The sequence below is a fragment of the Bordetella sp. BOR01 genome, from assembly GCF_019218885.1.
Lineage (GTDB): Bacteria > Pseudomonadota > Gammaproteobacteria > Burkholderiales > Burkholderiaceae_B > Bordetella_A.
The window spans coordinates 1-230,189 of the sequence record NZ_JAHUWT010000005.1 but is presented as its reverse complement, the minus strand read 5'-3'; the positions used below and the strand labels follow the sequence as shown (position 1 = coordinate 230,189).

Sequence of the window (230,189 nt, the reverse complement as noted above, 5' to 3'; positions counted from 1 at the left end):
CTGGACCCGGCCTGTGCCGTACCGCATCCCGATCACTACCAGCAATTCCTGCTGCACCTGGACCCGGCCGGACGATTCTCGGTCGTCAGCTTCGTCTGGGGCCCCGGCCAGCGCACACCGATTCACGACCATACCGTATGGGGCATCATCGGCATGTTGCGCGGCGCCGAGACCGGCACCCCATACAGCCTGCAAGACGGCGGCCTGGCCATCCCCCAGGGCCCCGCGCATGTGCTGCAGGCCGGCCAGGTCGATCAGGTGTCGCCCTCGGTCGGTGATGTGCACCGGGTGCAGAATGCCAGCGCTGACGAGGTGTCCATCAGCATCCATTGCTATGGCGCGGATATCGGCCAGGTCAAGCGCCACGTCTACTACGACGATGGCGCGCCGCCCAAGGCTTTCGTATCGGGCTATTCGACGCAAGGCACGCGCTGAGACCGTGCACCGCCGGCGCGGCGCACGGTTTTCCTGCTTCCTTTCCTACTTCTTCAGTTCGCCAAAGGCCTCCATCGCCCGCAGCGAGTACACATACGCCGCGCCGGCATTCAGCGCAATCGCGGTACCCAGCGCATCGCTCATCTCTGCCTCGGTCGCGCCCGCGGCCGCCGCGGCTGCGGCATGCGAAGAAATGCAGCCATCACAACGGGTCGTCACGGCCACCGCCATGGCGATCAATTCCCGGGTCTTGGCATCCAGCGCGCCGTTCGAGCCCTGAGCGGCGGCCAGGTCTCGATAGGCCTGCAGCATCTTGGGGTTGGTATCGCCCAGGCGATTCGAAGACCGCTTCAGCGTGCCCAGCAAGTCGGACCATTTCATGAACATGGACATCAGATCATTCTCCAGAAGCAAGGGGTTCAGGCCATGATGGAAAGGCCGCCGCTGACCTCGATGACTTCACCCGTCATGTAGGCGGCCAGCGACGAGGCCAGGAACATCACCGGGCCGGAGATGTCCGACGGACGCCCCACCCGATGCAAGGGAATACGCGTGATGCGCTCGGCATAGCGTTCATTGACATTGACGTTTCCGTAGAAAGGCGTGTCGATCAGGCCGGGGGCCACGGCATTGACGCGGATACCCTTGGCGCAGAAGTCCTTGGCCAGCGCCTTGGTCAACGTACTGACGCCGCCCTTGGCCGCGGCATACGCGCTTCCCGTCACCACGCCGCCATTGCGCGCCGCGGTCGAACTGAGGTTGATGATGCTGGCGTCCGATGATTTCTCCAGCAAGGGCAGGCAGGCCTGAATGACCAGGTAAACCGACGTCAGATTGAGTGCGACGGTCTGGTTCCATACATCGAGCGCCTGCGTGCTGAAATCGGCCTTGGCGCCCGACGCGCCGGCATTGTTTACCAACACGTCCAGCCGGCCGAATTTCTGCGCGATGTGCGTTGCCATCTGCTCGACGGCGGCCGTATCGGTCACATCTCCTTCGACCAGCAAATGAGGCACTCCGGCGGCCTCCAGATCCTTGAGCAGCGCAGCCGTGGCATCCGGCAAGCCGTGGTTGTGCGCCACCACCGTGGCACCCGCCGCCCCGAAATCGCGCGCCATCTGCCCGCCTATCCCGCCGCTTGCCCCGGTAATGAACACCACCTTGTCTTTGAAACTGATCATGCCTGGTCACTCCTTTGTGTGTATTTGCTGAAAATAAGGAACACGAACTGCAGATCGCACCGCGCTCCGTCAAAATGCGGCGTCATTCCATTTTGATGTCGGCGTCGCGGATCACCTTGTCCCATTTGGCGCGCTCGCTCGAGATGAACTGCCGTAGCTGCGCGGGATCCATCTGGCGAGTGGTGCTGCCCAGTTCCAGCAAGCGCGCATTGAACTGCGGATCGCCCGTAATGCCGTTGACCACCTCATTGAGCCGCGCGCCAATGGCTGGGTCGGTTCCGGTTGGCACGACCAACAGGTTCCAGGTCTCGGCGTCATAGCCCGGCACGCCGCTCTCGGCCACGGTCGGCAAGCCTGGCAGCGACGGCAGGCGTTCCTTGGTCGTGATCGCAATGCCGGCCAGCTTGTTTGCCTGCAGCAACGGAAAGACGCTGACCATGCCGACACTGGCAAAATCGATGCGTCCCGCCATCAGGTCGGGCAGCAGATCCGAATCGCCCTTGTAGGGAACCTGGGTGATCTCTATGCCAGCCATGCTGGCCAGGTAGGCGGCGGCCAGGTGACCCGGCGTGCCGCTGCCGGCAGTACCGTAGGTAAGCCTGCCAGGTTGCGCCCTGGCCAGTTCGAGAAGATCGCGCACGCTGCGTATCGGCGACCCTGCCCGCGTCACGAATGCCATGCTGGACGACCCCAGGAACGCGACAGGCCTCAGGTCGCGCTGCGGGTCGAATCCCAGCGTGCGGCCCAGCAAGGCGTGGATGACGGTCGGCCCAAGGCCCGACATGCCGATCAGATAACCGTCCGGCCTGGCATGCGTCACGTAGTTGACGCCTATGGCGCCCGCCGCGCCGGCGCGGTTCTCTACCACCAGCGGCTGGCCCAGCCGCTCACTCATGTACTTTGCGATCAGGCGGCCGTTGATATCGGTGGCGCCGCCGGCGGAGAAATTGATGACGAACTGAATAGGACGATCGGGATACGCGGCCGCCCCCGCCAGCAGCGGAACGACAGCGGCGGCGCACAGCACTCCCTTGACCGCGGCGATAGCCGCGCCGCGCAGTATGGTCTTCATGGAACGAGTCTCCGGGTATGGCTCTGATTCGTATCGGCGGACGGCTCAGGCGGCGCGCCGGCCCAGGTTCAGCAGCGCGTCCAACTGCGCGACGCTGCCCAGGGCCTCTGAAATTGCCGCCGCCGCGGCGGCGACCAGCGCAGCGCTGTCTTGCAGATGCTTCTTCCGTATCCGGTCGGCCGGCCCCGAAATGCCTACCGCGGCAATGGCGGCACCTTTCGCGCCCATGATGGGCGCGGCGATCCCCCAGACGTTGTCGCGCCATTCGCCGCGGTTCACGGCAAAACCCTGCGCCCGGGCTTTCTTCATTTCACGCAGGAACCGGGCTGGGTCCACGATGGTGTTGGGGGTATGCCCCTCAAGCCGGCCCGACATCTCGGCCAGCATCGACTCGCTTCGGTAGGCGAGCTGGGCCTTGCCCGTTGCCACGCAGTAGGCGGGCACGCGCCCCCCGATCTGGGTGTAGGCGCGTACGGGATTCATGCTTTCCACCTTGTGCACATACACCACCTGGTTGCGGTCCAGCACCGACAAGTGCACCGTCTCACCCGTTTCATCCTGCAGCGCGTTCATCTGCTGTTCGGCATGGCGCCGCAGGTCCAGCTTGCCCAGCACGGCCGTCCCCAGCTCCCAGAGCTTGATCGAGGCACTGTAAGTGCTGCTTTCCTCATCGCGCAGCACGTAGCGCATCTCGACCAGGGCCTGCATCAGACGATGCACGTTGCTCTTGGCGATGCCCAGTTCGGCGGCGATGTGGGTCAGTCTCAGCGGCCGGCTGCTGTGGGCCAGCAGTTCAAGCACCGCAATCCCCTTGACCAAGGTGTTATTCATGATTCACCTCAAGTAGCGTTGATCCATACCGCCTTGGTTTGCAGATATTCGTCCAGGTGCTCGACTCCGCCTTCACGGCCATAGCCACTCAGGCCGTAGCCGCCAAACGGCACCGCGGGATCCATCAGGTTGTAGCAATTGACCCAGACCGAGCCCGCGTGCAAAGAACGCGACAGGCGCTGGGCCTTGTTGATGTCGCGCGTCCAGACACCACTGCCCAGCCCGAAGGCCGTGGCGTTGGCGCGCTGCTCGACCTCGTCTATGGTGTCGAAAGGGATCGCGCACACGACCGGACCGAAGATCTCTTCGGTGGCGATCCGCATGCCGTCCTCGATGTCGCCAAACACCGTCGGCCGAACGAAGTAGCCGTTTGCCAGGTTCCCTTCCGTCATCCGCTCGCCACCCGAGATCGTGCGCGCGCCCTCGCGCCGGCCGATGTCGATGTAGTCGAGCACGCGCTCCAACTGGTCTTTCGACACCAGGGGCCCGATCTCGACGTCAGGATCCTGCCCGTTGCCCACGCGCAATTGCTGGCCGAACTGCGCCACGCGCTGCACGAATTCGTCATAGATCTTGCGCTCGACAAACAGGCGCGTTCCAGCACAACACACTTGCCCGGTGTTGCCGAACACGCCCATCGCGGCGCCGGGCACGGCCTTGTCCAGATCGGCGTCGGCGAACACGATATCCGGGGACTTCCCGCCCAGCTCCAGCGACACCCGCTTCAGGTTCCCCGCCGATGCCCGCACGATGCTCTGGCCAACCGCATGCGATCCGGTGAAAGCCACTTTGTTTACGTCGGGATGCCCGGCCAGCGCTGCGCCGGTGATTTCCCCGACTCCCGTGACAACGTTGACGACGCCCGGCGGCACGCCGGCCTGCGCCATCAGTTCGGCCAGCATCAGGCACGACAGCGAGGCCTGTTCGGCAGGCTTCAACACCATGGTGCAGCCCGTGGCCAGCACCGGGCCGATCTTCCATATCGCCGAGGTCATGGGCGCATTCCAGGGGATGATGCCCGCCACCACGCCTATCGGCTCGCGCATCGTATAGGTGAACACCTTTCCTGGCGCCGAATTGCCGATGGTATTGCCGTGGATCGCGGTCGCCATGCCGGCGTAGAAGCGCAGCCGTCCCAGCGCACGCTTGCGGCTGTTGGCACGCAGGCGCGACAAGGGCGCGCCCATGTCCATCGAGTCGAGCAGACACAGCGCATCGAAATGCTGGTCGACCAGGTCGGCCAGCTTCAGGATGATGGCCTGCCGTTCATACGGTGTCGTGTCGCGCCACGGCCCGTGCAGCGCGCGACGAGCCGCTGCCACCGCGCGATCGACATCGGCCGCGTTGCCATTGGCCACATGGGCGATGGTTTCACCGGTCGCGGGATTGATGCTTTCGAGTTGTTCGCCGGAACTGGACGCTACCCATTCGCCATCGATATACAACTGATTGGCCGCGGCGGACAGAATGCGCGCGGCAAGAGAACTCGTCGGGTCGTTGCTGTTCATGCCATTCATGCCTCAAGTCCGATAGTCAGGGGGTTGCGCCTCGATGAGGCGAAGGGCGGCGTTCCATGCCATCTCATAATGAGCAGGGATGTCTTGCGGATTGGTCTGCCTGGCGGCACGCTCGCATACCTCGTCGGCGGGAAAGTTCAGTGCTTCCATGCCTGCCGCCATGGCCTGGACCTGCGCCTGGCAGGCGCGTTCCAGCGTAAGCATGGTCAGGAAGGCCTCGGATGCGGTACGCCCGCCCGCCAGCAAGCCATGGTTGCGAAGAATCATGGCCCGATGGCTGCCCAGGTCGCGCACCAGGCGCTCGCGTTCGCCCAGTTCGAGCGCTACGCCTTCATAGCCGTGGTAGCCGATACGACGGTAGAACTTCATCGCGAACTGGCTGATCGGCAGCAGCCCGTGCTTCTGTGCCGACACGGCAATACCCGCGGCAGTATGGGTATGGATCACGAAATGCATATCCGGGCGCGCCGCATGAATGGCCGAATGGATGACAAAGCCTGCCCGGTTCACGCTATGGGCCTGATGGCTGCTGCCGCCCGCCACGTTGCCGTCCAGGTCCACCTCGACCAGGTCGCTGGCACGCATCTCGTCGAACAGCACGCCGTACCGGTTGATCAAGAACCGGTGTTCTGCACCGGGCAGGCGCGCGCTGATATGCGTGTAGATCAGGTCGGTCATGCGGAAGTGCGCGACCAGGCGATATAGCGCCGCCAGCTCGCAGCGCGTGCGCTGCGCCTGGTCGGATTGCGACGCTTGCGTGACATGCATCATGTCTCCTATCCATCTGAACGTGGACCGCGCGATCCGCTCGAATCGGCGTTGTCGCAAGCCGAAAGATAATCGTGTACCGAAACCGGGCACAACAGTTCCATATATGAGAACTGCCATGCACGCGACCAGGACAGGTGCCGTTCCCTTATGTGGAATCTTTGTGCCTGTTTTCGGAATGCCATATCTTCGCTGCAGCGACGGCAGAAGACCGTCTCAAACAAGCAAGATTCATTGTGGATGAGCCAACCGTGCGCCGCCACGCCCCATCAAGGAGACAACGATGCACCGCCGCTTGAGCAGACGCAGCTTTTCCCTATTCATGCTGTCGCTGGCCGCCACTGGCCCGGTGTTCGCCAGTTCAGGATGGCCGGACAAGCCTGTACGCGTGATCATTCCCTTTCCGGCCGGAGGCAGCAGCGACGGCGTCATGCGCATCGTCGGCGAGCGCCTGGCGGCACAACTGGGCGTACCGGTCGTCATCGAAAACAAGCCTGGCGCCAGCACGCAATTGGGAACGGAGTTTGTCGCGCGCTCGGCGGCGGACGGCCAGACGCTGCTGTTCGGCTCGTCGACTGCGTTCACGGTGCTTCCGCATCTGCGCAAAAGCCTGCGCTTCGATCCGCAACACGATTTCACCGCCATCGGCAGCATCGCTGAATACCTGGGCGTGGCGGCGGCCCGCAAGGAACTGGGCACGGCCAACTTCGCCGAATTCGTCGCCGCCGCCAAGCAGGCGCCCGGCAAGCTGACCTTCGGTTCGCCCGGCGTGGGTACGCTGGGGCATATCCAGGGCGAGATCATCAAGCGGGACGCCGGCATCGACATGCTGCACGTGCCATTCAAGGGATCTTCGGACGCCGCGACGGCACTGGCGGGCGGCCAGATCGATTTCCTGATCGATGCCGCCGTCGTGCCTTATGTGCAAGGCGGCCGCGTAGTGCCGTTATTCACCTTTGGCGACAAACGGCGCGCCGAGGTTCCCGACGTACCGCCCATTACCGAACTGGGCTTGGACGTGCAGCGCCCAACCGGGCCCACCTGGGGCCTTTTCAGTCCGCAAGGCACCTCCAAGGCCATCGTAGAGCGGTTGGCCGCCGCCCTGCGGCACGTCATGGCAGAGCCCGCCACGCAGCAGCAGCTTAGCGGCATCGGCGCCACGCCGCGCTGGATGGATGGCCACGAATTGATGGCCGCCTTTGCCAGCGACAGTGCCTTCTTCGGCAGGCTGCTGCCGGCCATCGGCATTACTCCGGAAGGATAGGCCCGGCTGAAAAAAGAACCGGATCGGGCCGCCACGTTGGATAAGTGCACGAATGCTATTCTTGGCCGGCACACACCGAAGCCGCCCAAGAGAACATTCCAGATGCTGGTACGCAACAAGATGGTTCCCGAGTTGTATGTCGCCCACCTCGATCGAAGCCTGGATTTCTGGGTGGGCTGCCTGGCATTCGCCGTGGCCTATCAACGGCCGCAGGAAAAATTCGTGTATTTGGACAAGGACGGCGTTCAGGTCATGCTGGCCGAACTTGGCGCAGTCCCCAGGCAATGGCTGACAGCCCCCATGGAACCGCCCTTTGGCCGAGGCATCAACCTGCAAATCGAAGTAGACGACGTCGCGCCTATGCTCGAAAGGCTTCGGCTCGCCGAGTACCCGCTGTTTCGCGATTGCCAGGACACCTGGTACCAATCTGGAACAGTAGAAAATGGCGTGCGGGAATTCCTGGTCCTGGACCCCGACGGCTATCTGGTGCGGTTGGGGCAGCCCTTGGGCGAACGGCCCTGCAAGATGCCCGCCTAGCGCAAACCCCAGCCCCGCCGATGCGGGGGCAGGCCATGCGGCGGGCCAACCCGGGCGAACGTGGCCGGCACCAGGGCAAGGCAACAAAAAACCCGCGGAACGAGTGTTCATGCGGGTTGGTCGGCGATGCGGGGAAACCTGAAATGCTTCCTTGGCGGAGACGGTGGGATTCGAACCCACGATGCAGTTTTTAGCCACATACTCCCTTAGCAGGGGAGCCCCTTCAGCCTCTCGGGCACGTCTCCGCAGAACTTGCGATTCTAGCATGATTTTCCCGGCCCGCGCCTGCGGGGGCCGGCCGGGAAAGCCAGGCCGGTCAGGCCTTGTCGCCGGGAACCTGGTCCAGTTCGAACGCCTTGTGCAGGGCGCGTACGGCCAGTTCCATGTATTTGTCGTCGATGATCACCGAGGTCTTGATTTCGCTGGTGCTGATCATCTGGATGTTGATGCCTTCCTGCGACAGGGTCTGGAACATCAGGCTGGCCACGCCCACGTGCGAGCGCATGCCGATGCCCACGATGGAGACCTTGGCGACCTTGTCGTCGGTGAGCAGTTCGCGGGCATGCACGGCCGGCACGACTTCGCGCTTGAGCAGTTCGATGGTGCGCTGGAATTCATTGCGATTGACGGTGAACGAGAAGTCGGTGGTGCCGGCCACGGACTGGTTCTGCACGATCATGTCGACATCGATGTTGGCGCCGGCCACCGGCCCCAGGATCGAAAAGGCGACGCCGGGCGTATCGGGCACGGCCAGCAGGGTGATCTTGGCTTCGTCGCGGCTGAAGGCGATGCCGGAGACAACGGCGGCTTCCATTTTTTCGTCTTCCTCAAAAGTAATCAGCGTACCCGAAGTCATTTCTTCTTCGAGCGGAATGAGCGGGTCGGTCATCGACGACAGCACGCGCGTGGGCACGCGGTACTTGCCGGCGAATTCCACCGAGCGGATCTGCAGCACCTTGGAACCCAGCGACGCCATTTCCAGCATTTCTTCGAACGACACGACCGACATGCGGCGCGCTTCGGGCACCACGCGCGGGTCGGTGGTGTAGACGCCGTCGACGTCGGTGTAGATCAGGCATTCGTGGGCACCCAGCGCGGCCGCCACGGCCACTGCCGAGGTGTCGGAACCCCCACGGCCCAGGGTGGTGACATGGCCTTCGGGGTCGATGCCCTGGAAGCCGGTAACGATGACCACCCGGCCGGCATCGAGGTCGGCGCGAATGCGGGCATCTTCAATGGACGTGATGCGTGCCTTCGAAAACGACGAATCGGTGCGCACCGGCACCTGCCAGCCCGCGTAGCTGCGGGCGGGCACGCCTTCGGCTTGCAGGGCGACAGCCAGCAGGCCACTGCTGGCCTGCTCGCCGGTGGCGGCGATCATGTCGAGTTCGCGCGGGTCGGGCTGGGGCGAGATTTCGCGGGCCAGGCCCAGCAGGCGGTTGGTCTCGCCGGCCATGGCCGACGGTACCACCACCACTTGGTGGCCGGCGGCGTGCCACTTTGCGACGCGGCGCGCCACATTGCGGATGCGCTCGACCGAGCCCATCGAAGTACCGCCATATTTATGAACGATCAGGGACATCTCGTACTCTGGCTGGAAACCCGCCCCTTTCGGGCAGGCAAAGCTCGGCATTTTAACGCGCGGTGAAATTTTGCGCAGGCGCCCGGCTTGGTCGCCCCCGATCCGCCTCTGGCAAGGGCAGGTGTCTGGCTCCCGTCAGGGTGCCTGACACCATACTATCGAGACAGTCTCGGCACACGATGGGGTCAGGCACCTGCGGAGCCTGACCCCTGGCGAGGCGCGCAGCGCTTCGGGGGGCTTACCTCTGCAATTCGATCCAGACCCGGCCGCGATGGCAGCGGACCAGGTGGCGGGCGTGCTCGACGCGCATCTGGCGGTCGTGCCCCAGGCTGTGCAGTTGCCGCAACTGGCGCAGCAGGTCGGCCAGGCGGGCTTCGGTGGGCATGCGCGCGCCGTGCAGGCGCAGCCAATGGCGCAGCACCTGCGCCTGGCGGGCCGGTGGCAGTTCACGCCACGGCGCCAGGGCGAAGCTGGCCTGGTCGGCCGAGGGTTGCAACGCGGCCAGGTCGGCTTGCGCCACGGCTTCGACGATGCCCGCCGCGTCGGCCATGTGGCGGGCATGGTCGGCCAGCCGTGCCTGCCAACCGGGCCAGCGCGCATCCAATACCGGCGCCAGCAGCTCGCGCACGGCGGCGCGCGTGTAGCGGGGATCGGCATTCGAGGGGTCTTGCACGGGGTGCCAGCCGTGCTGCGTGGCATAGGCCTGGGCGGCGCGCAGGATCTGGGCGCGGTCCTGGGCCAGCCAGGGGCGCAGGTAAAGAATGCCGTCGCGCGGCATGCTGGGCGCCATGGCGGCCATGCCCTCGAGCCCGGTGCCGCGCAACAGACGCAGCAGCACAGTCTCGGCCTGGTCGCGCTGGTGATGGGCCAGCAGGATGTGGCCCACCCCGTGCTGCCGCGCCAGCGCCGCCAGCTCGGCATAGCGGGCCTCGCGCGCGGCGGCCTCGATGCCCAGGCCGCTGGTGGCTGCCACCCGTGCCCGCGCAGTATGCACGGACACTTGCAGGATGCGGCCCAGCGCCAGGACATGGTCGGCCCAGTGGTCGGCGGCGGGCTGCAAGCCGTGGTGCACGTGGAAAATCAGCAGGTCGATACCCAGCTTGCGCGCCACCGGCGCGGCATGGGCGGCCAGCATGGCCGAATCGGCACCGCCGCTGGCGGCCACGGCCAGGCGCGGCGCGGCGGCGGCCAGGGGCTGCAGGGCGGCGTCCAGGGCGGCCGTCAGCGCCGCCGACGCAAACCCGCCGCCTGCTGGCGCATCGGCCGGCGGGGTGCAAGGCGAAGGCGGCTGGGCGGGATTCATGGGTGGAAACGCGGTCGGCCAGGCGCCGGGCAAGCCGGGCGGGTGCGCCCGGCTGCCACGTCAGGCGCGGACTTCCTGGAATTTGCCGTAGGACAGCAGGCGCTGCATGCGCTGCTCGACCAGTTGGTCGGGGCTCATGCCGCGGAACTGGCGCAGCGCATCGCCCAGGGCGCGGCGCAACAGGCGGGCCATGACGCGCGGATCGCGGTGCGCGCCGCCCACGGGCTCGTTGACCACGCGATCGATCAGGCCCAGGTCTTTCAGGCGCGGCGCGGTGATGGCCAGGGCTTCGGCGGCGTCAGCGGCCTTGTCGGCGCTGCGCCACAGGATGGATGCGCAGCCTTCGGGCGAGATGACCGAATAAGTGGCGTATTGCAGCATCAAGACGGCATTGCCCACGGCGATGGCCAGTGCCCCGCCCGAGCCGCCTTCGCCGATGATGGTGGCGATGATGGGCACCTTCAGTTCGGCCATGGCGTAAAGGTTGTGGCCGATGGCTTCGGACTGGCCGCGCTCTTCGGCGCCCACGCCGGGATAGGCGCCCGGGGTGTCGACGAACGTGAATACCGGCAGGTTGAATTTCTCGGCCAGGCGCATCAGGCGCAGGGCCTTGCGGTAGCCCTCGGGGCGCGGCATGCCGAAGTTGCGCGCGGCACGCTCTTTGGTGTCGCGGCCTTTCTGGTGGCCGATGACCATGCACGAGGCGCCGTTGAAGCGCGCCAGGCCGCCCACGATGGACTGGTCGTCGGCGTACATGCGGTCGCCGTGCAGCTCGTGGAAGTCGGTGAACATCTCGCGCACGTAGTCCAGCGTATAGGGCCGTTGCGGATGGCGTGCCACCAGGGCCGTTTGCCAGGATGTGAGCTTGCCGTAGATTTCCTTGGCCAGCGTCTGGCTTTTCTGCTGCAAGCGGCCGATCTCGTCGGAAATGTCTACCGCAGAGTCGGCCTGTACATAGCGCAACTGCTCGATCTTGTTTTCAAGTTCGGACAGCGGTTGTTCGAATTCAAGGAAGGTATTGCGCATGAAGTATGGTTCCGTTATTGGGCGCCTGGTGTATCAGTTTGGAACCGACTTGGGTTCCAGGCTGCGCCACAAGTACCAGGTTGCCACGGTACGCCAGGGCTGCCATGCCGACGAGACCTCGCGGGCCTCGAAGCGCGAGACAGGCTCTCCGCTGAAGTAGTGTAGCGAGATTGCCTTGAGCAACCCCAGATCGTCCAGCGGCAGGACGTCCGGCCGCTGCAGATTGAAGATCAGGAACATCTCGGCTGTCCAGCGGCCGATGCCGCGGATGCCGACCAGTTCCGAGACCACGCTTTCGTCGTCCATGACCGTCCATTTTTCGGGGCGCACGCGACGTTCGCCGAAATGGACGGCCAGGTCTTGCAGGTATTCGCACTTGCGTTGCGACAAACCCGCCTGGCGCAGCGCTTCGGTCTGCACCCCCAGCACGCCGGCCGGCGTGGGCCGCTTGCCGACGGTATCCAGCAAGCGCTGCCACAGGGCGTCGCCCGCCTTGTTCGAGATCTGCTGGCCGACGATGGCACGCGCCAGTGTGACGAAAGGCGTGCCGCGCGAGGTAAGCCAGACCTCGGCATGCTGCGGGATGAGTTTTTTCAGGATGCGGTCGCGCCGCATCAGGTGGGCAACGGCTTCTTCCCAATAATGCGGCTTGGCTACGGCAATGTCGGCGGACATGGTGGCTGGATTCCTCAGGCGCGACGCCATTGCGTTTGACCGCCCGGCTTGTCGTCGAGCTCGATGCCGGCCTCGCGCAACTGGGCGCGGATGCGGTCGGCTTCGGCGTAGTTGCGCGCCAGCTTGGCGGCGGTACGCGCGGTGACCAGGGCATCGACCTGGGCGGCGTCCAGTGTGGCCGACGGCGCGGCCGCCTGGGCCAGCCCCGCGGCCGAGTAGCGGGTGGCGCACTGGAAATAGCATGCCGGGTCTTGCTGCAGCAGCCCCAGCAGCGTGGCCAGGGCCTTGAGCTGGCCGGCGCTGCGCGCGCTGCGCGTGCGATTGGCGTCGGAGGCCAGTTCGAACAGGGCGGCCACGGCCCCCGAGGTGTTGAAATCGTCGTCCATGGCCGCCTTGAAGGCCTGTGCCTGGGGTTCGTTCCAGTCGATGCCTGCGCTGTCGGGAGCGACGTTCAGCAAGGCCTGGTACAGGCGGTCAAGGGCGTTCTGGGCATCGGCCAGGTTGTCGGGCGCGTAATTCTGCGGGCTGCGGTAGTGGTTGCGCACGATGAAGAAGCGCAGCATCTCGGCTTCGCGCGGATTGGCGGTGTATTCCGCCTGGGCCTGGTCGGCCGGCGCTTCGCCCAGGGCGATGGTCTGGCGGATGGTGCGGAAATTGCCCAGCGACTTCGACATCTTGTCGGCGTCGACCATCAGCGGGCCGCAATGCATCCAGATATTGGCCAGCACACCACCGAAGGCGCCTTCGGTCTGGGCGATTTCATTTTCGTGGTGCGGGAATTTCAGGTCGGGGCCGCCGCCATGGATATCGAGCGGCAGGCCCAGCAAGGCGTGGCTCATGGCCGAGCATTCGATGTGCCAGCCGGGCCGGCCCAGGCCATAGGGCGATTGCCACTTGGTGTCTTCGGGTTCGTCGGCCTTGGCGGCCTTCCACAGCACGAAATCGAGCGGGTCGCGCTTGGCCGAGCCCACCGCCACGCGTTCGCCGGCACGCAGGTCATCGAGCGCCTTGCCCGACAGCTTGCCGTAGCCGGCAAAGCCGCGCACCGCGTAGTTGACGTCGCCGTCGTCGGCCTGGTAGGCCAGGCCGTTCTGCTCGAGGCGGCCGATGATGTCGAGCATGTCGCCCACGTACTGCGTGGCGCGCGGTTCGCGATCGGGCGGCTGCACGCCCAGCGCGCGTTCGTCGGCATGCATGGCCGCGATATAGTATTCAGTGACCTCGCCGATGCGGCGGCCGGTCTCGACGGCGCGCCGGATGATCTTGTCGTCGATGTCGGTAATATTGCGCACGTAATCGACCGCCAGGCCGCTGGCCCGCAGCCAGCGCTGCACCACGTCGAAGGCCACCAGCATGCGGGCATGGCCCAGGTGGCAGTAGTCGTAGACGGTCATGCCGCACACGTACATGCGCACCTGGCCGGGCCGGGCCGGCTTGAAAGGTTCCTTGGTACGCGACAGCGTGTTGTAGATGTGCAGCATGACGCTTGGGCTGGCCTCGAGATAGTGCGGTGTAAATCCCGCGGGGCGGTCCGCGCCGCAGCAATGCGGCTTCGGCGGCACGGCGGGATGCGGCAATAGGGCCGCAACCAGGCCGCGCTTCGGCCGCTTCGACCCCCCGCTGCTTCGTTCGGCGAACCACGAACGCAACCGGGGCTAAAATGGCGGTCGTCAAGTATAGCAAGCGCCTCGTCGCGCGCCGAGCGCGACTGGCCTATTTTTAACGGATGCCCACGTGACCATCAACCGCCTTTTCCGCAATACCCTTCTGGTATTGGCGCTGGCCGCCCTGCCCGGCGGCGCGGCGCTGGGCCAGGCCATGGGCGGCGGCGGCAGCATGCCGGACAACGGCAACGCCGCGCTCACCAAGCTCGACCCGCCCCCGCCCGAAGGCGGCTGGAAGGCCCTGGCCAACCTGCTCGAAGCCCTGAAGCCCGGCGTGGACACCCGCCTGGACCCCACGCCGTCACAAATCACCAGCCACATCGAGCGCCAGCTGAACAACGGCCAGAACCAGGAAGCCCTGGATCTCATCGAGAAACGCCTGGCCGAAATCCAGGGCCAGCGCGGCACCGACGTCCAACTGATGTTCCAGCATGCGCGCGCCCTGGCCGCGCTGGGCCGCACCGACGAAGCCATCGCCATCTATACCGACATGACGACGAGCTTTCCCGAACTGCCCGAACCCTGGAATAATCTGGCCGCGCTCTACGCCAAGCAAGGTGACCTGGACCAGGCGCACGAGGCCTTGCAGATGGCGCTACGCGCCAACCCCGATTACCTCGCGGCACGCGCCAACATGGGCGATATCCAGTTGATGATGGCGCTGCGCAATTACCGCGACGCCGCGGACCAAGGCGTGCCCGGCATGCAGGGCAAGGCACGTGAGATCGAAAACCTGCTGAAGGAAAGCCAACAACGATGATTTCGCGCTACTCTCCGCTTCATCTGCTGCGCCTGATGGCGTGCACCTTCGCGCTGGCCACGATAGTGCCGGCAACTGCCGGCGCGCAGCCGGCTGCCTCATCCACCCCCTCTACCTCAGAAGGCACAAAACCCATGAGCAATACTCCTCGCGTCAAACTTCAAACCAACCAGGGCGACATCGTCATCACCCTGGATGCGGAGAAAGCGCCCAAGACCGTGGAAAACTTCCTCAGCTACGTCAAGAGCGGTTTCTATGACGGCACCATCTTCCACCGCATCATCGATAGTTTCATGATCCAGGGCGGCGGCTTCGAGCCCGGCCTGAAGCAGAAGCCCACCCAGGCTCCCATCGAGAACGAAGCCAACAACGGCCTGAAGAACGACAAGTACACGCTGGCCATGGCCCGCACCAGCGACCCGAATTCGGCTACCGCGCAGTTCTTCATCAACGTGTCCGACAACGACTTCCTGAACTTCACTGCTCCCACGCCGAACGGCTGGGGCTATGCGGTGTTTGGCAAGGTCACCGACGGCACCGACGTGGTCGACAAGATCAAGAACGCGAAAACCGGCAACAGCGGCTTTCACCAGAACGTCCCCGTCGAAGACGTGATCATCGAGAAGGCCGAAATCCTTGAGTAAGGTAGTACTGCAGGGCCCGGTCTGGCTGGCCTCCGACGTGCACCTGGGGCCGGCCACGCCGGCCACCGCCGAGGCATTCCTGGGCTTTCTGGATGCGGCGGCCGACGAGGCCGCCGCTGTGCTGCTGCCGGGCGACATCTTCGATGCCTGGATCGGCGATGACGCCATCCTGGCCGCCCCGCCCTGGCTGGCTGCGGTGCTGCAGGGGCTCAGGCACGCCGCAGCGCGCATCCCGCTATGGCTGGGCCGCGGCAATCGCGACTTCCTGATGGGCACTGCCCTGGCTGACGCGTTGGGTGCCCGGCTGCTGCCGGAACCCGCGCTGCTGGAAACCGACTATGGCCGCGTGCTGCTGACCCACGGCGACGAATACTGTACCGACGACGACGCTTACCAGCAATTTCGCGCCATGGTGCGTAATCCGCAATGGCAGGCGCAGTTCCTGGCCCAGGGCATTCCCGAACGCCTGGCCATGGCCCAGCAGGCACGCGGCGAAAGCCAGGCGGCCAACCAGATGAAGGCTGCCGAGATCATGGACGTGAATACGCAGGCCGTCGAAGACGCCTTCCGCACGGCCGACGTGGAAACCATCGTGCACGGCCACACCCATCGTCCCGGCCGCCACGTGCTGGATATCGATGGGCGCCGCTGTGAACGCTGGGTACTGCCCGACTGGGATTGCGACCACGCCAATCCGCCGCGAGGCGGATGGCTGGTGATCGACCGCGATGGGTTGGTTTTCTACGACCTGGATGCAGCCTGAACCTGCTACAGCCAGGTGTCAGGCTCCGCAGGTGCCTGACACCAAGGTGTGCAGCGACCGTCTCAATAGAACGGTGTCAGGCACCTGCGGAGCCTGACACCTGGCAATGTCCTGCAAAGTGCCCATTTTCGCAAGGTGCCTGACAACCCTGCCGGGTGTCAGGCACCTTTTTATTTGGTCGTCAGCCAGATGGCCACGACGATGCCCAGCGCGATGCGGTACCAGGCGAAGCTGCGATAGGTGTGGTTGGCCACGAAGCGCAATACCGCCCGCACCACGACCATCGCGCTGAAGAAGGCCGCCACGAAGCCCACCCCGATGGCCGACAGGTCGTGCTGGGTAAGCAGGCCGATGTTGCGGTACAAGTCGTACACGGCGGCGCCCAGCATGGTGGGCATGGCCAGGAAGAACGAGAACTCGGTTGCCGTCTTGCGCTGGATACCGGCGATCATGCCGCCGATGATGGTGGCCCCGGAGCGGGACGTGCCCGGGATCATGGCCACGCATTGCGCGGCGCCAACCCCCAGGGCCTGTTTCCAGCTGATCTGTTCCAGTGTGTAAGCCGAGGCGCGCTCGTCGGAAGCCGTGTCGTCCGCCGCGCCGGGGGCATCGCCCGGCGTGTGGTGGGTCTTGCGCTCGACCCACAACATGATCAGCCCACCCAGCACCAGCGTCACCGCCACCACGCCGGGGTGGTAGAACACTTCTTTGATGGTCTTGATGAAGATGGCGCCCACCACCGCCGCGGGCAGGAAGGCCAGCAGCAGGTTGCGGGTGAACGCCACTTCGGCCGGCACGCCCGTCAGGGTGCCGCGGATCAATTGCCACAGCCGGGCGCGGAAGATCCACATGACCGCCAGGATCGAGCCGAACTGGATCACCACTTCGAACACTTTGCCTGAACTGGATGAGAAGTTGATCCAGTCGCCGATCAGGATCAGGTGCCCGGTGCTGGACACCGGAATGAACTCGGTCAGCCCCTCGACGATGCCCAGGAAAAAAGCCTTGATCAGGTATAGCGTGCTGTCGGTCACGGTGCGTGGCGGAATAGAAGGTTAATGGCTGTCGGCCTCGGCTTCGGCCTCGGCAGGCGCCAGCGGCATGCGCTCGACCCGCACTGACGCAATACGGCGTCCGTCGAGTTCGAGCACTTCGAAACGGAAGTGATGGTGCGACCCATCGTACTCGCAACTGTCGCCCGGCTGGGGCAGGTGCCCGAAGCGCGCCAGCAGATAGCCGGCCAGGGTGGAATAATCTTGCGAGTCGTCGATCAGGCCTTCGGTTTCCAGTACCTGCTCGACATGATGCAGGTCGGCCGCACCGTCGATTTTCCAGACGTCGTCCTGCTCGGGAGTGATATCGGGCAGTTCGTCTTCGTCGGGGAATTCGCCGGCGATGGCCTCGAACACGTCGATGGGCGTCACCAGGCCTTCGATGGCGCCGAATTCATCGGCTACCAGCACCAGTTGGCCGCGCGAACGCTTCAGGGTGTCCATCAGGCGCAGGATGCCGATGGACTCGTGCACGATGATCGGGTCGCGCAGGCGGCTGCGGCGCACTTCCCCGTCGGTGATCAGGTCGGCCACCAGGTCTTTGGCGCGGGCGATGCCGATGACTTCGTCCAGCGAACCGCGGCACACCGGGAAGAAGCTGTGCGGCGCCTCGGTGAGCTGCTGGCGGATGATCTGTGCGTCATCGTCGATGTTGACCCAGGACACATCGGTGCGCGGGGTCATGATGGAACGGATGGAGCGTTCGGCCAAGGTCAGCACGCCGCTGACCATGTTGCGCTCTTCCACCCCGAAGGCCGGCATGGCGGGCGCATGGGGGCTGGCGGCAACCATTTCCTCGCCGTCGGGCGGGCGCTTGCCCAGCATGCGCAGCACCGCGCTGGCGGTGCGCTCGCGCATGGGGCGCGTGGCATCCAGCCGCAGCAGGTTGCGGCGGGCCACCTGGTTGAGCGCCTCGATGGCCACCGAGAAGCCGATGGCGGCGTACAGGTAGCCCTTGGGCACCTTGAAGCCAAACGCTTCGGCCAGCAGCGAGAAGCCGATCATCAGCAGGAAGCCCAGGCACAGCACCACCACGGTAGGATGCGCATTGACGAAGCGCGTCAATGGCTTGGATGCCAGCAGCATGATGCCGATGGCCACGGAAACCGCGATCATCATGATGGCCAGGTGATCGACCATGCCGACGGCGGTAATGACCGAGTCCAGCGAGAACACGGCATCGAGCACCACGATCTGGACCACGATCACCCAGAAGCTGGCGTAGACGCGCGGGCCCGAGGCATCCGGGCCCTGGCTGCCCTCCAGGCGCTCGTGCAGTTCCAGCGTGCCCTTGAGCAACAGGAACAGGCCACCCACCAGCAGAATCAGGTCGCGGCCCGAGAATGTCATGGGGCCTATGGAAAACAGCGGTGCGGTCAGGGTGACCAGCCAGGACATGACCGACAGCAGGCCCAGGCGCATCAGCAGTGCCAGGGACAGGCCCACGATACGCGCGCGATCGCGCTGCGCGGGGGGCAGCTTGTCAGCCAGGATGGCGATGAAGATAAGGTTGTCGATCCCCAGGACGATTTCAAGGACGACAAGGGTAAGCAGGCCGACCCACGCGGCGGGGTCCAGCAGCCACTCCATCGAGTGCTCCATAAGTTGCGGAACCGCCAATCGTACCTGGAAATGGCGTCACATGCCGGCAACATGCCGGCAGATGGGCTACAGAATGCGGGCTTTTAGGCGCCAGATCGAGCGCTGGCGCGGCTTGCAGGCCACAAGTCGCGCCAATGGCCGGCGCACCGTCACTTTCAGCTTTGCCTGGGCTGTAAAGCGGCCAGCATCTGGGTGAAGATCTTGGGGCTGGCGGCCAGCACATTACCGGACTCTTGCCAGCCTTGCTCGCCGTCGAAATCGGCCACCAGCCCGCCGGCCTCTTGTACCAGCAGGCTGCCGGCGGCCAGGTCCCAGGGCTTGAGCCTGGCGCCGCAGAAGCCGTCCAGGCGGCCGCTGGCCACGTAGGCCAGGTCGAGCACCGTGGAACCCAGGCGCCGCACACCGGTGCTGCCGTCGGCCAGTTGTCGAAAACGCTCGCCGCCCGCGTCGATATCGCCCGACTTGGGCCAGTGCGCCCCCAGCAGGGCCTCGCTGTAGCGCGTACGGCCCGAGACCCGTACGCGGCGGTCGTTCAGGAACGTGCCGCTGCCGCGGCTGGCGGTGAACAGTTCATTGCGCGACGGGTCGTAGACGACCGCCTGCGTGATCTGGCCGCGCTGCGCCAGCGCGATGGATACTGCGTAGGTGGGCAGGCCATGGATAAAATTGGTGGTGCCGTCGAGCGGATCGACGATCCATTGGAATTCGGCCTGCTCGGGGCCCTGCAGCCCGTATTCTTCACCCAGCACGGCGTGGTCCGGGTAGGCGGCGCGCAGGGTCTCGACGATGGACTCTTCCGAGGCGCGATCGACTTCCGTGACATAATCGCGCGGCCCCTTGCGAGCCACGCTGAGTCGTTCCAAATCCAGGCTGGCACGGTTGATGATGGTGCCGGCACGCCGGGCCGCCTTGATGGCGATATTGAGCATCGGGTGCATAAAATTCCGTACGTATGCAGTAAGGGCTGCCACCCGGGCGGCCTTGTCGCGAAGTGGGGCTATGGCCCCCGAAACCCCGCGGCAACGACCCGAAAAACCAGGAAGGCGTTAAGCCAAACTTGCCATTTTAAATGACTCAAGCATTTTCACGCGTTCAGTTCATCATGGTACAGCCCAGCCACCCTGGAAATGTGGGATCGGCGGCACGTGCCATCAAGACAATGGGCTTCTCGGACCTGGTCCTGGTCGAGCCCCGCTACCCCGACATGACCGGGCAGCCCGAGGCGGTGGCGCTGGCCAGCGGAGCCGCCGATGTCCTGGAGCAGGCGCGGGTCTGCGCCACCCTGGAAGAGGCCCTGGCCCCGGTCAGCCTGGCTTTTGCCCTGACGGCCCGGGTGCGCGACCTGGGGCCGCCGCCCTGCGACATCCGCCAGGCTGCCGAGCTGGCCCGGTTGCACCTGGCCACCCCCGGTTCGGGCTGTACCGCCGTGGTGCTGGGCACCGAACGGGCCGGGCTGACCAACGCCCAGATTGCGCTGTGCCACCGCATTTGCCATATTCCGGCCAATCCGGAATACAGCTCGCTGAACGTGGCCCAGGCCCTGCAACTGGCCGCCTGGGAACTGCGCTACGCCCTGTTGCAGGCCGACGGGGCCGGCCTGCTGCCGGTTTCCACCGCGCAGCAGCCCGATCCTGGCGCCGCCGCGGCCACGGGCGAGGCGGTGCAGGCGTTCCTGGCGCACTGGGAAGAGGCGCTGGTCCATGTGGAATTCCTGGATCCCGCCCACCCCAAGAAACTGATGCCGCGCATGCGCCACTTGTTCAGCCGTAGCGGGCTCACGCGCGATGAGGTCGATATGCTGCGCGGGGTTTGCACGGCGATGCTGCGCAAAAAATAAGGCGGGCCATCGGCCCGCCTTGGTCAATGGCGGCGCCGCCCCCCGCAGGGTGCGGACCGCGATCGAACTCAATCGACTTGCGCGCCCGAGGCCTTGACCACGGGGGCCCAGCTCTCGACTTCGGACTTGATGAACGCGCCGAACTCGGCCGGCGTGGTCTTCTCGCCCACGGCGCCCAGGCCCGCAAAGGCCTGCTGCACTTCGGGATTGTCCTGTGCCTTGACGATCACGGCGTTGAGCTTCTCGATCACTTCCGGCGGCGTGCCGGCCGGCGCAATCAGGCCGAACCAGGACGACACGTCGAAGTTCTCGAAACCGGCTTCCTGCATGGTGGGCAGGTCGGGCGCGGTAGGCGAGCGCTTGGCCGTGGTAACCGCCAGGGCGTTCAGCTTGCCGCCCTTCACGTGCGGCCAAGACGACGGCATATTGTCGAACATGAACTGCACCTGTCCGCCGATCAGGTCGGTGACAGCGGGTGCGCTGCCCTTGTAGGGCACGTGCAGTACGTCCAGGCCGGCGCGCATCTTGAACAGTTCGCCCGCCATGTGGATGGACGTGCCGCTGCCCGACGAGGCGAACGCCAGCTTGCCGGGATTGGCCTTGGCGTAGTCGACCAGTTCTTTCACCGACTTCACCGGCACCTTGGGGTTCACCACCAGGATGTTGGGTACCTTGGCACCCAGCGCCACCGGGGCGAAGTCTTTGGTCAGGTCGAACTTTACGTTCTTGTACAGCGTCTGGTTGATGGCGCTGGTAACGGCCACGAACAGCAGCGTGTAGCCATCGGGTTTCGCGCGCGCCACATACTCGGTGGCGATGTTGCTGCCGGCGCCAGGCTTGTTCTCGACCACGAAAGATTCGTTCAGCCCTTGGCTGAGTTCCTTGGCCATGATGCGGGCGATCACGTCGGTGGTGCCGCCTGCCGAAAAACCCACCACGATGTGCACCGGCTTGTCGGGATATGCCGCCTGGGCGCTGGTGCCAAATACCAGCGCCCCCAGTGCGCCGGCAAGCAGGGTTGCGCCGTAGCGCAGCAAGCGGGGTTTCTGACTTTTGGTCATGTTGTGTCTCCTGTGAAAATTGTCCATTGTGCGGACGGTCTAGACTTTGTTACGGGGGCGATTTTCCACTAGTCATGGCGTTTTCGGCAAGGTAGAGTCCACGCTACGGACAGTGGGTTTTCCCTGAACCCCCTGCCCCGAAAGCCTAGATTGGATGTTCACCGAGGGATGCATGTCGAATTCAGAGACCTCTTCCGGCCCGCGCACGCTGCGCCGCGGGCTGGCCGTATTGGCCGCGTTGCGCGACCAGGGCGCTACCGGGCTCAGCGTCACGGATATTGCGCGCCTGACCGCTATCCAGCGCCCCACGATTTACCGGCTGCTGGCCGCGCTGCTGGATTCGGGGCTGGTGCTGGCGGTGCCGGGCACCAAGAAATACCGGGCCCAATGGGCCAACTGCGGCGATGCCGCCACGCCGGACCCGCGCGTCAGCCAGACCTTGCCGAGCTTGCGGCGGTTGGCCGAACGAACCGGCGATGCCGTGTTCCTGGTGGTGCGTGAAGGCGACGAATCGGTCAGCCTGCACCGCGAGATAGGCGGATATCCGGTGCAGATCCTGGCCACCTACGCTGGCAAGCGCCAGCCGCTGGGGGTGGGTTCGGGCGGCATGGCGCTGCTGGCCGCCCTGCCCGACCCGGTTGCGCACTGCATCGTCGAGCGCAATGCGGGTTTCCTGGACGAATACGGCGGCATGACGCCGCATGAAATGCACCGCCTGATCGAGAATACGCGGGCGCGCGGCTATGCCGTGGTGGGCAACCACGCGGTGCGCGGCGCGCTGGGCGTGGGTTGCGCCCTGCTCGACCCGCAGGGCGCGCCCATCCTGGCCATCAGTGTGACGGCAATCATCGACCGCATGCCGGCGCCGCGCCAGCGCGAGATCGCCGGCTGGATCCACGCCGAACTGGCGCGCCTGTCGCTGCGCGCGTGATCAGGTGGCCGAAGCGCCGCCCTCTTTGGGCGGGCCCTGTATCTCGCGTACGGGAATCGGCGGCTTGAAGCCGGCCGCGCCCAGCGTCTGGCGGATCTGGTGGAACAGGTCCCAGCGCAGGTCCTGGTACTGGCCCGCGGCGCACCACAGGCGCACATTGATCACCGTGCCGTTGTCCTTGTATTCGCTGACCTTGATCTGCGGAGCCGGATCCTTCAGCACCATGGGATGCGCGGCCACCAGCTTGTTCAGGCTTTCCAGGGCGGCATCCAGGTTGTCGTCGTAGTGCACGGTAACCGGGATGTCTTGCCGGCGCGTGACGTTGCGGCTGTAGTTGGTGATAGTGGCGTTCCAGACCACGCTGTTGGGCAGCGAGATGTAGATGCCGTCGCCCTGCACCAGGCGGCACAGGAACAGGCCGACTTCGACCACGGTGCCCTCGGTGCCGCTGCTGAGCGCCACGTACTCGCCGGCGCGCAAGGGGCGCAGGATCAGCAGCATGATGCCGGCCGCGATGTTCTGCAGCGTATTCTGCAAGGCCAGGCCCACGGCCAGGCCGGCCGCGCCCAGTACGGCGATGAGGCTGGCGGTTTGCACGCCGAACCGCGCCAGCACGGCGATCACGGTGAAGATGCGTACCGCCCATACCACCACGCTGTAGAACATGGGCACGATGGTGGGGTCGATGCGCGGCGAACGCGTTGCCGCGCGCCTGACCGAACGCCCCAGCAATGCCGATACCCACCAGCCGATGATCAGGATGAACACGGCCATGACGATATTCACGGCGCCATCGGCCAGGCGCGGCATCAAGGTTTCCAGGTTTACCAGGTATTCGTTCATGCGAGCTCCCGTGTACGGCGCGCGCCCGCGGGCAGGTCCGGGCGTGCTGGACAGTCGAAAACTTTATCAGATACCCGTGTCCGTGCCGAGCGCGGCGCCTAGATGCGCCTGAAATGGTTGTCCCATGACAGGCCGGGCGACGGCGGCAGGATCGATTGCGCCGGCAATTCGGGGCCAGCCTGCACCAGCGCCCCCATGCCGCTGTTGACGAGGAAGCGCTCGGGCGCCACGGGCGCCACGCCGCAGCCGTCGGCCAGGCGGGTCAGGCCCAGGCAGCGGCCGCTCGCGGCGTCCCAGTACACCACCTGCCCGCCCACCGGGCTGCTGGTGGCGACAACGCCCCCGGCCGGGTCCACCGCCACCGACCCGACGTAATTGCGAAAGCCGCGCAGCACCTCGTCGGGGCCGGCGTACAGCTCGGGGGCGTGGCCGCGCCGGTGGCGCCCCACCAACGGCGGCCGCTCTCCTGCCGGGCCGGTATGCTGGCACCCGAACCACACTGCGCCATCGGCCGCCACGACCAGGTGGCGGATCGACAGGCGATGATATTGCGCAGGCAGCTCCACGCGTTCGAGCAGGCGGCCGTCGTGCGCATCCACGTAGGCCAGCGATGGCCGCATGGTGTCCAGGTTGAGTTCCAGCTTGCCGTAGTCGGGATGCGTCAGGATGCCGCCGTTGGCCACGCACAGGGTCTTGCCGTCAGGCAGCAGCACCACTTCGTGCGGGCCGATGCCGCCGGTCTCGAATTCGCCGATGCGGCGGTAGTTGCCGCCGTCCGAAGCATCGTATATGCCCAGCACGCCATGGCCGGCTTCGTAGTGATTCTCGGTGGCCAGCATGCGCCGGCCATCGGGCAGGAATACCCCATGGCCGAAGAAATGGCGGCCGGCCGCGGCCTGCAACGCCACCGGGGGCTGTGCACCGTCGATACGAAAGACCACCGCGAAAAAGCCCGGCTGGCGGCCGAACACCACGGCACGGCCGCGCGCGGGGTCCGGCGCAAAGCTGTGGCCGCGCGCGGGCATGGGCACCACCTGGCGATCGCGCCCCTGGGCATCCAGCACGACCGCCTCGTAGCGGTCACCGGCACGGCGCGCGGCCAGGTACAGCTGCGCCTGGCCCGCGGCACGCAGCGTGGCGGGGGCCAGGCCAGCCGCGGCTGCCAGGGCCAGGAACCGGCGGCGATCAATCTCCATCGAGGGCATTGAATCCGATCGTGACGCCCAACGCGGGCGCGAAATGCTGGTCGACAATATCTTTGGCATTCTTCAGGATCAAGCCGGCCAGCGCCAGCCGCTGCCATGCGTCGGCGTCGGCCACGGCCTGCTCCAGCGGGGCCTGCACGGCCTCGATCGCGGCGGCGGCACGGTCGAGTTCACCACGCACGGCCTGGTCGATCCAGCCTTCGTCTTTGGCGTAGCGATAGCCGCCCGCGTCGTAGAAAGCCCGCATGCCGTGCAGGCTGGCCGCCAGCATGGGCAGGCTCATGTCGCTGCGCCAGAAGGCGGCGCGCTTGGCGCGCGCCGCCTGCGGCGAATCGCCCAGCACGGGCATCAGCTTGATATCGCGCGCAAACTGCAAGCCCGTGGACAAGGCCTTGACCGCCTCGGCCGCCACTTCCTGCTGGCTGCGGTACAAGTCGTTGTCGGCCGACGGAGCGGTGAACTGCCGGCCGAATTCGCCCTGCGGGCTCCAGGCCTGCTGCAGCTCGCCCGACACGGCGGCGATATTGGCGGCCACCGCCACGGCATAACCGCAGGCGTAGGCCGATGCCTTGCCGGCGGGCGCATCCAGCAAACCGGGCTCGCCGTACAGCACATATTCCAGCGCCGGCAGGCCCTGCATGGCCACGCTGCGCGAGGCCAGCGCGCCGGGCGCCAGCGCGGCCGGGTCGGCCTGGGCCAGCAGCGCGCGCACCTGCCGCTGCATGACGCCGCGCGTATCCGGCCAGAACACCAGCCGCTCGTAGCGATTACCTTGCACCAGGGGGCCGAAGCGCAGGAACTCCACGCCGGACCAGGCCAGCGCGGTGTGCTCGAAAGCCTGGCGCACCGCCAGCGCGTCCGCTGCGCCACCGCCCTTCCCGCACCAGCCGCTCAGGGCTTGTTGCAGCCCGCCGGCCTGTTGCGCCAGCTTGGCCACCGCGGGCCGCACATAGCCTTCGGCCAGCCGCTGGCCCAGATCGGCCGGCGGCGCCGCCGGCGCGGGCAGCGGGGCCAGCACCACGGCAGCCGCCAACAGCCACTTGCTTTTCAGCATCTTTGCACTCCTTGCAGGGCCGCTCACAGCGACTCCAGGAAACGGATCAGGTCGGCGCGTTCCTGCGGCGTCATGGCCACCACACGGTCGCGCGCCGCCTGGGCTTCGCCGCCGTGCCACAGTATCGCCTCGAGCAGCGTGCGCGCCCGGCCGTCATGCAGCCAGGTCGCATTGGGATTGACGGTGCGCGTCAGCCCTATGCCCCACAGCGGCGGCGTGCGCCATTCGCTGCCGCTGGCCCGGCCCTCGGACACGCCATCGGCCAGGCCCTCGCCCATGTCGTGCAGCAGCAGGTCGGTGTAGGGCCAGATCAACTGGAAGCGGTGTTCCGGGCGCACGGCCTCGCGGCTGGTCACGTACTTGGGCACGTGGCAGGCCACGCAATTGGCTTCGTAGAACAGCTTCTTGCCCGCCAGCACGCGCGCATCGTCGACCTCGCGGCGCTGCGGCACGGCCAGGTTGACGGCGTACGTCGTGACGAAATCCATCAGTTCGCCGGGCACCTCGTGCTCGCCCAGGCGCGGCTGCGCGCCGTGCGGCATATCGAAGCAGGCGGCCTGCGCAGCGGTGCATTCGCCGTAATGGCTGGGGAACATCGGCGTCGACAGCCCCATGTCATTGGAAAACGCCACCGCGCTCTGCTGCTCTACCGTGGGCTGGCTGGCCTTCCAGTTGAAGCGCCCCAGCGCCAGCTTGCCGGTGCGTTCATCGCGCACCCAGTTGGGCCGGCCGCTGATGCCGTCGCCGTGGTCGGCCTCGGCATTGGCCAGGATGTCCGCGGGATGCACGGCTTCCAGCAGGCCCAGGCCGATCATCGGCGGCGCCAGGCGCGGCGACATATGCACGTCGTCGCGCATAGGCCCATAGGCCGGATCCTCGATGCGATAAGTGGGCTTCATCAATGTGGCGGTCTCGCCGCCATTGAGCTCGACCGCCACCGGTTCGTACTCGATCTCCAGACGCCCCTCGGCCGGCAAGCCGGCCACGGCAAAGTTCTGCAACTGCGATCCATACACCGGCTCGGGCACGAACGGCAGTTCGCCCGATGCCAATTGCCGGCGCTCTTCGTCGGTGGCGGGCGGCACCGCCAGGCGCATCAGCAGCGCCACGGCGTCGGTGCGCTCCAGCGGATCGAAACCCGGCACCGTGCCGCGGCCGTCCTTGGTATGACAGGCCTGGCAGGAACGCGCGTTGAACAGCGGCCCCAGGCCATCCGAGGCCTGGGTCGACGAAGGCGCCGACACCCAGTCTTTGCGGAACAGGCCATTGCCCACCAGGAATTCCTGGCGCCCTTCGAAAGTCAGGTTGGCCGACGGATGCGAAAAAATGTCGGCGTTGATCAGCTTGCGCGTCGTCCCGGCGCCCGCCGGCAGGGTCTCGAATGGTTCGGCACTGGAAAAATCACGGGCCGGCGCGGTGACCTTGGCCACGCGCGCCCGGTCTTCCGCGCTCAGGTCGTCGCGCTCGTTGGACGCTGCAGCGGCGCTGGCCGTAGCCAGCGCCGCCAGTACTGCAACTGCGATCTTGCTCACTGGAATACGGCTTCCGGCTTGTCGAGACTGTCCGAACCCTCGAGCGCCACGTCGCCCAGTTCCAGCACGGCAATCACGCGTTCCAGGCTGCGGGTCTGGTCGACCAGGCGATCGATGGCGGCCTGCACCACCGCATTGCCTGCGGCGTTGCCGCTGGCAATCATCTGGTCGTAGGTTTCCACTTTATCGGCACGGTCGCGCATGGCTTGCATGGCGGCCACGGTGGCGTCGAGCTTGCTGCGCATTTCGGCATCGAGCTTGGGATCGCGCGCCTTCACCAGGTCGGACACGCTGGCGCCCGAGACCGTCTTGCCATCGACGCGCGCATAGGTACCGAGGTACACATTGCGAATGCCGAGCTGGTTGTAGTAGTGCGAATTATGGGTGTTGTCCGAGAAGCAATCGTGCTCTTCTTCCGGGTCGTGCAGCATCAGGCCCAGCTTCATGCGTTCGCCGGCCAGTTCGCCGTACGACAGGCTGCCCAGCCCGGTCAGCATGGCCACCAGCCCGGCCTTGGGATCCTGTTCGACGGCCTTGCGCGCCTCGCCGTCCTGTTTCCAGTTGTCCACCATTTCTTCCAGGTCGGACACCAGCAGATCGGTCACCGCGCGCAGGTACTGCACGCGGCGTTCGCAATGGCCGCCCGTGCACTGGGCCGGATCGAAGTCGGTGTGCGGCCGGTTGCCGGCATGGCGTTCTTGCGGCGTGCCCTTGCGGTCGGCCGGTGCCGGACCCGAACCGTTCAGGTCCTGGCCCCACAGCAGGAATTCGATGGCATGGTAGCCGGTGGCCACGTTGGCTTCGTTGCCATCCGCTTCCTGCAGCGTTTCGGACAGCAATTCGGGCGTGATGGTGGTGGCATCGATGGTCTTGCCGCCCACCGAGATCTTGGAATTGGCAATCACGTTCACGGCATAGAACGCATTCTGGTCGCTCTCGGTACCGTACGACGCATCCACGTAGTCGATCAGTCCTTCGTCCAGCGGCCAGGCATTCACACTGCCTTCCCAGTCGTCGACGATGGGATTGCCGAACCGGAAGGCCTCGGTCTGCTGGTAAGGCACCCGCGCCGCCAGCCAGGCCGCGCGTGCGGCCTGCAGCGTCTGGGCGCTGGGCTTTTCGATCAAGGCTTCGATCGCGGTGCGCAATGCCTGGGCGGAATTCAACGAATCCTCGTAGCCGGCCAGCGCAATGTCGGAATAGGTCTTTACCACCGCCTTGGGTTCGGCGGCGGCCTGGGCCGCCCCTGCGGTCAGGGCGGCCGCCAGCAGCGCGCCGTAGAGCAATTTGCGCATCGGAATACTCTCCTTTGTTGAGAAAAAGCGCGCCCCGCGTGGCCGCGCTTCTTTAGAAATTGAGGATTACCGATGCAAGTGTAAACAATTTTCGTTCAGTATTCAGTGAAGTGTCAGCAACCGGCCATCAACGGCCAGCCGCCGGCTGCAGCCAGCTGCGCAGCAGGCGGGTGATCAGCGGGATGCAGACGAACGACAGCACCGGCGTCATGCAGGCAGTGGTTACCAGCACCCGCCAGAACAAGGGCAAGGCGCTCAGTTGTTCGTTGAGCAGCGTGCTGAACAGCAGCAGCATGGGAAAGTACGCCAGCCAGATGCTGATCGCCTGCTTCCAGCGCGGCGGCGCGCTGCGCGGCGGGCCAAACCAGGTATCCATGCCACTGACCCGATGGATGCGGCTGGCTCGTACCAGGCTGGCCCCGCGCTCCAGCCACATGCGGCGCGGCAGCGAGTTTTCCCAGCGCGCCAGGCTGGCCGCGTCGGCGAAGCGCAGCACGATCTGGTATTGGTCGCCGCCTTCGGGCGGTTGCAGCACGCCCGACCCCAGGAACCCCGGAAAGCCCGCCGCCAGGATTTCGCCCTGGCGCATCCATGCCAGGAAATCCCCGTAGCGCTCGGGCGATATGTGGCGCGTCACCAGCATCGTGACTGGGGCGGGAAGTGGATCGGTCATGAGGAACTCCTTGCTGCGTACGGGCCGGCCTGGAACGGCTGCGGCCGCTTAGTAATTACCCTAGCAAACCCTATGCCAACTTCGTTGCGGACGCGCACCCGGGCACAACCGCCCGCACCCGGCCCGCCTGCACCGTTGCGCGCAGCACGATCCAGCCTTTTGTGCACGCATGCACCGTCCTGGTGCATTATTGAGTCGGCCACAACGCAGGTCTACACTGAGCGGTCTCTTACCCCCGAGGAGCATGTGCATGAGCACTTACAAGATCGCGGTTTTCGTCGGCAGCCTGCGGGCCGCATCTATCAATCTGCGCCTGGCGCACGCCCTGGAAAAGCTGCTGCCCGAGAACGTCAAGTTCGAATACGCCAGCCTGGGCGATGTGCCGCTGTACAACCAGGACAACGAAATGTCCATGCCGCCTTCGGCCGCCAAGCTGAAGGAACTGATCGCCAATGCCGACGGCTTGCTGTTCGTGACGCCCGAGCACAACCGCTCGATTCCCGCCGCGCTGAAAAACGCCATCGACTGGGGTTCGCGCCCCTGGGGCAAGAATTCCTGGGTCGGGAAAACCGGCGGCATCGTCGGCACTTCGCCCAGCGCGGCCGGTACGGCCATGGCGCAGCAGCACCTGCGCAACATCCTGGCAGCCGAAGGCGTCAACGTACTGACCACGCCTGAAGTCTTCCTGCAGACCACCGAGGGGCTGATCGACGACCAGTACACCATCACCAACGAAGGCACCCGCAAATTCCTGCAAGGCTGGCTCGACCTGTACCTTGCCTGGGTGGCCAAGCACGCCGCCTGACGCGCCGCACCAGAACGCCACCCGCCGCCCACACCGGGCGGCGCCTCCTGTCCGAGTTGTCCACGCACAATGTGGATAAGCCCTTGAACAATTTTCGGACAAATATAAAAAGGCCTTGGGCCGCAACGACTTGCGCCGCCCGCTCAAAGAATGCCCGACCATGCGTTACCGACTTCCTCCCCTCAATACCTTGCGCATCTTCGAGGCCATCATGCGGCGGGGCTCGATACGCCAGGCGGCCGAGGAACTCTGCCTGACGCCGCAGGCGGTCAGCCAGCAGCTCAAGCAGCTCGAGGCCCATCTCGAGCAGCCCCTGTTCCAGCGCAATATCCGCAGCCTTACACCCACGCAGGCGGCCAACACGCTGCATGCCCACGTGCAGGGCGGCCTGGACCGCTTCGCCGACGGCGTGAACGCCATACAGACCTCGCGCGCCACGCAGCAGCTGTACCTTTACGTCAGCCCGTACTTCGCCACCGAGTTCCTGGTGCCCAAGCTGGGCAATTTCACCGCCTCGCACCCCAACATCGATTTCCGCATGGCGGTGGGCGTAGACCTGGTCGAGCTTGACGAACGCGGCATGGACGCCGCCATCCATTGGGACTACGGCGGCAACACCGAGTACGTGGAAACGCCGCTGATCGACGACCTGAAAGTGCTGGTGGCCACGCCCGGCCTGCTGGAACGCCTGCCCCTGCGCACGCCCGCGGACCTGCTCAAGCACAGCGTGGTCACCTCGCTGGTGGCAAACACGCTGTGGGACGACACGCTGGACTTGCTGGGCGTGCCAGAGCGGGCGTCGCAGCCCCTGCTGCTGCTGCATACGCATGCGGCCATGATGGAGGCCGTGCTGGCCGGCTTGGGCGTAGGGTTCATTTCTTACGCCGACGCCGTCCGTGAGGTGGGCGCGGGCAGACTCGTGTCCCCCTATGGCATGGACCTGCTGAAGCAGTTGCCGGCAAAGAAAATGCCCCGCTTCAGCCTGCTTATCAAACCCGACCGCAAGAACTCGCCCCTGTTGCAGCAGTTCGCCCGATGGCTGCTGGACTACGTGTGCGCCGAAGCCGTGGTGGGGTATGCGTCGCAATGCCGCCAGGAGCCCGCGTCCACCGCCCTGCGCGAGCGCGCGGCCCTGGCGTAGGCGCTGGTCAATCGGGGCGCGGCGGATCGCCGTTCATGGGCTGGCCAGTGCGGTCGCGGCTGAACAGCAGCGCCACGATGCCCACCACGGCCCCCAGCATCAGGTAATAAGCGGGCATCATCGTATTGCCGGTGCGCTGGATCAACCAGGCGTTCAGCATGGGGGCCGTGCCGGCGAACAGCGCCACCGACACGTTATAGCTGACCGCCATTCCGGTAAACCGCACCGGGGTGGTAAACAGTGCCGGCACCGCCGAGAAGATGCTGCCCAGCATGGCGGCCAGGCACAGATTCAGCACCATCAAAGCGCCGAACTTGGCCGGATAGCCGCCGGTGGACAACAAGGTGAAGCACGGTATCGCCAGCAGCAGCACGGCCACGCTGCCGGCCAGCATGGCCGTCTTGCGGGTGATGCGGTCGGCCACCAGGCCCATCACGGGAATCATGGCGATCAGGAAGAGCTGCGGGCCCAGCGACAACAGGAAGCCCTGGGCAGGTTCCATCGTCAGGGCGCTGATCAGGTAGGTGGGAATATACGTCACCACCGTATACAGCGTGATGTTGGTCACGATGATGAACCCGCAGGACTGCAACAGCGGGCCCAGGTGGGTATCGAACAAATGCTTCCAGCCGGCCTTCGGATGGGCATCGCGATTCTCGCGCACCGCCTCGAACGTGGGCGTTTCTTCCAGGTGGTTGCGGATGTACAGGCCGATCGCACCCAGCGGCAAGGCCAGCAGGAACGGCAGGCGCCAGGCCCAGTGATGGATCTGCTCGGCAGTGAAGAAATACGTGAGCAGCGTGGTGACGATGGCGCCGAAGGCGAAGCCGCTGATGCAGCCCACCTGGATCCAGCTGGTAATGGCGCTGCGGCGGCGGTCTGCGCAATACTCGGCCACGAAGATCGCCGCGCCGCTGCCTTCTCCCCCGGCCGAGATGCCCTGCAGCAGGCGCAGCACGACCAGCAAGATAGGCGCGGCCATGCCGATGGAATCGTGCGATGGGATGAGGCCGATCGCGAAGGTGGCGACCGCCATCATCAGGATGGTGACGGTCAGCACCTGCTTGCGTCCGTAGCGGTCGCCTATGGGGCCGAACAGAAAGCCGCCGAACGGCCGCGCGAAGAAAGCGACGGCGAATGCGGCCAGTGAGGCCACCAGTTGCGTGCCAGGCTCGCTGGCAGGAAAAAACACCTTGCCCAGAATGCTGGCCAGGTAGCCATAGACCGAAAACTCGAACCACTCGACGAAGCTGCCCACGACCGAGGCCAGGACAACGCGATTGAGTTCTTTCTTGCCGACTTCGCGCGGCCTGACGCCCGCCGCGGCCGGGCCGGCCTGCTCACGTGCACGCGGCGGGTCCGGCAGGACGCCTGCCGTGCGTATTGCTTTGGTGCCCATTATTTTCCCCAGGAACTTTCTTGCGTTGAATGAACGCGGCCAGGCCGCGCCATGCTTGGATGCGCGATGCCCGGCGGCGGCGCCAAGGCGTCCGCGCCTGCATCGCGCCCGTTCTCCTATTCGAAAGCGTGCGGATAATCGCGGCGCGCCTGCGCTTCGCTGATGTAGCCGTACCGCACGTCGCGCCGCACCAGCTCCGCGGGCCGCTGCGCCGGCTGTCCGAAACCGCCTCCGCCGGGCAGGTCGAGCACCAGGCGCTGGCCTTCCGGAATCAGCTGGCTGCCTTTGGCACGCAGCACGCTGCCGTCATCCAACCCTACCCCGCCGGCGGCGCCGTCGTGTCCGCCCGCATGACCGCGCGCGGGATAAGCCACTCGGTCGAACATGGCGTTCAGCGTGAACTGGTAGCCCTCGTGCGCGCCGATTTCGATGCGTTGCCCCAGGCCGCCGCGCCACTTGCCGGCACCGCCCGAATCGGGGCGCAGCTCTTTGCGCCACACCACGATCGGCCCGATGCTCTCGGTCACCTCTGCCGACATGGTATGCACCCCGCTCGGAAACGCCGTCGTGCTCAGCCCGTCGCTGGCGGGGCGCGCGCCGGTTCCACCTGTGTTGAAGATGAGCATCTCGTGGCGCGCCTGCCGATTGTCCTGGCGCACGCCCTGAAAACGCATCTGCAGGTTCCACAGCGCGCTGGCGCCCTCGGCCGGAATCAGGTCGGGCAGATACTCCTGCAGCGCCCCCAGCACCACGTCGGGAAGCAGGTGGCCCAGCACATGGCGCACCGCCACCGGCGCGGGGAACGGCGCGTTCAGGATGCAGCCCTCCGGGGCACTGATCTCGAATGGCCGCAACGACGCCCAGTTATTGGGAATCTCGGGCGCGATGGCGCACTTGAGGGCATAGCAGGCGTATGCCTTGGTATAGGTCAACGGCACATTGATGCCGTATTTGCTGGGGCCCGACGTACCCGCGAAGTCGGCATACATGGTGCCGCCGTCGGCATGCACGGCCACACGCAGATCGATGGGGCTTTCGTAGCCGTCCACGCGCATCTCGTAGCCGTGTTTTCCCGACGGCAGGGCGGCGATGTACTCGCGCGTGGCGCGTTCGCTGTGCCCGAAGATGAAGGCGGCCAGTTCCTCGAGGTCGGGCAGGCCGAACTCGTCCAGCATCGCGTCCAGCCGGCGCCGCCCGGTCTCGTTGCACGCCACCAGCGAATGGAAGTCGCCGATGACCTGGTCGCGTTCGCGCACGTTGGTGCGCAGCAGCTCGACCAGGTCTTCATTCAGCACGCCGGCCTTGTAGAACTTCATCAGCGGAATGCGCAGGCCTTCTTCGTACACATCACCGGCGTCGGGGCCGAAGCCGCGGCCGCCGATGTCGACCACGTGCGCGGTCGAGGCGAAAAAGCCGATCAGGCGCGGCTCGCCGGGGCCGTCCGGGCGGCGGTACACAGGCGTGACCATCGTAATGTCGTGCAGGTGGCCGGTACCCATCCAGGGGTCGTTGGTGACGAGCACGTCGCCGGGCGCCAGGCCGCCGTCGCCGAACCGGGCCACGAAATGCCCCACCGACTCCGCCATGGAATTCACGTGCCCCGGCGTGCCGGTCACCGCCTGGGCGATCATGCGGCCCTGCGCATCGAATACGCCGGCCGACAAGTCGCCCGCTTCCCGCACGCTGGTGCAGAACGCCGTGCGGACCAGGGTGGCAGCCTGTTCCTCGACCACCGAGATCAGCCGGTTCCACATGATCTGTTCGCGGACTTTGATGCTTGCGCTCATGTCACACACCTTCTTTCTGCTGACGTTGAATGAGTAGGCAGCCGTCTTGCTGCAGGACGACGCCGTAGCTCGGGCTGACATAGGTCGAGGTTTCGCGCTCGGTCACGATCAACGGGCCATCCAGGCGCACGTCGCGCGGCAGGCTGGCACGCTCGTAGATGGCGCAATCCAGGAACTCGCCGAGCCTGGCGTCGAATACCTCGCGCCGGTCGATGGGAGGATGCGTCGCGCTCGTGCCGGCTTGCGCGCCGGCGCTCGAGGACACTCGCTCGGGCGGCGGCGTCTCGGTGCGCAGCGACAGGGCCCAGCTCACCACTTCCACGTCAAGCCCCGCCACCTCGTGGCCGAACAGTTGCGTATAGGCCCGCACGAAATTGGCCCGCAGCGCCTCCAGCCCCGAGGCGTCCAGGGTGCCCGTCGGCGCGTCGACGGGGATTTCCCAGCCTTGGCCCGCATAGCGCATGTAGGCGCGCAGTTCGCGCACGGCCTGCCCGGTATGGCTCGTCTCGCGCAGGAAGCCGGCCACCTCCTGGTTCATTTCCTCGATCATGCCGTTGACCGTGTCCACGTCGAACTGGCTCAGCCGCATGACCGCGCTGCGCAGCGACTCATAGCCGAACGGCGCACGCAGGAACCCGATCGCCGAGCCCACTCCCGCGCCCGGCGGGACCAGCAGGCGTTCCATGCCCAGCTTCTCGCACAGGCGCGCCGCATGCAGCGGCGCGGCGCCGCCATACGCGATCATGGTGTATTCGCCCAGATCGCGGCCACTTTCCACCGCGTGCATGCGCGCCGCGTTGGACATGTTCTCGTCGACCATCTCGGCCACCGCATAAGCGGCCTGTACCGTCACGCTTTGCAGCGGATCGGCCACGTGGCGCTGCAAAGCCCGGCGCGCGGCCTCGGTATCCAGCGTGATGGTGCCGCCCGCAAAGCGCCGGGCATCGAGCTTGCCCAGGACCAGGTCGGCATCGGTCACGGCGGGACGCTCGCCGCCACGGCCATAGCACGCGGGGCCTGGCTCGGACCCGGCGCTTTCCGGGCCCACGCGCACCTGTTTCAGGTCGTCCACATGGGCGATGGAGCCACCACCGGCGCCGATCTCCACCATTTCGATCACCGGAATCGAAATGGGCATGCCGCTGCCTTTCTTGAAACGATAGGTGCGCGCCACTTCGAAGGTGCGCGCCGTGCTGGGATGCAGGTCTTCGATCAGGCAGATCTTGGCGGTAGTGCCGCCCATGTCGAAAGACAGCACGCGATCCAGGCCATAGCGGGCCGCCACATGGCTGGCGTAGATCGCCCCGCCGGCCGGCCCGGATTCCAGCAGGCGCACCGGGAATTGGGCCGCACTGGCCAGCGACATCAGGCCCCCGCCGGAATGCATCATGTACAGCGGGCACGCCATGCCCTCGGCCTGCAAGGCACTGGCCAGGCGGTTCAGGTACGAAGACATCAGGGGCTTTACGTACGCATTGGCGCAAACCGTATTGAACCGCTCGAACTCGCGGATCTGCGGCGACACTTCGCAGGAAATCGACACCGCGACCCCGGGCACCGCACCCAGCAGCCGGTCACGCACCTGGCGCTCGTGCTCGCCATTGCGATAACTGTGCATCAGGCCGACAGCCACGCTCGTGAAGCCGCCGGCACGGATCGCCTCGATGATCCGGTCCAGTTCCGGCACATCCAGCGCCACCAATTCACGCCCGCCGGCATCCAGGCGGCCCTGCAGCGGAAAGCGGTCGCAGCGCGGGATCAAGGGCGCAGGCAGCTGGATGGCCAGGTCGTACTGTTCGAAGCGCCCTTCGTTGCGCATTTCGATCACATCGCGAAAGCCCGCGCTGGTAATGAAGGCGGTCTTCGCGCCGCGGCGCTCGATCAGCGCATTGGTCGCCAGGGTAGTGCCATGGACGATCGCGCTGATCGCCGAGGGCGCGATGCCTGCCTCCTGGGTTGCCAGCTTCAGGCCCTGCACAATCGCCCGTTCAGGCTTTTCGTAGTCGGTAAGGACCTTGGCGGCGTACAGGCGCCCTTCGTGTTCCAGCGCAACGTCGGTGAACGTGCCGCCTATGTCGACGCCTGCCCTGCAAGCCTGCTTCGTATCGCTCATGTATTGCCTATGACTGATCTGCTGGGATACCGGATCCGGCAGGACGATCCGCCAGGTGCGGCCTGCCTCCAGAGAAACCATGATCGGCCACCTGCAGCGGCAATGACAAACAAGTAATAACGAGGATTAGGGCAAGCCAGGCTAGGTCAGCAATAACCCTTATACCGCCTGCCGCCGCGTCCCGCCGTACCCGGCGCAAGGGCAAGCACGGCTTGATCGCCCCCCTTTGCCCATGCCGCTTCCGGCATGCGCCACGGGCGGCAGCAATCATCTCGTCATACAGCACCCTTAATCTCTGCCCGGTTTTGCTGAAAGTCACCTGAATATTCCCCTCATCAATCCAAGAGGTTCAAATGTCCTACTTAACAGATAAGTTGCGCGCCCCGCGCCGCGAAGCACAGGGAGAGATCACGGTACCCGGCCAGATGTTCGACGAGATCGTCGCCGCGAACCCCGCTCGCCGTACCCTGCTGAAGAACAGCGTGGGCCTGTCGCTGCTGTCTGTGTTTGGCGCAACGCTTGCCGGCTGTGGCAGCAGCAGTGATGACGACGATGACGCCCCCGGCGGCGACAATGGCGGCGACAACGGCGGCGGCACCGACCCCGCCGGCCCCGACTATTCGGTGAATTTCACGCCCCTGGCCGATAACCTGACGCCCGACACCGTGCTCGTTCCGGAAGGCTACGTGGCCGAGGTGCTGTACTCGGCCGGCGACAAGTGCGCCATCGGTTCGCTGGGCTACACCGGCATCCCGCAGTCGTATCCCGCCACCGACAACCAGGCCGGCGGCCAGCACGACGGCATGCACTTCTATCCGCTGGAAGGCGTGGACCCCAGCAAGGGCGGCCTGCTGGTGCTCAACCACGAGAACGTGGATGGCGCCACGCTGGACCTGGGCACGGACGCCACCAAGACCAACCTGTCGAACGTGGGCGTGTCAGTCATCGAAATCGCGCGTGCCGACGACGGCCAATGGTCGGTCAACGCCAATTCGTCGTACAACAAGCGCTACAGCGGCAACACGGTCTACGACGTCAGCGGCCCCGCCGCGGCGGCCGTCGGCGCCACCGTGGTGGGCACCCTGAACAACTGCGCCAGCGGCCCGACGCCCTGGGGCACCTACCTGACCTGCGAAGAAACCACCGACAACTACTGGGACAACAGCCAGCCCGAAGAAGGCTATGGCTGGGTTGTCGAGATCGATCCGTACCAGCCGACCTCGACGGCCGTGAAGCGTACCGCCATGGGCCGCTTCGACCATGAGAATACCGCCTACATGCTGGACGAAAACAACCGCGTCGCCTTCTACATGGGCGATGATGGCACGCCCGGCTGCATCTACAAGTTCATTCCCAGCCGTCCCTACGATCCTGCCAACCGTGCCAACAATACCGGCCTGCTGGACGAAGGCACGCTGTACGTGGCGCGTTTCAACGACGATGGCTCGGGCAACTGGATCGAGCTGACGGTCGGCAAGAACGGCCTGACCGCCGGCGCCGTCGACCCGGGCAACTACACCCAGGTTGCGCCCGGCTCGCTGCCCGCCCAGACGCTGATCGACTTCAACTCGCAAGCCGACGTGCTGATCAACACCAAGGCCGCGGCCCGTGTTGCCGGCGCCACGCTGATGGACCGCCCCGAGTGGATCACCGTGGGCACCGACAAGACCCTGTACTGCACGCTGACCAACAACGGCAGCCGGCGCCGCACCAGCGCGGCCAACCCGCGCACCAACAATTCGCACGGCCACATCGTGCGCTGGAACGAGCGCGCCGATTCGCCCCTGGCCACCACTTTCGAGTGGAGTCTGCTGCTGCTGGCAGGCTATGGCGAGTCCGAAGGCAAAGACGCCAACGTCACCGGCAACATCAACGGCGACACGTTCTCCAGCCCCGATGGCATCCGCATCGACACGCAGGGCCGCCTGTGGGTGCAGACCGACTCGGGCGCCACCAGCGCCGCCGAGTTCGGCCACAACGCGATGTTCTACATCGACCAGGAGACCGGCGAATCCAAGCGCTTCCTGGTGGGCCCGGTGGGCTGCGAAATCACCGGCATCGCCTATAACGAGGACCTGACCACGTTCTTCATCAACATCCAGCATCCGAACGGTGCATGGAACACCGTGCGGGCGGGCGGCGGCGACGCGCGCTCGGCCACGGTGGTGGTACGCCGCGAAGACGGCAAGCCGGTCGGCGCCTGATCAGGGCAACAAGGCAGGGCAGCGCCGCAAGGCGCCGCCCTGCCTTGCCGCACGAAGCCGGCAATCAGTCGCCTTCTTCGAGGCGCATGCCGATTTTCAGCCCTACCTGCCAATGCGCGACCTTGCCGTTCTTGATATGGCCGCGGACTTCGGTCACTTCAAACCAGTCCAGGTTGCGCAAGGTGTCCGAGGCGCGTGCAATCGCTTGCACGATCGCATCATCGGACGACTTGGTGGACGACCCCACCAGTTCGATCTGTTTGTAGACGTGGCTGTTGGACATTGTTCGTCTCCCGCAAGAAAGTGGCGACATGCCAGGGCGGCGTAGCGCCAGCCCGGCCCGTGCTGGCCGGGTCGAACCATTGTGGCACGCCCCGGCACCCCTGCCTATAAGCAAGCGGCGTGCCGCCTGGCTACCTAGGTATCGATCACCCGCCGCGTGAACAGCTCTAGATAGTCCATCAGCCGGTTGGCGCCCACCACGGCATCGGCGGCCTTGCCGCTGGCGATGGCTTCGGCCATGGCCAGGTGGGCGGCCGCGCCTTCGGTGATCTCACCTTCGTACTGGTAGGCGTACCAGAAGCGGCGGCATTGCACCACCAGCGGCACCACGGCCTTCACGGCCGACTTGTTGCGGCAGGCCTCGTGGTTGACGTGGTCCAGTTCCTGGTCGGCGGTCATGTAGTCGTCGAGATTGCCGCGGTCGGCGGCCTTCATCATCTTGCGCGCGCAGGCCACCAGCGCCTTGCGCTGATTGTCGGTGGCCCGCCGGGCCGCGCTGGCGGCAATCAGTTGTTCCAGCACGCGCCGGGTGGCCAGCACGTCCAGGTGTTCCATGACATCGATGGTGGACACCAGCAGCCCCCGGCGCGGTTGCTGCACGATCAGCCCGATCGACACCATGCGCATCAGCGCTTCGCGCACCGGCGTGCGTCCCAGGCCGGTCATTTCGGCCAGCTCGGCTTCGATGACGGGGCTGCCCGGCGCGATCTCCAGCTTGGAGATCAAGGTTTCGATCTTGTCGTACGCAAGATCGGCGGCTCGCCGCTTGGGCAAGCGGGCCGGCGCGGAAGCGGGAGTTTTGGTCATGGACGAAAGCGTACCGGAATGCGGCCGGCCCCGCTGGGGCCGGTGTGCGCAGGAATTTACAGGGTGGCGCCAACCTTGCGCAACTCGGCGATCTGCGGCGCCTTGGGCAGCCAGATCTTGTCGAATTGCGCGATAGCCGCCTGCGGATCGTAGCCCGCGTCGCTCTTGAACGCGATGGGCGTTTGCCTGAGTTTCTCGACCAGCCCCTTCTCGGTGGTGACGATATCGTTGATCTGCGCGTCCAGCGCCTGCGCCACCAGCCCCCGGATCAGCTCCTTGTCCTTGGCATCCAGGTCTTTCCAGACGCGCCCCGACATCAGCGGCGCGAAAGGCATGAACAGCGCATTCATGGGCAAGAGCGTCTTCGAGACCTTGTCGAACCGCTGGTTCCATGAAAACTCGACGTCGGCCTCCAGGCCGTCTACCTGGCCGTTGGTCATGGCATCGAACACGGCGGGCGTGGGAATGGGCGTGGGCGCGGCGCCGAACAACTGGTAGAAATCACGGTATACGGGCGTGGGGTTGATGCGCAGCTTCAGGCCCTTGAGATCTTCGGGCGTACTGATGTCGCGCGTCGCGAACACCACGCGCATGCCGGTAATGCCCCAGCCCAGCCCGATGGTGCCGGTTTCGCGCGGCAGCACTTCCAGCAGCTTGAGCGCCTGCGGGGTGCGCACCAGCTTGGCCACGCTGTCGGTCGAGCGCACCAGGTACGGCGCATTGATGGCCGCCACGCTGTCGACCCGCGAACCCAGTTCGGCGGCCTGGATCCAGCCCATGTCCAGGGCGCCGGTCTGCAACTGCTGCATCATGGCGGGCTCATTGCCCAACTGGCCCGAATGGAACACGGTGACGCTCAGGCGGCCATCGGTTTCTTTTTTCAGCGCCTCGCCGAAGGCCTCTGCCGCGCGATTCCAGGAATGCCCCGCGGGCGTGATCACGCCCAGGCGGAATTCGCGCGCCGACGCGGCCCGCGCGGTAGACGTGAGCATCATCGGGGCCGCGGTGGCGGCCAGGGCGGTTTGCATGAAACGGCGGCGGGAATAAGTAGTCATGACGCGATCCTGTGGTTGATTTGTATAAGAGAAAACAACAGACAGCGTAGAAAGCCCCTGCCGCCTACTTGAGCAAGGCCAAGGACAGCGACGGGAAGAAAGACAGCAGCACCAGCGCGACGCAGCACACCAGGAAGAACGGCAATGTCACGATGAACATCTTGCCTGGCTTGGCGCCCGTTACCGCTGCCGCCACGAAGAAGCACAGCCCCACCGGCGGCGACATCAGGCCCAGCACCAGGTTGATCACCACGACCACGCCGAAATGGATCGGGTCGATGCCGTAGATGCCGGTAGCCACCGGCAGCAGGATGGGCACCGTCATGATCAGCCCCGGAATACCGTCGATGACCGTGCCGATGATCAGCAGGATCAGGTTGGCGATCAGCAGGAAAGCCAGTGGCGTGGCGGCCACGGTCTGGATCCATGCGGCCACCATCTGCGGCACCTTGCCGTAGATCAGCAGCCAGGAAAACACGGCCGCCGCGGCCACCAGGAACAGCACGATGGCTGCATAGATGGCAGACCGCAGCATGATGTCGGGCAGCATGCGCCAGCGGAACTCGCCGGTCACGTAGCGCCCCACCAGCGCGGCGGCCAGAGCGCCGACGCCGGCGGCTTCAGTGGGATTGGCCAGCCCGCCGGCGATCGAGCCGACGATGATCACGGGAATGGAAAGCGTGGGGCTGGCGCGCAGCACGATGGTGGCGCGTTCGCGCAGGCTGCGCCGTTCGCTGCGCGGATACGAATACACCATGCCCAGCGCGGCGATGATGATGAAGAACAGCACGGTCAGCAGCAACCCGGGCAGGATGCCGGCGATCAGCATGTCGCCCACGGCCACTTGCGCCAGCACGCTGTACACCACGAACATCACCGACGGCGGAATGATCGAGCCCAGCATGCCGCCGTACACCGTCAGGCCGGCCGCGAACGTCTTGTCGTAACCCTGGCGTTCCATCTCGGGCACCATGGTCTGCGACATCACCGCCACCTGGGCCGTGGCCGAACCGATAATCGACGACACCAGCGCGTTGGCCAGCACGTTCACATAGGCCAGCCCGCCCTTGACCGAGCCGATGAAGGCCATGGCCAGCTCGACCAGGCGCCGCGTGATGCCGCCATTGTTCATGATCTCGCCGATCAGGATGAACAGCGGAATGGCGATCAGCCCGTAGCTGTCGACCCCCGCGAACATCTGCATGGGAAACGACTGCAGCAGCACGGTATTGCCGGTGCCGAAGATATACACCAGGCCCGACAGGCACAGGCACACGCCGATGGGTACGCCCACCATCAGCACGGCCAGGAAGAAAATCGAGGTCAGCATCTCAGTTCACCATATCCGGGCTGGCCACGGGAAAATCGCGACGCGGCTGGCGCGGCACCCAACCCAGGTCTTCGAACAGATTGGTCAGCGCATGCAGCGTCAGGCATGCCGCGAACAACGGCACCGCCATCCGCAGCATCCAGGCCGGCCAGTTCAGGGTCTGGGTGCGCTCGGTGTACAGAAAGTTGAACGAGTCGGCCGCATAGGCATGCGCGTCGAAGCCATAGCTGGCAATGCCGGCCGGATCCATCCAGGCCCAGCACATCCAGACCAGGGCCAGGCCGAAGCACAGCACGCACGAGGTCGAAATCACACGTGCAATGCGCACCCCGCGCGCACTGAGTTTCTCGGTCAGCATGCCCACCGAAAAATCCAGGCGCAGCCGCGTCATGATCGACGCCCCGACGAACGTCAGCCACACCATGGCATACACCGATGCCTCGTCGATCCAGTAGATCGGCGCGCCCGCGTAGCGCGTGACCACGTTCACCAGCACCAATGCCACCAGCAGCCCCATCAGCCCGCTGAGCAGGCGCCGCTCGATGCGCAGCACCAATTCCGATGCATTGACTATCCAGCGCACCGGCGCTGCCGCACTTGCGTGGGGCGGTTCATGGTCCAGGTCGGCCATCGGGAATCACTCCGAGTATCTTTATCAGATATTTGAAATATATTTAATTCTGCGGGAAAACCAGTTGGCCAGGCATTGGTTATTTCCCTTACTTGGCGCCCTGCCCTGGCAGAATGAAGAAAGCCTCCTGGCGGAGGCTTGTTCCGTACTACATGACCGAGCGGTATTGCTCCGGGCGCCCGGCCAGCGCCTTCTTGACCACGCTTTCGACATAGGCGCGCTCTTCGCCAACCAAGGGCAGGCGCGGACGGCGCACATGTTCCGAGCCCACGCCCACCAGCGCATCGATCAGCTTCAGGTTCTGCACCAGCTTGGTCGACACGTCCAGGTGCAAGAGCGGAGTCATCCACTGATACAGCGCCAGGGCCTCGGCAAACTCGCCGGCTTTCATCAGGTCGAACAGCGCCACGGTCTCGCGCGGGAAGGCGCAGCCCACGCCGGCCAGCAGGCCGTCGCAGCCCACCGCCAGGCCTTCGTAGGCCAGGTCGTCCACACCCATGAAGATCTGATAGCGATCGCCCAGGGCATTGCGCAGGTCGGTCACGCGGCGAATATCGCCCGTGCTCTCCTTGATGGCCTCGACCCATTTGCAGTCGGCCAGCTCGAGCATGTGCTCGGGCTTGAGGTCGACGCGATACGCCACCGGGTTGTTGTAGACCATCACCGGCTTCTGGGCGGCCTCGGCCATGGCGCGCACGTTCTGCATGGCTTCGCGCGCATCGGCCACGTAGATCACCGAGGGCATCACCATGAAGCCCGCCACGCCCAGCTTGTTGGCCCCGTCGATATACCGCAGTGCATCGCGCGTGCTGGTTTCCGACACATTGGCCAGCACCGGAACCCGCCCGTCGGCGGCTTCCAGGGCAATGCGGGTCACATCCAGTTTTTCTTCCAGCGACAATGTGCTGGCCTCGCCCAGCGAGCCACATGTCACCACGCCATGGATGCCGTTGCGGATCTGGAAATCGATATGCTTGGTGGTGCCGGCCGCATCGATGCTTTCGTCGGCGTGGAACTTGGTCGTAATGGCCGGGAAGATGCCGGTCCAGCGGGTGGCGTTCATGCGCGCTCCTTATGCACGGGGTTGAACTGTGGCAGTGCCTGTTGATATCCTACTAATATATTTAGGATATCTTAGACTACCATGAACAGCACGGCCCGCCATTAAGGTTTTCCATGACTGCGTCCACTTCCGCCCCTGCCGCGGCGCGGTTCAATTCCGCTCTAGCAGCGGATGGGCAAACGGCGAGGTCCGCACCTGCTCGCAGGTAATGCGCACCAGCTGGGTCACCAGTTCTGCCTGCCGCTGGTTCGCCGAATGCACCATGCCGACTTCCCGGTGAAACTGGTGTTCGCCCAGGTCGATGACGCGCACCTGGTCCTGATGGCGGCCCAGGCCCTTGATGGGCACCAGTGCCGCGCCCAACCCCGAGGCCACCATCTCCAGGATGGCATCCACGTCCTGGGATTCGATCTGGCACCTGGGCACCAGCCGATGGCCCTGCAAGAAGCGGTCGACCACGCGCCCGCCGAACGACGCGCTGTCGTAGCGGATGAACGGCAGGGTCTTCAGTATCTGCCGCCAGTCGTCGCCGGGCTCGCCCACGGGGCAAACCACCTTGAACGGTTCCCGCAGCAGGGGCACCCACTTCAGTTCGGGTGGCAAGGCGAAAACGGGTTTGACGACCAGCGCCGCGTCCAGCTTGCCGTGGTCCACCAAGGTCAAGAGCGGCAGCGAGCCGCCCAGTTCCAGATGCGTGCTGACGTCGGGATATTCGCCAATGAGCGCCTGGATGATGCGGGGCAGATATTGGCGCTGCATGCTCTGGATGGCCCCCAGCCGTAGATGGCCGCGCAGGCTTGCGCGCTGGGACTGGCCGCACAGTTCGTCGTAAAGATCAAGAATCTGCGCCGCGCGTGCCACGGCATCGACCCCCGCCGCATTCAGCCGCACCTGGCGACCGCCCCGGTCGAACAAGGATGCCTGCAACGACTCTTCCAGCCGTTGTATCTGCGCACTGGCGGCCGCCTGGGTCAGGCCGATGTGCTGGGCGGCGGCGGTAATGCTGCCGTGCTTGGCGACGGCGACCAGGGTGCGGAGTTCTTTCAACATGAAAACACAAACAATATTTGTGAGTCACACAAAAAAATAGAGTTTTTTATCTAGCAAATCTATATATACCATTCTCATCAGGCTAGACGGAAATGTTCTTTGTTCGTCGATGCCAACTATCGCCCGACGTGTCCAACAACACGGACGAGGCAAAAGTTTTTGCATAAATTCAAAGACTTATCAAAATTACAAGGGGTATTCATCATGACGCAGGTCTATTTTTCGAGTCTGGGCATGAACGCGGCAATCCCGGCGCAGCGGCCGGGGTAAGCATGGGTTGAGCGCAAGTACGCCATTCCCACCTTCCTTTCCGGAGGAACCATGCGCCGCTTCCGCGTTTTATCCGGGCTGCTCGCAACCTTTGCCGTTGCCGCGTGCCCGCTCGCATTCGCCCAGGTCTATCCCGACCGCCCCATCACACTGGTCGTGCCCTTCACCGCCGCAGGCGGTACCGACCTGACCGCCCGCCTGTACGCCCGGGCGCTGGAAAAACATGCCGGCCAGCCCGTCACGGTGCTGAACAAGCCCGGTGCAGGCGGCGAAATCGGGATGAGCTATGTCGCCAGGGCCGAGCCCGACGGCTACACCCTGGGCATCATCAACACGCCGAACGTATTGACCATTCCGATCGAACGGCAAGCCCAGTTCGGGCTGGACTCGTTCGACCTGCTCGCCAACCTGGTCGACGACCCCGCCACGCTCAGCGTGCATGCCGGGCGCGACATCCGTTCCATCGCCGACCTGGTCGAGGCCGCCCGGCGGGATCCGGACGGGCTCACCTACGGTACCGCCGGCATCGGCTCGGCCGGCCATATCGCCGTCCTGATGTTCGAGAAGGCGGCCGGCATCAAGCTGCGCCATATCCCGTTCAAGGGAACGGCCGACGTGCGCACCGCCCTGATCGGCGGGCAGATCGATGTGGCCGCCGCCAATCTCAGCGAAGCGCTGGCTTTCGCCCAGGGTTCGCCCTGGCGCACGCTGGGCGTGATGAAGGCAACACGCTCGGCCACGGCTGCCGCGCTGCCGACCTTCGCCGAAGCCGGCTATGCGCTGCAGGGGGGCTCGCTGCGGGGCGTGGGCGCGCCCGCGGCCATGGCGGCCCAGCGCCGCCAGCAAGTTGCCGCATTAATAACAAAAGCCGCCAGCGATCCCCAGTTTCTAGAGGACGCGCGCAAGGCGGAACAGGACGTCAGGGTGATTTCCGGAGACGAGTACGGCAGGGCCCTCAGGGAACAGCGCACGCAGTTCGAGGCCCTGTGGAAAGCATCCCCTTGGAACCGTTGAATCCCCAGGAATCCGTGATCATGAAAAAAACCTTTTTCTGCGCCCTGCTCGTCCTGCCCTCGCTCTGCGCGGCAGCCTACCCAGAGCATCCCATCAACCTGATCGTGCCGTTTCCGGCCGGCGCGGGGTCGGACCTGACCGCCCGCACCATTGCCGCCTGCATGGAAACCAAGATCGACTCGGCCCGCATCGTCGTCGTCAACAAGCCCGGCGCATCGGGAGACATCGGCCTGAGCGCGCTGGCCCGGGCCGAACCCGACGGCTACACCATCGGCCTGGTCAACACGCCGGGCGTGATCAGCCTGCCAATCGAACGCAAGACGTCCTACACCCTGGAGAGCTTCGACTTCATCGCCAACCTGGTGGAAGACCCCGGCACCATCAGCGTGCATGCCGACAACCCGATCCATTCGATCCAGGACTTGATCGCGGCGGCCAGGGCCAAGCCGGGCGCAATCACCGTGGGCACCCAAGGCGTGGGCTCGGCCGGGCATATCTCGGCGCTGTCGCTCGAACATGCCGCCGGCATCAAGCTCACCGCCGTGCCGTTCCAGGGTGCCGCCCCCGCCAGCGTGGCGCTGCTGGGCAAGGTGGTGGACAGCACCATGGCCAACCTGGGCGAGGCGATCTCGTTCGCCAACGGCAAGCCCTGGCGCATCGTGGGCATCATGGGCCCGGCCCGTTCCGAACAGGAGCCCGGCATTCCCACCTTCCATGAGGCCGGCTACGAGGTGATCGGCGGCTCGATGCGCGGGCTGGCCGGGCCGCGCGGCATGCCCGCCGAAGTCGTGGCCCACCTGACCCGGGCCGTAGACGAATGCAACCACGACCAGACCTACCTGACCCGGGCCAGGAATTCGTTCCAGCCGCTGCGCTACCTGAAGCGCGATGAATACATCCAGAACCTGAAAGCGGTCGACCGGCAGTTGCGCGAACTGTGGTCGGTGCAACCGTGGCAGCAATGACTCCGCTCTTGTCCTTCACCCTTTTCCAAGCCTTTCACTATGCGAACAGACCAACACCCCTACGATGACATCCGCGCCTATCTGGCCGAAAGCGATACCGTGCTGATCCCGGTGGGCGCCGTCGAGCAATACGGTTCCCACCTGGCCACGGGCACCGAGCTGCGCATCTGCGAGTCGATCGCGACCGAGGTCGGCGAACGCACCGGCCTGGCCGTCACGCCCATCGTGCCCGTCAATTACTCGGCCATGTTCCTGGACTACCCCGGCACCTTGTCGGTGGAAATGAATACGGTCGAGCGCTACCTGAAAGAGATGGGCGACGCCCTGGCCGGCCAGGGCTTCCGCCATTTCTTCTTCATCAACATCCACGCGGGTTCGCTCGGGCCGATCGAAAGCGTATGCCGCCACCTGCGCCGCAACTACGGCGCGGTGGGGGGCCTGATAGACGTGTTCTCGATCATGCGCGATGTGGCGGGCGGCAGCTTCAAGACCAAGCGCTCGCCCAGCGGCCATGCCTCCGAAATGGTGACCTCGGTGGCGTTGGCCAAGTTCCCCGAACTGGTATTCATGGATCGCGCGCGCGCCACCGAGTCGCTGCGCCCGTTCACGGACGGCGTCAATACCGTCAGCAGCGGCAAAGTGTCGTTCGGCAAGTCCAGCTTCGCGGTGTTCAGCGATATCAGCGATTACGCGCCGATCGGCACCCAGGGCGACCCCACCCAGGCCACGGCCGAACTCGGGCACGCCATCTGGAACGCCGCGCTCGACTACATGAGCGAGGCCGCGCTCAAGTTCAGCACCATGTCGTTTGTATCGGAAGAGGCAGCATCGTGAAACAGAACCCCATCAAGCAGGCCTGGAACCAGCAGAAACCCGTGTTCGGCACCTGGGCAACCATGGTGCACCACCCCCGCTTCATGAAGCTGCTGGCCACGACCGGGCTGGACTTCGTGCTGATCGAAATGGAACACAGCGACTTCTCGATCGCCGAGGTCGCCACGCTGTGCCTGGTGGCCCGCGAAGCCGGTATCGTGCCCATCGTGCGCCCCGCCGGTTCCGACTCGCACGACTACACGCGTCCGCTGGACGCGGGTGCAATGGGCTTGCTGCTGCCCAATATCGAGACCCCGGAACAGCTCGAACAGATCCTGCGATACACCAAGTACTACCCCGATGGCCAACGCATCCTGAACATGCGCGGCCCGCACACCGACTACATCAAGCTGTCGTCGCCTTTGTCCCAGGCCGCCGAGATCAACGCCAATACCGTCACGATCGCCATGGCCGAAACCCGGGTCGGGCTGAACAACCTGGACCGCATCTGCGCAGTTCGCGGCCTGGACGCCGTCATGATCGGGCCGGACGACCTGACGCAAGACCTCGGCATCCCGGGCGACATGCAGCACCCCCTGTACCAGGAAGCCGTCGAACACGTCATTGCCACGTGCGACCGGCACGGCATCGCCTGGGGCTTCAGTTGCCAGGACCTGGGCGCGGCCGAACGCTGGCTGGCGCGCGGCATCCGCTGGATGCCGTTCAGCAATGACGTCAACGCCTTGTTCAACACATTCAGCCAGGCCGCTTCGGGCTTGAAGCGCCTGGCAGCACGCGAGGAGACCGCATGATGCCCATCCAGACCCAGATGAAAACCACCGCGCAGTACCGGCCCTATGCCTGGCGCGCCAAGATCGGCCTGATCGTGCCTTCGACCAACACGATCAACGAGCCCGAGTTCTACCGGCTGGCGCCCGAAGGCGTCACTATCCACACGGGCCGCGCGATCAATGCCGGCGCCGCTACTCAGGAAAACTACGACCGCATGGCCGAAGGCGTGCTCGAGGCGGCCGACCTGATCAAGACGGCCGAAGTCGACGTGGTGGCGTATGGCTGCACATCGGGTTCGATTGTCTGCTCGCTGGACGAGCTGTGCGACGGCATGAGCGCACGGGTCGGCGTACCGGCCATCGCCACCGCCGGCGCCGCCGTGGCCGCGCTGCGCGCGCTGGGGGCCAGGCGGGTTGCGGTAGGCACGCCCTATATCGATTTCGTCAATCAGCGCGAGCGCGATTTCCTTGAACAATACGGCTTCGAGGTCGTGTCCATCCAGGGCCTGGACCTGGGCCATACCCAGGAAGAACGGCGCGACATCGGCCGCGTTCCCCCCCAGTCCACGTTCCAGTTGGCGCGTGCCATCGATCGCCCCGAGGCCGACGCCATCTTCCTGTCGTGCACCAACCTGGCGACCCTGGACATGATTGCCCGCATCGAAGACGAACTGGGCAAGCCCGTCGTCACCAGCAACCAGGCAACCTTCTGGGCCTGCCTGCGCCTGCTGGGCCTGTCATGCGCCATTCCCGGGTACGGCCGGCTGCTGGCCGACTGCCTGGCCCCCATCAGCCGCGCGGATTATTCGCTGGCTTGATCCGATGAATCGAGCCCCCGATCCCGATATCGACCTGGCGGCCCGTCTGCTGGACACGCTGCGTACACAGTCGTTCGACGGCCTGGGCGTCACGCGCGACGCCTTCGGCGCCGGCGAACAGCGCGCCCATGACCTGCTGCGCACGGCCGCGCACGCGCTGGACCTGGAGACCCGCACCGATACCAGCGGCAACCTCTACATCACGCTGCCCGGACGCGACCGGGACCGGCCCGTGCGCATGACCGGCTCGCACCTGGACTCGGTACCCGCCGGCGGCAACTTCGACGGCGCGGCCGGTGTGATCGCGGGACTGGCGGTGCTGGCAGGTTGGCGCGCCGCCGGCTACCAGCCCCAGGCCGATGTCACCGTCATGGCCATCCGCGCCGAAGAAAGCACCTGGTTTCCCTATTCTTACCTGGGCAGCAAGGCAGCGTTCGGCCTGGTCGAGGCGGCCACGCTGGACCTGCGCCGCGCCGACACTGGCCGGCCGCTGCGCGAGCACCTGGCCGCCTTGTCGATCGACCCGGCCGGCTTTGGACAGGCGGCGCTGCAACCCGCCCGGATCGACCGCTTTGTCGAGCTGCACATCGAGCAAGGCCCGACCCTGGTCGACACCGGCACGCCGGCCGGCATCGTCACCGGCATCCGCGGCAGCTTGCGCTATCGCACGATGCGCTGGACCGGCGAATATGCCCATTCCGGCGCCGTGGCCCGCCGCCACAGGCGCGACGCGGTACGCGCGGCGGCGCTGTGGATGGCGGAACTGGACCGGGCCTGGGAAACACTGGAGGCGTTCGGCGAAGACCTGGTGGTCACCGTGGGCCAGGTGTCCACCAACCCGGAACAACACGCTTTCAGCAAGGTCGCCGGTGAACTTGATTGCTGCATCGATGTGCGCAGCATCAGCCCCGCGCTGCTCGAACGGTTCGACCGGCTGTTGCGCGCACGGGCCGAGGCCGTTGCGCAGGCCACCTCGACCCATGTCGACTTCGGCCCCAGGACCGGCTCGCTGCCCGCCGCCATGGACGCGGGCCTGATCGCGCGGCTGGCCACGCTGGCGCAGCATCGCGGGATTGCCGCACCGGCCATGCCCAGCGGGGCCGGCCACGATGCTGCGGTGTTCGCGCAACAAGGCGTGCGCACCGCAATGATCTTCGTGCGCAACCGGCACGGCTCGCACAACCCCCAGGAAGCCATGGATATGCCAGACTTCGCAGTCGCCGCGCAATTGCTGTCCGACATCCTGGCCGATGATTGTCCTTCTACCGAGTATCCCCGAGGCTCCTGATGAAATGCCTGATCGTTCAACCCATTCATGAACAGGGCCTGGCCATGCTGCGCACGGCCGGCATCGCCTGCGCCACGCCGGCTTCCCCATCGATGGCCGATGTGGCCCAGGCCATCGCCGACTGCGACGCCGTCATCACGCGCAATGCGGGCCTGGACGCGCGCGCCATCGAGGCAGCCACCCGGCTGCGCGTCATCGGCAACCATGGTGCAGGCACCAACATGATCGACCTGGCCGCCGCCGAGCGGCTGGGCATCCCGGTGGTCAGCACGCCCGGCGCGAACGCGCACTCGGTGGCGGAACTGGCCCTGTCGATGATGATGGCGCTGGTCAAGCGCACAGTGGCATTCGACCATGCCGTTCGCAACGGCAACTGGAACATCCGCTACGAGCCCGGCCTGCGCGAACTGTCGGGCCTGACCCTGGGCATCGTCGGCTTCGGCCAGATCGGCCGCCTGCTGGCGCGCATGGCGGTGGGCGGCTTCGGCATGGCGGTCCGCGTGCATTCCCCGTCGGTGCCGCCAGGCGATATCGCGGCGGCCGGCTGCGTCGCGGTCGACAGCCTGGCGGCATTGGTCGGCGGTGTCGACATTCTTTCACTGCATCGTCCATCGCGCCCAGGGGCCGGCCCCCTGCTGGACGATGCCCTGCTGTCGTCCATGAAACCCGGCGCGATCCTGATCAATACCGCACGCGGCGGCCTGGTCGATGATGCCGCCCTGGCCCGCCACCTGGCATCGGGCCGGCTGGGCGGCGCCGGCCTGGACGTGTTTGCCCACGAACCGCCGCCCACCGACGATCCGCTGCTGCATATGCCCCAGGTCGTGCTGGCCCCTCATGCGGGCGGCAGTACCGAAGAGGCGCTGGCGCGCACCGCCTGCGCGGTGGCCGGCCAGGTCATCGACGCGCTGCAAGGCCGGCGGCCGGCCCATCTGGTCACGCCCGGCGTCTGGGAACACCGGCGCGGCCAAGGCTGAATGATTCGAGACATATAAGGAGACATGCATGAGCACGATCGACGATAAATTCGCCAGGCTATCCACCGATAACGCCCCCGGCCAGGAAGTCCGCCAAAGCGGCGGCGACCTGGCCCGGATGCTGCGCGGCCAGCCTTTGCCCGGCACGCCCGTGGACTTCTCGCATGGCGACGTGAACACCGACGCATTCGCCCCCACGCCCGGTTCGCTGGAACAGTTCGTGCAAGGCGTCGAGCGCGGCGGCGAACAGGCCTATACCGAGTACCGTGGCGGCGCCGCCCTGCGCGAACAAGTGGCGACGCGGCTGGCGCGGTTCACAGGCCAGCCGGTCTCGGGCGCGAACGAGGTGATCATCACCCCGGGCACGCAGGGTGCGCTGTTCCTGGCCATCGCAGCCACCGTGGCCGCCGGCGACAAGGTCGCGATCGTGCGGCCCGACTACTTTGCCAACCGCAAGCTTGTCGAATTCCTGGGCGGCCAGATCGTGCCGGTCGAGCTGGATTACCTGGGCCACACCACGCGTGCCGGTCTGGACCTGGCCCAACTCGAACAGGCCTTCAAATCGGGGGCCAAGACCTTTCTGTTCTCCAACCCCAACAACCCCACGGGCGTCATCTATTCGCCCGACGAAATCGCGCAGGTCGCGGCGCTGGCCGACCGGCACGGTGCCGTCGTCATTGTCGACCAGTTGTATTCGCGGCTGCTTTATTCCGGCGCCCACTACACGCACCTGCGCGCCAGCGGAATCGCGGCCGGCAACGTCGTCACCATCATGGGGCCGTCGAAAACCGAATCGCTCAGCGGTTACCGGCTGGGCATCGCATTTGGCGCCGCGCGCCTGGTCGATCGCATGGAAAAGCTCCAGGCCATCGTCTCGCTGCGCGCCCCCGGCTACTGCCAGGCCGTGCTGCATACCTGGTTCGACGAACCCCAAGGCTGGCTGCAGGAACGCATCGCCCGGCACCAGGCCATCCGCGACGACCTGCTCAAGGTGCTGCGCAAGGTCGAAGGCCTGTCGGTACGCGCCCCCGAGGCAGGCAGCTACCTGTTCCCGCGGCTACCCGCGCTGGCGGTATCGCTGCATGACTTCGTGCGCATCCTGCGCCAGCAGGCCGGCGTAACCGTTACCCCTGGCACCGAATTCAGCCCACATGGCACCGATAGCATTCGCCTGAATTTTTCCCAAAACCACGCAGCGGCAATCCGGGCCGTCGAACGCCTGGTCCAGCTCGTCGACCGCTACCGCTAGCTGGCCTGGCCGTCAACCCTGGGCCGCCGCGAACGCATCGCTGGGCCTGGTCATCTCGAAGAGCTTGTCGGCGGACGCATAAAAGCCCCTGTAGCCGCACCGCGCAAGATTACGCGCCTTCGCGGTGTCGAAGATGCCGTCGACCAGGTACTCGGCATTGATGTGCACGCCCACGACCTGGCCCGAGATCTGGAACACGTCCAGCTGCTTGCCATCCAGGTCTTTCAACTGCGTGATGTTCAGCATCCGGCATTCCAGCGCTGCGGGCGCGTCCGCCACGCGCGGCGGACGGACCATCACGGATGGCGCCGCGGCCAGGCCGGCGAGTTGCATTTCGTCCACGTCCGGGCGTACGGCCGCGGCGGAAAGATTCATTTGCTCCGCGAGGTCATAGGTGGCCAGGTTGGCAACGAATTCACCGGTGGCTTCGATGTTGCGCATCGTGTCCTTGCGACTCATCGTGCAGAAACCCAGGATCGGCGGCGACTCGTTCATCGCGTTGAAGAAGCTGTAGGGGGCGAGGTTCACCCGGCCTTCCAGGTCGATGGTGGAAATCCATCCTATGGGCCGGGGCGCGATGATGGCCTTGAACGGCGAGTGCGGCAGCCGGTGCCCCTTGGATGGCTCGTAGAAATGTGTGGATGCAGCGGACGCTTGGTGGGGTGAACTCATGTATTCACTCGGACTGGGTTGCATTGGTGATCCCGGCCAGGCGCTGGTAGAGCGCTTCGTCGCGCCGCAGCTTGGCCGCGAACCCGGCAGGTGTCGATGGGGAAGGAATCAGCCCGATGGAAACCAGGCGCTCGCTTATCTCGGAGGAACGCATGGTGAGCCCGATCTCCGCGGACAACAGGTCGACAATCCGTGATGGCGTGCCGGCGGGTGCCAGTATCCCATGCCACGCCATGAATTCGTACTCGGGATAGCCCGCCTCGGCAATCGTCGGCACATGGTCGGCCATCGGCAACCGGTGGCTGGTGGACACCGCCAGGGCATTCATCCGGCCTTGCCTGGCATGTTGCAATGCCGTAGAGGCGCCGGCGAACGCCACCTGGACCTGCCCCCCGATCACCGCCGTGATCAATTGGTTGGTACCTTGGTAAGGCACGTCCAGCATGTCGATGCCAGCCACGTTCTTGAACCACTCCATGGCCATGTAATGCGGCCCGCCCAGGCCCAGCGACGCGTAGGCCAGCTTGCCCGGGTTCTTCCTGGCGTAGGCCACCAGTTCTTCCGTGCTCTGCGCCGGAACGGAGGGATGCGTCACCAGGACCAGCGGCACGCTCACCAGCTGGCTCACCGGCGCGAAGTCCGCGAAGGCATCGTACGGAATATTCTTGTGGTACAGCGGGTTGCTGATGTGCGAGTCGGTCACCAGGCAGAGGGTATAGCCGTCGGGCTTGGACCTGGCCACGTACTCGGTACCGATCATGGTGGCGGCGCCCGGCTTGTGTTCGATCAGGACGGGCTGGTTGAACGCGGTAGACAGTTTGGCAGTAACGGGCCTGAGCACGACGTCGCCCCCTCCGCCGGCGGTGTAAGGCATGACCACCTTCACCGGCCGATTGGGATAGGCCTCGCTGGCATGGCTCCAGGGGGCGGCCAGCGCAACGGCGGCGGAAAGGCAAAAGGTTCGTCTTTGCATGAGGCTCCTTCGATGCTCGGCTGCTGTTTTTCGCGTGCGCGGCGCATGCCGCAGAGGCACTATGGCCGTCACCGCATTCGGCAGGTCCCATGGCACACGGCCCAGGATGGCTCTGTCCATTCACTCCCGCCCCCCTGCTGAAAGCAGACAAATTCTAGATTTCGTACTCTGCTCGAGTCCAATGTATTTTCCCCATAGCAGGTATGGATGGCATTCATGAGACCCGAAAATTTCGATTTGAATCTGATCCGTATTTTTCTCACGGTGGCTCGCTGCCGCAGCGTCACCGAGGCAGGAAATCAACTAGGCCTGACCCAATCGTCCGTCAGCCATGCACTTGGCCGTCTTCGGGGCCTGTGCAACGACAGGCTGTTCATCAGCACCAGCAAAGGCATGCTGCCGACGGCCACCGCGTCGGCCATGATCGCGCCCCTGGGCGAGGCAATCGCCCTGGCGATGAACACATTCCAATCCGCCAGGGCCTTCGACCCCTCCATCGATGCGCGCAATTTTGTGCTGATACTGTCGGAAATCGGTGAGCTCAGCTATATCCCCCAGCTGCTTGACTATCTGAGCCGCCACGCGCCGCATGTCACGCTGAACGTTCTGCATCTTGCATCGGGCGACCACTACGAAGCCCTGGCGCACGGCGTGGCGGATATCGCGATAGGAACATTTCCGGCCGACAAAGCCGATTTCCACGAAGACCGTCTTTTCGACCAGCCTTATGTCTGCATGCTGCGGGCCGATCACTCCACCATCCACGCGTCCTTGTCGCTGAAGCAGTATCTCGAGGCTACTCACGTAGTGGTCGATCCACCGGGCAGGGGCCCGGGCGTGGTCGAGCAGGCGCTGGCGGCCATGGGCCGGGAACGGAACATAGTGATCCGGTTGCCGCATTTTCTGGCCGGCCCCGCAATATTGCGCCAAAGCGATTATTTGATGAGCGTGCCGGCATGGACATCGCGCCTGCTGGGCAGCCCTGCCTACATCAAGTGCCTGCCCTTGCCCTTCGACCCCGGGGTCATCACGGCAAAATCCGTATGGCATGAGCGCTGCCATATCGACCCCGGGCACCAGTGGTTCCGTTCCGTAGTACGAAAACTGCTTTGCGCGCCAGACGCTGACGGCCATGCCCGGTAACAACATCGTGGTCAGGCGGGACGGCGGCGAACGCACCTGTGCAGCGGCTCGTACCGATACAATCCAGGGTTACCCCGGGCCTCCGACACGGCCCGTGCATCGCCGTTTCGCCGGCATCGGCATCACGGCATCATTCGGCAAGACCCATCCATCAGTACCTTCATGACCAAACCCGAAACCAACGCCCACACCCCCATGATGCAGCAGTACCTGCGCCTGAAAGCCGAGGCCGGGCCGCTGCTGCTGTTCTACCGCATGGGCGATTTCTATGAAATGTTCTATGAAGACGCCGAGCGCGCCGCGCGCCTGCTGGGCCTGACGCTGACCAAGCGCGGCAGTTCCAACGGCGCCCCCATTCCCATGGCGGGCGTGCCGGTGCACGCCATGGAACAGTACCTGGCGCGCCTGGTCGGCCAGGGCGAATCGGTGGCCATCTGCGAACAGATCGGCGACCCGGCCGCCGCCAAGGGGCCGGTAGAGCGGCGCATCGTACGCATCGTCACTCCCGGCACACTGACCGACGAAGCCCTGCTGCCGGCCAAGGCCGATCGCGCCCTGGCCGCCGTATTCATGGGCGGCAAGGCCCGTAACCTGCGCGCCGGCATGGCCTGGCTGAACCTGGCCAGCGGCGAATTCCGCGTTACCGAGTGCGCGCCCGCCCAACTCGAATCCGAATTGCACCGCATCGCCCCCGCCGAACTGGTGGTCGCCGAAAGCACCGAGCTGGGGCTGGCGTTCGAGGGAGCACGCACGCGCGTGCCCGACTGGCATTTCGAAAGCGACGGCGCCCGTGCGCACCTGCTGGCGCACTTCAAGACCGATACCCTGTCCGGCTTCGACGTCGACGACATGCCGGCCGCCATCTGCGCGGCCGGCGCGCTGCTGCGCTATGCGGCGCGCACGCAATCGCAGGCGCTCGCCCACGTGCAGGGCATCGCCGTCGATCGGCCTGGCCAGTATGTGCTGATGGACCCGGTCACGCGCCGCAATCTTGAATTGACCCAGACCTTGAGCGGCGAAGAGTCGCCCACGCTGTTCTCGCTGCTCGACGGCTGCCGCACCCCCATGGGCAGCCGCCTGCTGCGGCGCTGGCTGCATCACCCGCTGCGCGACAACGCCCCCGCGCTGGCGCGCCAGCAAGCCATTTCGGCCTTGCTGGCCGGCCGCATGGACATCGCGCAGACCTTTGGCGCGGCAGGCCTGCTGGAAACCTTGCGCGACGCGCTGGATGCCTTTCCCGACGTCGAACGCATCGCATCGCGGCTGGCGCTGCGCTCGGTGCGCCCGCGCGAACTGGCCAGCCTGCGCGACGCGCTGATCGCCCTGCCCGCCCTGCGCGCACTGGTGGCGCCGCTGGAAACCTCGCCCCGCCTGGCCGAACTGGCCGCGCACCTGGCGCCCGATCCCGCCGTTGCCGAACTGCTGGGCCGCGCCATCGCGCAAGAGCCGGCGGTGGCCATACGCGACGGCGGCGTCATCGCCGCCGGCTTCGACGCCGATCTCGACGAATTGCGCGCGCTGGCCGCCGACGGCGGCGACTTCCTGGTGCAACTGGAAGCCCGCGAACGCGCGCGTACCGGCATTGGCAACCTGCGGGTCGAGTTCAATCGCGTACATGGCTTCTATATCGAAGTCACCAAGGGCCAGACCGACAAGGTGCCTGAAGACTACCGCCGGCGCCAGACGCTGAAGAACGCCGAGCGCTACATCACCCCCGAGCTCAAGTCCTGGGAAGACAAGGTGCTGTCGGCGCAAGACCGATCGCTGGCCCGCGAGAAATGGCTGTATGAACAGGTGCTCGACGCGCTGGCCGAATACGTGCGGCCGCTGTCCGATTGCGCGGGTGCCCTGGCCGAACTGGACACCCTGGCCGGCCTGGCCGAACATGCCCGGCGCCACAGCTGGGTGGCGCCAGAACTCACCGAGCAGGCCGAGATCGATATCGAGGCCGGACGCCATCCGGTGGTGGAACGCACCATCGAGCGCTTCACGCCCAACGGCTGCCGCCTGGATCCCACCCGCCGCATGCTGCTGATCACCGGCCCCAACATGGGCGGTAAATCCACCTACATGCGGCAAGTAGCGCTGATTGCGCTGCTGGCGCGCACCGGCAGCTTCGTGCCCGCCCAGCGCGCCGTCATCGGCAAGCTGGACCGCATCTTCACCCGCATCGGCGCGGCCGACGACCTGGCCGGCGGGCGCTCGACCTTCATGATGGAAATGACCGAGGCAGCCGCCATCCTGGCTGCCAGTACGCCGCACAGCCTGGTACTGATGGACGAGATCGGGCGCGGCACATCCACCTACGATGGCCTGGCGCTGGCGTGGGCCATCGCGTTGCGCCTGGTCACGCACAACCGCGCGCTGACGCTGTTTGCTACTCACTACTTCGAACTGACCCGACTACCGGCCGAGCAACCCACGGCGGCCAATGTCCACCTGGCTGCGGCCGAATCGGCCGGCGGCATTGTGTTCCTGCACGAGGTACGCGACGGCCCGGCCAGCCGCAGCTACGGTATCCAGGTGGCGCAACGCGCCGGCGTGCCGGCGGCCGTGATCCGGCACGCCTCTCGCGAACTGGAACGGCTGGAAGCCCAAGGGGCGCCCACCCCGCAGTTGGGCCTGTTCACCGCGGCCATCGATGCCGATGCCCAGGCCGGCGCCGCCCATGACCAGTCCGACGCATCCGCCGCCCTGGACGCGCTGCGCGACGAGCTTGCCCATATCGACCCCGACAGCCTGACCCCGCGCGAAGCGCTGGACGCACTGTATCGCCTGAAGGCCTGCCTGCCATGAAACCCCAACAGCCCCTGCCGCTGCTCGGCGGGCTCAGCCCGGCGGACTTCATGCGCCGCCACTGGCAGCGCAAGCCCCTGTTGATCCGGCAGGCCATTGCCGGCTTCAAGCCGCCGCTGAACATCGCGACCCTGAAAAAACTGGCCCGCCGCGATGATGTCGAATCGCGCCTGATCTGGCGCGAGGATGGCGCCTGGCAAATGGAACAAGGCCCGTTCGCGCGCCTGCCCCAGACGGGCGAGCCCGACTGGACGCTGCTGGTGCAAAGCGTGGACTTGCACAGTGATGCGGTGTCGGCCTTGTTGCAGCAGTTCCGCTTCATTCCCGACGCACGGCTCGACGACATCATGATCAGCGTGGCGGCCGACGGCGGCGGCGTGGGGCCGCATTTCGACAGCTACGACGTATTCCTGCTGCAAGCGGCCGGCCGACGCCGCTGGCGCTACGGACGCCAGAAAGACCTGTCGCTGCAACCCGGCCTGCCCCTGAAAATACTGGGCAACTTCACTCCCGAGCACGATGTCGTGCTCGAACCGGGCGACATGCTGTATTTGCCGCCGCAGGCTGCCCACGACGGCATCGCCGTGGGCGACGGCTGCATGACCATCTCTATCGGTTTTCGCGCGCCCACCCAGGCCGTGTTGGCGCGCGGGCTGCTGGAAGCCGCCGCCGACCAGGCCATGGCACGCATTGGCCTGCTGGGCGGCCCGTACGGCGAACCGCCGCTGCCCGGCCCGCGCCTGGATGCCTTGTATCGCGATCCCGGCCAGCCTGCCGTGGACACGCCCGCAGCCCTGCCGGACGGCCTGGTGCAAGCCACGCTCGATACCCTGGCCAAGGTGCGCTTCGACGACGCCCTGGCGTCGCGCTTCCTGGGTTGCTGGCTGACCGAACCCAGCAACCTGGCCGTGTTCGACCCCTCGCCCGGCGCGGATGTCGATCTGCTAACCGATTGGCCGGAAAGCGGTGCGTTGCAACTCGACCGCCGCACCCGCATGCTCTACCGGGGCCGCCAATTATTCATCAATGGCGAAACAGCGCCGGTTGCCGCCGACGCCGCCCTGCGGGCACTGGCTGATGCGCGCCACCTGGACTGCGCCGATCCACGCAGCCGGCGCCTGGGCGACCTCGCGCGGGAATGCCTGGCCGATTGGCTGGATGCGGGCTGGCTACACTACCGCGCCAGCCTGTGACACATAAACCACACCTGGTCTTGCCCCCAGGGCGGCATGCCTGGGATTTTGCACGATCCGGACACTAATTCGTGTCCATGTCACACAGAACGCTAAGGTATACGCTCGCGCTGAAACATTAAGAAATCTCCCACACTTATAAGTAAAGATTGTTACGTCCTGGATGCGACCGCTTTAATTTCCACACGCCAGCGCCATGCTGATTCCTGTAGCCTGACTACTGGTTTCCCCTAACGGGACACTGGTTTCCCCTTAATGGGCCGCATGATCGTCATCTAACAGGAGTCTCAACATGATCAGCAAAACCTTGATTCTTGCTTCGGTAGTTGCCGTCGCGCTGACCGCTTGCGACAAGAAGGAAGACACCGCGAGCCCCGCCGGCTCCGAGCCGTCCACCACCATGCCGGCGCCCTCCAGCCCGGCTCCGACTACGCCGGAACCCACCACGCCGGAACCCACCACGCCGGCGCCGGGTAGCTCGACCACGCCCGCTCCTGGCGGCGGTTCCGAAGGTACCGGCGGTTCGGGTGGTGCAGCCGCTCCGGCGTCCTGATAGTTTCCGGCCAGTTATTCTGGCCGGCAGGACAAAAAAAGGCCGCGACAGCAATGTCGCGGCCTTTTTCATGGGCGCACGCCCGGCGGATCAGGTCATTTTGTCTTTCAGGACGCTGAGCAGCCGTTGTGCCGTGGAGCTATTGTCGCGTTGGCCGCCAGAGTCGAGCACCGTAACCTGGGTCTGGGAGCCGTTCTGGACCAGATGGATACGGTATTGCGCGGCCTGGGCCTTCTTGTCGCCCGAGAACAGGCGGCTGAAGAAGCCGGGCTGGTCTTGCTGGGCACCGGTGTCGGTATCGACATAGCGCACGAAGTATTCGCCCGCCGAACGGTCGCGGTCATCCACCGCGAAACCACCGGAATCCAGTGCCACGCCCACGCGGCGCCAGGCACGGTCGAAGGACTCGTCGACCACCAGCATCGCGCCGTCGGCGCGCACGTCCTGCACCAGCGGCGCCTGGGGCGCTGCCTCGGCCTGGGCCACCAGCTTGCGGGCGCTGTCGACATCGGTACCCAGGTACACCATCAGGCGCGCCAGCATGGCGGCATTCAGGCCCGGGTCTTCGCTGCCGTTTTCCCATTGAACCTGGGCTTCGTCGGGACCCACCCGCTTCTCGAGCATTTGCTGGTGCGAGATGTAGATCTCGGTGCGGCCATTGACGCGCTCGACGCGGGTACGGAATTTCTCGCGTTCGCCGCTATCCCAGGCGGTATCCAGCACGGCACCCAAGGCCTGGCGCAGCCAGCTTTCAGGGATCTTGGCGCGATTTTCCGCCCAGTTGGTTTCCACCAGGCCCGCCTTCGGGTTGTTGGTGGCGACGGTAAAGCCGGTTTCGGTCCAGAAATCGACCACCTTGGGGAAGACTTCTTCAGGCGGACGATCAACCACCAGCCAGCGCAGGTCGCCGTCGCGTTCGACACGCATGTCGTCGCGCTGGGGCAGCACATTGCTGGTTTGCGTGGCGGTAGCCACTTGTTGCTGGCCTTGCTGCTGGTATTGCGAATACGTGGTGCTGCCCGAGGCAGGTGCACGGTAGCGCGGATCGCTGGAAGCCTGGGTCAGGTCCGGCGGGATGCTGAGCGGTTCGCCGCGCTGCGTACTTTTGTAATCGACAGATTCTTCGTTGCCCAGCAATTCATTCACATCGCTGCAGCCAGCCAGCAATGCCAGGGCCATCAATGCCGACGTGGCGGCATGACGTTGGTTCATACGCATCCTCACTTTTAGAGCAGGCCCGTTTCCTGGAGCGCGCAGCGCACCGTGTCGTGGTGCTGCGAGCCCAGTTCCACCAGCGGCAGCCGGTAACCCTGTGCAGTACGGCCCATCTGAGCCAGCGCCCACTTCACAGGAATGGGATTGGCCTCAATGAACAAGGCCTTGTTTAGACGTGCCAGGCGCGCGTTAAGTTCACGCGCCCGGACTACGTCGCCCGCCAACGCGGCGGCACAGAGATCGTGCATGAGCCGCGGCGCCACGTTGGCCGTAACAGAAATATTGCCGCGCGCGCCCAACAGGATGAGCGCCGTGGCGGTGGGGTCGTCGCCGCTGAAGACCTGGAAGCCGGCGGGCGCCTCGCGCATCAGCAGCGCGCCGCGGCCGATATCGCCGGTGGCGTCCTTGATGCCGATGATGCCTGGCACTTGCGCCAGGCGCAGCACGGTTTCATTGGACATGTCGGCCACGGTACGGCCCGGCACGTTGTACAGCACGGTGGGCAGGTCGACCGCTTCGACGATGGCGCGAAAATGCCGGTACAGGCCTTCCTGGGAAGGCTTGTTGTAATACGGAACCACCGACAGGCCGGCCTGGGCACCCACGGCCTTGGCATGGCGCGACAGGTGGATGGCTTCGTCGGTAGAGTTGGCGCCCACCCCGGCGATCACCGGAATGCGGCCGGCCGCGTGTTCGACTGCCACGCGGATGAGTTCGGCGTGCTCGTCCATGGACACCGTGGGCGATTCGCCCGTGGTGCCCACGACAACCAGCGCGTCGGTGCCTTCGGAAATATGCCAGTCGATCAGCGACCGGTAGGCAGCGTAGTCCAGGCTGCCATCGGGTTGCATGGGGGTGACCAGCGCCACCATGCTGCCCTGGAAATTGAGTGTTTCGGCGGAGGATGCCATGAAAAAGAGGGCTCCGGGGCCCAGGACGACAGGCCCCGGGCGATGAACTGAGTCAGTCGAATCGCCGAGTTTAACGGATATTGGGCCTTACAAGAACCAGGTGACGATGGCCGTCCCCAATTGCAGAATGGGCTGCATCAGCATCCAGAGCACATCGGTAACCAACAGCAGCAATACGATCATCAGGCCATAGGGCTCGATGCGCGAATACTGCCAGGCCAGCCGGTTGGGCAGCAGGCTGAAAACGATGCGCCCGCCGTCCAGGGGTGGTATCGGCAACAGGTTCAGGGCCATCAGGACCAGGTTGACATTGATGCCCGCCATGGCCATCTGGTACCAATAGCCTTCCTGGATGCCGCCCGCCAGGTACAGGCGCATCGAAATGACCCACAGAATGGCCATGAACAGGTTGGCCGCCGGCCCGGCCAGCGCCACCCAGAGCATGTCTTTCTTGGGACGGCGCAGCCGTCCGAAATCGACCGGCACCGGCTTGGCCCAGCCGAACAGCATGCCTGGCCCGCCCATCAGCTTGGACATCAGCAGAATGCCCACCGGCACCAGCAAGGTGCCGATCGGGTCGATATGCTTCATGGGGTTCAGAGTGATGCGCCCGGCCTGCTCGGCCGTCGGGTCCCCCAGCATGCGCGCCACATAGCCGTGCGCCGCCTCGTGCAGCGTGATGGCGAAGATGACGGGGATCGCGTAGATCGCGATGGTCTGGATAAGGTCGGTCATAGGCTTGCCGGATTGTACCTGTGCGAAAAAAACACCCCGCGCCGCGCTTCGGCCTGCTGCCCCAGTCGGGGTGCTTTGCCTTGGGGCGGCCCTACGGCAAAAAACAAACACCGGCGGCATGCCGGCCGGAAGGCTGCGCTCAGGCCAGGCCCAGCGTGGTGGGGTCGCCGCGGCCGCGGCGCAGCACGGCGGGTTCGGTGCCGGTCAGGTCGATGACAGTGGTTGGCGCTTGCGGGCAGGCACCGGCGTCGATGACAGCAGCCAGTTCGTGCGCATAGCGCTCGCGGATTTCCTCGGCGTCGTTGAGGGCGTCGTCTTCGCCCGTGGGAATGAGCGTGGTCGACAGCAGCGGCGCGCCCACCTGTTCGAGCAACGCCAGGGTGACGGCGTGCTGGGGCACGCGAATGCCGATGGTCTTGCGCGAGGGATGCGATACCCGGCGCGGGACTTCTCGCGTGGCCTCGAGGATGAAAGTCCAGGGGCCGGGCGTCGCGGCCTTCAACAGCCGGTACTGGCGGTTGTCGACGCGCGCGAAGTGGCCGATTTCGGCCAGGTCGCGGCACAGCAGTGTCAGGTGGTGGCGTTCGTCCAGGCCCCGCAGGCGTCTCAGCGCATCGGCGGCCGCCTTGTCATCCAGGTGGGCCACCACCGCATAACTGGAGTCGGTAGGCACCGCCACCAGGCCGCCGTCGCTCAGCCATTGGGCCGCCTGTTTCAGCAACCGGGGCTGCGGGTTATCGGGATGAATGGAGAAGAATAGGGCCATGGGTTTATCCTAGCATCCTTGGCGCTTGCTCAGGAGAAACAACATGCGCATGGGTGACTCGCGGGAAAGCCGGAATGTCGAAGATCGCCGCTCACGCGGCCCACGCCTGGGCGGGCGCGGCTCGATCGGCATCGGTACGGTCGTGCTGGCGCTGGTGGCCATCTATTTTGGCGTCGATCCGTCGGTCGTGCTGCAAATGGCCGAAGAAGGGCCGGCCCCCACCGAGCAGCAGGCCAGCCCGCCGCCGGCCAACGATCCGCAGGCGCGCTTCGTGGCCCAGGTGCTGGGCGAAACCGAGGACACCTGGGGTGCCATCTTCCAGCAGAACCTCAATCGCGAGTACGTCGCGCCCAGGCTGGTGCTGTTCCGCGGCGCCACTCCCACCGCCTGCGGCACGGGCCAGGCCGCCATGGGGCCGTTCTACTGCCCGGCCGACAGCAAGGTCTACATCGACCTCAGCTTCTTCGACGAAATGGAACGCCGCCTGAACGCGCCGGGCGATTTCGCCCAGGCCTATGTCATTGCGCACGAGGTCGGCCATCATGTGCAGCACCTGCTTGGCATCTCCGACCAGGTCGACAAGCTGCGCCAGCGCAATCCGGGCCAGGCCAATGCCCTGTCGGTGCGCACGGAATTGCAGGCCGACTGCTTCGCCGGCCTATGGGCCCGGCAAGCCGACCAGGCTCGCAACATCCTGGAAAGCGGAGACATCGAAGAAGGCCTGAACGCAGCCACCGCCATCGGCGACGACACGCTGCAAAAGCAAAGCCAAGGCTACGTGGTGCCCGATGCCTTTACCCACGGCTCGTCGGCGCAACGCGTGCGCTGGTTCAAGCGCGGCTTCGACAGCGGCGACCTGCGCCAGTGCGATACGTTCTCGACCGACACGCTTTGAAACCGCGCGGCGGCCCCTGGGCCGCCGCATTCTTGTAAGATTACGCCCCTTCGCGATGCCCGCCATCGCGCCGGCCCCCCAGGGCCGGCCCGCCCGGACAAGACCAAGACGACAAGACAGCGGCCCATGGCCAATACGCAAGCCCCCCTTATCACCCCGGCCGAAGTGCGCGACATCCTGGCCGAGCCCAAAGAAACCGTGAAGCCGGTTGCCTGGGCGCCCCGCCCCGCCGCCGGCCACGCCCAGTGGCTGGAATTCTGTTCGGCCTGCCGGCTGCGCGGCGAAGCCCGCGACGACATCATCTTTCGCGCCATTTACCGGCCCGCCCGCACGGCCGTGCATGGCCAGGCCGTCATCGCCATGGCCGAAACCTGTTCGGCCAGCCTGTTCGTAGGCCCGCACCGCGTCGTGGGCGTGGATACCGGCGATACCTTCCACACCAGCCTGGTCGGCCGCGGCCGGCCGCACTATCGGGGCGTGCTTGCCGAACGCACGCACCGGCACGTGTGGCATGACGACGGCGAGGGCTATGCCGAGCCCGTGGTACCGCCGTTGCAAGACATTGCCGCCCTGATCCCTTATTTCCTGCGGCAGGCCAACCTGGTCCTGGCGGGGGGATTCGCCCACCCCCTGAAGGGCCGCCAGATCGAATTGCTGCTATGACCGCATTCCTGCAAGCTGCCGGATGGACCGTCCTGCCGGCCGGCGAACGCGCCGTGCGCGCCGTGACCCCGGTCGCCATGGGGCTGGATGGCCAGCACGCGGCATTTTTCATCGCCCAGCCCGACGATCACTCGTTCTACCTGACCGACGCGGGCGAAGCCGCCATGCATGCCGCCGCCTACGGAGTCGACCTGAACGCCAAGCGTTTAGAGCAACTGAACCAGGCTCCGGGGCTCGGCCTGGCGCGTTTCGACAAGACCGGCGCCATCGTCGCCAGCGGCCCCGCCGGGCAATTGCAGGATGCCCTGTGGGAAGCTGTCAAGCTCACCACGGCGCTCAGCTTCCAGTGCGGGCAATGGATGCCCAAATTCAGCCGCTTGCGCTTTCGCGCCGAGGTAGGCCGCACCCTGGCCGAAGCGGTGGGCGACCGCCTGGTCCTGGGCGCCAAGGCGCAAGGCAGCAGCGGCCACCGGGCAGATTTCGCCTATGCCGTGCGCGGCGCCACGAGCGCGGCGCTGACCTACATCGAACCGATTGCGCTGAAAGCCGGCAAGAGAATGGATTGGACGCAGGTCTACCAGACCCACGGCAAGATGGCCGACGTGAAAATGGCCGATTCGGCCAACAGCCGCCTGGTCATCCTGGAAGACGGCGCATCGGCCGAGGAATTCAACAAAGCGGTGTCCATTCTGGAGCAATCGGCCACGGTACGCCCGCTGGGCAAGGCTCGCAGCTGGGCGGAGATCTTCGCCGACTGACCGGCGGGGGCCCATGCGGGCGCCGCTGACACGGGCAGGTGTCGGGCGCTTGCGTGCCGGACACCTGTTCTATTGCATGGTCCCTGCCTAGCTGACGACTCCGGTCAACGCGTCGACAATCGCGCAGCCATGGCTGATCGCCTCGTGCACGGCCTCGCGCGGGCTGTACACGAAATCGCCGTTGGCAAAGCTGGGCACCACGTATTCGTCGCCATGTTCCTGTACGGAATCAGCCTGCACTACAAACACCGATGCAGTAAAGACGGGGGAGCTCGGCGTGTTTGCCATGGTGTCGGGGTTGCCCCGCGCGACTTTGGCCGTCAGCCGATACCCCTTGTAGATCAAATTGTTCTGATGCACTCGAAGGCCCTCTCTGGGGCCAGCATACCCTGCATTCCGTCACAAGCCCGATAAGTTTTGTAACGAACCTGCCCATCATTTGATCAAGACCACCCCTTTCATCCCTGCCGGATAGTGGCCCGGCTCCAGGCAGGCGAAGCGTACCTGCCCTGCCTTATCGAAGTGCCACACCATGTCGCCTGCCTGGCCAGCCGCCAGCGAGATCGAGTTCGGCTCGTCGTGCCGCATGCCGGGATCATCGAGCATCATCTGGTAGTGGTCGCCCAGGTCTTGTTCCGTGCCCAGCACCATCTCGTGCCGGATCCGGCCCGAATTGATCACGTTGAAGCGGATGGTCTCGCCCGCCTTGACTTCGATGCGATCCGGCGTGAAACGCATCGCATCGGTCATGTCGACGTCGATGGTTCGCGACACGTTCGCCGCGACACCGGGCTTGCCTATCGTGGCCGCGCCATGGCTGTCGCCATGGCCGCCAGCATGGGTTCCCGAGGCCGACGCGCCCAGGGCAACCATCAGGGCGCTGGCCGCGGCAGCGGCCTGTACCAGAATCAGTCTTTTGTTCATCGCAATGCTCTCGTTTCAAAAGCGTGGCGGTTGCCACGACAGGCGTGCTCGCGCATACCGCTTGCCTGCGCCAGGGTCGGCCAGGTCCAGCCCCGCCCCAACAGCACCATGCGCGTATGCAAGTCGTGCAGCACGGGATCGGGCACCTGCGGCCCCAGGCTCGTCATGGCTTTGCGCCGTATCTCGACATAGCCGGATTCGTATTGCCTGGCCAACGACTGCCACAACGCGCGTGCCGCAACCGATTGGCGGGCCCCGGTGATCAGGCACTGCCCCGCATTCAGGGCCCAGCGGTAGACAGCGGCAGCGATGCCGCGGCGCTGGTAAGCCGGATCATACTTGGAATGCGGTGCGCGCAGCAGCGGATCGGCACGCCGCCCGAGCTCGACCAGGCGGTTGAAAACGGTGTAGCCGGCCAGCCTGCCGCGCACCTTGTCCACCACATACACGTAGAACTCTCCGTCCGCCTCGCGGTAGCGCAGCACCAGCCCGGGAATTTCGGTTTCGACCTCGGGCATGTCGTGCAGGCGGTCACCGGGATGGGTGATGCGGCGGTAAAGCGAATCCAGTTCGTTATCCAGTTTCCATGAACCGGGGTCAACGTCGATGCGCAATTCCATGATGCGGGCAAACCACCCGGGGAACGCGCCCAGCGTCAGCGTAGACACGGCTATCTCCTGTCAGGAAGTCAATCAGGGGTCGTCGAAAATGGCGGCCGGGTCGATCCGGACAGCCGGAAAAAGCGAAAACACAGGCAAGGGAAAAGCTCCGTCGCGTGAAAAATCGATAAAAGTGGCGGCGCAAAATGCCAACGGCCCCTCGATCGAGGGGCCGTCATGGCTGTGCCAGGGCTACGCCATTGCGCTGGCTGCCGTTACAGGGCGGGATCGTATCACAGGGATTTTTTGCCTGTTTTCAAGTACCCGCCCGGCAGGCCAGGCACGCCGTGCGGGTCAGGCGGTGATCCCGCCACGGGCTGCGCGCATCGCCTCTTCCTGCGCCGCGGTGATCTGCTGCTGCAGTTGCACCGCCTGGCTGTTCAAAGCGCGCAATTGCGGCAGTTTCTGCTCTTCGGGAATCTTGCTGGCCTGCAGGCGCCGGATCTGCAGCATCACCTGGCGCAGGCGTTCCTGCAACTGCTTGATGACCTCTGCCACCGGGTCGACGGACTTGTCCTGTGGCGCCGCGGCGCCCGCTGCACTGGCCGGTTTGCCGATCCGCGCCAGCCCGGAGCCGCCAGGATTGTCGTCGTCCGGATTCAAATGGATGGAAGCAACGGGGCTGGATATCGCTGAAATCGACATGGTTTTGCTTAGGCGAGGTTGACCGCCCATTAACGGTGCGGGCACGGGATTCTTAAGCCCGCACCGGACCCAAGGCATCGCGCACTCCCCGCCCCCCGATGGTGCATCGCATCGCATGTCGGTGCATGTCGTTGGGGAATACCGTGCGGCGAAACATGAATTGGACCGTGCCCGGGCCATGACACAAAATCTGTGAACGACATCTGCTCATCCAACCGCAAGTCCGGCCATTGCAATGCCGGGACGAACGGGGCAACGAGATGAGTCTTGTGCCGCACGTCTTCTAGACAATATCCAGATAAGGGGAATACCGTGAGAAAAATGCTTGTCTGCTTTGCCGCCTGCTTGCTCGGTCCGGTGCTGGCCCACGCAGGAAATTTCCCGACCAAGCCCATCCGCCTGGTCGTTCCGGTGGCCGCCGGCGGTTCGGCCGACATGCTGGGAAGGGTGCTGGCCCAGCAGCTTTCAGAGCTTTACGGGCAGCCCGTGGTCGTAGAGAACAAACCCGGTGCCAGCGGCCATATAGGCAGCGAAGCAGTGGCCAAGACAAGTCCGGACGGCTATACGCTGCTGGTGGGCTTGCAGCCCGTACAGGCGGCGTTTGCCATCTACCCGGACCTCAAGTATGACCCGAGCACCGACCTCGACACGCTGAGCATCATCGGCACTTTCCCCAGCGTACTGTTGGTCAATCCGTCAGTGCAGGCCAGCAGCGTGCAAGACTTCATCAAGCTGGCGAAATCGGAACCCGGGGTCATCAATTTCGGGTCGGCAGGCCCCGGGTCGGCTACCCACCTGGCCGGCGAGCTGTTCATGGCCGATGCAAAAGTGAAGCTCACGCACATTCCCTATCGGGGAAGCTCGGCCGCCAGCACCGATCTCATGGGTGAACAGATTCAAGCCATGTTCGAGAATCTGCCGACCGCCACGGCGCTTGTGAAGAGCAAGCGAGTCAAGGCGCTGGGAGTGACGGGACACCTGCGTGCCTCGAGCCTGCCGGACATCCCGACCGTGGCCGAGCAAGGCTTGCCCGACTACGAGTTCCAAGGCTGGTACACCATTGCCGCGCCCACGGGCATGGACCCCGGTTTGCGGCGCAAGATCAGCGCCGATATCGACCGTATTGTCCATTCTTCCGCCCTGGCATCCCGTTGGGCCGAACTGGGCGTCACCCCCGTGGGCGGCACGGCCGAAACCAGCAATGCTTTCGTCAAGCGCGAAGCCCAGAAATACACCAAGCTTATTCACAGCGCGCACCTGGGCATGTAGTGCCTCGAGAGCTACGACACGAGGCGATGCTCCGGGAGACCGCATTGAGAAAACTGCTCGCAGGCAAGCTTCAGCCGCGCGACAAATGCCTGGGCAACCTGCGACAAGGGATGATCGAGCGGTGTCAGCAGCACCAGTTCGATGGGCACCTCGGGCAAGAAGGGTATGGCCACCAAGCCCGCCTTGTGCAGTGGCGGGACAACCAGCGGGCTGACGATGCCGACCCCCACGCCTTGCAGCGCAAGCATGCAGGTCGTAATGGCGTAGGTGGTCTCGGCGACCACGATAGGTGTGGATTTCTGCTTGGTGAACGCCTGGTCGAGCACCGCCCGCATGCTGTCGTTGCGCGAAACCGCAATGTACGCCAGGCCGTCGAGATCTTTCGCGCTGATGGATTTCCTGGTGGCAAGCCGATGATCGGCGGACATCACACAGACCGCCCTGGCCCGCACCAGCGGCTCGACATGCGTGCCGGCGGTATCGACTTGCCGCATGGTGATGCCGATATCCAAGCGCCCCGATGCGACGCTGTTGCGCACCAGGTTCGAATCTACGGTCTCGATTGCGACCTGGATGCTGGGGTGGTCGTCCAGGAAGGTTCGGACGATCTGGGGCAGCAGGCCCATGCCCATGGACGGAAGACAGCCGATCTGCACGCGTCCCGAATGCAGCCCGCGCAGCTCGGCCAGGGTCTGGCCGATTTGTTCAAGGCCGATGTAGCTGCGTTCGATGGTGCTGAACAGGATATGTGCCTCGGGTGTCGGCACCAGGCGGCTTTTGCGCAGTTCGAAAAGCCGAATGCCGCTGACCTGCTGGAAGCGGGCGATCAGCTTGCTGATGACCGGCTGTGTCGTGTGGAGCATCGCGGCCGCTTCGGTAGCCGTGCCGCGAATCATCACCGCACGGAACGCCTCGATGTAGCGGTGATTCAGCGCCAGTGGCGTTTGGTGCAGGGCTTTACCCGTGTCAGGCGACATGCGTGTCTCCGATGCTTACCGCGCGCTATGCCGATGCTGCCCAGGCATCGAAAGGGGCGCATGAAGCATATCGATTTGGAATAGGGTGCGTCAATCAAAACATTGGCTTGCCATGCTTTACGGATGCAGAATTAACCATGCCTTCACCGTTGGTGTGTCGGCCCCATAACGAACTGGATGAAACATGCAAAGAACCCGACTGGATGCCATCACGCTGGAGCTTCTATGGGCGCGTCTGATTTCCATCGTCGACGAAGCCGCGGTTGCCATGGTCAGAACATCGTTCTCGACGAACGTCCGGGAATCCAACGACTTCGCCTGCGTGCTGGCCGATGCCAGCGGACACTCGCTGGCCCAGGCCACGCACAGCATTCCGTCGTTCCTGAACACCGTGCCCTTGACGATCAGGCACTTCATCGCCGAATTCGCAGATGACCTGCAACCCGACGATGTGTTGATCACGAACGATATCTGGCAAGGCACGGGCCACCTGCCGGACATCACGGTTGCCAAGCCCATCTTCCTGGATGGCCGCATCATCGGCTGGGCCGGGTCTGTGGCGCATGCCCCGGACATAGGCGGCCGCATCCGTTCGGCGGACGCCCGGTCGGTCTTCGAAGAAGGGCTGCAGATACCCATCATGAAAGTCATGCGCGGCGGCGTCATCGACAAGGTGTTCGAACAGATACTGCGCAAGAACGTCAGGGTTCCGGACCAGGTCATGGGCGATCTCTATGCGCAGTTCACCGCGCTGCAACGCATCGAACAGCGGGTCCTGGCCCAAATGCAGGAGTACGGGCTGGAATCCCTCGAAGAACTTGCACACGAGATCCAGAGCCGCTCCGAGGCTGCGATGCGCGATGCGATCTGCAAGATCCCGGAAGGTGTCTACAGGCAAAGCGCCATCACCGACGGCGTGGGCGACCCCATACGGCTGGAGATGGCCATGACGGTCAAGGATGGATCCATTCTGGTCGACTACGGCGGCAGCGATCCCCAGGTGGCCGCTTCCATCAATGTGTGCATGGCGTATACCAAGGCGTACACCTGCTATGGCGTGCGCACGGTGCTGTTGCCCGATGTCGCCGGCAACGAAGGCGTGATCACGCCCATCGAAGTAACGGCGCCGCCCGGCTCGATCTTGAACGCGCTACCGCCCGCGGCCGGCGGGGCCCGCGCCCTGGTCGGCCACATGCTGCCCATGATGGTGGTGCGCGCATTAGCCGAGGCAATGCCCGACAAGGTCATCGCCACGGTGGGTTCGCCGCTATGGTGCGCCAATGTGGCCGGTCAGCGCGACGACGGCAGCCCGTACGCCAGCATGTTCTTCATGAATGGAGGCTACGGCGCCTCGGCGCACCGCGACGGCATCAATGTGCTGTCCTGGCCCAGCAATATCTCGTCGACGCCGGTAGAGATGATCGAACAACTTCTGCCCGTGCGGGTTCATCACCGCCGCCTGCGCCAGGACGGCGGCGGCGACGGGCAGTTCCGTGGCGGCACGGGGCAGGAAATCAAGTTCGAGAACGCCTCGGGTTTCCCGATGGTGGTCAGTTTCATGGCGGAACGCACCCGTCCCGAGGCCGCGCCGGCGGGCTTGGCCGGCGGCGGCGACGGTGCTCCCGGCCAGGTGCTGGTGGACGGCGCAACCTGCAATCCGAAAGTCCAGCAAGTGATCGGCCCGAACGGCGTGGTCGAACTGAAGACCCCAGGCGGCGGCGGATACGGCCTGCCCGGACGGCGCAGCCCCGAGAAGCTGGAAAGAGACCGGCTCGATGCTTATGTCTCTGCCTGATACGAACCTAACCCGACCCGCATCCATCATGAACGCAAAGACCAAATATTCGCTCGGCATCGATATCGGCGGCACCTTCACCGACATCGTGGTGTATGACCACGAAACCGGCCGCTCTGTTTCGCATAAAGAACTCACGACCCCCAGTGAACCCTATCGGGGCGCGGTGAGCGGCGTGCGCAAGTTGTTCCAGCGCGAGGGCATTGCCTACTCTGCCGTCGGGCGGGTAATCCACGCCACCACGCTGTTCACCAACGCACTGATCGAGCGCAAGGGCACGCCAACCGGCCTGATCACGACACAGGGGTTTCGCGACACCCTGGAAATGGCGCGCGAGAACAAGTATGAGCTCTACGATCTGCATATCGAGCTTCCCAAGCCGCTCGTGCCACGGCACCTGCGCCTGGAAATTCCCGAGCGCATGGGGCCCGACGGATCGGTGCTGCAGCCATTGGACGAGGCTGCCGTTCTGCACAGCGCCGGTGAACTGCAAAGCCGCGGCGTGCGATCGATCGCGCTGGTGTTCCTGCACGCCTATGCCAATGGCGCCCACGAACGCCATGCCCGCGCACTGATTGCGCAGGAATTCCCCGATCTGTTCGTGTCGATTTCTTCAGAGGTTTCGCCGCAGATCCGCGAATACGAACGCAGCGTGACCACCGTTGCCAATGCCTACGTGAAACCCCTGGCCGACGGGTATCTCGACCGGATGATGCACGAGGTCAATAAGCTGGGGATATCCGCGCCGCTCTTCATGATGCTGTCCAACGGCGGGCTGACCCATGTGAACGAAGCCAAGCGGGTGCCCATCCAGCTGCTGGAATCCGGGCCGGCCGCGGGTGCCCTGGCGGGTGCCTTCTTCGGCCAGCGCTCGGGTATCGAAGACGTGCTGGCATTCGACATGGGCGGCACCACGGCCAAGCTGGCGGTGGTCGACGGCGGCGAACCGCTGATCGCGCACCGCTTCGAGGCCAGCCGGGAAAAGCGCCTTACCGAGGGCAGCGGCCTGCCGATCTCGATCTCGACCATCGAATTGATCGAGATCGGGGCGGGCGGCGGCAGCATCGCGCACCTGGATGCGCTGGGGTTGCTGAAGGTTGGCCCGGAAAGCGCGGCGTCGGTTCCCGGCCCTGCCTGCTACGGCCGCGGCGGCATCCAGCCCACGGTGACAGACGCCAATCTGGTGTTGGGATACCTGGATCCCGCTACGTTCGCGGGCGGCACGATCAGCCTGGATCGGGACAAGGCCGTGGCGGCGATGCTGCCGTTGGCGGAAAAGGCCGGCGTATCGGTTCCCGAATTTGCCTGGGGAGTCTATTCCATCGTCAATGAAAACATGGCGGGCGCCGCACGCGTGCACGTGGCCGAGCGGGGCCATGCCGCCGGCCGCTTCTCGATGCTCTTGACCGGAGGAGGCGGACCGTTGCACGGCTGCGAGGTCGCCCGGCGCATCGGTGTAGAGCGAGTGATCTGCCCTCCCGGGGCAGGAGTGGCGTCGGCATTGGGCCTGCTGATGGCGCCTGCCCGTGTCGACAGGCTGGCAACCGTGGCAAGACGCCTGTCCCGGATGAAAGGGGCCGAACTGGAAGCGCTTTATGCCACGCTGGAGGCCGACGCGTTGGCCGTGGTAGACGCCACCCTGCCCGACCGCAAGACCGCCCCCCGCGTCGTGCGTTCAGCCGACCTGCGTTTCGTGGGGCAAGGTTTCGAAGTGGTTACGACGCTACCGACGGGCCCGTATGGCCAGAATGCGCTGGCCATGATCGAAGATGCGTTCAAGGCCGCTTACCGACAGATGTTCGGCCAGGTTCCGCCGGGGGGCGATATCGAGATCGTGAACATACGCGTTGCGGTCATCGCGCAGGCCCAGGCAGCGGAGTTCGATGCCACGGCGCCTGCCGCCGGTGCGGCCCGGGCCGAGCAAGGGCGCCGTGATATCTGGGTGGGGGCTTGGGGCCGGTACGAATCCGTGCCTGTCTACCACCGGGAGCTGCTGCCGGTCGGCGCCGAGGTGAAGGGCCCGGCCATTATTCAAGAGACGTCATCCACGCTGGTGTTGCCTGCCGAGTCGCATTCCATCGTCGATGGTTCCGGCAGCCTGATCGTTCAGCTGGCCGTATCGAAGCCGCAGACCAGCGACAGCATTCCTGCCGATGTCGCCGCATGAATAACTGGATGCAGAACAAGGATAAATGATGAGTTCGAATAGCACGGGCATTGTTTCCCGCAAGACAGGCGCGATAGGCTGGATGGCATTCAACAACCCGGCCAAGCACAACGCCATATCCATGGAAATGGCGCAGGCAGTTCCGGAAGTGATGGCCGAACTGCAGGCCGACGATGCGGTCCGGGTGATCGTGGTAACCGGAGTCGGCGAGCGTGCCTTCGCCGCGGGTTCCAATATTTCCTCGTTTGGCCAGGTGCGTACCGACCCCGATCAGAACCGCCAATATCACCACATCAACGAAGCTTCTTACAACGCGGTCTATGCCTGCGAAAAACCGACTATCGCCATGATCCACGGCTACTGCATCGGCGGCGGGCTCGATTTTGCTTCGAGTTGCGACATCCGCATTTGCGATGAAAAGGCCCAGTTCGCCATTCCCGCCGTCAAGTTGGGGCTGGGATATGGGTATGAAGGCCAGATACGGCTCAATCGCTTGCTGGGGCCGGCCCGGGCCCGCGACCTTTTTTTCACCGGCCGTCGATATCAGGCCGATGAAGCACTGCGGGTCGGGCTGGTACATCGGGTCGCGCCTTCGGACCAGCTCGAGAAAGAAGTCATCGCCTACGCCGAACTCATTGCGTCGAATGCGCCATTGACGATCAAGGCCTTGAAGCAAGGCTTCATTGAACAGGAGAAAACCGAGGCCGACCGCGATATGCGGCGTGCCCAACGGCTGATCGACCTTTGCTACCGAAGCCAAGACTATCTGGAAGGCCGCGATGCGTTTGCGGCCAAGCGCCAGCCGAACTTTGAAGGACGTTGAACATGGAACGATCAGATGCGGTCGGCAATGACACCGCAGAATGGGCCCAGCACGGCGAACGCAAGGGGCCGTTGAGCAATATTCGTGTACTGGACCTGACGCGCGTGCGCGCCGGCCCGACCTGCGTGCGCCAGTTCGCCGACTGGGGGGCCGATGTCATCAAGATTGAAAGCCCCCAATACATGGAGGTCAGCGACGGGTGGGGCGGCCTGAGAGAAGGTCCCGACTTCCAGAACCTGCACCGCAACAAGCGTTCGCTGACCCTGAACTTGAAGGACCCTCGCGGCCTGGAGATTTTCCGCCGCCTGGTGGCCGACGCCGACGTGGTGGCAGAGAACTTCCGGCCGGATGTAAAGCACCGGCTCGGGATCGACTACGAGACGCTGAAGGCGATCAACCCGCGCATTGTCTATGCCAGCATTTCGGGGTTCGGACAGGATGGGCCGTATGCCCAACGTCCTGGTTTCGACCATATTGTGCAAGGCCTGGGCGGCATGATGTCGATCAACGGGCATCCCGACCATGGCCCCATGCGCGTTGGCATTGCGGTGGCCGACATGGCGGCGGGCCTGTACTGCGCGCTGGCGATCATGACCGCCTTGATCGAACGGCAGCACTCCGGCCAGGGGCAGTGGGTACAGGTCTCCTTGCTTCAGGCCATGATCTCCATGATGGATTTCCAGGCGGCCCGCTGGCTTTTCCTGAATGAAATTCCGGTTCAGGCCGGCAACGATCACCCGACATCCATTCCGACGGGCGTATATCCGACAGCCGACGGCTTCATCAACATTGCGGCCGGAGAGCAGGCGATGTGGAAGCGCCTGTGCGATGCCATGGGCGCGCACGACCTCTACGCAAAAGAGCCCTATGCCACCGAGGAATCCCGTTCGAGCAATCGAACCGCCCTCAACCAGGAGCTGAGCGATCGCACCCGCAAACATCCCTCGTCTTATTGGCTGAAGGTCTTCGAGCAAGGCAGCGTGGCCGCCGGCCCGATCCATCGGATCAATGAAGTGTTTGACGACCCTCAGGTAAAGCATTTGCGCGTTGCACAGCCGCTGAACCATCCAGCGCTGGGCTCCATCCATGTGGTCGGACAACCTTTCGCCCTGAGCCGGACGCCATCGCAAATGCGCACCGCCACGCCGTCCAGAGGCGAACACACCGATGAAGTACTCAAAGATGCCGGCTTCAGTTCCAGGGATATCGCCGGATTCCGTGAATCAGGCGTCATCTGACGGCAATTCGCTGATGACCGCCCTTTTATCCAAGGATGACAAGTGAACTCGATTGCAGAAAAATTCATGAAACTCGGGACTGACTTCGCCCCTGGACAAGAAGTCAGGCAGACCAAGGCGGGATTGGAATCCGTGCAGCGCGGGGATGCCTTGCCCGGTGTACCCGTGGATTTCTCGCATGGCGATGTCGACGAGAGCGCCTTCGGCCCCACGCCGGGCGCCCTGCAAGCCTTCGTCGATGGCGTGCATCGTGGCGGCTGCCAGGCCTACACCGAGTATCGCGGCGCGGCCGCTCTTAGAGAGATCATTGCTGCGCGCCTTGGCGCTTTCACCGGCGCGCCCGTGGCGGCGGAAACCGAACTGATTATTACGCCAGGCACCCAGGGAGCACTATTCCTGGCAATCGCAGCCACGGTAACTGCCGGCGACAAGGTGGCAATCGTGCAACCCGACTACTTCGCAAATCGCAAGCTGGTGGAATTCATCGGCGGCGAGGTAGTGCCGGTGCAAATGCAATATCTTCAGCAGGACGAATGCGCCGGACTCGACCTGGGCCAGCTGGAAAAGGCCTTCAAGGCCGGGGCGCGCGCTTTCCTGTTTTCCAACCCGAACAATCCCGCCGGCGTCGTCTACTCGAAGCAAGAGATCGAGTCGATCGCCGACCTGGCAGGCAGATATGGCGCAACGGTGATTGTCGACCAGCTGTATTCGCGCCTTGTTTATCCCGGGCGGCCGTACACCCACTTTGCCGCCCATCGGGGCACGGTCGAAAACCTGATTACGATCATGGGGCCGTCCAAGACCGAATCGCTAAGTGGCTACCGCCTTGGCGTGGGCTTTGGCAGCCCGGCCTTGATCGACCGCATGGAAAAGCTCCAGGCAATTGTCTCTTTGCGCGCCCCAGGCTATTCCCAGGCCGTATTGAATACCTGGTTTGCCGAGCCCGAGGGCTGGATGCAGAACCGGATCGCAAAGCACCAGGCGATTCGGGACGATCTGCTGGCGATCCTGCGCACTGTAGACGGCGCGATGCTTCGCTGCCCTGACGCGGGCAGCTATGTCTTTCCGCAACTGCCGGCGCTGAGCGTGCCACTTCAAGATTTCGTGCGCCTGCTGCGCCAGCAGGCGTCGGTGATCGTGACACCCGGCACCGAATTCAGCCCCCTTGCGGCGTCCAGCATACGGCTGAATTTTTCCCAGAACCACGAGGCCGCGGTCGCCGCGGTAGAACGACTGAAAGAGATGGTCGCACTGTACCGGGCCTGATCGGTGGCCTGATCGATGGCCCGATCGGGGGCCAGATTGTCAGGGCGATGCGGCCAGCACCCCTGGAAATTCCACGACACAAATGGAATCAGGCACTTGGATTAGATCCAAGTGCCTGATTTCATTGAATTTTTTTGGGGTGGCTGATGGGGCTCGAACCCACGACAACTGGAATCACAATCCAGGACTCTACCAACTGAGCTACAGCCACCACTGGAACTGCAAAGAGGCCGAATTCTAACATATTTTTTTCATTCCGATCACTTCGGCCCACCCGTTCCGCCTACGGCCACACCTTGCTATCCTGGCGCATCCGCCGGCACCGAAAACAGTGCAGTGGCGCGACCTCCTTCCGGGTTTTCTATGGATCGCTTCGAAGAGCTTTTGCACGAATATTGGCCACACCTGGTGTTCGGGGTAAGCGTGATGGCCGGCACTGGGGCGGCGGTGCATGCCGCGATGACCAAGCAGGATGTGCGTGCCGCCATAGGCTGGGTGGGCGTGGCGCTGTTTTCCCCGCTGTTCGGCGCGTTGTTCTATTTCGTGGCGGGCGTGAACCGGGTCCACCAGACACGGGTGTCGCAGCAGCGCGACGAGGCCATGCTGACCTACGCCGGCCACGCCCAGTCGCCGGTGCACGACGTAGTGCCCTATTCCAGCCCCCAGTTCGCGTCCCTGAAAACGCTGGGCGACAGGATCAGCCGCTTTCCTCTGCTGGGCGGCAACGCTGTGCGCCCGCTGGCCGGCGGCGACGAGACCTATCCGGCCATGTTGCAGGCCATCCGCGATGCCAGCCATTGCATTGCCCTGCAAAGCTATATCTTCGACAGCGACGCCATCGGCATCGAAATGGCCCAGGCCTTGATCGAGGCGCACGAGCGTGGTGTACAGGTGCGCGTACTGATCGATGCCATCGGCAGCCGGTATTCGCGCCCGCCCATCGTACGCAGGCTGCATCGTGGCGGCGTGCGCACGGCGCGCTTCATGACCAACCCGTTGGGCGTATTGCGCATGCCCTACGCCAACCTGCGCAGTCACCGCAAGATCCTGGTGGTGGATGGGCGCATCGGCTTTACCGGCGGCATGAACGTGCGGGCGGCCTTCGTGCGCGCGCTGGCCGGCGACCGTACCAACAGCGATGTGCATTTCCGGCTGGACGGCCCGATCGTGGCGCAGTTGATGTCGGTATTCGCCCACGACTGGAACTTCACCACCCATGAAACGCTGGACAGCGCGCCGTGGTTTCCGCCGCCCTCGGCCCCCCTGCCGGGCATGGTGCCGATGCGCTGCGTACCCTCGGGACCAGACCGCGCCGTCGTCAGCACCCGCAACATGCTGCTGGGCGCGCTGGCGGTGGCGCAACGGCATATCCGCATCCAGTCGCCTTATTTCCTGCCCGACCAACCCTTGATCGGCGCCCTGGCCACGGCCGCCCGGCGCGGCATCGTCGTCGACGTGGTCATTCCGGGCCGCAACAACCTGCGCCTGGTGAACTACGCCATGAACGCCCAGCTCGACCAGATCGTGCGCACGGGTTGCCGGGTCTGGCGCGCGGCGGGTGCATTCGACCACTCGAAGCTGATGACGGTCGATGGCGCCTGGTCGTACATCGGGTCGTCCAACCTGGACCCGCGCAGCCTGCGCTTGAACTTCGAGCTGGACACCGAGATCTACGACCGCGACCTGGCCGCATGGATCACCGCGCGCATCGACAGCCACATCGCGGGCGCGCGCCAGGTCACGCTGGAACACCTGTATGGCCAGCCCTTCGCCAAGCGGCTGCGCAACAAGATGATCTGGCTGGCGTCGCCCTACCTGTAGGATCAGTTACGGCTGGCCTTCCATTGGCCGGAATCCTGTTTGCAGAACCAGAACTTCCAGTCTTCGGAACTGTTGCCCTGGCTGACCAAGGCATCGACCAGCCGGCACTTGTTGGCTTTCTGGGTCTCGGTCGTGCGCTGTACTGTCATTTTCACGCTGACCGGCAAGCCATGCGGCGGTTTCGACCCCGTCCAGGTGGTGGCCGCGCCATCGGGCTGGCTTTCCAGCACCTGGGTTACCGCGGCGCGGAAATCGGGCCGGTCTTTCTTGGGAATACTGGAAATGATGGTGTGGTTCATGAAGGCCATGCTGGCTGCCTGCGCCGACATGGAAAATGCCAACAGGACACCGCCAGCCAGTAGAGCACGTTGCGTTTTCATGAAAATTACCTTGCATAGGGGCTTTGATGGGCCCGCGTATGATAACCCTGCCGGCCGCACCGGTGAACGTGCACACGCCGCCACAGCCGGCACGCGCGGTTGGTCATCCACCCAGACCAGGCCAGGCATGCGCGTCATCGTGGACGCTTCCAGGGGGATTGCGTACAAGCCGTCGCGGCCGCGCCAAGCGCTGCGCGAGACAATGGCCGCAAGCGCCGTCTGCTCGACCAACGCCAGGATCGCGCCATGCCCCAAAAAAGTTTTTCTTGTCGTCATACAATGATATCGATATCATCAAAGCTTGCAGAGACGGCCGCGTCCGGCCAGCACCCTGCCCGCGCAGGCAGCCGCACTCAAGACAAAGGCAATCGGGAAGCAAGGAATGCAGCGTTACGGCGCCGAGAGATCAGGTGCTGCCGCGCTGGATGACTTCGAAGCCCAGGTCGACTGTGCGCGACCCGGCGTACATGTCCATGTTGCGCGCGATGATCGCCTCGGCGCTGCGCACGCCGATCTCGTAGCGCGGAAAACGCACCGTCGTCAGCGGAGGAATCGTATGCTGCATCAGGTCGTTGTCGTCGGAGGCTGCCACTGCGATGCGGCCGGGCACGGCCAGGCCGCGGCGCTGGCATTCGAAGACCGCGCCCGCGGCCAGTACGTCGCCGGCGAAGAACACGGCGTCCACGGATGGATCCGTATCGACGATTTTCCCCAGGGCCTGCGCGCCGCTTTCCAGGCCTGGCTCGACCTCGATGATGAGCGAGGGCGCCACCGGCAGGCCCAGTTTTCGCAGGCGCGTGATGAAGCCCCGCCGCCTTTCGCGCAGCCGGTCGTTATTGCGTACCGGCAGGCTGGCGAAACCCATGTTGCGATAACCCAGCCCGGCCAGATGCTCGGCCATCGCGGCGCCTGCCGCATAGTTGGAATAGCTGACCGCGATGTCGATGGGGTCGGACACCAGGTTGCCGGTCTCGATGCACGTGATGGAACGGTTGTTCTTCAAGATCTGCACGGCACGGGGGGTGTGCCGCGTATTGTGCAAGATAAGGCCGCAGACGCGCTGCGCCACGTAGGCGGCGATCAGTTTTTCTTCTTGCTCGAGCGAGTAGCCGCAATCGGAGATCATCAACTGGAAATCCTGGCGCCTGAGCACGTCGGAGATCCCCTGGATCATCTCGGCATACAGGGCGTTGCGCAGGCTGGGAACGACCAGCGCAACCAGCGTGGTGCGGTTCGAGGACAGGCTGCCCGCCACCCGGTTGGGCACATATCCGCTTTTCTCGATGACGAGGCGGATCCGCTCTTGTGTTTCGGGCGACACCATGCCGGGGGCGCGCATTGCCCGGGACACCGTCATCGGCGACACGCCCGCGAGACGCGCCACGTCTTTCATCGACACATCCGGATTGATTGCTTTCCTGCCCACTTCGTATCCCAGTGCGAATTGCGCGGCGAGATGCCCTGCCGGGCCTGGCCCAGCCAGCGATTCTACGACAAACCAAGACACTTCCCGTGCCCACGGCCGGCTTGCGGCCCGATTTTCCCGGGCGGACCGATATCGATACCATCCGCGCCCGCCCCTTGTCCACGTAGGAGAATGCATTGAACCGTTCCGCCAGATTCCGCACCCTGCTGAAGAAGCCGCCCTTTGTCTGCATGGGCGCACATGACGCCGTCACGGCCATGCTGGCCGAACAGGCGGGCGCACCGGCCATTTATGTCAGCGGATTTGCCGCCTCGGCCATCCTGGCCGGCCAGCCCGACGTGGGCGTGCTGACGCAGACCGAGATGTTCGAGCACATCCGCCGCATCTGCCGCGTGACCACGGTACCCGTATTCGCCGACGCCGATACCGGCTACGGCGGCCTGCTGGACGTGCAGCGCACGATCCGGCTGTGGGAAGAAGCCGGTGCTTCGGTGCTGCACCTGGAAGACCAGGCCGTGCCCAAGAAATGCGGCCACTTCGCCGGCAAGCAGCTGGTATCCAAGGAAGAAATGCAACAGAAGCTGCGCGCCATGCTGGATGCGCGCACCGACCCGGATTTCTTCGTGGTGGCCCGCACCGATGCCATTGCCGTGACCGGATTGGCCGACGCGCTGGACCGCCTGGAAGCCTATGCCGCCGCCGGCGCGGACGGACTGTACGCCGATGCGCCGGAAAGCGTCGACCAGATGCGCGAGATCGTGCGCCGTCTCAAGCCGCTGGGCAAGCCGATTCTCTTCAACATGGCCCGCTCGGGCAAGAGCCCCTACCTGTCGCTTGCGCAAGTGCACGACATCGGCTTTGACTACGCGCTTTGCCCCATCGAGCCGATGTTTGCCATGCACAAGGCGGTCAAGGAAATGATGGAGACGTTCATGCGCGAAGGCTGCGCAACCAATGCCGTCGCCGACCGCCTGACGAGCTTCGACGATTTCAACAGTTTCGTCGGCCTGGACCGGGCCATCGCCCGCGAATCGAAGTACGCAACGAAGTAGGCAGCACCTTTTCTTCCACCCGCGGTACGACACGCGGCGCACGACCCGGCGACCATCGGTACGCCGGCGCAGCGCGCCCACCAGGAGACAAAATCATGAAACAGTGGTTGCCCATTGCAATTCTCGCCCCAGCCCTGGCGCTGGGCGCCGCCGGCGCCCATGCGCAGGGCAGCGATTTCCCCGACCGGCCCGTGACCCTGATCGTGCCCTATTCTCCCGGCGGCGGCAGCGACAACATCGCGCGCGCCACGGCGCAGTTCCTGTCGAACCACTGGAAGCAGTCGGTGGTCGTGGAAAACAAGCCCGGCGCCGACGGGCTGATCGCCACGCGCATGGTCATGCGGGAAAAACCCGACGGCTATACGCTGCTGATATCGATCCCGGCTATCGCTGCGTTGAAGTACATCAACAAGGAATTGCAGGACGATCCGCTGGTCAAGCTGCGCCCGGTCAGCATGCTGGCAACCGGCCCCACCGGCATCGTGGTCAAGGGCAACACCGACATCAAGACCATCGCAGACCTGAAGAAAACCTGCAGCCAGCCGAAGGCCCAGTGCAGCTGGGCCAGCGGCGAACCCTTCACGCTGCTGGCGGGGTCGGGCCTGGTGGACGCGATGGGGCTGAACGGCAAGATGACCAATATCCGCTACGCCGGCACATCGGCCGCCGTCAATGACATCATCGGCGGGCGCGTCACCATGGTGGTGACGGGCACGTCTTCGGTGTTGCCGCACCACAAGGCCGGCACGATGAAGATCCTGGCCGTCAGCAGCGCCCAGCGCCTGCCGCAGATTCCCGACGTGCCCACCTATGCCGAAGAAGGGCTGGGCGAGGTCGAGTTCACCAACAACTGGTATGGGATCTTCGCGCCGGCCGCCACGCCGGATGCGGTGGTCAAGCGCATTGCCGATGCGATGAAGCTTGCGGCCCAGGATCCCGGCGTGCTGAAGGTGCTGCAGCCGCTGTTGATCACGCCGGTGGGCAATACCCCGGAAGAGTTCACCGGCATTGTCGCGCGGGACCAGAAGACAGTGGACAAGCTGTCGGATAGGCTGCAGGCGCAGTAGCGACCTGTTTGAGAACTTTTTGAACGGCAATAGTCATGAGGCAACGGGCTCTTTCGGACGAAATCGTGGAATCGAAAATCCGTCGTCAAGGTCGTCCCACCAAAGCCCCAGCCTCATGCCTATAAACACTTTCTCCGGTGGTGCATCCGTGACATTCGTCACGAGCCTGACCCCGGGCAGGCCCGGAAATTCAAGCAGGGCCACGACGTACGGCAGCCTGCTCTGCACCGCAGGATGGCTCGCATGATGAACGATGGTATAGGTATAGACTTGGCCTTCGTCCGGCGCCTCTACCCATTTGACCTGGACTGAATGGCAGTGCGGGCATATGGGTGTAGGCGGGTGCCGCAACACGCTGCATTCACTGCAGGCCTGGAAAACAAGCCGGTGCTTGCGGCAGTTGTCCCAGAACCCCGTATCGTCCATGTTGGGCTCGACGCCCGGCATATCGGCTGGAAAATAAGCCATCAATTTCTCCCCAAAATGACGCCACTGGTGGGCGATACACCCAAGCCGCCCGTCACCAGGCAAAGCTCGGCATCGTCGATCTGTGTGGTGGATTCGCCGCGTACCTGCCTGACCCCTTCGATCAGCAGGTTCATCCCATGCACGTACGCCTCCGATAGTTGGCCGCCCGAAGTATTGAGCGGAAGAATGCCATCCGGGCGTATATGGCCTTCGGCCACGAATGCGCCGCTCTCGCCGGGACCGCAGAAACCATAATCTTCCAGCGCCATCAGCACCATGCCGCTGAAGTGGTCGTAGATCTGGGCCACATCGATATCCGATGGTTTCAGGCCCGACTTCGCAAAGAGCGTCTTGGCGATACGACGATTATTGGTCGACGCATAATCCTCGTCGGGCATATTGTTGCTGCCCAAGGGGCCAGACCCCCATCCAGGCCCGCTGCCATGGGCCACAGCCACGACATTAACCGGCTTCGAAGGCAGATCGCGCGCGCGCTCTCGCGTCGTCACGATAACGGCGCACGCACCGTCTGTCTCCAGGCAGCAATCGAACAAGCGCAAAGGCTCGGCGATCCAGCGTGAGGCCAGATAGTCTTCCTTGGTCATCGTGCGCCCATGCATGACGGCGTTCGAATTCCTATTGGCATTGGTTCGGGCATTCAGCGCGATCTCTGCCAAGTGATCTTCCGTAATGGGATACAGGTGCATGAAACGCCGCACGACCATGGCAAGCATCTGCGGTGGTGCGAACAACCCGAAGGGGTGTACGAAATTTCCATGCGTGCGCCCTTGCCCGAACCGGCCGAAGCGGCGCGACTGCCCTTGGCACAGCCCTCGGTAGACGACAACGACCTGCGCCTGCCCCGACTCGACCGCTGCGCAAGCCTGCGAGAGTGCCGCAATCGAGCCTCCGCCGCCGCCGCCCCAGACCATGGACGACCAGCGCATTTCTGGCACGCCAAGTGCCACTTGCATCAGTGGTCCTTCGTTGGCATCGTTCGAAAACGACGCGAACCCATCCACGTCTTGGGCCGTCAGGCCCGCGTCGTTCAACGCCGCGGATATCGCCTGCGCGGTAATCTGGAACTGGCTTCTGTCCATGATGCCGCCCCAGCGCGTAAACTCACTTTGCCCGCAGCCCACGATGGTGGCTGCTTTCTCACGACTACCCATTCATAGCTCCTCTTTGCCGGCCTTCCGGCTATTCTGTCCGGCTCGACTTATCTCGCTGGCAAGACATCTTCCCTGCCGACGAAAATCACGCCGGCATCCGCCAGGCACCTGATCTCTTCATCGCTCTTGCCAAGCAGGCTGGCCAGGACATCTCTGGTGGCGTCGCCCAGTTGCGGCGCTGGCCGGATAGGCGGCGCAGGGGTACCAAGCATTCGGGGGGCGACGCTTTGCATCTTGAACGGCCCGATGCGCGGATGGTTCACCGTTACGAACGACTCGCGCGCCTGATAATGGGGATCTTCCATGATTTCCCGAACGCCATAGATCAGGCAATGCGGCTGCTGCGCGGCCTCCAGCCTGGCGCATGCTTCCTTGGCACTCATCGAGCGTACCCATTCGCCGACAACGCCGTTGATCTCAGTCAGGCGTTGCGCGCGAGCGTCATGCAGGGCAAAACGCTCGTCGTTGCACAAGTCTTCCCGTCCCATGGCCCGGCAGAGCCGCTGAAACAGCGCGTCACTTGATACAGTGATCGCGATGAATCGGCCGTCCGCGGTCTCGAAGTGATCGCCCGGAGATGCATTCGGGTTCTCGTTTCCGCGACGCTCGCGTGTGATGCCCAGTTGCTCATAGCAACTGAGCATGGAGTCCGTCAATCGAAACATCGCTTCGTACATGGCGACATCCAGATGCTGGCCCGATCCGCCTCGCGCATCCCGGTGAAACAACGCCATCATGATCGAAAATGCGGCGAATACAGCAGTGCCGTAATCTGCCAGCGCAACACCGGGGCGCACGGGCGGCCGGTCGGCGTATCCGGTAATGTTGAGTATCCCCGAGAACGCCTGGGCCATCCGGTCGTAAGCGGGACGGGCAGCGTACGGACCCGTCTGCCCAAAGCCGGACACACTCGCCACGACCAAGCGCGGATTTATCTTGCTCAATGCCTCGTAAGAGAGGCCCCAGCGGTCCATCGTGCCAGGCCTGAAATTTTCGATCAACACATCGGCATGAACGACAAGCTCATGAATCAGTGCCTTGCCTTCATCCCTGCGTAGATCCAGGCAAACCGACCGTTTGTTGCGGGATTCGACATTCCACCACAGGCTTTCGCCATTGACGTAGGGACCAATAGTGCGCATGGGATCGCCCGAGCCTGGCTGCTCTATCTTGATTACATCGGCACCGAAGTCACCCAGCAAAGTACCGGTGAACGGCCCGGCCAGCATGGTGCCCAGATCGAGCACGCGTACGCCTGCCAGCGGCCCACCTTGATTGCCATTACCCATTTCCTCTCCTTCCCTTGAATATCCCTCTGCTACATGTCCTTGCGGGCCTGCGCCGGCATAGCCTGGATCACCTTTCCCCACTTTTCCAGGTCGAACTGGATCTGGTCTTCCAGCTCTGCAGAAGACATCACCATCGTGTCGTAGCCATGGTTCACCAGGTACCTTTTGATCGCCTCCGAACTGACCGCTTTCGCGACGGAGGCATTCAGCTTGCCTACAATTTCTTTCGGCATTCCAGCGGGACCAAACAGTGCATACCAGCCGGTGACATCGAAATTCTTGTGGGTCTCACCCACTGTCGGCAGGTTCTCGAGCAAGGCATGGCGCTTCACGCCGGTAGTCGCCAGGCCTTTGAGATTGCCCGCCTCGATAAGGGGCACCGAACCGCCCAGCACCATGAATGTGAAATCCACGTGCCCACCCATCAGCGCGGGCGTGATCGGGCCCGAACCTTTGTACTGGATGTCGTTGAACGTAACGTGCGTGTCTTGCGCCAGCAGGGAAATCGCCAGATGCGTTCCGGTTCCCACGCCAGCGGATGCCGCCGCGACACCCCCGGGGCTCGACTTGGCCTTGCTGATCAGCGCTTCGAGAGAATTGACGGGCGATTTCCCGTTCACGACAAGCACATAGGGAAAAGACCCTATCGGTGCAATCGGCGTGAAATCCTTGACAGTGTCGTACGGCAGTTTCGACAAGTACGGGGCGATTGCCATCATGCTGTAAGCGCTCAAGCCGACCGTATATCCGTCTGCCGGTGCATGGGCCAGCTTGGACATGCCGATCGCGCCGCTAGCCCCGGTAGCGTTGACAACCACTACGGGCTGGCCAAGTTCGCCGCCGAGCTTCTCGGCAATGGTCCTGGCTAGCTGGTCGGTGGGACCACCCGCTTCGAATGGCACAATAATGTTGATTGGACGAGTCGGCCATCCGCTGGCTGATGCACTGCCCAACGGTATCGAAAATGCCAATACAGCAGTACCTGCGTGCTTCCACATGGTTGTCTCCCATATAAGCCAACGCTCTATCACGGCATTGGTTTCTCGCTCCGCGACTTCTTGCGTCATCGCCCTCTTCACCCGGCCATGGCGCTCTTCTCTGTGGCGCGAAAGCGCTGCGGCACGTCGATATTGAACAATCGCGCGGCATTCAGGCCGATGATGCGAGCCGTATCGTCCTGCGGCATGCCATAGCCATTGATGACTTCCTGGGAATACGGCCAGGTACCTTCCAGGTGGGGATAATCGTTGCCCCACATGATGCGGTCGATACCTAACAGGCTGCGCAACTCGATGCCGACCGGGTCATCCTGGAAGCTGGCGTGACCGTGTTGCCGAAAGTAGTCGCTGGGCTTTTGCTGCAACTTGGGAGAAACCCAGAAGGCGTGCTTCTCGAATGCTTCATCCATCGCGTTCATCGCGAAAGGCACCCAGCCCGCGCCTGCCTCGACCGTGGCGAACTGGAGCCTGGAGAATCTCTCGAGTACTCCCGATGCGCATAATTCAACGGCGGGCTGCAACACGGTGTTGACCGCATGCACGACATAATTGATGATGGCACCGCCGTAGCCGCTGGAGGTACGCGGGTCTTTGCCGGTTCCGGCATGAAAACAGACCGGCATGCCGATTTCATTCAGCGCGGCCCACATCGGGTCGAAATCCGGGTTGTTGTAGCCGCGCCCGTCTCGCAGCAGCGGGGGAATCATGATCGCGTGAAAGCCCATCCTGGCTGCCCGCTCAATCTCCTTGACTGCAGCATTGACATCCGCGGACGGGATGGCGGCGACAGGAAAGCTGCGCGTGCTGCCGCTGAACGCCTCGTGCACCCAGTCGTTATAAACCGTGCACATCGCATCGTTGTGCTCCGGATCCGGTGATGCCCAGCAAACCAGGCCTTTATTGGGAAACACGATCTCTGCGTCTATGCCGTCATAGTCCATGTCGGCAATGCGCTCCGGCCCGATACCGCCTTGCTGCTGGAACATCGCGCCCTTGGTGCGATCGAGCTGGGGTCTTTGCCCTTCTGACTCACTGCGCTGCTTGAAGTCTGCCACGGACACCTGCTCATTGCGTGGCGCCTCTCGAATCCGCGATGGGCGCAGGCCTTCTACCGAGAACCACTTTCGGCCTTGCTCGTCCACCTTGATCTGAGGCATGCGGTCTTTGAATTTTTCGTCAACACGCTTCACCCAGAGGTCCGGCGGCTCGTTGACGTGGCTATCGGCCGACACCACGAAGTATTCCTTGAGCGTTTCCTTGGCACCCGGTCGTGCGCTCGATGCAGGCGATGTCATAAGTCTCCTCGCTATATGGTCAGATTGGCTGGAATTCTTTAATTGCATAACTGTTATATCAATTTAACATAAATTCCTTGCCCTGCAAGCCCCAATTTCTGGCGTCGAAAAGGGCTCGCCTTTCGAACGCCGCATCGGTCAAGTTATGCTTGCATCCGTCAACTTCACCATGAGCAAGGCAAACCCGTATGGCGACTTCCCGAAAGACCAGCCGTAGCCAAGTAGCTAGCATCGCCAGCCGCGATCTGATTGACAGCCGCCGTCTGTTCTATTTTTTTCATGTCGCCCGCCTGGGCAGCTTCAGTGCCGCAGAAACATTCCTCGACGTAGCCCAGTCCGCAATGAGCCGCCAGATACAGCAACTTGAATCCGAGATTGGCGTGCAGTTGCTGGAGCGCACTGGCCGGGGGGTTGCGCTGACCGAATTCGGCGAGATTCTGTATGAACAAGCAGACGTCATCCTGGAACAGATGGCGTCCACCTTGTCTCAAATCCACATCGCTCGCCGCCGGCCGGCCGGCGAGATCAGCGTGGGGGGCTCGTCGGTCGTCATGGCCCACTACATGCCCGAGATCCTTGCCCGGTTCACGAAGCAATTTCCGAAAGTACGGATAACCGCCGTCCAGGCGCCCACAGGCGATCTGTACGAAAGAGTGACCCAGGGACAAGTGGACGTCGGAGTCGTTTTATACGTCCCCAATTCAAACAAGCTGGTTTCGCAGAAATTGATGGTCGAGCCTTTATTGCTGATCGGCCGCAAGGATCACCCCGCCACCGGCAAGCAAGCCGTTACGCCATCGGCCCTGGCCGAGCTCGATCTGCTGCTGCCCGCTTCTCCTCATGGCATGCGCGAAATGATCGATCAATACTTCGACGCACACGGCATCGAGCCCAAATGCCAGATGCAGATCGACAGTGTCCCGCTCTGCAAAGCCATCGTGCTTGAAAACGATGTCTGCTGCATCATGCCCCAGTCGTCTTTCGAACAAGAGTTCGACCCGGCTTGCTTTTCCAGCGCTCCCTTCCGTCCTGCCATCTACCGGACGATGTATGTCGCCAGCCTGGCCGAACGGGCAAAGCAGCCTTTGGTCGCTGCGCTGACCCGGCATATCGTGGATGTATTCAAGGAACGAAACTGACAGGATCCGCCGTTGCCAGCGGCACGCAGCAACGCGCCCTTGCCTATACAGGGTTTTTCCTACTGCTTTAAAAATATCAATTAGGTATAACTGTCATTCCCATATAGCATTTCTGAAACGGATCGAGACGGCGCCCAGTCAGCCCCAAGGCGGCAAAGACCTGCCGGGCCGGCGTTGGAAGCACTTGTTCGCCGTCCCGCACCAAGAGGAGGATGACAGAATGGCTGCACGTGCCTCAACGCTGTTGGCAAGCCTCGCGCTTGCCTGTGCCACAAGTGTTTCAGCGGCCGATTCATGGCCATCCAAGCCAATTACCTGGATTGTGCCGTTCCCTGCCGGGGGCGCCACCGATATCCTCTCGCGCGCAGCAGCCGAACGACTATCGGCTGCGCTAAATGCACAGGTCGTGGTAGAAAATGTGCCGGGCGCATCAGGCGCGGTGGGATTGGAGCGCTTGAAGCGCTCGGCCCCCGATGGCTATACGGTCGCCACCAGCCCGAACAGCATGCAGGCGGTGCTGCCTTATCTTGCAAGCTCGCCCTTGCCTTTCGACACCATGAAGGACTTCACGCCGCTGGCCGGAATTTCGTCATTTCAGTATGTCATCGACGTCAGTGCGGCTTCACCCTACAAAACTTTGGACGATCTCATCCGCAAGGCGAAAGAATCGCCTGAGTCTATCTCGTTAGGTACAACCGGCATTGGTTCAGGCAGCCATCTTGGTGGAATTCTCCTGGCTCACATGACCGGCGTGAAGTTCAACGACATCCGGTATAAAGGGGGAGCACCGGCGCTGACAGACCTGATGGGAGGCCATATTGACTTCGTCGTCGATCCGGTTGGCGGGTCGCTCGGCTACATTGCATCGGGCAAGCTGCGCGCATTGGCAGCGACAGGCTCGCAACGCATCCAAAAACTTCCGGATGTACCGCTGGTTGCAGAGACAATACCTGGATACGAGCATATGGGCTGGTTCGGCCTATACGGACCAGCCAACTTGCCTGCGAAAATCGTGCAGGCCTATAGCGAAGCCATGGCCAAGGTGCAGAAGGACCCTAAATTTCTCGAGGCCATAGGTAACCTTGCCTACGAACCCATGCCGGCCAGCCCCCAGGAACTCGACAAGCGCCAGCGCGCCGAGCTTGATAATTGGGGCAAAATCTTGACCCAGACCGGGCTTATTGGCAACACCGTTACGGCTGCGCAATCAAACTAGCAGTTCGCCCTGTTCGATCCGGCGTGCCCACCGCCACCGCATAGCGACAAGAAGAAGGGCCCGCACATTTGTGCGGGCCCTTCGTTTTCCCTGCCGTCGGCCTTGCTTTACTTTTTATATATATCAATTTAGCATTTCAGATATAGCAATTTAATTTATATGGAGGCGGCATGAAGCGGTCGACAATGAGCCCCCGCCAGGCAAGCACCACACCGCCGGCGCTTTCGATGCAAGCCCAGCCTGCAGCGGCCTGTGTAGCTTCGCCAGAGGCCGATCATCCTGATGCTTGCCCGCCGCGCCCGGACAAACCCGGTGAAACAGCAATAGACCCACGCGAGTTGCGCAATACGCTTGGGTCCTTTGTCACCGGGGTCACGGTCATTACGACTCTCGATCAAGAGGGAAATCCACAGGGGGTCACCGCCAACTCGTTCAGCTCGGTATCGCTGAATCCCCCGCTGGTTCTATGGAGCCAGTCGCTGAACGCAAAGAGCTTTTCCGCTTTTCGTGACAGCGAGCACTTTGTGGTCAATATCCTTGGCCACCACCAGGTAGAGATTTCCCAACGCTTTGCCAGGACGGGTGAAGACAAGTTTGCTGGCATAAAGACAGTACCCGGCGTCACTGGGTCTCCGGTTCTCGACGACTGCGCGGCATTCCTCGAGTGCCGCAAGATCGCCACCTACCCGGGTGGCGATCACGCCGTCTACGTCGGCGAAGTACTGCGCTTTGCGCGCACAGAGACTCGCCCACTTGCATTCAGCGGCGGCAAATACATGCTGGCCTACGTCCATGACATAGGCAGCGTGGAAAACACCAAGGGCGAAAGCGAGCTGAGGCAGGTGCACGCCCTGCAACTGGCCAACGCGGCGCTGCCGGACATTTGCGGACGTATCGGTGCATCGATTGGCTTGGCTGTATGGGGCAACCGGGGTCCAACCGTGATTCGCTGGGAGCTTTCTGCGCACCCGATATTTAAAGACCTGCACACAGGCTTGGTGGTGTCTCCCATCCTGTCAGCCTGCGGGCAGGTATTTTCGGCCTATTGCAGCAACGATAAAAAGGTCAGTGCCGATATCGAGGCGGCCTTCGTCAGGCTGGAGCACGCAGGCGTCTCAGAGAGGCCTACCCGCGAAGAGTTCCACCGCACACTTGCCGACATCCGGAAGAATGGCGCTTCACAAGTGGCGCCGCCGCGATTCGGCCCGGATATCGCTGCCTGCGCGGCCCCCGTTTTCGACAGGCATGGCCACATGATCATGGCGCTCACGGTGGTGGACTGCAAAGAAAGACTGGGAACCGACCTCGACGGCGCTATCCAGCAGCAGCTGCGCGAAGAGGCCAGAGAGCTCTCGCGCCGTTTAGGCTATTAGCAGGAAGAATGCACATGAAGCCAGAAAGTAGCCGCGCATATCAAGTGCCATGCAGACGCTTCGATCAAGCCCACGACCAAAACCCGCGCCTCGTGGATACCCTGCGACTCTTTTCAAACGAAATCGGCGTTGATCCTACGCTGGCACTGCTGGCTCTCTATGACCACAATGATCGCCTATGGGCCACGTGGCGCGATGAAAAGAGTCGTGCTGCCTGGTCTCTTAGCCTGGACCAGGCGTGGCGGAACAGCGGCGGAGAGATAAAGCCCGTTCACCTTCTGAACGTCTGTGAAGACATCGAATTTGACGATGACGATCTGGACGGATCAGATCCGGATTGAAGCTTGCGCCCCTTGAAACTCAAGGGCCCGCAAAAAATGATGCGCCGCGAAATGGCCCGCCCTACACGATTCGAACGTGTGACCGCTCGCTTAGAAGGCGAGTGCTCTATCCAACTGAGCTAAGGGCGGGTCGCGGGATGGTGCGTATGAGAACGCGCGGCAATTGTACCGTGCCGGGGCGAACCGGCACGCCTTATTGCCCGTCCAGTTCGGCCGCCGTGGATACCCACAGCACCATGGCGTCTTCCGGGCTCAGGCTGATCACCCGGTGGCCCATGCGGCTGTCGATGTAGAAACTTTCGCCGGCCGACAGGCGGGTGGGCTGGTAGAACTCGGTGTGCAGCTCGATTTCGCCGCTGAGTACGTAGACGAACTCTTCGCCGCGGTGGCGGCTCCAGTCGTGGAATTCGCCGAACGAACGTGCCTTGACCCGGGTATAGAACGGCATCATCTGCTTGTGCGACAGCGCGTTGCACAGCAGCCGGTGATCGTAATACGGGGTTTCGTACGAGCGACCTTCTCCCAGTTGGTTGATGGACTGGCGGCCGGTGCCCATGTGGTCGTGCGGAGGCATGAACAACTCGGCGACATCCAGTTCCAGGCCAGCGGCAATTTTCAGCAGGTTGTCGTAAGTGGGCGACAGCAGGCCGTTCTCGATCTTGGACAAGGTCGATGCAGCCACACCGGTGGCCAGCGCGGCCTGCTTCAGGGTCCAGTCGCGTGCCTTGCGCAAATCGCGCAACCGTTGCGCCAGGGCGCTTTGTTTGGTGCTGGGCATGATGGCGTTCCCTAGCCCCTCGACCGCCGCTCGCGCAGCCGGTCGCGCACCTGGTAGGACCAATACGTCAACTGCACGGCCGCGGTACCCAGCGGCCCGCCGTTCCAGTCCAGGCCGAACGGGGCGAACTGGCGGTAGCGCTCGCTGTCGCCGCATATGCCTTCGGCCACCACCCGGCCGCCGATGGCGGTGGTGTTCATGCCATGGCCGCCGAACGCGGTGCAATGCCAGACGCCGGGCTGCAGGCGGCCGATCTGCGGCATCAAGTGGCGGGCGTAGGCCATGCGGCCCGACCAGGCCACGTCGACCTTTACGCCGGCCAACTGCGGATACACCGACAGCAGTTCGGCGCGCAGCGATGCGGCCAGGTCGGGGGGGTCGTCGATGCGCGTCGTGATGTGGCTGCCCCAGCTGATACGCCCGCCTTCGACCACGCGGTAGTAATTGCCCGCGCGCCGCGTATCGCCGATGGCGGCATCTGTGCGGATGGCCTCGCGCACGCGCTCGCCCAGCGGCTCGGTCAGCATGATGTAGGTGGCGATGGGCAGCATGGCGCGGCGCAGGGCGGGAACCAGGCCACCGGTATAGCCGCCGGTGGCGACCAGCACGGTTTGCGCCTCGACCGAACCGTCGGGCGTTGCCAGGCGCTTGACCGCGCCCGCCAGGCTGGCCGAGCGCACCGGCGAATCTTCATGAATGCGCACCCCCAGCCGCACGCATTCGCGCGCCAGGGCGCGAGCGTAGTTGAGCGGATGGAAATGAAACGAATCCGGGTCGTATATGCCCTGGAAATAAGCATCCGAGCGCAGCAGTTCGCGCACTTCCCCGCGCTCGAGCAGGCGTACCTGGCGTCCGAAGCGGCGCTGCTCGTCGCAATAGCGGCGCAGCTCGTCGGCATCGTCATAGCGCAGCACGCGCAGGCGGCCATCGACCTTGTGGGCGTCGGCGATGGCCAGGTCGCGGATATTGCCGCGGATGATGTCCACGCCTTCGATGGACAGGCGGTACAGATCGTCGTAGCCGGCCTGGCCGACGCGCCGCCGGATCAGGTCGGCGCCGGCCGAGTACGCCGGCGATACCGAGCCACCATTGCGGCCGGATGCGCCCCACCCCACCCGGCAGGCTTCCAGCAATGTGACCTGGCGGCCGCGGCGGGCCAGTTCCAGCGCGGCGCTCAGGCCGGCCAGCCCGCCGCCGACGACGCAGACATCGGTGCTGGCCGGCCCGGCCAGCGCGCTGTAGCGGGTATGCGCATCGCCCAGCGTGCGCTTGTAGAACGTATCGATGTACTCGGAGGCCATGGTGGCTGCAATGAGAACAGGCTGGCGAAATGCGCCAGGGCTAGGGCCGGTTGGCAGGCCCTAGGCCAGGGAAGCAGGCGCCACCGAACCGGCGACGCGTTTTTCAACCCAGTTGGCCAGGCGCAACAAGGGATAGCAGTATATGAAATAGATCAGCGCGATCAGGGCATAGATGAACAGGGATTTGCTGGGATACGTGATCATGAACACTTCGCCCTGGCGCGTCAGTTCGGTAATGCCCACCACCGACAAGATGGCGGTGCTCTTGATCAGCATGACGTATACGCCGCTCATGGGTTGCACGATCAGGCGCATGGCCTGGGGCAGGACCACCAGCCGCAGGGTCTGCAGCGGCCGCAGCCCCAGCGTCATGGCGCCTTCGGTCTGGCCGCGCGGCACCGCCTGGATGGCCCCCATGACGATCTCGGCCACGTAGCTCGACGTATACACCGACAGCGACACGAAAGCCGCCGTGCCCGAATCCCACTCCAGCCACGACACGCCGGTGCTGGGCAGCACGAAATAGCACAGATACAGCTGCACCAGGAACGGCGTGCCGCGCAGGATGTGGATGTACAGGCCCAGCACCTGGTGCACCGCCCGGATGCGATAGCTGCGCACCACCCCGATCACGAAGCCCAGGGCCGAGCCGGCGATAATGGCCAGCAACGAGATTTTCAGCGTTTCCAGGAAACCCTTCAGCAGGAAGGGCATGACTGTTACCGCGGTGGCCCAATAGTCGTGCAGCATGATTACCTCGCGTTCCAGGCCGGGCCCGCCAGCCACAGGCTGACCAGCCGCGACAACCCCAGCATGCAGGCGTAGATCAGCAAGTACCCGGCCGCAATGGTCAGGAAACTTTCATTGGGCACGATGCGCTCGCTGTTCATCAGCACACCGGCGGCTACCAGCTCGAACACGGCGATCAACGACAGCAGCGACGTGTCCTTGATCAGCACCGCCGTCTGGCCCAGCAGCGGCGGCAGGGTATTGGCGAAGGCCTGCGGCAATACCACGTAGCGCAGCCGGCTTCGGAAATTCATGCCCACCGCCTTGGCGCCTTCGATCTGGCCGCGCGGAACCGACTGGATGCCGACGCGGACGATCTCGCTCATGTAGGCGGTGTGGTGCAAGGTCAGCGCCACAATCCCCAGGATCAACTCGCTCCAGGACTTGGCCGCCGGAATGATATAGGGCAGCGCGTAGTACACCAGGTAGATCTGCACCAGCAAGGGCGTGGCACGGATGAACTGGATATAGCCCGCGGCCGGCCGCCAGGCCGGCGCGCGGCTGGACATGCGCGCCAGCGCCACCAGCACGCCCAGGGCCACCGAGCACACCAGGCTGACCCCGGCGGCGATCAGCGTATTGGCCAGCCCGTCGGCGAACTGGTCCACATACTGGCCGACGATGCGCCAGTTGTAGTAGTCGATCAGCCAATTCATGGACTCAGGCCGCCATCAATGCTCTTTTTTCCAATCGGTCGAATACCAGTACTTGACCATCTCTGGCAGCGAGTTGTCGGCGGTGCGCAGTTCGCGCCAGTTATCCAGCCAGAACTTCAGGCGATAGGCATCGGGGGCCACGGCGAAGGCCAGCGGCTCGCGCACCATCACGCCATCGAGCACACGCAGATTCTTGAAGTCGACCACGAACTGGTTGGCCGTGCTCAAGGCCATCACGCCGGCGTCGAGCCGACCGCTGGACAAGGCCTGGCCCACCGGCGCGCTGCCGCCCGAGAATTCCTTCAGGTTCGCCTGGGGCAGCAGCCTGCGGGTGGCTTCCGCATAAGTGCTGGCACCGAGCGCGCCAATGGTGACGTCGCTCTTGTTCAACTCGGTGAAGCTCTTGTAAGGGGAATCGTTGGGCACCACCGCCACGGTTTCGGCATAGAACATCGGCGCCGAGAACAGGATCTGCGCGGCGCGCTGCGGCGTGGGCGTCATGTCGGCGGCGATCATGTCGGCCTTGCCCGACAGCAAGGCGGGGATCAGGCCCTTCCATTCGTAGTCCTGCAGCACCAGCTTCACGCCCAGGTCGTCGGCCATGCGGCGCACGATTTCCACCGCCAGGCCGGTGCGCTTGCCCGATTTGTCCATGAAGCTCATCAGCGGCCCCGAGGTCTGCACGGCCACGCGCAGTTCGCCGCGCTTCAGGATGTCCGACAGGCCATCCGCGCGGGCGGCCGTGGTGACGCAGGCGGCAGTCAGGGCCAGCGTGGCGACACCTAGCCATTGTTTGAGTTTCTGCATGTTGAGTACCCTCTTTAACGATGTGAAGCCGTCCGGGCCGGACGACGCCGGACGGTAATGCCCATACCACCACAACGACTGCGGGGCCGCGCCACGCCCGGAGCGTGCGCGGGTGCTACAGAATCTTGTCCAGGAATGCCTGCGTGCGCGCGTGGCGCGGATGGCGAAACAAGGTGTCGGGACTACCCTCTTCGACGATGCGGCCCTCATCCATGAACAAGGCACGGTCGGCCACGTCGCGCGCGAAGCCCATTTCATGGGTGACCACCGCCATGGTCATGCCATCGCGGGCCAGCTCGCGCATCAAGTCCAGGATGCCGCCTACGGTTTCGGGGTCGAGCGCCGAGGTTGCCTCGTCGAACAGCATCAGCTTCGGGTCCATGGCCAGCGCGCGGGCAATGGCCACGCGCTGCTGCTGCCCACCGGACAGCTGGCTGGGATAACGGGCGCCGAATTCGGCCATGCCCACGCGATCCAGCAGCGACTGTGCATAGCGGTCGGCCTCGGCGCGGCCGCGCTTGCGCACCACGCGCTGGGGCAGCGCCACATTATCCAGCGCGGTACGGTGGTGGAACAGGTTGAAATGCTGGAACACCATGCCCACTTCGGTACGCCAGCGATTCAGGTCGGTGGCGGCATCGCCGATGGACACGCCGTCGATGCGGATGTCGCCGGCGTCAATGGACTCAAGGCCGTTCAGGGTGCGCAGCAGCGTGCTCTTGCCCGAGCCCGAGGGGCCCACCACGACCAGGACTTCGCCGCGTTCGATGCGGCAATGAATGTCGGTCAGGGCCGCATGCGGCGGCTGACCTTCGCGATGGAAAGTCTTGTGTACCGATTCGACAACGACCAAAGGTTCCGGCATGGGGCTGCAATCTCAAAAAGATTTCGCATTTGGCGTCAGAGTTTCGTATAGTAAATTTTTCTGCGGGAATTCCACCTAGGCTTTTCCCTAACGCATTCGCTGATGCACGCTCGTCAATCGCTGCCTGCCCCAAGGAGAGTACCGATGAATACCCCCCAAGACATCCTGCGTGCCCTGGGCCTGAACGAGGCCGCCTTGCAGGGCGGCACACTGGCGGCCTGCAGCCCCATCGACGGTGCGCGCCTGGCGCAGGTAGCCGAGCACAGCGTGGCGCAGGCGCATGCGGCCATCACCCGCGCCCGCCAGGCCAGCCAGGCATGGCGGCTGGTGCCGGCGCCGCGCCGCGGCGAACTGGTACGCCTGTTCGGCGACACGCTGCGCCGCCACAAGCAGGACCTGGGGCGCTTGGTATCGCTGGAGGCCGGCAAGATCCTGGCCGAAGGCGAAGGCGAAGTGCAGGAAATGATCGACATCTGCGACTTCGCGCTGGGCCTGTCGCGCCAGTTGTACGGGCTGACCATCGCCTCCGAGCGGCCCGGCCATCGCATGATGGAAACCTGGCATCCGCTGGGCGTGGTGGGCGTCATCAGCGCATTCAACTTCCCCGTGGCAGTCTGGTCCTGGAATACGGCACTGGCCCTGGTCTGCGGCAACGCCGTGGTCTGGAAGCCGTCCGAGAAAACTCCATTGACGGCGCTGGCCTGCCAGGCTTTGTTCGCGCAGGCCGTGCAACAGTTCGGCGATGCGCCTCCGGGCCTGCTGGAAGTGCTGATCGGCGGCCGGCAAGTCGGCGAGGCGCTGGTCGATTCCCACGACGTGGCGCTGGTATCGGCCACCGGCTCGACACGCATGGGGCGCCAGGTAGGGCCACGGGTCGCGCAGCGCTTCGGCAGGGTGCTGCTGGAACTGGGCGGCAACAACGCCATCATCGTGGCGCCCTCGGCCGACCTGGATATGGCGGCGCGCGGCATTGTGTTCGGCGCCATCGGCACGGCGGGCCAGCGCTGCACCACCACGCGCCGCCTGATCGTGCATGAAAGCGTGGGCGACGACCTGCTGGCGCGCCTGCACGCGGCATACGCCAGCGCGCGCATCGGCAATCCGCTGGATGCCGGCACGCTGGTGGGCCCGCTGATCGACCGCGCCGCGTTCGATGCGATGCAACAGGCCTTGCAGGCCGCGCGCGAACAGGGCGGCCGCGTCACCGGCGGCGAACGCGTCCTGGACGATGCATACCCCGACGCCTGGTACGTGCGTCCCGCCATTGTCGAGATGCCCGGCCAGACCGATGTGGTGTGCCACGAGACCTTCGCGCCCATCCTGTACGTGATGCGCTACGGCAGTTTCGAGCAGGCCCTGTCCATGCACAACGGCGTGCCACAAGGCCTGTCGTCGGCGATTTTCACCAATGATCTGCGCGAGGCCGAGGCCTTCCTGTCGGCGGCGGGCTCGGATTGCGGGATAGCCAACGTCAACATCGGCACATCGGGCGCCGAGATCGGTGGCGCCTTCGGTGGCGAGAAAGAAACCGGCGGCGGCCGCGAATCGGGCTCGGACGCCTGGAAGAACTACATGCGGCGCGCCACCAACACCATCAACTACTCGCGCGAGCTACCGCTGGCCCAGGGCATCAAGTTCGGCGACTAGGCTGCCGGGCGGCGCGCCTTGGGCCGCCTGGACCGCGTCGCAATGGTTTACATGCAGTTGCCTGGGCCCCCGGTGGCGGTGCTACAGTGCGTCGTCAACATTTACCTGCATGATCATGCTCTCGTACCCTGCCTCCCTGATTTCTTCGCCGCTGCGCGCCCTGATCCTGGCAGCGCTGCTGGGAACCGCGGCGCCAGCCGCCGCGGGCATCACCTATCAGCTGGAACGACCGTCCGCCGCGCCCGGCGAGACCGTGCGCATACAGGCGGTGTTCTTCAACGACGGCGGTTCCGTGGCCCGCTGGCAGCCGCCCGCCCAGATGGTGGTGCAATGGCGCAGCCCCGACGGCACCATCGTGCGCAGCCTGGCCATGCTGGCCAGCCAGCACTCGTCGCTGAGCGTTCCCGTGAACAATTTCGCCCGGGTGGCCTGGAGCACTGTCGTGCCAAGGCATGCCAAGGGGCTGCAGGCGCTTTCGATAGAAGGCGAATCCATCATGATGGCGCTGGATGTATCGGGCCGCGATAGCGGCACGCTGGCCAGCACGCCGGCCCAGGGCCCGGTAGTCGACGCAAGCACCGGCGAGCCGGTACCGGTGGCCGAAGTAACTGCCGCGGGCGCGCAGCCCGATGCGGGCCCTGCCCCCACCGAAGCGGCACAGGCGGAATGGCAGGCCCTGCCCACGGGCTTCGACTCGTTCCGCAGCGCGCTTTCCGAATACAAGCCCATGTATTTCGCCGTGGGCACGCGCGGCGAGACCACGGCGCGCTTCCAGATCAGCGCCAAGTACCGCCTGTTCAATCCGCCGGCCGGCCGCGAGGCGTCATTCGGCGAGAACTTCTACCTGGGTTATACCCAGGTCTCGCTGTGGGACCTGGAAGGCGATTCGAAACCCTTCATCGATACCACCTTCAATCCCAGCGTGTTCTGGCTGTCCGACAATATGTGGACCTCGCCCGAGCAGAATTGGCGCCTGGGCCTGAATACCGGGGTCGAGCACATGTCCAACGGCAAGGATGGCGAAGATTCGCGCTCGCTCAATGACGCCTACATACAGCCGGCCATCAACTACCGCTTCGACGGCGGCAGCACCCTGACCTTCGCGCCCAAGGTCAAAGCCTACTTCGCCGTGGCCAACGAGAACTCCGACTACCGGGACTACGCCGGCTTCGTGGACTGGAACCTGCGCTGGGCCCAGGACAACGGCGCGGTGGTCTCGGCCATGTATCGCCAGGGCGCCAGCCGGCACCGCACCACGCAGCTCGATTTCGCCTGGCCGCTGCGCCGCACGTTCCTGAACATGAACGGATACCTGCACCTGCAGTACTTCAACGGCTATGGCGAAACGCTGTTGGGCTACAACCAGCGCAACGAATCGCAGTTCCGCATCGGCCTGTCGATAGTGCCCTGACCTCGCCCACGGAACCGCCATGTACTTCGACCTGTCCGCCCTGCCCGGCCGCAACGCCTACAAACTGATGACGTCGACCATCGTGCCGCGCCCGATCGCCTGGGTGGTCAGCCAGGACGACCAGGGCCGCAACAACGCCGCGCCGTTCTCGTTCTTTGGCGCCATGTCGGGCGATCCGCCCATCGTGTGCCTGGGCGTCGGTTCGCGGGCCGACGGCCCCAAGGACACCGGCGCCAACCTGCAGGCCGGCGCGGGCTTCGTGATCAACATGGTGTCATCGGCGCTGCTGCGGCACATGAACGTCACGGCCATCGACTTCGCGCCGGGCATCGATGAATTGCAGGCCGCCGGACTGGCGATCGCCGCCTCGCACAAGGTGGCGCCGCCGCGCATCGCCGACAGCCCCGTCTCGATGGAATGCCGCGTACGCCAACTGGTGGACGTGGCCGCTCATCGTCGCATCGTGGTGGCCGAGATATTGGCCATCCATGTACGCGACGACGCGGTGCTGGACGCCCAGCGCTGCTATATCGACACGCCGCGGCTCGACCTGGTGGGCCGCATGCATGGCGGCGGCTGGTACAGCATCCAGGACAACCTGATGGAACTGCCGCGCCTGACCGAAGCCGCCTGGCGCGACGGCGGGCCATCAGGCAATTAGCCCCCCAGGCATTTGCCTCGGCCATCAGAACTGCGCCAGGCGCGCACGCTCAGTTGGCCGCCACCCCGGCGGCCTTCACCACCGACGCCCAGTGCGTCAGGCCATCGCTCACGATGCGCGCCAGTTCGGCGGGCGGCTGATAGCTGGCATAGGCGCCCAGCTCGTTGATCTGCGCGGCGAAACCGGGCGACTGCACGACAGTCTGCAAGGCCTGGGAAAGCTTGTCGCGCACCGCATCGGGCATGCCGGCCGGGCCGAACAACGAGAACCAGGCTTCCAGCGTGAACGCCGGCAAGCCCGCCTCGGCAGTGGTAGGCACGTCGGGCAGCATCGGATGGCGTTTCTTGCTGGTAATCGCCAGCGCGCGTATGGTGCCGGCCTTCAGGTGGCCAATGGCGCTGGGCGGCGTGGTGATGAATAGCTGCACGCGTCCCGCGATCAGGTCTTTCATGGCCGGCGCGGCGCCGTTGTACGGCACGTGCATGATGTCGGTGTCCGTCAGTTGCTTGAATTGTTCGGCGCCCAGGTGCTGGATGGACCCCACGCCCGACGAAGCGTAATTCAGCTTGCCCGGCTCTGCCTTGGCCTGGGCTATCAGCTGGCGCAGGGTTCGGGCAGGTGCATTCTTCGGCACCAGGATGACGTGCGGCCCCCGGAACACTTCGCCGATGGGGGTGAAGCTTTGCACCGGGTCCCACCCCTGGTTGGTGGACAGGGCCGGACTGCCGGTATGGAAACCTTCATACGAGAACAGCAGCGTATAGCCATCGGGTTCCGCGCGCGCCACCTGCGTGTAGGCGATATTGCCGCTGCCGCCAGGCCGGTTCTCTACCACCACGGTCTGGCCCAGGACGTCTTTCAGGTGCTGCCCCAGGACGCGGCCGGCAATATCCATGGTGCCGCCTGCCGCCACCGGCACCACCAGGGTGATGGGACGATCGGGGAAATCGGCGGCGCGTGCCGCGCCTCCCAGGCAAAAGAAAAGCGACAAGGCTGCGCAGGCCAGGCGGTTCATGGCTGTCTCCATGGATATCGGTATGGGTATCGCGGCAGCCGGCGGCGGCCGCGTGAGGCCATGCCATTATTCCGGCCAGGCGCAGCAATGCCGATGGCCGCACGCTTGTATCAGCTATGCCGTTTTGTTCTATCTGCCGATATCGCGGCAGGGCGCCGCATCAGCCTACCTGGATATGCAGCGGCAATTCGCTGCAGCGAATCGCATCGACCAGCACCGGCCGGATCTCGCCCAGCACGGCACGGCCGGCCTGGGTCAGCGGCTGGTTCAGCGAGGTGGCCACCATCAGGCGGGTTTCCAGGCGCGGCGACAAAGGAGTGGTCACCACCGAGCCCGCGCGGGCCTCGGCGGCCACCGCAGGCATGGCCAGCACGGTATGAGCCACGCCGGCCAGCACCACGTCTTTCATCAACGCCAGGGTATCGAGCTCGTAATCGGGTTCCAGCACCCGCCGCGCATGCGTGGCGGCGGCTTCCAGGGTGCGGCGCAGGCCATGCGTGCGGCTGGGCAGGGCCAGCGGCAGGCCGGCCAGCCGGGCGACCGGCACGCTGGCGCGTCCCAGGATGCCCGCTTCGCGCGCCCGCAAGGGGTGCGACACCAGGAACAGCCGCGCGCTGGCAAGATAGTCGACGGCGATGTGCCGCGAACGCCGGGCATCGTGCAAAATGGCCACGTCCAGCCGGCCATCGACCAGCCATTCGTGCACATAGCCGCTGTAGCCGGTCAGGAAATTGACCTTCACGCCGGGCGCGATGGCGCGCATGCGCTGCAGCAGCGGCAGGCCGATCAGCGACATCACGGTAGGTGTCAGGCCCACCGTGACCACGCCCGCCAGGGGTGTCGTGCCGGCCGCCAAGTCGGCCGCGGCCGCACTGAGCTGCTGCAGCAAGGGCCGGATGCGCTGCGCATAGACCTCGCCCTCGCGGGTCAGCGACACGCCGCGTCCGTGCCGGTAGAACAGCCGCGTGCCGCATGCCTCTTCCAGGCGCTGTACCTGGCGGCCCAAGGCGGGCTGCGCCACGCCGATGACACTGGCCGCACGCGAAAAGCTGCCGTGCTCGGCCACCGATAGAAAGTATTCCAGGCGCTTCAGGTCCACGGCCCATGGCCTCCATGGCAAGCACGGGCGGCCCATGCCCGGCCCGCATAGCTGATATAGACACCGCATCATTGATGCCGACGCGGCAGCCTACCAGAATACCGCCATGCCACCCACACCGCCGTCCTGGCGGCCCACTCTTCGCACGCACGCTCTCCGCATGAAGCACACCTCTGCGCACGCCCTGCTCAAACTCTTTCAAACCAACGGCCTGGACCGGGTCTTCCTGGTACCTGGCGAAAGTTACCTGGGTATCCTGGATGCCCTGGTGGACTTTCCCGATATCGATACCGTGGTCTGCCGCCACGAAGGCGGCGCGGGCTATATGGCGGTGGCCGACGGGCGCCTGACCGGCCGGCCCGGCGTCGTGATGGTCAGCCGCGGGCCCGGCGTCAGCAATGCCGCCATCGCCATCCACACCGCCCAGCAGGACGCCGTGCCGTTGATCGTGGTGGTGGGCCAGATCCCCAAGCGAGACCTGCGCCGTGAAGCCTTCCAGGAGATCGATTGCCAGAAAATGTTCGGCGACATTGCCAAGTGGGTATTCGAGCCCACCGACCCCGGCCAGTTGGCCGAAACGGCCTTCAAGGCGATACGCCTGGCCACCACGGGCACGCCCGGGCCGGTGGTGCTGGTGATACCGGAAGACATCCAGCAGCAAGAGGCCGCACAGCCCGCCTGGCGCGCCACGCCGCACGCCCCCACTCTGCCGTCGGCCCCGCAGCTGGATGCGGTGCGGCAGCGCCTGCGCCAGGCACGGCGGCCGTTGATCGTGGCAGGCGGCGCACTGGAACGGCCCGGCGGCCGCGAGGCGCTGCGCGCCTTCGCGCAGGCCTGGCACATCCCCGTGGCGGTCTCGTTCCGGCGCCATGACTTGTATCCCAATGACGATGTCTGGTATGCGGGCGAACTGGGCCTGTCCAATCCGCCCGCGCAGATCGAGGCTTTCCGGCGCAGCGACCTGATCCTGGCGCTGGGCACGCGGCTGGGCGATGTGCCCACGCAGGGCTATTCTTTCCCAGACCTGCCGCAGCCGGGCCAGCATCTATTGCACTGTTATCCGGATGATCATGTGGTGGGCCTGAACTTCGCGGCCGACCACGGCCTGGTGTGCGACCCGACGACGCTGCTCGAACAACTGGCCGCCGACGCCCTGCCCAGCCCCGACCGCGACCCCGAATGGGCTGCGGCGCTGCGCCGCCTGCACGCCCAGCGCGCCGCGTGGGTGACAGGCGAGCCCGCCGACGGTGTCGACTTCAACGTGGTGGTGCGCAGCCTTGCCGCCCATGCGCCCGACGATGCCATCGTCTGCCTGGACGCCGGCACCTTCGCCGCGCCGGTGTACCGCCATTTTCCGTTCCGCGGCACCCAGCGGCTGATGGCACCCCTGTCGGGCGCCATGGGCTACGGCACGCCGGCCGCCATTGCCAGCGCCCTGCGCCATCCTGGCCGCAAGACAGTCTGCCTGGTGGGCGACGGCGGCTTCCTGATGACCGGCAACGAAATGATCGCCGCCGTGCAGCGCCACCTGCCCATCCTGTTCATCGTGTCCAACAACGCCAGCTACGGCTCGATCCGTTTGCACCAGGAACGCTATTACCCCGGACGCATCAGCGGCACCACGCTGGCCAACCCCGACTTCCAGGCATTGGGGGCGGCCTTCGGTATCGCATCGAGCCGGATCGAACGCGCCGATCAGGTCGATGCGGCCATTGCCGACGGATTGCGCGCCACGGAACCGCGCCTGATCGAAGTACACAGCAGCCTGGCGGCGATGCTGCCAGGGCCCCGGCAGGCACCCGCCGATTGAGCAGTGCGCGCGGCGGACTGCCGCTACACTGCGGCAGTCCCATCCCTTGCAGAGCCGGCAATGCCTCATACCTTGTTGATCGAACGCACGCGCGGCGGCGCCGACGCCGCTGGCGACATCGTGGAATGCCAGCATTTCGGGTCGATTGCCGTGGTCGACCCAAGTGGCCAATTGGTCGCCAGCGCGGGCGACCCGCACGCGTTGACGTTTGCCCGCTCGGCCCTCAAGCCGTTCCAGGCGCTGCCCTTCATGCGTGGCGGCGGCGCCGCGCACTACGGCTTGCATAGCGAGCAACTGGCGCTGTTGTGCGCCAGCCATTCCGGCGAAAGCGAACATGTTGCGACGGTGGCAAGCATTCTGGACAAAGCCGGCTGCGGGCCGGCGCAATTGCAGTGCGGCTGCCACCTGCCGATCGCCTTCGGCATGCCCGGCGGCGCAGCAGCGCCGGCCGGCTTCGAGCCCACTACCCTGCACCACAATTGCTCTGGCAAGCATGCCGGGTTCCTGGCTTACTGCGCCCAGCATGGCTTGACGCTGCACGACTACTTGTCTGCGGACCATCCCCTGCAAGCCGCGGTGCGCAGCCAACTGGCGCAGGCCTGCGGCATCGCGGCCGACGCGCTGCGCGCAGGCATCGACGGGTGCTCGGCGCCGACCTATGCGCTGCCGCTATCCGCCCTGGCAACGGGTTATGCCAGGCTGGCCACGGCCCAGGCCGACGATGCCCTGCACCCGCTGTGCCAGGCCATGGTGGCGCATCCGTTCCTGGTGTCGGGCTCGGGGCGATCCGACCTGGCGCTGATGCGCGCCGCGCCGGACGAACTGGTGGCCAAGACCGGCGCCGACGGCGTCCAGGGAATGGGCCTGCGCAAAGCGGGCCTGGGCATCGCGGTAAAGGTGTCCGACGGCAACATGGCCACCGTGCATGCGGCGGCCATCGAGACCCTGCGGCAGCTTGGCGTCCCGGCCGCCCAGTCTGGCACCCTGCAGGCCTGGGCCCGGCCCGACATCCGCAATACGGCCGGCCTGCGCACCGGCCAGGTCCGGCCCGCTTTTGAACTGCGCCACCACTGATGGCGCGGCTGGCCTAGTTCCCCGCGGCGATATCGCCGTAGTCGAAAAACAGGTCGCCGATGGACGCGGGCCGGTTCTTCAAGGATCCGATCTCGTTCATGAACTGGGCGTACTTCATGACGTGCTCGGGAGTGGTCGTGTACTTGGTGGCGGGGTCATCCAGGATGCGCACCATGTCATCCACGCTGAAGGTCTTGCCCCCGCCCATGGATTCGATCAGCACCTGGGCAGCAGCGCGCTTGTCGGCCTTGATCATGTCCTGGGCCTGCTTCAGGGCGGCCACGAAGGCGGCGTAGACCTTGGGATTTTCCTTGGCGAAGCGGGTGGTGGTGGACACCATGGTGAAGGTCGTGGACCCGCCCATGACATCGTCGGAATTCATGATGGTGCGTATGCCCTGGGTGCCGAGCTCAAGCTGGGCCAGCGGCGGCGAAGCATAGTGCGCGGTGATATTGCTGCTGCCCGACAGCAGCGCGGCCGCCGCATCGGCATGCCCCATGGTGACCGTATACGGATCGAAGCGGAACGCCTGCTCTTTGCCATACTTCTGCACCGCGTACATCTGCATGATGATGGACGGAATCGACGACTTCACCGAAGTGACGGCGATCTTGTCGCCCTGCTTGAGGTCGTCGATGGACTTCAGGTGCGCGGCGCGGGTGTTCAGGTACATGGGCATGGAACTCATGGCCGCCACGCCCTTGACGTCGCTGCTGCCCTTGGTACGGTCCCACAGGATCAGGAATGACGGCGGCCCGGCCGAGACGAAATGCGCCGAACCCGACAGCAGCGCGTCGATCATGGCCGACGGGCCGCCCAGCTTGGCCCAGTCGACCGTGACCTTGATTCCGGCTTTTTCGGCCTGCTGCTCGATCAGCTTGTACTTCTGCATCATATGCAGCGGCAGGAATCCGAAGCCGCCGGCGCCCAATGGAATACGCAACTCGCTGACCTCGGCGCGCGCGGCCGGTGGCAAGGCCGCCGCAATGGCCAGCAAAAATAGGGCTGTGATTCTTTTCATGGTTTTCTCCTTGGGGTGCTGCCTGATTTTGGCCGGGCGCTATCCTGCCCCGGGAACTGCCAACGTCACCAGCTTGCGCACATCGTCGATATGCTCGAGCTGCCAGCATGCCGCGATCAGGGCCTCGACCTGTGTGGGGGGCAGCATGATGGCCTGGTCGCGGAACTTGTCTTCCAGTTGCGCGTCGCTCAGCGGCCGCTGCAAGTTGCCCAGCGAGTGTTCCAGCATCAGGCTGTGGGTCTTGCCGTCGTCCATCGACACTTCCACCTGCACGCTGTCTTCGGACATGGCGGGGTCGGCTTCGGCCTGCACGCGCTGGCGCACCTGGCGCATCAACGCATCGTTGACGGCTTCGTCGGTGAACTCGGCCAGGCCGGCCTTGCCCCGCACCAGGCCGATGGATGCCGCGTGATACACCGAGAACTTGCCTTCCAGGCCGGTAGCGATTTCCTTCTTGTCGCACAGGTCGCGCACCAGCGGCGCCACGCGCAGACGTACCGCGGCAATGCCGCGCGCATCGATCTGATGCGAACGGCGCAGCTGGATGCAGGCGTCGATGGTGGGATGAATGACGATGCCGCAAGGAAACGGCTTGTAGGTGTTCTGGTGGAAATGGTAGTGGCTGCCCAGGCCATCGGCGATGATGGCCAGGTCGTAGGCGGTCGACTCGACCGCCGCGAAGCCGCGCGGCCCTTCCAGCGCATGCCCGCCGGCGGTGAAGCCGCGCTGCGCCAGCAAGGCCGCCATGTAGCCGCTTTGGGCCGACCGGCCTGGGTGAAACGACTTGGCCATCGAGCCGAACATCTCGCGCAGCCCGGCCGACTGGGTGGCGGCCAGGCCGATGGCCCAGACCATTTGCTGCGCATCCAGGCCCAGCAGTTTGCCGATGGCGACGGCCGCGCCGAAGACGCCGATCGACCCGGTACTGTGCCAACCGGCGTCGTAATGCGCGGGATAGGTGGCATCGCCGATACGCGTAACGGTTTCGTAGCCCAGCGCGTACGCTAGTTCCAGGTCGGCACCGCGCACCGCATGCACGCTGGCATACGCGAACAGCGCCGAAGCCACCGGCGAGGTGGGATGGATGTAATTGCTGGGCGTGGTGTCGTCGTAGTCGTGCACGTGCGAACTGATGCCGTTGAGCAGCGAAGCCAGCAAGGGATCGGTCTGCTCGGCTCGGCCCAGCACGCGCGCGGTGGGCGCGCCGGCATAGGGCCCCAGTGCGGCCAGCGCGATGTCCATGGCTTCGTGCCGGCTGCCGCCCAGGGCACAGCCCATGAAGTTCACCAAGGCGCGCCGGGCCTCTTTGCGGGCATCGGCAGGAACATCTTCCAGCCGGGCAGCGACCACGTAGTCGGCCAACTGGCGCGTCAGATTGCGGGTATCGGTACCGCCCATGGCTGCTTGTCTCCGTGAAAGCCGATCTGGACGCCGGCTGGTGATGGCGCGCCGCCCGAAAAAGACGGCCCGGTACGGCGGATCATACGAATCCAAATTACGATCTGTCAATAATATTGTATGACGATATGGATTATTTCATGGCCATTGAATTCCTTGACACGTATATACGTATAAAAGTATATATAAACCATGGAATCCGCATTTGCCATCATCGCCGAGCCGAACCGCCGCGCCATCCTGAGCCTGCTGGCCTCATCCGAGCGGTCGGTGGGCGATATCGAAGCCCAGCTGGGCCTTGCGCAGCCCTCGATTTCGAAACACCTGCGGGTACTTCGAGAGGCTGGATTCGTAGAGTCGCGCGTTGATGCGCAGCGGCGCCTGTACCGGATCAAGCCTGAACCCCTGGCAGAGATCGATGCCTGGCTCGCTCCGTTCCGCCAATTCTGGCTGGGCCACATCGATGCGCTTGAACGCCACCTAGATCAAGCTGATGCCGTACCGCACCGTAAGGGTAAGAAAAATGCATGACCGCGACGAATATATGCCCGGCCCCGCCGCCGGCGCCGAAGTCCGCAAGGATGAAGAAAAATGGACGCTCATCGTCGTCCGCGAACTGCGCCATCCGCCAGAGAAAGTATGGCAAGCGCTGACCGATCCGGCCAGCCTGCGCGAGTGGGCGCCCTTCGATGCCGACCGCAGCCTCGGCTCGGTAGGTCCCGTCAGGCTCTCGACGGTGGGCACACCGGCGCCGCAAGTCTCGGATACGCAGGTGACGCGCGCCGAGGCACCGAGCCTGCTGGAATACTGCTGGGGCGACAATAAGCTGCGCTGGACGCTCGAACCGTTCGGCATTGGCACGCGCCTGACACTCTGGCACAACATCGACCGCGGCTTCATCGCGATGGGCGCGGCCGGCTGGCATATCTGCCTGGACGTGCTCGACCGGTTTCTGGCCGACGCCCCCATAGGGCGTATCGTCGGCGGCGACGCCATGAAGTTTGGCTGGCCGCGCCTGAATGCCGAGTATGCGCGGCAATTTGGAATCTGAACGGATCGCCACATGGAACTTGGAATACAGAATCGCAGCGCCCTGGTGTTCGGCGCCAGCCAGGGCATGGGCCGGGCCACCGCCCGCCGGCTGGCCCAGGAAGGCGCGCGCGTGGTGATTGCCGCGCGCACGCTCGACACCTTGCGCCAGGCAGCCGAAACGCTGTCTGCCGAAACCGGCCGGCAAGTGGATTATGTCGTGGCCGATATCACCACCGCCGCCGGCCACGACGCGGCGCTGGCCGCCTGCCCCGCGCCCGACATCCTGGTCACCAACGCCGATGGCTTCCCGCCCGGCGATTTCCGCGACTGGGACAAGGCCACCTGGCATGCGGCACTGGACGCCATGATGCTGGGCCCCATCGAGCTGATCCGGCGCGTGGTCGATGGCATGCAAGCACGCGGCTTCGGCCGCATCGTCAACATCGTGTCGCGCAGCGTGAAGGCCCCGCATGCGGAACTGGGCCTGTCCAACGGCGCCCGCGCCGGCCTGATCGGTTTCGTGGGCGGCCTGGCGCGCCAGACGATCCGCCACAACGTCACCATCAACAATGTGCTGCCCGGTGCGTTCGATACCGGCGCGCAACACCGCCACATCGAGAAACTGGCGCATACCACCGGCCGCTCGTACGACGACATCCGCCAGGCCCGCATGGCTGCCAATCCAGCGGGCCGCTTTGGCGAGGCCGACGAAGTCGGCGCCATGGTGGCCTACCTGGCCTCGGACCTGGCGGGCTACATCACCGGCCAGAGCTGGCTGATCGACGGCGGCGAATATCCCGGTACGTATTGAGGCCCCCCGAAGCGCTGCGCAAAACCGGCTCCACGCGTCCCCGGTCTGGCCGCACTGGCTTCATGCGACGCGGGTGCTGCGCGCGACATGAAACACTGACACCGCCCGTTCAGCGTGGCATGCGATGTTCGGTGACCGTACAGGGCTCGAGCACGGCGGCCGGAAATCGCCGACAATCTTGCCTGGGCCGCCCGCCTTCGAGGCGGTCCGCCTGAAAAAGATACGGAGACGAAGTTGGCTGTAACACGGACGGGCTGGTATTTCGGGTGGAATATCGTGGCGGCGGCCACCTTGCTGACCCTGCTGACAGTGGGCATGCGCATGGGAGTCGGGCCGTTCTTCCTGCCCATGGCGCAAGATCTGGGCTTCAGCCGCAGCCTGCTGTCGGGCATCGTGGCCATAGGCATGCTGTGCTACGGCCTGGGCATGCCCGTGGCGGGGATACTGGTGGCGCGCCGCGGCACCCGCTTCGTGCTGCTGCTGGGCACGGCCATCGTGGTGGCATCGATCATCTGGACGGTCAACGCGCGCGGCCCGGTCAGCTTCCTGCTGGCGTTCGGCGTGCTGCTGTCGGTAGGGCTGGCCTTCACCAGCCCTGTGGCCCTGACGCCCGTGCTGACGCAGTGGTTCACGCGCCGGCGCGGCATGGCGCTGTTTTTCCTGTCCACCGGGTCCATGGCGGGCATTGCGGTGCTGACGCCGGTACTGACCATTGCCGTCGAGTCCACGACCTGGCAAACCACTTTGCTGGGGTTCGCCGTGGTGTTCACGGTAATGACGGTGCCGATCGCCTTGTTCGTGATGCGCGACCAGGCGCCGCCGCACACCGACCTGACCCCCGAGCAGATTGCCGCCAAGCCGGCCGGCCGCCGCACGCCCTTGCCCGAAAGCCTGACGTTTCGCGCGGCCACCCGCACGGCGCCATTCTGGAAGATCACGCTGGGGCTGTTTGCCTGCGGCTTCAGCATGAACCTGCTGGGCACCCACGGCATGCCCATGTTGATGGACCACGGCTTCGATGCCACCACCAGTTCGCTGGGCATCGGGCTGATCGGCCTGGTGGCGATCTTCAGCACGCTGGTGATGGGCAGGGTGTCCGATGTGCTGCCGCGCCGCAAGATCCTGGCTTCCATCTACCTGATCCGCGGCCTGGGCTTCTTTGCCCTGATGGTCGTGGGCACGCACTGGGAACTGTATGTAGCCGCGGCCGTCGGCGGGGTGGTGTGGGCGGGCAGCATCGCCATGTCGTCGGCCATCCTGGCCGATGTGTATGGCGTGCGCCTGGTGGGTGTGCTGTACGGCTGCGCCTACCTGGGCCACCAGGTCGGCGCGATGATCAGTTCATGGCTGGGCGGCTGGGGGTTCGAGACCTTCGGCACGCACTGGGTGGCCTTCGGCAGCGCCGGCGTCATCCTGCTGCTGGCGGCCCTGCTCTCGCTGCGCCTGCCGGTGCAGGGCTACACCCTGATGGCGTCGCCCCGGATGGCGCACTGACGCCACCCCGGGTGGCAAAACCCGGCTCTCAGTCTTGCGGCGCATTGGCCCAGCGCCACAGCGTCGAACGGCTGATGCCCAGGCGCCGCGCCGCTTCCTGGCGGTTGCCGCCGCAAACTTGCAGGGCGTGCAGCGCGCGGGCCCGCAGCGATAGTCCGCCGGTCGTATCCTCGGCATGGCCAGCCTCGAACAGTTCGGGGCAATCGTGCCGCAGGGCATCGTGGTCGACGTCGGCCGATTGCTGGTACTGCAGCAAGAACACCGCCATGCGCTCGCTGATGTTTTCCAGTTCGCGCACGTTGCCGGGCCAGGCGTAGCGCTGCAGCCTGGGCAGCCACGGTGCGATCAGGCCGGCCGCCGCAAGCGGCGACCCCAACCGCCTGAGGCAGCGCGCCACCAGCGCTTGCATCAATGGCGCGATGTCGTCCGGCCGCTCGCGCAAGGCGGGCACTTCCAGCCGCAGCGTATTGATGCGGTAGTACAAGTCTTGCCGGAAACGCCGCTGCGCGATCATGTCTTGCAAGGGCTGGTGAGTGGCCGCGATGATACGCACATCGACCGGAATGGCCGCCGTGGCGCCCAGGCGGGTCACCTCGCGCTCTTGCAACACGCGCAGCAGCCGGCTTTGCAGCGGCAGCGGCATGTCGCCGATTTCGTCCAGGAACAAGGTGCCGGTGTGGGCCGCCTCGAACAGCCCGCGCTTGCCGCCGCGGCGCGAGCCTGTGAACGCGCCCTCTTCATGCCCGAACAGTTCGCTTTCCAGCAAGGATTCGGGAAACGACGCGCAATTCACCGCCACGAAGGGCCGGTCGGCACGCTGGCTTTCGTTATGGATCGCCTGCGCGAACAGTTCCTTGCCCACGCCGCTTTCACCGGCGATCAGCACCGTCAGGTCGGTCTGCGCATAGCGGCGCGCGGCCTGCACGGCACGCAGGAAGCGCGGGCTTGCGCCGATCAGTTCGGTAAAGCGGTACTTGGCCGTGTTCTGCCGGCGGCGCTGCTGCACCCGCAGGCTGGTGTCGGCCTCATGGATGCGGCCGGCATCGTACAAAGTCAGGGCCGCCCCCACGATGGTGCCGCGTTCACGGATCGGTGTGCGGTTGGCCACCCAGTCGCGCCCACCCAGGCGCTGCAGGCCGGCGCTTTCCGGCTGCCCGGTGTCCAGGGTGGCACGCAACGTCAGTTCGGGGCGCAATTGGTCCAGCGACTGCCCGATCAGCACCGCGGCGTCCTGGTCCAGCAGCCGCTGCATCGAGGGGTTCACGGCGATGATGCGATGATCGCGATCGACCGCCAGCACGGCGTCCTGCAAGCTGTGCAGTACCCCATTGAGCTGCTCGTAGCGCCCGGCTTCCAGGCGCGCGACGCGGGCCAGTTCGATAGCGTCCTCGAAACCCTTGCGCACGCTGGCCAGCGAATAAGCCAGCAGGCCATGCAGGCCCGCCTGCTCGGCCAGTTCCACGACCAGGCTGGACCCCACGATCACCTGGAAATTCTCGCGGCGCAGTTGCTCGAAGCGCTGGCGCGCGTCGTCCGGGGTCTGGTAGGCATGCTGCATGATCTCGATGTTCAGCAGGTCTTTGACGGCATCGAGTTCGGGAATGGTGCGGCCATACATTACGACGCCCACGCGGTCGGCAATGCGGCGCGCCTGGATCAGGGCCTGCAGGATGTCGAAGCCACCAAGCTGGATGGTGGCCACCGGAGCCTGCAGGCCGGCGCGCAGGATGCTGGCGTTGGACCCGGCGCTGACGAAGGCATCGACCAGGCCGCGGTCGATCCGGTCCTGGGCTATGGCCAGCGCGCCGCCGAAGGTGCCGTCTATCACCTCGATCTGGGCACGGCCGGTGTATTCGGCCACGACTGGCATGGCGAATTCGCGGATCTGGCGATAGCTCAGGAAGCACAGGCGGGGCAGGTCGGCACGGGCAGCAGGATCGGGGTAGGTCATGGGGGTGGGCGTATCAATGAAACCTATACATGTTTCATAAATGTCCCATGAAACACAAGCGCCTGCCACAGAAAAATAAATCCCATTAAATTCAATGCCTTGTGCGGCACCAAAAACTGGCATGAAGCTTGCATAGGGCTAAGCACCACGCAACGCTTTGCCGCAGGAGACTAGACTTGGCGCTCGAACACATTACCGTGCTGGACTTGACCCACATGCTGTCGGGACCTTACGGCACCATGCTGTTGGCCGACCTGGGTGCGCGCACCATCAAGGTCGAACCGCCGGGCAGCGGCGAAGGCACCCGCCGCCTGCTGGAACACGATCCCGATTATTCGCGCGACGGCATGGGAGCCTATTACCTGACGCTGAACCGCAACAAGCACAGCGTGTGCATCGACCTCAAGAGCGAGGCCGGCCTGGCCGTGTTCAAGGACCTGGTACGCAGCGCCGACGTCGTGTTCGACAACTTCAGCGTGGGCGTCACCCAGCGCCTGGGCATCGACTACGCCGCGCTGTCGGCGATCAACCCGCGCATCATCACGTGCTCGGTCACCGGCTTCGGCAGCACCGGCCCGGATACCCAGCGCCCTGCGTTCGACCAGGTGGTGCAGGCCATGGGCGGGGGCATGTCGATCACCGGCACGCCCGAACAAGGCCCCACCCGCAGCGGCATTCCCATCGGCGACCTGGGCGGCGGCCTGTTCGGCGCCATGGGCGTGCTGGCGGCGCTGGCCGAGCGCGAACGCACGGCGCACGGCCAGCATGTGGATGTATCGATGCTGGATGCGCAGATCTCGCTGCTGAACTACATGGCCACCATGCACTTGATGTCGGATATCGTGCCGGCAGGTATCGGCAATGGCCATTTCGTGCATGTGCCGTACAACAGCTACCCGACCGCCGACGGCCACATTATCGTGGCCTGCATCGGCGACGCCTTCTGGAAGCGCTTCCTGGACTGCATCGAGCTGCCGGCCTTGCGCAAGCCCGAATATGACCAGCAGCCCGGCCGCTATGCCGCCAAGACCGAGATCGACACGATCGTCAGTGCCGAACTGTGCACCCGGCCGACCGCCCACTGGCTGGAAAAACTGTCGGCCGCGCGCATCCCGTGCGGTCCGGTGAACAATTTCCGCCAGGCCCTGGCCGACCCCCAGGTACGCGCCCGCGACATGGTGGTCGAGGTTGAACTGAAATCGGGCGCGGCCGTACAGATGCCGGGCAACCCGATCAAGCTGTCGGCCGCCGAATCGCGGCGCTTTGGCAGCCCCCCCGAACTGGGCGAGCATACCAATACCGTGCTGGGCGCCCTGCCCGGCTACGGCACCGACAAGCTGGCCGCCTTGCGCAACGCCGGCGCAATCGCCTGAACCCGGAGCGCGCCATGACCCAGGATAGGCTCATCATTACCGACGTCGCGCCGCGCGACGGCCTGCAGAACCAGCGGGTATCGGTGCCCACCGAGGCCAAGCTGGAACTGATCCGGCTGTTGCATGCCGCCGGCGTAGCCAGTATCGAAGCCACCAGCTTCGTGTCGCCCAAGGCGGTGCCGCAGATGGCCGACGCCGCCGAACTCATGGCTCAGGTCCACCGGCTGCTGCCGGCGCTGCGCGCCTCGGCCCTGGTGCCCAACCAAAAGGGGCTGGAACGCGCGCATGCGGCCGGCGTGCGCGAAGTGGCGGTGGTGCTTTCCGCCACCGAGACCATGAACCTGAAGAACATCAACATGGACCTGGCACGCGCCACCACGGTTTGCGAACAGACATTGCGCGCCGCCGGGCAACTGGGGCTGCGCACGCGCGCCTACGTGGCGGTGGCATTCGATTGCCCATTCGAGGGGCCGACCGCCCTGGACACGGTGGTGCAGCTGGCCCTGCGCATGGAACAGGCCGGCGCCCAAGAGATCGTGATCGCCGATACCATAGGCTCGGCTTCGCCGGGCATGGTCAAGACGCACTTCGACGTGCTGGGGCAAGCCTTGCCGGTGCACAAGCTGGCCGCGCATTTCCACGATACGCGCGGCATGGCCACGGCCAATGCCTGGGCCGCCATCCAGGCGGGCGTGCGGCGCTTCGATGCCAGTGCCGGCGGTATTGGCGGCTGCCCTTTCGCGCCCGGCGCCGCGGGCAATGCGGCCACCGAAGACCTGGTTCTGATGGCCGAACGCAGCGGCCTGGCCACCGATATTTCATTGCCTGGCTTGCTGCGGGCAGTAGCCTATGCCGAATCGCGGCTGGGCAGAGAACTGGGCGGACGCAGCAGTGCATGGCTGCGCCGCCAGTATGCCGATCGCGACCACGCGACGGCAGCCACTTGAGCACGCACAGGCTGCAAGCTCGATCCGACACAACAACAAGGAGACTTCCCCATGCATATGCCCCACCTTTCCCGTCGCGCCCGCGCCGTGCTGCGCGCCGCGCTGGCGCCGCTATGCGCCGTGCTGGCCATGGCCGGCCCGGCCGCGCAGGCCGCCGAGTCCGCACAGCAATATCCGTCGCGCCCCATACGCCTGATCGTGCCGTTCGCGCCGGGCGGGGTCACCGACACCGGCGCGCGCCTGGTGGCCGACCGGCTGGGCCAGCGCCTGGGACAGCAAGTGATCGTCGACAACAAGCCGGGCGCCTCGGGCAATATCGGCACCCAGATGGCCGCCCAGGCCGAGCCGGACGGCTACACACTGGTGGTGGGCTTCGACGGCACGCTGGTCATCAACCCGCACGTGCATCGCAATATTCCGTTCGATACCCTGAAAGACCTGGCACCGGTCAGCAAGATCGGCGATGCCGCCCTGATCATCGTGGCCAACCCGGCCGTGCCGGCCAATACGCTGCAAGAACTGATCGCCTATTCCAAAACCCAACCCAACGGCGTGTCGTACGGCAGCGCCGGGGTGGGCAGCACGCCCCACCTGGCCGGCGAGTTGCTGCGCCAGCGTACCGGCATCAAGCTGGTGCACATTCCGTACAAGGGCGGCGGCCAGGCCATGGCCGACGTGGTAGGCGGCAACCTGCCCCTGCTATATACGGCCGTGGCCGGCGCATACCCGTATGTGCAGCGCAAGCAGATCAAGGCCATCGCCGTCAGCACCGAATCGCGCCTGGCCTCGCTGCCGGACGTGCCCACCGTGTCCGAATCGGGTGTACCCGGCTTCGTCTCCAATTCGTGGATCGGCATCCTGGCACCGGCCGGCACACCCGACGAAATCGTGGCCAGGCTGCAGCGCGAGATTCATGCCGTGGTGCATGCCCCCGACATTGAAGAGCGCCTGGCCGGGCTGGGCATCACCGCATCGGGCAATACCCCGGCCGAATTCCGCCAGCAGATCGCCAGCGACCTGGACATGTACAAGGACATCGTCAAGAAGGCGAATATCAGCGCCGACTGACGATGCGGCCAGCCGCGGGTCAGGCCGGGGCGGCGGCCGGCAGCATCCGCGGCCCGCGCGGAGTGCGGATATGTGCCTGCAAATACGGAACCGCGTCGGCCGGCAGCGCATGGATCTCGACCGGGCCGGCGAAGGCGATGGCCTCGAGCGTGGCGCGGATGCCGGCCGGATCCGGATGGAAGAGATGCAGCGCCTGCAGGGTGCAGCCCAGGTCATCCAGCCTGGTGGCGGGATGCGGCGAAGCGTCCCATTGAATCAAGGTGGGCGCGACCCCGTCGCCGGGCAGGCTGCCGTCGGCCGGGATGGTAATGCGCCAGGACAGCGCGCCGCGCGTCATGGGCTCGACCTGGCCGGCCTGTCCGCCGCAAGCCTTGCTGGCTGCGGCGATGTCGTCGGTGCGCGCCACCCAGGTTGCCAGCCGTGGGGCTGAGTCTGCCGCCAAGCGATCCAGTTCGAACCAGCGCGGGCGTTGCGGCGGCGGCGCGGCCGGATCGGGCGCGATCACTTCCAGGTAGATGGATTCGCCCAAACGCAGCAGTAGATTATGCGTGCCCATGCGGGGATGTGCGCCGCCCGGCTGCGGGCGTACTCCCAGGGTGTGTTCGATGTAATCGGCACCGATGGCCAGGCTGGGGGCAGCCACGGCAAGGTGATCGAGCAGGGTTTGCATGCGAGCCTCAGGGTGTCAACATGATCTGGTCTGCCGCAATGGCTTCAATGCGCGGGCCGAAACTGGATATGGCCGGCAAGGTCATGTTGTGGTGCGTGCGAATCGCCGCTGCACCGGCATGCGGCTTGTCGTGGGTGGTGTGCGCGTCGGCTACCAGCACCACGTCATAGCCCCGCGCTGCGGCTTGCCGCACGGTGGTGTCGACGCAGAACTCGGTGGCGTACCCGCAGATCGCGACGCGCGACACCTGCAGTTGCTTCAGCAGTGCATCGAGCCCGGTGCGCAAGAAGGAATCGGGCGTGGTCTTGCCCACCACGTGGTCTACGGGCAGGCGCTCGAGCGCGCCGAACAATTGCCAGCCTTCGGAGCCGCGCGCCAGTTCGCCGCCAGGCGCGTCATGCTGGATATGGATGACGGCAACGCCTTCGCGGCGGGCCCGCGCCGCCAGGGCATTGATGCGCGCCACGATCGCATCGGCATCGGCAGGCCTGGGCTGCGGACCAAACAGCGCTTCCTGCACATCGACAATCAACAGCGCGCACGACATGACGGCCTCCGAAAGCAGCCAGTCTACTCACTACATTGCCGCACACACAAGATGCCTGCCTCTGCCACTCAGGCAACTACCCCACCTTACGCTCCCGCCCAGTCCAATAAGCATCCCGTAACGGCTTCCGAGCCAATTTCCCGTTGGCATTCTTCGGCAGTTCGTCCACGATATCGATGCTGCGCGGCTTCTTGAAGTCGGCCAGGTGCTTGCGGCAATGCGCCAGCAACTCATCCTGCCCTGCCTGCGCGCCAGGCTTGAGCACCAGCACCGCCTTGACCGCCTCGCCCCACTTGTCGTCGGGAATACCGAATACGCAAGCCTCGTACACATCCGGGTGCTGATACAGCGCCTGCTCGACCTCGGTGGGGTACACATTGAAGCCGCCGGTGATGATCATGTCTTTCTTGCGATCGACGATATAGATGAAGCCTTCGTCGTCCATGCGCGCCAAGTCGCCGGTGTGCAGCCAACCGTCGCGCAACGCCTGTGCCGACAGCTCGGGCTCGCCCCAATAGCCGGCGAACACATCGGGGCCGCGCACCTTGATCTCGCCCACCTCGCCGGCTGCCACGGCCTGCCCGTTTTCATCGGCCAGGCAAAGCTCGCCCTCGCCGAACAGCCGACCGCAGGATGACAGCCTGGCGGGGCACGAAGCCAGCGCATGCGCGTGGTCGGCCGTGCTCAACAGCGCCAGCCCGCCCGTGGTCTCGCCCGTGCCATAACCCTGGCTGAGCTTGGGGCCCAGGGCTTCCCAGGCTTCGCGGATGCGGGCCGGCGCCATGGGCGCACCGCCATAGGATATTTGCCGCAATGCGCTCAAGTCGTAACGATGCAGGCTGGGCTCGGCGATCAGCATATTAACCATGGTGGGCACCATGAAGCTGAACGCCGCGCGGTGATGCTGGGCGGATGCCAGGAAGGCTTCGGGATCGAAACGATCGTGCAGCAAGATGGTGCCGCCCTGGAACAGGAACGGCTGCATGAACATGCCGCTGGCATGCGTGATCGGCCCGGCCAGCGCCAGCACTTCGCCCGGATTGGCACGCATGCGGCCCATGACCACCTTGCGCAGCGATGCCATGCGGTTGCCCACCGTCTGCATGGCCGCCTTGAGCTTGCCGGTCGATCCCGAGGTGAAATGCAGCACCGCCAAGTCGCTTTCGGCCATGTCGATGCCGGGATTGTGATCGGCCCCCGCGGCAATGAACGCTTCATACGGGCGCCAGCCTTCGATTCCGTCGCTGCCCGTCACGATCAGGTGCCGCACGGTCTCGAGTTCGCCCTGGATGGACGCCGCGCCTTCGCTGTGGGCCGGGTCTACGATGAACACGTTGGCCTGGGCGTTATTGACCGTATCGACGACTTCCCGGTTGGACAAGCGCGCGTTCAGCGCCACCTTGACCAGGCCAGCCTTGTACAGCGCGCATTCCAGCTCGATGATCTCGGGGCAGTTCCAGGCCTGCACGGCGACGCGGTCGCCCTTGGCCAGGCCCAGGCCAAGCAGCGCGTTGGCCAGGCGGTTGGAACGCGTGTCCAACTGGCCGAAACTGATGATGCGATCGCCGTGGATAATGGCGGGCCGGTCGCGCCAATAAGCCGCATTGCGGCTGGTATATCGTCCTTGATTCATCGGATGCCTCCTTCGTTTCCATAGCACGATGGTGAGGCAGCGCGGGGCCGGCGGGATAACCCGGGCGCGATTTTCCATACCGCGCCGTTATCGTGCTGGTTCATACCGCATGGTTATCAAGATGCGCGGATACGGCATCGCCCGCCGGATGGGCGCGGGTTAAATCTAGGGCCAGTCAACACGACAAGAAGCCACGACAGGCGCCCACAGCCTGCTGGCGTGTTCATAGGAGACATCCATGCACCTACGCGATTTTCGCCCCTGGCTGGCCTCGGCCGCCATCACGCTGGGCCTGGCAGCGCTCGCGCCCGCGCCGGCCCGGGCAGGCAACTACCCCGACCGGCCGATACGCCTGGTAGTGCCCTTCACCGCCGGCGGGCAGTTCGACTACATCGCCCGCCTGGTCGCCGACCCGCTGGGCCGCGAGCTGGGGCAGAACATCATTGTTGAAAACGTGGGCGGCGGCGGCGGCAGCATCGGCGGCGCCAAGGTCGCGAATGCCCCCGCCGATGGCTACACCTTGCTGGAATACGGCGGCAATTTCCCCATCGCCAAGCACCTGACGCCGAACCTGTCGTTCGACCCCATCGCCGACCTGGTGCCCGTGGCGGGCATCAGCCTGTCGCCGCATGTGATACTGGTCAACAGCAGCCTGCCCATCCACAATATGGCCGAGCTGGTGGCGTACTCCAAGGCGCATCCAGGCAAGCTCAGCTACGGCAGTCCGGGCGTGGGCTCGTCCATGCACCTGACCTTCGAGGCGGTAAAGCAGCATTTCGGCATCGATGCACTGCATGTGCCGTATCGCGGCGGCAGCAACATGATCAACGACCTGGCCGGCGGGCAGGTCGGTATGGGCATCATTGCGGTCGCCCCCGCCATGGCCTTCATCGAGGGCGGCAAGGTGCGGGCCATAGCCGTCACCAGCGCCGAACGGGCCAGTTCGCTGCCGCAGGTGCCCACCGTGGCCGAGGCCGGCTATCCCGGCTTTGAAAGCGGCAGTTGGGGCGGTATCGCCGTACCCAAGGGCACGCCGCCCGAAATCGTCGAGCGCCTGAACCAGGCCCTGGTCAAGGTCGTGAACCAGCCCGATGTGAAGAAGGCGCTGCAATCCCAGTCATTCAAGCCCATCGCAGGAACGCAGGCACAATTCCGGCAATTGATCGATGAAGAATCGAACCGCTACGGCCCGTTGATCAAAAAGCTGGGGCTCAGCACCAACTGATCGCCTCAGCGCCCGCGCGGCGTGCTCACCCGGGCGCGTTCTCGCAGGATCTCGATCAGGCGCTGCGCCAAGGGCGACTGGTAACTGCCGTGGCGCGTCATGATGCCGATCTCGCGGTGCCAGGTGGCGTCCTCCAGCGGCACGATGGCCAGGCCCTTGCCCGCCTCGGAGCGCAGCGTGATCTCGCTGATCACGGTCAGCAGGTCGGTGCTGTGCAAGATGCTGACCAGGCTGGATACCGATGAATTGGATTCGATCACGATCTCGGGCGACGGCGCGCCCCGCTGCTCGAAGCGCGTCTGCAACCAGCGCCGTGACGCCACTTGCAGGCCAGGCAGCATCCAGCCGTAGCCGACCAGGTGGTCGAAGCGGATTTTCGCGCGATCGAACACCGGATGCCCCTGCCGCGCCGCCACGAACAGGCTGTCGCGAAACAACGGGATACGGTCGAACTCGGCCGGCGCCGCCGAATCGTGCAGCGAACTGATAGAAAAATCCAGGTCGCCCTGGCGCAACGCCGGAATCAGCGCATCGTTGAGCGACACCATCACATTGATCTTGGCCGCCGGCCGCTGGGCCATCAGGTCGATACACGCCTGGTTGAATACCGGCTCGACCAGCAGCGGGGTCACGCCCACGCGCACCAGCCCGATGCTGCCGCGATGCAAATCGCCCGCCTCGCGCAGCGCCTCGTCCAGTTCGCGCCTGGCCTGCAGGCTGCGCTGGTAGAACGCCCTGCCCGGCATGGTCAGCTCCATGCCCTTGGGCGTGCGCACGAACAACTGCAGCTTGAGCTCGTCTTCCAGGCGGCGGATGCCTTTGGTCAGGGCAGGTTGGCTGATACCCATGCCATCGGCGGCGCGCCCCACATGGCCGGTACGCGCCACGGCCAGGAAATAATCCAGATCTTCGAGCCTCATTGATTCCGCCTGGTTATCAAGACCAAAGAAAAGATAATTGCGAAGAAGGTGGAAGCTGTCAAGCTGAGGGCTGCACAAGGAGACACCATGGCCCAAGACAGCCCTGCGCTGGCCGCATTGCGCGACCGCCTGCATCATTACCTGCACGACGAATTGCTGCCCCTGGAACGCAAGCTGGGCCTGGGGTACGAAGATGAGTTCTCGCGCGACCTGGTCAAGTCGATCTGGCAACGCTCGCGCGAACTAGGCCTGTACGGGTTGCAATTGCCCAAGGAAATCGGCGGCCAGGCGCTGCCGTATCGCGATCTGTGCGTATTGAAAGACGACGCTGCCGCGTCCGGCGCGATTCTGTTTCCGCATGTGCTGGGCGACTGGGGCGGGCCGTCGCGCATCGGCAACCTGGTTCGCTATGCCACGCCCTACCAGCTCGAACGCTACATCATGCCGGTGGTCAACGCCGAGCGCGGCGCGTGCTTCGCGATGACCGAGCCGCAATCGGGCTCGGACGCCACCAGCCTGCGCACGCTGGCCGTGGAAGACGGCGACGACTACGTGATCACGGGCGTGAAGCACTACATCACCGCGTCGATATTCGCCGACTTTGCTGTCACGCTGTGCGTCACCGACCCGGACAAGGGCGCCGATGGCATCTCGGCCATTCTGATCGACCTGGATCAGCCCGGCGTTCGCCTGCTGCATGACTGCGTTCCCATGACGGGCCAGTACGTGGACGCCGATATCGTGCTGGACCAGGTGCGCGTGCCGAAGAAGAACCTGATCGGCCAGCCCGGCCAAGGATTTCGCATCGCCATGAACCGGGTCAGCGTGAACCGGCTGCTGCACTGCCCCACCATGATCGGTCTGGCCCGGCAGGCGTTCCGGATGGCCGTGGACTACGCCAAGACGCGCCAGCAATTCGGCGGCCCGATCAGCCGTTTCCAGGCCATCCAGCACATGCTGGCCGACATGGCGGCCGCGCTGTACGCGTGCGAGCAAATGGTGTTGGGCGCCGCCGAACGCGCCGATGCCGGTGACGACGTGCGCACCCTGGCTGCCATGTGCAAGCTGTTCGTCTCCGAGCGCTGCTTCGAGATCGCCGACAAGGCCATGCAGATCCACGGCAACGTAGGCGTCACCAAAAACCATCCCGTGGAATTCATCTTCCGCCGGCTGCGGCTGTACCGCATCGTGACGGGCACCAGCGAGATACAGCGCAATACGATTGCGAAAGGAGTACTGGCCTGAAGCGGTCGCGGGTATAGTGGATGCCCGCCCCAAGCACCGCTGGACGCCATGACACCACCGTATGCTTTATTCGACGCCGCCGCGCTGGAAAAACTTGCCGACCTGATCGACAGGATGATGCATACCTCGCGCGGCAAAGACTTGCATTCAGACGACATCGGACGCCGCATCGACCGCCTGCAGCGCGGTTCCAGCATAGGGATGATAGGCCTGGCCCTGGTCGCGGCGCTACTGGCCATGGTGCAGAAGTGGATGACAGCGCCACCGGGTTGGCTGGGTTCGATAATCTTCGTGCTGGCGATGCTGATCGTCCTGATCAGCATAGGCAGCCTGGCCGCCATGCTGTACTTTCTTTGCAAAACGCTATGGCAGCATCGCAAGCAACCGGACCAGGCCATCTTCGCGCACATCCGGGCCGACCTGCATGGCGATGCCCTTTACCTGGCCGAGCTGTCGCGCCTGCCTCGGCCGATACTGGAATACGCGCTGCTGCAGTATCAGCACCATACCGACGACCTCGGCAAGCGTGTTGCCTTGCTGGCCGGCGACATCACCAGGATCGGCCTGTTTCCCGGCATCCTGGCGCTATCCGTGTCCGCGTTGAAACTGGCGGAAAGCCAAGCCAACCTGTGGTTCTGGACGCCGTTGATCCTGGCAGGCTGCTTCTACCTGCTCGCGTTCGCCGTCATCGCCCCGAGCAGGCGCGCGCAGGTGATCCGGCTGCTGCAGTATGCGATCGACCATGCGCCCGCCCCCGGGGCCGTGCCGCCCGGACAAATTGCGGGCGCCGGGAAGGCGGTGTCGGACACGCAAGGTGCCTGACACCCGGCCGGCTCAAGACACAACAGACACGGGCACAAGCCGCTAGATATGCAGCGCGTGGCCTAGCGCGCGCAGGGCTGCTTCCTGTACGGCTTCGCCCAAGGTGGGATGGGCATGGATGGTGCCGGCCACGTCTTCCAGCCGCGCGCCCATTTCCAGCGACTGCGAGAACGCCGCCGCCAGTTCGGACACCCCCTTGCCCACCGCCTGCCACCCGACGACCAGATGATTGTCGCGGCGAGCCACCACGCGCACGAAGCCATCAGTGGATTCCAGCGTCATGGCCCGTCCGTTGGCGGCGAACGGAAACGCCGCTACCAGGCAGTCCAGCCCGGCGGCCTGCGCCTGGGGCGGCGCCAGGCCAGCCGTCACGATTTCCGGATCGGTAAAACACACCGCCGGAATCGACGCGGGCGTGAACCGGCGGCGCTGGCCGGCCACCAGTTCGGCCACCATCTCGCCCTGAGCCATGGCCCGGTGGGCCAGCATGGGCTCGCCCGCGATATCGCCAATAGCCCAGACATTGCGCATCGATGTGCGGCACTGGTCGTCGATGCGCAGGGCATTGCCGGCGCGGTCCAGTTGCAGGTTTTCCAGGCCCCAGCCCAGGGTGCGGGGCCGTCGCCCGATGGCCAGCAAGACCTGGTCGGCCGGCAATACGGCTTCGGCGCCGGAGGCATCCTGCACGCGCACGGCGTCGCCGGCCGCATTCAGCCCCAGCACCTTGCGTCCCAGGTATAGCTCGACACCCATGCGCGCCAGGGCGGCCGCCACCGGCTTGGTCAATTCGGCATCGTAGGTGGGCAGGATGCGGTCCTGCGCCTCGACCACGGTAACCTGGGCGCCCAGCTTGCGATACACCGTGCCCAGCTCCAGTCCGATATAGCCGCCGCCCACCACCACCAGGCGGCCCGGGATGGCCGAAGGCGACAAAGCTTCGGTAGACGAAATCACCTTGCCGCCGAATGGCATGGACGCCAAGGGCATGGGTTCGGATCCGGCTGCCAGCAGCAGGTGTTCGCACTGGATGCGCTGCGTGCCTTGCCCGGTATCGACCTCGACGGTCTTGCCGTCAAGCACGCGCGCCCAGCCGCGCACCAACTGCACGCCGTTCTTCTTCAGCAGGGCCGCCACGCCGCTGGTCAGCCGGCCGACGATACCGTCTTTCCATGCCACCGTCTTGGCGATGTCGATGGCCGGCGCCTGCACGGAAATGCCCAGCGGCGACGTGCCGGCGTAATCGTGCGCGCGTTCGTACTCGTGGGCGGCGTGGATCAAGGCCTTGGACGGAATGCAGCCGATGTTCAGGCAAGTGCCGCCCGGCTGCCGGCCTTCGACCACGATAGTGGACACGCCCAACTGGCCGGCGCGGATGGCCGCCACATAGCCGCCGGGCCCGCCGCCTATTATCAACAGGGTGGTGCTGCGGGTGTCGCTCATGGCGTCTCCACGAAAAGCAGCGCGGGCTGTTCCAGCAGCGCACGCACCGCCTGGATGAATTGCGCCGCATCCATGCCATCGACCACGCGGTGATCGAACGACGAGGACAGGTTCATCAGCTTGCGGGCCATCACCGCGCCCTGGTGGATAGCCGGCCGCTCGACGATGCGGTTCACGCCCACGATGCCGACTTCGGGGTGATTGATCACCGGCGTGCTGACGATGCCGCCCAGCGCGCCCAGGCTGGTCAGGGTGATGGTGGACCCACTTAACGCATCGCGCTCGGCCTTGCCGCTGCGCACGGCCTGCGCCAAGCGCGCGATCTCTGCGGCCAGCGACCAGATGTCGCGCGTCTCGGCGTGGCGCACTACCGGCACGATCAGCCCGGCATCGGTCTGCGTGGCCACGCCCAGGTGCACCGCGCCGTAGCGGGTGACCACGCCGGCCTCGTCGTCATAGCGCGCGTTGATCTGCGGGAAATCGCGCAGCGCGATCACCATGGCACGCGCCAGCAAAGGCAGCAGCGTCAACTTGCCACGCGACGTGCCGAACTTGCGATTGAGCTGCACGCGCAGGCCTTCCAGCTCGGTGACATCGATTTCCTCGACATAGCTGAAATGCGGAATGCGGCGCTTGGATTCCTGCATTTTTTGCGCGATCTTGCGGCGCAGGCCCACCACCGGCACTTGCTGTTCGTCGTGGCGTTCGCTGTATCCGGACCGGGCGGCGGGCACGGCGGCACCTTGCCCTTGCACATGGGCATCGAGGTCTTCGTGCAGGATGCGGCCGGCAGGGCCGCGGCCCTGCACGAAACGCAGTTCGATGCCCATGTCCCAGGCGCGCTTGCGCACGGCGGGCGACGCCAGAGGCCGCTCGCCGGGCTGGCGCACCGGCGCCGGCGTGGCGGTGGCGGTAACGGGCTCAGCGGCGGCCCGGGTACTGGATTCGGCATGGGCCTGGCCTTCAGGTTTGGACGCGGGCGTTGCCGGCGCCGGCGCGGGCGCGGGCGCGGGCGCTGGCGCGGCCGGCTCGGCCTGGCCTCCCGCTGTTTCCGGGCTGGGGCGCGCGGGCGCGGCGTCGGCGCGGGCGTTGCCGGCGCCCTCGACTTCCAGCCGGATGAGCTCGCTGCCCACGGCCATGACATCGCCCACGTTGCCACCCAGCGCCACCACCTTGCCCACCACCGGCGAGGGGATCTCGACGGTGGCCTTGTCTGTCATCACGTCGGCCAGTGGCTGGTCGTCGGCCACCGTATCGCCCACGCTTACATGCCAGCCCACCAGTTCGACTTCGGCAATGCCTTCGCCGATGTCGGGCATCTTGATGATGTGGATTCCCATGTCATGCCTCCATCACGCGTTGGAAGGCCGCGCCCACGCGGACCGGTCCGGGAAAATACGCCCATTCCTGCGCATGCGGGTAGGGCGTGTCCCAGCCGGTCACGCGTTCGATGGGCGCTTCCAGGTGGTGGAAGCAATGTTCCTGCACCAGCGCTATCAGCTCGGCGCCAAAGCCGCAGGTGCGCGTGGCTTCGTGCACCACTACGCAACGCCCGGTCTTGCGCACCGAGTTGACGATGGTGTCCAGGTCCAGCGGCCACAGGCTGCGCAGGTCGATGACCTCGGCATCCAGGCCGGTTTCCTGGGCGGCGGCCAGCGACACGTGCACCGTGGTGCCGTAGGTCAGCACGGTCAGCGCGTCGCCTGGGCGCACGATGGCGGCCGATTCCAGCGGCACGGTGTAGTAGCCGGTGGGCACCTGGCTGCCCGGGTGCTTGTTCCAGGGCGTGACGGGCCTGTCGTGGTGGCCGTCGAACGGGCCGTTGTACAGGCGCTTGGGTTCCAGGAAGATGACCGGATCGTCGCTTTCGATGGCGGCGATCAGCAAGCCCTTGGCATCGTACGGATTGGATGGCAGCACCGTGCGCAAGCCGCAAACCTGGGTGAACATGGCCTCGGGACTCTGGCTGTGGGTCTGCCCGCCGTAGATGCCGCCGCCGCAAGGCATGCGGATGGTCATGGGCGCGATGAACTCGCCCGCCGATCGATAACGCAGCCGCGCGGCTTCCGACACGATCTGGTCGGACGCGGGATAGAAGTAATCGGCGAACTGGATCTCGCAAACCGGCCGCAGGCCGTATGCCCCCATGCCCACCGCCACGCCCACGATGCCGCCCTCGGAAATCGGCGCATCGAATACGCGCGAGGTACCGTACTTGGCCTGCAGGCCTTCGGTACAGCGGAATACGCCGCCGAAATAACCGACGTCCTGGCCGAACACCACGACGTTGTTGTCGCGTTCCAGCATCACGTCCATGGCCGAACGCAATGCCTGGATCATGGTCATCGACGCGGTCGCCGGACCGCCGTTCTTTTCGTCAGCCATGTCAGACCCCCAGCTCTTGGCGCTGCCGGCGCAGGTGTTCCGGCATGTCTTTGTAGACGTCTTCGAAGATGCTGGCGGCGCTGGGCACATGCCCGTCGACCAGCGTGCCATGGCTTTCGGCTTCTTTCTGGGCAGCCAGGATCTCGGCCTCGAGTTCCGCCTTCAGCTCGTCGTGCTGGCGGTCGGACCAGATGCCCAGGCCAACCAGGTGCTTCTTGAAGCGCGCGATGGGATCGCCCAGCGGGAAGTGGCTCCAGTCGTCGCCGGGGCGATACTTCGATGGGTCGTCCGAAGTCGAGTGCGGGCCGGCGCGATAGGTCACCCATTCGATCAGCGTCGGGCCCAGGTTGCGGCGGGCGCGCTCGGCGGCCCATTGCGACGCGGCATACACCGCCAGGAAGTCATTGCCGTCCACGCGCAGCGAGGCAATGCCGCAACCTACGCCGCGCCCGGCGAAAGTCGTGCCTTCGCCGCCGGCAATGGCCTGGAACGTCGAGATGGCCCACTGGTTGTTGACCACGTTCAGGATGACCGGCGCGCGATAGACGTGCGCGAACGTCAGCGCGGTGTGGAAATCGGCTTCGGCCGTGGCGCCGTCGCCGATCCAGGCCGAGGCGATGCGGGTATCGCCCTTGATGGCCGAGGCCATGCCCCACCCCACGGCCTGGATGAACTGGGTGGCCAGGTTGCCCGATATGGTGAAGAAGCCCGCGTCGCGCTTCGAGTACATCACCGGCAACTGGCGCCCCTTCAGCGGATCGCGCTCGTTGGACATCAGCTGGCACATCATCTCGACCAGCGACACCTCGCGCGTCAGCAGAATGCTCTGCTGCCGGTACGTGGGGAAGCACATGTCGCCCGGTTCCAGTGCCAATGCGTGGGCCGCCCCTATGGCCTCTTCGCCCAGGCTTTGCATATAGAACGAGATTTTCTTCTGCCGCTGGGCAGTCAGCATGCGGGCATCGAAAATGCGCGTCTTCAGCATGGCGCGCATGCCGGCGCGCAAGGTATCGGCGTCCAGCTGCGGAGCCCAGGGGCCCACCGCATTGCCATCGTCGTCGATGACGCGCACCAGCCGATAGGCCAGTTCGCCGGTATCGACGGCGGACACATCAATGGGGGGCTTGGGAATATCGCCGACTGGCGAAAGATGCAGATAAGAGAAGTCGGTCTTGCAACCCGGACGCCCGGTGGGCTCGGGGACGTGCAGTTTCAGTGGGCCGTATTGGCTCATGGTTATGTCTCCACGCTTGATCGTGTCATGCGTTCTTGCTTTGCAAAGGCCTGGTGCTGGAGGTAACCGCGCAGTCGGCCGCTACCGGATCGCGAGCGGGGTAAATGCGGCGCGTCTGGCTAAGAACAGATTAGCATAAGCGCTTGCCCGCCTGCCGCGGCAGCACCGGCCTTCCCGGGCGGGATTGCGCAGGGTGGAACAGGCAGCGGGCAGCCAGGCAGGCATGTCGATTATTGCCCTGCCCGTTCGTCGTGATAAAGGCGGAATCGTCTGCTGCTATCCCAGGAGCCCCAACCATGGCACTGCAACTGTATTTCCACCCCTTCTCGTCGTACTGCCAGAAGGCCTTGATCGCCTTCTACGAGAACGCCATCGCGTTCGAGCCGCAGGTACTGGAAGGCCCCGACAGCCCCGCCATGCAGCGGTTGGCGCAACGGTGGCCGATGAAACGCTTTCCGATGCTGGTCGACGGCGACCGCACCATCATCGAGGCAAGCTGCATCGTCGAGTACCTGGGCTTGTACCATCCCGGCCCCGTGCGCCTGATTCCCGAAGACCCCCGGGCGGCGCTGGAAGTGCGCACGCTGGACCGCTTTTTCGACAACTACATCTCGACGCCCCAGCAGAAAGTCGTGGCTGACGCCCTGCGGCCGGCGGACGCTCGCGACCCCTACGGCGTGCAACAGGCGCGCGACATGCTGGACACCGCGTACGCCTGGCTGGACCAGCGCCTGCAAGGCCGCCAGTGGGCCGCGGGTGCCGATTTCACTCTGGCCGACTGCGCCGCCGCGCCCTTCCTGTTCTATGCCGACTGGACCCAACCGATCGGCCAGGCCCATCAGAACGTCATCGCCTACCGAAGCCGCCTGCTGCGGCGCCCCTCGTTCGCGCGCGCGGTGGACGAGGCCCGCCCCTACCGGCCGTTCTTTCCCCTGGGCGCGCCAGACCGCGATTGAGCCACGCGCTTGCCCCTAAAATGGCGCGATATGACAGACAAGATGCGACTCGATAAATGGCTGTGGGCGGCGCGCTTCTACAAGACCCGCAGCCTGGCCGCGCAGGAAATCGGCAAGGGGCGGGTACTGGTCAACGACCAGTCCGCCAAGCCGGCGCGCGACATCGCGGTCAATGACCGCATCACGGTGCGCAAGGAAGATCCCGCCCTGCACGTCTGCGTGCGGGCGCTGAGCGCCGTGCGCGGCCCGGCGCCGGTGGCGCGCCGGCTGTACGAAGAAACGCCGGAGAGCATTGCCGCGCGCGAGCATGCCGCGGAAATGCGCCGCCTAGCGCCCGAGCCGGCCCGCGCCATCACCGATGGGCGCCCCACCAAGCGCGACCGCCGGCTGATAGGCCAGGTGCGCGGCAAGTAGGCAGCGCCATCACCAGCCTGCCGGCGCGGCAAGGCGCGCTACCGGGAAGCCGGCTGTTCCTGCCGCGTGCCAGCCTGCCGGGCCAGCAGCCTGGCACGCGTGCGCAGGGCATCGCCACGCGCCCACCACAGCACCACGCCGCTGCCCAGTACGCCGATGGCCACCAGGTCCAGCAGTATCCACAGCACCTTCAGCGGCATGCCGCCGTAATCGCCAAAATGCAGGGGCTGCGACAGCAGCACCATGGTCAGGTACCAGGGCAGCGGCTGCCTGGCCACCAACTGGCCCGACGCCGCATCCACCACAACGGGCTCCAGCAGTCTTGAGGTCAAGGGCGTGTCGCCATGCATGAACACCAGGTAGTGGTGCGGCGTCGCGAACAGGCTGCCCGGATACCCGATGAACGACACTTCCATGCCGGGCGCGGCCTCGCGCGCCGTGTCCATGGCCCGTTGGGCCGAGCCTGCCGCGGGCTCGCCATCCGCCGGCGCGCCGCGCCATTGCTGCACCAGCGCGGCCAGGTCGGTGGACTGCCAGTGCGACAGCATCGGCAAGGCCAGCGTGTTGATGGCGCCGGTCAGTCCCACCACCAGCAGCCAGGCCGCCGCCGTGATGCCCAGCAAGTTATGCAAGTCCAGCCACTTCACGCGCGGCGCGCGATCGCGGCGTACCGTGCCGAACGGCAGGCCACGCATGAACACCCCGTAGACCACGATGCCCGACACCATCGAGGCCACGAACAGCACGCCCATCAGCCCGATGAACAGCGTACCCGGCAGCCCCGCGAACAGATCGACGTGCAAGTGCCGGATGGTCTGCATGACACCGCCGTGCTGGTCGATGTCGTTGATCATCTCGCCGGTGCGCGCATCGTACTTGTAGACGGCCGTGGACACGCCGGCATCGACCGTCTTGCCCATGGCCACGAACCAGGCCGGCGAGTCGTCGCTTTGCGACACGTAGCGCACGGCATCGCCCGGCCGCCGCGCGCGGGCATCGGCCACCATCCGGTCGATGCTGGCTCGGGTGGCGACCCCGGGCATGTCGGCCGGCTCTACGGTCGTGCCGGTCCAGGTGCCGATTTCCTCTTTCAGTATCAATGGCACGCCGGTCACGCACAGCAGCAACAGCGACAGCGTGCAGATCAGGCTGGTCCATCGATGAATGCTGTACCAGGCTGCGAAATGGCGGGTGGGCATGGGTAGGGCCGAAAGCGATGGTGGCTGCGATTCTATAAGTGCCCGGCTGACGTTCGCCAGAAAACAGAATTGCCCGGGCATTTGTAAGAATGAGAATGGTTAGTAATAATAACGTCCTTGATCTTCCCCCTTTCCTGCTTTCATGGCGCGCGACCGATCGGCACACTCCAAGGACTGGCTTGCCCAATACAGCCAGTTGCTTGGCGCATGGCGCCGCAAGCAAGTGCGGCGCGAAGACGCGGAAGACGCCATGCAGGACACCATGGCCAGCCTGCTGGAAAACGGCGTGGGCGCCATCGAGGAACCTCGCGCCTATCTGCAGCGCAGCGTCTACAACCGGATGGTCAGCATGCACCGGGCGCACACGGTGCGGGCCGCCCTGCCCCTGCATGAATTGCCCGATGAAAAACACCCTGCTGCCGCCAGCGCCGAAGAAAGCTGCGCGGCCCGGCAGTTGGCCGACGCCATGGTCCAGGCGTTGTCCGAGCTGCCGCTGGCCTGCCAGGAAGTCTTCAAGCTGCATCGCCTGGAAGGCTGGCCGCACGAGCGCATCGCCGCCCACCTTGGGGTGTCTCGCAACATGATCGAGCGGCATATGATGCGGGCCATGCGTCATTTACAAGATAAGTTACACAATCATGGCCTGTGAGTATTCAGGTTCGCCATCCTGCCAAGCGTCTGTATGGATGAGGGGCAATCTTGCCCGCAGGTGGCAACCATGAACGACCCCATCGATTCCGCTACGACCGGCAACCGGCGCGACCTGGCCGCTTACTGGTTCACGCGCGAGCAGTCGGGCGCCATGAGCGCCGCCGAGCGCCAGCAATTCGTGGCCTGGCGCCAGGCCGATCCGTTGAACGAGCGCCAGTACCGCCACGTACAGGCGCTATGGGATGCGGCCGGCCAGGTGCCGGCCAGCCGGCTGCGCGCGCTGGGCTATGCGGCCGCCGCCGACCACGCGCCACCGGCCGCGGCCATCGGCAGCGGCCATCGCCATGCGCCCGGTTTCTCGCCCGGGCGCCGGCGCATCATCTATGGCATGGGTGCCACCTGCGCGGTGGCCGCGGTGGGCTCCGCGGCGACGATAGGCGCACACCGCCTGTGGCGCGGCGCGCCCGACTACGAGGCGGCCTTCTCTACCAACCGCGGCGAACAGCGCCGCGAGCAATTGCCCGACAGCACGCAATTCGACCTGAACACCGGCACGACCGCGCGCGTGCAGTTCTACGACGACCGCCGCAATGTCGCGCTTGCGGCCGGCGAGATCCTGTGCCGCGTCGCACCCGACCCCAACCGGCCATTCGTGGTCGATGCCGATACCGGGTCGGTGCGCACGCTGGGTGCCTGCTTCAACATGCGGCGCGAGGGCGACACGATCGTGGTCACGGTCGCGCAAGGCGAAATCGAGCTCAGTGCCGGCCCCTGGTGGCGCCGCCAGACCACCCGCCTGGCGGCGGGCTGGGAAGCCAGCGCCGGCCCCGACGGCATCCCGCCCGCATACGACAATGCCGATGTGGCGGCCAAGACCGCCTGGCGCGACGGGCAGATCGTGTTCCGCGGCACCCCCTTGTCCGAAGCGGTGGCGGAACTGAACCGCTACCTGGACCAGCCCGTGCTGCTGCGCGACCCGAAAGTGCGCGGCATGCGGATATCGGGCATTTTCCGTATCGACGATCCGGGCGCCCTGCTGGCCGCCTTGCCGCGCATCATGCCCGTGCAGGTCCAGCCGCACGCAGATGGCCGCGCCGAGATCGTTGCGCGGTAGGTCCGGGCAGCCGGGCAGGCCGCGTGGCGATACAAAAAATTACAAATCAAGAGTGATTCTCGTTCAGGAAGCGCGCAGGCTGACGCGTCATCCATAAGTAGCGGCGCCCTGTCGGCGCACGTGCGAATGGAAATCCTGGACTGTGAATACTGTTACCGGCATCGCCCCGCAACGCCCCCCAGTAGCGTTGCGCCTGAACCTGGCCGCCATGGCCGTCCTGGCAGCCTTGGCGCAGGCCGTACCGGTGCACGCACAGGCGCAGGCGCCGCAGGCCCCCGCGGCCATCAACATCGTCGCCCAGCCTTTGGGCGATGCGCTGATCGAACTGGGCCGCCAGACATCCCTGCAGTTCTTCTATACCCCCGAGACCGTACAAGGCCTGAGCGCCCCCGCAGTATCGGGCCAGCTGACACCCGAACAGGCGCTGGCGCGGCTGTTGCGCGGCACCGGCATCGATGCATCGCGGCAGGGCAACAGCATCACGCTGTCGCGCGCCGATGCGGTCAGCCAACTGCAAACCGTGACGGTGGTGGGCCAGCAAGCGGGCAGCCTGCCCCCGGCCTATGAAGGCGGACAGATTGCCACGGGTGGATCGCTGGGCATGCTGGGCACTCGCGATTTCATGGAGATGCCCTTCAACTTCACCAGCTTCACCGCCCAGCAGATCCGCAACCAGCAGGCCAGCAGCGTGGCCGATGTGCTGGTCAACGATCCGTCGGTGCGCGCGGCCGGCGGCGAACGCGGCGGCGAAAGCGAAACCTTCACGATCCGGGGCTTTCCGCTGGATTCGACCGATATGTCGTTCAACGGCCTGCCCGGCCTTGCGCCCATCTATAAATCGGGCACCGATTACATCGAGCGCGTCGAGGTACTGAAGGGGCCATCGGCCCTGCTGAACGGCATGTCGCCGACCGGCTCGGTGGGCGGCGCCATCGATGTCATTCCCAAGCGGGCCGATGACGACCCGCTGACCCGGGTCAGGGCCGACTACCGCATGACCTCGCAATATGGCGGCGCGGTGGATATCGGCCGCCGCTTCGGCGAGAACAATCGCTTCGGCATCCGCGTCAACGCCTCGCACCGCCAGGGCGACACGGGCGTGGATCACCAGGACTCGCAGGCCACCCTGGGTTCGGTCGGCCTGGACTACCGCGGTGAACGCTTGCGGGTGTCGGCCGATTACGTGGGCCAGGAACAGCGCACCGAAGGCAACACGCGCGGCATGGCCCTGGCCGAAGGCCTGGATGTGCCCGACGCCCCGAATGCGCGCCGCAATCCCGGCCAATCGTGGGAACACTTCAAGACCCGCAACACGGTCGTGGCGGGCCGGGCCGAGTACGACTTCACCGATGCCATCACCGGCTTCGCCGGCATCGGCCATACGCGCGGGCGCTTTTCCGGGATCATGGGCAATCCCACCATCATCAATGAAGCCGGCGATACACAAACCCGCGATGCGGCCGCGAAATTCATCTTCGACACGACGGCCGCCCGCGTGGGCCTGCGCGCCAGGTTCGATACAGGCGCCATCGGCCACAGCATGACCCTGGCCGGCGACTACCTGCTGCGCAAAAGTGGTTATACCCTTTCGCCTTGCCCCGGGCTGACGGACTCGAATATCTACAACCCCATCGGCGTACCCAAGCCGGACTGCGGCGGCATCCCCACCGATGTTCCATGGAACGCGCGCACCACGCTGACCAGCGTGGCCCTGGCCGATACGCTGTCGTACAAAGAGGATCTGGTGCAGCTGACCCTGGGCGTGCGCCAGCAGCGGGTCGAAGCCGAGAACTATAACGAGGCCACCGGTGCCCGCACTTCGCGCTACGACGAAGACGCGCTGACGCCGATGGTGGGGCTGGTGGTACGGCCATGGCAGCAAGTGTCGTTCTACGGCAATTACATCGAAGGCCTGAGCGCCGGGCAGACCGCACCGATAGAGGCCGACAACGCCGGCGAAGTCTTTCCCCCGTACAAGTCCAAGCAATATGAAATCGGCGTGAAATACGACAGCGGCAGCTTCGGCGCCACGCTGGCCGCTTTCCAGGTGAAGAAACCCAGCGGCAACATGTACGACAATGTCTTCAGCGTCAACGGCGAACAGCGCAACCGCGGCCTGGAACTGAACGTGTTCGGCACCGTGACCCGCGGCGTGCGCCTGCTGGGCGGCGCGGTGTACTACGACGCCGAACTGACCAAGACGCCCGGCGGTGCCAACACCGGCAACCGCCCCATCAATGTGCCGCGCTTCCAGGCCAACCTGGGCGCCGAATGGGACTTGCCCGCCCTGCCCGGCCTGACCCTGACGTCCATGCTGGTCTACAACGGCTCGCAATATCTGGACCAGGCCAACACCCAGAAGCTGCCGGACTGGACCCGCCTGGACCTGGGCGCGCGCTACCACACCAAGATTGCGGGCACGCCCACCGTGTTTCGCCTGAACGTGTTCAACGTGTTCAACAAGAACTACTGGACGGGCCCGGCCACGGACTACGGCTCGATGTACCTGGGCGCCCCGCGCACGGCGATGCTGTCGGTGACGTTCGATTTCTAGTCAGGCCGCGCCGGGCCGAAGCTGGCGGGTGGCGGCCTGGCCGGTCAGCCCTCCTGCCTGGCCTCGATGCGCTTTTCCACCCGCCGCAGCACGGCCAGCACGAACAGGGCGATCAGGGTGCTGGCCACGGCCGTGGCCTCGCGCCCCATGCCGGCCGCCACGCCGATGGCAGCCGTCATCCAGATACTGGCCGAGGTGGTCAGGCCGCGGATCTCGCCCTCGCCGCTGAGCTTGATGATGGCGCCTGCCCCCAGGAAGCCGATGCCGGCTATCACGCCTTGCAGCACGCGGCTGAGATCGCCGATCTGCATGCCGCCCTGCAGCGGCACCAGCACGAACAGCGCCGCGCCCAGGGCCACCAGGATATGCGTGCGCAGGCCGGCAGCCTTGCCGCTGCGTTCGCGCTCATAGCCCAGCAAACCGCCCAGCACGAAAGCCACCCCCAGCCGCAGCACGATGCGGGTGGCTTCGCCCACGTCGGGGATGTCGCTGAATTCGGTACAGATGGTGGCCCAGATTTCTTGCCAGATGGTCATGACAGTGCCTCCCGGTATGTACGGAAAGGGGCCAGGTCCGCATCCTGGCACCTAGCGTGCGCGCCCATGATATCGGCTTGCAGCGGTGCGCGGGGTTAGATTTTCGGCTGGCGCCCGGGGGTTGCCAAGACCGGTCGCCAGCTAGGGTACAATGCGTCCCCGTTGCTAGTCATAGCGGCACGTCGGGGCGTAGCGCAGCCTGGTAGCGCATCTGCTTTGGGAGCAGAGGGTCGCGAGTTCGAATCCCGCCGCCCCGACCAATCGAATCAAGAGCTTGCAGGCCTGCGCCTGCAGGCTCTTTTTGATTTTTACCCCACTTTTATTCCGCCCAATCGAACCGCCCCGCGCAGGCCCCGGCCCGCGAGCTCGAATCCCGCCAGCGCCAGCGACAGCGCACATACTGATCAAGCGCGGGGAAAAAAATGTGAGATCGTAAAGGACTCGAACACAGACGTTGTTCATTGCAAACGGTATGCAACCCCGCCAAGTCGAGGATACCAACCATGACGCCGCCCAGTATTCATCGCCAACACATACTGATAGTCGATGACAATCCTGACGAGCTGCGGCTGTTGGTTGAAATACTGCGCAGCGCAGACTTTCGCATCACCTTGGCATTCGACGGCCATCAGGGCTACAACCGCGCAGTCGCTATCGCCCCCGATCTGATACTGATGGATTTGCGCATGCCCAATGCCGACGGCTTTACCGCCTGCCGCCTGCTGCAACATAACCCGACGACCGCCGGCATTCCCGTCATTTTCCTTTCGGCGACCCGCAGCCTGGAAGAACGCCTGAGCGGCCTGCAGAATGCGGGCGTGGATTTCGTTCTTAAACCGTTCGAGCCCTCGGAGGTACTGGCACGCATCCATATTCACTTGAGACGCACGGCGCTGCACAGGGATAACCCGTCGCCGCCAGCCCGCCACAAGCTGAGCACCGAACAAGTCATTGTCAACGCAGCCACCAGCTATCTTGCGCATTACCTGGCGGCGCCGCCCAACCTGAAAGAACTGGCCCGCAAAGTCGGCACCTACGAGAAAAAACTGTCCCAGGCTTTCCGCAAAGAGCTGGGCAAGACGGTTTTCGAGTATCTGCGCGACGAACGAGTGCGCATGGCACAACAGCTGCTGGATGAAACCAATCTGAGCGTGACGGATATCGCCGCAGAAATGGGTTTTTCCAGCGCCGCCAACTTTGCGACGGCCTTTCGCAGGAAACTGGGGTTTACCCCCACCGAGTACCGCCTTGCCTTGACCAATCGACTCGAGCCGACGGCCGATCCGGCCTTGTCTCCGTCCAGCCGGACCATCCACTGAGCCATGAACATGGCGCTTACCTCATTGCCTGGGGATGGCGCGATGGAGACCCTGGCCGTATTGCGTGCGGCAGGCATGCTGGCGAACGGCCACGGGCAGGGCGTGCCTGACGCCCTGCCCTTGCTGGTACAGGGCCTGATAACCGGCGCCTTCGTCGCGCTTGCCTGCAGCGCAGGCATCAGCTTCGCCGCGTCGCGGGCGTGGCCGTTTGCCTGGCTCGGCATGACGGCCCTGGCGGCAGCGTTTTTTCAGTTTACCCTCGGCCATCACCGCGTGGCCGACCTGTTTCCCGGGCTGCAAGCCTGGGACCCATTGGCCGAGTCCCTGGCCGGCTCCGCCATGGCATTGTGCTTCGTCGGCTTTATGTGCAGCCTGGCGCATCGAAATGCGATCGCCATTCCCCTGCTTGCGCACGCGGCGGTGGGCACGGTGGCACTTGTGGGCGTGAACCTGTCGGCGCCGTGGTGGCCACAGGCCGCGGCCGGGCTGGGCCTGCTGCTGGCCATGGTGGTGTGCGCGTACCTGGCGGTGTCGTTCCTGAAACTGCGCAAGGTCTCGGCCATCGCCCGGCTGCTCGGTGCCACGTGCCTGGTCTCGCTGTTCAATCTTGTCCCGCACCTGGGCGGCGTCGACACGCTCGGCCGCCGATCGGCGGGCACCAGCTGGATGGCCAGCCTGTCCGCAGCGGCCTATCTGGCTACGGCGCTGGCCAACCTGACGATACTGACCCTGTGGTACCGCCAAGTAAGCAAGCAACGGCAGGCCGCGCGCCTGGCCCCGCCCAAAGAGTCGGCCAAGGAGCATCTGCGCGTAGACCTTGAAGTCACCCGGCGCACGACCGCACTGAACCAGGCCCTGGCCTGCGCCCAGGAAAAGAACAACCAAAAGATCCAGACGCTCAGTTACGTCGGGCATGACATGCGCGCGCCGCTGGCCACCATACTGGGCTACGTCCGGCTATTGCGCGAAGGCGGCCGGCCGCCTCGGGCCGAGCACCTGGACGCTATCGAAAGGTCAGTCGCTTTTCAATTGACCCTGATCGATGACGTCCTGAACTATGCCAAGGCCGAGCTGCAGCCCCTGCATTTGACGCCGTCGCGCACGAGACTGGCAGATTTCCTGGGCGAGATCGCGCCCTATGCCAGCGTGCTGGGCCAGGCCAATCAGAACCGGTTCGTCTATGTACCGCCGCCCTATCTGCCCACGCAGGTCGAGGTCGACAGCCGCCGCTTGCAGCAGGTGCTGTTGAACCTGCTCTCGAACGCGGCAAAATTCACCCAGCGCGGCACCATCAGGCTGATCGTGACGGCGCAACGAGACACCGAACTGCCGCGCTGGCGCGTGCGCTTTTGCGTCGAAGACGAGGGCATAGGCATAGAACTGTCTCAGCAGGGCAGTATCTTCGACGCCTTTACACAATTGGAACGTACCAGCGGCGGTGTCGGCCTGGGCCTGTTCATCGCCGAACGGATCGTGAAAAGCATGGGGGGCGAACTGAGCGTAAGCAGCGTGCCGGGCGAAGGCAGCGCGTTCAGTTTCGAGATCGAGATGCCCGAGCTGGACGGTACGCTTGTTCCGGCGCTTCTTTACGAAGACAGCGATGCCGGCCCGGCCCCCCTGCCCCCGCCCCCCGCGCGCATGAACGTTCCGCCCTCGCCGGTGCGGCTGGAGCTTGCCATTCTGGCCCGCGACGGCAGGCTCACGGACATCGAGGATTGGCTGTCGCGGATCGTGCAGTTCCACCCAGGCTTCGACGACTATTACGATGAGATCCGCAAGGCGATACTGTCGCTCGATCTGATGCACCTGGAAGCCCTGGCGCTGCAGAATCCCCCATCCTGACCTGCCCCCTTCGATACCCATCCGCCCGGCCTTTGCCCAACAATAAAAATTCGCGCCCGCAAAGGAAATTTCCTCGCTGCCAAAGGCTTGCGTAGCGCCCGAAGGCCACACTGCCGGCTTCATGGCCCGCTATGCGGCCCATGAAGCCGGTGCTGCGCGGCGCCAGCCTCGCGGCGTTTTGACTTGCCTTCACACGGTAGAGAAGCCATGAACGACACCGATCTGCGACATGAGCCGTTTTTAGCTCCCCCCCCTCAAGGCGCCTTCCCTCAAGGCGCCTTGCTCGCGCAAAAAAGGCCGAAGGCGGGCAGGCTCGGCAAGCCGGGCCGCGCCGACGAACCCTTACCGACGCCGGACGGCCCGGCCGTTACCGCCATGCTTGCGCGGATAAAACAGCTGGAATCGCAGAACCGGCGGCTACGGCACCTGAGCATCACCGATGAGCTCACCGGCGCATTCAACCACCGGCATTTTCCTGCCAGTTTCGCCGCCCTGGTTCATCTGCCCGTGTCACCGCTGCCGCGTACGATCGCCATCGCGCTCTGCTTGTTCGACATCGACCACTTCAAGGCCTACAACGACGCGTTTGGACACCCGATGGGCGATGCCGCATTGCGGGCCATCAGTATTGCCGTGCGTGGCGTGCTGCGACGCGAATCCGACCGGTTGTTCCGCTTTGGTGGGGATGAATTCGGCACCCTGTTCCTGGCCGCGACGCCCGAGCAGGCGGTGGAACTGGTCGAGAAGTTCCAGGCGGCGATCAACAAGCTGAAGCTGTCGCACCCGACCTGCCCCGGCGCCTCGCTGAGCGCCACTTTCGGTATCGCCTGGCATCCGGCCCCCGCCTACCACGGGCTGACTGCCAAGCAACTTTATTCGGTCGCTGACGACACGCTTTACGCCGCCAAGCAAAACGGCAGGAATCGCATCTTGATGCGGATCATGCACGACGTCGCGGCGCTTCCGTGACTCGACGATACGCGAACACATGTATTTCGATTTCAAGAGCAGTACGTTCAGTCATCTCAGGCATGCGCCGAACGCCGCGGCCATCCTGCATGCGGATGGCGGGATAAGTTGGCGAACGCTGCATACCGTCACCCGAAACTGGATGCAGCGCGCGGTAATTGCAGGGGCCCGGCCAGACAGGTCGATGGTCATACTGGGCCATAAAGAGGCTTCGTTCCTGACGGCGATACTGGGTTGCCTGTCGCTCGAAGTTCCGTACGTTCCGGTGGATAGCCACGACGGCGTCTACCGGATACGGCGCATCGTGGATATCGCCCAGGCGTCGCTGATCTACGACACCGCGGCCGACCGGTTCATTGGCGGCCCCGCAGGGACGCAGCCGCTGGCGGAAGCCGGCCTGGCCTGCATCCTGTTCAAACCCGACGCCAACGGCGAACCGCTGGGGGCACAGATCGGCCGGGAAAGCATCGCGCTCTTGGCGGATTGGCTGCGCCGCCATGGCGCATTGGGACCGGCACCGGTCTTCATGGGCCAGATGCCATTCACCTGCGGGTTTTCGCTTCTGGACGTCGCGGGCGTGCTTGCGCTGGGTGGAACCAGCGTGCTGCCTGGCGCCGGCACGCAAGAATCCGCATCCGTGCATCAGCTGGCCAGGCAGCGCGTCACGACCTTGAGCACCACAGCGTCGCACTTGAACGAGCAATTGGCGAATCCACATTTCGGCAGCCGGGCGCTGCCCGACCTGAACCTGCTGATCCTGTGCGATGAACCCTTTTCCCCGCCGCTGTCCGCCGACTTGCGCCAGCGCTTTCCGTCAGTACGCATCGTGAATATGTACGGTTGCATCGAAGTGACCTGCACGGCCATCTGGAGCGCTCTGGACGACGAAGCGAACCCGTTTCCCGGCTGCTACACCTTGGGAAAAGGCCCTGACTATACCGAGGTATTCATCCGCGATGGCGAGATTTGTGTCAGCGGCAACCACGTCATGCGAGGCTATATCAATGCCCCCGAGCTGAACCGTAGCCGCCTGTTCCATCACAAGGGAAAGCGTGCCTATCGCACCGGCGAGCCGGGCACCATCGACGAGCGCGGGCTGCTGCACCGGGGCAGCCCGGGCCAGGACCGGAGCGGGCAGCAAGGCTTGCATGCCACACCGGATTAAGCCGATGTGGCGTTGGCCTCGTTGCCTGCCGGCCGCGGCTGCGTGGCCGCTATCGCCTGCCGCGAGGACAGCCCCCCCGCGTCTACCGAGGCTGCCTGCGCCGCCGCGTCTGGCGCAAGCATCCAGCCGCCGCCGGGAATGTTTATCGCGCGGGCTCCGCCCTGGCTGGCGACGCCTGAAACGATGAAAAGGCGAGGTACCGGCGCTTCGACGGCGGTCATGATGCCCTCGGGGCTGTGGTGCACGATGCCGATGCGGCAATCGCGCAACTGGTTCAACTGCACTGGCGAGTCGCAGAATGCCAGCGAGCAGCGCAAGTCACTCAGCGGCCCGCACGGTTTGCGACGTTCCAGCCCGCCAAAGCGCGCCCGGTTGTAGCGGGCCCACGCGATCAGCACGGCGCCGTTGAATACCGCGGCGGCCACATAGACCAGCAGGGTATCGATGGTTGCCTGAGGCTTGGACCACCAAGGCCATGCCGGCTGGCTGGCCACGCCTTGCAATGCGGAAAAGATCCCGCTGCCGATCAGGTAGCAAAACCCCGCCCAGGCAAGCACGGTCAACGCGATGTCGGCAGATTGGGCGACAGACGAACGTTTGGTGCGAAGAATCATGATGTAGGTGCCTTGATGCCGCGATCGGGACTGACCCAGCGCGCGCGGCGACGGCGGATCATCAACATGACTTTAGGAAAACTGACCAGGGTAGTGAACAGGCTGATCATCCAGTAGACGAACGGATACCAGATGACCCAGAACAGGGCTCGAACCAGGCCCGGTTCGTAGCGCCTATCCACCATGACACTGACGCCGAACTGCAACAGGCAAACAATGGCCAGCACCATGCCGGTGAAGGCGGGCGGCACGAAGGTGGCGACCGGAATGCTGGCCGGCAACGGCACGACCAAGCCGATCAGCCCCACCAGCGCGAAAAGCGCGAAGGCGAATGCCCAGACCGTAGACAGGCAGAATTCGGCCATCATCACCCACATGCGGCGGTTTTCCCAGCGCCAGATACCGGTCAGATTCTTCAGGAACACCTCGGCACCGCCCTGCGCCCAGCGCAAGCGCTGCTTCCAGAGGCCCGCCAGCGTCTCGGGCATCAAGATCCAGCACAGCCCGCGCGGCTCGTAGAACACCGACCAATGGTCGCGCTGCAGCTTCCAGCTGATGTCGATGTCCTCGGTGATCATGTCCAGGCTCCAGTACCCCACCCGGTCCAGGGCCGAGCGGCGAAATGCCGCCACGACGCCGGAAACCGTGAACACCTGGCCATAGATGCGCTGGGTGCGCTTGATCAAGCCAATGATGGACGAAAATTCGCCGACCTGAATGCGGCCGACCAGGGTCGAACGGGTGCGTACCCGCGGATTGCCGGTCACCGCGCCGACCCGGGGATGGGAGATCAGCGGGGCGACCAGGTAGGCTGCCGCGTCGGGGTCGAGCAAGGCATCGCCGTCGACACACACCAGGTATTCGCTGTGTGCCGCCAGCGCGCCGACCCGCAGGGCCATCGCCTTGCCCTGGTTGGCTGCCAGGTGTATGACCCGCAGCCGGTCGTGCTCTTGCTCCATGGCCTCGAGCATGGCGGCCGTGTCGTCGCTGGATCCATCGTTGATGGCGATCACTTCGATACGTCGATAACGCTGTCCCAGCGCGGCCAGCAAGGTCTGTTTCCCGTGCTCGGCCTCGTTGAAGCACGGCACCAGAATGGTGATCAGGGGCTTTCCGGAAAGCGTCGGCGCCGGCGCATCGGGGCCCCAACGCCAATGGCGTTCCCAGTGCAACCAGAAGTAGGCGCCGCCCGTCATCCAGAGTATGGCCATGAAGAGGGGATAGAAAAACACAAACTCGAGCAGCACCTGGCCGGTCAGGATCAGTGCAAAGCCCAGAGGCAGGCCGGTAACCAGGCACAGGGTCAGGAAGGCAATCAGGCGTTCGCTCATCGCACGGGATACCAAGAGTCGGAGATGGCCGGCCGGATCTGTTCCAGCGCGGGATGGTCCTGCAGGAAATCGTCCGGGTAATAGCCGAAATTCCGGGCACCGCGCAACTGCAGGCGCTTCATCCAGTCGGCCAGCACGACGGTGTCTATGGCCTGCCCTTCGCCCTGCCCGGGTATGTCCCGCCACTCGCGCGCCTGCAGTTCGAACACCGTGCGGTCCAGCGCGCCGGGCCGGCGCGCCACCGTATCGACCATCTGATCCAGCCAGGCATGCTCTTGCCCGGGCGGCACATCTTCCATGAAAGGCATGGCCATGGGCGCGGTCCAGTCATAAGCTGACAGGAAATCGTCCAGGTTCTGCGCAAACCAGGCTTCGCTCTCGGGCGCCATGATAGGGCCGGCGAAAATGTTGCGCGCGGTCTTGATACTGGGCCCGCGAATCGCCTTTACCTGGCCGGCCAGCGTCAGTGTCCAATCCACCAGGAACTTGCTTTTGTACCGGGTCCAGCGCGCCATTGCGTCCGGATCCGCGCGGATCTCGCCGATACCGGCCGGCAGGCCGGCCAGCCGATAGGCCGCCAGCGCAGCGGGGCTGGCGTCTTCGAAATCGGTCAGCACGGCATCGTCATGAAACAGCACGCCATCGAAGATGGCATGGCGAGACAGGTCTTGGTAGATCTCGATAATGCGCTGGCGCGCCACCGGATCGAAGGGCGAAAGCCTTTGGTACTGCTCGGGGTCCTGTTCCACCGCGCCGCTCTCCGGATTCCAGCGCATGACGCGCGCGATCGACGGATCGAGATCGAAACTGAGCACCGGCAGCCACGCGTAGATCTGGACGTGGGCGCGATTGCGCAACTGCCACGCCACCCGGTTGAAGAGGTCGGCACGCATCGGCAGCCAACGGTTGGGAAAGTACAGTTCGCGCGCCAGACCGTCACCCTGCGGGTCGGCAAAAGCCTGCAGGAAGACCGTGTTGATCTGCATATCCAGGATGCGCTGTACCAGCTCGCCCAGGTTCCGGTCGGTTTGCTCGGGGTCCGGATCGTAGACGTAATCGATATCCACGTGGGCCACCCTCATGAAGGGACGCGCCTCGGTACCCACCACCGAGCTGGCGAACGAACTGGCGATGGGATCATTGGAAATCAGCAATCGGGGAGTGGACATGAGTGCCTGCACATGGGCGGGGCCGTCTGCCAGCGTCATGGCCATCTGGTACCCATGTTCGCCTGCGATGCCGAGCGCCGTGCCGCCCTCGGCCCCGTATGGCCAGATCCACACGCGGGGCGGCTTGCCGGTGGTTTGGCGGATCTTGTTCGAGATGGCGTCCACGTCCCGCGTGATCCGTGCCTGGTATGCGCTTTCGCCTTCGTAGGTACCGCTGGCGGGGTCATAGATCCGGATAGAGGCCCTGGGCTGGCTATTGCCTTGCGGGTTGGCCGGCGCGCCTGAATGCAGGTTGTCAGTATGCGCCCCTATTTCAACCAGTCCGGAACGAGACAGCTCGCGGACATCCTGCCAGTCCAGGAAGCGTTCGCGCTCGACCATCTCGCCACCGAAGTCCACGGGCTGGCCGGCGGGCGTATCCATCCACTTGCCAACGGGCGCCACGACGGCCGGCCAGTTGAATGCGCGCAAGATGGGCAGTACGCGGGTCAGGGAACTGCGATAACCGTCATCGAACGTCAGAAGGACAGCCTTCCCGGGCAGCCGGGCCTCGCCCCGGTGTGCCGCCAGGATCTGCTCGATCGACACTGCCTGGTAGCCGTTCTCACGCAGCCAGGTAAGCTGCTGCACCAGGTGATCGGTGCGTACGCTCAGAAACCGCTGGTCGGGATCACTGTCTTCCACTTCGTGATAGCCCAGCACGACGAACTGGTTGGCCGGCCAGGGCTGCGCGGCCCTGGCCTGGGGCCTGTCGGCCGGCGCTACGAACACCGGTTGATCCTGCGCGCAGGCGCCCAGCAGGCAGGCCACAAGACACAGAGCAAACAAGCGCGGAAAAGATAGGAGCATGGTCACGCTTCTAGAATCGAAGAGAAAGGTCGAAGACAATGCGCACTTCGCGTTCGCGCTCGCCGTCATACGGACGACTGGTCGCCGTGGCAGTGGCGCCCAGGGACAGCGCGTCACTGGCCTGCCAGCGCTGTCCATAGCTCACCATCAAGAGGCCGCCGCTGCCGTAGCCCCGTTGCGAATACAGCCCTGCACCGGCCGTTGCTGTCTGGGTCCAGGCGGACTCGTAGCGCCGGTACAGCAGATGCGTCAACTGCACGGTCGGCAGCACGGTCAGGTCCGCACGAGGATTGAAATAAATCGTGTCGCGGCTGGTGTTGCGCGATACCGAGACATCCATGCCCAGGTCAGTTGTCAGCGTAGGGGCCGTATAAAGCCGCTCGCGGCCCAGCAATCCAAGGGAAAAGCGGTTATTGCCATCGCTGAAACGCGCAGCCGAAGTCGCCAGCGCCCACTCGCGCCGTTCATCGGCGCGCCAGCGCAGGAATGCACCCAGGCTATTGGAGGACACGCCGCTGTTCAACGCGCGCAAAGGCGTGAAGCGCGATCTCCAATCGGCGCTCGCGCCGACCTGCCAAGAATCGTTCAGATCGACGGTGCCCGCCATGCGCAGGCCCGGCTTGGTGCCAAAGCCATAATTGTTGGCCGAGGCCTCGCCCTCGATCGTCACATCGCGTGCCCGCCATTCCACGCCGCTGCGTGCCCAGCGGTAATGTCCGGTTCCTTCCTGGAACTTGCCGCTGGCATAGCCCGCGCCGGCAAAGACGCGCCAATTCTCGGACACCGGCGGCGAATACAGCACGGCTTCGATACCGGTCTCGCCATCGCCCGCCACCGCACTATCGTTGGCGATCCCCCGGCTACCCGACACCTGCAGTTCGGCCTTGCCATGCAAGGCGACCGCGCGCGCCAACTGCCGCGCGGACAGATCTTCCGGATAGCGTTCCAGGACGTCCTGGCTAAGCAGCCCGGCCTGCCGCCATTCCTGGAGCGCCAGTGCGGTGTAGCCCTGCCCGACCTCGATCGCCATGTTGCGCGGCGACTGGGTCTCTGCCATTTTCAGCTCTTGTTCCGCCTCACGGGGCCGCTGACGAGCCAGCAGCACGCCGGCCCGCCCGGCCCGCAGTCCGGAGTTGTTGGGCGCCTGCCGGACCAGTTCATCGTAGCGGGCCTGCGCATCTATCGTGTCGCCCGCCAGCAGCCTGCCCTGGGCGCCGACCCGCATGGCTTCCACGTACAGGTCATTGGGCAAGCGCTGCGGCTGGCCCTTGCGGTACACCCAGGGTTCATGAGCCCCTTGCATCTCGTCAAGGACAGCCTGAGCCTCGTCGCTTCTTTCATCTTCAGCCAAGGCATAGAACAGGCCAGTGTGGTTGCTCAGCCTGTCGGACGGGTCATCGTCGGCGGCCTGCGGGCTGCCCACCGTCTCGATGAACAGCGACGCCGCGGCTTCGGGGCGGCGCATATAGAGATACGCATTGGCGACGTCGTTATTGACATAGCGAGGCACCTGGGCGTTGTCGGCACGCAATTGCTCATACTCTTGAATGACCTCGCTCATGCGGCCGCGCATGTGCAGCGCACTGAGCCTGTCGATCCGCGCACGTTGCACGTCTCCCTGGGCGTCGGGCCCCAGTTGGCTCCATGCCTCGATCTGGGCGTCCAATATTGCCAGGGCCCGGTCGGCCACCACGTACCGCTCGTGCTCGTTGCGCGCGGGCAGGCCCGCCATGCGCACCAGCTCGGCCGCCTCGTCACCTTCGAGCCGGCGCATCTGCGCGGGGGTGAACAGGTCCGGCGAGGCGCGGGCCACCCGCAGCGCCGCCTCGGCCATGTCGGCCCGCTGCAGGGCAAAGACGTAGGCCCGCTTGACATAAGCGCGGCCGGGCGCCAGCTGGTAAGCCTTGTCTACCTGCTCGAGCGCGGCGAAATGCTGCTGGTCGCGCGCATAGGCGTAACTGAGCGCCAGCCGGCGGTCGGCATTGCCCGGCGCGCGCTCGACCAGCTTGCGTCCCAGGCGTATGGCTTCGGCGATCTCGCCCGCGTCGGCCAGCACCATGGTCTCGCCGAGCACGAAGGTGTCATCTTCCGGATGGGGGCGTGCCCCCTTGCGGTATATCGCAAGCGCCTGATTCCACTGCTGCTCATCGCGATAGGCCCGGGCCACGGTAGCCAGCGCCTCGGCCGGCAAGGCCACCGAGACACCCAGCGATTCGTAGACTTCGATGACTTCCTCATTGCGTCCGGCCCGCCCGGCAATGACGATCAGGTCGATAATGGCGCGCACATCCTGCGAGTTCAGGCTTACACGCTGGCGCAACATGACCAGCGCCGGCCCATAGTTTCCCTGGCGAGCCTGGATGATCAGCGCGTCGTATTCCTTGTCAGCCCCCGCGCCATATACCGGCCCGGCTGACAGCGCGCATGCGAGCCCCCAGGCAAGCAGAACCAGGACTGGACTCGTGCATTGGTGGCGGATACCTGCCCATTGGGATGCCATACGTGTTTCTTTGCGCCGTCATCGGGAAAGTTGAGGGGTCCGAATGTGGCGCAAGTATGGTTAGGACCGAACGGCCCCACCTTTGCGTGATGGTCAAATCGCATTGATCGAACGGAAAACGTGCGGCCCGGGCGGCAGTCCTTCGGGGGAGGCCATACCGCGCTGCGGGAATACCCTGGGCTTCCCGCCGCGGGCGCTCGCCAGCCTATGGCCGGGCTTTACGGCATGGGAATGTTTTCGCGGAAAATCACTTGTAGCCGCGGCAGATAACTCTGCTCTGATTCGCCGCGCACCGCGGCGGCCAGCATGCGCACGGCCTCGCGCGCCTCGACGCGCGGATTCTGGTCGATGACGGCGTCCATGGTGCGGTCCAGCAGCAGGCGCTGGGTGGCCTCGGTCAGGTCGTGCCCGATGTATACCGTGCCGTGCTGGCGCCCGGCTTCCTGCAGGGCGCGCGCAATGCCCTGGTTGCCGGCACCGATGTTGTACAGGCCGGCGGGCGCATCGTTGCGCAATAGATCGCGCGTCAGCAGATACGCGCGTTCGCGGTCGTCGCCGATTTCCAGGTTGTGGGCGATGCGCAGGTGCGGGAACTCTTCGGCCAGTACCGAACGGAAGCCCATTTCGCGCTCTTCGTGTCCCCGGTAGGCCAGCGAACCGATGAACACCGCGATACGGTGATCGACGCCTTGCGGCAGGAAGCGCCCCAGCAGCAGGCCGGCAAGCCGGCCGGCCGCGCGGTTGTCGATACCCACATAGCCGACGCGCGCCGCGATGGGAATGTCCGACACCAGGGTCGCCACTTTTACGCCGCTGTCGCGCAGGGACATGATGGCGTCGCGTACCTGGGGATGATCCAGCCCCACCAACCCGACCGCATCCGTATGGCCCCGCAGTTCGTTCAAGCGCGCTTCGAGCTTGGCCGCGCTGAAGCCTTCCACCAGATGCAGGTTGGCCCGCACTTGCGGCCGCATCGCGGCCTCTTCGAGCAAGTGCCGCCCCAGCGCCGCCATGAAACTGTTGGTGCCGGCCGGCAGCACGAAATCCAGGCGCGCCATCCCGGGGGCGTCTTGCGGCGGGTCGCCGAAGTAGCCCAGGCGCGTGGCCACCGCCATGACGTGGTCTTGCGTCTTGCCGCGCACGCCCGAACGCGCGTTGAGCACGCGGTCGACCGTGGCCGTGGATACGCCGGCCGCCCGTGCAATGGATTGAATGGTTGTGCGCATGATGGATAGGTTGGCGTGATTGGGACCAGTCGATCAAAACAAATCATATTGCATCATTACATCTCAACCGACGTTTTCCCACGCATTTTGTCGATATTCGGGCCCCGGATCAAGCCCTGGATGCCTTTACCACGCGAAATTTTGATGTGAGAATTCGATGTAAATAGATCAATCAATGCCATCAAATAGATCATTTCGGGCCATGCACTTGTTGCTGGCCCGGAAACCAAGGAGACAACATGGCCCATTCCGCGTCGTCCGCCTCGTCCGCCCTGCTGCCCGACGCCCCCGTGCGCGAACGCGGCTTTCGCATCGGCTGCATCGGCGCGGGCATGATCATGGCCGAATGCCACCTGGCGGCGTACCGGCAGGCGGATTTCCCGGTGGTGGCCATCGCCTCGCGCACGCCGGCGCGCGCCCGCGAGGTGGCGCAACGCTATGGGATCGGCACGGTGCACGACACGCCGCAGGCGCTGATCGACGATCCCCAGGTACAGGTCGTGGACATCGCCTTCCCGCCCGACCAGCAACCCGCGCTGATCCGCGCCGCGCTGCGGGCACCGCATGTACGCGCCGTCCTGGCGCAAAAGCCGCTGGCCTTGTCGCTGGAAGAAGCCCGCCAGTTGCGCGACGAGGCGCGTGCCGCCGGCAAGCTGCTGTCAGTCAACCAGAACATGCGCTACGACCAGTCGATGCGTGTACTGTCGCAGTTGCTGGCGCGCGGCGACCTGGGCACGCCGGTGTTCGCGCAGATCGACATGCACGCCGTGCCGCACTGGCAAGATTTCCTGAAAGGCTACGACCGCCTGACGCTGTCGAACATGAGCGTGCATCACCTGGATGCGCTGCGCTTCCTGTTCGGCGAACCCGAAGAGATCACCGCCGTGACGCGGCCCGATCCGCGCACGGCGTTCGCGCACCGCGACGGCCTGGTCGCCACCACGCTGCGCTTTCCCTCGGGCCTGCTGGCCCTGTCGCTGGAAGACGTCTGGGCCGGCCCGCGCGGCGATGGCTTCCAGGACGACCCGCATATCCGCTGGCGCGTGGAAGGCACGGAAGGCGTGGCGCGCGGCACTATCGGCTGGCCCACCGGCGAACCCTCGACCCTGGCCTACGCATCGCGCCTGACCACCCAAGGCGCCTGGGTGCAGCCGGCGTGGGACACCATGTGGTTTCCGCATGCATTCATCGGCGTGATGGAACAACTGCAATACGCCCTGGCCAGCGGCACCGAGCCTGCACTGCGGGTGGCCGACAACGTACGGACGATGGCACTGGTAGAAGCCGCCTACCGCTCGATCGACGAGCGCCGCACGGTACGCCTGGACGAAATCCTGCAAGACGACTGACCACAACGACAACGGAGGAAGACAACCATGATTCAAGCCGGCATCTTCTCGGGCTATTTCCCTTATGGGCTGGAAGAAAGCGCAGCCCGCATCCGCGCCCACGGATTCAACACAGTGCAACTGGACTTGCATTTCAAGGACATGGACCTGGACAAGCTCAGCCGCGACAAATGCGCCCGCATCCGCGACGTCTTCCGTGACCACAACCTGCCTGTGTCCTGCATCTCGGGCTACACCAACATCGTGCACCCCGAGTCCGGCGAGCGCGAACGGCGCAACGGCGCGCTCAAGCAGATTCTTGCGCACGCGCAGTACCTGGGCTCGCCCTACGTAATTTCCGAAACCGGCACGTTCTGCCCCGACAGCGACTGGGTGCACCACCCGCGCAACAAGACCGAAGAAGGCTGGGACCAATGCCGCGCCGTCATCCAGGAGCTGGCGCGCTACGCGCACGATCATGGCGCGGTGTTCCTGCTGGAAACCTACGTGAACAACGTGGTGGGCTCGGTAGAAGAAACCCTGCGCATGTTCGCCGAGGTCGACCACCCCGGCCTGGGCCTGCTGATGGACCCCACCAACTATTTCGAATCGCACAACATCGACGACATGGACGCGACCCTGAACCGGGTGTTCGACGCGCTGTCGGACAAGATCTGCATTGCGCACGCCAAGGATGTGAAGCGCTCGGGCGATGACAAGTCGGAAAAGCACAGCAATATCGGCGACGACTCGGCCGCCGAAAGCCACACCTTCCGCGGCGTGGGCGAAATCGAACTGCCCGCCCCCGGCCTGGGCTCGCTGAACTACGACCTGTACCTGCGCCGCCTGGCGCAGAAGCATCCCAACATTCCCATCATCATCGAACACCTCTCGGAAGACGACGTGCCGCGCGCCAAGCAGTTCCTGGACGGCAGGCTGCGCGCCAACGGCGTCTGAACCACCGGCCCGCCCTCGCCCGGCAAGCCGCACAACGGAGCACACATGGCAGAACTTTATGCAACCCGGATGACCCGCAGGCAGGTCGAGGAACGAACCGGCCAGCTTGCGCAATTCGCCGGGGTCCGCCTGATGACCTTGGACGATGGCCTGGAACGCGGCATCCGGATGCTGGAGTTCCGCAGCGGCACTGGCCTGCGCTTTACCGTGCTGGTAGACCGGGCCATGGACATCGCCGACTGCGACTATCGCGGGTATGCCATCGGCTGGCATTCGCCTTCCGGCTTTCGCCACCCGGGCCTGCACGAGTACGAAGGCGAAGGCGGGCTGGGTTGGATGCGCTCGTTCTCGGGCCTGATGGTGACCTGCGGCCTGGACCACATTCTGTTCATGCACGACGCGCCCGCCGACAACTACGTGTATGGGCCCCGCAAGACCGTGCAGCATTCGATACACGGCCGGGCGGGAACCATCCCGGCCCGGTTGACCGGGTACGGCGAACGCTGGGACGGCGACCGCTGCATCCTGTGGGCCGAAGGCATCGTGTCGCAGGGCACGGTATTCGGCGAACACCTGGAATTGCACCGCCGCATCGAGATCGAGGTCGGCACCGACGACATCCTGCTGAGCGATCGCGTCGTCAACCGCGGCTTCTACCGCACGCCGCACATGCTGTGCTACCACATCAACGTGGGCCATCCGGTGCTGGACGAAGGCTCGCGCTACCTGGCCCCGGTACGCGACGTGGTGTGGGCCGCGCATGCGCAAACCTACCGCGACCAGGGCGTGGGCTATTGCCGCATGCCGGCACCGCGCAGCCAGTTCCACGAACAGGTCTGGCAGCACGAGCTGGCCGCCGACAGCGCGGGGGAAGTGCCGGTGGCGCTGGTCAACGACCGGCTGGGCATCGGCTTCGAAGTCACCACGCGCAAAGACCAATTCCCCTGCCAGTACCAATGGCAGAACCTGCAGGCGGGGCAATACGCCGTAGGCCTGGAGCCGTCGACCAATCATGTGCTGGGCCATGGCGCGGCGCGCGAACGCGGCGAGCTGATCTGGCTGGAGCACGGCGACGAGCGCCGCTATGACACGCGATTGCGCGTGCTGGGCGGCGCCCAGGCCGTGGCCGACAGCGAGGCGCGCATCCGCGCCATCGCAGCGCAGCCCCAGGAAGACTATCCGCAACCCTCGGGCCGTTTCTTGCCCATCGAAGGCCGGGCATGACGCGCGCGCCCTTCTCGATGGATGGGCGGCGCGTGCTGTGCACGGGCGCAGCCGGCGGACTTGGCGTGGGCATCGCCACTGCCTTGCTGCAAGCCGGGGCCCGCGTCGTCGCGCTGGATCTCGATGCCCGGCGCCTCGAGCGCCTGCGTGGCGCCATTGCGCCCGAACTGGCGCCACGCCTGGAAATCGTGGCGGCCGACCTGGCCGATGCGCATGCGCTGCAAGGGCAAACGGAACAGCTGCTGGCAGCCGGCACCATCGACGTGCTGGTCAACAACGCCGCCATCTATCCATCGCGCCCGTTCGAGGAATACAGCGATGCGGAACTGAAACGCGTGCACCGCGTGAATGTGGAAGCGGCGGTGCAGCTGACACGCGCCGTGCTGCCCGGCATGCGCGGCCAGCAATGGGGGCGCATCATCAACGTGACCTCGATCACCCTGTCAGGCGGCTGGGAAGACCTGCAGCCCTATGTGCAATCGAAGGGTTCCATGCTGGGCAATACCCGCGCCTTCGCGCGCGAGTTCGGCAAATGGGGCATCACCGTCAATGCGGTCGCGCCCGGCGCCTTTCCCACCGACGCCGAGAAAATCCACCCCGACCCCGAAGGCTATAGCCGCATGGTGCTGGAACGCCAGTCGGTGAAGCGGCGCGGCCATGCCGGCGACATCGGGTCGGCCATTCTGTTTCTGGCCTCGGACGAGGCCAGCTTCATTTCTGGGCAGAACCTGGCCGTGGATGGCGGCTGGATCATGCACTGACGATGTCATGCAATAACCAAGGAACACGCATGGGAATCCTTTCCGGGTACAAGGTACTCGACTGCTCTATCGCCATGGCCGGTCCGTTTGCGGCCCAGCGGCTGGGCGACCTGGGCGCCGACGTGATCAAGATCGAGCCCATCGCCGGCGAGTGGCAGCGCCACGCCCCGGCCGGCGGGCTGAAGGGCAACCGCATCAATGTCTCGTTCTTGTCCCTGAACCGCAACAAGCGCTCGCTGGCGGTGGACCTGAAAAGCCCGGGCGGCCAGGCCATCTTGCGCGAACTGGCCTCGCAGGCCGACATCTTCATCCAGAACTACCGGCCCGGCGTGGCGCAGCGCCTGGGGGTCGACTACGCCACCCTGTGTGCGCTGAACCCGCGCCTGATCTACGCCAGCATCTCGGGCTACGGCGAAGACGGCCCCTACGCCCAGCGGCCGGGCCAGGACCTGCTGCTGCAGGCCATGTCGGGCGCGATGCTGTCCACCGGCCGCGAAGGCGAGCCGCCGCGCGCGGCCGGCCAGTACCTGGTAGACGCGGTGACCGCGTACTGCGCCTTCGAAGGCGTGCTGGCCGCCCTGCTGCACCGCGAACGCACCGGCGAGGGCCAGAAGGTGGAAGTCAATATGCTGGACGCCATCACCACGCTGCAAATGCAAGAGCTATCCGTGTACACCGTGGGCGGCAAACCCCAGGTGCGCAGCGCCGAGCCGCATGCCCATGTCTATATCCGTTCGCCCTACGGCGTCTTCGCCACCACCGACGGCTACCTGGCGCTGGCCATGCCCGACATGCAGGTGCTGGCCCAGGTGGTGGAAGAACCGCGCCTCTTGGACTATGCCGGCGAGAACGACGGCTGGGACCACCGCGATGCCATCTTCGGGCTGGTGCGCGATGCGCTGGCGAAACTCTCGACCCAGGACGCTTTCGGGCGCCTGAACCAGGCCGGCATCTGGTGCAGCCCCGTCTATGGCTATGCCGACCTGGTGGCCGACCCGCAAATCGCCCACAACGGCACGTTCGTCGAATACGAGCACCCCACGGAAGGCCGGGTGAAGACGCCGGGATTCCCGATCCGCTTCTCGCGCACGCCGGCCCGGGTAGAACGGGGCGCGCCGCTGACCGGACAGCACACCGATGAAGTGCTGCAAGAATTCGGCTACAGCGCCGAGCAGATCGCGCGCTTCGAGGCCGAAGGCGCCGTATTGCGCGGAGAGCATTCTTGAAGCCACCCTATCGTGGCCTGACCTGGGATCACCCGCGCGGCTATGCCGCGCTGCGGGCCGCCGCCGAGCGCGATCCGCTGATCGAATGGAACATTCATCCGCTGGAGGGCTTCGAATCGTCGCCCATCGCCAGCCTGTGCGCCGAGTACGACCTGGTCGTGCTGGACCACCCGCACCTGGGCGAAGCGCTGGCGCATGACTGCCTGCGCCCGCTGGACGAAGTCTTCGAGCCCGCCGACCTGGCTCGCATCGCCGCCGACACGATCGGCCGCGAGTATGCAAGCTACACCATGGCCGGCCGGCAATGGGCACTGCCCCTGGATGCGGCTACCCAGGTGATGGCCGCGCGCGCCGACTTGCTGGACGCCGAGCCGCCGGCCGACTGGGACGCCGTACGCGCACTGTCGGCGCGCACCGGCAAGGTCGCGATGTCGCTGGCCGGCCCGCACGCATTCTTGTCGTTCCTGTCCATTGCCGCCGCCCTGGACCCCGCCATCGACCTGCGCGATGGCGGCCGCTGGCATGCCGAAGCCGTCGCCACCGAAGCCTGTGCGCTGCTGGCCGAACTGGCTCGCCGCAGCCCGGCCTCGGTGCGGGGCAAGAATCCCATCGGCCTGCTGGCCCACATGAGCACGCAGGATGACGTGGTGCTGTGCCCGCTGGTATATGGCTACGTCAACTATGCCTCGGCCGGGCTGGCCCGCCGGCTGTCGTTTCACGACGCGCCGGCGGGCGCGGCGGGCGTGCCGGGTTCGATCCTGGGCGGCACGGGCATTGCCCTGTCGCGGCGCTGCGCGGTGGACGACGCGCTGCGCGCGCATCTGCTGTGGTTGATGAGCGAGCCGGCGCAGACGGCGTTCATTCCCATCCACGATGGCCAGCCCAGCCATCGCCGCGCCTGGAACCAGCCGCCGCAACAGATGCCCAGCCCCGGTTTCTACCGCCAGACGGTACGCACGCTGCAAGCCGCCTCGATACGTCCGCGCCACGCCGGCTACATCGCGTTCCAGGACCAGGCCTCGGCCCTGTTGCGCGACCGGCTGGCCGCAAGCCCGCCCACCGACCTGGCCCGCGCGCTTGCCCGCCTGCATGCCGCCAGCCACACGCCCGGAGACTGATACGCATGACCTCGCACCTGAACCTGAGCCGCGACGGCCACGTCGCCCTGATCGAACTGAACCGCCCCGAGAAGCTCAACGCCATGACGCCCGAAATGGCCGACCTGCTGATGCAGGCCGTGGCCGAGTGCAACGCCGATGACGAGGTGCGGGCCGTGGTGCTGACCGGCGCCGGCGCCAAGTCATTCTGCGCCGGCTCGGACATCGCCGAGCTGGACACCTACGCTACCCCCTGGGAATTCCGCAATCGCCGCGAATATTGCGACTGCATCCGCGCGCTGCGCAAACCCAGCATCGCCGCCATCAACGGCTATGCCTTCGGCGGCGGACTGGAAATGGCGCTGGCCTGCGACATCCGCATCGCATCCGACAACGCCCGGCTGGGTGCCCCGGAAATCAAGCTGGGCTGGATAGGCGGTGGCGGCGTCACGGCGCACCTGGTACATGCCATCGGCCAGTCGAACACCGCCTGGATGATCCTGACCGGCGAACCCATCCGCGCCGACCAGGCGCTGGCCTGGGGCCTGGTCAGCGAAGTGGCGCCGGCGCAGGCCTTGCGCGGCCGGGCACTGGAACTGGCCGGTATCGTCGCCTCGCGCGCGCCCATCGCGGCTCAGACGGCGCGCGCCAATCTGCGTGCCGCCGTCAGCATGCCGCTGGAAAAAGCCGTGGAATACGAGCGCGACCTGCAGACTATTTGCTTCGCCACCGAAGACGCACGGGAAGGCCGCCAGGCCTTCAAGGAAAAACGCGCGCCGGTGTTCCGCGGGCGCTGACCGAAAGCACGGCCTGTGCGCTGGGCCGCCCCCCTGCGGCACCCTAGAACGCCGCCTGGTAGATCGCCAGCGCATCGGCCTCGGTGACCGGCCGCGGGTTATTCACCAGCAGTCGCTGCTGCAGCATGGCATCGGCTGCCAACCTGGGCAAGTCGGTTTCTTGTACGCCGACTTCGCGCAACGTCAGCGCAATACCGGTCTGGCGCACCAGGGCATCGATCTGCGCGATGAAATGATCCGCGGCCCGCGCAGGCTCGGCCGGGCAACCGCCACCCGGCAAAGTGGCGGCCAATTCCGCATACAAGGGCATCGCCGCCTGCAGGTTGAAGCGCAGCACATGCATCAGCACCAGCGCATTGGACAGGCCATGCGGCACATGGAAATGGCCGCCCAGCGGGTAGGCCAGCGCATGCACGGCCGCCACCGGTGAATTGGAAAACGCCTGGCCCGCCAGCGTGGCCCCCAGCAGCATCGCCTCGCGCGCGGAGCGGTCGGCGCCATCGCGGCAGGCTGCCAGCAGGTTGGCCGAAAGCAGCATCAAGGCCTGCCGGGCCAGCATGTCGGAAACGGGATTCTTCAGGCGGGCCGACGTGTAGGCCTCGATGGCATGCACCATCGCGTCGATGCCGGTGGCAGCCGTGGCCGCGGGCGGCAGGCCCAGTGTCAGTTCGGCATCCAGCACGGCCAGGTCGGCCATCAAGTAGGGCGACACCACGCCGCTCTTGGTGGTTTCACCGGTGGTGACAATAGAGATGGCCGTCACTTCGGAGCCCGTGCCCGCCGTGGTCGGCAGCAGCACCAGCGGCAGCCGGGGGCCCTGCACTTTGCCGATGCCATACATGTCGGCCAGTTCCTGCTTCGAGCCGCACAGCACGGCCAGCAACTTGGCCACATCCATCGATGACCCGCCGCCCAGCCCCAGCACCACTTCGGCACTGCAATCGCGCGCGCGCTGCGCCGCCTTCAGCACGACGTGGTCGGGGGGATCGGCCACGACGTCGTCGATGACGGTGACCTGCCAGCCATGCGCCTGCAAATCGGCCAGGGCCGGTGCAAGCAGGCCGCTGGCATGCAGGAATGCATCGGTCACCAGGCAGAGCCGGGTGGCCGAATAGCGCTCGCGCAGCAGGCTGCCCAGCCTGCGCGCGGCGCCGAAGCCCATGGTCAGGGTGGGCACCGTGGTGAACTGAAAGGATGTCATGGGGTCTCCTGTGTCTAGCCAGGCCCGCGGGCGACGGCGGCCTGGCTAGCGTACACCCAAGCGCGCGCCACCTGCCCCGACGGCGCGGTTGTATTGCGTCGATTCGCACTATGGAAGGAACAATCCGTTCCACGCCGGAAAGCGTGTTTTGGGTGTTCTCGGCCCGACACCGCAGTTAGAATCCTTCGCACAGTCTACCTACTGGTTGGAAGATATCTCTCATGACAAATGCCTATCTCGACGCGCTGAAACAGCGCCGCACGCAGTACTCGCTGGGCCGCAACCTGTCGGCCCCCAAGGAAGAACTGCTGTCCCTGATCCATGAAGCGGTCAAGCACAGCCCATCGTCGTTCAACTCGCAAAGCTCGCGCGCGCTGGTGCTGTTTGGCGCCGACAGTGAAAAGCTGTGGCGCATTGCCGTGGACGAAGTGCGCAAGGTCGCGCCGGCCGAGGGATTCGCCCAGACCGAAGCCAAGCTCGGCAGCTTCGCCGCCGGCGTGGGCACGGTACTGTTCTTCGAAGACCAGGATGTGGTGCGCAGCCTGCAGGAAAAGTTTGCCCTGTACGCCGACAACTTCCCGGTCTGGTCGGAACAGGCCGGCGGCATGGCTCAGATGTCGGTATGGGCCACCTTGGCCAATGCCGGCGTGGGCGCCAGCCTGCAGCATTACAACCCCCTGATCGACGCCGCCGTGGCAAGCGAATGGAATATTCCCGCGTCGTGGAAGCTGCGCGCGCAGATGCCGTTCGGGTCGAACGAAGCCGGCTTCGGCGAAAAGACCTTCATGGACGACGCCGAACGCTTCCGCGTGGCAGGCTAGGCAAGCCGGCCGCAGCCAGGGCCCGCGGGCGGGCCTGGCGCTTGCGCTGCCATATCAGCACGCCGGTCACCGACAGCATGGCGACAAGCAGGCCGCTCAGGCAAATCAGGATCTTGCCGGGCAAGCCCGCAATCTGGCCACTGTGCAGAGGGAATTGCAAGGCCATGAACCGATCGCCCCAACTGCCGGTGCCCGGAACGTCGGCCTTCAGCATGCCCCCGGTATGCGCGTCGTAGAACAGCAGCGGATTGCCCAGCCCCAGGCCACGGTTTTCGTAAGCAGGCCACAGCATGGCCAGGAAAGTGCCCTGCTCGCGAAAGTGGGTCACGCCCGATACCCGCGACGGCCACCCCTGCCCGCGTGCGTACCGGTTGGCACGCTGGCGCGCCGTCTCGAACGTCAGCACCGGTGCGGCGTCACGCGCCGCTGCCGGGGCGCGCGATTCCGGAAATGGCGACACGGCAGAAAATACCTCCACCACAGGCTGGAACACTTCTGTGCGCAAGTTCAGGTACACACTGCTCAGCGCCAAGACCAGCAACAGGCCCCAGGGCCACAGGCCACCCGCGCGATGCAGGTCGAAATTCAAGCGGTAGCTGCCTGCGTGGCGCTTGATCTGCCAGGCCGGTCGCCACTTGCGCAGGCGTGGCCGGCTGCGCGGCAAGGTCAGGTAGGCGCCGACAAAACAGTCCAGCAGCCAGACCAGCGCGATACCGCCCATCAGCCAGCGCCCCCATGCCCCGGGAATGAACAGGCTGCGATGCACTTCCAGCATGAACGGCACGAAATGCGCCGCCTCCAGGCAGCACGCGCCACGCTGGCGCTTGCCCAGGATGGCGCCGCCGACCGGATCGATGAATACCTGGTTATAGGACGCGTGCGCCGCGGCAACTGCGCGCGCGGGCCGGGGCGACACGAAGGCAAACGCGGCATGGCCCGCCCGCCCATCGTAGGTGATGTAATCGACCTGCACGGCGGGATCGGCTTGTTCGATCCGGCGAGCTAGCTGGTCCAGGTCCAGCGCCGTGCCGCGCGACTCGACCCGGAACCAGTGCGGGTTCAGCCAGGCATCGATCTCGGCGCCGAAGGCCAGGATGCTGCCTGTCAGCCCGGCAACCGCCAGGAACAGCGCGGTCAGCAGGCCCGCATAACGATGCACCCGCACCCAGGCCGCCCGCCACCCCGCTTGCGAAGCAATGGGCGCCCGCATCTGCGCCTTCTCAGAAATCAACGGTCGCCGATAACAGGAAGGTGCGCGGCGCGGCGTAGGTCACTGTCTGGTAGGCCGGCGCAGTGTCCCAATAGCGGCGGTTGGCCACATTTTCCACGACGGCGCGCAGCACCACCTGGCGACCGGCCACGCGCGTGGTGTAGCGGGCTCCCAGGTCGATACGGGTCCAGGATGGCAAGCGCATGGAATTGTCGGCAGAGAAAGCTTGCGACGACGCATAGATGACGCGCGCCGTCGCCGTCAGGCCCGGCACGTAGGGAATATCGACTTCGCCGCCCAGCCGGACGCTCCATTTTGGAACGCCGGCGGCCTCATTGCCATCGAACTGCCCGCCGGCGGTCTTGGTCAGGATGGCCTGAGTCCATGCAACGCTGCTCAGCAGGCGTATGCCCGGCGTGATTTCGCCGAAGGCCTGGAATTCCAGGCCGCGGTTGCGCTGCTGGCCCGCGATCACATATCGGTTCGATCCATCCAGGAAGCCGCTGGGCCGCTTGATCTGGAATGCGCTCAGCGTGGTGGACAGGGTGCCCCAGTCCACCTTGGCACCAACCTCGCCCTGCCGCGATACGAACGGCGCGAACACCTCGTTCGCGTTGACCGCGGTATTGGGCGCCGTGTCGCCTTGCGACAGCGCCTCCACGTAATTCGCATAGAGCGACAGGCCGTCGACGGGCTTGACCACCAACCCCAGCGCAGGCGTGTTCCTGCTTTTTTCGTAGCGCGATTCGAACGCGCCGGTGGCCCAGTGATAGGCGTTGACGCGTATGCGCTGATGGCGCAGCCCGGCGGTCAGCAGGACGCGATCGTCCAGCGCCGAGAGCGTGTCGGTAATGGCATAACTGCGCAGGCGGGTGGAAGACAGCGGCGTCAATGCCTGGTCGAAATCCAGTCCCGGGGGTTCGGGCAGCGATACCGGATCGTACAGGTTCGATGTGGCCGACCATGTGGTCTGCGGTTGATAGTTGCTGATGTCCGAGCGGAAATCGGTATAGGCCAACACGACCTGCTGCGTGATCGGCCCCGTGGGGATACGCAAGCGCGCGGTGGCTTCCAGGCTTTCGGTATCGTTGTCTTCTTCAAGCGCGCTGGGCGAGAAACTGATGTCGCCCTGGCCGTTGGTAATGATGCCGAAGGGCGAATTCATCTTGCGCGTCGATTCCGCTCCGCCGTATGCCGCGCCCAGGGTCACGTAATCGGAGACGTCGTAGTCGGCGCGCACCATGCCGAAGGTGTGCTGCTTTTCCTGGTACGACCACGACGGCCACACATTCGTGCTGCCAGCCGGTGCCGAAGGCAGATCCGGCGACGTGACGTAGAAGTTGCTCTTGGCGCCATCGATGCGCTGGCTGCTGACGCCTGCGTCGGCGCTGACCTTCAGCCTCTCGCCACGATAGTCCAGGCCGGCCGACAGCATGCCTACCCGCTGGCTCTCGTTATCGGTAGACGAGTCGCCATCGCGATACGCCGCGTTGATCCGGATGCCGAAGCGATTGTCGGCACCGAAGCGGCGGCCGATGTCCGCATGGCCCCCCACATTGCCGTCGCTCATGTAATTGGCCGTCAGGCGGGTCAACGGGGTATCGTCGGCGCGCTTGGGCACCAGGTTGATACCGCCGCCCGCCGTACCGCGCGGCGAGGCGCCGGTCAGCAGTGTGTTGGGGCCCTTCAGCAGTTCGACCCGCTCGATACCGTCCAGCACATTGCCTTCGGTGCTGGCAATGCCGTACAAGCCGTTGAAGCCGATTTCCTCGCGATTCAGCGGCAAGCCGCGTATGTAGAAATTGTCGAAGTGCCAGGGTCCGCCAAGCTGCACCGATGCATCGTTCGAGATCACATCGCCCAGATTGCGGGCCTGCTGGTTCTCGATGAGCTCGGACGTATACGCCGTTACGCTGAAAGGTACATCGGCGATGTCGACAATGCCCAGCATGCCCAGCCTGGCGCCGCGTGCCACCTGCCCGCCGGGATAGGCCGCCGACAGATCCGACGGACCAGCGGGCGATTCGCCGGTAACCGACACGGCCGGCAGTTCGGCGACCTCGCCGGTGCGGCGCAGCGTCACGGCATTGCCGTTGCGTTCATATTGGATGCCCGTACCCTGCAGCAATGTGCGCAAGGCCTGTTCCGGGGTCAACACGCCCGATATCGCGGGCGCATCGAGCCCGCGCACGATTTCCGGCAAGTAGTAAATCTGGATGTCGGCCTGCTGCCCCAGTTGCAGCAACGCCTGGTTCAGCGGCTGGGCCGGGATGCTCAGGTTCACGGCGGGCTTGCCCTGCGCCTGGACGGGCCAGGCCATGCCCACGACGCAGGCCGCCGATACTGCCGCGACCCACTTTCTTATGCTGCCTGGCGCAGCGTATCGCGGCTGCGCCAGCCTTCTTCTTGCATGCCCTTCTTTCACGATGTGTGCTCTTTTCTGATGCAGGCGCCGGCTTGGCCACGCCCTGGCGTTAGAAGAATCCGGGCCTGGCGCAACCCGTGCCATTCCCGTTCATCAGTCATGAGTCTTGGACGGCCCGAAACCCGTAAACCGGGTCGAGCATAATTAGAAACAAAATGTGTCAACACTGAGCCACGGGCCACGATAGGCGCGAGCCACCGCGTCATGGCCTGGCCGGCTGGCAACGAGAAATTCAGCGCGCGACGATCTCGCTGCCCCCGTCGGCGCCCGGAAGCACTCGCACCGGAGCAAGTGTGGGCAGCACGGCAAGGAAGGTATCGGTGTCATCCACGTCGAACACGCCAGCGATTCGCAATTGCCGCAAGGCGCCCTGCACATGGATCGGCCGGTTGCGGTAGCGGTTGATCTCGTCCACCACCTCGGCCAATGGGGCACCGTCGAACACCACTTTGCCCTGCCGCCAGGCCGTCCTGGCGGCCACGTTGACCGGTTCTACCCGCAGCGCAGTTGCATCGGCCGCCGCAATACTGATGCCCTGCCCCGGCGCCAGGGCTGCGGTGCGGCGGTTCCACCACGAACCGACGGACACTTCGACCGAACCCGACTCGACCACGATGTTCAGGTGGTCGGCACCGCGCCGCACATCGAAGCGCGTGCCCGTAACGCGCACTTGTCCCAGATCTGTCTTCACAATGAACGGTCGCCGCGCGTCGGAGGCCACGGCGAACATGATCTCGCCTTCCTTCAACACGACCACGCGTTCGGAATCATGGAAAACCACCGTGGCAACAGTGGCCGTATTCAGGATCAATCGGGATTCGTCGGGCAGCACCACCTGGCGGCGCTCGCCCCGGCCGGTGGCGTAGCGGTCCGAGAACGTCGGTTCAGGGCGGCTCCATTGCGGCCACAACACGGCACCCGCCACGGCCGCACTGCAGACAGCACCCAGCCCGGCCAGCATGTAGCGCCTGCCGGAGACATCCGGCGCGGCCCCGCGGCGGCGCTGGACAATGGAGCGCAGTTTGTGGTCGGGCACGGCTTGGGCCACGCCCCACACCTGGCGCATCTCTTGATAGGCGCGCTCGTGCGCGGCGCTGGCCTGCCGCCAGAGGTCGAATGCCCGCCGATCCGCGGCCGTCATCAACCCGCCATGTTCGCGGGCAAACCAGAAGGCCGCGGCATCGTGGGAATCGTCGGGAACGTCCGGGGCGTCGGGTCTATCCATGGTGGTCAACAAAATGTGGGGATGCTTGCACGGCTTTACGGCTTTCCGTCATGAATCAAGACTTCCGGAACGCGCCAACCCCGTAATGTTAGTCGTTGAATTTTTGTAACCGTGCATGCAGATGCCGCATGGTGCGCGCCAAGTATTTTTCCACGCTGCTGACCGACAAATCCATATGCGCTGCGATTTCCGGCACGGTCCACCCTTCCAGGCGATGCCAGGCAAATACCTGCTGGCAGCGCGGCGGCAGTTCTTGCAACGCATCGAGCAGCGCGTCGGACAATTGCGCAAGGCGCGCCCCGGCGTCGGGATCCGCCTGCGCAGGGTGGTCATCTTCGTTCAGCTCGTGCAAGGGCACCGCGCGTTCCCGGCTTTGCCGGCGATGCTGATTGAGCAGCCCATGGTAGACACTGCGATGCAGATAAGCACGCCGGTCATGAATGACCGACGCATCGCCCTCCAGCATGTTGGCGATCACATCGTGCGTGGCATCTTCGGCGTCATGAATGCTGTTGGCCTTGCGCGCCCAGGTGCCGATCAGCTCGCGGTAATAGGCGAGCCAACCGTGGTCGGAGGGGCGGCGGCGAGACATGGGCGCGGCGGATGAGCTGATGGCGTGAATTGCAATTATTGCAAATCATTATCATTCCAACAAATGAAAGCTTGCGCTACCCTGCCCCAGGCAGCTGCCTTGTCCTTGCGAAGCGATCGGATATTCCCGGCAGCCCCGGGGGCTATCCCTGTCCGCTGTCCTTCAAATACACCGCGAATTCCCGCAACTGCGCTTCGCTTTTCTCGATGTCCTGCAAGCTGGCCCGCCCGCCGCTGGCCACCAGCAACGCGACCAGCGTCTGTGCAACCGACAGCGCGGGCACCACCGACGGAAACAGCGACGGGGTCGTATTGGCCACCACGATCAGCGCGGCGGCCTGGGCCGCGATCGGCGACACGGCGCTGTCGGTGACGCTGACGATGCGCAAGCCGCGTCGGCGCGCGAACCGTACTGCCGACACGGCATCGCGCGCATAGGGTTCGTAGCTGAACACCAGCAGCGCGTCGTCGGGCCCGGCGCGGCGCAGGTCGTCGGCAAAGGTGCCGGCAATGCCCGACAACAGCGTGGTGTTGTGCTTGAACATGCCGCAGGCATAGTTGAAATAGAACGCGGCCGGGAACAGGCTGCGCAGGCCCGCTGCATAAATGTGCCGCGCGCCCGCCAGCACATCGCTTGCCGCGCGGATAGCGTCCAGCGCGGCCGGTTCCAGCATCGATTCCAGATTGCCGCTGTCGGCGTGCACCAGCTCGCGCACCAGGCTTTCGGTCTTGTCGCGCGTGCCGCGCCGCTGCAGCGCCGTGGCGCGCTGCGCGAACGAGCCAGCGCCCTGGGCCAGCCAGTCACGGTACACCGTGCGCATGGCCTCGTAGCCGTCGAACCCCAGGTGCCGCGCCAGCCGGTGCATGGCGCTGGATTGCAGGCCGGCCTCGGCGGCCACGGCGCGCATCGAATGCAGCGCGATCGCCTTGGGGTTGTCGATGGCGTAGCGCGCGGCGCGCTGCAAGGTGGGCGGCAGGCCGGAATACTGCTCTTCGATGAGTTTATCGACCGCGCGCTTGTCCATCATGTTCCTGTGTTGCTGCCGGGGGACGCCTATTTTACGGTTGCCGCAGCGGCGATCGCGGCGTCGACCGATATGCCCAGCAGTTCAACGGCGGCGTCCAGTTCGGCCCGGCTGGTCACGTAGGGTGGCGCCAGCAGCACGTGGTCGCCGCACTCGCCGTCTATCGTGCCGCCGCCGGGGTAGCACAACAGGCCGCGCGCCAGGGCCTCTTGCTTGACGCGAGCGTGCAGTTGCATGGCGGGATCGAACGGCGTGTCGGGTTCGCGCCGCGCGACCAGTTCAATGGCCTGGAAAAGGCCACGCCCGCGGATATCGCCCACGTGGGGATGATCGGCAAAACGTTCGCGCAACTTGGCCTGCAGGTGGTCGCCCAATTGGGCCGACTGCTGCACCAGCCCATCGCGCGCCACGATGCGCTGCACGGCCAGCGCGGCCGCGCAGGCCACCGGATGGCCCACATAGGTATGGCCATGCTGGAAGGCGCCGGAACCGCCGACTATCGTGTCGACGATCTTGTCGTGCGCCATCACGGCCGCAATCGGCTGGTAGCCGCCACCCAGCCCCTTGGCCAGGCACAGCAGGTCGGGCACCACCTCTTCGCGCTCGAACGCGTGGTAGACGCCGGTACGCCCCAGCCCCGACATGACCTCGTCCAGGATCAGCAGCACGCCATAGCGGTCGCACACGGCACGGATCTTGCGAAAATAGCCAGGCACCGCGCAGACCGCGCCGGCCGTGGCCCCCACCACCGTTTCTGCAATGAAGGCGCTGACGGTGTCCGGCCCCAGCGCCAGGATCATCTGTTCCAGTTCTTCGGCCAGGCGCGTGGCATAGGCGTCGTCCGATTCGCCATCCTGGCGGTAGTGGCGCGCAAAACAGGGCGCGACATGATGGCTATCGGGCAGCAAAGGCTGGTACAGCGCGCGCCGCCCGCGATGGCCGCCGATAGCCAGCGCCCCCAGCGTATTGCCGTGATAGCTCTGCATGCGGGCGATGTTGTGGCGCCGGCCCGGCTGGCCGCGCTCGACGTGGTATTGGCGCGCCATCTTCAGCGCGGTTTCAACGGCCTCGGAACCGCTGGACAAGAAATAGACATGGCCCAGGCCGGCGGGCGAACGCTGCGCCAGCGCGTCGGCCAGCTGTTCGGCGGGCTCAGACGTAAAGAAGCTGGTGTGCGCGTATTCCAGTTGGCGAACCTGGGCAATGATCGCCTCGATCACCTCAGGATGGCCATGCCCCAGGCAGGACACCGCCGCCCCGCCCGAACCGTCGTAATAGCGCCGGCCAGCCGGGTCGACCAGGAAGCTGCCCTCGCCTCGCAGGGCAATGGCCGGGGGCTTGCGGGGCGTGCGATGAAAGATATGCGTCATGTTCTATGGCAGGCGGGCCGGTTGACTCGAATGCCCGAAAAGTGGATCATATGATTCATACTATCAGAAAATAGATCATCTGTTCACCTTTCGGCTGTACAAGGCCGAAGCGCCGCGGCCGGCGGGTGCACGGATCCGCTACAGGAGCATGGCCATGAGAATCGCATGCGTGCAGATGCGCAGTACCGAGAACCTGCAAGACAACCTGGCCAAGGCGGCCGGCTACGTCGAGCAGGCGTCCGGCCAGGGAGCCGGGCTGGTGGTGCTGCCGGAATTCTTCAATACGATCTTCTTTGCCCAATACCAGGACTCCAGGTACCACGCCCTGGCCGAGCCGGATGACGGCCCCAGCATCACCGCCATGCGCGAAGCCGCGCAACGGCATCGCATCGCGGTGGTGGCCACGCTTTATGAAAAGGTCGAGGCCGGCCTGTACTTCGACACCGCCATGCATATCGACCCAGCCGGCGAGATCATCTTCAAATACCGCAAGGTGCACCCGGCTGCGGTACTTAGCCTGGAGAAAATCTATTTCCGCTACGGCACGCGCTTCGACACCTATGCCCTGGATGACTGGCGGGTGGGCATCGGTATCTGCTATGACATGGGTTTCCCCGAAACGGCCCGCTGCCTGTCGGCCAATGGCGCCGAACTGCTGATTGCGCCGTACGCCACGTCGCGCAAGCACATGTTCCAGGAAGTGCTGCGCACGCGCGCCTTCGAAAACGGTTGTTTCCTGGCGGCCGCCAACAAGGTGGGGCAGGAAGGCCACTGGCAGATGGGCGGCGGCAGCCTGATCGCCGCCCCCGACGGCGCGGTGCTGCAAAGCGCCGATACCGCCAGCGATGCCTTGCTGGTGGCCGACATCGACCACGCGCAGGTCGAGCAGGCCCGCATCGCGTATCCGTCGCGGCGCGACCGGCGGCCGGATCTTTACGGCGCGCTGGTACGAGAGGCCGACGCGGGGCTGTAGCCGTAGCTGCAACTGCAACTGCAACTGCAACTGCAAGACCCGATATTCACTGATTTTTTTTTACGTAGCATTCATGCACAAGGGGTTGACCACCATGCAGAAAAAAAACCATCCTGGCCGCGGCACCGCGCGCCGCCGGGCGCTGAAGTACCTGGCCTGGCCGGCCGTGGCCGCTGCCCTGTCGCTGGGCGCGCAGCCCGCAGCCGCGGCCGATGACTGGCCGACCAAGCCCGTCGTGCTGATCGTGCCCTTCGCCGCCGGCGGCACCACCGACCTGCTGGCCCGCCTGGTGGCCGACGGCCTGTCCAAGGGGCTGAAGCAGAACGTCATCGTCGAGAACAAGCCCGGCGCCGGCGCCAACATCGGCGCGGCCGAAGTGGCGCGCGCCGCGCCCGACGGCTACACCCTGCTGATGGGTACGCCCGGCCCGCTGGCCATCAACCCGTATGTCTATCCCAAGATGCCGTTCGATCCGGCCAAGGATTTCGCCGCGGTGTCGTATGTGGCCGACGTACCCAATGTCATCCTGGCCAATCCGGCCACCGGCCTGAAGAACATCCCCGACCTGCTGGCCCGGGCCAAGGCAGACCCCGGCAAACTGAACTGGGGTTCGCCGGGCGTGGGCAGTACCGGCCACATCCAGCTTGAACTGCTCAAGCAACTATCGGGCGTGGACATTGCCCACGTGCCGTACAAAGGCGCATCGCAAGCCTCGGCCGACCTGATCGCCGGCCACATCGACCTGGCGGGCGACAATGTGCCCACCGCGCTGGAAAACATCCGTGCCGGCAAACTGGTGGCCCTGGGCGTGGCCAGCAACGACGAACTGGAAGTGCTGCCCGGCGTGCGGCCGGTGCGCGAAGCCGTGCCGGGCTACCTGCTGCCGTCCTGGTTCGTCATTGTGGCACCGGCGGGCACCCCCCAGCCCATCGTCGACAAGATCAGCAATGCGATCGACGCGTTCGAGAAAGAACCCGCTACCATCGAGAAATTCCGTGCCCTGGGCGCCGTTCCGGTCGGCGGCCCCGCCGAACACCTGGCCAAGCACCTGAAAGCCGAGCAGGCACGCTACGGCGACGTGCTGAAGAACATCAAGGGAATCCAATGACGCGCAAGCGCCTGGCCGTTGCCCGCCTGTGGTTCGAGGGCAATGCCTTCGGGCCGGTACCCGCCGGCATGCCGCAGTTCGAACAATACGAGTGGCAAGCCGGCCCGGGCGTGCTGGATGCGATGCGCGGCACCGCCACCGAGTTGGGTGCCGTGGCCCGCTTTGCCGATACCCATCCAGAATGGGAAGTCGTGGTGTTGCGCTGCGCGGCCGCCCTGCCGGCCGGGCCCATCGACGAAGCCGTGATGCAGCGCTACACGCAGGAAGTGCAGGCCGGCCTGCAGGCCGGCGCGGCCCAGGGTGGCTGGGACGCGGTGTACCTGTCGCTGCATGGCGCCGCCATCACCGGCACGCGCGAAACGCCTGAACTGGATCTCGCCCGCATGGTGCGCGAGCTGCTGCCCGACGTGCCGCTGGGCGCCAGCTTCGACCTGCATGGCAACATGCCGCCCGAGTGGGCTGACGTACTCGACATCGCTTCCGTATACCGCACCCACCCGCATGTGGACATGGACGAAGTGGCCGACCGCGTGCTGGGCGGCCTGGTACGCTGCGCGACCCAGGGCTTGCGCACGCGCCGCGTGCTGCTCAACGAAGGTGTCGTCCTGCCCAGCATCAATATGCGCACCGCCCCGGGCGGCCCCATGCATACGCTGGAACAAGCCGCCCGCGACGCCACGGTCGGGCCGGTGCTCGATGTCTCCGTGTTCGGCGGCTTTCCTTATTCCGATACCGCAGCTACCGCCGCATCCGTCTTTGTGGTCAGCGACGCCCAGGGCGACCCCGATCGCCAGGCAGCGCAAGCGGCGGCCCGCCATGTCATGGACCGCATCCACCAACTGGCCGATGCGTTCCGCATGCGCCTGCCGCTGGCCGACGAGGCCCTGGCTGCGGCGCTGGCCAGCACCAAGCCCGGCCTGATCGCGGTCACGGATTCGGGCGACAACCCGCTGTCGGGCGGCGGCGGCGACACGCCAGGGCTGTTCCAGGCCTTGGTCTCGGCGCGGCCCCAGGTACCCACGCTGTTCGCCAGCTTTGCCGACCCGCAGACCGTGCAGGCAGCGCGCAAGGCTGGGGTGGGCCAGATGCTGCAGGCCACGCTGGGCGCGCGCAACGGCCCGCATTTCGGGGCCGGCGTACCGGTGCGCGCCGTCGTTGAACGGCTGACCGACGGTGTGTTCCTGAACAGCGGGCCCATGCAGACAGGCGTGGAACGCCGTTGCGGCCATAGCGTAGTGCTGCGCATCGAAGGCCTGCCCTCGCTGCGCGTGATCGTGACCGAGCGCGTGGTGGCCGGGGACGACCCCGCTTTTTATGCATTGCACGGCATCGATCCGGCCGAACTGCGCCTGCTGTGCGTCAAGGCCAAGAACCATTTTCGCGCCGCCTTCGCGCAGCGTTGCGCCGAGATCATCGATTGCGACGCGCCGGGGCCGGCCTGCCTGGACTTGTCCAAGCTGCCCTTCAAGCACCGCCACATCCCGGCCGGGTATTGATGGTGGCCGGCGGGTGCCTCAAGGCCCATGGGCCGCTTCCGCGGGCAGCAAGCCCCGGTCGCGCGCCCAGCGCAGGCCCCGCAGCGTGTCGCCAAGCGGCACGTACTCGCAGCCCACCCAGCCATCGAATCCGCGCCGCTGCAGCAGGTCCAGCAGATAGCCGTAGTTGATCTCGCCGACATCCGGCTCGTGGCGTCCCGGCACGCCGGCAATCTGGATGTAGTCGACGTAGGCGTAGTAGCGCTCGATCAGGGCGGCCAGATTGCCCTGCTCCATCTGGGTGTGATAAAGGTCGAGCTGCAGGCGCAGGTCCGGCGAGTCGATTTCGTCGATCAGCGACACGGCTTCTTCGACGCGCGCCAGCGAATAGTGCGGCAGCATCTGCCGGCTCAGGGGCTCGAGCAAGACCTTGATTCCGTGCGGCGCAAACAACTGCAGCGCCCGTTCCAGGTTGCGCACCAGCAGCGCGCGGCAGTTGCGCAACGGCGTGGCGGGCAAGAGATTGCCGGTCAGCAGGTGCACGCGCCGGCAGTCCAGGCCCAGGGCATAGTCCAGGCCGCGCGCCAGCGAGTCTTCGTAGTCGGCCCGCCGGCCCGCCAGCACCGCCAGGCCTTTGTCGGCGGCCCCGCCGGGCGGCAGGTTGATGACCGACAAGGTCAGCGCGTGCCCGCGCAGGCGCCTGGCCATCGCTTCGATGTCCTGATCGTAGGGGTACATCGCCTCGACCGCGGTGAAGCCGGCCTGCGCGGCGGCGGCGAACCGGTCCAGGAAAGGCAAGTCGGGAAACAGCAAAGAGACATTCGCGGACAGCTTGAGCACGTTCGGGCCCTAGTTCATCTTCACGTTCGCGGTCTTGGCGATAGCCTGCCACTTTTCGAGTTCGGCCGCCGTATAGGCCTGCGCCTGCGGAAGCGACATGGATTCGATATCGGCGCCGATCTGGTGGATTTTCTCTTGTGTATCGGCCCGGGCCAGGCCCTTGGCTATCGTGTCGTGCAGTTTTTGCACGACTTCCGCGGGCGTGCCCGCGGGGGCCAGCACCGCCCACCACGAAGTGGTAGAGAAGTCCGGGAAGCCTTGCTCGGCAACGGTGGGCACGTCCGGCATCCGCGGCCAGCGCTTTTCCGAAGTAACGGCCAGCGCCTTGAGCTGGCCCTGCTGGATGAACGGCAGCGAAGACAGGGGCTGATCCACCATGAAGTCGACCCGGCCGGCGATCAGGTCCGGATAGGCCGCGGCACTGCCCTTGTAGGGCACGCTGGTCATCCGGGCGCCGGACAGGGCCTCCAGCCATTTCGCATTGAGCAGGTGCATGGTGGCGCCGGTGGCGTAGTAGACGTCGTCTTTACTGCCCGCGGCCAGTACATCCTTCAGGCTGGCGTACTTGGCGTTTGAGGCCGCCAGGATGACGTTGGGCGACGAAGCCACCACGCTGACGGTGGTGAAGTCCTTGGCCGAGTCATAGGGGATCTCGGTAAAGATGGCGGGATTGATGGCGTAGACACTGGTCGTCACCAGCATCAGGGTGTTGCCGTCCGGCTTGGCGGTGCGTAGTTGGCGCGCCGCGATGAACCCTTCGGCGCCCGGCTTGTTCTCGACGACCACCGGCACGTTGAGTTCCTGGCCGATATCCTTGGCCAGCACGCGGGCCAGGATGTCGGTCGAGCCGCCCGCCGAGAACGGCACGATCATGGTAAGCGGCCCCGAGGCCTGGGCTGCGCCGGCCAGGCCCAGGGCGACTGCGGCGGCCAGGCCGATGAGTTTGGATGTCAGTTTCATGGTCAGGTTGTCTCCCCGTAGACCGTGGTTGTTTCGGCATGGCGCGCGATATGCGTCTTCAGCAGGCTCACGCATTCCTGCGGCACGATGTGCTGGATCATGTGGAAAGTGGTGCCCACCTCGCGCAGGTCGAGATTGCGCACCAGCGTCTTCAAGGCATCTTGCTGCTCGCTGTTGGCAATGGCGCCACGCTGCGGATACAGGCACAGCATGGGTGCGGCGATCTTCGGCAGGTAAGGCCGGGCATCGGCGTCGATGGCGAACTGCGCCAGCGCGGCCAGGACTTCGGTTCCCGTCTCTTCCACGGTATCGGTGTACCAGGCCAGGAAGCCCGGCGGCGTGTCGGGCGGGAAGCGGGTGCTGGCGTTGGTGCGGTCCAGCCACTCGCGGGGTCCCAGCTTGCGCACGGCTTCCGGCCAGCTTGCCGTGCCCAGGGCATAGCCCTGCCTGGCGGCATCGGAAATGAACACCGGGCCGGACACATTGCACAGCGTCAGTACGCGTTCCGGGTAGCGGCCCGCCAGCGCCAGCCCGATGAGGCCGCCGATGGATTCGCCGCAGTAATGGAACCGGCGCGCGCCCAGGTGGTCGGCGATGGCGATCACGTCGTCGCTCAAGGTCTCCAGTGTGAACCCGGTGTCGGTGTCGAAGTCGCGGCTCGATGCCCCTTGCCCCCGCATATCGGGGCATACCACCTTGAAATACCGGCTCAACAGCGGCACCCACTGGAACCAGAACCGGCCTCGCCGGCCGTAGCCGTGCTGCAGGAACAGATAGGGCGCATCGGCCCACGGATCGGTGAAATCCGTAAGGGTGTAATGCAGGTCGGGGCCATTGGCCCGTTTGACGATAGGCATGTCGCCTCCTTTTTCGGTTATCAGAATTGATGGAGCGTGGCCGGGTTGTCGACCAGGATGCGTTGGCGGTAGCGGTAGCGCGAGATAGTAGGTGCCGGTTTAGAATCCGTCCAATATATGAAAACATCCCTGTAAGATGATTTAGATATGGAACTGCGCCATCTCCGATACTTCATGGCTGTCGCCACCGAATTGCACTTCACGCGGGCCGCCGAACGCCTGGGCATCGGCCAGCCCCCCTTGAGCCAGCAAATCCAGCAACTCGAACAGGAAGTCGGCGCCCAGTTGTTCGTGCGCGACCGCCGCGGGGTGGCGCTGACCGAAGCCGGCCGCGCGTTCATGGCCGAGGCCCGCCAGGTGCTCGACGGCGCCGAGCGCGCCAAAGAGGCGGCGCGCCGCATCGCCTGCGGCGAGGTAGGCACCCTGTCCATGGGCTTCACGGTCTCGGCCAGCATCCACCCCTTCGTTCCGCGCCTGATCCGGACCTACCGCAGCCGCTATCCAGGTGTAGGCGTCAGCCTGCAAGAGCACTCGACCCTGGAACTGATCGAGCGCGTGTACAACGGATCGGTGGATCTGGCCTTCGTGCGGGCGCCCGCGCAGCAAATGCCGGGCGTACAGATCGAGACCCTGCTCACCGAGCCCATGCTGGCCGTCATTCCCGCCACGCATCCCCTGGCCGCGCGCAAGTCCATCGACTTGCGCGAACTGGCCGGCGATATGTTCATTTTCTATCCGCGCAAGGTGGGCGTAGGCATCTACAACGCCGTCGTCCAGGCCTGCGAAATGGCGGGCTTCCGTCCATCCGAGGGCATCGAGGTTCCGCAGTTGACTTCGGTCGTCACGTTCGTGGCCGCCGGCATGGGCGTCTCGATCATTCCCGCCACCATGAGCCAGCTACAGGCCGAAGGTGTGCGCTACCTGCCTTTGCGGGGCCAGCCGCCGATTGCCAACCTGGCGATCGCCTATCGGGGCAAAGCGCCTTCCATGGCCCTGAGCTATGCCATCGACCTGACTCGGCAAAGCGCCCGGGAAAGCCCCTACCGCGACGGCGCGGCAACGTCGTGAAACGCCGCAGGCCCAGGGCCTGCCTACAAGTAGTATTCGCGCGCCAGGTGCTCGTAGTCACGGTCGAGTTCGGCGGCCGGCCCCTGCGCCACCACCTGCCCGGCCCGCAGCATGTAGAAGCGGTCGACCACCTGGGCCGCCAGCCGCATGTTCTGCTCGACCAGCACCAGCGCCACTTCGCCCTCGCGCTTGAGCGCCTGCATCATGGCGCCGATTTCCTGCACGAACAGCGGCGACAGGCCGGCCGAAGGTTCGTCGAGCAGGATGATGCGCGGTTCGGCCATCAGCGCCCGGCCGATCGCCAGCATCTGCTGCTCCCCGCCCGACATGGTGGCTGCGCGCTGCTCCATGCGTTCCTGCAGGCGCGGGAAATAACCGAACACGCGTTCCAGGTTGCGGTCGTAGCGGGCCTTGGCGCGTGCCAGGCAACCCAGCCGCAGGTTGTCGCGCACGCTCAGGTCGCCGAACAGGTCGCGGTCTTGCGACACCTGCAACAGGCCGGCCTGCGCCACGCGATGCGGCGCCCCCGCACGAGCGGGCTTGCCAAACAGGCGTACGACGCCGGCCTCGTGCGGCAAGAAGCCCGACAGCGCGTTCAGCAGCGTGGTCTTGCCCGCGCCGTTGGCGCCCAGCAGGCCGATCGCCTCGCCCTGCCGCAACTGCAGGTCTATCCCCGCCAGGGCCGGCACCCGGCCGTGCCGCACCGACAGGCCGGCGACATCCAGCAACAGTTCATTCGTGGCCAAGATATGCCTCCAGCACTGCCTGGTTGTTGCGCACCGCGTCGGGCGTGCCTTCGGCCAGGCATTTTCCGTAGTTCAGCACCAGGATGCGGTCCGACACGGCCATGACCAGGTCCTGCACGTGTTCGACCAGCACGACGGCGATGCCCGAGCGGGCCAGCCCGCGCAACACGTCGCCCAAGTGGTGGCGGTCGCTGGGCGACAGCCCGACAGCCGGCTCGTCCAGCATGATCAGTTCGGCGCCGGCAACCAGCGCGCGGCTGATCTCGACCAGGCGCTGCTGGCCGAACGACAGATCGCCCGCGGTGCGGTCGGCCAGCTCGGCAATACCCATGCGCGCGAGCATGGCACGCGCCTGCCGCACGGCCTCGCGTTCAGCCCGGCGCGCCGAGGGCAGGCCCGCCACGGTGCGCCAGAATGCGCGGGGAATCGCCAGCTCCAGCCCGGTCAGCACGTTTTCCAGTACCGTCATCTCGCGCAGGATGCCGTTGTTCTGGAAGGTGCGGCGGATGCCCATGCCCGCGATCTGGTCGGGCGTGCGCCCCAGCAGCGACACGCCCTTGTACGACACGGTGCCGCCCGCCGGCCGCACGAAACCCGTGATGGCGTTGAAAGCCGTGGTCTTGCCCGCGCCGTTGGGCCCCATCATGGTGAAGATCTCGCCCGGCTCGACGCGAAACGACAGTTCGCTGACCGCGCTCAGGCCGGCGAAGCGTACCGTCATGTTCTCGACTTGCAGCATGGTCTACTCCCGGTACAGCCGTTCGCGCACGGCGGGGATGCGGTCGGCCACCAGCCCGCTCAGGCCGCGCGGCATGAAAAACAGCACCAGCATCAGCAGCAGGCTGAACACGATCTCTTCCAGGCCGGGAAAATTGCGCAGCAACTCCGGCGCGCCGGTCAGCAGCACGGCGCCCAGGATCGAGCCCGCCAGGCTGCCCAGCCCGCCGATCATGACGATGGCGAAATGCATCAGCATCTGCGCCAGCCCGAACGTGTCAGGCGAGATGCGGCCATTCAGCAAGGCATACAGGCCGCCGGCCAGGCCGGCGATCAGGCCGCTCCAGGCAAAGGCCAGCACCTTGCTGCGTGCCACGGCGATGCCCAGCGACGCTGCCGCGGGCTCATTGTTGCGTATGGCCACGAACGCCCGGCCGATGCGCGACTTCAGCAAGTGCAGCGTGGTGGCCAGCCCCAGGCCCAGCACCACCAGGAACACGTAGTACTTGCCCGTCTCGTTCAGCGTCGCGCCGAACAGGCTGGCGGGCGGAACACTGAAGCCGCCCGCCCCATAGGTGATGCTGTCGGCGTGCACGTAGAACCAGCGCATCAGTTCGCCAAAGGCCAGCGTCACGATGGCCAGGTAATAGCCCTTGACGCGCAGGGCCGGCAAGCCCACCAGGCCGCCCGCCAGGCCGCCGGCAATGGCCGACAACGCCAGCGCCAGCGGGAAGGGCAAGTCCAGGCGCGCCATGGCCAGGCCCGCGGCGTAGGCGCCGATGCCGAAGAATGCGGCATTGGCGAACGCCAACTGGCCCAGGTAGCCGATCACGATATTGAAGCCCACGGCGGCCAGGCAATAGACCAGCATGGTATTGATGACGAACTGTACGTAGTTGTTCACGCCCAGCGGCAACACCGCCAGCACGATGAGCAGCAGCAGCCAGCAAACGCGCCGCTTCAGCTTGCAGGAATCAGCCACGGTCGCGTCTCCGTCCGAGCAGGCCCTGCGGACGAATCAGCAGGACAATGATGATGACCAGGTAAGCGGTGATGTCCACCAGTGCGCTGGACAAGTAGCCGCCCGCCAGGTTCTCGAACACGCCCAGCACGATGCCGCCCAGCACGGCGCCCGGCAGCGAGCCGAAGCCGCCCAGCGTCATGGCGGCGAAGCCGCGCACCAGCATGTGCCCTCCCATGTCGGGATATACCAGCGTATTGGGCGCGATCAGGATGCCGGCCAGCGCCCCCATGGTGGCGCCCACGCCCCACATCAGGTTGCGCAGCAAAGGCACATTGATCCCCGACAGGAACGCGCCGCGCGGCGTCTGCGAGGCGGCTTCGATCACCTTGCCGATCTCGGTCTTCTGGAAGAACACGAAGAAGCCCACCACCACCAGCAGCACCAGGCCTATGATCAGCATGTCCTGCGGCAGCAGCACGACATCGCCGAAGAACATCGGATCGCCCGCCATCAGCGGCGGCAGGGCCACCACTTCGCGGCCATAAAAGAACCGCGAAATGCCCTTGAACAGATACGACAGGGCCACGGTCATCATCGCCAGGCTGATATGCGGCGCCTGCTGCAGCGGCCGCATCAGCCCGCGTTCCACCGCCATCCCCACCACGAACATCAGGCTCAGCGAGAAAACGATGCTCCATCCGTAAGGCCACCCCAGCGTCTGCAACGGCACCAGCACGGCAAACGCCCCCAGCATGAAGAACTCGCCATGGCAGAAGTTCACCACGGTGGTAGAGCGGAACAGGATGGTCATCCCCAGCGCGATAAGGGCATATACGCACCCCACCGCGACACCGCTGACGATCAATTGAGCAAGCATGGCAGTCGCCCTTCCCCGCTATCAGCCGCCGGCCGGATAAGCCGACACGATGGTGGGCTTGCCGTCTTTCATGTAGATCATCTTGCCCTGCTTGATGCCGGCGTGGTCCTGCGGCGTGAAGCTCAGCGGACCGGACTGTATGCCGGGATCGAAGTCGCGCAGCTTGTTGAGTTCCGCCATGAACTTCTCACGGGTCAGGTCGGGCCCGGCGCGCTTGAGGGCTTCCACGATGGCCAGCGCGCCTGTCATGCCCATGAAGCTCAGGGTCTCGACAGGGTCTTTGGGATGCGCCGTGGTGTAGATGTCTTTCCACTTCTGGAACGCCGGGTCGTCCAGCGTCTTGGACAGCGGGTAGAACACATACAGTTCGCGCGTGGCGGCCGGGTTGCCCACCCGCTTGACCATGTCTTCCAGCGACACGCCCTGCGTGGCGATCACCGGTGCCTTGATACCGTATTTGTTCGCATCGCGCAGGTAGATGGTCAGCTCAGGCGGATACAGAATGGCCAGCACCGCATCGGGCTTGGCCGCGCGCAGGCGCAGCAATTGCGAGGTGGCGTCGGTGCTGCCGCGCTCCAGGTAAGCTGTTTCCACCGGCTCCAGGCCGCGGGCCTTCAGTTCGGCCAGCGCGGGCTCGATATGCGATTTTCCCCATTCGTCCGAATGGCTGATGATGGCGATGCGCTTGGCACCGGGCTTGCTCAATGCGAAGTCCACCATCGACTGCGCCACCGTGGCGGTGGTGGCCACCGGATGGAAGATATTGGGCTGCACGGGGTTCGAGATCGCCGTGCTCGCCGCGCCCAGCACCATATACGGAAATTCCGGATGGCGCGCCAGTTCCGGCTTGATCGCCATGACGGTGCCGCTGCACCAGCCGCCGTGGATCATGAACACCTGATCCTGCGACATCAGCTTCTTGGTGGCGGCGATGGTCTTGTTGGGATCGCAGGCGTCGTCCTCGACCACTACCTGCAGCTTGCGGCCGTTGATCCCCCCGGCCTCATTGACCTGCCGGTAGATGGCAGTGGCGCCCAGCAGCGGCAGCGAACCCACCGCGGTGGGCCCGGTCAAGGGGCCGAACATGCCGATGCGGATGGTGTCGGCCGTTACCCCGGTGGTGTCGGCGGCCTGGGCCGCCAGCGGCAGGGCTGCGACGGCCGTGGCCGCCAGCAGGCTTTTCAGCGTGCGTCGTTTCATGGTTGTCTCCTGGTTTTACTGTCTTATACGAACTGCCGGCCACGCGCCCCGAGGGGCAGTAGCGGCGCAAGGCGGAACGCGCTGCCTGCCCGCCTGTTGCGCTTACTGCCCGCGGCGCGCCGCCGCGGCGGAGCCGGCCAGCCGGCCGAATACCGCGCCGCGCAATACCGAGGTGGCACCGGTATAGGTGCCGTAATACAGGCCCACGGTCTCGCCAGCCGCATACAGGCCCGGAATCGGGTCGCCGTCGGTGTTCAGCACCTGGCTGCGGGTGTCGACTTTCAAGCCGCCGAACGTAAAGCAATTGCCGCAAATAATGGGATACGCCAGGAACGGCGCACGGTCGATGGGCCGGGCCCAGTTCGACTTGCGCGGCGCGTAGCCGGCACGCGTGGCCAGCCCGTCGGTGCGCAAGGCATCGAATTCGCCCTGCCCGCAGGCCTGGTTGTAGGTGTTCAGCGTGGCCTGCAGTGCGGCGGCGTCCACGCCGATCTTGCCGGCCAGTTCCGCCACGCTTTCCGCGCGTACCGGGGGCTGGTTGGAACGCACGCTGCGGCGCCAATTGGGCACATCATCGATACGCCCGTCCAGCACCGCCCAGGCAATGCCCTCGGGTTGCTCGTGGATCACGCGCGTGATCGATTCGTAGGTGGCATCCACAGTGGCCGGCGCTTCGTCGATGAAGCGCTCGCCGCGCCGATTGACCAGCACGCCGTAGTTGAATACCAGCACGATGGGTTCGGGCGCGCCCGAGCGCGGGTCCAGCGGCTCGGCATGGAACTGGCCGAAGTCTCCCGATGGCGCGGCACCGGCCGCCAGGGCCATGCGCAGGCCCTCGCCCTTGTTGTAATAACCGCCGCGCGCCACCGGCCGCAGGTAGCGGGCGCGCGGCCCCAGGTACTGCGCCAGCATCTCGGGGTTGCCCTCGAAACCGCCGCAGGCCAGCACGGTGGCCGGCGCGTGCAGGTCGAAACTGCGTGCGTCGGGGCCCGTTGCCCGGATACCCACAATGGTGCCGTCGGCCTCGCGCAGGAACTCGCGGGCCGTCGTGCGGTAATGGAAATCGGCACCGTTCTGCTCGGCCCACCCGGCCAGCGCCTCGACCATGGCCAGGCCGCCGCCCACCGGCCCCATGCGGCTGGTGCAAGTAGTAATGAAGTAGCCGGGCAGGAAGTCGAAACGCACCCCGAAGGATTTCAGCCAGCCGATTGCCGGACCGGCATTCTCGGCGAAAGTCGAGATCAGTTCCGGATCGGCGAAGCCCAGCACCTTGACGATCGACGACCAGTTCTCGTATGCGCCCGCGGCTTCCTTGATCAGTTCCGGGTCCAGGTAGTGGCCCGCGTTCTCGGCGAAATGCGCTTCGAAGTCGTCGGAGACCTCGGATTCGCTTTTCATGCGCAGCATGGCTTCGGTCCAGCGCGTGTTGCCGCCACGGTCTTCGCGCGGGGCGCGCTCCAGGATGGCGACGCGGGCGCCGGCCTGCATGGCCGTGACCGCCGCGCTCAGGCCGGCGATGCCGCAGCCCACGACCACCACGTCATACGTCTTGCGCGCATCCGGGGATGTTGTCTCGTTCATGGTTGTTCCGCTTTCCATTGGGCCCGGGATCAGTACTTGCGCACGAAGGGATTGGGCATGTTCAGGTCAGAAGACATCCACACGCTCTTGACCTCCATGTATTCCTTCACCGATTCAAAGCCGCCCTCGCGGCCCAGGCCGCTGTCCTTGAACCCGCCGAACGGCGTCATGTAGCTGGTGGACCGGTAGTTGTTCACCCACACCGTGCCGGCACGCAGTTTTTCCGACATCAACATCGCACGGTGCAGGCTCCTGGTCCACACGCCGGCGGCCAGGCCGAAGCGGATATCGTTGCCGATGCGGATAGCGTCTTCTTCATCCTTGAACTTCAGCACCGCCAGCACCGGCCCGAAGACTTCTTCCTGCGCGATGCGCATCTGGTTGGTCACGTCGGCGAAAATGGTCGGCTCGACGAATTGGCCCGCGCCGTACTGCGGGCCAGTCAGCGCGCGGCCACCGGTAACGCACCGTGCGCCTTCCTGCTTGGCGATATCGATGTACTGCAGCACTTTCTCGTACTGCGGCCGCGTTGCCACCGGGCCGATCTGCGTATCGGCCTGGGTGGGATCGCCGATCTTGGCCGAGCGCGTGATCTTCTCGATACGGTCCAGGAATTCATCATGGATGGATTCCTGCAGCAACAGGCGCGAACCGGCCATGCAAGTTTGCCCGCCGGCCGAGAAAATGCCGGTGATGACGCCGTTGGCGGCGCGATCCAGGTCGGCATCGTCGAACACGATGTTGGGCGACTTGCCGCCCAGTTCCAGCGACACGCGCTTCAGGCCTTCGGCCGCGGTCGCATAGACCCGGCGGCCGGCCGCGTCGCCGCCGGTGAAGGCCACACGGCCCACATCCGGATGGCGGATCAGCGGTTCACCCACTTCGGCGCCGAAACCGGTCAGCACATTGATCACGCCCGCGGGAATGCCAGCCTCTTTGGCCAGCCCGGCCAGCACCAGCAGCGAAGCGGGCGTGAATTCCGATGGCTTGCAGACAATGGTATTGCCTGCGCACAGGGCCGGCCCCAGTTTCCAGGCCGTCAGCAGCAGCGACGAGTTCCACGGGGTGATGCTGGCCACCACGCCGATGGGCTCGTAGCGCACGGTATTGAACACCCCGGGCTTGTCGATCGGCACGACATGGCCCTGGATCTTGTCGGCCAGCCCGCCGTAGTAATAAAAATACTTGGCGCAGTACTTCACCTGGCCCAGCACCTCGCTCATCAGCTTGCCGTTGTCGCGGCTTTCCACTTCGGCCAGGCGTTGCGCATTGTGTTCGATCAGTTCGCCCAGCTTGTACAGCAGGCGGCCGCGATCGCTGGCCGACAGCCGGGACCATTCGCCTTCGAAGGCCTGCCGGGCGGCCGCGACAGCGCGGTCGACATCGGCGGCCCGCGCACGCGGCACCTGGGCCCACGCCTTGCCCGAGAACGGATCCTCGGTGTCGAACCATTCGCCCGCCTCGGCGTCTACCCATTCGTTATTGATGAAAAGTTGGTAACGTTCCATTGCCTCGACCTTTGTTGTGCCTACCTGATTGCGATACGCCATTATGGTCAGCACCCTGCCAAGGGCGGAACTGATTAATAATCAGGAGTTGATGCGGTTTCCTCATCAACTCAACCTGCCAAGGGGGCGCACGCATGAAGCGGAAAATACCCAGCACTGTCGCACTGGCGGTCTTCGAGGCAGCCGCCCGCCACGAGAATTTCGCCCGCGCAGCCGAAGAGCTCTGCCTGTCGGAAAGCGCGGTCAGCCGCCAGATCGCGGCACTGGAAAACTACCTGGACGCACGCCTGTTCACGCGCGTGAAGAAGCAAGTGGTGCTCAACGATGCGGGCCGCTACTATGCCGACCGCATCGGGCCGCACCTGGAAGAAATCGAACTGCATACCCAAGAGCTGATGGCGCACCGCGGCGCGGGCGGCATACTCGAGCTGGCGGTCATTCCCACCTTCTCGAACCGCTGGCTGCTGCCGCGCCTGCACGAATTCCAGGCGCGGCACCCGCACATCACCATGAATTTCAGCGAACGGCCCGAACCCTTCCTGTTCCGGGGCACCAACTTCGACGCCGCCCTGCATTTCGACCACCCGGCCTGGACAGGCGTGGTGAAGATCGAGCTGTTCGACGAAGAAGTCGTGCCGGTGATCAGCCCGCACCACCATGACCTGGCGGCGCTGCACGAGCCCGCCGATCTGGCACGCGTGCCGTTGCTGCACAAGGCCACCCGCACCGATGTCTGGCGCCGCTGGTTCGACATGGTGGACGCCGCCAACGACCGCCCCTTGCCCGGCATGCGGTTCGAGTTGTATTCCATGGTGATCGAGGCGGCCCGTGCCGGCCTGGGCGTGGCACTGGTGCCGCGCTTCTATGTCGAGCAGGAACTCGTGCGCGGCGATCTGGTGATTCCCTTCGACATCGCGCTCAAGCACGCCAAGCGCTACTGCCTGGTGTACCCGGAATACAAGCGCGATTCGCCCGCGGTGCAGGCGTTCCGGGCCTGGGTAGAGGATTCGGCGCGGCGCTTCAAGTCCGGTACGGCCAGCGATCCCGCCGCGCCGGCCAAGATGGCCCCCGCGATCCTGCTGGCCTGACGCGCTCAGGCATCCGGCGGCAAACCCGGCACATTCCCCAACCCGCAACGACGCGGACTTCGCCAGCGGCGATTGCGCGGCGATGATCCACGGCCGGCCCGGCTACGGGTAAGCCCTATCAGGTCACGGATACGAAATCTCGATAGAATTCCTATTCCGGTACTGTATTCCTATATAGGAATGACAGGACACCACAAAGACATGCGCAAAGAGGCAATGGCTTGTACCGCCATCGCGCAAGCAAACATGTCTGTCCAGAATAGGAGACGAATCATGAAATTGGGGCGCGCATTAGCAATAGTTGCCATCACGTCTGCGGGCTTTATCACCCCGGTGCAGGCAGAATGGAACCCCAGCCGGCCGATCAGGATTGTCGTGCCCTACCCGCCGGGAGGCGCCTCGGATGTTGCGGCCCGGTCGATGAGCGATCGCCTCGGCCAAGAGCTGGGCCAGCCGGTCGTGGTGGAAAACCGGCCTGGAGCCGGCGGCATCGTTGGCACGGATCTGGTGTTCCGGGCCGATCCGGATGGCTATACGTTATTGCTGGGCGCTTCCGACGCGATATCCATCGCGCCGCATCTGCAGCCCAACCTGACACGATACGAACCCGGTGAATTCATCCCTGTCGCACCCGTGAATCAGGTCACGACCGTCCTGGTGACCCGCTCGGATCTGGGGGTCAAGACGACCGCCGAGCTACTGAAGCTGGCCAAGGACAGACAGCTTACCTACGCTTCGTGGGGCAACGGCAGCCTGGGGCATGTCAGTGCCGAGGCCTTCCGCGCCGCCTCCAAGATAGATCTGCTCAACGTGCCCTACCAGGGCGCTGCCCCCGCCGCACAATCGGTACTGGCGGGGCAAGTGGATCTGATGTTCATGCCCGGCCCGTTGTGGCTATCTTTCCGCGACCGCGTGGTATCGCTGGGCGTCGCGTCCAACACGCCCTTCGAGGGCCTGCCGAGCCTGACCAGCCAGGGGGTTCGCACTGATGTCGTGATCTGGCAAGGTATCCTCGCCCCGCCCAATACGCCGATGGGAATCGTCGACCGCCTGCATGCGGCATTCACGAAAGTGCTGGAGGAACCCCAGATGAAAGAGCGATTCGTCAAGACGGGCAGCATTCCGCTATCGCTTAGCCAGAAAGCGTTTGCATCCATGGTGCGGGCCGATATCACGCGCTGGCAGAAAGGCCTTGCCGACCTCAATATCAAACCCCAGTAAACGGCCGTCCAGCGCTCGCCGTGAGCGCTCCCAGGTCGTCTGTCCGTGCATCAATCAAGGAAGTGGAGGGTAAGTCCATGAAAGCAAGTGAACGAAAGCCGTTGCGCCTTTGGCACCAGTCGATGACCGAGCTCGACGGCCTGGGCAGCTACCGCGATTTCTTGAACAAGCATGCCGGACAGGTATTGCACAACGAGGCCACGGTGCACGTTCATGGCCTGCACCCGGGCACGTATCATGGACGCACGCCAACCTCGGCATTGGGCAATGCTTTTGTCTACCACCGGGCGGTCGACCAGATAATCGACTATGCGATCCGCGCGGAACGCGATGGCTTCGATGCCTTTGTGATCGGCTCGTTCAGCGAGCCGATGCTGCGGGAAATACGTTCAGCGGTCGACATCCCTGTGACTGGAATACTGGAATCGTCCATGCTGGTGTCCTGCTCTTTGGGACAAAACATTGCGCCCATCGCAAACGCCCCCGAGATATCCGCCATCGTGCAGTCGACGGTCAAGCAACACGGGCTGGCATCGCGCGTACTGCCATGCGCCTCGCTGGATCCTCCCATGCACGAGGCACAGTTGCTCGAAACGGCGGCCAAATATCCGCAAACCCTATTGCAGGCCTTCACGAATGCGGCAACTTATGCCGTGACCCGGCAGCGCGCCGACGTCATCGTCCCCGCTGAAAGCGTGCTTGCATCCCTATTGATAGAACACAAGCTGACGCAGGTCTGCGGCGCCTTGGTCGTCGACGTCCTGGCCATCGCCTGGAGATCGGCCATCATGATGGTGCGCTTGCACACCGACTGCAACATGAAGATCAGCCGGGCAGGTGCCTATGCGCGGCATGACCCCGAACTGGTCGCACTCATGGCGCGATGATATCGGCGTGGCGCGGCCAGCCCTCAAGCCCGCCGCCCCACCTGCCCCGGCGGCATGCCATACCGTTGGCGAAACGCGGTGGCGAAGTTGGCCGGGCTGGAATAACCGGCGATCCAGGCCGCCTGCGCCACGCTGACGGCATCGCGTTCCAGCGCAAGGCGGGCCCGCGCCAGCCGCGTGTCGCGCAGATAGGCGAATACCGTCTTGCCCCATACGGCGCGGAAATGGCGTTGCAATGTGTTGGCGCTGACGAAAGCGTGGCGGGCGATCTCTTCCAGCGTCAGGGTATCGGCCTGGCCGCTGTCGAGCAGGTCGCGCACCTGTTCCATGCGGGCGCGTTCGCGTTGGCGCAGCCCCGCCCCGGCCTGCGCCGGCACCCTGCCGCGCAGGCAGGCAAAGGCCTCGACGGCCAAGTCCAGCGACCGCGATTCCTGGTACATGCGCGACAAGGCCGTATCGAGTTCGGGCGGAGCCAGCATCTGCTCGGCCAGCGCCACCGCCTGCGCCGAGGCATTCCATTCGTACACCGACAAGTGCTGGCGTGAGAACGCCAGGCAGGGCTGCAGCTCATCGCCGAAGCGGCGCTGCAGCCATTCGTCGGCAAACGTGAGACTGACCGTGCGCTCGATGTCACCGCGCCGCGACTGGCGCACGAACTCGGTGGGCCGGGCCACCGCCACGACCGCGCCACGCGCCCGCCCATCGGGCCGCGGCCCCAGCAGGACGCGGCGTCCGCCAAAGCTCACGTCGGCCTTGCCCCCCACGGTCAGGGCGATACGCAAGCCGGGACGCAGGGTGGCGCGCACCGCCACGCCCTGCAAGTCACGGGCATCCACGCGGTGCAGCACCAGGCCATCGGCCAGCGCCATGGTATCGATCAGGCCCTGGAACATGGGCTGGCTGGAACCGGGCGCAACCACGGCGTACTGCGCCGTGCCGTGATGGGCCTGGCGGCGCAGCGCGGGCTCGTCGACCAGCGCGGGATCGCGGCGAAACGGTGCGCCGGTATTGGGCAGCGCGGCATTCATGTGGAAATGAGGATCAGGCAAAGCTTTCTGGTGCAGGGGCAAAGCCGCGACAGGAACCCGGCTGACATAATGTTGAACGAGAAATGATATTGGAAATCATTACCATTAAACCATAACAGGCGCGCCGCCGGGAAACCCGGGGCGCGCCGCTTATTGCGCACTCGGAGAACCCGGCATGTCCACGCCCCCTTCCGCGCGCCCGTACGCCGGCGCCGTCATCACCCTTGCCTTGTCGGGCGCTGCCCTGGCCCAGACGCCCCCCCCGCCCGACGACCCGGCGGTCGTGCAGGAAATGGCCTCGGTGCAAGTGCTGGGGACGGCAGAGGAAGAAATCAAGGAATCGCTGGGCGTGTCCGTGATCACTGCCGAAGAGATCCAGCGCCGCCCGCCCACCAATGACTTGTCCGACGTCATCCGCCGCGAACCGGGCGTGAACCTGACCGGCAACAGCGCCAGCGGGGCGCGCGGCAACAGCCGGCAGATCGACATCCGCGGCATGGGCCCGGAAAACACCCTGATCCTGATCGACGGCAAGCCGGTCGATTCGCGCAATGCCGTGCGCTATGGCTGGAATGGCGACCGCGATACGCGCGGCGATACCAACTGGGTGCCGGCCGAAGAGGTGGAACGCATCGAAGTGATCCGCGGCCCCGCCGCGGCCCGCTATGGGTCGGGCGCCATGGGCGGCGTGGTGAACATCATCACCAAGCAGCCCACCGACAAGGTCAGCGCGTCGGCCACGTACTACGTGAACCAGCCCGAAGACAGCAGGGAAGGCAATACCAATCGCGTCAACGTGCGCCTGTCGACCCCCATCAGCGACACGCTCAGCATGCGCGTATACGGCAACTACAACAAGACCAATCCCGATGCCCGCGACATCAATGCCGGCCGCTCCGAAACAGCGGATAACGGCAACCCGAACACCGCCGGCCGCGAAGGCGTCATCAACCAGGACCTGAACGCGCTGTTCTCATGGCGGCCCGACACCCGCAACACGGTAGACCTGGAAATGGGCTTCAGCCGGCAAGGCAACCTGTACGCCGGCGACACCATGAACAACAACAGCAACGACTTCACCGATAGCCTGTACGGCGAGGAAACCAATGCGATGTATCGGCAGAATGTCGGCCTGACACATCGTGGCGACTACGCCTGGGGCACATCGCGCTCGTCGCTGTCATACGACTACACGCGCAATTCGCGCCAGCAGGAAGGCCTGGCAGGCGGCCCCGAGGGCGCCCCGCAAGACACGGGCCGCCAGACCGCGCGCCTGAGAAACCTGCGGGCGGCCAGCGAGGTCAGTGTGCCCTTCCACCTGGGCTGGCAGCAAGTGGCCACCGTCGGGATCGAATACCTGCACGAATCGCTGGACGACCCGTCGGCCATGCGCCAGGAATATTCGGGCACCGGCGGCAGCATCGGCGACACCGATGGCGCCGGCCGCCCCACCAAGACCAGCCAGGACAGCTACGCCCTGTTCATCGAAGACAATATCGAAGCCGGCCTGCGCACCACGCTGACGCCGGGCCTGCGCTTTGACCACAACAGCGAATTCGGCAACAACGTGAGCCCCAGCCTGAACGCGTCGTACGCGGCTACCGACTACCTGCGCATCAAGGGCGGCATCGCGCGGGCCTACAAGGCGCCCAACCTGTATCAATCGAACCCGAACTACTTGCTGTACAGCCGCGGCAACGGCTGCCTGCAATCGCAGACCAATGCCGGCGGCTGCTACCTGGTCGGCAACCCCGACCTGTCGCCCGAAACCAGCATCAACAAGGAAATCGGGTTCGAGTACGACCCGGGCACATGGCGCACCAGCGCGGCCTACTTCCGCAACGACTACAAGAACAAGATCGTCGCCAGCAACGATTACCTGTACCGCCTGCCCAACGGCGCGCGCGTGCTGCAATGGACCAATAGCGGCAAGGCCGTGGTCGAAGGCCTGGAAGGCAACCTGTTCGTGCCGCTGACCCCGGCCCTGGACTGGAACACCAATTTCACCTACATGATCCAGTCCAAGAACAAAAGCACGGGCGAACCGCTGAGCGTCATTCCCGAATACACCATCAACAGCACGCTGGACTGGTACTACACGCCGCAATGGTCGTTCCAGGCCAACGTCACTTACTACGGCAAGCAAGAAGGCCCCACGGCCAACGCGCGTACCGGCGAAGACCTGGAAGGCGACGCCCTGCAGACCCTCAGCCCGTATGCGCTGGTGGGCTTGAGCGTGGGCTACGAGCCCAATCGCAACCTGCGTTTCCGCGTGGGCGTCAGCAACCTGTTCGACAAGCAGCTTTACCGCGAAGGCAACTCCAGCTCGGCCGGCGCGGCCACCTACAACGAGCCGGGCCGCGCCTACTACGCCACCATGACGGTAACGTACTGATGCGGCGCGCACGCCTGAAGCTGCCCGCCCTGGCGGTGCTGTGCACGGCGCTGCTGGCCTCGGCCCCCCACGCGCATGGCCAGCCGGTGCTGGACGACGGCATGTCTGCCGCCCAGGCCCGCGCCCGGCTGGGACTGCTGGGCCTGGCCCGGCAGATCGTGCTGCCGCGCGGCGAGGGCTTGCGCGACGTACGCCTGGACCTGATCGTGCCGGCCGGGCCGCCGCCCGCCGTGGGCTGGCCTGTCCTGTATCTGCTGGATGGCAATGCCACGCTGCAGGCGCTGGCCGACGCGGGTGAGCGGCCCGCCGCGGTACTGGTGGGCATCGGCTACGACATCGATGCGCGCCTGGATGTGCAGGCACGCGCGTGGGATTACACGCCGCGTCCGCCCGGCAGCGATGGCCAGGGCGCCCCCGACCCGCGTCAACCGGGCCGCCGCAATGGCGGCGCCGATGCCTGGCTGGACCTGATCCAGCAGCGCGTCAAGCCGCTGGTACAGGCGGCCGCCCCTGTCGACACAGCCCGCCAGACCTTGTATGGGCATTCATACGGCGGCCTGTTCGTGCTGCATGCGCTGCGCACGCAGCCACAGGCTTTCCAGCGCTACGTGGCGGCCAGCCCGTCGCTATGGTGGCACGCGCCGCACATGGCCGAACGCCTGCGCGAACTGGATACGGCCCACTGCTGCACTACCGCTCCTCGGCAGCTTTACCTGTGGGTGGGCGGCTCGGAACGTTCACGCCCGGAACGTGCCGCGCCGCATCGCGTGGCGCCCGCAGGCAGCGCCAGCGCGCGCGCACTGGCCAGCGAACTGGACGGCAAGCCGGGGCTCACGGTGCATTACCGCAGCTTCCCCGGCCTGGGCCACGGCGCCATGCTGCCCGCCTCGGCCCGCGAAGCGGCCCGCATCGCGGGCCGCCCTTGATCCTTGATGCACCTGGGTACGCCTGGGCGAGCGTTGCCGGGCATCAGTAGGCCTCGATGCCCGCCGTCTTGACCACCCTGCCCCATTTGTCGATTTCGGACCTGATCTGGCTGTCGAATTCGGCCGGCGTGCTGGCGCGCAGGTCGGCGCCCAGGCTGGACAGTTTTTCCCGTACCTCGGGCATGGCCATCACGGCGCCGATCGCCGTGTTCAGGCGCTGGACGACATCGGCCGGCACGCCAGCCGGCGCCAGTACGCCAAACCACGCGATCACCTCGTAGCCCGGCACACCGCTTTCAGCCAGCGTGGGCACATCGGGCAGCGAGGGATGGCGGGTTTTGCTGGTAACGGCCAGCACCTGCAACTTGCCGCTCTGAACCAGGCCATCGACTGCCGGCGCGCCGCTGAACAGCATCGACACGCGGCCCGCCACCAGGTCGGTCAAGGCCGGCCCATTGCCCTTGAATGGAACATGCATCAGATCCACATGCGCCAGCGACATCAGCAGTTCGGCGCAAAGGTGCGGCATGGAGCCATTGCCGGCGGACGCGAAACTGAGCCGCTTGGGATGCGCCTTGGCCTGGTCCAGCAGTGCCCGTGTCGAATCCAGCCCGCCGCCGACGCGGGTGACCAGCAGCATCGGATAGGTGCCGATCAACGCAATGGGCGTGAAGTCTTTCAGCGTGTCGTATGGCAGCTTGGCGCGCAGGCTGGGATTGACGGTGAAGTCCGGGGTGGCCAGCATCAGGGTATAGCCGTCGGGCGCGGCGCGCGCCAGCGCCTCGGTGCCGATGATGGTGCTGCCGCCGCCCTTGTTCTCGACAGCGACAGGCTGATCGATCAACTGGCCCAGGTATTGCGCCATGACCCGCGCCACGGCATCGGTGGTGCCGCCCGGCGAGAACGGCACGATCAGGCGCAATGGCTTGTCCGGATACTGCGCGGACGCGCTGCCTATCATCAAGGAAAGTACCAGGCCTGCCGCTGCATGGATGAGCGTTTTCATCAGATGTCTCCTCTAGGCCCTGCTTGGGGAAGAACCCGTCGTCGCGGATTCTGTTTGCGGCTACGCCGCGGGCTGCAACATCCGGTCTCCGAGAATCTTGGCCAGCGCCTGGCGGATATTTTCTTTCTGCTGGCCGCTGGCGGGCGCCATGGGCGCGCGCGGGCTTCCCACCGGCACGCCTTGCAGGGCCAGTGCGTACTTGGTTACCGACAGGCGGTTATCGCCAGCAATGGCATTCCACATTTCCAGCAATTGCGTGTGCAATGCAAGTGCGCTCATATGGTCGCCCGCCTGCACCAGCTTCCACAGTTCCACGCAAGGCCCCGGCGCCGCGGTCAGGATCTGCGAGATCGCGCCATGCGCGCCCAGGGCAAAGGTGGGGTACAGCAGCGCGTCGATCGCCGCGTAGATGCGGTTGCCAGGCTCGCAGCGCATGATCAGGTCGGCCAGCGATTTCACATCGCTGGCGCTCTGCTTGACCCCGTACACGCCGGGAACCTCGCGCATCATGCGCAGCAGCAGGTCGACCGACAGATAGTTCCACGGAATGACGTTGTAGATAATGATGGGGATGCCTACCGCGTCCTGGATGGCGCCGTAGTGGCGGATCATCGCCTCGTCGTCATTCTTGTAGATGTAGTGGACGGGCGTGATCTGCAGCGCGGAGACTCCCAGGTCGGCCAGCGCCTTCGACCGTTCGATAGCCTGCCGGGTGCTGTTGACGATGACCCCGGCCACGACCGGCACACGGCCCGCGACCTCTTCGCAAGTGGTGCCCACCACCTGCCGCAGCTCGTCCACCGACAGCGTGTAGCCCTCGCCGGCGCTGCCGCCCGGCACCAATCCATGCACGCCCTGCTCCAGCATGTACTGCACCTCGCGGCGCAGCACCGCCGCATCGACGTTCTCGTCGCTGTCGAATGGCGTGGCCAGCGGCGGCAATATGCCGTTGATATCTTGTGGCTGGAAAACCTTCTGCTTGCTCATTGCCTCTGTCTCCTTCAAGTTAGCGCCGCGAATGAACTACGTCGCAGGCGGGCTGCGCAACCCGCCTGCCTTCAACAGGATCAGGCTGCCGTGCCGCGCAGCAAGGCCGTGACGGCCCGGGCCTCGCGGCAGACGATATCGATCAAGAGCTTGCGATTGCGCTCGTAGCGCCAGGTTGGAGCGCCTATGTTCAGCGCCGCCACCACGGCTTCTCCTGAGTCGAAAATCGGCGCCGAGACGCCAGAGGCGCCTTCCACGTGGCCATCCAGGACTTCGGCGTAGCCGTCGCGCCGGGCATCCGCCAAGAGCCGGGCGATCTTTGCCGGGTCGGTGATGGTGTGCGGGGTATGTGCCTGGAAGGCGGTATCGCCGGGCTCGTAGCCGGGCGCGTAAGCCAGCATCACCAGCCCCATCGACGTGCAATGGGCCGGCCGCAAGGGCTGCAGCGCCGCGTCATAGCGAATCTCTTGTGCGCTGACTGTCTTGGCCAGGTACTGCACCTGGCCGGTCGGGGCCAGCATGCCGAGGAACAGGGACTCGCCGCTTTCCTGCGCAGCGCGTTCCATTACCGGCCCCGCAATGCCCTGCAAGCGCGTGCGCATCCCGCCGACCCACCCGCCCTTCAGTTCGGGCGGCAGCAGGTAGTCGGCCCCCTGTCGAACCAGGTAGCCGCGCGCGGCCAGGGTCAGCAGCAAGGCTTGCGCGCTGCTCTTGGGCAGGTTCAGGCGCTTGGCGACATCGCTGACCCCCATGGGGTCGGTGATGCTGGAAAAGAGTTCCAGGATATCCAGTACGCGGGAAGCCGATTTCACTTGATCGTTCATATATGTGAACCATAAATACTTATATATGAACAATATAGGCAGGCGTCCGGCCCCTGTCAACGATGCAGGTTCTCTGGACGTGCAGGGGCCAGTGGGCCGCGTAGTGGGCCGGCAAAAAAACGCCGGCACATGGCCGACGTCAGGGCGGGACAGGAAAGCCCGCGCGGCACGGGCGTGTCAGGCGCCAGGCGTTCGCCTGGCCTAGCCGAAGCGCCCCGTGATGTAGTCTTCGGTTTCCTTGCGGGCCGGCTTCACGAAGATCTGGTCGGTTTCGCCGAATTCCATCAGTTCGCCCAGGTACATGTAGGCGGTGTAGTCGGAACACCGCGCCGCCTGCTGCATATTGTGCGTCACGATGACGACGGTGTAGTCGTTCTTCAGTTCGGCAATCAGTTCTTCGATCTTGGCGGTGGAAATCGGGTCCAGCGCCGAGCAGGGCTCGTCCAGCAGCAGCACCTCGGGCTTGATGGCCACGCCGCGCGCGATGCACAGGCGCTGCTGCTGTCCGCCCGACAGGCTGTTGCCGCTCTGGTGCAGCTTGTCTTTGACTTCGTTCCACAGCGCGGCCTTCGACAGCGCCCATTCCACGCGCTCGTCCATTTCACCCTTGGACAGGCGCTCGAACAGGCGCACGCCAAAGGCGATGTTGTCGTAGATGCTCATGGGAAACGGCGTGGGCTTCTGGAACACCATGCCGACCTTGGCGCGGATCAGCGAGATATCGGTCTTGGATGTCAGCAGGTTCTCGCCGTCGAGCATGATCTCGCCTTCGGCGCGCTGGCCAGGGTAAAGCTCGTACATGCGGTTGAAGGTGCGCAGCAGCGTCGACTTGCCGCAGCCCGAGGGGCCGATGAAGGCCGTGACCTTGTTCTCGCGGATCGACATGTTCACGTTGCGAATCGCCTGGAACTTGCCGTAGTAGAAGTTCAGGTCCTTGACTTCGAGCTTGGCCTTGGTGGCGGTAGCCGTAGCGGTAACGGTGTTTTCCATTTATCTTCCTGAGGCCGGCGCGCACAGGCGCCGGCATGCGATCACGATTTGCGGAACAGGTTGCGGGCCACGATGTTGATCCCCAGCACCAGCAGGGTGATCAGGGTGGCGCCGGCCCAGGCCAGGTCGTTCCAGTCCTGGAACGGGCTGGCGGCGTATTGGTAGATGACCACCGGCAGGTTGGCCATGGGCTGGTTCATGTTCAGCGACATGAACTGGTTCGACAGCGCGGTAAACAGCAGCGGCGCGGTTTCGCCCGAGATGCGGGCGATGGCCAGCAGGATGCCGGTGATGATGCCCGTCTTGGCAGCGCGGTAGCACACCAGGGTGATCATGCGCCACTTGGGGCAGCCCAGCGCCGCGGTTGCCTCGCGCAGGCTGTTGGGCACCAGCATCAGCATGTTGTCGGTGGTGCGCACCACCACCGGAACCACCAGTATCGCCAGCGCCAGCGCGCCGGCCCAGCCCGAATAGTGTCCCACCTGCGCCACGTACACCGCATAGATGAACAGGCCGATGATGATGGACGGTGCCGACAGCAGCACGTCGTTCAGGAAGCGCGTGGCCGGAGCCAGCCAGCCGCGCTGGCCGTATTCGGCCAGGTAGGTGCCGGCCAGGATGCCCACCGGCGTGCCGATCAGGGTGCCCACGCCGGCCATCAGCAAGCTGCCGATGATGGCGTTGATCAAGCCGCCCTGCTGGCCCGGCGGCGGGGTGATTTCGGTGAACAGCGTCAGCGACAGGGCCGGCGCGCCCTTGAACAGCAGGGTCAAGATGATCCAGAACAGCCAGAACAACCCGAACAACAGCGCGGCCAGCGAGACCGCCAGCATCACCTTGTTGACCAGGTGGCGCCGGCGATAAACGCCGTTCTTCATATTCAGTACAGATTCAGCCATGTCTTTTCCCGGTGCCGGTTCAGGTTTGCTTGCCTTCCGCCGCGGACAGGCGCAACAGCAGCACCTTGGAAAGCGCCAGCACCACAGTGGTGATCAGGAACAGGATCAGGCCCAGTTCGAGCAGCGCCGATTTCTGCAGGCCGCCGGCCTCGTTGAATTCGTTGGCCAGCGCCGAGGCGATGGAGTTGCCCGGCGAGAACAGCGACTCGGGCCAGCGGAAGGCGTTGCCGATGACGAAGGTGACCGCCATCGTTTCGCCCAGGGCGCGGCCCAGGCCCAGCATGATGCCGCCGATGACGCCCGACTTGGTGAAGGGCAATACCACGCGCCACATGACTTCCCAGGTGGTGCCGCCCAGGCCGTAGGCCGATTCTTTCAGCATCGGCGGGACCAGTTCGAATACGTCGCGCATCACGGCGGCGATGAACGGGATGATCATGATGGACAGGATCAGGCCCGCGGTGAAGATGCCGATGCCGAACGGCGGGCCGGCGAAGATGCCGCCGATCAGCGGCAGGCCGCCCAGCGTGGCGATCAGCCCCGGTTGTATGTATTCCTGGAAGATGGGCACGAAGACGAACAGGCCCCACATGCCGTAGATGATGCTGGGGATGGCCGCCAGCATCTCGACGGCGGTGCCCAGCGGGCGGCGCAACCAGGCGGGCGACAGTTCGGTCAGGAAGATGGCGATGCCGAACGAAACGGGCACGGCGATGATCAGCGCAATGGCCGAGGTCAGCAGCGTGCCCACGATTGGCACCACCGCGCCGAAATTCTGCTGGACCGGGTCCCAGTCGTTCGTCCACAGGAACGAAAGGCCGTACTTGGCCAGGGTCTCGCGGCTGCCGTAGATCAGCGACACCATGATGGCCGCCAGCAAGATGAACACCAGGAAGGCGAACAGCCGGGTCAGGTTCTTGAACAGCGCATCCATTAGCGCGTTTTTGCTTTGCTTCATAGGCGAGGGCGTGCCGGTGGTGACGGAATCCGTCTCGCGGGACGGTAGCAACACCGTATTATCCATTACCGCGCTCATGGATGGACTTTCCTTGGTATGCGCTTCGGGAGGCATGCGCGGGGCGGCGCAGCTTGGCGCGCAGGCCCTGGGGCCCGCGCGCCGCGTGACAGCAGACTGCGTTTACTTCCAGACCGGCTTGCCGTCGGCGCTCTTGATTTCGCCCCAGGCGGCACGGATTTCAGCCGTCACCGAGTCGGGCAAAGGCACGTAGTCCAGCGCTTCGGCCGACTTGTTGCCATTCTTGAAGGCCCAGTCGAAGAATTCCAGCACGGCGCGGCCTTGCTCGGGCTTGTCCTGCACCTTGTGCACCAGGATGAAGGTGGCGGCGGTCACGGGCCACGATTCGGCACCGGGCTCGTTGGTCAGCACCACGCCCATGCCGGGCGCGCTCTTCCAGTCGGCATTGGCGGCAGCGGCGGCAAAGGCCGACTGCTCGGGCTGCACGAACTGGCCGTCCTTGTTCTGCAACTGGGTCCAGGACAGATTGTTCTGCTTGGCGTAGGCGTATTCGACGTAGCCGATCGAGTTCTTCAGCTGGCCGACGTAGGCAGCCACGCCTTCATTACCCTTGCCGCCCTGGCCGGTGGGCCACTTCACGGCCTTGCCCTCGCCCACTTTTTCTTTCCATTCGGGCGAGACTTTCGACAGGTAGTTGGTCCAGCCGAAGGTCGTGCCCGAACCGTCGGAGCGGTGCACCACGATGATGTCGGCCGAAGGCAGCTTGGTATCGGGGTTCAGCGCCTTGATCGCGTCATCGTCCCATTTCTTGACCTTGCCCAGGAAGATATCGGCCAGCAGGGGGCCGGACAGCTTCAGTTGGCCCGGCTTGATGCCTTCGACGTTGATCACCGGCACGGTGCCGCCGATCACGGCCGGGAACTGCAGCAGGCCGCTCTTTTCCAGGTCATCGGCCTTCAAGGGGTCGTCGGACGCGCCGAAGTCGACCGTCTTGGCCTTGATCTGTTGCTGGCCGCCGCCCGAACCAATGGACTGGTAGTTGACAGCGTTGTTGGAGGCAGCCTTGTAGTCGGACGCCCACTTGGCGTAGACCGGGTACGGGAACGAAGCGCCGGCGCCGGTGATATTGGCGGCCTGCACGGCGAAGACGGCGCCGCTGAGGGCGACGCCGATGGAAATTTGCTTGAAGACACGGTTGAACATTCGGGTTCCTTCTGTGCTCGTTGAGGAAGTCGTGGCGGGCTGACAGCGCCCGTCTGATCATCGACGTAACGAATCTTAGAAGCGCAACATGACAAGACCGTGACAGTCACATACGCGGCCGGGACGCCAGGGCCTGTTTACCCCTAGCCCAGGCGCTCCATCAGGAAATCGTGCAGGTCGAAGGGCGCGCGCCGGGTGCGCACCCGCACGTACGAACCGTCGGGCTGCTGCTGCCAGGCCAGCTGGTTGTCACGCAGGGCATAGGTGAAGGCCTCGTCGATGACCCGCTTCTTGAGCGCCTTGTCGAACACTGGGAAAGCCACCTCGACCCGGCGGAAAAAGTTGCGGTCCATCCAGTCGGCCGAAGACAAATACACGGTTTCCTCGCCATCGGCGTGGAAATAGAACACCCGCGAGTGTTCCAGGAAGCGCCCCACGATCGAGCGCACCCGGATATTGTCTGACAATCCGGGCACCCCGGCCCGCAAGGCGCATACGCCGCGCACCACCAGGTCGATCTTCACCCCGGCCTGGCTGGCCTTGTACAGCTCGGTGATGATCTGGTCTTCGAGCAGCGAATTCATCTTGGCCATGATGCGTGCCTTGCGCCCGGCCTTGGCGGCCCGGGCTTCGGCCCGGATCAGCGCCACCATGGTCTCGTGCAGGGTAAAGGGCGACTGCAGCAGGGCCTTCAGGGTGCGCCGCGCACCCAGGCCGGTAAGCTGGGTGAATACCTTGTCCATGTCCTCGCACAGCCGTGGATCGGCCGTAAGCAGGCCGAAGTCGGTATACAGCCGGGCGGTGCGCGGGTGGTAGTTGCCGGTGCCCAGGTGAGCATAGCGGCGCAGCCGGCCCTTTTCGCGGCGCAATACCAGGGCCATCTTGGCGTGCGTCTTGTGGGCCACGACGCCGTACACCACGTGCGCGCCCACTTCTTCCAGGCGGGCCGCCCAGTTGATGTTCGTTTGCTCGTCGAAGCGGGCCATCAATTCGACCACCACGGTCACTTCTTTGCCGGCGCGGGCGGCAGCCAGCAATATCTGCATCAGCTCGGAGTCTTCGCCGGTGCGATAGATGGTCTGCTTGATGGCCATCACGTCCGGATCCAGGGCCGCTGCCGTCAGGAAATCGATGACGGGCTGGAACGACTGGTACGGATGGTGCAGCAGTTGGTCGGCCTGCGCCACCGCCGCGAACAGCTCGGCCGGTTTGCCGGCCAAGCGGTCGAGCGGCGCCGGCACGCTGCCGTGGTATTCCGGAAACAACAGGTCGGGGCGCGTGCCGGCATTGCAAAGCTGCATCAGGCGCGACAGGTTCACCGGACCATTGACGCGATAGGTGTCTTCGGCGGTCAGCGAGAACTCGCGCTGCAGATAGGCTTCCAGGTCGGGGGGGGTCAGGCGGTCGACTTCCAGGCGCACGGCCGCGCCGAAGTTGCGCTGCGACAGCTCGCCCTGCAAGGCGTGGCGCAGATTGGTGACTTCTTCTTCGTCGACGAACAGGTCGCTGTTGCGCGTGACCCGCCACTGGTAGCAGCCCAGCATCTCCAGGCCGGGAAACAGCTCGCCCACGAAGGCTCGCAGCAGCGAGGTCAGCAGAATGTAGCCTTCGGGCTGGCCCGAGATTTCGGGTGGCATCTTGATCAGCCGGGGCAAGGCGCGCGGCGCCTGCACCACGGCAATCGAGGCCTGGCGGCCGAAGGCGTCGGCCCCCGACAGGGCCACGATGAAATTCAGGCTTTTGTTGTAGACGCGCGGAAACGGATGGGCAGGATCCAGCCCGATGGGCGTCAAAAGCGGCATGACGTCGCGATTGAACACGTTGTGCGCCCATTGCTGCTGCTCGGCGTTCCATTCGGAAGCATGGTGCAGCGCGATACCCTCGGCGTCCAGGCGCGGCAGGATATCGTCGTTCAGCAAGGCGTACTGGCGGTCGACCAGGGTATGCACCTTCTGCTGTACGCGCTCGAAGGCCTCGGCCGCCGTGCGTCCGTCGGCCCCCACCAGCCCCGGATTCTGCCGTTGCTGCTCTTTCAGGCTGGAAATGCGGATTTCAAAGAACTCGTCCAGGTTGGAACTGACGATACAAACGTATCGCAAGCGTTCAAGCAATGGCACCTGGGGGTTTTCCGCCATCGCCAGAACCCGTTCATTGAATTTCAGCAGCGAAAGCTCACGGTTCAAGAACGGAGGCTCAGCGGACGGACGAGTCGACATACCGGATTCCATGCAAAGGGACAAAGTCCTGGTTTTACTGCAGTTACGTGACGGTTCCATGACATTGCAGCGCAACCCCCTAGCGTACGCCAAAAGAGGGGGAATGAGGCAGCCCGGCAAAGCGCTGTCATATCGGTTCTCTATAATCGGGCCACTTACAGTCTTACCGACATGCCGCATGGATCAACTTCTGGCCGCCGTAGACCTCGGCTCAAACAGCTTTCGTCTCTCTATCGGGCGGGTCGTCCAGCAAGAAGGCGGGGCGCAGATCTACCAGATAGATCGCCTGAAAGAGACCGTCCGGCTGGCCGCCGGGCTGGATCACGACAAGCGGCTGGGCGAGCCCTCGGTAGAGCGCGCCGTGGCAGTGCTGGAACGCTTTGGCGAACGGCTGCACAGCTTCCACCCCAGCCGGGTGCGGGCGGTGGCCACCAACACTTTCCGGGTGGCCCGCAATACGCCCGAATTCCTGCCCCGCGCCGAAGCGGCGCTGGGTTTCCCCATTGAAGTGATTGCCGGGCGCGAAGAGGCCCGGCTTATTTTTTCCGGGGTCGTGCATACGCTGCCCCTCTCGCCCAACAAGCGCCTGGTGATCGATATCGGCGGCGGATCCACCGAGGTCATCATCGGCAAAGGCTTCGAGCCCGGCCTGATGTCATCGCTGTACATGGGCTGTGTCAGCTATAGCCGGCAGTTCTTCCCCGACGGCGTGGTCGACGCCCACCAGATGAAACAGGCCGAACTGACGGCGCGGCGCGAAATCGAAGTGATCGCCAAGCAGTACCGCAAGACGGGCTGGAAAGAAGCCTATGGCTCGTCAGGCACCGCCAAGGCGCTATACGCCATCCTGACCGAATGCGGCTTTTCCGACAACGGCATCACGCGGGCCGGCCTGAACCGCCTGAAAGACCGCATCATCCGGTCGGGCCGGGTCATCCCGCAAGAATTGCCCGGCATCAAGCTGGAACGCGCCGACGTGCTGCCGGGCGGCCTGGCCATCATGAGCGCGCTGTTCGACGAACTGGGCATCGAAGTCATGCATACCGGCGACGGCGCCCTGCGGCTGGGGGTGCTGTACGACCTGCTGGGCCGCGACGCCGCGCACGACAAGCGCGACGAGTCGGTGCAGCAGTTCATGAAGCGCTACCACATCGACACCAACCAGGCGCAGCGGGTGCGCCAGGCGGCGCTGACTCTGTTCGATTCGATCTACCCGGCCGACGAAGGCCGCAGCGAACTGCGCAATGCGCTGGGCTGGGCGGGCGACCTGCACGAAATGGGCCTGTCGATCGCCCACAACGCATACCACAAGCACACCGCCTACGTGCTGGGCAACGCCGACATGCCGGGGTTTTCGCGGGCCGACCAGCAACTGCTGGCCTTGCTGGCACTGGGCCACCAGGGCAAGCTGGGCAAGTTGGAACCGCTGGTGCGCGACCGCAGCCAATGGGTGGCCATTCTGTGCCTGAGGCTGGCGGTGCTGTTGCTGCGCCGCCGCGTCGACATCGCGCAAATGCCGCTCACGGTGTCGGTGCGCGGCGATTCGATCGTGGTACGCGTGGATCGGGCCTGGCTGGCCAAGCACCCGCTCAGCGACTTCACCCTGCGCGCCGAAGAATCAGAATGGCGAAAAGTCGGTTTCTCTTTCGAGCTGCTTGAGTTCTAGCCGCAATGGGCGGGTGGCTCGACAGATCAACCGGATGCTCAATCGTCTGAGCAACCGGCGCACGGTCAGGCCACCTCGGATGCGGTGGCGGGCTCCAGCCCGAAATGGCGCCGGTAGCGATCGTCCATGCAGGCCATGTCCAGCAGCACCGGAAAGTCGGCCGTGTTGAAATCCGGGTCCCAGGCCGGCTCGCCGCAGATGCGCGCGCCCAGCTTCAGGTAGCCCTTGATCAGCGGGGGCACGCGGGCCGGCAGGACGCTGTCCAGGCGCTCGACCGGATAGCGGTGCAAGGGCTCGATCCGGGGCAACCGGGGATCTTGCAGATGGCTGGCAACATTGCGCCAGACCTCGGCGGCGGTGACGCCATCGTCGCGCAGGCTGACGCTGGCGCAGCCCAACATGTAACGGTACCCGCCGCGGCGCATGAATTCGGCCAGCCCGGACCACAGCAACATGATGGCCACGCCGCTGCGATGATCGGCGTGGGTGCAGGAGCGGCCCACTTCGACCAGTTGGCCGCGCAGCGCGTCCAGCCCGGACAGGTCGAATTCGGACTCGGAGTAATAGCCGCCCGCCTGGCGCGCCTTTTCGGGGGTCATGATCCGGTAGGTGCCCACCACCCGCCCGGAATCGAGCTCGCGCACCATCAGATGCTCGCACCAGGGGTCGTAGCGGTCTTGCTCGATGCCGTCGTGTGCGTCGGGGAAAACCACCCCCATATCTTCGGTGAACACCTTGTAACGCAGGCGCTGGATCTGCTCGACCTCGTCAGGGGTGCACGCAAGCCCCACCACCAGAACCCGCGACGCGGGGCTGGCCCAGGGCTCGGCGCCATTCTGCCGAGGATCGATGCGTGCTAATTCGAGCATTACGCGGAACTCCTAGAATGTGAGGACAGTGTGGAGACCGGATGTGTCAGACATCTGACGGAAATGTGACATGACCATGAAGTTTACGCCGAACGAGAAAGCTTCGATTTACTTCAAATTGGTTCTAAACAAATCATTGCAGAACGATTTTGAGGCAAGAAAAAGCCGGCCCCTGCGGGGCCGGCCCATATAACCAATCGGATTTCGGGGTCAGATCAAGCCGACCTCAAATTTTTCAGCGAAGATGCGCCAGGCAAGGATGCGATTTCCCGTCGATGCCCGGGTTTCATGCCGCCTTGCCATTGGCCTCCCACCATTTCTGCAACACGCCATTGATGCCCCCGAGTTCAACCATCTCTTTCAGTGCCGCCGGTAGCGGAGGAAACTGTCGTTCGATACGCTGGGTGTGATTATGAAATTCCCCGGTGCTGAAATCTACCTCGAGATGGTCCCCTTGTTCGACCAGCGTCGACGCTCCGGTGCAGTCGGTCAGAAACAGCAGGCCCCGGCCGATGGCGGCACGATACGAGAGAAATGGCATGGATTCGCAGACGACCCCCACGCCCAGGGCGCGTAGTGCGATGTAGGCTTGTACATGGGGTTTTCCCTTGCCAAAATTCTTTCCAGCGACAAGGATGTCGCCGGGCTTGAACTGGGCGCTCAGCGAGGTATCCACTTCTTCGAACAAATGCGGGACCAGTTCTGCCGCATCGTAAACCCGCTCGATGACATATTTGAACGGCATCATCGCACCGTCGTGGGCAAGGTCATCTCCGAACTTGAAGCAGCGGCCATTCAGCCGCCATTGCGTATCTGGCATTTCCTTCTCTCTATCGAGTTTGGTCAAATTGGCGGGCATCGGCAATGTAGCCAGCGACGGCGGAGGCCGCAACGGTGGCCGGACTGCCAAGGTAGATAGATGCGTCCTTGGCCCCCATTCGCCCCGCGCCGTTGGTGGCCGCCGTTGAAATCGATGTCTCGCCGGATGTCAGAGGAGCCATAGAACCGCCCGCGCACGGGCCACAGCCAGACGGCAAGACAATGGCGCCAGCGTTCTGAAAAACGGCCAGAAGGCCTTCGACACCCATGCGCCGCGCAGAGTCGACCGAGCCAGGAACGATGAAGAGTCGGGTTCCTTGTGCCACTTTCCGCCCGCGCAACACGTCGGCGGCAAGTTCGAGATCTTCATACATGCCAGAGCCGCATGCGCCGATGAAGGCATGCTGAATGGGCACCCCCACCACATCCGAGATATCGACCGCCTTTTCGGGGCCACCTGGCAGTGCGACTTGAGGCTCCAGAGCGCTCAAGTCGATTTCGCCGTGGGCTTCGTACACAGCGTCCGGATCGCTATACATCGGCTCGAAAGTGCGGTTTCCAGCCTGATTGGCCTGTGCAAGGATCGCCTTGGAGGGCGCGATGAATACGCTCGCCGCGCCTACCTCTGTGGGCGCATTGCACAGGGCAACACGCGCGGCACGATCGAACTGATCCAGGTCGCCGTCCAGCTCTACAACGCGGTAGGTCGCGTCTACGCCGAATCTGCGGGTGGCGAGATCGCGTGCCAGGCGGGCACCCAGGTCACGCCCGAGCACGCCTTGCTGCAGTTTGCCGCGCAGCATGACTTTGATCGTGGCCGGCACTTTCACCCAAAGAGAGCCTTTTACCAGCACACTGATGATTTCGCCGCCAGCCCGCAAACCGACTGCGCCGACCGCACCGAAGTTCGTACAGTGCATGTCATTGGCGAAGATGAACATGCCGGGGCCGACCATTCCCCTTTCGAGCGGGAATATATGGCCATGCCCACCTTGCCCGACATCGTAGAAGTGATCGATTTTCCATGCGCGAGCCGTCTCGCGTATACGCTGTCCGCGCAATGCGGCGCGTGGCGTCCCGTATACGACTTCGTGGTCAGTGACAAAGACTACGCGCGAAGGGTCCCACAGCCGGTCGATCCCGATGTCGTCCAGGTCGCGCCTGCTTGCCTCGACCTGTCCATCGTGCAGGAAGGCAAGGTCTGCCACGGGATACACTACATCGCCTGGCTGCACATGCGAAACACCGCTGGCGCGGGCCACGATTTTCTCGAATCCTGTCATTCCCATTGCGCTTCCTCGTTCACTGCACGCCAATGGCGCCACGTCGTTCATCGCGTTGCTCAGTGATGGCGCTGACGCCATTCACAAGCAGCTCATTGGTGCGAATTTCCACCATGAAGTCCTCTCGGAGCATGCGCCCGGCCGCGTGGATCCGCGCCACTGTTTCGTTGCGTATGCGGATGACCTCCGGATGCCTTGGCTGGCCGGGGTAGCCCAGACCTTGCGAGAAATCATTCATGCCGATGTAGAAGAAGTCGATACCCGGCACCGAGAGGATGTCATCCAGATTATCGACAGCGTGCCGGTCTTCCAGCATGGCACCGACCAGCGTTTCCCGATTGGTCTGTTCGTAATAGCTGCGCAAGTCCGACTTGTACGCCGCATAATGCACGCCGCGGCCATCACCGAACGACCGTTGGCCTATCGGACCGAAGTAGCAGGCGCGCACCAACTGTTCGGCATCCGCTTTCGAGGAAATATGCGGCCCGACAATACCGCGTAATCCACGATCCAGAAAAGTGTTTATGGTGATGGCAGACAAATCAGGAACTCGCGCAATCGGCGTCATCCCAACCAGGTCTGCGGCGCGACAGATGCGCTCGATATCCGTCATATCGAAGAGGCCATGTTCGCCATCGATTTGCACGTAGTCCAGGCCCGTACGTCCCAGAATCTCCACCATTTCGGCAGACGGAATGGTGAGAATGAATCCATAGGCCTGCGTACCATCACGCAATGCCGCCTTTACCTTATTTGGCGTAATCAAGTTTTCGTCCTATCGAGAGACTGAAATACACAATGTTCAATGGTTGAGTTGCACACCGGATGCTTGAACGACGTGAGACCATTTATCCGACTCAGCGGTAACGAAACTCCGAAAGGCGGCCGGGTCGCTGGCAACAACATACGATCCCTGATTCAAGATTTGCTGCCTGATTTCCGGGGCCTGCAAGCGATCAGCCAATGCGGCCTGGATCTGTTCGACAATCTTGGCAGGCGTGCCGGCAGCTGCCACCAAGCCGGTCCAACCTTCCACCACAACCCCGCCTATACCAGCCTGTGCCAACGTGGGCGTGTCGGGGAATCCAGGATCACGCTTGGCTCCGGCCACGGCAAGAAGCGCAAGTTTGCCGTTGCGTATTTGTTCGGAAGCAGCGGGAAGCGGGACAAACATAAAATCTGTTTGTCCGCCCATCACGTCCATCAGCGCGGGCGCATCGCCCTTATTAGGGATATGCAACAGCTTCATGCTGGTTTGCATACCGAGCAGCTCACCGGACAAATGGCCCAGGTTTCCCACGCCAGCGGAACTGAAATTCAGGCCGTCCTCCTTGCGCTTTCCATAGGAGATCAATTCGCTCACCGTCTTCACACCGAGTTTCGGATTAGCCACCAGCACAAAAGGAATCGATGTCAACTGAGTGATGGGTATCAGATCTTTCGCCGGATCAAAAGGCATCTTTTGATAAACAAATGGGTTGATGGTCATCGTGCTGGGCGCGGATAACCCCAACGTGTAGCCATCAGGCGCGGCCTTGGCCACGGCATCCATGCCGATATTGCCGTTGGCACCAGGCTTGTTTTCGATGATCACGGGTTGCTTGAACGAGTCGGTCAGGAGGATTGCAACAACGCGAGCAAGCTGATCCGCAGCCGAGCCAGGTGAGTTGCTGACGATTATGCGTATCGGCTTCACTGGATAAGCCTGTGCAGACACCTGCAAGGGAAGCAGCAGGGCTGCGAGGTGACAGGCAATGATTTGTCTTCTCATGATGTTTTGGTTATAGAGTTGTCGGGCACCAAGCGGGCCGGGTTCCGAAAATGCAGCTTCGCTGCTTCGAAGCGGCATCGTGGGCATAGCGATATTCGTGAGCCAGTCTAAGAGCCGGCCATTGGCAGAAAAAGCCCTGAAAAGCGATATCAGCTATCGTTTTTTAATGCCCACCACGAGAAAACCCTAGATTTCCTGTTAATTGGATACGCCCTCTGGCTGCTAGAATCATTGCCGGCAGTTGACGAACCTGGCCGAGGTCGTGGATACAAATCTTCTCAAGACATTCTTCATGGTCGCTGACTCAGGTGGGCTTTCCGCGGCTGCCAGCATGCTTGGGCTGCCGCAATCCGTCGTAAGCCGCCGCATCAAAGAATTGGAAAGTATTTGCGGGGCCAGGCTTTTATATCGACATGGCCGCGGCGTGGTGGCCACGCCCGCGGGTCAGACTTTGCTGGAGACTGCACGGCCCATCGTGGCTGAGCTTGCGTTGGCGATCAACAGCATCGCGGATTGCAGTGCGCGGCCCAGCGGCCAAGTGTCTCTGGCGTTGTCTCCGATGCTGATGAGCGCCATCGGCGCCAACTTCCTTGCAGAGATGCGGCAGTGCTTTCCAGACGTGCGGGTCAATCTGGTTGCAGCGTATTCCCGCTATCAATATGAATGGCTAATGCAAGGACGGATTGATATTGCCATTCTCAACGAGGTTGGCCTTACATCCCAGCTTGTCTTTGAGCCACTGGGCGCAACGCGTGTCGTATTCGCGTGTCGAGCCGAGTCGGAGTTTCTGCAGGACAGTACCGAACAGGCCATCCGCTTCGAGGATGTGCGCTCAATTCCGTTGGTCATACCTACACGGGAGCACGGCCTGCGCCGCCATATTGATCTTGCCGCGACCAAGAACAATATCGCCCTGAACATTGTCTACGAAGTAGACGATATTCAACTCACAAAGGAATTGGTCGCGATGGGCAAGGTGGCAACCCTGCTACCGCGTCTGGGCCTGACCAAGGAAATCGTCACCGGCGCATTCAGCGAGCGCCGCCTTGAAGCGCCCGAAATCGCAGCGCGTTTTGTGGTAGCAACAGCTCCCAGCCGGCCGATTACACACACCATGAGCGCTACCATCGGAGTGCTGAAGTCACAAGTCGCAGGGCTATTGATTTGAACTTGCCGTAACGACATCGCGCACCCATAAAAAAGCCGGACGCAAAGTCCGGCTCTTACGAAGGGTTTCAGGGGTCAGGCCAGGCTGGCCGCCAGCTTTTCGGCACAAGACGCCGCCAGGCCGGCCTCTTCGGCCTCGACCATCAGGCGCAGCTTGGGCTCGGTGCCCGAGGCCCGGATCAGCACCCGGCCCCGGCCTGCCAGTTCGGCCTCGACGGCAGCCTTGGCCGCGGCCAGGCCGGCGTGAGATTTCCAGTTGATGCCCGGCGCCAAAGGCACGTTGATCATTTTCTGGGGGTACATGCGCAGGTCGCCCAGCCACTCGGACAGCGTCTGGTTGCTGCGGCGCAGCGCGGTCAGCACTTGCAGGGCCGCAATGATACCGTCGCCGGTGGTGTGGCAATCCAGGCACAGCAGGTGCCCGGAGCTTTCGCCGCCATACAGCCAGCCGCGCGCCTGCATCTGCTCGAGCACATAGCGGTCGCCCACATTGGCGCGCTCGAAACCCACGCCCAGGCGCTGCATCTGCAATTCGAAGCCATAGTTGGTCATCAGGGTGCCGACCACGCCCGCCACCTTCGTGTGGCTCATGCGCTCACGCACGATGGCATACAGCAGTTCGTCGCCGTTGTAGATGCGGCCGGCGCCATCGACCATCTGCAGGCGGTCGGCGTCGCCGTCCAGGGCAATGCCCAGGTGGGCGCCGCGCGCCTGCACGGTTTGCGCCAGCGATTCGGGGTGCAGCGCACCCACCCCTTCGTTGATATTGAAGCCGTCGGGCGCCACGCCGATGGCATGGACATCAGCCCCCAATTCGCGGAACACATGCGGGGCCACGTTGTAGGCAGCGCCATGGGCGGCGTCCACGACAATCTTGACGCCATTCAGGTCGAGATCGTTGGGAAAGGTGCTTTTGCAGAATTCGATGTAGCGACCCTGGGAATCCTGCATGCGGCGCGCACGCCCCAATGCGGCAGAATCGACGCATCCCAGCGGCTCGTCAAGGGCAGCCTCGATGTCGGCCTCGATGTTGTCGGGCAGCTTCATGCCCTGGGCCGAAAAGAACTTGATGCCGTTGTCCTGGTAGGGATTGTGCGAGGCGCTGATGACAATACCAGCCACCAACCGCAGCGCCCGCGTCAGGTAGGCCACCGCCGGGGTGGGCACCGGGCCGGCCAGCAGTACATCGATGCCCGCGGCCGACAGGCCGGCTTCCAGGGCGGATTCGAGCATGTAGCCCGAAATGCGCGTGTCCTTGCCTATGACGACCTGCGGGCGGCTGCCGCCCCGCCCGGCATGCTCGCGGGCCAATACGCGGCCGGCGGCATAGCCCAGGCGCAGAGCAAAAGCGGCGTTGATGACATCGCCGCCGACCTCGCCTCGAACCCCGTCGGTTCCGAAATACTTGCGTTGCGTCATATTCGTATGGCTCCTTGTTCGGCTGCTTGCCAGACCTTCAGGGCGTCGACGGTGGCGGCTACGTCGTGCACGCGCACGATAGAGGCGCCGCGCGCCACGCAAGCCAGGGCGCCGGCGACACTGCCGGCCAGGCGCTCGGGCACCGGCCTGCCGGTGGCATCGCCTATCATGGTCTTGCGCGACAATCCGGTCAGCAAGGGATAGCTGGATACCCGCAGGCTGGATAGCCGGCGCAGTAGTTGGTAATTGTGCTCGGCGGTCTTGCCAAACCCGAAGCCGGGGTCCAGCACGATACGGCGCGGGTCGATCCAGGCGGCGCGCAAGCGTTGGGCGCGCGCCCCGAGAAAGACCCCGATCTCGCCCAGCAGGTCGGCGTATTCGGGGGCCTGCTGCATGGTGCCGGGCTCGCCCTTCATGTGCATGACGCACAGCCCGCAGCGGGTCTGCGCCACGGCCTCGATGGCCCCGGGCTGGCGAAAGCCGTAGATGTCGTTGATCATGTCGGCACCGGCATCGAGCACGGCGCGCATCACATCGGGCTTGAAAGTATCGATGGACAGCGGCACGCCGCAGTCGCGCAGGGCCTCGATCACGGGCAACAGGCGCGCCAGTTCGTCGTGCGCCGACACAGGGTCGGCGCCCGGCCGGGTGGACTCGCCGCCCAGGTCGAGGATGTGCGCACCTTCGCTTATCAGGCTGTGCGCGTGGCGCACGGCCGCTTCGGTATCGGCATGCTGGCCGCCGTCGGAGAACGAATCGGGCGTGATGTTGACAATACCCATCACGAGCGGGCGCTCAAGGTCGAACTCGAAGCGCCCGCACAGGAAGGTGTTGGCCATATAGGCAGACCGGTGCTTCTAGACCGCCGCTGGCGTGCTGCCGCCCGTGGCCAGCCCCGTGGGCGGGGTGTCGGCGCTGTCGGACGGCCCTTCCGGCGTCTTGGGCGGACGCGGCGGGCGGCCCGAGGTAATGTCGTTGATCTGGTCGGCGTCGATGGTTTCCCACTCGAGCAGCGCGCGGGTCATGATCTCGACCTTGTCGCGGTTGTCTTCCAGGATCTTGCGCGCCACGCCGTACTGCTCGTCGATGATGCGGCGGATCTCGGCGTCCACCTTCTGCATGGTGGCTTCGGACATGTGGGTGGTCTTGGTGACGCTGCGGCCCAGGAAGACCTCGCCTTCGTTCTCGGCGTACACCATGGGGCCCAGTTCGCTGGTCATGCCGTAGCGGGTGACGATGTCGCGGGCGATGGCCGTGGCGCGTTCGAAGTCGTTCGAGGCCCCGGTGGTCATCTGGTTCATGAAGAGCTCTTCGGCGATACGGCCACCGAACAGCACTGCAATGGTGTTCAGCAGGCGATCCTTGTCCATGCTGTAGCGGTCGCTTTCGGGCAACTGCATGGTCACGCCCAGCGCGCGGCCACGCGGGATGATGGTGACCTTGTGCACCGGATCGGTCTTGGGCAGCATGCGCGCCACGATGGCATGGCCGGACTCGTGGTAGGCGGTGTTCCTGCGTTCTTCTTCGGGCATGACGATCGAGCGGCGCTCGGCGCCCATGATGATCTTGTCCTTGGCCTTTTCGAAGTCGGACATATCGACGGTGCGTCCGTTGCGGCGCGCCGCGAACAGCGCGGCTTCGTTCACCAGGTTGGCCAGGTCGGCGCCCGAGAAACCGGGGCAGCCGCGCGCCAGGATGGTGGCATCGACGTTGGGCGACAGCGGCACCTTGCGCATGTGCACGCGCAGGATCTGTTCGCGGCCGCGGATATCGGGCAGCGGCACCACGACCTGGCGGTCGAAGCGGCCCGGACGCAGCAGGGCCGGGTCGAGCACGTCGGGACGGTTGGTGGCGGCGATGACGATAACGCCCTGGCCGGACTCGAAGCCGTCCATTTCGACCAGCATCTGGTTCAGGGTCTGTTCGCGTTCGTCGTTGCCACCGCCCAGGCCGGCACCGCGCTGGCGGCCGACCGCGTCGATTTCATCGATGAAGATGATGCACGGGGCGTGCTTCTTGGCGTTCTCGAACATGTCGCGCACGCGGGCCGCGCCCACGCCCACGAACATTTCAACGAAATCGGAACCTGAAATGCTGAAGAACGGCACCTTGGCTTCGCCGGCGATGGCCTTGGCCAGCAGCGTCTTGCCGGTACCGGGCGAGCCCACCATCAGCACGCCGCGCGGGATGCGTCCGCCCAGCTTCTGGAACTTGCTGGGGTCGCGCAGGAAGTCGACCAGTTCCTGGACGTCTTCCTTGGCTTCATCGCAGCCGGCCACGTCGGCAAAAGTGATCTGGTTGGTGTTTTCGTCGAGCATGCGGGCACGCGACTTGCCGAAGCTGAATGCGCCCCCGCGCCCGCCGCCCTGCATCTGCCGCATGAAGAACACCCACACGCCGATCAGCAGCAACATGGGGAACCACGACACGAAGATGCTCATGAGCAGCGACGGCTCTTCGCGGGCCTTGCCCGAGACATCGACCCCATACTTGAGCAGGTCGGACACCATCCAGATGTCGCCCGGCGAGGTCAGGGTGTAAGAACGTCCGGTATCGGGGGTGACATACAGGACGTCGGCCTGCACATCAACCTTGCGAATACGGCCTGCTTTGGCATCTTCCATGAACTGGGTGTAGCTGACGCCATCTTGCGTCTGTGCACGCCCATCGAACTGTTTGAATACCGTGAACAGGACCAGCGCGATCACCATCCAGACCGCGACTTTAGAAAATGAATTGTTCAAGGTCGATCTCCTGCTTTCGATTCCGACCGGCGACCGCCCCGCGCATATGGCACAGTCACAAGTATGTCAATAGCTCATTCTACCCTGTCGGGGCAGATTCCGTCTGGGCGCCCAAAGGGCGCCTGATACACATTCGGACTGGCTGGGTGGGCTCGCCTCGACAGGGTGGAGTTGATCAGGCCGCAGCGGTTTGCAGCGGTGGGTTCAGGACTTCAGGTCGCGCGCCACCAGGAAGGTCTCGGAGGATTTGTCCCGCGATGCTTTCGGCTTGCGTTCGACCACCCTTTTAAAGCGCTGCTTGAAGGTCTGCACGATTTGCGAGAAGCCGCTGCCGTGGAAGGCCTTGACGATCAGCACCCCATCGGGCTTCAGATGGTTGCAGGCGAAGTCCAGGGCCAGCTCGCAAACATGCTGGATGCGAGCCGAATCGGCGACACCGACTCCGGACAAGTTGGGGGCCATGTCGGAAATTACAAGATCCACCGGCTGGCCACCCACCAATTCTTGCAACTGTTGCAAAACCGCGTCGTCGCGGAAGTCGCCCAGGATGAACTCGACCCCGGCCACGGGCTCCATGGGCAGCATGTCCAGGGCGATGACACGGCCGTCGATTGCTCCCCCGGGGCCCGCCAGCCGCTCGCGCGCCACCTGCGACCAGCTACCCGGGGTCGACCCCAGGTCGACCACGATATCGCCGCGGCGCATCAGCTTTTCGGTATCGAGGATCTCGAGCAGCTTGAAGGCGGCGCGGGCCCGATAGCCCTTTTGTTGCGCCAACTTCACATAGGGATCGTTGATGTGCTGGTGGATCCAGTCTTTAGAGAATTTCTTTTTGGCCATTACCGTACAATTCCACGCATGCCTATATTAGAACTCACCTCACGCGAGCGCAGCGAATTGCGCTCGGCCGCCCACCCGCTGCGCCCGGTCGTCCTGATCGGCGACAACGGGCTGACCGACGCGGTCTTGAAAGAAATCGACCGCGCCCTGGCTTCCCATGGGCTGATCAAGGTGCGCGCCGGCGGCAACGACCGCGACGAGCGCGAGGCCATGCTGGCCACTATCTGCGACACGCTGTCGTGCGCGCCGGTGCACCACCTGGGCAAAATGCTCATCCTGTTCCGGCCGCTGCCGGGCAACGCGGCACCAGTCGCCCCGGCCGACGGCACCCGGCCCCGCCGCAAGCCATCTGAGCCGCATACGCCCAAGAAACTTGCCGCCGAAGGCAAGACCCTGGCCAAGCCGCGCCCGGCGCCTGCCCGGAAAATGGCTGCCGACCCGGTCGACCCGTATGCCCGCGGCACCCTGAACAAGGCTGGCCGCCCCTTGCGCCCCGGTACCAAGAAAGCCGCCGCGGCACCGCATGGCATTCCGCGCCGCGCCGGCAGCGCGCTGAGCCTGCGCGCGGGCGCCCGCAGCGGCGTTCAGCGCACCGCGGCAACCAGCCGCAGGGCCGCCAAGGCCACCAAGAAGTAAATACCGCCGGAAACGTTGTGCAGCAGGCTTGGATCGGCCCAGGCCGGCACCGCCTGCCCGGCCGCCGCCAACGCGCGCCCGTGGTCCGCCAGGGTTTTCAACCCGAAATACCCGATGCCTGTGCCCACCGCCATCAGCAGGACGGTGCGGCGCCCGGGGCCTTGCAACGCCTGGCCATGCGCCAGGCGGTCCAGAATCAGTAAAAATACCGCGCCCCCCAGCCCGCCCACGGCGAGCACCCGGAACAGTAAAGCGGCGACCTTGGCCGCGTCGGCGGCATCCAGCATGGAAAACAAGGTGGGCGCGACAAGCGCGCCGATGCTCCATAGCGCACCGCACCACACCGCCACGATCAGGCGGACGAGGATACGGGCAAGGTTGGGCATCGTCGGTGTTCCCGGGGGGCGGCGGCGCCAGTTCAGATGTAACGGACGCCGAGCACTTCGTATTCGCGCACGCCCGACGGCGCCTTGACTTCAACCACGTCGCCTTCGGACTTGCCGATCAGGGCGCGCGCCACGGGGCTTGATACCGAGATCAGGTTGGACTTGATGTCGGCTTCGACGTCGCCCACGATCTGGTACGACAGGCGGTCGCCCGAATCGAGGTCGGCGATTTCGACGGTGGCGCCGAATACGGCACGGCCGTCGGCCTCGAGCGCGGAGGGGTCGATGATATGCGCGTTGGAAAGCGTGCCCTCGAGCTCGGAAATGCGGCCTTCGATGAAGCCCTGGCGTTCACGGGCGGCATCGTACTCGGCATTTTCCGACAGATCACCCTGGGCACGTGCCTCGGCGATGGCGTTGATCACTGCGGGGCGCTCGATGGTTTTCAGCCGATGCAGCTCGGCTTGCAGACGCTCGGCCCCGCGCGCGGTCAAAGGAATGGCAGACATGTCGTTTCCCAAACAAAAAGTAGAAAACGCCCCGAATGGAGCGTTTCGGTGAAAAGTCGCAGTCAGGCTTGTGGCCTGCGCCGCCTTAGCGGGACAAGCCGGTGGAACGTGCGTGGGGACGAACAGGCGGGAACCGTGTCGGACCCGATATCAGTGGTTCCCGACCATCCGCTCTGATCGGCCCTTGCCCGTGACATCGGCAAGGCTGCGACCAAAACAAAACCCCGGCTCGGGTCGGAACCGGGGCAAGCAAGATTCCATTGTGGTCAAAATCGGAAGGAATTGCAAGCCATTCAGGAAACCGTCAATTGGGGGCAGTTAGGCGCAGTAAAGTGCATAATGCCGAGGTTTGAAAAAAAGGGACGCCCTCGACCCACACAATCCGCGCGGCGGGCACCGGGAATGCGGCCGGCGCCCTTTTCTTCTAGACCACGCGCCGTCCGCTGTGCTGCAGCAGCGCGTACAGGATGATGGCGCCAAACGTCGCGGTGCCGATGCCGCCCAGCGTGAAATTGCCCAGCTTCACGGTGAAGTCGCCCGCGCCCAGCACCAAGGTGACGGCGGCGACGATCAGGTTGCGGTTGTTGCTGAAGTCCACCTGGTTCACCACCCAGATGCGGGCCCCCGCCACGGCGATCAGTCCGAACACCACGACCGACATGCCGCCCAGCACCGGGCCGGGTATGGTCTGGATCAGCGCTCCGAACTTGGGCGAAAAGCCCAGCACGACGGCGATCACGGCCGCCACCACGAAGACCAGGGTGGAATAGATGCGGGTGACGGCCATGACGCCGATGTTCTCGGCATAGGTGGTGACGCCCGTGCCGCCCACCGCCCCCGACACCATGGTGGCCACGCCGTCGCCCACGAAGGCCCGGCCCAGGTAGCGGTCGAGGTTCTGGCCGGTCATGGCGCTGACGGCCTTGATGTGGCCCAGGTTCTCGGCTACCAGGATGATGGCCACCGGCACGATCAAGCCCATGGCCTCGGCCTGGAACACCGGGGCGGCGAATTGCGGCAAGCCCAGCCAGGGTGCCGCGAGCACGCCCGAGAAGTCGATGGGCTTGCCCAACCCCAGGCCGTTGGCGCAAATGGCGTAGATGACGCAGGCCAGCAGCAGGCCCACCAGGATCAGCAGGCGCTGCACCGTGCCGCGCGTGTAGACGGCGATGCCGCCCACGCACAGGATGGTGACGATGGCCATGGTGGCATCGAAGCCCGAGCCGCCCATGGCCCCCTTGGCGGCGATGGGGGCCAGGTTCAGCCCGATGACGGCCACGACCGCCCCCGTGACGACCGGCGGCATCAAGGCCTCGATCCAGTTGGCGCCGCCGCCGGCGCGCGCATTGGCGAACCACACCACCAGGCCGATCAGGGTATAGGCCAGGCCGCAGGCAATGATGGCGCCCAGCGCCACACCGATGTTGGCATTGGGCCCCGCGCCGGCGTAGCCGGTAACCGCCACCACCCCGCCGATGAAGGCGAAGCTGGAGCCCAGGTAACTGGGCACGCGTCCGCCCACGAACAGGAAGAAGATCAGCGTGCCGATGCCCGACATCAGGATGGCGACGTTGGGGTCGAATCCCATGATCAGCGGGGCCAGCACGGTAGAGCCGAACATGGCGACCACGTGCTGGGCGCCCATGGCGACGTTCTTGGGCCACGACAGGCGTTCGTCGGGCGCGATGATGGCGCCCGGCGTCGTTTCGTCGGCCAGCTTCCAGCGTGGGAAATAAGAGTTGGACATGGGATCCCCGGTGATAGGACAGGAATTATCGGATGGCGGGCGCAAGTGTAGGGGCGAGCGGTCCGCCCGGCAATACGGTGCTGCCCTGGGCGGGCGCCACTGGTAAGCTCTCGGCTGCACACGGAATGGAACACGCATGACTGAAATCTGGTTTATCCGCCATGGCGAGACGGCCTGGAACTTCGATCGCCGCCTGCAGGGCTGGCAGGACACCGCCCTGAACGACACCGGCCGAGCGCAAGCCGCGCGGCTGGCCGCGCGGGTGCGCGACGAGGCGGCCACCCGGCCCTTCAGTGCCCTGTACAGCAGCGACCTGCAGCGGGCGCACCACACCGCTGCCCCCATTTCGGAACAACTGGGACTGCGCGTGCGCATCGAGCCGGGCATCCGCGAACGCGGCTTCGGCGTGCTGGAAGGCCTGGCCTGGGATCGCATCGATGAACTGGCCCCCGAGGCGGCCGCCGCCTGGAAAAGCCGCGATCCCTTGCGGCCGATAGAAGGCGGAGAATCGCTGGGGCAGTTCCATGCGCGCGTGGTCGCCACCATCGAAGACCTGGCAGAGCGGCACGCGGGCGAACGCGTGCTGGCGGTGACGCATGGCGGCGTGCTGGACATCATCTGGCGGCATGCGTCAGGGGTGGGCCTGGAATTGCCGCGCCAGGCGGCGCTGCTCAACGCCAGCATCAACCGGGTGGCTGCCGAACGGCGGCAATGGCAAGTGCTGGGCTGGGGCGATGTGGAGCACATCGCCGTCCAGGCTGGCGACGACGTGGTGGTGCCCTAGGACCTGTTCAGGGCCCCTAGCCGAGCAGGCACCATCGCTGATAAGCTAAAAAGGCGTACTGCAAACTTCCGGAAAGGCAAGAACATCACCCGAGGGCCATGACGGTTTCTGTACTTCAGCGACTGGTTGCCACCGTGCTGGGCAGCATGGTTTTTTTCAGTGCCTGCGGGGCCGACGCGCAATCTGGACCTGCGGCGGCCCGGCAGGTGGATGTCGGCGTATATGTCAGCGCGCCGTTCGTCGAACAAAAAGCAGAACATGCCTATTCCGGCATGGCCATCGATCTCTGGCAGGCGGTCGCGCGCGAAAAAGGGCTGACATCCCGGTATATCCGCTACCCGACTTTTCGCGACCTGGTGCAGGCCACGGCCAGCGGCGCGGTCGACATCGCGGTCACCAACCTGACCATTTCCCGCCAGCGCGCGGAATCGGTTGCCTTCACGCAGCCCTGGTACGACGCGGGGTTCCGGATCATGGTGCCCGCCCAGGGCGGTGGCGACGGCTTCTGGGGCATCGTGTCCGGCCTGAAAGATGCCGGGCACCTGCAGGCCTATGGCTGGCTATTGCTGATCATCATCATCGCGACGATCGGATTCACGATCTTCGACCGCAAGTTCGATCCGGGCTTTCCTCGGCGCTGGCGCGACGGCATCGCCGAAAGCTTCTATCACGTGATGTCCATCGCCACATCCGGCCGTACCGTGCGCAAGAACCTGCTTGGCTGGATGGGACGCTACTGGCAGGCTGCCTGGCTGGTATTCGGCGTGGCCGTGATCGCCTATATCACTTCGTCGGTTACCAGCATCATGACCGCCGCATCGCTGACCCAGAACATCAGTTCCTTGTCCGACCTGCCGGGCAAGACCGTGGCGGTTTTCACGGGCAGCACATCGGAAGACTATGTGCATGACCTGGGCATCGACCTGCGCACCTATCAGGACATAGAGGCGGCCGTGGCGGCGCTGCAGGCGGGCGAGGTTGACGCCGTCGTGGGCGATGCCCCTGTGCTCGAGCACTACACGCATACCAATCCGGGGCGCAACCTGACGGTGGTGGGCAACATTTTCCATCCCGACAAATACGGGTTCGCCTTCCCCCATGAAAGCGACTTGACCTTGCCGGTCACGCTGGAGATCCTGCATCTGCAGGAAGATGGCACGCTGGAAAAAATCAGGCAGGACTACTTCGGCCACCGGCGCTGAAGACCCGCCGTCCCGGGCGCCGGGCCCGGCTAGCGTCGCGGCTTGCGCGGCGCGTTGCGGAAGGCGCGGTCGTACACGGCGTTGGGCAGCAGGCGCAGCAGCTTGGCCACCACGCCCATTTGCCAGGGGATGACGGTGTACGACGTGCCGCGCGCAATGGCGGCCTGGGCGCGGACGGCAAAGGCGTCCGCTTCCATCAGGAACGGCATGGCATACGGGTTGTGCGCCGTCATGGCGGTCTTGATGTAGCCCGGCGCGATGGCCACCACGCCGATGCCGCTGCCGGCCAGTTCCACCCGCAGGCTTTCGCAATAGCTGGCGACCGCGGCCTTCGAGGCGCTGTAGGCGCCAGCGCCGGGCAGGCCGCGTATGCCGGCCACGCTGGCGATGCCCACCAGCCTGCCAGCGCCCACCCCGCGCATGGCTTCGATGAAAGGCTCGAAAGTGGCCACGGTGGCCAGCAGGTTGGTATCGACGATGGCCTTGAAAACGTCGAAGTCTTCGTGATGCTGTGTCAGCGTGCCCGCGCTGATGCCCGCGCTGGCGATTACCGCGTCCACCCTGCCGTGGCATGCGCCGATGAAATCGTGCGCGGCGGCATGCAAGGCCGCGCGGTCGCAGACGTCCAGCGCATAACAGCGGTGCTCGCCTGGAAGCTGGTCGGCCAGTGCGCGCAGCACTTCACCGCGCCGCGCCACCAGGCCCAGGCGGGCACCATCTTGTGCATAGCGCCGGGCCAGCGCGCGACCCAGCCCACTGCTGGCACCCGTGATGAAGATGTTCTGCATGGACGACGCCCATCAGTGGCCGGCAGCCAGGATGGCGGCGCGGCGGCGTGCCCAGGCACTGGGCACGCCGGTAGCGAACCTAGGCCGCGCCTTGCAGCGAGGCGTGCAGTTCTTGCAGCGGATACACCTGCAGGCCCAGGCCCTGGCGCAGGTACTGCATGCCTTCCACTGCGGCGCGCGCGCCGGCAATGGTGGTGAAGAACGTGACCCGGGCGGCCAGTGCCTGCGTACGGATGGTGCGCGAATCGGCGATGGCGTTGCGGCGTTCTTCGACGGTGTTGATGACCAGCGAGATCTCGCCGTTCTTGACCATGTCGACGACATGCGGGCGGCCTTCGGTAACTTTGTTGACCACCTGCACGGGGATGCCGGATGCCGCGATCTCGGCGGCGGTGCCGCGCGTGGCCACCAGCTTGAAGCCCAGGCCGTGCAGGCCGCGCGCCACTTCGACGGCGCGGGGCTTGTCCTGGTCTTTCACGCTGATGAACACCGTGCCGTCTTCGGGCAGGCGAACGCCGGCCGCCAGTTGCGACTTGACGAAGGCTTCGCCGAAGCTGTTGCCCACGCCCATGACTTCGCCCGTGGACTTCATTTCGGGGCCCAGGATGGTATCGACGCCGGGGAACTTCACGAACGGGAATACGGCTTCCTTGACCGAGAAATACGGCGGCACCACTTCACGGGTAATGCCCTGGGCGGCCAGGGTGCGGCCGGCCATGGCGCGCGCGGCGATCTTGGCCAGTTGCAGGCCGGTGGCCTTGGACACGTACGGCACCGTGCGCGAGGCACGCGGATTGACTTCCAGCACGTAGACGTCGCCGCCCTGGATGGCGAACTGCACGTTCATCAGGCCGTTGACGTTCAGCGCGCGGGCCATCATGGTGGTCTGGCGCTTGATTTCGGCAATGACCTCGGCCGACAGCGAATACGGCGGCAGGCTGCAGGCCGAATCGCCCGAGTGCACGCCGGCCTGCTCGATGTGTTCCATGACGCCGCCGATGAAGACGGTTTCGCCATCGGCCAGGCAGTCGACGTCGACTTCGGTGGCGTTGTTCAGGAAGCGGTCGAGCAGCACCGGCGAATCGTTGCTGACCTTGACGGCCTCGCGCATGTAGCGCTCGAGGTCTTGCTGTTCGTGCACGATTTCCATGGCACGCCCGCCCAGCACATAGCTGGGGCGCACCACCAGCGGATAGCCGATATCGGCGGCGTGGGCCAGGGCCTCGCCTTCGGTGCGCGCGGTGCGGTTGGGCGGCTGGCGCAGGCCCAGTTTGTTGAGCAGCTTCTGGAAGCGCTCGCGGTCTTCGGCCACGTCGATGGATTCGGGGCTGGTGCCGATGATGGGCACGCCATTGGCTTCGAGCGCGCGCGCAAGCTTCAGCGGCGTCTGGCCACCGTACTGCACGATCATGCCCACCGGGTTTTCTTTGTGGACGATTTCCAGCACGTCTTCGAGCGTGAGCGGTTCGAAGTACAGGCGGTCGGACGTGTCGTAGTCGGTGGAGACGGTTTCCGGGTTGCAGTTGACCATGATGGTCTCGAAGCCGTCTTCGCGCAGCGCCAGCGCGGCGTGCACGCAGCAGTAGTCGAACTCGATGCCCTGGCCGATGCGGTTGGGCCCGCCGCCCAGCACGATGATCTTCTTGCGATCGGTGGGCTGGGCCTCGCATTCGTCTTCGTACGTCGAATACATGTAGGCGGTGCGGGTGGCGAATTCGGCGGCGCAGGTATCGACGCGCTTGTACACCGGGCGCACGTTCAACTGGTGGCGCAGCTTGCGGATCTCGGACTCGGAGGAGTCGAGCAGGAACGCCAGGCGGCGGTCGGAGAACCCCATGCGCTTTAACTGCCACAGCGTGGCGTAGTCGAGATCGGCCAGGGTTTTCTGTTCGAGCGCGAGCTCGATGTCGACGATTTCCTTGATTTGCGCCAGGAACCAGGGATCGATGCGCGTGATGTTGTGGACTTCGTCGAGGCTGAAGCCCTGGGCGAAGGCATCGCCCACATACCAGATGCGCTCGGGGCCGGGCTCGCCCAGCTCGACCTGCAGTTTTTCGCGGTCGGTGGTTTTCTGGTTCAGGCCGTCGACGCCCACTTCGAGGCCGCGCAGGGCCTTCTGGAACGATTCTTTGAAGGTGCGGCCGATGGCCATGACTTCGCCCACCGACTTCATCTGGGTGGTGAGGCGGGCATCGGCCTGCGGGAATTTCTCGAAGGCGAAGCGCGGCACCTTGGTGACCACGTAGTCGATGGACGGCTCGAACGAGGCCGGCGTGGCGCCGCCGGTGATCTCGTTGCGCAGTTCGTCGAGCGTGTAGCCCACGGCCAGGCGCGCGGCGACCTTGGCAATGGGAAAGCCGGTGGCCTTGGACGCCAGGGCCGACGAACGCGACACACGTGGGTTCATCTCGATGACGATCATGCGGCCGTTCTCGGGGTTGACCGCGAACTGCACATTGGAACCGCCGGTATCGACGCCGATCTCGCGCAGCACCGCGATGGAGGCGTTGCGCATGATCTGGTATTCCTTGTCGGTCAGCGTCTGGGCTGGCGCGACAGTGATGGAATCGCCGGTATGGACCCCCATGGGGTCGAGGTTTTCGATCGAGCAGACGATGATGCAGTTGTCGGCCTTGTCACGCACGACTTCCATCTCGAATTCTTTCCAGCCCAGCAGCGACTCTTCGATGAGCAGTTCGCTGGTGGGCGAGGCCTCGAGGCCGCGCCGGCAGATGGTTTCGAATTCTTCGGCGTTATAGGCGATGCCGCCGCCCGACCCCCCCATGGTGAAGCTGGGGCGGATGACGGCCGGAAAGCCCGAGGTACCGGTTTCGACGGCGATGCGGCGTTGCACGTCCCAGGCTTCGTCCATGTTGTGGGCGACGCCCGACTTGGCCGATTCGAGGCCGATGTCGGTCATGGCCTGCTTGAACTTCTGGCGGTCTTCGGCCTTTTCGATGGCGTGCGCGTTGGCGCCGATGAGCTCGACATTGTGCTTGGCGAGCACGCCGTGGTGGGCCAGGTCGAGCGCGCAGTTCAGCGCCGTTTGCCCGCCCATGGTGGGCAGCAGGGCATCGGGCTTTTCGCGTTCGATGATTTTCTCGACCGCCTGCCAGGTGATGGGCTCGATGTAGGTGACATCGGCCGTCTCCGGGTCGGTCATGATGGTGGCCGGGTTGCTGTTGACCAGGATGGTGCGGTAGCCCTCGGCCTTGAGCGCCTTGCACGCCTGCGCGCCGGAATAGTCGAACTCGCAGGCCTGCCCGATGATGATGGGGCCGGCGCCGATGATGAGGATGCTTTTTAGGTCTGTACGCTTGGGCATGATGCGATATTTATTTCTGGCCGGCCATCAGGCTGATGAATTTATCGAACAGCACGATGATGTCGTGCGGCCCTGGGCTGGCTTCGGGATGACCCTGGAAGCAGAAGGCGGGACGGTCGGTGAGCTCGAAACCCTGCAGCGTGCCGTCGAACAATGAGATGTGCGTGACGCGCGTGTTGGCCGGCAGCGTTTCGGCGTCGACGCCGAAGCCGTGGTTCTGGCTGGTGATGAACACGCGCTTGGACTGCAGGTCTTGCACGGGGTGGTTGGCACCGTGGTGGCCGGTTTTCATCTTGATCGTCTTGGCGCCGACGGCCAGGCCCATGATCTGGTGGCCCAGGCAGATGCCGAACGTGGGCAGCTTGCGGTCCAGGAACACGCGCGTGGCGGCAATGGCGTAGTCGCAGGGTTCCGGGTCGCCCGGGCCGTTGGCCAGGAAGACGCCGTCGGGATCGAGCTTGAGTACGTCTTCGGCCGGCGTCTGGGCCGGCACCAGCGTGATGCGGCAGCCGCGGTCGGCCATCAGGCGCAGGATGTTGTACTTGACGCCGAAGTCGTAGGCAACCACATGGAAGCGGTCCTGGATGGGCGCGCCGAAGCCCTGGCCAAGTTCCCAGGTGCCCTGCTTCCAGTCTTGCGAGGCCTTGATGGACACGACCTTGGCGAGGTCCAGGCCGGTCATGCCGGAAAAGCCGCGCGCCAGTTCGACGGCGCGTTCGGCGTCATCGCCCACCAGGATGCAGGCGCCCTGGGCACCGCCATCGCGCAGGATGCGGGTGAGCTTGCGGGTATCGACCCCCGAGATGGCCACCACGCCCTGGGCGGCCAGGTAGTCGGGCAGCGATTGCGTGGCGCGGAAATTCGACACGCGCGCGGGGCAGTCGCGCACCACCAGGCCCGAGGCCAGCACGCGCGCGGTTTCGACGTCTTCGGTGTTGACGCCGGTATTGCCGATATGCGGATAAGTGAGCGTTACGATCTGGCCGTTGTAGCTGGGATCGGTCAGGATTTCCTGGTAGCCGGTCATGGCGGTGTTGAACACCACCTCGGCGACCGTATGCCCTGGCGCGCCGATGGACACGCCCCGGAAAATGGTACCGTCCGCCAAAGCCAGAATTGCAGGAGGGAAGCGATCGGCACCCTCGGGAAAAAGTTGCGGCAGCACAGTAAACCCCGGTTTCAGAATCGATGATCAAACCTTGGAATTATACCCTGGACGGGCGTTTTCCCCGGGGAACCGCGCCATATAAGGCTGGACACGAGGGTTTCCGGGTCGAAAACCGCTTACGCGTAGTGATACCCTACCCTTTATCCCTTATCGCCAACTCTAGTCCTGCTGATCCGTCCCCATGTCCAGCCAGCTTGAATCCCTGCGTCGCCACACTACCGTTGTCGCCGATACCGGCGATTTCGAAGCCGTACGTGCGCTGCGCCCCACCGACGCCACGACCAACCCTTCGCTGATCCTGAAAGCGGTGCAGAAAGAGGCCTACCGGCCGCTGCTGGAACAGGTGGTGCGCGACCACCGCGGCGCGCCCCTGGCCGAACTGACCGACCGGCTGCTGGTGGCATTCGGCCGCGCGATCCTGGATATCGTGCCGGGGCGGGTGTCCACCGAAGTCGATGCCCGCCTGTCGTTCGATACCCGCGCCACGGTCGAACGCGGCCGCGGCCTGATCGCGCTGTACGAGGCGGCCGGCATTCCTCGCGAACGGGTCTTGATCAAGACCGCCTCGACCTGGGAAGGCATCCAGGCCGCCCGCATGCTGCAGGCCGACGGCATCCGCTGCAATCTGACGCTGCTGTTCTCGCTGCCCCAGGCAGTGGCTTGCGCCGACGCCGGCGTGCAACTGATTTCGCCCTTCGTGGGCCGCATCTACGACTGGTACAAGAAGGCCGCCGGCGCCGGCTGGGTGGAAACCGAGAAAGCCGGCGCAAATGATCCGGGCGTGCAGTCGGTGACCGAGATCTACCGCTACTACAAGCAACACGGCATCACGACCGAAATCATGGGCGCCAGCTTCCGCAACAAGGGGCAGATCCTGGCGCTGGCCGGCTGCGACCTGCTGACCATCAGTCCGGAACTGCTGGCCGAGCTGGACGCCACGCCGGGCGACGTGCCGGCCTGCCTGGTGCGCCAGGACGATGCCGGCGCCGTGCCGGCACGGCGTCCGGCAGACGAGGTCTGGTTTCGCACCGAACTGAACGCCAACGCCATGGCCACGGAAAAACTGGCCGAGGGCATCCGGCTGTTTTCCGCGGACGCGGTGAAGCTGGATGCGTTGCTGGGCGCGGCGGGATAAGGCTGGCGCGATTGGCCAGTGGTCCGACTCTGCGTCGGACGCTGAATTCAACGCTCGTCGTGCGAATGCACCTGCAGCGCTTCCAGAAAGCGCGACACCATGTTGTAGGCCGCCACCGTGGCGGTCAGTTCGACCATCAGCTTGTCGCTGCCCACGGCCTGGCGCGCCGCGTCGAACACCGGCTGGGGCACCTGGATCTGGCGCGTCATGGCGTCGGTATAGGCCAGCACGGCGCGTTTGTCCGCGCTGAACTGATCCGACGATTCCCATTGATCCAGTGCATCGAGCTGCGGCTGGGTGATGCCTTCGCGCAGCGCGATAGGCGCGTGCTGGTCGGCCTCGTACGGCGCGCCGTTGATGGCCGCCACCCGCATGATGACCAGTTCGCGCAGGTCGCCCGGCAAGGTGCTGAGCTGGCGGATGGAAGTCAGGTAGTTCAGCCAGCCGCCGGCCACGGCGGGGCTGTGCAGCAGCATCTGGTACAGGTGCAGCACGCTGCCGCGCTCGGCGACGATGCGCTCGACCAGCGGCTTGGCTTCGGGGTGGTTCAGATCGGCATAGGACAGGCGCGCCATGCGGAAAGCTCCGGAAAACGGCGGCCCGGGCCGGGCCGCACGGGGTTCAGATTTTTTCGGTTTCGCCCGACTTGGGCTGCCACTTCATCAGGCGCTGTTCGCCCAGGCCCACGATGTAGTCCAGCACCAACGCGAATGCGGTCAGCACCACGATGCCGGCGAACACGGTATTGACATCGAATGTGCCTTCGGCCTGCAGGATCAGGTAGCCGACACCGCTGGCCGACCCCAGGTATTCGCCCACCACCGCCCCCACGAAGGCCAGGCCCACCGAGGTGTGCAGGCTGGAAAACACCCAGCTGGTGGCCGACGGCAAGTACACGTGGCGCAGCAACTGGCGCCGCCGTGCGCCCAGCATGCGGGCGTTGTCCAGCAAGGTGGGGCTGACTTCGCGCACGCCCTGGTAGACGTTGAAGAACACGATGAAGAACACCAGCGTCACGGCCAGTGCCACCTTGGACCAGATGCCCAGCCCGAACCACATGCCGAAGATGGGCGCCAGGATGACGCGCGGCATGGAATTGGCCGCCTTGATGTAGGGATCGAGAATGGCGCTGGCGGTGTTCGACAGGCCCAGCCACAGGCCGAAGCCCAGGCCCGAAATGGTGCCGATGAAGAAGGCCAGCACGGTCTCGGACAGCGTGACCCACAAGTGGCGGTAGATGTCGCCGTTGGTGATGAACCACGCCCAGATGCGACCCCAGACTTCCAGCGGCTGGCCGAAGAAGAAAGCCACTTTGGGGTCCAGCGACGCCACATACCAGGCGAGCAGGATAAGGACCAGCAACAGCAGTTGCCAGAAACGCAGCATGGAAGACTGTTTCATGTCAGGCTCGCTTTTGCTGGGCATAGCCCTTGAGGACCTCTTCGCGCAGCACGCCCCAGATGGCGGCATGCAGCTCGACGAAGCGCGGATGGATGCGCACTTCGGCCACGTCGCGCGGACGAGGCAGGTCGATAGCGAACTCACCGATGGGGTGGGTGCCCGGTCCGGCCGACAGCACCACCACGCGGTCGCTCATGGCGATGGCCTCGTCCAGGTCGTGCGTAATGAACAGCACGGCCTTGCGCTTGGCCATCCAGAGCTCGAGCACTTCGTTTTCCATCAGCTGGCGCGTCTGGATATCCAACGCCGAGAACGGCTCGTCCATCAGGATGATGTCGGGGTCGCGGATGAGTGTCTGCGCCAGCATGGCGCGCTTGCGCATGCCGCCCGACATCTGGTGCGGATAGCGTTCTTCGAAGCCGCCCAGGCCCACGCGCCGCATCCATTCCCGCCCGCGCTCGAGCGCCTGGGGGCGCGGCACACCGGCGAATTCCAGGCCGGCGATGACGTTTTCCAGGGCGCTGCGCCACGGCAGCAGCGCCTCGCCCTGGAACATGTAGCCGGCCCGGGTGTTGATGCCCTGCAAGGGCTGACCGAACACTTTCACCTGCCCCGACGATGGCGCCAGCAGGCCCGCCCCCACGTTCAGCAACGTGGACTTGCCGCAGCCCGTGGGGCCGACCACCGAGACAAACTCGCCCGGCGCGATCGACAGGCTGGTGTCCTGGACGGCGGTGTAGCGCTTGCCACCGTCGTCGCGGGATACGAAGGTGCAGGTAATGCGGTCTAGCGATAGTGCAGCATCAGCCATTGGGGTACTTCTCGTTGGCGCGCTTGGCGAACTCGTTGGTCCATGCCTTGGACGAATCGATCTTCGACGCGTCAAAGCCCTTCACGTAGGCGGCCAGCGCCTTGGTGGCGGTGGCCGCGCCATCTTCGGGAATGATGCCGTCGGGCGACAGGCCTTCCATGCTTTTGCCGATGGCGGCCTTGTAGACGGCCGGATCGCCCAGCAAGTACTGGGTGGGCACGGCCTTGGCGATTTCTTCGGGGCCGGCCTGCTGGATCCACTTGTCGGCGCGCACGATGGCGTTGGTCAGGGCCTGCACCGTGTTGGGGTTGGCATCGATGAAGGCCTGGGGCGCGTACAGGCTGCCGGCGGGCATGGTGCCGCCGAAGATTTCCTGGGTGTCTTTCAGGGTGCGGGTATCGACGATGATTTCGATGTCGCCCGGCATGGCCAGCATCGAGACCACCGGGTCGGTGTTCGAGATGGCATCGATCTGGCCGCTGCGCAGCGCGGTGACCGCGCCGGCACCGGCACCCACGCCGATGATGGACACGTCGCTGTCCTTCAGGCCGTGCTGGGCCAGGAAGAAGCTGACCACCATATTGGTGGACGAGCCCGGCGCGGTCACGCCGATCTTCTTGCCCTTCAGGTCGGCGGGGCCCTTGTAGTCGGGCATGTTCTTCTTGGAAACCCCCACGCCGATCATGGGCGCGCGGCCCTGCAGCACGAAGGCGCGGTAGAACTGGCCCTTGGACTGCATGTGCAGGGTGTGCTCGAATGCGCCCGAGACGACGTCGGCGCTGCCGCCCACCACGGCCTGCAAGGCCTTGGAGCCGCCGGCGAAGTCGGCGATGCTGACATCCAGCCCTTCATCCTTGAAAAAGCCCTTGACCTCGGCGATGGTCAGCGGCAGGTAATAGATGAGCGGCTTGCCGCCCACGGCGATCTGCACGCTTTTCTTTTCCAGCTTCTGCGCCCGCACAATGGCCGGGGCCATGCCCATCGCACCGGCTGCACCGGCCAACTTGAGCAAATCACGACGAGTGACTGACATCGAGGGTCTCCTTTGCCGCTGAGCGGCCTGTGTCTGGGTTGCGGCCTGGACGGCCGTCATTGGCTTTCTGGTAGCGCTGGCCGGGGTCAGGCGGCGGGCGGCGGGACACCGATGGCACCGGTCTCGGCCAGTTCGGCGATCGCCGCAGCATCATACCCCAGCGTTTTCAGGACTTCTTCGGTATGTTCCCCTAGGCGCGGGCCCAGCCAGCGGGTACCGCCCGGGGTCTCGGACAAGCGCGGCACCACTGCCGGCAGCTTGACCGGGCTGCCATCGGAGAAGCGATGCTGCTCGATCATGCCGCGCGCGATGAACTGGGGATCGGCGAACATGTCGGCCACGCTGTAGATCTTGCCCACCGGCACATCGGCGCCGCGCAGGATCTCGAGTGCCTGTTCGATGGTGCGCGTATCGCACCAGCGCTGGATGGCGCCGTCGATCTCGTCGGCCCGGCGGGCACGCCCGTCGTTGCGGGCCAGTTGCGGGTCGTCGGCCAGGTCGTTGCGGCCAATGGCGCGCATCAGGCGGTTGAAGATGGCATCGCCATTGCCCGCAATGACCACGTTCTGGCCGTCGCGGGTGGTATAGGTGTTGGACGGCACGATGCCAGGCAACGCCCCGCCGGTGCGTTCGCGCACCACGCCGGCCACATCGTATTCGGGCACCAGGCTTTCCATCAGGTTGAATACCGATTCGTACAGGGCCACATCGACCATCTGGCCCTGCCCGGCCACGCAATCGGCGCCCGCCTTGCCATTCCAGCGCCCGCCGGTGGCATCGCGATGGCGCAGCGCCATCATGGCACCGATCACGGCATGCAGCGCCGCGATCGAATCGCCCACCGAAATGCCCACGCGCACGGGCGGCCTGTCGGGGTGGCCCGAAACGTAGCGCAACCCGCCCATGGATTCGGCGATGGCGCCAAAGCCGGGCGCATCGCGCATGGGCCCTGTCTGTCCATAGCCGGACAGGCGCACCATGATCAGCGCCGGGTTGGACGCGCGCAGTTGCTCGTAGCCCAGGTCCCATTTTTCGAGCACGCCGGGGCGATAGTTCTCGACCACGATGTCGGCGTCCAGTGCCAGGCGGCGCGCGATGTCGCGGCCGCGCGGATCTTTGAGGTTGAGCGCGATGGATTGCTTGTTGCGGGCCTGCACGGTCCACCACAGCGAATTGCCTTCGTGCAGGTGGCGCCAACTGCGGATGGGGTCGCCGCCACCCGTGCCGTCGGGGCCGTGGGGGGTTTCCACCTTGATGACATCGGCGCCGAACTCGCCCAGCATGCGGGCGGCGAACGGGCCGGCGATCAGGGTGCCCAGTTCCAGGACTTTCACGCCCTTGAGCGCGGACATGGGGGTCTCCTTTGGTGTCCGGCTAGGCGGACTTGCGTTCCATCAGCGCCCAGGCAATGGTGCCGGCATCGACATATTCGAGTTCGCCTCCAGCCGGCACGCCGCGCGCCAGGCGCGTTATCTTCAGGCCCTTGCCTGCCAGTACTTCGCCCAGGAAGTGCGCCGTGGTCTCGCCCTCGGCCGTGAAGTTGGTGGCCAGGATCACTTCCTGCACCACGCCGTCGGAGACGCGCTCGAGCAGGCGCTGGAAATCGAGCTCGCGCGGGCCTATGCCCTCGAGCGGGGCCACGCGGCCCATCAGCACGTAGTACAGGCCACGATAGCCGTGGCTGGCTTCGATCATGTTCTGGTCGGCCGCGGTCTCGACGATGCACAGCAACGAGGGATCGCGCTTGGGATTGGCGCAGGTGGCGCAGATCTCGTCTTCGGTGAAGCTGTTGCAGCGCGTGCAATGGCGCAGGTTCTGCACGGCGCCCGCCAACGCGCGGCCCAGCATGTCGGCCCCCTGCAGATCGTGCTGCATCAAGTGATAGGCCATGCGCCGGGCCGAACGCACGCCCACCCCGGGCAGGCGGCGCAGGGCCTCGATCAGCGAGACCAGCGGTTCGGGTTCGGGCAGTTGGGGGTCCATCGCGACGGCCGTGGGTGGATCAGAACGGCAGCTTCATGCCCGGCGGCAGCGGCATGCCTGCCGTGACACCGGCCATCTTTTCCTGCGAGGTGGTCTCGGCCTTGCGCAGGGCGTCGTTGAAGGCGGCCGCCACCAGGTCTTCGAGCATGTCTTTGTCGTCGGCCAGCAGGCTGGGGTCGATGGCCACGCGCTTGACGTCGTGGCGGCAGGTCATGGAAACCTTGACCAGGCCGCCGCCCGACTCGCCTTCGACGACGATCTCGGCCAGGGCGTCCTGGGCCTTCTTCATGTTTTCCTGCATCTGCTGCGCTTGGCGCATCAGGCCGGCAAGTTGTCCTTTCATCATGATGGAAGCTTCCTTGATTGAGAGAATTTCGCGAGGATCGGAATAATGGCCCCGGGGGCTGGCTACGCGGAAGGATCGACGGCGCGCACCGACCCCGGCACCACGCGGCCGCCGAAATCGGCCCGCAGCGCCTGCACGAAGGGATCGACGGCCACCGCGTCTTCGGCAGCCTGCTGGCGCGCGGCGCGTTCGATCTGGGCCACCGCATGCGCGGTGGCGTCGCCGGTGGCGCCGACTTCGATTTCCAGGCGCAGGCCTTGCCCGAAATGTTCGCACAACACGGTTTGCAGGCGCACGCGGCTTTCGCTTTCGGCCAGGGTCTTGACCGCTACGCGCAGCACCACGGCATCGCCTTGCACGCCGGTCCATTCGCTTTGGCGCGCCAGTTCGGCGGCCAGGCCGGTGACGGGCAGGCGTGCGGCCAGGCCCGGCCAGTCGGCGGCCGACATCTTGTCGAGCCGCGCGGTGGCCTGCCGGGCACGGCGCGGGGCCTGCTGCGGCCGGGGCGCGGGCGCCAGTTCGGCAGCGGAAACCTCTGTGGCCAGGGTTTCGAATTCGTCGTCGGGATCGGCGGTGAATTCGGCCGCGGGCACGTAGCCGCCTTCGGCTTCATCGGGAATGTCTTCATCGACCCACGCTGGCGGCCCGCCATCGGCGTCTGGCGGCAGGGCCTTGGCCTGTGCGGCGGGCGGAGTGACGGCCAGCGCGGCGGCCGTGGGTGTCTTGGGTGCGGCTGCCACTGGGGAGTTCGATGGCGGCGTGGCCGGCAGGTCTTCCCAGGGCGGCGTACCGGCGGCTGGGGCTTGCACCGGCGCGGCCGGTTCGGCGCTTGGCGTGACGATGGGTGCGGCGCTGGGTACGGCGGCAACCGGAGCGGCAGAGGCTACGGCGGGAGCAGCGGCGGGGATGGCGGCGGCACGTGGCGGGTCGGCCGGCGGTGGCGCAGCCGGGGCTGGTGCGGATGGCGCAGCGGCGCGGGCGGCAGGCGCGGCGGGCGGTGCCGCCTCGGC

General features: G+C 65.0%; 210 protein-coding genes, 4 tRNA genes and 1 pseudogene (1 of these 215 running past the window's edge). 88 read left to right on the top strand and 127 right to left on the bottom strand.

The window, feature by feature from the left end; genetic code table 11:
- Positions 1-435, top strand: the 3' portion of a protein-coding gene (locus KW845_RS26465; protein WP_218372380.1) for a cysteine dioxygenase. 126 nt of this gene lie to the left of the window's left edge; 435 of the gene's 561 nt are visible here — the last part of the coding sequence; the start codon falls outside the window, past its left edge; its stop codon occupies positions 433-435.
- Positions 436-480: 45 nt separating this feature from the next.
- Here the strand turns inward: KW845_RS26465 and KW845_RS26460 are convergent, their stop codons facing one another.
- The 6 genes from KW845_RS26460 to KW845_RS26435 all read right to left on the bottom strand — a co-directional run bounded on the left by KW845_RS26460 (position 481) and on the right by KW845_RS26435 (position 5,804).
- Positions 481-822, bottom strand: coding sequence for a carboxymuconolactone decarboxylase family protein (locus KW845_RS26460; protein WP_218372558.1), 342 nt, complete (start codon positions 820-822; stop codon positions 481-483).
- Between the two features lie 32 nt (positions 823-854).
- A complete protein-coding gene (locus KW845_RS26455) occupies positions 855-1,616 on the bottom strand; it encodes an SDR family NAD(P)-dependent oxidoreductase (protein ID WP_218372379.1) in 762 nt (253 codons plus the stop codon).
- 82 nt (positions 1,617-1,698) lie between these two features.
- Positions 1,699-2,688 carry a tripartite tricarboxylate transporter substrate binding protein gene (locus KW845_RS26450; protein ID WP_218372378.1) on the bottom strand — a complete coding sequence of 330 codons (990 nt, stop codon included), beginning with the start codon at positions 2,686-2,688 and terminating at the stop codon, positions 1,699-1,701.
- Positions 2,689-2,733: 45 nt separating this feature from the next.
- Entirely contained in the window at positions 2,734-3,519 is a 786-nt protein-coding gene (locus KW845_RS26445; RefSeq protein ID WP_218372377.1) for an IclR family transcriptional regulator, read from the bottom strand.
- A gap of 8 nt (positions 3,520-3,527) precedes the next feature.
- Positions 3,528-5,027, bottom strand: coding sequence for an aldehyde dehydrogenase family protein (locus KW845_RS26440; RefSeq protein WP_218372376.1), 1,500 nt, complete (start codon positions 5,025-5,027; stop codon positions 3,528-3,530).
- A gap of 12 nt (positions 5,028-5,039) precedes the next feature.
- Complete coding sequence (locus KW845_RS26435) at positions 5,040-5,804, bottom strand: class II aldolase/adducin family protein (protein WP_218372557.1); 765 nt, start codon at positions 5,802-5,804, stop codon at positions 5,040-5,042.
- A gap of 283 nt (positions 5,805-6,087) precedes the next feature.
- Here KW845_RS26435 and KW845_RS26430 point away from each other — a divergent pair, with 283 nt between their 5' ends.
- Together KW845_RS26430 and KW845_RS26425 are read left to right on the top strand one after the other, a co-directional pair.
- The gene (locus tag KW845_RS26430) at positions 6,088-7,068 is read left to right on the top strand and encodes a tripartite tricarboxylate transporter substrate binding protein (protein ID WP_218372375.1); all 981 of its coding nucleotides are present in this window, start codon (positions 6,088-6,090) and stop codon (positions 7,066-7,068) included.
- A gap of 102 nt (positions 7,069-7,170) precedes the next feature.
- Positions 7,171-7,605, top strand: coding sequence for a VOC family protein (locus KW845_RS26425; protein WP_218372374.1), 435 nt, complete (start codon positions 7,171-7,173; stop codon positions 7,603-7,605).
- Positions 7,606-7,757: 152 nt separating this feature from the next.
- Here the strand turns inward: KW845_RS26425 and KW845_RS26420 are convergent.
- The 6 genes from KW845_RS26420 to cysS all read right to left on the bottom strand — a co-directional run bounded on the left by KW845_RS26420 (position 7,758) and on the right by cysS (position 13,672).
- Positions 7,758-7,850, bottom strand: a tRNA-Ser gene (locus KW845_RS26420).
- 71 nt (positions 7,851-7,921) lie between these two features.
- Complete coding sequence (locus tag KW845_RS26415) at positions 7,922-9,187, bottom strand: aspartate kinase (protein ID WP_218372373.1); 1,266 nt, start codon at positions 9,185-9,187, stop codon at positions 7,922-7,924.
- Between the two features lie 238 nt (positions 9,188-9,425).
- The gene (gene tilS / locus KW845_RS26410) at positions 9,426-10,490 is read right to left on the bottom strand and encodes a tRNA lysidine(34) synthetase TilS (protein WP_218372372.1); all 1,065 of its coding nucleotides are present in this window, start codon (positions 10,488-10,490) and stop codon (positions 9,426-9,428) included.
- Between the two features lie 60 nt (positions 10,491-10,550).
- A complete protein-coding gene (locus KW845_RS26405; protein ID WP_218372371.1) occupies positions 10,551-11,516 on the bottom strand; it encodes an acetyl-CoA carboxylase carboxyltransferase subunit alpha in 966 nt (321 codons plus the stop codon).
- A gap of 33 nt (positions 11,517-11,549) precedes the next feature.
- A complete protein-coding gene (locus KW845_RS26400; RefSeq protein ID WP_218372370.1) occupies positions 11,550-12,191 on the bottom strand; it encodes a DNA-3-methyladenine glycosylase in 642 nt (213 codons plus the stop codon).
- A 14-nt stretch (positions 12,192-12,205) separates the two neighbouring features.
- Positions 12,206-13,672, bottom strand: a complete 1,467-nt coding sequence (gene cysS, locus KW845_RS26395) for a cysteine--tRNA ligase (protein WP_218372369.1) — start codon at positions 13,670-13,672, stop codon at positions 12,206-12,208.
- 253 nt (positions 13,673-13,925) lie between these two features.
- Between cysS and KW845_RS26390 the strand changes: the two genes are divergently transcribed.
- From KW845_RS26390 to KW845_RS26380, 3 genes are all read left to right on the top strand, one after another.
- The gene (locus KW845_RS26390; protein ID WP_370628297.1) at positions 13,926-14,615 is read left to right on the top strand and encodes a tetratricopeptide repeat protein; all 690 of its coding nucleotides are present in this window, start codon (positions 13,926-13,928) and stop codon (positions 14,613-14,615) included.
- 134 nt (positions 14,616-14,749) lie between these two features.
- Positions 14,750-15,259: a peptidylprolyl isomerase gene (locus tag KW845_RS26385; RefSeq protein WP_218372368.1), complete on the top strand. Its 510-nt coding sequence runs from the start codon at positions 14,750-14,752 to the stop codon at positions 15,257-15,259.
- Entirely contained in the window at positions 15,252-16,022 is a 771-nt protein-coding gene (locus KW845_RS26380) for a UDP-2,3-diacylglucosamine diphosphatase (protein WP_218372367.1), read from the top strand. The genes KW845_RS26385 and KW845_RS26380 overlap by 8 nt, the downstream gene beginning before the upstream one ends.
- Positions 16,023-16,192: 170 nt before the next feature.
- Here the strand turns inward: KW845_RS26380 and KW845_RS26375 are convergent, their stop codons facing one another.
- From KW845_RS26375 to KW845_RS26365, 3 genes are all read right to left on the bottom strand, one after another.
- On the bottom strand, positions 16,193-17,056 hold the full coding sequence (locus KW845_RS26375; RefSeq protein ID WP_218372366.1) for an undecaprenyl-diphosphate phosphatase: 864 nt from the start codon (positions 17,054-17,056) through the stop codon (positions 16,193-16,195).
- A 21-nt stretch (positions 17,057-17,077) separates the two neighbouring features.
- Positions 17,078-18,664: a TerC family protein gene (locus KW845_RS26370; protein WP_218372365.1), complete on the bottom strand. Its 1,587-nt coding sequence runs from the start codon at positions 18,662-18,664 to the stop codon at positions 17,078-17,080.
- Positions 18,665-18,831: 167 nt separating this feature from the next.
- On the bottom strand, positions 18,832-19,614 hold the full coding sequence (locus tag KW845_RS26365) for an inositol monophosphatase family protein (RefSeq protein ID WP_218372364.1): 783 nt from the start codon (positions 19,612-19,614) through the stop codon (positions 18,832-18,834).
- A gap of 131 nt (positions 19,615-19,745) precedes the next feature.
- Here KW845_RS26365 and KW845_RS26360 point away from each other — a divergent pair, with 131 nt between their 5' ends.
- On the top strand, positions 19,746-20,513 hold the full coding sequence (locus KW845_RS26360; protein ID WP_218372363.1) for an RNA methyltransferase: 768 nt from the start codon (positions 19,746-19,748) through the stop codon (positions 20,511-20,513).
- A 68-nt stretch (positions 20,514-20,581) separates the two neighbouring features.
- Here KW845_RS26360 and KW845_RS26355 read toward each other — a convergent pair whose 3' ends face one another.
- Positions 20,582-21,574: a tripartite tricarboxylate transporter substrate binding protein gene (locus KW845_RS26355; protein WP_218372362.1), complete on the bottom strand. Its 993-nt coding sequence runs from the start codon at positions 21,572-21,574 to the stop codon at positions 20,582-20,584.
- Positions 21,575-21,746: 172 nt separating this feature from the next.
- Here KW845_RS26355 and KW845_RS26350 point away from each other — a divergent pair, with 172 nt between their 5' ends.
- On the top strand, positions 21,747-22,505 hold the full coding sequence (locus KW845_RS26350) for an IclR family transcriptional regulator (RefSeq protein ID WP_218372361.1): 759 nt from the start codon (positions 21,747-21,749) through the stop codon (positions 22,503-22,505).
- On the opposite strand, the gene KW845_RS26345 is transcribed toward KW845_RS26350, so the two are convergent.
- From KW845_RS26345 to KW845_RS26320, 6 genes are all read right to left on the bottom strand, one after another.
- Positions 22,506-23,348: a mechanosensitive ion channel family protein gene (locus KW845_RS26345; protein WP_218372360.1), complete on the bottom strand. Its 843-nt coding sequence runs from the start codon at positions 23,346-23,348 to the stop codon at positions 22,506-22,508. It abuts the gene before it with no gap.
- A 98-nt stretch (positions 23,349-23,446) separates the two neighbouring features.
- On the bottom strand, positions 23,447-24,544 hold the full coding sequence (locus tag KW845_RS26340) for a DUF1513 domain-containing protein (RefSeq protein WP_218372359.1): 1,098 nt from the start codon (positions 24,542-24,544) through the stop codon (positions 23,447-23,449).
- Positions 24,534-25,607 carry an imelysin family protein gene (locus KW845_RS26335; RefSeq protein ID WP_218372358.1) on the bottom strand — a complete coding sequence of 358 codons (1,074 nt, stop codon included), beginning with the start codon at positions 25,605-25,607 and terminating at the stop codon, positions 24,534-24,536. Before KW845_RS26335 ends, KW845_RS26340 begins: the two co-directional genes overlap by 11 nt.
- A 23-nt stretch (positions 25,608-25,630) precedes the next feature.
- Entirely contained in the window at positions 25,631-27,139 is a 1,509-nt protein-coding gene (locus tag KW845_RS26330) for a di-heme oxidoredictase family protein (protein WP_218372357.1), read from the bottom strand.
- A complete protein-coding gene (locus KW845_RS26325; RefSeq protein ID WP_218372356.1) occupies positions 27,136-28,434 on the bottom strand; it encodes an imelysin family protein in 1,299 nt (432 codons plus the stop codon). Before KW845_RS26325 ends, KW845_RS26330 begins: the two co-directional genes overlap by 4 nt.
- A 127-nt stretch (positions 28,435-28,561) precedes the next feature.
- Entirely contained in the window at positions 28,562-29,107 is a 546-nt protein-coding gene (locus KW845_RS26320; protein ID WP_218372355.1) for an antibiotic biosynthesis monooxygenase, read from the bottom strand.
- Between the two features lie 250 nt (positions 29,108-29,357).
- Between KW845_RS26320 and KW845_RS26315 the strand changes: the two genes are divergently transcribed.
- Together KW845_RS26315 and KW845_RS26310 are read left to right on the top strand one after the other, a co-directional pair.
- Positions 29,358-29,912, top strand: coding sequence for an NADPH-dependent FMN reductase (locus KW845_RS26315; RefSeq protein WP_218372354.1), 555 nt, complete (start codon positions 29,358-29,360; stop codon positions 29,910-29,912).
- Positions 29,913-30,072: 160 nt separating this feature from the next.
- Complete coding sequence (locus KW845_RS26310) at positions 30,073-31,053, top strand: LysR substrate-binding domain-containing protein (protein ID WP_218372353.1); 981 nt, start codon at positions 30,073-30,075, stop codon at positions 31,051-31,053.
- A 7-nt stretch (positions 31,054-31,060) separates the two neighbouring features.
- On the opposite strand, the gene KW845_RS26305 is transcribed toward KW845_RS26310, so the two are convergent.
- The 3 genes from KW845_RS26305 to KW845_RS26295 form a co-directional block, all read right to left on the bottom strand.
- Complete coding sequence (locus KW845_RS26305) at positions 31,061-32,452, bottom strand: MFS transporter (protein WP_218372352.1); 1,392 nt, start codon at positions 32,450-32,452, stop codon at positions 31,061-31,063.
- A gap of 116 nt (positions 32,453-32,568) precedes the next feature.
- Entirely contained in the window at positions 32,569-34,239 is a 1,671-nt protein-coding gene (locus KW845_RS26300; RefSeq protein WP_218372351.1) for a hydantoinase B/oxoprolinase family protein, read from the bottom strand.
- Between the two features lies 1 nt (position 34,240).
- Positions 34,241-36,352: a hydantoinase/oxoprolinase family protein gene (locus KW845_RS26295; protein ID WP_218372350.1), complete on the bottom strand. Its 2,112-nt coding sequence runs from the start codon at positions 36,350-36,352 to the stop codon at positions 34,241-34,243.
- A gap of 353 nt (positions 36,353-36,705) precedes the next feature.
- On the opposite strand from KW845_RS26295, the gene KW845_RS26290 reads away from it, so the two are divergent.
- Positions 36,706-38,556 carry a PhoX family phosphatase gene (locus tag KW845_RS26290; RefSeq protein WP_218372349.1) on the top strand — a complete coding sequence of 617 codons (1,851 nt, stop codon included), beginning with the start codon at positions 36,706-36,708 and terminating at the stop codon, positions 38,554-38,556.
- A gap of 64 nt (positions 38,557-38,620) precedes the next feature.
- Here the strand turns inward: KW845_RS26290 and KW845_RS26285 are convergent, their stop codons facing one another.
- The 7 genes from KW845_RS26285 to KW845_RS26255 form a co-directional block, all read right to left on the bottom strand.
- Complete coding sequence (locus KW845_RS26285) at positions 38,621-38,839, bottom strand: dodecin (RefSeq protein WP_218372348.1); 219 nt, start codon at positions 38,837-38,839, stop codon at positions 38,621-38,623.
- Between the two features lie 134 nt (positions 38,840-38,973).
- Positions 38,974-39,645: a GntR family transcriptional regulator gene (locus KW845_RS26280; protein WP_218372347.1), complete on the bottom strand. Its 672-nt coding sequence runs from the start codon at positions 39,643-39,645 to the stop codon at positions 38,974-38,976.
- 56 nt (positions 39,646-39,701) lie between these two features.
- Positions 39,702-40,700 (bottom strand): TRAP transporter substrate-binding protein, encoded by a 999-nt coding sequence (locus KW845_RS26275; protein WP_218372346.1) that lies wholly within the window; start codon positions 40,698-40,700, stop codon positions 39,702-39,704.
- A gap of 64 nt (positions 40,701-40,764) precedes the next feature.
- Complete coding sequence (locus KW845_RS26270) at positions 40,765-42,030, bottom strand: TRAP transporter large permease (RefSeq protein WP_218372345.1); 1,266 nt, start codon at positions 42,028-42,030, stop codon at positions 40,765-40,767.
- A gap of 1 nt (position 42,031) precedes the next feature.
- Complete coding sequence (locus KW845_RS26265) at positions 42,032-42,661, bottom strand: TRAP transporter small permease (RefSeq protein WP_218372344.1); 630 nt, start codon at positions 42,659-42,661, stop codon at positions 42,032-42,034.
- A gap of 148 nt (positions 42,662-42,809) precedes the next feature.
- Positions 42,810-43,724: a dihydrodipicolinate synthase family protein gene (locus tag KW845_RS26260; RefSeq protein WP_218372343.1), complete on the bottom strand. Its 915-nt coding sequence runs from the start codon at positions 43,722-43,724 to the stop codon at positions 42,810-42,812.
- A gap of 150 nt (positions 43,725-43,874) precedes the next feature.
- Positions 43,875-44,774: a LysR family transcriptional regulator gene (locus KW845_RS26255; protein WP_218372342.1), complete on the bottom strand. Its 900-nt coding sequence runs from the start codon at positions 44,772-44,774 to the stop codon at positions 43,875-43,877.
- Between the two features lie 321 nt (positions 44,775-45,095).
- Between KW845_RS26255 and KW845_RS26250 the strand changes: the two genes are divergently transcribed.
- Genes KW845_RS26250 through KW845_RS26215 form a run of 8 tightly spaced genes read left to right on the top strand, consistent with a single transcriptional unit; the run spans position 45,096 to position 52,959 of the window.
- Entirely contained in the window at positions 45,096-46,058 is a 963-nt protein-coding gene (locus tag KW845_RS26250; RefSeq protein ID WP_218372341.1) for a tripartite tricarboxylate transporter substrate binding protein, read from the top strand.
- Positions 46,059-46,078: 20 nt separating this feature from the next.
- The gene (locus KW845_RS26245; RefSeq protein ID WP_218372340.1) at positions 46,079-47,023 is read left to right on the top strand and encodes a tripartite tricarboxylate transporter substrate binding protein; all 945 of its coding nucleotides are present in this window, start codon (positions 46,079-46,081) and stop codon (positions 47,021-47,023) included.
- Between the two features lie 39 nt (positions 47,024-47,062).
- Positions 47,063-47,857 carry a creatininase family protein gene (locus KW845_RS26240; protein WP_218372339.1) on the top strand — a complete coding sequence of 265 codons (795 nt, stop codon included), beginning with the start codon at positions 47,063-47,065 and terminating at the stop codon, positions 47,855-47,857.
- Positions 47,854-48,648, top strand: coding sequence for an aldolase/citrate lyase family protein (locus KW845_RS26235; protein ID WP_218372338.1), 795 nt, complete (start codon positions 47,854-47,856; stop codon positions 48,646-48,648). Before KW845_RS26240 ends, KW845_RS26235 begins: the two co-directional genes overlap by 4 nt.
- Positions 48,648-49,445 (top strand): aspartate/glutamate racemase family protein, encoded by a 798-nt coding sequence (locus KW845_RS26230; protein ID WP_218372555.1) that lies wholly within the window; start codon positions 48,648-48,650, stop codon positions 49,443-49,445. Before KW845_RS26235 ends, KW845_RS26230 begins: the two co-directional genes overlap by 1 nt.
- Positions 49,446-49,449: 4 nt before the next feature.
- On the top strand, positions 49,450-50,733 hold the full coding sequence (locus KW845_RS26225) for a Zn-dependent hydrolase (RefSeq protein ID WP_218372337.1): 1,284 nt from the start codon (positions 49,450-49,452) through the stop codon (positions 50,731-50,733).
- Positions 50,733-51,710 (top strand): hydroxyacid dehydrogenase, encoded by a 978-nt coding sequence (locus KW845_RS26220; RefSeq protein ID WP_218372336.1) that lies wholly within the window; start codon positions 50,733-50,735, stop codon positions 51,708-51,710. The genes KW845_RS26225 and KW845_RS26220 overlap by 1 nt, the downstream gene beginning before the upstream one ends.
- A 28-nt stretch (positions 51,711-51,738) precedes the next feature.
- The gene (locus KW845_RS26215; protein WP_218372335.1) at positions 51,739-52,959 is read left to right on the top strand and encodes a pyridoxal phosphate-dependent aminotransferase; all 1,221 of its coding nucleotides are present in this window, start codon (positions 51,739-51,741) and stop codon (positions 52,957-52,959) included.
- Between the two features lie 12 nt (positions 52,960-52,971).
- Here the strand turns inward: KW845_RS26215 and KW845_RS26210 are convergent, their stop codons facing one another.
- Both KW845_RS26210 and KW845_RS26205 read right to left on the bottom strand, forming a co-directional pair.
- A complete protein-coding gene (locus KW845_RS26210) occupies positions 52,972-53,631 on the bottom strand; it encodes a flavin reductase family protein (protein ID WP_218372334.1) in 660 nt (219 codons plus the stop codon).
- A 4-nt stretch (positions 53,632-53,635) separates the two neighbouring features.
- A complete protein-coding gene (locus KW845_RS26205) occupies positions 53,636-54,604 on the bottom strand; it encodes a tripartite tricarboxylate transporter substrate binding protein (protein WP_218372333.1) in 969 nt (322 codons plus the stop codon).
- Positions 54,605-54,820: 216 nt separating this feature from the next.
- Between KW845_RS26205 and KW845_RS26200 the strand changes: the two genes are divergently transcribed.
- The 4 genes from KW845_RS26200 to KW845_RS26185 all read left to right on the top strand — a co-directional run bounded on the left by KW845_RS26200 (position 54,821) and on the right by KW845_RS26185 (position 60,289).
- Complete coding sequence (locus KW845_RS26200) at positions 54,821-55,747, top strand: LysR family transcriptional regulator (protein ID WP_218372332.1); 927 nt, start codon at positions 54,821-54,823, stop codon at positions 55,745-55,747.
- Positions 55,748-55,942: 195 nt separating this feature from the next.
- Positions 55,943-58,543: a DNA mismatch repair protein MutS gene (mutS, locus tag KW845_RS26195; RefSeq protein WP_218372554.1), complete on the top strand. Its 2,601-nt coding sequence runs from the start codon at positions 55,943-55,945 to the stop codon at positions 58,541-58,543.
- Entirely contained in the window at positions 58,540-59,736 is a 1,197-nt protein-coding gene (locus tag KW845_RS26190; protein WP_218372331.1) for a cupin domain-containing protein, read from the top strand. The genes mutS and KW845_RS26190 overlap by 4 nt, the downstream gene beginning before the upstream one ends.
- 292 nt (positions 59,737-60,028) lie before the next feature.
- Positions 60,029-60,289: an endopeptidase gene (locus tag KW845_RS26185; protein ID WP_218372330.1), complete on the top strand. Its 261-nt coding sequence runs from the start codon at positions 60,029-60,031 to the stop codon at positions 60,287-60,289.
- A 90-nt stretch (positions 60,290-60,379) separates the two neighbouring features.
- On the opposite strand, the gene bamC is transcribed toward KW845_RS26185, so the two are convergent.
- The 4 genes from bamC to KW845_RS26165 all read right to left on the bottom strand — a co-directional run bounded on the left by bamC (position 60,380) and on the right by KW845_RS26165 (position 63,916).
- Positions 60,380-61,507, bottom strand: coding sequence for an outer membrane protein assembly factor BamC (gene bamC, locus KW845_RS26180; RefSeq protein ID WP_218372329.1), 1,128 nt, complete (start codon positions 61,505-61,507; stop codon positions 60,380-60,382).
- An 8-nt stretch (positions 61,508-61,515) separates the two neighbouring features.
- A complete protein-coding gene (gene dapA, locus KW845_RS26175) occupies positions 61,516-62,415 on the bottom strand; it encodes a 4-hydroxy-tetrahydrodipicolinate synthase (RefSeq protein WP_218372328.1) in 900 nt (299 codons plus the stop codon).
- A gap of 87 nt (positions 62,416-62,502) precedes the next feature.
- Positions 62,503-63,150, bottom strand: a complete 648-nt coding sequence (locus tag KW845_RS26170) for a site-2 protease family protein (RefSeq protein WP_218372327.1) — start codon at positions 63,148-63,150, stop codon at positions 62,503-62,505.
- 139 nt (positions 63,151-63,289) lie between these two features.
- The gene (locus KW845_RS26165; protein ID WP_218372326.1) at positions 63,290-63,916 is read right to left on the bottom strand and encodes an L-threonylcarbamoyladenylate synthase; all 627 of its coding nucleotides are present in this window, start codon (positions 63,914-63,916) and stop codon (positions 63,290-63,292) included.
- Positions 63,917-63,959: 43 nt separating this feature from the next.
- On the opposite strand from KW845_RS26165, the gene KW845_RS26160 reads away from it, so the two are divergent.
- From KW845_RS26160 to KW845_RS26150, 3 genes are all read left to right on the top strand, one after another.
- Complete coding sequence (locus KW845_RS26160; RefSeq protein WP_218372325.1) at positions 63,960-64,811, top strand: neutral zinc metallopeptidase; 852 nt, start codon at positions 63,960-63,962, stop codon at positions 64,809-64,811.
- A gap of 126 nt (positions 64,812-64,937) precedes the next feature.
- Positions 64,938-65,474: a hypothetical protein gene (locus KW845_RS26155; protein WP_218372324.1), complete on the top strand. Its 537-nt coding sequence runs from the start codon at positions 64,938-64,940 to the stop codon at positions 65,472-65,474.
- Positions 65,471-66,232, top strand: a complete 762-nt coding sequence (locus KW845_RS26150; RefSeq protein ID WP_218372323.1) for a DUF1828 domain-containing protein — start codon at positions 65,471-65,473, stop codon at positions 66,230-66,232. Before KW845_RS26155 ends, KW845_RS26150 begins: the two co-directional genes overlap by 4 nt.
- An 87-nt stretch (positions 66,233-66,319) precedes the next feature.
- Here KW845_RS26150 and KW845_RS26145 read toward each other — a convergent pair whose 3' ends face one another.
- From KW845_RS26145 to KW845_RS26130, 4 genes are all read right to left on the bottom strand, one after another.
- Positions 66,320-66,592, bottom strand: a complete 273-nt coding sequence (locus tag KW845_RS26145) for a hypothetical protein (protein ID WP_218372322.1) — start codon at positions 66,590-66,592, stop codon at positions 66,320-66,322.
- Positions 66,593-66,667: 75 nt separating this feature from the next.
- Positions 66,668-67,156: a plastocyanin/azurin family copper-binding protein gene (locus KW845_RS26140; RefSeq protein ID WP_218372321.1), complete on the bottom strand. Its 489-nt coding sequence runs from the start codon at positions 67,154-67,156 to the stop codon at positions 66,668-66,670.
- Entirely contained in the window at positions 67,153-67,824 is a 672-nt protein-coding gene (locus KW845_RS26135; protein WP_370628295.1) for an N-acetyltransferase, read from the bottom strand. The genes KW845_RS26140 and KW845_RS26135 overlap by 4 nt, the downstream gene beginning before the upstream one ends.
- A 285-nt stretch (positions 67,825-68,109) precedes the next feature.
- Positions 68,110-68,460 (bottom strand): hypothetical protein, encoded by a 351-nt coding sequence (locus KW845_RS26130; RefSeq protein ID WP_218372320.1) that lies wholly within the window; start codon positions 68,458-68,460, stop codon positions 68,110-68,112.
- 321 nt (positions 68,461-68,781) lie between these two features.
- On the opposite strand from KW845_RS26130, the gene KW845_RS26125 reads away from it, so the two are divergent.
- Positions 68,782-69,729, top strand: a complete 948-nt coding sequence (locus tag KW845_RS26125) for a tripartite tricarboxylate transporter substrate binding protein (protein ID WP_255592986.1) — start codon at positions 68,782-68,784, stop codon at positions 69,727-69,729.
- Between the two features lie 11 nt (positions 69,730-69,740).
- Here the strand turns inward: KW845_RS26125 and KW845_RS26120 are convergent, their stop codons facing one another.
- Positions 69,741-70,706, bottom strand: a complete 966-nt coding sequence (locus tag KW845_RS26120) for a LysR substrate-binding domain-containing protein (RefSeq protein WP_218372318.1) — start codon at positions 70,704-70,706, stop codon at positions 69,741-69,743.
- Positions 70,707-70,890: 184 nt separating this feature from the next.
- Between KW845_RS26120 and KW845_RS26115 the strand changes: the two genes are divergently transcribed.
- Genes KW845_RS26115 through KW845_RS26095 form a run of 5 tightly spaced genes read left to right on the top strand, consistent with a single transcriptional unit; the run spans position 70,891 to position 77,995 of the window.
- Positions 70,891-72,501 carry a hydantoinase B/oxoprolinase family protein gene (locus KW845_RS26115; RefSeq protein WP_218372317.1) on the top strand — a complete coding sequence of 537 codons (1,611 nt, stop codon included), beginning with the start codon at positions 70,891-70,893 and terminating at the stop codon, positions 72,499-72,501.
- 28 nt (positions 72,502-72,529) lie between these two features.
- On the top strand, positions 72,530-74,668 hold the full coding sequence (locus KW845_RS26110; protein ID WP_218372316.1) for a hydantoinase/oxoprolinase family protein: 2,139 nt from the start codon (positions 72,530-72,532) through the stop codon (positions 74,666-74,668).
- Positions 74,669-74,693: 25 nt separating this feature from the next.
- A complete protein-coding gene (locus tag KW845_RS26105; RefSeq protein ID WP_218372315.1) occupies positions 74,694-75,491 on the top strand; it encodes an enoyl-CoA hydratase in 798 nt (265 codons plus the stop codon).
- Positions 75,492-75,493: 2 nt separating this feature from the next.
- A complete protein-coding gene (locus KW845_RS26100) occupies positions 75,494-76,729 on the top strand; it encodes a CaiB/BaiF CoA-transferase family protein (protein WP_218372314.1) in 1,236 nt (411 codons plus the stop codon).
- A 42-nt stretch (positions 76,730-76,771) separates the two neighbouring features.
- Positions 76,772-77,995, top strand: a complete 1,224-nt coding sequence (locus tag KW845_RS26095) for a pyridoxal phosphate-dependent aminotransferase (RefSeq protein WP_218372313.1) — start codon at positions 76,772-76,774, stop codon at positions 77,993-77,995.
- Positions 77,996-78,130: 135 nt separating this feature from the next.
- Here the strand turns inward: KW845_RS26095 and KW845_RS26090 are convergent.
- Positions 78,131-78,206 (bottom strand) — tRNA-His (locus KW845_RS26090).
- A gap of 152 nt (positions 78,207-78,358) precedes the next feature.
- On the opposite strand from KW845_RS26090, the gene KW845_RS26085 reads away from it, so the two are divergent.
- Positions 78,359-79,816, top strand: coding sequence for a phospholipase D-like domain-containing protein (locus tag KW845_RS26085; protein WP_218372312.1), 1,458 nt, complete (start codon positions 78,359-78,361; stop codon positions 79,814-79,816).
- 2 nt (positions 79,817-79,818) lie between these two features.
- Here KW845_RS26085 and KW845_RS26080 read toward each other — a convergent pair whose 3' ends face one another.
- Together KW845_RS26080 and KW845_RS26075 are read right to left on the bottom strand one after the other, a co-directional pair.
- The gene (locus tag KW845_RS26080; RefSeq protein ID WP_218372311.1) at positions 79,819-80,196 is read right to left on the bottom strand and encodes a hypothetical protein; all 378 of its coding nucleotides are present in this window, start codon (positions 80,194-80,196) and stop codon (positions 79,819-79,821) included.
- Positions 80,197-80,602: 406 nt separating this feature from the next.
- Positions 80,603-81,622 carry a LacI family DNA-binding transcriptional regulator gene (locus KW845_RS26075; RefSeq protein ID WP_218372310.1) on the bottom strand — a complete coding sequence of 340 codons (1,020 nt, stop codon included), beginning with the start codon at positions 81,620-81,622 and terminating at the stop codon, positions 80,603-80,605.
- A 176-nt stretch (positions 81,623-81,798) separates the two neighbouring features.
- On the opposite strand from KW845_RS26075, the gene KW845_RS26070 reads away from it, so the two are divergent.
- Both KW845_RS26070 and KW845_RS26065 read left to right on the top strand, forming a co-directional pair.
- Positions 81,799-82,674: an oxaloacetate decarboxylase gene (locus KW845_RS26070; RefSeq protein WP_218372309.1), complete on the top strand. Its 876-nt coding sequence runs from the start codon at positions 81,799-81,801 to the stop codon at positions 82,672-82,674.
- 95 nt (positions 82,675-82,769) lie between these two features.
- On the top strand, positions 82,770-83,741 hold the full coding sequence (locus tag KW845_RS26065) for a tripartite tricarboxylate transporter substrate binding protein (protein ID WP_218372308.1): 972 nt from the start codon (positions 82,770-82,772) through the stop codon (positions 83,739-83,741).
- A 33-nt stretch (positions 83,742-83,774) separates the two neighbouring features.
- Here KW845_RS26065 and KW845_RS26060 read toward each other — a convergent pair whose 3' ends face one another.
- The 5 genes from KW845_RS26060 to KW845_RS26040 are packed head-to-tail and all read right to left on the bottom strand — an operon-like array spanning position 83,775 to position 88,963.
- Positions 83,775-84,209, bottom strand: coding sequence for a Zn-ribbon domain-containing OB-fold protein (locus KW845_RS26060; RefSeq protein ID WP_218372307.1), 435 nt, complete (start codon positions 84,207-84,209; stop codon positions 83,775-83,777).
- Positions 84,209-85,381: an acetyl-CoA acetyltransferase gene (locus tag KW845_RS26055; protein ID WP_218372306.1), complete on the bottom strand. Its 1,173-nt coding sequence runs from the start codon at positions 85,379-85,381 to the stop codon at positions 84,209-84,211. The genes KW845_RS26060 and KW845_RS26055 overlap by 1 nt, the downstream gene beginning before the upstream one ends.
- Positions 85,382-85,428: 47 nt before the next feature.
- Positions 85,429-86,670 carry a CaiB/BaiF CoA-transferase family protein gene (locus KW845_RS26050; protein WP_218372305.1) on the bottom strand — a complete coding sequence of 414 codons (1,242 nt, stop codon included), beginning with the start codon at positions 86,668-86,670 and terminating at the stop codon, positions 85,429-85,431.
- 29 nt (positions 86,671-86,699) lie between these two features.
- Positions 86,700-87,737: a tripartite tricarboxylate transporter substrate binding protein gene (locus tag KW845_RS26045; protein WP_218372304.1), complete on the bottom strand. Its 1,038-nt coding sequence runs from the start codon at positions 87,735-87,737 to the stop codon at positions 86,700-86,702.
- 8 nt (positions 87,738-87,745) lie between these two features.
- Entirely contained in the window at positions 87,746-88,963 is a 1,218-nt protein-coding gene (locus KW845_RS26040) for an amidohydrolase family protein (RefSeq protein WP_218372303.1), read from the bottom strand.
- Positions 88,964-89,151: 188 nt separating this feature from the next.
- On the opposite strand from KW845_RS26040, the gene KW845_RS26035 reads away from it, so the two are divergent.
- The 5 genes from KW845_RS26035 (at position 89,152) to KW845_RS26015 (ending at position 93,032) form a co-directional block, all read left to right on the top strand.
- Complete coding sequence (locus tag KW845_RS26035) at positions 89,152-90,102, top strand: LysR family transcriptional regulator (protein WP_218372302.1); 951 nt, start codon at positions 89,152-89,154, stop codon at positions 90,100-90,102.
- 220 nt (positions 90,103-90,322) lie between these two features.
- Entirely contained in the window at positions 90,323-91,318 is a 996-nt protein-coding gene (locus KW845_RS26030) for a tripartite tricarboxylate transporter substrate binding protein (protein ID WP_218372301.1), read from the top strand.
- A gap of 68 nt (positions 91,319-91,386) precedes the next feature.
- Complete coding sequence (locus KW845_RS29770) at positions 91,387-91,464, top strand: hypothetical protein (protein WP_218372552.1); 78 nt, start codon at positions 91,387-91,389, stop codon at positions 91,462-91,464.
- 24 nt (positions 91,465-91,488) lie between these two features.
- Entirely contained in the window at positions 91,489-92,691 is a 1,203-nt protein-coding gene (locus tag KW845_RS26020) for a flavin reductase (RefSeq protein WP_218372300.1), read from the top strand.
- 14 nt (positions 92,692-92,705) lie between these two features.
- A complete protein-coding gene (locus KW845_RS26015) occupies positions 92,706-93,032 on the top strand; it encodes a hypothetical protein (protein ID WP_218372299.1) in 327 nt (108 codons plus the stop codon).
- A 52-nt stretch (positions 93,033-93,084) separates the two neighbouring features.
- Here KW845_RS26015 and KW845_RS26010 read toward each other — a convergent pair.
- From KW845_RS26010 to KW845_RS25980, 7 genes are all read right to left on the bottom strand, one after another.
- Positions 93,085-93,161, bottom strand: a tRNA-Arg gene (locus KW845_RS26010).
- Between the two features lie 64 nt (positions 93,162-93,225).
- Positions 93,226-93,810 (bottom strand): helix-turn-helix domain-containing protein, encoded by a 585-nt coding sequence (locus tag KW845_RS26005; RefSeq protein ID WP_218372298.1) that lies wholly within the window; start codon positions 93,808-93,810, stop codon positions 93,226-93,228.
- An 11-nt stretch (positions 93,811-93,821) separates the two neighbouring features.
- Positions 93,822-95,111 carry an FAD-binding oxidoreductase gene (locus tag KW845_RS26000; protein ID WP_218372297.1) on the bottom strand — a complete coding sequence of 430 codons (1,290 nt, stop codon included), beginning with the start codon at positions 95,109-95,111 and terminating at the stop codon, positions 93,822-93,824.
- A gap of 60 nt (positions 95,112-95,171) precedes the next feature.
- Entirely contained in the window at positions 95,172-95,861 is a 690-nt protein-coding gene (locus KW845_RS25995) for an amino acid ABC transporter permease (protein WP_218372296.1), read from the bottom strand.
- A gap of 2 nt (positions 95,862-95,863) precedes the next feature.
- A complete protein-coding gene (locus KW845_RS25990) occupies positions 95,864-96,556 on the bottom strand; it encodes an amino acid ABC transporter permease (protein WP_218372295.1) in 693 nt (230 codons plus the stop codon).
- A 15-nt stretch (positions 96,557-96,571) separates the two neighbouring features.
- Entirely contained in the window at positions 96,572-97,363 is a 792-nt protein-coding gene (locus KW845_RS25985; RefSeq protein ID WP_218372294.1) for an ABC transporter substrate-binding protein, read from the bottom strand.
- Between the two features lie 115 nt (positions 97,364-97,478).
- Positions 97,479-98,228 carry an amino acid ABC transporter ATP-binding protein gene (locus KW845_RS25980; protein ID WP_304502408.1) on the bottom strand — a complete coding sequence of 250 codons (750 nt, stop codon included), beginning with the start codon at positions 98,226-98,228 and terminating at the stop codon, positions 97,479-97,481.
- Positions 98,229-98,372: 144 nt separating this feature from the next.
- Here KW845_RS25980 and KW845_RS25975 point away from each other — a divergent pair, with 144 nt between their 5' ends.
- From KW845_RS25975 to KW845_RS25965, 3 genes are all read left to right on the top strand, one after another.
- Complete coding sequence (locus KW845_RS25975) at positions 98,373-99,875, top strand: aldehyde dehydrogenase family protein (protein ID WP_218372293.1); 1,503 nt, start codon at positions 98,373-98,375, stop codon at positions 99,873-99,875.
- A gap of 115 nt (positions 99,876-99,990) precedes the next feature.
- Positions 99,991-101,286: a phospholipase A gene (locus KW845_RS25970; RefSeq protein ID WP_218372550.1), complete on the top strand. Its 1,296-nt coding sequence runs from the start codon at positions 99,991-99,993 to the stop codon at positions 101,284-101,286.
- Between the two features lie 19 nt (positions 101,287-101,305).
- Positions 101,306-101,947 carry a flavin reductase family protein gene (locus KW845_RS25965; RefSeq protein WP_218372292.1) on the top strand — a complete coding sequence of 214 codons (642 nt, stop codon included), beginning with the start codon at positions 101,306-101,308 and terminating at the stop codon, positions 101,945-101,947.
- A gap of 49 nt (positions 101,948-101,996) precedes the next feature.
- Here KW845_RS25965 and KW845_RS25960 read toward each other — a convergent pair whose 3' ends face one another.
- Positions 101,997-102,962 (bottom strand): tripartite tricarboxylate transporter substrate binding protein, encoded by a 966-nt coding sequence (locus KW845_RS25960; RefSeq protein ID WP_255592960.1) that lies wholly within the window; start codon positions 102,960-102,962, stop codon positions 101,997-101,999.
- 160 nt (positions 102,963-103,122) lie between these two features.
- Positions 103,123-104,061, bottom strand: coding sequence for a LysR family transcriptional regulator (locus tag KW845_RS25955; protein WP_218372290.1), 939 nt, complete (start codon positions 104,059-104,061; stop codon positions 103,123-103,125).
- 160 nt (positions 104,062-104,221) lie between these two features.
- On the opposite strand from KW845_RS25955, the gene KW845_RS25950 reads away from it, so the two are divergent.
- Both KW845_RS25950 and KW845_RS25945 read left to right on the top strand, forming a co-directional pair.
- The gene (locus tag KW845_RS25950; RefSeq protein ID WP_218372289.1) at positions 104,222-105,871 is read left to right on the top strand and encodes a thiamine pyrophosphate-binding protein; all 1,650 of its coding nucleotides are present in this window, start codon (positions 104,222-104,224) and stop codon (positions 105,869-105,871) included.
- 60 nt (positions 105,872-105,931) lie between these two features.
- Positions 105,932-106,945 carry an asparaginase gene (locus KW845_RS25945; protein WP_218372288.1) on the top strand — a complete coding sequence of 338 codons (1,014 nt, stop codon included), beginning with the start codon at positions 105,932-105,934 and terminating at the stop codon, positions 106,943-106,945.
- Between the two features lie 13 nt (positions 106,946-106,958).
- Here KW845_RS25945 and KW845_RS25940 read toward each other — a convergent pair whose 3' ends face one another.
- On the bottom strand, positions 106,959-107,966 hold the full coding sequence (locus KW845_RS25940; RefSeq protein WP_218372287.1) for an ABC transporter substrate-binding protein: 1,008 nt from the start codon (positions 107,964-107,966) through the stop codon (positions 106,959-106,961).
- A 39-nt stretch (positions 107,967-108,005) separates the two neighbouring features.
- Positions 108,006-109,364 carry an MmgE/PrpD family protein gene (locus tag KW845_RS25935; protein WP_218372286.1) on the bottom strand — a complete coding sequence of 453 codons (1,359 nt, stop codon included), beginning with the start codon at positions 109,362-109,364 and terminating at the stop codon, positions 108,006-108,008.
- Positions 109,365-109,556: 192 nt separating this feature from the next.
- On the opposite strand from KW845_RS25935, the gene KW845_RS25930 reads away from it, so the two are divergent.
- From KW845_RS25930 to KW845_RS25915, 4 genes are all read left to right on the top strand, one after another.
- Positions 109,557-109,895, top strand: coding sequence for a helix-turn-helix transcriptional regulator (locus KW845_RS25930; RefSeq protein ID WP_218372285.1), 339 nt, complete (start codon positions 109,557-109,559; stop codon positions 109,893-109,895).
- Positions 109,888-110,415 carry an SRPBCC family protein gene (locus tag KW845_RS25925; RefSeq protein WP_218372284.1) on the top strand — a complete coding sequence of 176 codons (528 nt, stop codon included), beginning with the start codon at positions 109,888-109,890 and terminating at the stop codon, positions 110,413-110,415. The genes KW845_RS25930 and KW845_RS25925 overlap by 8 nt, the downstream gene beginning before the upstream one ends.
- Positions 110,416-110,427: 12 nt before the next feature.
- Positions 110,428-111,207 (top strand): SDR family oxidoreductase, encoded by a 780-nt coding sequence (locus KW845_RS25920; RefSeq protein WP_218372283.1) that lies wholly within the window; start codon positions 110,428-110,430, stop codon positions 111,205-111,207.
- 234 nt (positions 111,208-111,441) lie between these two features.
- Positions 111,442-112,701, top strand: coding sequence for an MFS transporter (locus tag KW845_RS25915; RefSeq protein WP_218372282.1), 1,260 nt, complete (start codon positions 111,442-111,444; stop codon positions 112,699-112,701).
- 28 nt (positions 112,702-112,729) lie between these two features.
- On the opposite strand, the gene prpR is transcribed toward KW845_RS25915, so the two are convergent.
- The gene (gene prpR / locus KW845_RS25910) at positions 112,730-114,652 is read right to left on the bottom strand and encodes a propionate catabolism operon regulatory protein PrpR (protein WP_218372281.1); all 1,923 of its coding nucleotides are present in this window, start codon (positions 114,650-114,652) and stop codon (positions 112,730-112,732) included.
- A 176-nt stretch (positions 114,653-114,828) separates the two neighbouring features.
- Between prpR and KW845_RS25905 the strand changes: the two genes are divergently transcribed.
- Genes KW845_RS25905 through KW845_RS25895 form a run of 3 tightly spaced genes read left to right on the top strand, consistent with a single transcriptional unit; the run spans position 114,829 to position 118,040 of the window.
- On the top strand, positions 114,829-116,025 hold the full coding sequence (locus KW845_RS25905; RefSeq protein WP_218372280.1) for a CaiB/BaiF CoA-transferase family protein: 1,197 nt from the start codon (positions 114,829-114,831) through the stop codon (positions 116,023-116,025).
- Between the two features lie 14 nt (positions 116,026-116,039).
- Entirely contained in the window at positions 116,040-116,972 is a 933-nt protein-coding gene (locus KW845_RS25900) for a hydroxymethylglutaryl-CoA lyase (protein ID WP_218372279.1), read from the top strand.
- A gap of 51 nt (positions 116,973-117,023) precedes the next feature.
- Entirely contained in the window at positions 117,024-118,040 is a 1,017-nt protein-coding gene (locus KW845_RS25895; protein WP_218372278.1) for a tripartite tricarboxylate transporter substrate binding protein, read from the top strand.
- Between the two features lie 19 nt (positions 118,041-118,059).
- Here the strand turns inward: KW845_RS25895 and KW845_RS25890 are convergent, their stop codons facing one another.
- The 3 genes from KW845_RS25890 to KW845_RS25880 form a co-directional block, all read right to left on the bottom strand.
- Positions 118,060-118,710, bottom strand: a complete 651-nt coding sequence (locus tag KW845_RS25890) for a VOC family protein (RefSeq protein ID WP_218372277.1) — start codon at positions 118,708-118,710, stop codon at positions 118,060-118,062.
- Between the two features lie 7 nt (positions 118,711-118,717).
- Positions 118,718-119,257 (bottom strand): cysteine hydrolase family protein, encoded by a 540-nt coding sequence (locus tag KW845_RS25885; protein ID WP_218372276.1) that lies wholly within the window; start codon positions 119,255-119,257, stop codon positions 118,718-118,720.
- Positions 119,258-119,333: 76 nt separating this feature from the next.
- Positions 119,334-120,890, bottom strand: coding sequence for an AMP-binding protein (locus KW845_RS25880; RefSeq protein WP_218372275.1), 1,557 nt, complete (start codon positions 120,888-120,890; stop codon positions 119,334-119,336).
- Between the two features lie 238 nt (positions 120,891-121,128).
- Between KW845_RS25880 and KW845_RS25875 the strand changes: the two genes are divergently transcribed.
- Positions 121,129-122,115, top strand: a complete 987-nt coding sequence (locus KW845_RS25875) for a tripartite tricarboxylate transporter substrate binding protein (RefSeq protein WP_218372274.1) — start codon at positions 121,129-121,131, stop codon at positions 122,113-122,115.
- Between the two features lie 5 nt (positions 122,116-122,120).
- Here KW845_RS25875 and KW845_RS25870 read toward each other — a convergent pair whose 3' ends face one another.
- The gene (locus KW845_RS25870; protein WP_218372273.1) at positions 122,121-123,035 is read right to left on the bottom strand and encodes a LysR family transcriptional regulator; all 915 of its coding nucleotides are present in this window, start codon (positions 123,033-123,035) and stop codon (positions 122,121-122,123) included.
- Positions 123,036-123,122: 87 nt separating this feature from the next.
- Between KW845_RS25870 and KW845_RS25865 the strand changes: the two genes are divergently transcribed.
- Together KW845_RS25865 and KW845_RS25860 are read left to right on the top strand one after the other, a co-directional pair.
- Positions 123,123-124,280 (top strand): acyl-CoA dehydrogenase family protein, encoded by a 1,158-nt coding sequence (locus KW845_RS25865; protein ID WP_218372272.1) that lies wholly within the window; start codon positions 123,123-123,125, stop codon positions 124,278-124,280.
- A gap of 48 nt (positions 124,281-124,328) precedes the next feature.
- Complete coding sequence (locus KW845_RS25860) at positions 124,329-125,102, top strand: hypothetical protein (RefSeq protein WP_218372271.1); 774 nt, start codon at positions 124,329-124,331, stop codon at positions 125,100-125,102.
- A gap of 42 nt (positions 125,103-125,144) precedes the next feature.
- Here the strand turns inward: KW845_RS25860 and lpdA are convergent, their stop codons facing one another.
- The 4 genes from lpdA to KW845_RS25840 are packed head-to-tail and all read right to left on the bottom strand — an operon-like array spanning position 125,145 to position 130,161.
- Complete coding sequence (gene lpdA / locus KW845_RS25855) at positions 125,145-126,542, bottom strand: dihydrolipoyl dehydrogenase (protein WP_218372270.1); 1,398 nt, start codon at positions 126,540-126,542, stop codon at positions 125,145-125,147.
- Positions 126,539-127,882 carry a dihydrolipoamide acetyltransferase family protein gene (locus KW845_RS25850; RefSeq protein ID WP_218372269.1) on the bottom strand — a complete coding sequence of 448 codons (1,344 nt, stop codon included), beginning with the start codon at positions 127,880-127,882 and terminating at the stop codon, positions 126,539-126,541. The genes lpdA and KW845_RS25850 overlap by 4 nt, the downstream gene beginning before the upstream one ends.
- Before the next feature lies 1 nt (position 127,883).
- Entirely contained in the window at positions 127,884-128,927 is a 1,044-nt protein-coding gene (locus tag KW845_RS25845; protein ID WP_218372268.1) for an alpha-ketoacid dehydrogenase subunit beta, read from the bottom strand.
- A gap of 1 nt (position 128,928) precedes the next feature.
- A complete protein-coding gene (locus KW845_RS25840; RefSeq protein ID WP_218372267.1) occupies positions 128,929-130,161 on the bottom strand; it encodes a thiamine pyrophosphate-dependent enzyme in 1,233 nt (410 codons plus the stop codon).
- Between the two features lie 296 nt (positions 130,162-130,457).
- Between KW845_RS25840 and KW845_RS25835 the strand changes: the two genes are divergently transcribed.
- Together KW845_RS25835 and KW845_RS25830 are read left to right on the top strand one after the other, a co-directional pair.
- Positions 130,458-131,117 (top strand): glutathione S-transferase family protein, encoded by a 660-nt coding sequence (locus KW845_RS25835; RefSeq protein ID WP_218372266.1) that lies wholly within the window; start codon positions 130,458-130,460, stop codon positions 131,115-131,117.
- Between the two features lie 30 nt (positions 131,118-131,147).
- Positions 131,148-131,531, top strand: coding sequence for an RNA-binding S4 domain-containing protein (locus KW845_RS25830; protein WP_218372265.1), 384 nt, complete (start codon positions 131,148-131,150; stop codon positions 131,529-131,531).
- A gap of 38 nt (positions 131,532-131,569) precedes the next feature.
- Here KW845_RS25830 and KW845_RS25825 read toward each other — a convergent pair whose 3' ends face one another.
- Complete coding sequence (locus KW845_RS25825; RefSeq protein ID WP_218372264.1) at positions 131,570-132,730, bottom strand: PepSY domain-containing protein; 1,161 nt, start codon at positions 132,728-132,730, stop codon at positions 131,570-131,572.
- 142 nt (positions 132,731-132,872) lie between these two features.
- Here KW845_RS25825 and KW845_RS25820 point away from each other — a divergent pair, with 142 nt between their 5' ends.
- From KW845_RS25820 to KW845_RS25810, 3 genes are all read left to right on the top strand, one after another.
- Positions 132,873-133,379 carry a sigma-70 family RNA polymerase sigma factor gene (locus KW845_RS25820; RefSeq protein ID WP_218372263.1) on the top strand — a complete coding sequence of 169 codons (507 nt, stop codon included), beginning with the start codon at positions 132,873-132,875 and terminating at the stop codon, positions 133,377-133,379.
- 69 nt (positions 133,380-133,448) lie between these two features.
- The gene (locus KW845_RS25815) at positions 133,449-134,495 is read left to right on the top strand and encodes a FecR family protein (RefSeq protein WP_218372262.1); all 1,047 of its coding nucleotides are present in this window, start codon (positions 133,449-133,451) and stop codon (positions 134,493-134,495) included.
- Positions 134,496-134,637: 142 nt separating this feature from the next.
- Positions 134,638-137,049: a TonB-dependent receptor gene (locus KW845_RS25810; RefSeq protein WP_218372261.1), complete on the top strand. Its 2,412-nt coding sequence runs from the start codon at positions 134,638-134,640 to the stop codon at positions 137,047-137,049.
- A 44-nt stretch (positions 137,050-137,093) separates the two neighbouring features.
- Here the strand turns inward: KW845_RS25810 and KW845_RS25805 are convergent, their stop codons facing one another.
- Complete coding sequence (locus KW845_RS25805) at positions 137,094-137,585, bottom strand: MgtC/SapB family protein (RefSeq protein ID WP_218372260.1); 492 nt, start codon at positions 137,583-137,585, stop codon at positions 137,094-137,096.
- A gap of 183 nt (positions 137,586-137,768) precedes the next feature.
- On the opposite strand from KW845_RS25805, the gene KW845_RS25800 reads away from it, so the two are divergent.
- The 5 genes from KW845_RS25800 to KW845_RS25780 all read left to right on the top strand — a co-directional run bounded on the left by KW845_RS25800 (position 137,769) and on the right by KW845_RS25780 (position 142,880).
- A tRNA-Pro gene (locus tag KW845_RS25800) sits at positions 137,769-137,845 on the top strand.
- A gap of 243 nt (positions 137,846-138,088) precedes the next feature.
- Positions 138,089-138,904: a response regulator gene (locus tag KW845_RS25795; RefSeq protein ID WP_218372259.1), complete on the top strand. Its 816-nt coding sequence runs from the start codon at positions 138,089-138,091 to the stop codon at positions 138,902-138,904.
- A gap of 9 nt (positions 138,905-138,913) precedes the next feature.
- On the top strand, positions 138,914-140,746 hold the full coding sequence (locus tag KW845_RS25790) for a sensor histidine kinase KdpD (protein ID WP_218372258.1): 1,833 nt from the start codon (positions 138,914-138,916) through the stop codon (positions 140,744-140,746).
- A gap of 207 nt (positions 140,747-140,953) precedes the next feature.
- Positions 140,954-141,715, top strand: a complete 762-nt coding sequence (locus KW845_RS25785) for a GGDEF domain-containing protein (protein ID WP_218372257.1) — start codon at positions 140,954-140,956, stop codon at positions 141,713-141,715.
- Positions 141,716-141,899: 184 nt separating this feature from the next.
- Positions 141,900-142,880 (top strand): AMP-binding protein, encoded by a 981-nt coding sequence (locus KW845_RS25780; RefSeq protein WP_218372256.1) that lies wholly within the window; start codon positions 141,900-141,902, stop codon positions 142,878-142,880.
- Here KW845_RS25780 and pgaD read toward each other — a convergent pair.
- The 5 genes from pgaD to KW845_RS25755 all read right to left on the bottom strand — a co-directional run bounded on the left by pgaD (position 142,877) and on the right by KW845_RS25755 (position 150,569).
- Positions 142,877-143,494: a poly-beta-1,6-N-acetyl-D-glucosamine biosynthesis protein PgaD gene (gene pgaD / locus KW845_RS25775; RefSeq protein WP_218372255.1), complete on the bottom strand. Its 618-nt coding sequence runs from the start codon at positions 143,492-143,494 to the stop codon at positions 142,877-142,879. The two genes, KW845_RS25780 and pgaD, sit on opposite strands and share 4 nt — an antisense overlap.
- Positions 143,491-144,825 carry a poly-beta-1,6-N-acetyl-D-glucosamine synthase gene (gene pgaC, locus KW845_RS25770; protein WP_218372254.1) on the bottom strand — a complete coding sequence of 445 codons (1,335 nt, stop codon included), beginning with the start codon at positions 144,823-144,825 and terminating at the stop codon, positions 143,491-143,493. The genes pgaD and pgaC overlap by 4 nt, the downstream gene beginning before the upstream one ends.
- Positions 144,822-146,843, bottom strand: coding sequence for a poly-beta-1,6-N-acetyl-D-glucosamine N-deacetylase PgaB (gene pgaB / locus KW845_RS25765; protein WP_218372253.1), 2,022 nt, complete (start codon positions 146,841-146,843; stop codon positions 144,822-144,824). Before pgaB ends, pgaC begins: the two co-directional genes overlap by 4 nt.
- 10 nt (positions 146,844-146,853) lie before the next feature.
- Positions 146,854-149,343: a poly-beta-1,6 N-acetyl-D-glucosamine export porin PgaA gene (gene pgaA, locus KW845_RS25760; RefSeq protein WP_218372252.1), complete on the bottom strand. Its 2,490-nt coding sequence runs from the start codon at positions 149,341-149,343 to the stop codon at positions 146,854-146,856.
- Between the two features lie 218 nt (positions 149,344-149,561).
- Positions 149,562-150,569 (bottom strand): LacI family DNA-binding transcriptional regulator, encoded by a 1,008-nt coding sequence (locus KW845_RS25755; RefSeq protein WP_218372251.1) that lies wholly within the window; start codon positions 150,567-150,569, stop codon positions 149,562-149,564.
- 239 nt (positions 150,570-150,808) lie between these two features.
- On the opposite strand from KW845_RS25755, the gene KW845_RS25750 reads away from it, so the two are divergent.
- The 7 genes from KW845_RS25750 to KW845_RS25720 are packed head-to-tail and all read left to right on the top strand — an operon-like array spanning position 150,809 to position 157,959.
- Positions 150,809-151,918, top strand: coding sequence for a Gfo/Idh/MocA family protein (locus KW845_RS25750; protein WP_218372250.1), 1,110 nt, complete (start codon positions 150,809-150,811; stop codon positions 151,916-151,918).
- Positions 151,919-151,945: 27 nt separating this feature from the next.
- On the top strand, positions 151,946-152,854 hold the full coding sequence (locus KW845_RS25745) for a sugar phosphate isomerase/epimerase (protein ID WP_218372249.1): 909 nt from the start codon (positions 151,946-151,948) through the stop codon (positions 152,852-152,854).
- 45 nt (positions 152,855-152,899) lie between these two features.
- Positions 152,900-154,078, top strand: coding sequence for an aldose 1-epimerase family protein (locus KW845_RS25740; RefSeq protein ID WP_218372248.1), 1,179 nt, complete (start codon positions 152,900-152,902; stop codon positions 154,076-154,078).
- Entirely contained in the window at positions 154,075-154,839 is a 765-nt protein-coding gene (locus tag KW845_RS25735) for an SDR family NAD(P)-dependent oxidoreductase (protein WP_218372247.1), read from the top strand. Before KW845_RS25740 ends, KW845_RS25735 begins: the two co-directional genes overlap by 4 nt.
- A 29-nt stretch (positions 154,840-154,868) precedes the next feature.
- A complete protein-coding gene (locus tag KW845_RS25730; protein WP_218372246.1) occupies positions 154,869-156,065 on the top strand; it encodes a CaiB/BaiF CoA-transferase family protein in 1,197 nt (398 codons plus the stop codon).
- A complete protein-coding gene (locus tag KW845_RS25725) occupies positions 156,062-157,183 on the top strand; it encodes an extracellular solute-binding protein (RefSeq protein ID WP_218372245.1) in 1,122 nt (373 codons plus the stop codon). Before KW845_RS25730 ends, KW845_RS25725 begins: the two co-directional genes overlap by 4 nt.
- A gap of 5 nt (positions 157,184-157,188) precedes the next feature.
- A complete protein-coding gene (locus KW845_RS25720; protein ID WP_218372244.1) occupies positions 157,189-157,959 on the top strand; it encodes an enoyl-CoA hydratase/isomerase family protein in 771 nt (256 codons plus the stop codon).
- A 43-nt stretch (positions 157,960-158,002) separates the two neighbouring features.
- On the opposite strand, the gene KW845_RS25715 is transcribed toward KW845_RS25720, so the two are convergent.
- A complete protein-coding gene (locus KW845_RS25715; protein WP_218372243.1) occupies positions 158,003-159,160 on the bottom strand; it encodes an iron-containing alcohol dehydrogenase in 1,158 nt (385 codons plus the stop codon).
- Between the two features lie 221 nt (positions 159,161-159,381).
- On the opposite strand from KW845_RS25715, the gene KW845_RS25710 reads away from it, so the two are divergent.
- Entirely contained in the window at positions 159,382-159,981 is a 600-nt protein-coding gene (locus KW845_RS25710; protein WP_218372242.1) for a nitroreductase family protein, read from the top strand.
- Here KW845_RS25710 and KW845_RS25705 read toward each other — a convergent pair.
- The 6 genes from KW845_RS25705 to KW845_RS25680 all read right to left on the bottom strand — a co-directional run bounded on the left by KW845_RS25705 (position 159,944) and on the right by KW845_RS25680 (position 167,827).
- Positions 159,944-161,212 carry a PepSY domain-containing protein gene (locus KW845_RS25705; RefSeq protein ID WP_218372241.1) on the bottom strand — a complete coding sequence of 423 codons (1,269 nt, stop codon included), beginning with the start codon at positions 161,210-161,212 and terminating at the stop codon, positions 159,944-159,946. The genes KW845_RS25710 and KW845_RS25705 overlap by 38 nt on opposite strands.
- Complete coding sequence (locus KW845_RS25700) at positions 161,202-163,511, bottom strand: TonB-dependent receptor (protein ID WP_218372240.1); 2,310 nt, start codon at positions 163,509-163,511, stop codon at positions 161,202-161,204. The genes KW845_RS25705 and KW845_RS25700 overlap by 11 nt, the downstream gene beginning before the upstream one ends.
- A gap of 337 nt (positions 163,512-163,848) precedes the next feature.
- Positions 163,849-164,841: a FecR family protein gene (locus KW845_RS25695; RefSeq protein WP_218372239.1), complete on the bottom strand. Its 993-nt coding sequence runs from the start codon at positions 164,839-164,841 to the stop codon at positions 163,849-163,851.
- An 88-nt stretch (positions 164,842-164,929) separates the two neighbouring features.
- Positions 164,930-165,433, bottom strand: a complete 504-nt coding sequence (locus KW845_RS25690) for an RNA polymerase sigma factor (protein WP_218372238.1) — start codon at positions 165,431-165,433, stop codon at positions 164,930-164,932.
- A 142-nt stretch (positions 165,434-165,575) separates the two neighbouring features.
- Positions 165,576-166,460 carry a MurR/RpiR family transcriptional regulator gene (locus KW845_RS25685; RefSeq protein ID WP_255592959.1) on the bottom strand — a complete coding sequence of 295 codons (885 nt, stop codon included), beginning with the start codon at positions 166,458-166,460 and terminating at the stop codon, positions 165,576-165,578.
- 26 nt (positions 166,461-166,486) lie between these two features.
- A complete protein-coding gene (locus KW845_RS25680; protein WP_218372237.1) occupies positions 166,487-167,827 on the bottom strand; it encodes an aspartate aminotransferase family protein in 1,341 nt (446 codons plus the stop codon).
- A 154-nt stretch (positions 167,828-167,981) separates the two neighbouring features.
- Between KW845_RS25680 and KW845_RS25675 the strand changes: the two genes are divergently transcribed.
- From KW845_RS25675 to KW845_RS25665, 3 genes are all read left to right on the top strand, one after another.
- Positions 167,982-168,800, top strand: a complete 819-nt coding sequence (locus KW845_RS25675; protein ID WP_218372236.1) for a carbon-nitrogen hydrolase family protein — start codon at positions 167,982-167,984, stop codon at positions 168,798-168,800.
- 94 nt (positions 168,801-168,894) lie between these two features.
- A complete protein-coding gene (locus KW845_RS25670) occupies positions 168,895-169,908 on the top strand; it encodes a tripartite tricarboxylate transporter substrate binding protein (protein ID WP_218372235.1) in 1,014 nt (337 codons plus the stop codon).
- Positions 169,905-171,404, top strand: coding sequence for a M81 family metallopeptidase (locus KW845_RS25665; RefSeq protein WP_218372234.1), 1,500 nt, complete (start codon positions 169,905-169,907; stop codon positions 171,402-171,404). Before KW845_RS25670 ends, KW845_RS25665 begins: the two co-directional genes overlap by 4 nt.
- 18 nt (positions 171,405-171,422) lie before the next feature.
- On the opposite strand, the gene KW845_RS25660 is transcribed toward KW845_RS25665, so the two are convergent.
- The 3 genes from KW845_RS25660 to KW845_RS25650 are packed head-to-tail and all read right to left on the bottom strand — an operon-like array spanning position 171,423 to position 174,040.
- Positions 171,423-172,223 (bottom strand): TIM barrel protein, encoded by an 801-nt coding sequence (locus KW845_RS25660; protein WP_218372233.1) that lies wholly within the window; start codon positions 172,221-172,223, stop codon positions 171,423-171,425.
- Positions 172,224-172,232: 9 nt separating this feature from the next.
- The gene (locus KW845_RS25655) at positions 172,233-173,183 is read right to left on the bottom strand and encodes a tripartite tricarboxylate transporter substrate binding protein (protein WP_218372232.1); all 951 of its coding nucleotides are present in this window, start codon (positions 173,181-173,183) and stop codon (positions 172,233-172,235) included.
- Positions 173,184-173,185: 2 nt separating this feature from the next.
- Entirely contained in the window at positions 173,186-174,040 is an 855-nt protein-coding gene (locus KW845_RS25650) for an alpha/beta fold hydrolase (protein WP_218372231.1), read from the bottom strand.
- A gap of 147 nt (positions 174,041-174,187) precedes the next feature.
- Here KW845_RS25650 and KW845_RS25645 point away from each other — a divergent pair, with 147 nt between their 5' ends.
- Positions 174,188-175,108: a LysR family transcriptional regulator gene (locus KW845_RS25645; RefSeq protein WP_218372230.1), complete on the top strand. Its 921-nt coding sequence runs from the start codon at positions 174,188-174,190 to the stop codon at positions 175,106-175,108.
- A 23-nt stretch (positions 175,109-175,131) separates the two neighbouring features.
- Here KW845_RS25645 and KW845_RS25640 read toward each other — a convergent pair whose 3' ends face one another.
- The 7 genes from KW845_RS25640 to KW845_RS25610 all read right to left on the bottom strand — a co-directional run bounded on the left by KW845_RS25640 (position 175,132) and on the right by KW845_RS25610 (position 182,701).
- The gene (locus KW845_RS25640) at positions 175,132-175,854 is read right to left on the bottom strand and encodes an ABC transporter ATP-binding protein (RefSeq protein ID WP_255592958.1); all 723 of its coding nucleotides are present in this window, start codon (positions 175,852-175,854) and stop codon (positions 175,132-175,134) included.
- Positions 175,841-176,593, bottom strand: a complete 753-nt coding sequence (locus KW845_RS25635; protein ID WP_218372547.1) for an ABC transporter ATP-binding protein — start codon at positions 176,591-176,593, stop codon at positions 175,841-175,843. The genes KW845_RS25640 and KW845_RS25635 overlap by 14 nt, the downstream gene beginning before the upstream one ends.
- A gap of 3 nt (positions 176,594-176,596) precedes the next feature.
- Positions 176,597-177,553 (bottom strand): branched-chain amino acid ABC transporter permease, encoded by a 957-nt coding sequence (locus KW845_RS25630; RefSeq protein ID WP_218372229.1) that lies wholly within the window; start codon positions 177,551-177,553, stop codon positions 176,597-176,599.
- Positions 177,546-178,412 (bottom strand): branched-chain amino acid ABC transporter permease, encoded by an 867-nt coding sequence (locus KW845_RS25625; protein WP_218372228.1) that lies wholly within the window; start codon positions 178,410-178,412, stop codon positions 177,546-177,548. Before KW845_RS25625 ends, KW845_RS25630 begins: the two co-directional genes overlap by 8 nt.
- A 21-nt stretch (positions 178,413-178,433) precedes the next feature.
- A complete protein-coding gene (locus tag KW845_RS25620; protein ID WP_218372227.1) occupies positions 178,434-179,612 on the bottom strand; it encodes an ABC transporter substrate-binding protein in 1,179 nt (392 codons plus the stop codon).
- 102 nt (positions 179,613-179,714) lie between these two features.
- On the bottom strand, positions 179,715-181,193 hold the full coding sequence (gene tcuA, locus KW845_RS25615; protein WP_218372226.1) for an FAD-dependent tricarballylate dehydrogenase TcuA: 1,479 nt from the start codon (positions 181,191-181,193) through the stop codon (positions 179,715-179,717).
- A 29-nt stretch (positions 181,194-181,222) separates the two neighbouring features.
- Complete coding sequence (locus KW845_RS25610; protein ID WP_218372225.1) at positions 181,223-182,701, bottom strand: aldehyde dehydrogenase; 1,479 nt, start codon at positions 182,699-182,701, stop codon at positions 181,223-181,225.
- A gap of 134 nt (positions 182,702-182,835) precedes the next feature.
- Between KW845_RS25610 and KW845_RS25605 the strand changes: the two genes are divergently transcribed.
- From KW845_RS25605 to KW845_RS25595, 3 genes are all read left to right on the top strand, one after another.
- The gene (locus KW845_RS25605) at positions 182,836-183,789 is read left to right on the top strand and encodes a LysR family transcriptional regulator (RefSeq protein WP_218372224.1); all 954 of its coding nucleotides are present in this window, start codon (positions 182,836-182,838) and stop codon (positions 183,787-183,789) included.
- A gap of 201 nt (positions 183,790-183,990) precedes the next feature.
- The gene (locus KW845_RS25600) at positions 183,991-185,010 is read left to right on the top strand and encodes a tripartite tricarboxylate transporter substrate binding protein (RefSeq protein WP_218372223.1); all 1,020 of its coding nucleotides are present in this window, start codon (positions 183,991-183,993) and stop codon (positions 185,008-185,010) included.
- A 77-nt stretch (positions 185,011-185,087) separates the two neighbouring features.
- Positions 185,088-185,897, top strand: a complete 810-nt coding sequence (locus tag KW845_RS25595; RefSeq protein ID WP_218372222.1) for an aspartate/glutamate racemase family protein — start codon at positions 185,088-185,090, stop codon at positions 185,895-185,897.
- A 23-nt stretch (positions 185,898-185,920) separates the two neighbouring features.
- On the opposite strand, the gene KW845_RS25590 is transcribed toward KW845_RS25595, so the two are convergent.
- Positions 185,921-186,946: an AraC family transcriptional regulator gene (locus KW845_RS25590; protein ID WP_255592957.1), complete on the bottom strand. Its 1,026-nt coding sequence runs from the start codon at positions 186,944-186,946 to the stop codon at positions 185,921-185,923.
- Positions 186,947-187,100: 154 nt separating this feature from the next.
- On the opposite strand from KW845_RS25590, the gene KW845_RS25585 reads away from it, so the two are divergent.
- Positions 187,101-189,320: a TonB-dependent siderophore receptor gene (locus KW845_RS25585; RefSeq protein ID WP_218372221.1), complete on the top strand. Its 2,220-nt coding sequence runs from the start codon at positions 187,101-187,103 to the stop codon at positions 189,318-189,320.
- On the top strand, positions 189,320-190,246 hold the full coding sequence (locus KW845_RS25580; RefSeq protein WP_255592956.1) for an alpha/beta hydrolase: 927 nt from the start codon (positions 189,320-189,322) through the stop codon (positions 190,244-190,246). Before KW845_RS25585 ends, KW845_RS25580 begins: the two co-directional genes overlap by 1 nt.
- A gap of 43 nt (positions 190,247-190,289) precedes the next feature.
- Here the strand turns inward: KW845_RS25580 and KW845_RS25575 are convergent, their stop codons facing one another.
- From KW845_RS25575 to ppk1, 8 genes are all read right to left on the bottom strand, one after another.
- Positions 190,290-191,252, bottom strand: coding sequence for a tripartite tricarboxylate transporter substrate binding protein (locus KW845_RS25575; RefSeq protein WP_218372220.1), 963 nt, complete (start codon positions 191,250-191,252; stop codon positions 190,290-190,292).
- 60 nt (positions 191,253-191,312) lie between these two features.
- Entirely contained in the window at positions 191,313-192,239 is a 927-nt protein-coding gene (locus tag KW845_RS25570) for a dihydrodipicolinate synthase family protein (protein WP_218372219.1), read from the bottom strand.
- 80 nt (positions 192,240-192,319) lie between these two features.
- Complete coding sequence (locus tag KW845_RS25565) at positions 192,320-193,063, bottom strand: IclR family transcriptional regulator (RefSeq protein ID WP_218372218.1); 744 nt, start codon at positions 193,061-193,063, stop codon at positions 192,320-192,322.
- A gap of 201 nt (positions 193,064-193,264) precedes the next feature.
- Entirely contained in the window at positions 193,265-194,053 is a 789-nt protein-coding gene (gene pstB / locus KW845_RS25560; protein WP_218372217.1) for a phosphate ABC transporter ATP-binding protein PstB, read from the bottom strand.
- Between the two features lie 41 nt (positions 194,054-194,094).
- Positions 194,095-194,952, bottom strand: coding sequence for a phosphate ABC transporter permease PstA (gene pstA / locus KW845_RS25555; RefSeq protein WP_218372216.1), 858 nt, complete (start codon positions 194,950-194,952; stop codon positions 194,095-194,097).
- A gap of 19 nt (positions 194,953-194,971) precedes the next feature.
- Complete coding sequence (gene pstC, locus KW845_RS25550) at positions 194,972-195,988, bottom strand: phosphate ABC transporter permease subunit PstC (protein ID WP_218372215.1); 1,017 nt, start codon at positions 195,986-195,988, stop codon at positions 194,972-194,974.
- A gap of 102 nt (positions 195,989-196,090) precedes the next feature.
- Positions 196,091-197,131, bottom strand: coding sequence for a phosphate ABC transporter substrate-binding protein PstS (gene pstS / locus KW845_RS25545; protein WP_218372214.1), 1,041 nt, complete (start codon positions 197,129-197,131; stop codon positions 196,091-196,093).
- 143 nt (positions 197,132-197,274) lie between these two features.
- Positions 197,275-199,347 (bottom strand): polyphosphate kinase 1, encoded by a 2,073-nt coding sequence (ppk1, locus tag KW845_RS25540; protein ID WP_218372213.1) that lies wholly within the window; start codon positions 199,345-199,347, stop codon positions 197,275-197,277.
- Positions 199,348-199,525: 178 nt separating this feature from the next.
- Here ppk1 and ppx point away from each other — a divergent pair, with 178 nt between their 5' ends.
- Complete coding sequence (gene ppx, locus KW845_RS25535) at positions 199,526-201,013, top strand: exopolyphosphatase (RefSeq protein ID WP_218372212.1); 1,488 nt, start codon at positions 199,526-199,528, stop codon at positions 201,011-201,013.
- Between the two features lie 65 nt (positions 201,014-201,078).
- Here ppx and KW845_RS25530 read toward each other — a convergent pair whose 3' ends face one another.
- From KW845_RS25530 to KW845_RS25510, 5 genes are all read right to left on the bottom strand, one after another.
- Positions 201,079-201,882: a GNAT family N-acetyltransferase gene (locus KW845_RS25530; protein ID WP_218372211.1), complete on the bottom strand. Its 804-nt coding sequence runs from the start codon at positions 201,880-201,882 to the stop codon at positions 201,079-201,081.
- 286 nt (positions 201,883-202,168) lie between these two features.
- Positions 202,169-202,741 (bottom strand): hypothetical protein, encoded by a 573-nt coding sequence (locus tag KW845_RS25525; RefSeq protein WP_218372210.1) that lies wholly within the window; start codon positions 202,739-202,741, stop codon positions 202,169-202,171.
- Positions 202,713-204,035: an aconitase family protein gene (locus KW845_RS25520; RefSeq protein WP_218372209.1), complete on the bottom strand. Its 1,323-nt coding sequence runs from the start codon at positions 204,033-204,035 to the stop codon at positions 202,713-202,715. Before KW845_RS25520 ends, KW845_RS25525 begins: the two co-directional genes overlap by 29 nt.
- Positions 204,004-204,750, bottom strand: coding sequence for an HpcH/HpaI aldolase/citrate lyase family protein (locus KW845_RS25515; protein WP_218372208.1), 747 nt, complete (start codon positions 204,748-204,750; stop codon positions 204,004-204,006). The genes KW845_RS25520 and KW845_RS25515 overlap by 32 nt, the downstream gene beginning before the upstream one ends.
- A gap of 36 nt (positions 204,751-204,786) precedes the next feature.
- A complete protein-coding gene (locus tag KW845_RS25510) occupies positions 204,787-205,842 on the bottom strand; it encodes a tripartite tricarboxylate transporter substrate binding protein (RefSeq protein WP_218372207.1) in 1,056 nt (351 codons plus the stop codon).
- Positions 205,843-205,996: 154 nt separating this feature from the next.
- Here KW845_RS25510 and KW845_RS25505 point away from each other — a divergent pair, with 154 nt between their 5' ends.
- Positions 205,997-206,923 carry a LysR family transcriptional regulator gene (locus KW845_RS25505; protein WP_218372206.1) on the top strand — a complete coding sequence of 309 codons (927 nt, stop codon included), beginning with the start codon at positions 205,997-205,999 and terminating at the stop codon, positions 206,921-206,923.
- Positions 206,924-206,997: 74 nt separating this feature from the next.
- Here KW845_RS25505 and glmM read toward each other — a convergent pair whose 3' ends face one another.
- The 4 genes from glmM to KW845_RS25485 all read right to left on the bottom strand — a co-directional run bounded on the left by glmM (position 206,998) and on the right by KW845_RS25485 (position 211,925).
- The gene (gene glmM / locus KW845_RS25500) at positions 206,998-208,341 is read right to left on the bottom strand and encodes a phosphoglucosamine mutase (protein ID WP_218372205.1); all 1,344 of its coding nucleotides are present in this window, start codon (positions 208,339-208,341) and stop codon (positions 206,998-207,000) included.
- Positions 208,338-209,180, bottom strand: a complete 843-nt coding sequence (folP, locus tag KW845_RS25495; protein ID WP_218372204.1) for a dihydropteroate synthase — start codon at positions 209,178-209,180, stop codon at positions 208,338-208,340. Before folP ends, glmM begins: the two co-directional genes overlap by 4 nt.
- An 18-nt stretch (positions 209,181-209,198) precedes the next feature.
- Entirely contained in the window at positions 209,199-211,085 is a 1,887-nt protein-coding gene (gene ftsH, locus KW845_RS25490) for an ATP-dependent zinc metalloprotease FtsH (RefSeq protein ID WP_218372203.1), read from the bottom strand.
- A 204-nt stretch (positions 211,086-211,289) separates the two neighbouring features.
- On the bottom strand, positions 211,290-211,925 hold the full coding sequence (locus KW845_RS25485) for an RlmE family RNA methyltransferase (protein ID WP_218372202.1): 636 nt from the start codon (positions 211,923-211,925) through the stop codon (positions 211,290-211,292).
- Positions 211,926-211,943: 18 nt separating this feature from the next.
- On the opposite strand from KW845_RS25485, the gene KW845_RS25480 reads away from it, so the two are divergent.
- A complete protein-coding gene (locus tag KW845_RS25480; protein ID WP_218372201.1) occupies positions 211,944-212,561 on the top strand; it encodes a YhbY family RNA-binding protein in 618 nt (205 codons plus the stop codon).
- Here KW845_RS25480 and KW845_RS25475 read toward each other — a convergent pair.
- From KW845_RS25475 to KW845_RS25465, 3 genes are all read right to left on the bottom strand, one after another.
- The gene (locus KW845_RS25475) at positions 212,510-212,947 is read right to left on the bottom strand and encodes a DUF4149 domain-containing protein (protein WP_218372200.1); all 438 of its coding nucleotides are present in this window, start codon (positions 212,945-212,947) and stop codon (positions 212,510-212,512) included. The two genes, KW845_RS25480 and KW845_RS25475, sit on opposite strands and share 52 nt — an antisense overlap.
- A gap of 32 nt (positions 212,948-212,979) precedes the next feature.
- Complete coding sequence (gene greA / locus KW845_RS25470) at positions 212,980-213,456, bottom strand: transcription elongation factor GreA (RefSeq protein WP_218372199.1); 477 nt, start codon at positions 213,454-213,456, stop codon at positions 212,980-212,982.
- A 424-nt stretch (positions 213,457-213,880) separates the two neighbouring features.
- Entirely contained in the window at positions 213,881-215,203 is a 1,323-nt protein-coding gene (locus KW845_RS25465) for a solute carrier family 23 protein (protein ID WP_218372198.1), read from the bottom strand.
- Between the two features lie 136 nt (positions 215,204-215,339).
- Between KW845_RS25465 and KW845_RS25460 the strand changes: the two genes are divergently transcribed.
- Both KW845_RS25460 and KW845_RS25455 read left to right on the top strand, forming a co-directional pair.
- Entirely contained in the window at positions 215,340-215,987 is a 648-nt protein-coding gene (locus KW845_RS25460) for a histidine phosphatase family protein (RefSeq protein ID WP_218372197.1), read from the top strand.
- A gap of 98 nt (positions 215,988-216,085) precedes the next feature.
- Positions 216,086-217,189, top strand: coding sequence for a transporter substrate-binding domain-containing protein (locus KW845_RS25455; protein WP_218372196.1), 1,104 nt, complete (start codon positions 216,086-216,088; stop codon positions 217,187-217,189).
- A gap of 29 nt (positions 217,190-217,218) precedes the next feature.
- Here the strand turns inward: KW845_RS25455 and KW845_RS25450 are convergent, their stop codons facing one another.
- The 3 genes from KW845_RS25450 to carA form a co-directional block, all read right to left on the bottom strand.
- On the bottom strand, positions 217,219-217,977 hold the full coding sequence (locus KW845_RS25450; protein ID WP_218372195.1) for an SDR family oxidoreductase: 759 nt from the start codon (positions 217,975-217,977) through the stop codon (positions 217,219-217,221).
- A gap of 79 nt (positions 217,978-218,056) precedes the next feature.
- Entirely contained in the window at positions 218,057-221,302 is a 3,246-nt protein-coding gene (gene carB, locus KW845_RS25445; RefSeq protein ID WP_218372194.1) for a carbamoyl-phosphate synthase large subunit, read from the bottom strand.
- Positions 221,303-221,312: 10 nt separating this feature from the next.
- Positions 221,313-222,467 (bottom strand): glutamine-hydrolyzing carbamoyl-phosphate synthase small subunit, encoded by a 1,155-nt coding sequence (carA, locus tag KW845_RS25440; protein ID WP_218372193.1) that lies wholly within the window; start codon positions 222,465-222,467, stop codon positions 221,313-221,315.
- Between the two features lie 184 nt (positions 222,468-222,651).
- Between carA and tal the strand changes: the two genes are divergently transcribed.
- On the top strand, positions 222,652-223,605 hold the full coding sequence (gene tal / locus KW845_RS25435; RefSeq protein ID WP_218372192.1) for a transaldolase: 954 nt from the start codon (positions 222,652-222,654) through the stop codon (positions 223,603-223,605).
- A 47-nt stretch (positions 223,606-223,652) separates the two neighbouring features.
- On the opposite strand, the gene KW845_RS25430 is transcribed toward tal, so the two are convergent.
- The 8 genes and pseudogenes from KW845_RS25430 to KW845_RS25395 all read right to left on the bottom strand — a co-directional run.
- Positions 223,653-224,180: a carboxymuconolactone decarboxylase family protein gene (locus KW845_RS25430; RefSeq protein WP_218372191.1), complete on the bottom strand. Its 528-nt coding sequence runs from the start codon at positions 224,178-224,180 to the stop codon at positions 223,653-223,655.
- Between the two features lie 46 nt (positions 224,181-224,226).
- On the bottom strand, positions 224,227-225,006 hold the full coding sequence (locus KW845_RS25425) for an ABC transporter permease (protein WP_218372190.1): 780 nt from the start codon (positions 225,004-225,006) through the stop codon (positions 224,227-224,229).
- Position 225,007: 1 nt separating this feature from the next.
- Positions 225,008-225,817 carry an ABC transporter ATP-binding protein gene (locus tag KW845_RS25420; protein ID WP_218372189.1) on the bottom strand — a complete coding sequence of 270 codons (810 nt, stop codon included), beginning with the start codon at positions 225,815-225,817 and terminating at the stop codon, positions 225,008-225,010.
- Complete coding sequence (locus tag KW845_RS25415; protein ID WP_218372188.1) at positions 225,810-226,850, bottom strand: ABC transporter substrate-binding protein; 1,041 nt, start codon at positions 226,848-226,850, stop codon at positions 225,810-225,812. Before KW845_RS25415 ends, KW845_RS25420 begins: the two co-directional genes overlap by 8 nt.
- Before the next feature lie 86 nt (positions 226,851-226,936).
- The gene (locus KW845_RS25410) at positions 226,937-228,202 is read right to left on the bottom strand and encodes a CaiB/BaiF CoA-transferase family protein (protein WP_218372187.1); all 1,266 of its coding nucleotides are present in this window, start codon (positions 228,200-228,202) and stop codon (positions 226,937-226,939) included.
- Positions 228,203-228,224: 22 nt separating this feature from the next.
- Positions 228,225-228,833 carry a recombination mediator RecR gene (gene recR, locus KW845_RS25405; protein ID WP_218372186.1) on the bottom strand — a complete coding sequence of 203 codons (609 nt, stop codon included), beginning with the start codon at positions 228,831-228,833 and terminating at the stop codon, positions 228,225-228,227.
- Positions 228,834-228,852: 19 nt separating this feature from the next.
- Positions 228,853-229,179, bottom strand: a complete 327-nt coding sequence (locus KW845_RS25400) for a YbaB/EbfC family nucleoid-associated protein (protein WP_218372185.1) — start codon at positions 229,177-229,179, stop codon at positions 228,853-228,855.
- A 62-nt stretch (positions 229,180-229,241) separates the two neighbouring features.
- Positions 229,242-230,189: pseudogene (locus KW845_RS25395) on the bottom strand (DNA polymerase III subunit gamma/tau); the annotation flags it as partial.

Coding starts and splice junctions, on each gene's coding strand:
- KW845_RS26270 (WP_218372345.1), bottom strand. CDS start 42,030: ATGCTGACCTCGATTTTCTTCCTGGCCGTGCTGATGGTGGGCGTACCC.
- KW845_RS25985 (WP_218372294.1), bottom strand. CDS start 97,363: ATGCAGAAACTCAAACAATGGCTAGGTGTCGCCACGCTGGCCCTGACT.
- KW845_RS25620 (WP_218372227.1), bottom strand. CDS start 179,612: ATGAAACGACGCACGCTGAAAAGCCTGCTGGCGGCCACGGCCGTCGCA.
- KW845_RS25920 (WP_218372283.1), top strand. CDS start 110,428: ATGGAACTTGGAATACAGAATCGCAGCGCCCTGGTGTTCGGCGCCAGC.
- KW845_RS25645 (WP_218372230.1), top strand. CDS start 174,188: ATGGAACTGCGCCATCTCCGATACTTCATGGCTGTCGCCACCGAATTG.
- KW845_RS25950 (WP_218372289.1), top strand. CDS start 104,222: ATGAAGCACACCTCTGCGCACGCCCTGCTCAAACTCTTTCAAACCAAC.
- KW845_RS26400 (WP_218372370.1), bottom strand. CDS start 12,191: ATGTCCGCCGACATTGCCGTAGCCAAGCCGCATTATTGGGAAGAAGCC.
- KW845_RS25835 (WP_218372266.1), top strand. CDS start 130,458: ATGGCACTGCAACTGTATTTCCACCCCTTCTCGTCGTACTGCCAGAAG.
- KW845_RS26000 (WP_218372297.1), bottom strand. CDS start 95,111: ATGGCCTCCGAGTACATCGATACGTTCTACAAGCGCACGCTGGGCGAT.
- KW845_RS26110 (WP_218372316.1), top strand. CDS start 72,530: ATGAACGCAAAGACCAAATATTCGCTCGGCATCGATATCGGCGGCACC.
- KW845_RS26170 (WP_218372327.1), bottom strand. CDS start 63,150: ATGACCGACCTTATCCAGACCATCGCGATCTACGCGATCCCCGTCATC.
- KW845_RS26080 (WP_218372311.1), bottom strand. CDS start 80,196: ATGAAAACGCAACGTGCTCTACTGGCTGGCGGTGTCCTGTTGGCATTT.
- KW845_RS26085 (WP_218372312.1), top strand. CDS start 78,359: ATGGATCGCTTCGAAGAGCTTTTGCACGAATATTGGCCACACCTGGTG.
- pstA (WP_218372216.1), bottom strand. CDS start 194,952: ATGGCTGAATCTGTACTGAATATGAAGAACGGCGTTTATCGCCGGCGC.
- KW845_RS25690 (WP_218372238.1), bottom strand. CDS start 165,433: ATGTCTCGCCGCCGCCCCTCCGACCACGGTTGGCTCGCCTATTACCGC.
- KW845_RS26050 (WP_218372305.1), bottom strand. CDS start 86,670: ATGGGTAATGGCAATCAAGGTGGGCCGCTGGCAGGCGTACGCGTGCTC.
- KW845_RS25685 (WP_255592959.1), bottom strand. CDS start 166,460: ATGATGGACAAGCGCGCGGTCGATAAACTCATCGAAGAGCAGTATTCC.
- KW845_RS25460 (WP_218372197.1), top strand. CDS start 215,340: ATGACTGAAATCTGGTTTATCCGCCATGGCGAGACGGCCTGGAACTTC.
- KW845_RS25860 (WP_218372271.1), top strand. CDS start 124,329: ATGACACCACCGTATGCTTTATTCGACGCCGCCGCGCTGGAAAAACTT.
- KW845_RS25940 (WP_218372287.1), bottom strand. CDS start 107,966: ATGAAAAGAATCACAGCCCTATTTTTGCTGGCCATTGCGGCGGCCTTG.
- KW845_RS26310 (WP_218372353.1), top strand. CDS start 30,073: ATGCGTTACCGACTTCCTCCCCTCAATACCTTGCGCATCTTCGAGGCC.
- KW845_RS26205 (WP_218372333.1), bottom strand. CDS start 54,604: ATGCAAAGACGAACCTTTTGCCTTTCCGCCGCCGTTGCGCTGGCCGCC.
- KW845_RS26030 (WP_218372301.1), top strand. CDS start 90,323: ATGGCTGCACGTGCCTCAACGCTGTTGGCAAGCCTCGCGCTTGCCTGT.
- KW845_RS26130 (WP_218372320.1), bottom strand. CDS start 68,460: ATGTCGATTTCAGCGATATCCAGCCCCGTTGCTTCCATCCATTTGAAT.
- KW845_RS25840 (WP_218372267.1), bottom strand. CDS start 130,161: ATGAGCCAATACGGCCCACTGAAACTGCACGTCCCCGAGCCCACCGGG.
- KW845_RS25825 (WP_218372264.1), bottom strand. CDS start 132,730: ATGCCCACCCGCCATTTCGCAGCCTGGTACAGCATTCATCGATGGACC.
- mutS (WP_218372554.1), top strand. CDS start 55,943: ATGATGCAGCAGTACCTGCGCCTGAAAGCCGAGGCCGGGCCGCTGCTG.
- KW845_RS25980 (WP_304502408.1), bottom strand. CDS start 98,228: ATGCCGGAACCTTTGGTCGTTGTCGAATCGGTACACAAGACTTTCCAT.
- KW845_RS25875 (WP_218372274.1), top strand. CDS start 121,129: ATGCACCTACGCGATTTTCGCCCCTGGCTGGCCTCGGCCGCCATCACG.
- KW845_RS25410 (WP_218372187.1), bottom strand. CDS start 228,202: ATGTCCGCGCTCAAGGGCGTGAAAGTCCTGGAACTGGGCACCCTGATC.
- KW845_RS25485 (WP_218372202.1), bottom strand. CDS start 211,925: ATGGCCAAAAAGAAATTCTCTAAAGACTGGATCCACCAGCACATCAAC.
- KW845_RS25665 (WP_218372234.1), top strand. CDS start 169,905: ATGACGCGCAAGCGCCTGGCCGTTGCCCGCCTGTGGTTCGAGGGCAAT.
- KW845_RS26275 (WP_218372346.1), bottom strand. CDS start 40,700: ATGACTACTTATTCCCGCCGCCGTTTCATGCAAACCGCCCTGGCCGCC.
- tcuA (WP_218372226.1), bottom strand. CDS start 181,193: ATGAACGAGACAACATCCCCGGATGCGCGCAAGACGTATGACGTGGTG.
- KW845_RS26290 (WP_218372349.1), top strand. CDS start 36,706: ATGTCCTACTTAACAGATAAGTTGCGCGCCCCGCGCCGCGAAGCACAG.
- KW845_RS26425 (WP_218372374.1), top strand. CDS start 7,171: ATGCTGGTACGCAACAAGATGGTTCCCGAGTTGTATGTCGCCCACCTC.
- KW845_RS25610 (WP_218372225.1), bottom strand. CDS start 182,701: ATGGAACGTTACCAACTTTTCATCAATAACGAATGGGTAGACGCCGAG.
- KW845_RS26215 (WP_218372335.1), top strand. CDS start 51,739: ATGAGCACGATCGACGATAAATTCGCCAGGCTATCCACCGATAACGCC.
- KW845_RS25605 (WP_218372224.1), top strand. CDS start 182,836: ATGAAGCGGAAAATACCCAGCACTGTCGCACTGGCGGTCTTCGAGGCA.
- KW845_RS26325 (WP_218372356.1), bottom strand. CDS start 28,434: ATGCGCAAATTGCTCTACGGCGCGCTGCTGGCGGCCGCCCTGACCGCA.
- pstC (WP_218372215.1), bottom strand. CDS start 195,988: ATGAGCGCGGTAATGGATAATACGGTGTTGCTACCGTCCCGCGAGACG.
- KW845_RS25585 (WP_218372221.1), top strand. CDS start 187,101: ATGTCCACGCCCCCTTCCGCGCGCCCGTACGCCGGCGCCGTCATCACC.
- cysS (WP_218372369.1), bottom strand. CDS start 13,672: ATGCTGCACATCTACAACACGCTGTCGCGTACCAAGGAACCTTTCAAG.
- KW845_RS25420 (WP_218372189.1), bottom strand. CDS start 225,817: ATGGCTGATGCTGCACTATCGCTAGACCGCATTACCTGCACCTTCGTA.
- KW845_RS25890 (WP_218372277.1), bottom strand. CDS start 118,710: ATGCAAACCCTGCTCGATCACCTTGCCGTGGCTGCCCCCAGCCTGGCC.
- KW845_RS25670 (WP_218372235.1), top strand. CDS start 168,895: ATGCAGAAAAAAAACCATCCTGGCCGCGGCACCGCGCGCCGCCGGGCG.
- ppx (WP_218372212.1), top strand. CDS start 199,526: ATGGATCAACTTCTGGCCGCCGTAGACCTCGGCTCAAACAGCTTTCGT.
- KW845_RS25735 (WP_218372247.1), top strand. CDS start 154,075: ATGACGCGCGCGCCCTTCTCGATGGATGGGCGGCGCGTGCTGTGCACG.
- KW845_RS25455 (WP_218372196.1), top strand. CDS start 216,086: ATGACGGTTTCTGTACTTCAGCGACTGGTTGCCACCGTGCTGGGCAGC.
- KW845_RS25945 (WP_218372288.1), top strand. CDS start 105,932: ATGCCTCATACCTTGTTGATCGAACGCACGCGCGGCGGCGCCGACGCC.
- KW845_RS25400 (WP_218372185.1), bottom strand. CDS start 229,179: ATGATGAAAGGACAACTTGCCGGCCTGATGCGCCAAGCGCAGCAGATG.
- KW845_RS25675 (WP_218372236.1), top strand. CDS start 167,982: ATGAGAATCGCATGCGTGCAGATGCGCAGTACCGAGAACCTGCAAGAC.
- KW845_RS26450 (WP_218372378.1), bottom strand. CDS start 2,688: ATGAAGACCATACTGCGCGGCGCGGCTATCGCCGCGGTCAAGGGAGTG.
- KW845_RS26415 (WP_218372373.1), bottom strand. CDS start 9,187: ATGTCCCTGATCGTTCATAAATATGGCGGTACTTCGATGGGCTCGGTC.
- KW845_RS26430 (WP_218372375.1), top strand. CDS start 6,088: ATGCACCGCCGCTTGAGCAGACGCAGCTTTTCCCTATTCATGCTGTCG.
- pgaD (WP_218372255.1), bottom strand. CDS start 143,494: ATGATTCTTCGCACCAAACGTTCGTCTGTCGCCCAATCTGCCGACATC.
- KW845_RS25465 (WP_218372198.1), bottom strand. CDS start 215,203: ATGTCCAACTCTTATTTCCCACGCTGGAAGCTGGCCGACGAAACGACG.
- KW845_RS25750 (WP_218372250.1), top strand. CDS start 150,809: ATGGCCCATTCCGCGTCGTCCGCCTCGTCCGCCCTGCTGCCCGACGCC.
- KW845_RS25425 (WP_218372190.1), bottom strand. CDS start 225,006: ATGAAACAGTCTTCCATGCTGCGTTTCTGGCAACTGCTGTTGCTGGTC.
- KW845_RS26365 (WP_218372364.1), bottom strand. CDS start 19,614: ATGCACCCGATGCTCAATATCGCCATCAAGGCGGCCCGGCGTGCCGGC.
- KW845_RS26455 (WP_218372379.1), bottom strand. CDS start 1,616: ATGATCAGTTTCAAAGACAAGGTGGTGTTCATTACCGGGGCAAGCGGC.
- KW845_RS25600 (WP_218372223.1), top strand. CDS start 183,991: ATGCGCAAAGAGGCAATGGCTTGTACCGCCATCGCGCAAGCAAACATG.
- KW845_RS25415 (WP_218372188.1), bottom strand. CDS start 226,850: ATGTCAGTCACTCGTCGTGATTTGCTCAAGTTGGCCGGTGCAGCCGGT.
- KW845_RS26305 (WP_218372352.1), bottom strand. CDS start 32,452: ATGGGCACCAAAGCAATACGCACGGCAGGCGTCCTGCCGGACCCGCCG.
- KW845_RS26320 (WP_218372355.1), bottom strand. CDS start 29,107: ATGACCGATCCACTTCCCGCCCCAGTCACGATGCTGGTGACGCGCCAC.
- KW845_RS26220 (WP_218372336.1), top strand. CDS start 50,733: ATGAAATGCCTGATCGTTCAACCCATTCATGAACAGGGCCTGGCCATG.
- KW845_RS25850 (WP_218372269.1), bottom strand. CDS start 127,882: ATGGGAATCCACATCATCAAGATGCCCGACATCGGCGAAGGCATTGCC.
- KW845_RS26445 (WP_218372377.1), bottom strand. CDS start 3,519: ATGAATAACACCTTGGTCAAGGGGATTGCGGTGCTTGAACTGCTGGCC.
- KW845_RS25520 (WP_218372209.1), bottom strand. CDS start 204,035: ATGAACGACGTGGCGCCATTGGCGTGCAGTGAACGAGGAAGCGCAATG.
- KW845_RS25650 (WP_218372231.1), bottom strand. CDS start 174,040: ATGCCTATCGTCAAACGGGCCAATGGCCCCGACCTGCATTACACCCTT.
- KW845_RS26185 (WP_218372330.1), top strand. CDS start 60,029: ATGATCAGCAAAACCTTGATTCTTGCTTCGGTAGTTGCCGTCGCGCTG.
- KW845_RS25695 (WP_218372239.1), bottom strand. CDS start 164,841: ATGGATAGACCCGACGCCCCGGACGTTCCCGACGATTCCCACGATGCC.
- KW845_RS26045 (WP_218372304.1), bottom strand. CDS start 87,737: ATGACGCAAGAAGTCGCGGAGCGAGAAACCAATGCCGTGATAGAGCGT.
- KW845_RS25830 (WP_218372265.1), top strand. CDS start 131,148: ATGACAGACAAGATGCGACTCGATAAATGGCTGTGGGCGGCGCGCTTC.
- KW845_RS25995 (WP_218372296.1), bottom strand. CDS start 95,861: ATGCTGCACGACTATTGGGCCACCGCGGTAACAGTCATGCCCTTCCTG.
- KW845_RS26255 (WP_218372342.1), bottom strand. CDS start 44,774: ATGTTGAAAGAACTCCGCACCCTGGTCGCCGTCGCCAAGCACGGCAGC.
- KW845_RS26035 (WP_218372302.1), top strand. CDS start 89,152: ATGGCGACTTCCCGAAAGACCAGCCGTAGCCAAGTAGCTAGCATCGCC.
- KW845_RS26355 (WP_218372362.1), bottom strand. CDS start 21,574: ATGACCAAAAGTCAGAAACCCCGCTTGCTGCGCTACGGCGCAACCCTG.
- KW845_RS26210 (WP_218372334.1), bottom strand. CDS start 53,631: ATGAGTTCACCCCACCAAGCGTCCGCTGCATCCACACATTTCTACGAG.
- KW845_RS25625 (WP_218372228.1), bottom strand. CDS start 178,412: ATGCTTGCTCAATTGATCGTCAGCGGTGTCGCGGTGGGGTGCGTATAT.
- KW845_RS26245 (WP_218372340.1), top strand. CDS start 46,079: ATGAAAAAAACCTTTTTCTGCGCCCTGCTCGTCCTGCCCTCGCTCTGC.
- KW845_RS26020 (WP_218372300.1), top strand. CDS start 91,489: ATGAAGCGGTCGACAATGAGCCCCCGCCAGGCAAGCACCACACCGCCG.
- KW845_RS26265 (WP_218372344.1), bottom strand. CDS start 42,661: ATGGCCGACCTGGACCATGAACCGCCCCACGCAAGTGCGGCAGCGCCG.
- KW845_RS25700 (WP_218372240.1), bottom strand. CDS start 163,511: ATGGCCTGGCCCGTCCAGGCGCAGGGCAAGCCCGCCGTGAACCTGAGC.
- KW845_RS25755 (WP_218372251.1), bottom strand. CDS start 150,569: ATGCGCACAACCATTCAATCCATTGCACGGGCGGCCGGCGTATCCACG.
- ppk1 (WP_218372213.1), bottom strand. CDS start 199,347: ATGTCGACTCGTCCGTCCGCTGAGCCTCCGTTCTTGAACCGTGAGCTT.
- KW845_RS25990 (WP_218372295.1), bottom strand. CDS start 96,556: ATGAATTGGCTGATCGACTACTACAACTGGCGCATCGTCGGCCAGTAT.
- KW845_RS25510 (WP_218372207.1), bottom strand. CDS start 205,842: ATGCCCACGATGCCGCTTCGAAGCAGCGAAGCTGCATTTTCGGAACCC.
- prpR (WP_218372281.1), bottom strand. CDS start 114,652: ATGACCTACCCCGATCCTGCTGCCCGTGCCGACCTGCCCCGCCTGTGC.
- KW845_RS26350 (WP_218372361.1), top strand. CDS start 21,747: ATGTCGAATTCAGAGACCTCTTCCGGCCCGCGCACGCTGCGCCGCGGG.
- KW845_RS25710 (WP_218372242.1), top strand. CDS start 159,382: ATGACAAATGCCTATCTCGACGCGCTGAAACAGCGCCGCACGCAGTAC.
- KW845_RS26460 (WP_218372558.1), bottom strand. CDS start 822: ATGTTCATGAAATGGTCCGACTTGCTGGGCACGCTGAAGCGGTCTTCG.
- KW845_RS26340 (WP_218372359.1), bottom strand. CDS start 24,544: ATGGAGATTGATCGCCGCCGGTTCCTGGCCCTGGCAGCCGCGGCTGGC.
- KW845_RS25575 (WP_218372220.1), bottom strand. CDS start 191,252: ATGAAAACGCTCATCCATGCAGCGGCAGGCCTGGTACTTTCCTTGATG.
- KW845_RS25715 (WP_218372243.1), bottom strand. CDS start 159,160: ATGACATCCTTTCAGTTCACCACGGTGCCCACCCTGACCATGGGCTTC.
- KW845_RS25965 (WP_218372292.1), top strand. CDS start 101,306: ATGTACTTCGACCTGTCCGCCCTGCCCGGCCGCAACGCCTACAAACTG.
- greA (WP_218372199.1), bottom strand. CDS start 213,456: ATGTCTGCCATTCCTTTGACCGCGCGCGGGGCCGAGCGTCTGCAAGCC.
- pstB (WP_218372217.1), bottom strand. CDS start 194,053: ATGGAAAACACCGTTACCGCTACGGCTACCGCCACCAAGGCCAAGCTC.
- KW845_RS26115 (WP_218372317.1), top strand. CDS start 70,891: ATGCAAAGAACCCGACTGGATGCCATCACGCTGGAGCTTCTATGGGCG.
- KW845_RS25530 (WP_218372211.1), bottom strand. CDS start 201,882: ATGCTCGAATTAGCACGCATCGATCCTCGGCAGAATGGCGCCGAGCCC.
- KW845_RS26260 (WP_218372343.1), bottom strand. CDS start 43,724: ATGAACGCCACCCGCTGGACCGGCATCTTCCCGGCCATTACGACCAAG.
- KW845_RS25880 (WP_218372275.1), bottom strand. CDS start 120,890: ATGAATCAAGGACGATATACCAGCCGCAATGCGGCTTATTGGCGCGAC.
- KW845_RS25680 (WP_218372237.1), bottom strand. CDS start 167,827: ATGACGCATATCTTTCATCGCACGCCCCGCAAGCCCCCGGCCATTGCC.
- KW845_RS25730 (WP_218372246.1), top strand. CDS start 154,869: ATGGGAATCCTTTCCGGGTACAAGGTACTCGACTGCTCTATCGCCATG.
- KW845_RS26335 (WP_218372358.1), bottom strand. CDS start 25,607: ATGCTGAAAAGCAAGTGGCTGTTGGCGGCTGCCGTGGTGCTGGCCCCG.
- KW845_RS25805 (WP_218372260.1), bottom strand. CDS start 137,585: ATGACCATCTGGCAAGAAATCTGGGCCACCATCTGTACCGAATTCAGC.
- KW845_RS26295 (WP_218372350.1), bottom strand. CDS start 36,352: ATGAGCGATACGAAGCAGGCTTGCAGGGCAGGCGTCGACATAGGCGGC.
- folP (WP_218372204.1), bottom strand. CDS start 209,180: ATGGCCAACACCTTCCTGTGCGGGCGCTTCGAGTTCGACCTTGAGCGC.
- KW845_RS26440 (WP_218372376.1), bottom strand. CDS start 5,027: ATGAACAGCAACGACCCGACGAGTTCTCTTGCCGCGCGCATTCTGTCC.
- KW845_RS25790 (WP_218372258.1), top strand. CDS start 138,914: ATGGCGCTTACCTCATTGCCTGGGGATGGCGCGATGGAGACCCTGGCC.
- pgaB (WP_218372253.1), bottom strand. CDS start 146,843: ATGCTCCTATCTTTTCCGCGCTTGTTTGCTCTGTGTCTTGTGGCCTGC.
- KW845_RS26300 (WP_218372351.1), bottom strand. CDS start 34,239: ATGAGCGCAAGCATCAAAGTCCGCGAACAGATCATGTGGAACCGGCTG.
- KW845_RS25745 (WP_218372249.1), top strand. CDS start 151,946: ATGATTCAAGCCGGCATCTTCTCGGGCTATTTCCCTTATGGGCTGGAA.
- bamC (WP_218372329.1), bottom strand. CDS start 61,507: ATGCGTATGAACCAACGTCATGCCGCCACGTCGGCATTGATGGCCCTG.
- dapA (WP_218372328.1), bottom strand. CDS start 62,415: ATGGCATCCTCCGCCGAAACACTCAATTTCCAGGGCAGCATGGTGGCG.
- KW845_RS25480 (WP_218372201.1), top strand. CDS start 211,944: ATGCCTATATTAGAACTCACCTCACGCGAGCGCAGCGAATTGCGCTCG.
- KW845_RS25565 (WP_218372218.1), bottom strand. CDS start 193,063: ATGAACGATCAAGTGAAATCGGCTTCCCGCGTACTGGATATCCTGGAA.
- lpdA (WP_218372270.1), bottom strand. CDS start 126,542: ATGAGCGACACCCGCAGCACCACCCTGTTGATAATAGGCGGCGGGCCC.
- KW845_RS26280 (WP_218372347.1), bottom strand. CDS start 39,645: ATGACCAAAACTCCCGCTTCCGCGCCGGCCCGCTTGCCCAAGCGGCGA.
- KW845_RS26230 (WP_218372555.1), top strand. CDS start 48,648: ATGCCCATCCAGACCCAGATGAAAACCACCGCGCAGTACCGGCCCTAT.
- tilS (WP_218372372.1), bottom strand. CDS start 10,490: ATGAATCCCGCCCAGCCGCCTTCGCCTTGCACCCCGCCGGCCGATGCG.
- KW845_RS26060 (WP_218372307.1), bottom strand. CDS start 84,209: ATGGCTTATTTTCCAGCCGATATGCCGGGCGTCGAGCCCAACATGGAC.
- KW845_RS25450 (WP_218372195.1), bottom strand. CDS start 217,977: ATGCAGAACATCTTCATCACGGGTGCCAGCAGTGGGCTGGGTCGCGCG.
- KW845_RS25580 (WP_255592956.1), top strand. CDS start 189,320: ATGCGGCGCGCACGCCTGAAGCTGCCCGCCCTGGCGGTGCTGTGCACG.
- carB (WP_218372194.1), bottom strand. CDS start 221,302: ATGCCCAAGCGTACAGACCTAAAAAGCATCCTCATCATCGGCGCCGGC.
- KW845_RS25960 (WP_255592960.1), bottom strand. CDS start 102,962: ATGAACCGCCTGGCCTGCGCAGCCTTGTCGCTTTTCTTTTGCCTGGGA.
- KW845_RS25720 (WP_218372244.1), top strand. CDS start 157,189: ATGACCTCGCACCTGAACCTGAGCCGCGACGGCCACGTCGCCCTGATC.
- KW845_RS26155 (WP_218372324.1), top strand. CDS start 64,938: ATGGCCAATACGCAAGCCCCCCTTATCACCCCGGCCGAAGTGCGCGAC.
- KW845_RS25845 (WP_218372268.1), bottom strand. CDS start 128,927: ATGGCTGACGAAAAGAACGGCGGTCCGGCGACCGCGTCGATGACCATG.
- KW845_RS25795 (WP_218372259.1), top strand. CDS start 138,089: ATGACGCCGCCCAGTATTCATCGCCAACACATACTGATAGTCGATGAC.
- KW845_RS26100 (WP_218372314.1), top strand. CDS start 75,494: ATGGAACGATCAGATGCGGTCGGCAATGACACCGCAGAATGGGCCCAG.
- KW845_RS26360 (WP_218372363.1), top strand. CDS start 19,746: ATGACTCAAGCATTTTCACGCGTTCAGTTCATCATGGTACAGCCCAGC.
- KW845_RS26345 (WP_218372360.1), bottom strand. CDS start 23,348: ATGAACGAATACCTGGTAAACCTGGAAACCTTGATGCCGCGCCTGGCC.
- pstS (WP_218372214.1), bottom strand. CDS start 197,131: ATGTTCAACCGTGTCTTCAAGCAAATTTCCATCGGCGTCGCCCTCAGC.
- KW845_RS25895 (WP_218372278.1), top strand. CDS start 117,024: ATGCATATGCCCCACCTTTCCCGTCGCGCCCGCGCCGTGCTGCGCGCC.
- KW845_RS26190 (WP_218372331.1), top strand. CDS start 58,540: ATGAAACCCCAACAGCCCCTGCCGCTGCTCGGCGGGCTCAGCCCGGCG.
- KW845_RS25930 (WP_218372285.1), top strand. CDS start 109,557: ATGGAATCCGCATTTGCCATCATCGCCGAGCCGAACCGCCGCGCCATC.
- KW845_RS25740 (WP_218372248.1), top strand. CDS start 152,900: ATGGCAGAACTTTATGCAACCCGGATGACCCGCAGGCAGGTCGAGGAA.
- pgaC (WP_218372254.1), bottom strand. CDS start 144,825: ATGAGCGAACGCCTGATTGCCTTCCTGACCCTGTGCCTGGTTACCGGC.
- KW845_RS26165 (WP_218372326.1), bottom strand. CDS start 63,916: ATGGCCCTATTCTTCTCCATTCATCCCGATAACCCGCAGCCCCGGTTG.
- KW845_RS26150 (WP_218372323.1), top strand. CDS start 65,471: ATGACCGCATTCCTGCAAGCTGCCGGATGGACCGTCCTGCCGGCCGGC.
- KW845_RS26105 (WP_218372315.1), top strand. CDS start 74,694: ATGATGAGTTCGAATAGCACGGGCATTGTTTCCCGCAAGACAGGCGCG.
- KW845_RS26225 (WP_218372337.1), top strand. CDS start 49,450: ATGAATCGAGCCCCCGATCCCGATATCGACCTGGCGGCCCGTCTGCTG.
- KW845_RS26435 (WP_218372557.1), bottom strand. CDS start 5,804: ATGCATGTCACGCAAGCGTCGCAATCCGACCAGGCGCAGCGCACGCGC.
- KW845_RS26370 (WP_218372365.1), bottom strand. CDS start 18,664: ATGGAGTGGCTGCTGGACCCCGCCGCGTGGGTCGGCCTGCTTACCCTT.
- KW845_RS25525 (WP_218372210.1), bottom strand. CDS start 202,741: ATGCCCGCCAATTTGACCAAACTCGATAGAGAGAAGGAAATGCCAGAT.
- KW845_RS25925 (WP_218372284.1), top strand. CDS start 109,888: ATGCATGACCGCGACGAATATATGCCCGGCCCCGCCGCCGGCGCCGAA.
- recR (WP_218372186.1), bottom strand. CDS start 228,833: ATGGACCCCCAACTGCCCGAACCCGAACCGCTGGTCTCGCTGATCGAG.
- KW845_RS25570 (WP_218372219.1), bottom strand. CDS start 192,239: ATGAGCAAGCAGAAGGTTTTCCAGCCACAAGATATCAACGGCATATTG.
- KW845_RS25975 (WP_218372293.1), top strand. CDS start 98,373: ATGAATACCCCCCAAGACATCCTGCGTGCCCTGGGCCTGAACGAGGCC.
- KW845_RS26385 (WP_218372368.1), top strand. CDS start 14,750: ATGAGCAATACTCCTCGCGTCAAACTTCAAACCAACCAGGGCGACATC.
- KW845_RS25595 (WP_218372222.1), top strand. CDS start 185,088: ATGAAAGCAAGTGAACGAAAGCCGTTGCGCCTTTGGCACCAGTCGATG.
- KW845_RS26040 (WP_218372303.1), bottom strand. CDS start 88,963: ATGACATCGCCTGCATCGAGCGCACGACCGGGTGCCAAGGAAACGCTC.
- KW845_RS26125 (WP_255592986.1), top strand. CDS start 68,782: ATGCTTGTCTGCTTTGCCGCCTGCTTGCTCGGTCCGGTGCTGGCCCAC.
- KW845_RS26065 (WP_218372308.1), top strand. CDS start 82,770: ATGAAACAGTGGTTGCCCATTGCAATTCTCGCCCCAGCCCTGGCGCTG.
- KW845_RS26005 (WP_218372298.1), bottom strand. CDS start 93,810: ATGCCCAGCACCAAACAAAGCGCCCTGGCGCAACGGTTGCGCGATTTG.
- KW845_RS26405 (WP_218372371.1), bottom strand. CDS start 11,516: ATGCGCAATACCTTCCTTGAATTCGAACAACCGCTGTCCGAACTTGAA.
- glmM (WP_218372205.1), bottom strand. CDS start 208,341: ATGACGCAACGCAAGTATTTCGGAACCGACGGGGTTCGAGGCGAGGTC.
- KW845_RS26315 (WP_218372354.1), top strand. CDS start 29,358: ATGAGCACTTACAAGATCGCGGTTTTCGTCGGCAGCCTGCGGGCCGCA.
- KW845_RS25935 (WP_218372286.1), bottom strand. CDS start 109,364: ATGGGCGGTACCGATACCCGCAATCTGACGCGCCAGTTGGCCGACTAC.
- KW845_RS25865 (WP_218372272.1), top strand. CDS start 123,123: ATGGCCCAAGACAGCCCTGCGCTGGCCGCATTGCGCGACCGCCTGCAT.
- KW845_RS26285 (WP_218372348.1), bottom strand. CDS start 38,839: ATGTCCAACAGCCACGTCTACAAACAGATCGAACTGGTGGGGTCGTCC.
- KW845_RS25970 (WP_218372550.1), top strand. CDS start 99,991: ATGCTCTCGTACCCTGCCTCCCTGATTTCTTCGCCGCTGCGCGCCCTG.
- tal (WP_218372192.1), top strand. CDS start 222,652: ATGTCCAGCCAGCTTGAATCCCTGCGTCGCCACACTACCGTTGTCGCC.
- KW845_RS25900 (WP_218372279.1), top strand. CDS start 116,040: ATGACCCAGGATAGGCTCATCATTACCGACGTCGCGCCGCGCGACGGC.
- KW845_RS25475 (WP_218372200.1), bottom strand. CDS start 212,947: ATGCCCAACCTTGCCCGTATCCTCGTCCGCCTGATCGTGGCGGTGTGG.
- KW845_RS26240 (WP_218372339.1), top strand. CDS start 47,063: ATGCGAACAGACCAACACCCCTACGATGACATCCGCGCCTATCTGGCC.
- KW845_RS25815 (WP_218372262.1), top strand. CDS start 133,449: ATGAACGACCCCATCGATTCCGCTACGACCGGCAACCGGCGCGACCTG.
- KW845_RS26250 (WP_218372341.1), top strand. CDS start 45,096: ATGCGCCGCTTCCGCGTTTTATCCGGGCTGCTCGCAACCTTTGCCGTT.
- KW845_RS25635 (WP_218372547.1), bottom strand. CDS start 176,593: ATGCTGCAAGTCGAGAACATGACGGTACGCTTCGCCGGCCTGAGCGCG.
- KW845_RS25785 (WP_218372257.1), top strand. CDS start 140,954: ATGAACGACACCGATCTGCGACATGAGCCGTTTTTAGCTCCCCCCCCT.
- KW845_RS25780 (WP_218372256.1), top strand. CDS start 141,900: ATGGTCATACTGGGCCATAAAGAGGCTTCGTTCCTGACGGCGATACTG.
- KW845_RS25430 (WP_218372191.1), bottom strand. CDS start 224,180: ATGGCGCGCCTGTCCTATGCCGATCTGAACCACCCCGAAGCCAAGCCG.
- KW845_RS26120 (WP_218372318.1), bottom strand. CDS start 70,706: ATGTCGCCTGACACGGGTAAAGCCCTGCACCAAACGCCACTGGCGCTG.
- KW845_RS25870 (WP_218372273.1), bottom strand. CDS start 123,035: ATGAGGCTCGAAGATCTGGATTATTTCCTGGCCGTGGCGCGTACCGGC.
- KW845_RS26055 (WP_218372306.1), bottom strand. CDS start 85,381: ATGGGTAGTCGTGAGAAAGCAGCCACCATCGTGGGCTGCGGGCAAAGT.
- KW845_RS26200 (WP_218372332.1), top strand. CDS start 54,821: ATGAGACCCGAAAATTTCGATTTGAATCTGATCCGTATTTTTCTCACG.
- KW845_RS26015 (WP_218372299.1), top strand. CDS start 92,706: ATGAAGCCAGAAAGTAGCCGCGCATATCAAGTGCCATGCAGACGCTTC.
- KW845_RS26160 (WP_218372325.1), top strand. CDS start 63,960: ATGCGCATGGGTGACTCGCGGGAAAGCCGGAATGTCGAAGATCGCCGC.
- KW845_RS25655 (WP_218372232.1), bottom strand. CDS start 173,183: ATGAAACTGACATCCAAACTCATCGGCCTGGCCGCCGCAGTCGCCCTG.
- KW845_RS25820 (WP_218372263.1), top strand. CDS start 132,873: ATGGCGCGCGACCGATCGGCACACTCCAAGGACTGGCTTGCCCAATAC.
- KW845_RS25885 (WP_218372276.1), bottom strand. CDS start 119,257: ATGTCGTGCGCGCTGTTGATTGTCGATGTGCAGGAAGCGCTGTTTGGT.
- KW845_RS26140 (WP_218372321.1), bottom strand. CDS start 67,156: ATGAACAAAAGACTGATTCTGGTACAGGCCGCTGCCGCGGCCAGCGCC.
- pgaA (WP_218372252.1), bottom strand. CDS start 149,343: ATGGCATCCCAATGGGCAGGTATCCGCCACCAATGCACGAGTCCAGTC.